Origin of the sequence: Pseudomonas multiresinivorans (assembly GCF_012971725.1) — a bacterium.
GTDB classification, from domain to species: Bacteria; Pseudomonadota; Gammaproteobacteria; order Pseudomonadales; family Pseudomonadaceae; genus Pseudomonas; species Pseudomonas multiresinivorans.
Genome location: NZ_CP048833.1, coordinates 1,698,438 through 1,921,164 on the forward strand (window position 1 = coordinate 1,698,438; position 222,727 = coordinate 1,921,164).

The 222,727-nt window shown below is 64.6% G+C and carries 213 protein-coding genes, 3 tRNA genes, 2 pseudogenes and 1 riboswitch (1 of these 219 running past the window's edge); of the genes and pseudogenes, 117 read left to right on the forward strand and 101 right to left on the reverse strand.

Features of this window, described 5'->3' with window-relative positions:
- The 15 genes and pseudogenes from G4G71_RS07745 to G4G71_RS07815 all read left to right on the forward strand — a co-directional run.
- A protein-coding gene (locus G4G71_RS07745; RefSeq protein ID WP_169936581.1) for a metallophosphoesterase family protein crosses the window boundary here: on the forward strand, window positions 1-979 show its 3' portion. The gene continues 137 nt to the left of window position 1, outside the view; the window shows 979 of its 1,116 coding nt (coding positions 138-1,116); its start codon lies off the left edge, out of view; it ends in the stop codon at window positions 977-979.
- Window positions 972-3,170: a tetratricopeptide repeat protein gene (locus G4G71_RS07750; protein ID WP_169936583.1), complete on the forward strand. Its 2,199-nt coding sequence runs from the start codon at window positions 972-974 to the stop codon at window positions 3,168-3,170. The genes G4G71_RS07745 and G4G71_RS07750 overlap by 8 nt, the downstream gene beginning before the upstream one ends.
- Window positions 3,171-4,382: 1,212 nt before the next feature.
- A complete protein-coding gene (locus tag G4G71_RS07755) occupies window positions 4,383-5,351 on the forward strand; it encodes a hypothetical protein (protein ID WP_169936585.1) in 969 nt (322 codons plus the stop codon).
- Window positions 5,352-6,001: 650 nt separating this feature from the next.
- A complete protein-coding gene (locus G4G71_RS07760) occupies window positions 6,002-6,274 on the forward strand; it encodes a hypothetical protein (protein WP_045217776.1) in 273 nt (90 codons plus the stop codon).
- 31 nt (window positions 6,275-6,305) lie between these two features.
- Window positions 6,306-6,350, forward strand: a pseudogene (locus tag G4G71_RS30170) (hypothetical protein); the annotation flags it as partial.
- A gap of 70 nt (window positions 6,351-6,420) precedes the next feature.
- Window positions 6,421-6,753, forward strand: coding sequence for a lysogeny maintenance protein PflM (gene pflM, locus G4G71_RS07770; RefSeq protein WP_169942552.1), 333 nt, complete (start codon window positions 6,421-6,423; stop codon window positions 6,751-6,753).
- Window positions 6,754-7,331: 578 nt separating this feature from the next.
- Window positions 7,332-7,748: a DNA-binding protein gene (locus G4G71_RS07775; RefSeq protein WP_169936587.1), complete on the forward strand. Its 417-nt coding sequence runs from the start codon at window positions 7,332-7,334 to the stop codon at window positions 7,746-7,748.
- A gap of 16 nt (window positions 7,749-7,764) precedes the next feature.
- The gene (locus G4G71_RS07780) at window positions 7,765-7,986 is read left to right on the forward strand and encodes a hypothetical protein (protein WP_169936589.1); all 222 of its coding nucleotides are present in this window, start codon (window positions 7,765-7,767) and stop codon (window positions 7,984-7,986) included.
- A gap of 1 nt (window position 7,987) precedes the next feature.
- Complete coding sequence (locus G4G71_RS07785; RefSeq protein ID WP_169936591.1) at window positions 7,988-8,239, forward strand: hypothetical protein; 252 nt, start codon at window positions 7,988-7,990, stop codon at window positions 8,237-8,239.
- 12 nt (window positions 8,240-8,251) lie between these two features.
- Window positions 8,252-8,503, forward strand: a complete 252-nt coding sequence (locus G4G71_RS07790) for a major capsid protein (protein ID WP_169936593.1) — start codon at window positions 8,252-8,254, stop codon at window positions 8,501-8,503.
- Window positions 8,504-8,649: 146 nt separating this feature from the next.
- On the forward strand, window positions 8,650-9,960 hold the full coding sequence (locus G4G71_RS07795; protein WP_169936594.1) for an attachment protein: 1,311 nt from the start codon (window positions 8,650-8,652) through the stop codon (window positions 9,958-9,960).
- 5 nt (window positions 9,961-9,965) lie between these two features.
- A complete protein-coding gene (locus G4G71_RS07800) occupies window positions 9,966-10,322 on the forward strand; it encodes a DUF2523 family protein (RefSeq protein ID WP_084358758.1) in 357 nt (118 codons plus the stop codon).
- 3 nt (window positions 10,323-10,325) lie between these two features.
- Window positions 10,326-11,615: a zonular occludens toxin domain-containing protein gene (locus tag G4G71_RS07805; protein ID WP_169936595.1), complete on the forward strand. Its 1,290-nt coding sequence runs from the start codon at window positions 10,326-10,328 to the stop codon at window positions 11,613-11,615.
- 239 nt (window positions 11,616-11,854) lie between these two features.
- Window positions 11,855-13,147: a hypothetical protein gene (locus G4G71_RS07810; protein WP_169936596.1), complete on the forward strand. Its 1,293-nt coding sequence runs from the start codon at window positions 11,855-11,857 to the stop codon at window positions 13,145-13,147.
- Window positions 13,144-14,136, forward strand: coding sequence for a phage integrase (locus tag G4G71_RS07815; protein WP_169936597.1), 993 nt, complete (start codon window positions 13,144-13,146; stop codon window positions 14,134-14,136). The genes G4G71_RS07810 and G4G71_RS07815 overlap by 4 nt, the downstream gene beginning before the upstream one ends.
- Before the next feature lie 158 nt (window positions 14,137-14,294).
- Here G4G71_RS07815 and G4G71_RS30175 read toward each other — a convergent pair whose 3' ends face one another.
- The 4 genes and pseudogenes from G4G71_RS30175 to G4G71_RS30185 all read right to left on the reverse strand — a co-directional run.
- Window positions 14,295-14,678, reverse strand: a complete 384-nt coding sequence (locus tag G4G71_RS30175) for a DUF4279 domain-containing protein (protein WP_169936598.1) — start codon at window positions 14,676-14,678, stop codon at window positions 14,295-14,297.
- A complete protein-coding gene (locus G4G71_RS30180) occupies window positions 14,679-14,903 on the reverse strand; it encodes a DUF7336 domain-containing protein (protein WP_420825990.1) in 225 nt (74 codons plus the stop codon).
- Between the two features lie 211 nt (window positions 14,904-15,114).
- Window positions 15,115-15,708, reverse strand: coding sequence for a tetratricopeptide repeat protein (locus G4G71_RS07825; protein ID WP_169936599.1), 594 nt, complete (start codon window positions 15,706-15,708; stop codon window positions 15,115-15,117).
- Window positions 15,709-16,094: 386 nt separating this feature from the next.
- A pseudogene (locus tag G4G71_RS30185) lies at window positions 16,095-18,080 on the reverse strand (RHS repeat-associated core domain-containing protein); the annotation flags it as partial.
- A gap of 2,663 nt (window positions 18,081-20,743) precedes the next feature.
- On the opposite strand from G4G71_RS30185, the gene G4G71_RS07835 reads away from it, so the two are divergent.
- Window positions 20,744-20,977 carry a type II toxin-antitoxin system Phd/YefM family antitoxin gene (locus G4G71_RS07835; protein ID WP_169936601.1) on the forward strand — a complete coding sequence of 78 codons (234 nt, stop codon included), beginning with the start codon at window positions 20,744-20,746 and terminating at the stop codon, window positions 20,975-20,977.
- A 118-nt stretch (window positions 20,978-21,095) separates the two neighbouring features.
- Window positions 21,096-21,677, forward strand: coding sequence for a hypothetical protein (locus tag G4G71_RS07840; protein WP_169936602.1), 582 nt, complete (start codon window positions 21,096-21,098; stop codon window positions 21,675-21,677).
- A 91-nt stretch (window positions 21,678-21,768) separates the two neighbouring features.
- On the opposite strand, the gene G4G71_RS07845 is transcribed toward G4G71_RS07840, so the two are convergent.
- The 10 genes from G4G71_RS07845 to G4G71_RS07890 all read right to left on the reverse strand — a co-directional run bounded on the left by G4G71_RS07845 (window position 21,769) and on the right by G4G71_RS07890 (window position 29,002).
- Window positions 21,769-21,845 (reverse strand) — tRNA-Met (locus G4G71_RS07845).
- Between the two features lie 178 nt (window positions 21,846-22,023).
- Window positions 22,024-23,124, reverse strand: coding sequence for a redox-regulated ATPase YchF (ychF, locus tag G4G71_RS07850; protein ID WP_054909837.1), 1,101 nt, complete (start codon window positions 23,122-23,124; stop codon window positions 22,024-22,026).
- A gap of 40 nt (window positions 23,125-23,164) precedes the next feature.
- Entirely contained in the window at window positions 23,165-23,749 is a 585-nt protein-coding gene (gene pth / locus G4G71_RS07855; RefSeq protein ID WP_024767097.1) for an aminoacyl-tRNA hydrolase, read from the reverse strand.
- 38 nt (window positions 23,750-23,787) lie between these two features.
- A complete protein-coding gene (locus tag G4G71_RS07860) occupies window positions 23,788-24,402 on the reverse strand; it encodes a 50S ribosomal protein L25/general stress protein Ctc (protein ID WP_169936603.1) in 615 nt (204 codons plus the stop codon).
- 113 nt (window positions 24,403-24,515) lie between these two features.
- Window positions 24,516-25,457, reverse strand: a complete 942-nt coding sequence (locus tag G4G71_RS07865) for a ribose-phosphate pyrophosphokinase (protein ID WP_015478849.1) — start codon at window positions 25,455-25,457, stop codon at window positions 24,516-24,518.
- 52 nt (window positions 25,458-25,509) lie between these two features.
- Window positions 25,510-25,584: transfer RNA gene (locus tag G4G71_RS07870), tRNA-Gln, on the reverse strand.
- 62 nt (window positions 25,585-25,646) lie between these two features.
- Window positions 25,647-25,721, reverse strand: a tRNA-Gln gene (locus G4G71_RS07875).
- Between the two features lie 31 nt (window positions 25,722-25,752).
- A complete protein-coding gene (gene ispE, locus G4G71_RS07880; RefSeq protein WP_169936605.1) occupies window positions 25,753-26,601 on the reverse strand; it encodes a 4-(cytidine 5'-diphospho)-2-C-methyl-D-erythritol kinase in 849 nt (282 codons plus the stop codon).
- 1 nt (window position 26,602) lies between these two features.
- Window positions 26,603-27,232, reverse strand: a complete 630-nt coding sequence (gene lolB, locus G4G71_RS07885; RefSeq protein WP_169936607.1) for a lipoprotein insertase outer membrane protein LolB — start codon at window positions 27,230-27,232, stop codon at window positions 26,603-26,605.
- Between the two features lie 3 nt (window positions 27,233-27,235).
- Complete coding sequence (locus G4G71_RS07890; protein WP_169890142.1) at window positions 27,236-29,002, reverse strand: tetratricopeptide repeat protein; 1,767 nt, start codon at window positions 29,000-29,002, stop codon at window positions 27,236-27,238.
- 146 nt (window positions 29,003-29,148) lie between these two features.
- Between G4G71_RS07890 and hemA the strand changes: the two genes are divergently transcribed.
- The 6 genes from hemA (at window position 29,149) to G4G71_RS07920 (ending at window position 34,514) form a co-directional block, all read left to right on the forward strand.
- Window positions 29,149-30,417: a glutamyl-tRNA reductase gene (gene hemA / locus G4G71_RS07895; RefSeq protein WP_038803562.1), complete on the forward strand. Its 1,269-nt coding sequence runs from the start codon at window positions 29,149-29,151 to the stop codon at window positions 30,415-30,417.
- The gene (prfA, locus tag G4G71_RS07900) at window positions 30,414-31,496 is read left to right on the forward strand and encodes a peptide chain release factor 1 (RefSeq protein WP_169936609.1); all 1,083 of its coding nucleotides are present in this window, start codon (window positions 30,414-30,416) and stop codon (window positions 31,494-31,496) included. The genes hemA and prfA overlap by 4 nt, the downstream gene beginning before the upstream one ends.
- A 14-nt stretch (window positions 31,497-31,510) precedes the next feature.
- Window positions 31,511-32,341 (forward strand): peptide chain release factor N(5)-glutamine methyltransferase, encoded by an 831-nt coding sequence (gene prmC / locus G4G71_RS07905; protein WP_169936611.1) that lies wholly within the window; start codon window positions 31,511-31,513, stop codon window positions 32,339-32,341.
- Window positions 32,335-33,090, forward strand: coding sequence for a molybdopterin-synthase adenylyltransferase MoeB (locus G4G71_RS07910; protein ID WP_169936613.1), 756 nt, complete (start codon window positions 32,335-32,337; stop codon window positions 33,088-33,090). The genes prmC and G4G71_RS07910 overlap by 7 nt, the downstream gene beginning before the upstream one ends.
- Window positions 33,083-33,877: a glutamate racemase gene (gene murI / locus G4G71_RS07915; RefSeq protein ID WP_169936615.1), complete on the forward strand. Its 795-nt coding sequence runs from the start codon at window positions 33,083-33,085 to the stop codon at window positions 33,875-33,877. Before G4G71_RS07910 ends, murI begins: the two co-directional genes overlap by 8 nt.
- Before the next feature lie 115 nt (window positions 33,878-33,992).
- Window positions 33,993-34,514 (forward strand): acyloxyacyl hydrolase, encoded by a 522-nt coding sequence (locus tag G4G71_RS07920; RefSeq protein WP_169936617.1) that lies wholly within the window; start codon window positions 33,993-33,995, stop codon window positions 34,512-34,514.
- Window positions 34,515-34,686: 172 nt separating this feature from the next.
- Here G4G71_RS07920 and phrB read toward each other — a convergent pair whose 3' ends face one another.
- The 4 genes from phrB to G4G71_RS07940 form a co-directional block, all read right to left on the reverse strand.
- Entirely contained in the window at window positions 34,687-36,114 is a 1,428-nt protein-coding gene (gene phrB, locus G4G71_RS07925) for a deoxyribodipyrimidine photo-lyase (protein ID WP_169936618.1), read from the reverse strand.
- Entirely contained in the window at window positions 36,111-37,061 is a 951-nt protein-coding gene (locus G4G71_RS07930; protein WP_169936620.1) for a MerR family transcriptional regulator, read from the reverse strand. The genes phrB and G4G71_RS07930 overlap by 4 nt, the downstream gene beginning before the upstream one ends.
- An 18-nt stretch (window positions 37,062-37,079) precedes the next feature.
- A complete protein-coding gene (locus tag G4G71_RS07935) occupies window positions 37,080-38,039 on the reverse strand; it encodes a YbgA family protein (RefSeq protein WP_169936622.1) in 960 nt (319 codons plus the stop codon).
- Between the two features lie 152 nt (window positions 38,040-38,191).
- Complete coding sequence (locus G4G71_RS07940; RefSeq protein WP_024762580.1) at window positions 38,192-39,175, reverse strand: NAD(P)/FAD-dependent oxidoreductase; 984 nt, start codon at window positions 39,173-39,175, stop codon at window positions 38,192-38,194.
- A 277-nt stretch (window positions 39,176-39,452) separates the two neighbouring features.
- Between G4G71_RS07940 and G4G71_RS07945 the strand changes: the two genes are divergently transcribed.
- The 4 genes from G4G71_RS07945 to G4G71_RS07960 all read left to right on the forward strand — a co-directional run bounded on the left by G4G71_RS07945 (window position 39,453) and on the right by G4G71_RS07960 (window position 44,504).
- Window positions 39,453-40,358 (forward strand): TIGR01777 family oxidoreductase, encoded by a 906-nt coding sequence (locus G4G71_RS07945; RefSeq protein WP_169936624.1) that lies wholly within the window; start codon window positions 39,453-39,455, stop codon window positions 40,356-40,358.
- Window positions 40,359-40,483: 125 nt separating this feature from the next.
- A complete protein-coding gene (gene hemH / locus G4G71_RS07950) occupies window positions 40,484-41,506 on the forward strand; it encodes a ferrochelatase (protein WP_169936626.1) in 1,023 nt (340 codons plus the stop codon).
- 414 nt (window positions 41,507-41,920) lie between these two features.
- On the forward strand, window positions 41,921-43,285 hold the full coding sequence (locus tag G4G71_RS07955) for a spinster family MFS transporter (protein WP_169936628.1): 1,365 nt from the start codon (window positions 41,921-41,923) through the stop codon (window positions 43,283-43,285).
- 187 nt (window positions 43,286-43,472) lie between these two features.
- Entirely contained in the window at window positions 43,473-44,504 is a 1,032-nt protein-coding gene (locus tag G4G71_RS07960) for a hypothetical protein (RefSeq protein WP_169936630.1), read from the forward strand.
- 160 nt (window positions 44,505-44,664) lie between these two features.
- Here the strand turns inward: G4G71_RS07960 and G4G71_RS07965 are convergent, their stop codons facing one another.
- The 11 genes from G4G71_RS07965 to G4G71_RS08015 form a co-directional block, all read right to left on the reverse strand.
- Window positions 44,665-47,721: a multidrug efflux RND transporter permease subunit gene (locus G4G71_RS07965; protein WP_169936632.1), complete on the reverse strand. Its 3,057-nt coding sequence runs from the start codon at window positions 47,719-47,721 to the stop codon at window positions 44,665-44,667.
- Window positions 47,722-47,804: 83 nt separating this feature from the next.
- Window positions 47,805-48,923 (reverse strand): efflux RND transporter periplasmic adaptor subunit, encoded by a 1,119-nt coding sequence (locus tag G4G71_RS07970; protein WP_169936634.1) that lies wholly within the window; start codon window positions 48,921-48,923, stop codon window positions 47,805-47,807.
- 290 nt (window positions 48,924-49,213) lie between these two features.
- A complete protein-coding gene (locus G4G71_RS07975) occupies window positions 49,214-50,839 on the reverse strand; it encodes a methyl-accepting chemotaxis protein (RefSeq protein WP_169936636.1) in 1,626 nt (541 codons plus the stop codon).
- 260 nt (window positions 50,840-51,099) lie between these two features.
- Entirely contained in the window at window positions 51,100-52,194 is a 1,095-nt protein-coding gene (locus G4G71_RS07980) for a DUF1513 domain-containing protein (protein WP_169936638.1), read from the reverse strand.
- A gap of 24 nt (window positions 52,195-52,218) precedes the next feature.
- Window positions 52,219-53,280: an imelysin family protein gene (locus tag G4G71_RS07985; RefSeq protein WP_169936640.1), complete on the reverse strand. Its 1,062-nt coding sequence runs from the start codon at window positions 53,278-53,280 to the stop codon at window positions 52,219-52,221.
- A 15-nt stretch (window positions 53,281-53,295) separates the two neighbouring features.
- On the reverse strand, window positions 53,296-54,720 hold the full coding sequence (locus G4G71_RS07990; protein WP_169936642.1) for a di-heme oxidoreductase family protein: 1,425 nt from the start codon (window positions 54,718-54,720) through the stop codon (window positions 53,296-53,298).
- 191 nt (window positions 54,721-54,911) lie between these two features.
- Window positions 54,912-56,252, reverse strand: a complete 1,341-nt coding sequence (locus G4G71_RS07995; RefSeq protein ID WP_169936644.1) for an imelysin family protein — start codon at window positions 56,250-56,252, stop codon at window positions 54,912-54,914.
- 276 nt (window positions 56,253-56,528) lie between these two features.
- Window positions 56,529-58,610 (reverse strand): putative bifunctional diguanylate cyclase/phosphodiesterase, encoded by a 2,082-nt coding sequence (locus G4G71_RS08000; protein WP_169936646.1) that lies wholly within the window; start codon window positions 58,608-58,610, stop codon window positions 56,529-56,531.
- A 194-nt stretch (window positions 58,611-58,804) separates the two neighbouring features.
- Window positions 58,805-59,386 (reverse strand): superoxide dismutase, encoded by a 582-nt coding sequence (locus G4G71_RS08005; RefSeq protein ID WP_045211147.1) that lies wholly within the window; start codon window positions 59,384-59,386, stop codon window positions 58,805-58,807.
- A gap of 321 nt (window positions 59,387-59,707) precedes the next feature.
- Window positions 59,708-60,310, reverse strand: a complete 603-nt coding sequence (locus G4G71_RS08010; protein ID WP_169936648.1) for a LysE/ArgO family amino acid transporter — start codon at window positions 60,308-60,310, stop codon at window positions 59,708-59,710.
- Between the two features lie 3 nt (window positions 60,311-60,313).
- Window positions 60,314-60,736, reverse strand: a complete 423-nt coding sequence (locus G4G71_RS08015) for an ACT domain-containing protein (RefSeq protein ID WP_169936650.1) — start codon at window positions 60,734-60,736, stop codon at window positions 60,314-60,316.
- Window positions 60,737-60,828: 92 nt separating this feature from the next.
- On the opposite strand from G4G71_RS08015, the gene G4G71_RS08020 reads away from it, so the two are divergent.
- Window positions 60,829-61,734: a LysR family transcriptional regulator ArgP gene (locus G4G71_RS08020; protein ID WP_156160408.1), complete on the forward strand. Its 906-nt coding sequence runs from the start codon at window positions 60,829-60,831 to the stop codon at window positions 61,732-61,734.
- Here the strand turns inward: G4G71_RS08020 and G4G71_RS08025 are convergent.
- Window positions 61,721-62,782, reverse strand: coding sequence for a saccharopine dehydrogenase family protein (locus G4G71_RS08025; RefSeq protein ID WP_169936652.1), 1,062 nt, complete (start codon window positions 62,780-62,782; stop codon window positions 61,721-61,723). The genes G4G71_RS08020 and G4G71_RS08025 overlap by 14 nt on opposite strands.
- Before the next feature lie 192 nt (window positions 62,783-62,974).
- Between G4G71_RS08025 and G4G71_RS08030 the strand changes: the two genes are divergently transcribed.
- Complete coding sequence (locus G4G71_RS08030) at window positions 62,975-63,964, forward strand: NAD-dependent epimerase/dehydratase family protein (RefSeq protein WP_169936654.1); 990 nt, start codon at window positions 62,975-62,977, stop codon at window positions 63,962-63,964.
- Window positions 63,965-64,073: 109 nt separating this feature from the next.
- Here the strand turns inward: G4G71_RS08030 and G4G71_RS08035 are convergent, their stop codons facing one another.
- Window positions 64,074-64,364 carry a hypothetical protein gene (locus G4G71_RS08035; protein WP_240964940.1) on the reverse strand — a complete coding sequence of 97 codons (291 nt, stop codon included), beginning with the start codon at window positions 64,362-64,364 and terminating at the stop codon, window positions 64,074-64,076.
- Window positions 64,365-64,618: 254 nt separating this feature from the next.
- On the opposite strand from G4G71_RS08035, the gene G4G71_RS08040 reads away from it, so the two are divergent.
- From G4G71_RS08040 to G4G71_RS08055, 4 genes are all read left to right on the forward strand, one after another.
- Complete coding sequence (locus G4G71_RS08040; RefSeq protein WP_169936658.1) at window positions 64,619-65,458, forward strand: ATPase; 840 nt, start codon at window positions 64,619-64,621, stop codon at window positions 65,456-65,458.
- 189 nt (window positions 65,459-65,647) lie between these two features.
- Window positions 65,648-65,875, forward strand: a complete 228-nt coding sequence (feoA, locus tag G4G71_RS08045) for a ferrous iron transporter A (RefSeq protein ID WP_169936660.1) — start codon at window positions 65,648-65,650, stop codon at window positions 65,873-65,875.
- 6 nt (window positions 65,876-65,881) lie between these two features.
- Window positions 65,882-68,176: a Fe(2+) transporter permease subunit FeoB gene (feoB, locus tag G4G71_RS08050; protein WP_169936662.1), complete on the forward strand. Its 2,295-nt coding sequence runs from the start codon at window positions 65,882-65,884 to the stop codon at window positions 68,174-68,176.
- Window positions 68,176-68,445 (forward strand): FeoC-like transcriptional regulator, encoded by a 270-nt coding sequence (locus G4G71_RS08055; RefSeq protein ID WP_169936664.1) that lies wholly within the window; start codon window positions 68,176-68,178, stop codon window positions 68,443-68,445. The genes feoB and G4G71_RS08055 overlap by 1 nt, the downstream gene beginning before the upstream one ends.
- Before the next feature lie 202 nt (window positions 68,446-68,647).
- Here G4G71_RS08055 and G4G71_RS08060 read toward each other — a convergent pair whose 3' ends face one another.
- From G4G71_RS08060 to G4G71_RS08070, 3 genes are read right to left on the reverse strand one after another with little or no spacing between them, the layout of a single operon-like run.
- On the reverse strand, window positions 68,648-69,697 hold the full coding sequence (locus tag G4G71_RS08060) for an alkene reductase (RefSeq protein ID WP_169936666.1): 1,050 nt from the start codon (window positions 69,695-69,697) through the stop codon (window positions 68,648-68,650).
- A 33-nt stretch (window positions 69,698-69,730) separates the two neighbouring features.
- Window positions 69,731-70,894 carry an MFS transporter gene (locus tag G4G71_RS08065; RefSeq protein WP_054909806.1) on the reverse strand — a complete coding sequence of 388 codons (1,164 nt, stop codon included), beginning with the start codon at window positions 70,892-70,894 and terminating at the stop codon, window positions 69,731-69,733.
- Between the two features lie 48 nt (window positions 70,895-70,942).
- On the reverse strand, window positions 70,943-71,260 hold the full coding sequence (locus tag G4G71_RS08070; protein ID WP_169936668.1) for an ArsR/SmtB family transcription factor: 318 nt from the start codon (window positions 71,258-71,260) through the stop codon (window positions 70,943-70,945).
- A gap of 280 nt (window positions 71,261-71,540) precedes the next feature.
- Between G4G71_RS08070 and G4G71_RS08075 the strand changes: the two genes are divergently transcribed.
- A complete protein-coding gene (locus G4G71_RS08075; RefSeq protein ID WP_169936670.1) occupies window positions 71,541-72,134 on the forward strand; it encodes an acyl carrier protein phosphodiesterase in 594 nt (197 codons plus the stop codon).
- 75 nt (window positions 72,135-72,209) lie between these two features.
- A complete protein-coding gene (locus G4G71_RS08080; RefSeq protein ID WP_240964887.1) occupies window positions 72,210-73,070 on the forward strand; it encodes a universal stress protein in 861 nt (286 codons plus the stop codon).
- A gap of 146 nt (window positions 73,071-73,216) precedes the next feature.
- Here the strand turns inward: G4G71_RS08080 and G4G71_RS08085 are convergent, their stop codons facing one another.
- Window positions 73,217-73,987 (reverse strand): lysophospholipid acyltransferase family protein, encoded by a 771-nt coding sequence (locus G4G71_RS08085; protein ID WP_169936672.1) that lies wholly within the window; start codon window positions 73,985-73,987, stop codon window positions 73,217-73,219.
- A complete protein-coding gene (olsB, locus tag G4G71_RS08090) occupies window positions 73,987-74,742 on the reverse strand; it encodes an L-ornithine N(alpha)-acyltransferase (RefSeq protein ID WP_054909802.1) in 756 nt (251 codons plus the stop codon). Before olsB ends, G4G71_RS08085 begins: the two co-directional genes overlap by 1 nt.
- A 148-nt stretch (window positions 74,743-74,890) precedes the next feature.
- On the opposite strand from olsB, the gene G4G71_RS08095 reads away from it, so the two are divergent.
- The 5 genes from G4G71_RS08095 to G4G71_RS08115 all read left to right on the forward strand — a co-directional run bounded on the left by G4G71_RS08095 (window position 74,891) and on the right by G4G71_RS08115 (window position 78,894).
- Entirely contained in the window at window positions 74,891-75,787 is an 897-nt protein-coding gene (locus tag G4G71_RS08095) for an acyl-CoA dehydrogenase (RefSeq protein ID WP_169936674.1), read from the forward strand.
- A 105-nt stretch (window positions 75,788-75,892) separates the two neighbouring features.
- Window positions 75,893-76,678: an oxygen-binding di-iron domain-containing protein gene (locus G4G71_RS08100; RefSeq protein ID WP_169936676.1), complete on the forward strand. Its 786-nt coding sequence runs from the start codon at window positions 75,893-75,895 to the stop codon at window positions 76,676-76,678.
- A gap of 101 nt (window positions 76,679-76,779) precedes the next feature.
- Window positions 76,780-77,907 (forward strand): serine hydrolase domain-containing protein, encoded by a 1,128-nt coding sequence (locus G4G71_RS08105; protein ID WP_169936678.1) that lies wholly within the window; start codon window positions 76,780-76,782, stop codon window positions 77,905-77,907.
- Window positions 77,904-78,251 (forward strand): amidase, encoded by a 348-nt coding sequence (locus G4G71_RS08110; RefSeq protein WP_169936680.1) that lies wholly within the window; start codon window positions 77,904-77,906, stop codon window positions 78,249-78,251. The genes G4G71_RS08105 and G4G71_RS08110 overlap by 4 nt, the downstream gene beginning before the upstream one ends.
- Window positions 78,252-78,294: 43 nt before the next feature.
- A complete protein-coding gene (locus tag G4G71_RS08115) occupies window positions 78,295-78,894 on the forward strand; it encodes a YceI family protein (protein ID WP_169936682.1) in 600 nt (199 codons plus the stop codon).
- A gap of 602 nt (window positions 78,895-79,496) precedes the next feature.
- On the opposite strand, the gene G4G71_RS08120 is transcribed toward G4G71_RS08115, so the two are convergent.
- Entirely contained in the window at window positions 79,497-80,996 is a 1,500-nt protein-coding gene (locus G4G71_RS08120) for an MFS transporter (RefSeq protein WP_169936684.1), read from the reverse strand.
- Between the two features lie 109 nt (window positions 80,997-81,105).
- Here G4G71_RS08120 and G4G71_RS08125 point away from each other — a divergent pair, with 109 nt between their 5' ends.
- The 5 genes from G4G71_RS08125 to G4G71_RS08145 all read left to right on the forward strand — a co-directional run bounded on the left by G4G71_RS08125 (window position 81,106) and on the right by G4G71_RS08145 (window position 85,962).
- Window positions 81,106-82,011, forward strand: coding sequence for a LysR family transcriptional regulator (locus G4G71_RS08125; RefSeq protein WP_169936686.1), 906 nt, complete (start codon window positions 81,106-81,108; stop codon window positions 82,009-82,011).
- Window positions 82,012-82,122: 111 nt separating this feature from the next.
- Window positions 82,123-82,698: a YceI family protein gene (locus G4G71_RS08130; RefSeq protein ID WP_169936688.1), complete on the forward strand. Its 576-nt coding sequence runs from the start codon at window positions 82,123-82,125 to the stop codon at window positions 82,696-82,698.
- Window positions 82,695-83,852, forward strand: a complete 1,158-nt coding sequence (locus G4G71_RS08135; protein ID WP_169936690.1) for a phospholipase D-like domain-containing protein — start codon at window positions 82,695-82,697, stop codon at window positions 83,850-83,852. The genes G4G71_RS08130 and G4G71_RS08135 overlap by 4 nt, the downstream gene beginning before the upstream one ends.
- A gap of 86 nt (window positions 83,853-83,938) precedes the next feature.
- Entirely contained in the window at window positions 83,939-85,177 is a 1,239-nt protein-coding gene (locus tag G4G71_RS08140) for an acyltransferase family protein (RefSeq protein ID WP_240964941.1), read from the forward strand.
- Between the two features lie 197 nt (window positions 85,178-85,374).
- Entirely contained in the window at window positions 85,375-85,962 is a 588-nt protein-coding gene (locus G4G71_RS08145; protein WP_169942556.1) for a GNAT family acetyltransferase, read from the forward strand.
- A 7-nt stretch (window positions 85,963-85,969) separates the two neighbouring features.
- Here G4G71_RS08145 and G4G71_RS08150 read toward each other — a convergent pair whose 3' ends face one another.
- Both G4G71_RS08150 and G4G71_RS08155 read right to left on the reverse strand, forming a co-directional pair.
- Window positions 85,970-86,257 carry a type II toxin-antitoxin system RelE/ParE family toxin gene (locus G4G71_RS08150; protein ID WP_045211087.1) on the reverse strand — a complete coding sequence of 96 codons (288 nt, stop codon included), beginning with the start codon at window positions 86,255-86,257 and terminating at the stop codon, window positions 85,970-85,972.
- Complete coding sequence (locus G4G71_RS08155) at window positions 86,248-86,517, reverse strand: CopG family ribbon-helix-helix protein (protein ID WP_169936694.1); 270 nt, start codon at window positions 86,515-86,517, stop codon at window positions 86,248-86,250. The genes G4G71_RS08150 and G4G71_RS08155 overlap by 10 nt, the downstream gene beginning before the upstream one ends.
- 187 nt (window positions 86,518-86,704) lie before the next feature.
- Here G4G71_RS08155 and G4G71_RS08160 point away from each other — a divergent pair, with 187 nt between their 5' ends.
- The 5 genes from G4G71_RS08160 (at window position 86,705) to G4G71_RS08180 (ending at window position 92,064) form a co-directional block, all read left to right on the forward strand.
- The gene (locus tag G4G71_RS08160) at window positions 86,705-87,283 is read left to right on the forward strand and encodes a DUF2846 domain-containing protein (protein ID WP_037014955.1); all 579 of its coding nucleotides are present in this window, start codon (window positions 86,705-86,707) and stop codon (window positions 87,281-87,283) included.
- A gap of 327 nt (window positions 87,284-87,610) precedes the next feature.
- Window positions 87,611-88,123, forward strand: coding sequence for a formaldehyde-activating enzyme (fae, locus tag G4G71_RS08165; protein ID WP_169936696.1), 513 nt, complete (start codon window positions 87,611-87,613; stop codon window positions 88,121-88,123).
- A 10-nt stretch (window positions 88,124-88,133) separates the two neighbouring features.
- Window positions 88,134-89,168: an aldo/keto reductase gene (locus tag G4G71_RS08170; RefSeq protein ID WP_169936698.1), complete on the forward strand. Its 1,035-nt coding sequence runs from the start codon at window positions 88,134-88,136 to the stop codon at window positions 89,166-89,168.
- A complete protein-coding gene (locus G4G71_RS08175) occupies window positions 89,165-90,604 on the forward strand; it encodes an NAD-dependent succinate-semialdehyde dehydrogenase (protein ID WP_169936700.1) in 1,440 nt (479 codons plus the stop codon). Before G4G71_RS08170 ends, G4G71_RS08175 begins: the two co-directional genes overlap by 4 nt.
- A gap of 101 nt (window positions 90,605-90,705) precedes the next feature.
- Window positions 90,706-92,064, forward strand: coding sequence for an MFS transporter (locus G4G71_RS08180; RefSeq protein WP_169936702.1), 1,359 nt, complete (start codon window positions 90,706-90,708; stop codon window positions 92,062-92,064).
- A 33-nt stretch (window positions 92,065-92,097) separates the two neighbouring features.
- Here the strand turns inward: G4G71_RS08180 and G4G71_RS08185 are convergent, their stop codons facing one another.
- Window positions 92,098-92,973, reverse strand: a complete 876-nt coding sequence (locus G4G71_RS08185) for a LysR substrate-binding domain-containing protein (RefSeq protein ID WP_169936704.1) — start codon at window positions 92,971-92,973, stop codon at window positions 92,098-92,100.
- Window positions 92,974-93,353: 380 nt separating this feature from the next.
- Between G4G71_RS08185 and G4G71_RS08190 the strand changes: the two genes are divergently transcribed.
- Together G4G71_RS08190 and G4G71_RS08195 are read left to right on the forward strand one after the other, a co-directional pair.
- Complete coding sequence (locus G4G71_RS08190) at window positions 93,354-93,935, forward strand: DJ-1/PfpI family protein (RefSeq protein WP_169936706.1); 582 nt, start codon at window positions 93,354-93,356, stop codon at window positions 93,933-93,935.
- Window positions 93,936-93,968: 33 nt separating this feature from the next.
- Window positions 93,969-94,271: a ribbon-helix-helix domain-containing protein gene (locus G4G71_RS08195; RefSeq protein WP_017519692.1), complete on the forward strand. Its 303-nt coding sequence runs from the start codon at window positions 93,969-93,971 to the stop codon at window positions 94,269-94,271.
- Window positions 94,272-94,520: 249 nt separating this feature from the next.
- On the opposite strand, the gene G4G71_RS08200 is transcribed toward G4G71_RS08195, so the two are convergent.
- Entirely contained in the window at window positions 94,521-96,044 is a 1,524-nt protein-coding gene (locus tag G4G71_RS08200; protein WP_045211043.1) for a fumarate hydratase, read from the reverse strand.
- A 264-nt stretch (window positions 96,045-96,308) separates the two neighbouring features.
- Between G4G71_RS08200 and G4G71_RS08205 the strand changes: the two genes are divergently transcribed.
- From G4G71_RS08205 to G4G71_RS08215, 3 genes are read left to right on the forward strand one after another with little or no spacing between them, the layout of a single operon-like run.
- On the forward strand, window positions 96,309-97,436 hold the full coding sequence (locus G4G71_RS08205) for a GGDEF domain-containing protein (RefSeq protein ID WP_169936708.1): 1,128 nt from the start codon (window positions 96,309-96,311) through the stop codon (window positions 97,434-97,436).
- A complete protein-coding gene (locus G4G71_RS08210) occupies window positions 97,429-98,367 on the forward strand; it encodes an iron-sulfur-binding ferredoxin reductase (protein ID WP_169936711.1) in 939 nt (312 codons plus the stop codon). Before G4G71_RS08205 ends, G4G71_RS08210 begins: the two co-directional genes overlap by 8 nt.
- Before the next feature lie 36 nt (window positions 98,368-98,403).
- Window positions 98,404-99,177 carry an enoyl-CoA hydratase-related protein gene (locus G4G71_RS08215; protein WP_169936713.1) on the forward strand — a complete coding sequence of 258 codons (774 nt, stop codon included), beginning with the start codon at window positions 98,404-98,406 and terminating at the stop codon, window positions 99,175-99,177.
- A 553-nt stretch (window positions 99,178-99,730) separates the two neighbouring features.
- Here G4G71_RS08215 and pyk read toward each other — a convergent pair.
- The 3 genes from pyk to G4G71_RS08230 all read right to left on the reverse strand — a co-directional run bounded on the left by pyk (window position 99,731) and on the right by G4G71_RS08230 (window position 103,112).
- Window positions 99,731-101,182, reverse strand: a complete 1,452-nt coding sequence (gene pyk / locus G4G71_RS08220) for a pyruvate kinase (protein WP_169936715.1) — start codon at window positions 101,180-101,182, stop codon at window positions 99,731-99,733.
- 106 nt (window positions 101,183-101,288) lie between these two features.
- Window positions 101,289-102,197, reverse strand: a complete 909-nt coding sequence (locus G4G71_RS08225) for a universal stress protein (protein ID WP_169936717.1) — start codon at window positions 102,195-102,197, stop codon at window positions 101,289-101,291.
- 102 nt (window positions 102,198-102,299) lie between these two features.
- A complete protein-coding gene (locus G4G71_RS08230; protein ID WP_169936719.1) occupies window positions 102,300-103,112 on the reverse strand; it encodes an outer membrane protein assembly factor BamD in 813 nt (270 codons plus the stop codon).
- A gap of 99 nt (window positions 103,113-103,211) precedes the next feature.
- On the opposite strand from G4G71_RS08230, the gene G4G71_RS08235 reads away from it, so the two are divergent.
- The 3 genes from G4G71_RS08235 to G4G71_RS08245 all read left to right on the forward strand — a co-directional run bounded on the left by G4G71_RS08235 (window position 103,212) and on the right by G4G71_RS08245 (window position 104,498).
- Window positions 103,212-103,580 carry a lipoprotein gene (locus G4G71_RS08235; protein WP_024762630.1) on the forward strand — a complete coding sequence of 123 codons (369 nt, stop codon included), beginning with the start codon at window positions 103,212-103,214 and terminating at the stop codon, window positions 103,578-103,580.
- Window positions 103,581-103,655: 75 nt separating this feature from the next.
- Window positions 103,656-104,078 carry a DUF4124 domain-containing protein gene (locus tag G4G71_RS08240; protein ID WP_169936721.1) on the forward strand — a complete coding sequence of 141 codons (423 nt, stop codon included), beginning with the start codon at window positions 103,656-103,658 and terminating at the stop codon, window positions 104,076-104,078.
- A gap of 60 nt (window positions 104,079-104,138) precedes the next feature.
- Entirely contained in the window at window positions 104,139-104,498 is a 360-nt protein-coding gene (locus tag G4G71_RS08245; protein ID WP_024762632.1) for a PilZ domain-containing protein, read from the forward strand.
- Window positions 104,499-104,569: 71 nt separating this feature from the next.
- Here G4G71_RS08245 and G4G71_RS08250 read toward each other — a convergent pair whose 3' ends face one another.
- From G4G71_RS08250 to G4G71_RS08280, 7 genes are all read right to left on the reverse strand, one after another.
- Entirely contained in the window at window positions 104,570-105,898 is a 1,329-nt protein-coding gene (locus G4G71_RS08250) for a DUF58 domain-containing protein (protein ID WP_169936723.1), read from the reverse strand.
- Window positions 105,895-106,905, reverse strand: coding sequence for an AAA family ATPase (locus G4G71_RS08255; protein ID WP_054908619.1), 1,011 nt, complete (start codon window positions 106,903-106,905; stop codon window positions 105,895-105,897). Before G4G71_RS08255 ends, G4G71_RS08250 begins: the two co-directional genes overlap by 4 nt.
- Complete coding sequence (locus G4G71_RS08260) at window positions 106,902-108,191, reverse strand: DUF4350 domain-containing protein (RefSeq protein ID WP_169936725.1); 1,290 nt, start codon at window positions 108,189-108,191, stop codon at window positions 106,902-106,904. Before G4G71_RS08260 ends, G4G71_RS08255 begins: the two co-directional genes overlap by 4 nt.
- Entirely contained in the window at window positions 108,188-109,783 is a 1,596-nt protein-coding gene (locus G4G71_RS08265; RefSeq protein ID WP_169936727.1) for a DUF4129 domain-containing protein, read from the reverse strand. The genes G4G71_RS08260 and G4G71_RS08265 overlap by 4 nt, the downstream gene beginning before the upstream one ends.
- Entirely contained in the window at window positions 109,770-110,756 is a 987-nt protein-coding gene (locus G4G71_RS08270; RefSeq protein WP_169936729.1) for a stage II sporulation protein M, read from the reverse strand. Before G4G71_RS08270 ends, G4G71_RS08265 begins: the two co-directional genes overlap by 14 nt.
- Window positions 110,753-111,490 carry an RDD family protein gene (locus tag G4G71_RS08275; protein WP_240964888.1) on the reverse strand — a complete coding sequence of 246 codons (738 nt, stop codon included), beginning with the start codon at window positions 111,488-111,490 and terminating at the stop codon, window positions 110,753-110,755. The genes G4G71_RS08270 and G4G71_RS08275 overlap by 4 nt, the downstream gene beginning before the upstream one ends.
- Before the next feature lie 87 nt (window positions 111,491-111,577).
- Window positions 111,578-112,393 carry a DUF975 family protein gene (locus tag G4G71_RS08280; RefSeq protein ID WP_169936731.1) on the reverse strand — a complete coding sequence of 272 codons (816 nt, stop codon included), beginning with the start codon at window positions 112,391-112,393 and terminating at the stop codon, window positions 111,578-111,580.
- 142 nt (window positions 112,394-112,535) lie between these two features.
- On the opposite strand from G4G71_RS08280, the gene sbcB reads away from it, so the two are divergent.
- Window positions 112,536-113,966, forward strand: coding sequence for an exodeoxyribonuclease I (gene sbcB / locus G4G71_RS08285; RefSeq protein WP_169936734.1), 1,431 nt, complete (start codon window positions 112,536-112,538; stop codon window positions 113,964-113,966).
- A gap of 69 nt (window positions 113,967-114,035) precedes the next feature.
- Here the strand turns inward: sbcB and mvaT are convergent, their stop codons facing one another.
- On the reverse strand, window positions 114,036-114,410 hold the full coding sequence (gene mvaT, locus G4G71_RS08290) for a histone-like nucleoid-structuring protein MvaT (RefSeq protein ID WP_054908626.1): 375 nt from the start codon (window positions 114,408-114,410) through the stop codon (window positions 114,036-114,038).
- A 258-nt stretch (window positions 114,411-114,668) separates the two neighbouring features.
- Here mvaT and purU point away from each other — a divergent pair, with 258 nt between their 5' ends.
- Window positions 114,669-115,520, forward strand: a complete 852-nt coding sequence (purU, locus tag G4G71_RS08295; RefSeq protein ID WP_017519713.1) for a formyltetrahydrofolate deformylase — start codon at window positions 114,669-114,671, stop codon at window positions 115,518-115,520.
- 86 nt (window positions 115,521-115,606) lie between these two features.
- Complete coding sequence (locus G4G71_RS08300; RefSeq protein WP_024762639.1) at window positions 115,607-115,786, forward strand: hypothetical protein; 180 nt, start codon at window positions 115,607-115,609, stop codon at window positions 115,784-115,786.
- A 5-nt stretch (window positions 115,787-115,791) separates the two neighbouring features.
- Here G4G71_RS08300 and G4G71_RS08305 read toward each other — a convergent pair whose 3' ends face one another.
- From G4G71_RS08305 to upp, 3 genes are all read right to left on the reverse strand, one after another.
- Window positions 115,792-116,790: a glucosaminyl phosphatidylglycerol flippase gene (locus tag G4G71_RS08305; RefSeq protein WP_169936736.1), complete on the reverse strand. Its 999-nt coding sequence runs from the start codon at window positions 116,788-116,790 to the stop codon at window positions 115,792-115,794.
- A gap of 163 nt (window positions 116,791-116,953) precedes the next feature.
- Window positions 116,954-118,246 carry a uracil-xanthine permease family protein gene (locus G4G71_RS08310; protein WP_169936738.1) on the reverse strand — a complete coding sequence of 431 codons (1,293 nt, stop codon included), beginning with the start codon at window positions 118,244-118,246 and terminating at the stop codon, window positions 116,954-116,956.
- A gap of 3 nt (window positions 118,247-118,249) precedes the next feature.
- Window positions 118,250-118,888: a uracil phosphoribosyltransferase gene (gene upp / locus G4G71_RS08315; protein WP_169936740.1), complete on the reverse strand. Its 639-nt coding sequence runs from the start codon at window positions 118,886-118,888 to the stop codon at window positions 118,250-118,252.
- 155 nt (window positions 118,889-119,043) lie between these two features.
- On the opposite strand from upp, the gene G4G71_RS08320 reads away from it, so the two are divergent.
- The 3 genes from G4G71_RS08320 to G4G71_RS08330 all read left to right on the forward strand — a co-directional run bounded on the left by G4G71_RS08320 (window position 119,044) and on the right by G4G71_RS08330 (window position 121,720).
- Window positions 119,044-119,601 (forward strand): hypoxanthine-guanine phosphoribosyltransferase, encoded by a 558-nt coding sequence (locus G4G71_RS08320; RefSeq protein WP_017519718.1) that lies wholly within the window; start codon window positions 119,044-119,046, stop codon window positions 119,599-119,601.
- Window positions 119,602-119,603: 2 nt separating this feature from the next.
- Entirely contained in the window at window positions 119,604-120,080 is a 477-nt protein-coding gene (locus tag G4G71_RS08325) for a WbuC family cupin fold metalloprotein (RefSeq protein WP_169936742.1), read from the forward strand.
- A gap of 215 nt (window positions 120,081-120,295) precedes the next feature.
- Window positions 120,296-121,720, forward strand: coding sequence for an aldehyde dehydrogenase family protein (locus G4G71_RS08330; protein ID WP_169936744.1), 1,425 nt, complete (start codon window positions 120,296-120,298; stop codon window positions 121,718-121,720).
- Here the strand turns inward: G4G71_RS08330 and G4G71_RS08335 are convergent.
- Complete coding sequence (locus G4G71_RS08335; protein ID WP_169936746.1) at window positions 121,704-122,621, reverse strand: LysR family transcriptional regulator; 918 nt, start codon at window positions 122,619-122,621, stop codon at window positions 121,704-121,706. The two genes, G4G71_RS08330 and G4G71_RS08335, sit on opposite strands and share 17 nt — an antisense overlap.
- A gap of 149 nt (window positions 122,622-122,770) precedes the next feature.
- Here G4G71_RS08335 and G4G71_RS08340 point away from each other — a divergent pair, with 149 nt between their 5' ends.
- The 3 genes from G4G71_RS08340 to G4G71_RS08350 all read left to right on the forward strand — a co-directional run bounded on the left by G4G71_RS08340 (window position 122,771) and on the right by G4G71_RS08350 (window position 124,281).
- The gene (locus G4G71_RS08340; RefSeq protein ID WP_371914071.1) at window positions 122,771-123,253 is read left to right on the forward strand and encodes a hypothetical protein; all 483 of its coding nucleotides are present in this window, start codon (window positions 122,771-122,773) and stop codon (window positions 123,251-123,253) included.
- 96 nt (window positions 123,254-123,349) lie between these two features.
- On the forward strand, window positions 123,350-123,637 hold the full coding sequence (locus G4G71_RS08345) for a PA4642 family protein (protein WP_169936748.1): 288 nt from the start codon (window positions 123,350-123,352) through the stop codon (window positions 123,635-123,637).
- A gap of 239 nt (window positions 123,638-123,876) precedes the next feature.
- Window positions 123,877-124,281, forward strand: a complete 405-nt coding sequence (locus G4G71_RS08350; RefSeq protein ID WP_169936750.1) for a VOC family protein — start codon at window positions 123,877-123,879, stop codon at window positions 124,279-124,281.
- Window positions 124,282-124,335: 54 nt separating this feature from the next.
- On the opposite strand, the gene mqo is transcribed toward G4G71_RS08350, so the two are convergent.
- The gene (gene mqo, locus G4G71_RS08355) at window positions 124,336-125,829 is read right to left on the reverse strand and encodes a malate dehydrogenase (quinone) (protein ID WP_169936752.1); all 1,494 of its coding nucleotides are present in this window, start codon (window positions 125,827-125,829) and stop codon (window positions 124,336-124,338) included.
- Window positions 125,830-126,628: 799 nt separating this feature from the next.
- On the opposite strand from mqo, the gene G4G71_RS08360 reads away from it, so the two are divergent.
- Window positions 126,629-127,216, forward strand: coding sequence for a YajG family lipoprotein (locus G4G71_RS08360; RefSeq protein ID WP_054908637.1), 588 nt, complete (start codon window positions 126,629-126,631; stop codon window positions 127,214-127,216).
- A 63-nt stretch (window positions 127,217-127,279) separates the two neighbouring features.
- Here the strand turns inward: G4G71_RS08360 and G4G71_RS08365 are convergent, their stop codons facing one another.
- Window positions 127,280-127,486, reverse strand: coding sequence for a hypothetical protein (locus G4G71_RS08365; RefSeq protein WP_054908638.1), 207 nt, complete (start codon window positions 127,484-127,486; stop codon window positions 127,280-127,282).
- 263 nt (window positions 127,487-127,749) lie between these two features.
- On the opposite strand from G4G71_RS08365, the gene G4G71_RS08370 reads away from it, so the two are divergent.
- The gene (locus tag G4G71_RS08370) at window positions 127,750-128,034 is read left to right on the forward strand and encodes a hypothetical protein (protein WP_169936753.1); all 285 of its coding nucleotides are present in this window, start codon (window positions 127,750-127,752) and stop codon (window positions 128,032-128,034) included.
- Window positions 128,035-128,070: 36 nt separating this feature from the next.
- On the opposite strand, the gene G4G71_RS08375 is transcribed toward G4G71_RS08370, so the two are convergent.
- Window positions 128,071-129,231, reverse strand: coding sequence for a 1-acyl-sn-glycerol-3-phosphate acyltransferase (locus G4G71_RS08375; RefSeq protein WP_169936755.1), 1,161 nt, complete (start codon window positions 129,229-129,231; stop codon window positions 128,071-128,073).
- 140 nt (window positions 129,232-129,371) lie between these two features.
- On the opposite strand from G4G71_RS08375, the gene G4G71_RS08380 reads away from it, so the two are divergent.
- The 3 genes from G4G71_RS08380 to G4G71_RS08390 are packed head-to-tail and all read left to right on the forward strand — an operon-like array spanning window position 129,372 to window position 130,451.
- Complete coding sequence (locus tag G4G71_RS08380; RefSeq protein ID WP_017519730.1) at window positions 129,372-129,554, forward strand: CPXCG motif-containing cysteine-rich protein; 183 nt, start codon at window positions 129,372-129,374, stop codon at window positions 129,552-129,554.
- Window positions 129,554-129,820: a putative signal transducing protein gene (locus tag G4G71_RS08385; RefSeq protein ID WP_169936757.1), complete on the forward strand. Its 267-nt coding sequence runs from the start codon at window positions 129,554-129,556 to the stop codon at window positions 129,818-129,820. The genes G4G71_RS08380 and G4G71_RS08385 overlap by 1 nt, the downstream gene beginning before the upstream one ends.
- A 19-nt stretch (window positions 129,821-129,839) precedes the next feature.
- Window positions 129,840-130,451: an SOS response-associated peptidase gene (locus tag G4G71_RS08390; protein ID WP_169936759.1), complete on the forward strand. Its 612-nt coding sequence runs from the start codon at window positions 129,840-129,842 to the stop codon at window positions 130,449-130,451.
- Between the two features lie 134 nt (window positions 130,452-130,585).
- Here the strand turns inward: G4G71_RS08390 and G4G71_RS08395 are convergent, their stop codons facing one another.
- Window positions 130,586-132,718, reverse strand: a complete 2,133-nt coding sequence (locus G4G71_RS08395) for a methyl-accepting chemotaxis protein (RefSeq protein WP_169936761.1) — start codon at window positions 132,716-132,718, stop codon at window positions 130,586-130,588.
- 429 nt (window positions 132,719-133,147) lie between these two features.
- Here G4G71_RS08395 and G4G71_RS08400 point away from each other — a divergent pair, with 429 nt between their 5' ends.
- Both G4G71_RS08400 and G4G71_RS08405 read left to right on the forward strand, forming a co-directional pair.
- Window positions 133,148-133,966 carry a M48 family metallopeptidase gene (locus tag G4G71_RS08400; RefSeq protein ID WP_169936763.1) on the forward strand — a complete coding sequence of 273 codons (819 nt, stop codon included), beginning with the start codon at window positions 133,148-133,150 and terminating at the stop codon, window positions 133,964-133,966.
- Between the two features lie 78 nt (window positions 133,967-134,044).
- The gene (locus G4G71_RS08405; protein ID WP_054908644.1) at window positions 134,045-135,028 is read left to right on the forward strand and encodes an NAD-dependent epimerase/dehydratase family protein; all 984 of its coding nucleotides are present in this window, start codon (window positions 134,045-134,047) and stop codon (window positions 135,026-135,028) included.
- A gap of 147 nt (window positions 135,029-135,175) precedes the next feature.
- Here the strand turns inward: G4G71_RS08405 and G4G71_RS08410 are convergent, their stop codons facing one another.
- From G4G71_RS08410 to G4G71_RS08435, 6 genes are all read right to left on the reverse strand, one after another.
- Complete coding sequence (locus tag G4G71_RS08410) at window positions 135,176-135,619, reverse strand: ketosteroid isomerase-related protein (protein WP_054908645.1); 444 nt, start codon at window positions 135,617-135,619, stop codon at window positions 135,176-135,178.
- Window positions 135,620-135,719: 100 nt separating this feature from the next.
- Window positions 135,720-136,301, reverse strand: a complete 582-nt coding sequence (locus G4G71_RS08415; protein ID WP_024762660.1) for a TMEM165/GDT1 family protein — start codon at window positions 136,299-136,301, stop codon at window positions 135,720-135,722.
- Between the two features lie 5 nt (window positions 136,302-136,306).
- Window positions 136,307-136,513: riboswitch (yybP-ykoY riboswitch) on the reverse strand.
- Between the two features lie 44 nt (window positions 136,514-136,557).
- Window positions 136,558-138,015 carry an amino acid permease gene (locus G4G71_RS08420; protein ID WP_169942560.1) on the reverse strand — a complete coding sequence of 486 codons (1,458 nt, stop codon included), beginning with the start codon at window positions 138,013-138,015 and terminating at the stop codon, window positions 136,558-136,560.
- A gap of 120 nt (window positions 138,016-138,135) precedes the next feature.
- Window positions 138,136-139,137 (reverse strand): class I SAM-dependent methyltransferase, encoded by a 1,002-nt coding sequence (locus G4G71_RS08425; RefSeq protein WP_169936765.1) that lies wholly within the window; start codon window positions 139,135-139,137, stop codon window positions 138,136-138,138.
- A gap of 52 nt (window positions 139,138-139,189) precedes the next feature.
- Window positions 139,190-139,954 (reverse strand): DUF1835 domain-containing protein, encoded by a 765-nt coding sequence (locus G4G71_RS08430; RefSeq protein WP_169936767.1) that lies wholly within the window; start codon window positions 139,952-139,954, stop codon window positions 139,190-139,192.
- Window positions 139,951-140,916: a 2-hydroxyacid dehydrogenase gene (locus tag G4G71_RS08435; RefSeq protein WP_169936768.1), complete on the reverse strand. Its 966-nt coding sequence runs from the start codon at window positions 140,914-140,916 to the stop codon at window positions 139,951-139,953. Before G4G71_RS08435 ends, G4G71_RS08430 begins: the two co-directional genes overlap by 4 nt.
- 219 nt (window positions 140,917-141,135) lie before the next feature.
- Here G4G71_RS08435 and G4G71_RS08440 point away from each other — a divergent pair, with 219 nt between their 5' ends.
- Together G4G71_RS08440 and G4G71_RS08445 are read left to right on the forward strand one after the other, a co-directional pair.
- Window positions 141,136-142,602, forward strand: a complete 1,467-nt coding sequence (locus tag G4G71_RS08440; RefSeq protein ID WP_169936769.1) for a DUF1266 domain-containing protein — start codon at window positions 141,136-141,138, stop codon at window positions 142,600-142,602.
- A gap of 86 nt (window positions 142,603-142,688) precedes the next feature.
- Window positions 142,689-143,318 carry a LysE family translocator gene (locus tag G4G71_RS08445; protein ID WP_169936770.1) on the forward strand — a complete coding sequence of 210 codons (630 nt, stop codon included), beginning with the start codon at window positions 142,689-142,691 and terminating at the stop codon, window positions 143,316-143,318.
- A 143-nt stretch (window positions 143,319-143,461) separates the two neighbouring features.
- Here the strand turns inward: G4G71_RS08445 and G4G71_RS08450 are convergent, their stop codons facing one another.
- The gene (locus G4G71_RS08450; RefSeq protein ID WP_169936771.1) at window positions 143,462-144,637 is read right to left on the reverse strand and encodes a thiolase family protein; all 1,176 of its coding nucleotides are present in this window, start codon (window positions 144,635-144,637) and stop codon (window positions 143,462-143,464) included.
- 209 nt (window positions 144,638-144,846) lie between these two features.
- On the opposite strand from G4G71_RS08450, the gene G4G71_RS08455 reads away from it, so the two are divergent.
- The 4 genes from G4G71_RS08455 (at window position 144,847) to G4G71_RS08470 (ending at window position 153,145) form a co-directional block, all read left to right on the forward strand.
- Entirely contained in the window at window positions 144,847-146,529 is a 1,683-nt protein-coding gene (locus G4G71_RS08455; protein WP_169936773.1) for a fatty acid--CoA ligase, read from the forward strand.
- Window positions 146,530-146,737: 208 nt separating this feature from the next.
- Complete coding sequence (locus G4G71_RS08460; protein ID WP_169936775.1) at window positions 146,738-148,660, forward strand: DUF1302 domain-containing protein; 1,923 nt, start codon at window positions 146,738-146,740, stop codon at window positions 148,658-148,660.
- 155 nt (window positions 148,661-148,815) lie between these two features.
- Window positions 148,816-150,183, forward strand: coding sequence for a DUF1329 domain-containing protein (locus tag G4G71_RS08465; RefSeq protein WP_045210927.1), 1,368 nt, complete (start codon window positions 148,816-148,818; stop codon window positions 150,181-150,183).
- 235 nt (window positions 150,184-150,418) lie between these two features.
- Window positions 150,419-153,145 carry a winged helix-turn-helix domain-containing protein gene (locus G4G71_RS08470; protein WP_169936777.1) on the forward strand — a complete coding sequence of 909 codons (2,727 nt, stop codon included), beginning with the start codon at window positions 150,419-150,421 and terminating at the stop codon, window positions 153,143-153,145.
- 279 nt (window positions 153,146-153,424) lie between these two features.
- Here the strand turns inward: G4G71_RS08470 and G4G71_RS08475 are convergent, their stop codons facing one another.
- Window positions 153,425-154,294, reverse strand: coding sequence for a hypothetical protein (locus G4G71_RS08475; protein ID WP_169936779.1), 870 nt, complete (start codon window positions 154,292-154,294; stop codon window positions 153,425-153,427).
- A 163-nt stretch (window positions 154,295-154,457) separates the two neighbouring features.
- Between G4G71_RS08475 and G4G71_RS08480 the strand changes: the two genes are divergently transcribed.
- Complete coding sequence (locus G4G71_RS08480; RefSeq protein WP_169936781.1) at window positions 154,458-155,396, forward strand: alpha/beta fold hydrolase; 939 nt, start codon at window positions 154,458-154,460, stop codon at window positions 155,394-155,396.
- A 306-nt stretch (window positions 155,397-155,702) separates the two neighbouring features.
- Here G4G71_RS08480 and G4G71_RS08485 read toward each other — a convergent pair whose 3' ends face one another.
- A complete protein-coding gene (locus G4G71_RS08485; RefSeq protein WP_024762671.1) occupies window positions 155,703-156,542 on the reverse strand; it encodes a metal-dependent hydrolase in 840 nt (279 codons plus the stop codon).
- A 121-nt stretch (window positions 156,543-156,663) separates the two neighbouring features.
- Here G4G71_RS08485 and G4G71_RS08490 point away from each other — a divergent pair, with 121 nt between their 5' ends.
- The 3 genes from G4G71_RS08490 to G4G71_RS08500 all read left to right on the forward strand — a co-directional run bounded on the left by G4G71_RS08490 (window position 156,664) and on the right by G4G71_RS08500 (window position 159,204).
- Entirely contained in the window at window positions 156,664-157,683 is a 1,020-nt protein-coding gene (locus G4G71_RS08490; RefSeq protein ID WP_169936783.1) for an AraC family transcriptional regulator, read from the forward strand.
- 84 nt (window positions 157,684-157,767) lie between these two features.
- On the forward strand, window positions 157,768-158,409 hold the full coding sequence (locus G4G71_RS08495; RefSeq protein WP_169936785.1) for an MBL fold metallo-hydrolase: 642 nt from the start codon (window positions 157,768-157,770) through the stop codon (window positions 158,407-158,409).
- 84 nt (window positions 158,410-158,493) lie between these two features.
- The gene (locus G4G71_RS08500; RefSeq protein ID WP_169936787.1) at window positions 158,494-159,204 is read left to right on the forward strand and encodes a YiaD family glycine zipper/OmpA-like lipoprotein; all 711 of its coding nucleotides are present in this window, start codon (window positions 158,494-158,496) and stop codon (window positions 159,202-159,204) included.
- A gap of 133 nt (window positions 159,205-159,337) precedes the next feature.
- Here the strand turns inward: G4G71_RS08500 and G4G71_RS08505 are convergent, their stop codons facing one another.
- The 4 genes from G4G71_RS08505 to G4G71_RS08520 all read right to left on the reverse strand — a co-directional run bounded on the left by G4G71_RS08505 (window position 159,338) and on the right by G4G71_RS08520 (window position 164,042).
- Window positions 159,338-160,246: an acyltransferase gene (locus G4G71_RS08505; RefSeq protein ID WP_169936789.1), complete on the reverse strand. Its 909-nt coding sequence runs from the start codon at window positions 160,244-160,246 to the stop codon at window positions 159,338-159,340.
- Window positions 160,247-160,328: 82 nt separating this feature from the next.
- The gene (gene pta, locus G4G71_RS08510) at window positions 160,329-162,455 is read right to left on the reverse strand and encodes a phosphate acetyltransferase (RefSeq protein WP_169936791.1); all 2,127 of its coding nucleotides are present in this window, start codon (window positions 162,453-162,455) and stop codon (window positions 160,329-160,331) included.
- A gap of 61 nt (window positions 162,456-162,516) precedes the next feature.
- Window positions 162,517-163,707, reverse strand: coding sequence for an acetate kinase (locus tag G4G71_RS08515; protein WP_169936793.1), 1,191 nt, complete (start codon window positions 163,705-163,707; stop codon window positions 162,517-162,519).
- 2 nt (window positions 163,708-163,709) lie between these two features.
- Window positions 163,710-164,042, reverse strand: a complete 333-nt coding sequence (locus G4G71_RS08520) for a DUF3565 domain-containing protein (protein WP_169936795.1) — start codon at window positions 164,040-164,042, stop codon at window positions 163,710-163,712.
- Between G4G71_RS08520 and G4G71_RS08525 the strand changes: the two genes are divergently transcribed.
- The 3 genes from G4G71_RS08525 to G4G71_RS08535 all read left to right on the forward strand — a co-directional run bounded on the left by G4G71_RS08525 (window position 164,011) and on the right by G4G71_RS08535 (window position 166,054).
- Window positions 164,011-164,496, forward strand: a complete 486-nt coding sequence (locus tag G4G71_RS08525) for an FKBP-type peptidyl-prolyl cis-trans isomerase (protein WP_017519102.1) — start codon at window positions 164,011-164,013, stop codon at window positions 164,494-164,496. The genes G4G71_RS08520 and G4G71_RS08525 overlap by 32 nt on opposite strands.
- A 219-nt stretch (window positions 164,497-164,715) precedes the next feature.
- The gene (locus G4G71_RS08530) at window positions 164,716-165,201 is read left to right on the forward strand and encodes a glutathione peroxidase (RefSeq protein ID WP_024762680.1); all 486 of its coding nucleotides are present in this window, start codon (window positions 164,716-164,718) and stop codon (window positions 165,199-165,201) included.
- A gap of 112 nt (window positions 165,202-165,313) precedes the next feature.
- Window positions 165,314-166,054, forward strand: coding sequence for a nitroreductase family protein (locus G4G71_RS08535; protein ID WP_169936797.1), 741 nt, complete (start codon window positions 165,314-165,316; stop codon window positions 166,052-166,054).
- Here G4G71_RS08535 and G4G71_RS08540 read toward each other — a convergent pair.
- Window positions 166,041-166,448, reverse strand: a complete 408-nt coding sequence (locus G4G71_RS08540; protein ID WP_169936799.1) for a tautomerase family protein — start codon at window positions 166,446-166,448, stop codon at window positions 166,041-166,043. The genes G4G71_RS08535 and G4G71_RS08540 overlap by 14 nt on opposite strands.
- A gap of 4 nt (window positions 166,449-166,452) precedes the next feature.
- Window positions 166,453-166,758 (reverse strand): carboxymuconolactone decarboxylase family protein, encoded by a 306-nt coding sequence (locus tag G4G71_RS08545; RefSeq protein ID WP_169936801.1) that lies wholly within the window; start codon window positions 166,756-166,758, stop codon window positions 166,453-166,455.
- A 107-nt stretch (window positions 166,759-166,865) separates the two neighbouring features.
- Between G4G71_RS08545 and G4G71_RS08550 the strand changes: the two genes are divergently transcribed.
- The 4 genes from G4G71_RS08550 to G4G71_RS08565 all read left to right on the forward strand — a co-directional run bounded on the left by G4G71_RS08550 (window position 166,866) and on the right by G4G71_RS08565 (window position 170,886).
- Window positions 166,866-167,756, forward strand: coding sequence for a LysR substrate-binding domain-containing protein (locus G4G71_RS08550; RefSeq protein ID WP_169936803.1), 891 nt, complete (start codon window positions 166,866-166,868; stop codon window positions 167,754-167,756).
- A 74-nt stretch (window positions 167,757-167,830) separates the two neighbouring features.
- A complete protein-coding gene (locus G4G71_RS08555) occupies window positions 167,831-168,421 on the forward strand; it encodes a TetR/AcrR family transcriptional regulator (protein WP_169936805.1) in 591 nt (196 codons plus the stop codon).
- Between the two features lie 79 nt (window positions 168,422-168,500).
- A complete protein-coding gene (locus G4G71_RS08560; RefSeq protein ID WP_169936806.1) occupies window positions 168,501-169,613 on the forward strand; it encodes an NADH:flavin oxidoreductase in 1,113 nt (370 codons plus the stop codon).
- 313 nt (window positions 169,614-169,926) lie between these two features.
- Window positions 169,927-170,886, forward strand: coding sequence for a DegV family protein (locus G4G71_RS08565; RefSeq protein WP_054908668.1), 960 nt, complete (start codon window positions 169,927-169,929; stop codon window positions 170,884-170,886).
- Window positions 170,887-170,889: 3 nt separating this feature from the next.
- On the opposite strand, the gene G4G71_RS08570 is transcribed toward G4G71_RS08565, so the two are convergent.
- The 3 genes from G4G71_RS08570 to G4G71_RS08580 form a co-directional block, all read right to left on the reverse strand.
- Complete coding sequence (locus G4G71_RS08570; protein WP_169936808.1) at window positions 170,890-172,086, reverse strand: glycosyltransferase family 4 protein; 1,197 nt, start codon at window positions 172,084-172,086, stop codon at window positions 170,890-170,892.
- An 83-nt stretch (window positions 172,087-172,169) separates the two neighbouring features.
- Window positions 172,170-172,910: a sulfate transporter CysZ gene (cysZ, locus tag G4G71_RS08575; RefSeq protein WP_169936810.1), complete on the reverse strand. Its 741-nt coding sequence runs from the start codon at window positions 172,908-172,910 to the stop codon at window positions 172,170-172,172.
- Window positions 172,911-173,008: 98 nt separating this feature from the next.
- On the reverse strand, window positions 173,009-174,940 hold the full coding sequence (locus G4G71_RS08580) for a sensor domain-containing diguanylate cyclase (protein ID WP_169936812.1): 1,932 nt from the start codon (window positions 174,938-174,940) through the stop codon (window positions 173,009-173,011).
- Window positions 174,941-175,362: 422 nt separating this feature from the next.
- On the opposite strand from G4G71_RS08580, the gene trxB reads away from it, so the two are divergent.
- Window positions 175,363-176,307: a thioredoxin-disulfide reductase gene (gene trxB / locus G4G71_RS08585; protein ID WP_169936815.1), complete on the forward strand. Its 945-nt coding sequence runs from the start codon at window positions 175,363-175,365 to the stop codon at window positions 176,305-176,307.
- 63 nt (window positions 176,308-176,370) lie between these two features.
- Here trxB and G4G71_RS08590 read toward each other — a convergent pair whose 3' ends face one another.
- Genes G4G71_RS08590 through G4G71_RS08615 form a run of 6 tightly spaced genes read right to left on the reverse strand, consistent with a single transcriptional unit; the run spans window position 176,371 to window position 181,688 of the window.
- Window positions 176,371-177,564, reverse strand: a complete 1,194-nt coding sequence (locus tag G4G71_RS08590; RefSeq protein ID WP_169936817.1) for a thiolase family protein — start codon at window positions 177,562-177,564, stop codon at window positions 176,371-176,373.
- A gap of 15 nt (window positions 177,565-177,579) precedes the next feature.
- Window positions 177,580-178,233 (reverse strand): 3-oxoacid CoA-transferase subunit B, encoded by a 654-nt coding sequence (locus G4G71_RS08595; RefSeq protein ID WP_169936819.1) that lies wholly within the window; start codon window positions 178,231-178,233, stop codon window positions 177,580-177,582.
- On the reverse strand, window positions 178,208-178,888 hold the full coding sequence (locus G4G71_RS08600; protein ID WP_054908675.1) for a CoA transferase subunit A: 681 nt from the start codon (window positions 178,886-178,888) through the stop codon (window positions 178,208-178,210). The genes G4G71_RS08595 and G4G71_RS08600 overlap by 26 nt, the downstream gene beginning before the upstream one ends.
- A complete protein-coding gene (locus G4G71_RS08605) occupies window positions 178,885-180,213 on the reverse strand; it encodes an aminotransferase family protein (protein WP_169936821.1) in 1,329 nt (442 codons plus the stop codon). The genes G4G71_RS08600 and G4G71_RS08605 overlap by 4 nt, the downstream gene beginning before the upstream one ends.
- Window positions 180,214-180,267: 54 nt before the next feature.
- Window positions 180,268-181,029 (reverse strand): amino acid ABC transporter ATP-binding protein, encoded by a 762-nt coding sequence (locus G4G71_RS08610; protein ID WP_169936823.1) that lies wholly within the window; start codon window positions 181,027-181,029, stop codon window positions 180,268-180,270.
- Window positions 181,026-181,688 (reverse strand): amino acid ABC transporter permease, encoded by a 663-nt coding sequence (locus tag G4G71_RS08615; protein WP_054908678.1) that lies wholly within the window; start codon window positions 181,686-181,688, stop codon window positions 181,026-181,028. Before G4G71_RS08615 ends, G4G71_RS08610 begins: the two co-directional genes overlap by 4 nt.
- Before the next feature lie 210 nt (window positions 181,689-181,898).
- Between G4G71_RS08615 and G4G71_RS08620 the strand changes: the two genes are divergently transcribed.
- Window positions 181,899-182,828, forward strand: coding sequence for a LysR family transcriptional regulator (locus tag G4G71_RS08620; protein WP_169936825.1), 930 nt, complete (start codon window positions 181,899-181,901; stop codon window positions 182,826-182,828).
- A 30-nt stretch (window positions 182,829-182,858) separates the two neighbouring features.
- Here G4G71_RS08620 and G4G71_RS08625 read toward each other — a convergent pair whose 3' ends face one another.
- From G4G71_RS08625 to folM, 7 genes are all read right to left on the reverse strand, one after another.
- Window positions 182,859-183,890 carry a histone deacetylase family protein gene (locus G4G71_RS08625; RefSeq protein WP_169936827.1) on the reverse strand — a complete coding sequence of 344 codons (1,032 nt, stop codon included), beginning with the start codon at window positions 183,888-183,890 and terminating at the stop codon, window positions 182,859-182,861.
- Between the two features lie 13 nt (window positions 183,891-183,903).
- Complete coding sequence (locus tag G4G71_RS08630) at window positions 183,904-184,680, reverse strand: ABC transporter substrate-binding protein (RefSeq protein WP_169936829.1); 777 nt, start codon at window positions 184,678-184,680, stop codon at window positions 183,904-183,906.
- A gap of 188 nt (window positions 184,681-184,868) precedes the next feature.
- Window positions 184,869-185,207 carry a HopJ type III effector protein gene (locus G4G71_RS08635; RefSeq protein WP_024762690.1) on the reverse strand — a complete coding sequence of 113 codons (339 nt, stop codon included), beginning with the start codon at window positions 185,205-185,207 and terminating at the stop codon, window positions 184,869-184,871.
- 12 nt (window positions 185,208-185,219) lie between these two features.
- Complete coding sequence (locus tag G4G71_RS08640) at window positions 185,220-185,531, reverse strand: DUF1244 domain-containing protein (RefSeq protein ID WP_054908682.1); 312 nt, start codon at window positions 185,529-185,531, stop codon at window positions 185,220-185,222.
- 126 nt (window positions 185,532-185,657) lie between these two features.
- A complete protein-coding gene (gene folX, locus G4G71_RS08645) occupies window positions 185,658-186,029 on the reverse strand; it encodes a dihydroneopterin triphosphate 2'-epimerase (protein ID WP_081516251.1) in 372 nt (123 codons plus the stop codon).
- A 1-nt stretch (window position 186,030) separates the two neighbouring features.
- Entirely contained in the window at window positions 186,031-186,591 is a 561-nt protein-coding gene (gene folE / locus G4G71_RS08650; RefSeq protein WP_054908683.1) for a GTP cyclohydrolase I FolE, read from the reverse strand.
- Window positions 186,592-186,623: 32 nt separating this feature from the next.
- A complete protein-coding gene (folM, locus tag G4G71_RS08655; RefSeq protein WP_169936831.1) occupies window positions 186,624-187,349 on the reverse strand; it encodes a dihydromonapterin reductase in 726 nt (241 codons plus the stop codon).
- Between the two features lie 144 nt (window positions 187,350-187,493).
- On the opposite strand from folM, the gene G4G71_RS08660 reads away from it, so the two are divergent.
- Together G4G71_RS08660 and G4G71_RS08665 are read left to right on the forward strand one after the other, a co-directional pair.
- Window positions 187,494-187,949 carry a flavodoxin gene (locus G4G71_RS08660; protein WP_169936833.1) on the forward strand — a complete coding sequence of 152 codons (456 nt, stop codon included), beginning with the start codon at window positions 187,494-187,496 and terminating at the stop codon, window positions 187,947-187,949.
- A complete protein-coding gene (locus G4G71_RS08665; protein ID WP_169936835.1) occupies window positions 187,949-188,419 on the forward strand; it encodes a cupin domain-containing protein in 471 nt (156 codons plus the stop codon). Before G4G71_RS08660 ends, G4G71_RS08665 begins: the two co-directional genes overlap by 1 nt.
- 79 nt (window positions 188,420-188,498) lie before the next feature.
- Here G4G71_RS08665 and G4G71_RS08670 read toward each other — a convergent pair whose 3' ends face one another.
- Complete coding sequence (locus G4G71_RS08670) at window positions 188,499-189,386, reverse strand: LysR family transcriptional regulator (protein ID WP_169936837.1); 888 nt, start codon at window positions 189,384-189,386, stop codon at window positions 188,499-188,501.
- Window positions 189,387-189,499: 113 nt separating this feature from the next.
- On the opposite strand from G4G71_RS08670, the gene G4G71_RS08675 reads away from it, so the two are divergent.
- Together G4G71_RS08675 and G4G71_RS08680 are read left to right on the forward strand one after the other, a co-directional pair.
- Window positions 189,500-189,877, forward strand: a complete 378-nt coding sequence (locus G4G71_RS08675) for a CidA/LrgA family protein (protein ID WP_169936839.1) — start codon at window positions 189,500-189,502, stop codon at window positions 189,875-189,877.
- A complete protein-coding gene (locus G4G71_RS08680) occupies window positions 189,864-190,550 on the forward strand; it encodes an LrgB family protein (protein ID WP_064979867.1) in 687 nt (228 codons plus the stop codon). Before G4G71_RS08675 ends, G4G71_RS08680 begins: the two co-directional genes overlap by 14 nt.
- Before the next feature lie 3 nt (window positions 190,551-190,553).
- Here the strand turns inward: G4G71_RS08680 and G4G71_RS08685 are convergent, their stop codons facing one another.
- A complete protein-coding gene (locus G4G71_RS08685; protein ID WP_024762698.1) occupies window positions 190,554-191,267 on the reverse strand; it encodes a WbqC family protein in 714 nt (237 codons plus the stop codon).
- A gap of 422 nt (window positions 191,268-191,689) precedes the next feature.
- Here G4G71_RS08685 and G4G71_RS08690 point away from each other — a divergent pair, with 422 nt between their 5' ends.
- From G4G71_RS08690 to G4G71_RS08710, 5 genes are all read left to right on the forward strand, one after another.
- Window positions 191,690-192,472 carry a class II aldolase/adducin family protein gene (locus G4G71_RS08690; protein ID WP_024762699.1) on the forward strand — a complete coding sequence of 261 codons (783 nt, stop codon included), beginning with the start codon at window positions 191,690-191,692 and terminating at the stop codon, window positions 192,470-192,472.
- Entirely contained in the window at window positions 192,472-193,350 is an 879-nt protein-coding gene (locus tag G4G71_RS08695; protein WP_169936841.1) for an alpha/beta fold hydrolase, read from the forward strand. Before G4G71_RS08690 ends, G4G71_RS08695 begins: the two co-directional genes overlap by 1 nt.
- 99 nt (window positions 193,351-193,449) lie before the next feature.
- Complete coding sequence (locus G4G71_RS08700; protein ID WP_169936843.1) at window positions 193,450-193,743, forward strand: hypothetical protein; 294 nt, start codon at window positions 193,450-193,452, stop codon at window positions 193,741-193,743.
- Between the two features lie 112 nt (window positions 193,744-193,855).
- Window positions 193,856-194,767, forward strand: coding sequence for an SDR family oxidoreductase (locus tag G4G71_RS08705; protein ID WP_169936845.1), 912 nt, complete (start codon window positions 193,856-193,858; stop codon window positions 194,765-194,767).
- Between the two features lie 124 nt (window positions 194,768-194,891).
- Window positions 194,892-195,659, forward strand: coding sequence for a crotonase/enoyl-CoA hydratase family protein (locus tag G4G71_RS08710; protein ID WP_169936847.1), 768 nt, complete (start codon window positions 194,892-194,894; stop codon window positions 195,657-195,659).
- A gap of 108 nt (window positions 195,660-195,767) precedes the next feature.
- On the opposite strand, the gene G4G71_RS08715 is transcribed toward G4G71_RS08710, so the two are convergent.
- From G4G71_RS08715 to G4G71_RS08725, 3 genes are all read right to left on the reverse strand, one after another.
- On the reverse strand, window positions 195,768-196,115 hold the full coding sequence (locus G4G71_RS08715; protein ID WP_045210828.1) for a cupin domain-containing protein: 348 nt from the start codon (window positions 196,113-196,115) through the stop codon (window positions 195,768-195,770).
- Window positions 196,116-196,161: 46 nt separating this feature from the next.
- Window positions 196,162-197,583, reverse strand: a complete 1,422-nt coding sequence (locus G4G71_RS08720; RefSeq protein WP_054910122.1) for an NAD(P)/FAD-dependent oxidoreductase — start codon at window positions 197,581-197,583, stop codon at window positions 196,162-196,164.
- A 113-nt stretch (window positions 197,584-197,696) separates the two neighbouring features.
- Window positions 197,697-198,449 carry an AraC family transcriptional regulator gene (locus G4G71_RS08725; protein WP_420826007.1) on the reverse strand — a complete coding sequence of 251 codons (753 nt, stop codon included), beginning with the start codon at window positions 198,447-198,449 and terminating at the stop codon, window positions 197,697-197,699.
- 304 nt (window positions 198,450-198,753) lie between these two features.
- On the opposite strand from G4G71_RS08725, the gene G4G71_RS08730 reads away from it, so the two are divergent.
- The 3 genes from G4G71_RS08730 (at window position 198,754) to G4G71_RS08740 (ending at window position 204,683) form a co-directional block, all read left to right on the forward strand.
- Window positions 198,754-200,565, forward strand: coding sequence for a DUF1302 domain-containing protein (locus G4G71_RS08730; RefSeq protein WP_169936852.1), 1,812 nt, complete (start codon window positions 198,754-198,756; stop codon window positions 200,563-200,565).
- A 22-nt stretch (window positions 200,566-200,587) separates the two neighbouring features.
- Complete coding sequence (locus G4G71_RS08735; protein ID WP_169936854.1) at window positions 200,588-201,958, forward strand: DUF1329 domain-containing protein; 1,371 nt, start codon at window positions 200,588-200,590, stop codon at window positions 201,956-201,958.
- A gap of 196 nt (window positions 201,959-202,154) precedes the next feature.
- Window positions 202,155-204,683, forward strand: a complete 2,529-nt coding sequence (locus tag G4G71_RS08740; RefSeq protein WP_169936856.1) for a LuxR C-terminal-related transcriptional regulator — start codon at window positions 202,155-202,157, stop codon at window positions 204,681-204,683.
- Window positions 204,684-204,687: 4 nt separating this feature from the next.
- On the opposite strand, the gene G4G71_RS08745 is transcribed toward G4G71_RS08740, so the two are convergent.
- Window positions 204,688-205,497: a SirB1 family protein gene (locus G4G71_RS08745; RefSeq protein WP_169936858.1), complete on the reverse strand. Its 810-nt coding sequence runs from the start codon at window positions 205,495-205,497 to the stop codon at window positions 204,688-204,690.
- 155 nt (window positions 205,498-205,652) lie between these two features.
- Between G4G71_RS08745 and G4G71_RS08750 the strand changes: the two genes are divergently transcribed.
- Window positions 205,653-206,687: a Glu/Leu/Phe/Val dehydrogenase family protein gene (locus G4G71_RS08750; RefSeq protein ID WP_169936860.1), complete on the forward strand. Its 1,035-nt coding sequence runs from the start codon at window positions 205,653-205,655 to the stop codon at window positions 206,685-206,687.
- An 18-nt stretch (window positions 206,688-206,705) separates the two neighbouring features.
- Here G4G71_RS08750 and G4G71_RS08755 read toward each other — a convergent pair whose 3' ends face one another.
- Both G4G71_RS08755 and G4G71_RS08760 read right to left on the reverse strand, forming a co-directional pair.
- Window positions 206,706-206,972, reverse strand: coding sequence for a YebG family protein (locus G4G71_RS08755; protein WP_024762711.1), 267 nt, complete (start codon window positions 206,970-206,972; stop codon window positions 206,706-206,708).
- A gap of 270 nt (window positions 206,973-207,242) precedes the next feature.
- Window positions 207,243-207,524: a DUF3509 domain-containing protein gene (locus G4G71_RS08760; protein ID WP_054910115.1), complete on the reverse strand. Its 282-nt coding sequence runs from the start codon at window positions 207,522-207,524 to the stop codon at window positions 207,243-207,245.
- 169 nt (window positions 207,525-207,693) lie between these two features.
- Here G4G71_RS08760 and G4G71_RS08765 point away from each other — a divergent pair, with 169 nt between their 5' ends.
- From G4G71_RS08765 to G4G71_RS08805, 9 genes are all read left to right on the forward strand, one after another.
- Window positions 207,694-208,176 carry a phosphate-starvation-inducible protein PsiE gene (locus G4G71_RS08765; RefSeq protein ID WP_084358703.1) on the forward strand — a complete coding sequence of 161 codons (483 nt, stop codon included), beginning with the start codon at window positions 207,694-207,696 and terminating at the stop codon, window positions 208,174-208,176.
- A gap of 84 nt (window positions 208,177-208,260) precedes the next feature.
- Window positions 208,261-209,232 carry an HlyD family secretion protein gene (locus G4G71_RS08770; protein ID WP_169936861.1) on the forward strand — a complete coding sequence of 324 codons (972 nt, stop codon included), beginning with the start codon at window positions 208,261-208,263 and terminating at the stop codon, window positions 209,230-209,232.
- Complete coding sequence (locus G4G71_RS08775; protein ID WP_024762715.1) at window positions 209,214-210,386, forward strand: ABC transporter permease; 1,173 nt, start codon at window positions 209,214-209,216, stop codon at window positions 210,384-210,386. The genes G4G71_RS08770 and G4G71_RS08775 overlap by 19 nt, the downstream gene beginning before the upstream one ends.
- A 9-nt stretch (window positions 210,387-210,395) precedes the next feature.
- Complete coding sequence (locus G4G71_RS08780; RefSeq protein ID WP_169936863.1) at window positions 210,396-211,529, forward strand: ABC transporter permease; 1,134 nt, start codon at window positions 210,396-210,398, stop codon at window positions 211,527-211,529.
- Window positions 211,530-211,563: 34 nt separating this feature from the next.
- Window positions 211,564-211,917 carry a YceK/YidQ family lipoprotein gene (locus G4G71_RS08785; RefSeq protein WP_169936865.1) on the forward strand — a complete coding sequence of 118 codons (354 nt, stop codon included), beginning with the start codon at window positions 211,564-211,566 and terminating at the stop codon, window positions 211,915-211,917.
- 29 nt (window positions 211,918-211,946) lie between these two features.
- A complete protein-coding gene (locus G4G71_RS08790) occupies window positions 211,947-212,309 on the forward strand; it encodes a YceK/YidQ family lipoprotein (RefSeq protein ID WP_169936867.1) in 363 nt (120 codons plus the stop codon).
- A gap of 42 nt (window positions 212,310-212,351) precedes the next feature.
- Window positions 212,352-213,137, forward strand: a complete 786-nt coding sequence (locus tag G4G71_RS08795; protein WP_205896260.1) for a 3-hydroxybutyrate dehydrogenase — start codon at window positions 212,352-212,354, stop codon at window positions 213,135-213,137.
- Window positions 213,138-213,544: 407 nt separating this feature from the next.
- Window positions 213,545-214,078 carry a sigma-70 family RNA polymerase sigma factor gene (locus tag G4G71_RS08800; protein WP_169936871.1) on the forward strand — a complete coding sequence of 178 codons (534 nt, stop codon included), beginning with the start codon at window positions 213,545-213,547 and terminating at the stop codon, window positions 214,076-214,078.
- Window positions 214,075-215,055, forward strand: coding sequence for a FecR domain-containing protein (locus G4G71_RS08805; RefSeq protein WP_169936873.1), 981 nt, complete (start codon window positions 214,075-214,077; stop codon window positions 215,053-215,055). Before G4G71_RS08800 ends, G4G71_RS08805 begins: the two co-directional genes overlap by 4 nt.
- A gap of 73 nt (window positions 215,056-215,128) precedes the next feature.
- Here the strand turns inward: G4G71_RS08805 and G4G71_RS08810 are convergent, their stop codons facing one another.
- On the reverse strand, window positions 215,129-217,510 hold the full coding sequence (locus G4G71_RS08810; protein ID WP_476705406.1) for a DEAD/DEAH box helicase: 2,382 nt from the start codon (window positions 217,508-217,510) through the stop codon (window positions 215,129-215,131).
- A gap of 90 nt (window positions 217,511-217,600) precedes the next feature.
- Complete coding sequence (locus tag G4G71_RS08815) at window positions 217,601-218,488, reverse strand: DMT family transporter (protein WP_169936875.1); 888 nt, start codon at window positions 218,486-218,488, stop codon at window positions 217,601-217,603.
- 149 nt (window positions 218,489-218,637) lie between these two features.
- On the opposite strand from G4G71_RS08815, the gene G4G71_RS08820 reads away from it, so the two are divergent.
- The gene (locus G4G71_RS08820) at window positions 218,638-220,035 is read left to right on the forward strand and encodes an aminotransferase-like domain-containing protein (protein ID WP_169936877.1); all 1,398 of its coding nucleotides are present in this window, start codon (window positions 218,638-218,640) and stop codon (window positions 220,033-220,035) included.
- Between the two features lie 85 nt (window positions 220,036-220,120).
- Window positions 220,121-222,562 carry a TonB-dependent siderophore receptor gene (locus tag G4G71_RS08825; protein ID WP_169936879.1) on the forward strand — a complete coding sequence of 814 codons (2,442 nt, stop codon included), beginning with the start codon at window positions 220,121-220,123 and terminating at the stop codon, window positions 222,560-222,562.
- The last annotated feature ends 165 nt before the right edge of the window (window positions 222,563-222,727 follow it).

Genomic DNA, 222,727 nt, shown 5'->3' on the forward strand with positions numbered 1-222,727 from the left:
GATTGACTTGGTTGTTTTCTCTGGAGACTTAACTAATCGAGGATTGGCTGCGGAATTTGAGTATGTGACCTCCGAGTTGCTTCGACTATGGGATCACTTTGGGGATCTAGGATTCAGCCCGCAGCTATTTGTCGTTCCTGGTAATCACGATATGGTGAGGCCTGGCGATGATTCGAACTTTAGATTTCTTGTAGATTCGTGCCGAGAGAAAAAGCCTATAAAGAATCGGTTATTTAATAAAGAGTCTGCAGATTCAAAAGAGGTCCATGCTTGGTTTGAGAACTACTCGCGATTTATATCTGAAATTAAGTCAAAATTACCGCTCGCCTGCGATGTCATTGGTGTTTTGCCAGGTGACTGCGCCGCGCAAATCGTAGTTAATGGTCTCTCCATCGGATTGATGGGGTTAAATACCGCATGGTCTCAAGTCGAGGATGGAGATTATCGGGGGCGGATTGAGCTGTTCATGGATCAGGTTCTGCCGTTAGTTGATGAGCTGCCAGATTGGTCACAGCGAAATAATATAAATCTCTTGGTCACGCATCATCCGTCTGACTGGTTTACAGAACAAGCATGCGACGAGTTTGAAAACGAGATTTTTTTGCCAAATTATTTTTGTGCTCATCTGTTCGGGCATATGCACAAAAATCTGCCAGAAATTCGTATTGTTGGCGGGGGGGATGCTAAAAAGACTATTCAAGCTTCATCTCTTTTTGGTGCTGAGAAATTGGCGGGTGGTAGTGTTGAACGTACGCACGGATATTACTTCGCATGTATAGATGCTGGTCAGTCCGAGTCAAAGCTTTGGCCGCGTGTCATTGTAAATAAAGACTTTGGCGGCTGGCAGATAGAGCGCCAAGGGGGAATTCTAAAGGGGGATTCTGATCATATAACATCTAGTTGGACTGTAAAGCGGCTGGAAGAGGGCTCAAAAAAAAGAGCTGATTTCCGAGGGCGAGAGCTCAGCTCAGGTGGTTGAAGCCTCCCAGCTGAACTCTAATATTAACGGAATACGTTATTCATTGCCTCCAGTTAGGCAGCATGCAGATTGTCGAAGGTTAGAAGTTGCCCAGGCCGCGCGGGAATTAGAATTTAAAAGATTTGTATGGATTTCCGCTGATTATGATATGGGAGGGGACGATTTTCTAGCGCATGTCCTTCAAGTACTCGATCTGGCGCAGAGCCAAATATACTTGTTGGAAATGCAAGCTGTTTACGGGGTTGGCGATTTTTATGAGAGGTGTTCGGGTTGGGTTGGTGGGGTACATGAATTATTAATTGGCTTGGCAAAAATTTCTGCGCCGATCTTAATTCTTGATGATATACCTTTGCTGAGAGTTGAGGCCGATGAGCATGGGTACAATGATTGGTTGGTGGAGTTAGTTGGGGTCCTTCTAGATGCGTGTCCGAATCTGAAGGTTGTTTTGCGGAGTCCCTTCGTTAAAGAAACCCAAAAGGTAAAGCAAATAATTTTAAATCCATTGGACGAGGCTGAGACTAGGACGTATATAAGTCTCCATCAGAATGGTAAGCATGCGTCTCAAGAGCAGATTGGCTCGGGGGAAATTTTTAGATATACCAATGGGATTCCGGGGCGGATTGATCGAGTTTTAAAGCTTCTGGAGACAGGTGATTTTTCAAGTATTGTGAATGGCCGGTCTGAACAATTTATAGACGATTTAGCTACATTGCCAGAGCGCCTTGTAAAGGAAATTGAGCAGCTCAAAGCTCGGGAGGAATCATCGTCTGGAACTTACAGAAGCTTTTCGCTGCTAATGGCTCTAGCTGTTTTTCCATTCGGCGAAAATGTAGAGACGATAACTTATTTTGATGGGTTCAAGGCATACCGTTCAGCTATGGCTGGGGATCTAATCGCTGCTGGGCTTTGTGATTCGGTAGTGTCGGAAGAATCAGAGCTAGGCGATAAAGGGGCTAAGACTTTTATTGTGGTTAAAAAGAATGTCCAAGCTTACCTAATAAAGTTATTAGGTGAGGAGGCATTGCCCGTATTGTATGAAAAAGCTGTTGGTGTCTATTTTGGCCGAGACTGGCGCGTTAGAGATTTTAAGCTCGCATCGGTCTTTGATCTTCAGAAACATCGCTTAAGTCCAGTTGTAGAGCAAAATGCTAGTTTTATTTTAAATAAGTTTATTTCGGATGTGCTTGGGAGTCGGACTGCGGTTTTAAAAGATAAGCTGGATAGAATTCGAGTCTTACATTATTACGTTGAAAGATTACGAAAGCATGGTAAGTATCTCTACATAAATCAGTTGTGTAAAGTGGTCTGGAATAAGCTTGCACCTTACAGTGATGAGGCGCCCGTTAAAAATATACTCTTTATGTATTCGCGTAGTTTTAGAATGCTAGGGATGTACGAAGAGTGTATAGAGCACTTTAATAAGTTTATAAAAATTAAGTCAAATACGGCGCGAGTAATTGCGTCGGCACATATAAATTTAGCCTATTGTCATAAGGCGCTAGGTGATAATGAGCAGGCTCTACTATCTGCGAATCTCGCCTTGAAGTTTCAACCGAAAGGTGATTCCGCCTATCATGCTGAGTCTATTAAAATTCAGCTTAAGGGGGATTCTGAAAGAAAATACTCAAGGTTGAGGAAGTTAGAGGTGAAAGCTCGGAGAGACTCCTGCTTTGTTGCTGCTAATAATATTAACTTAGAATGTATTGCGATACTGAAAGACAGAGAGGCTCAAAGGGGGTTGTATAAGAAGGCAATAGCGCAATGCTCATCCACGGGTGATGAGTATAATTTGATTAGGTCTATTGTTTATTATTCGAAATGGACTATCGATGATGGCCTGCCTTTGGATCAGAAGGAGTACAGATCGCTGTTTCATGCATATATATATACGTGTGGTCAGCGGCTAATGGGTCTTTTTAATATGAGTCATAACGCCTTGTGGTCATGCCATGAGGATATCGATTCTCTGGATATGCTCTTCTGGCAGTTCAAGTATAGCTCTATCTTGCAGAGGCTAACAGGGAGAGATGCAGATGAGGAGGCATGCTTGAGAAGACTGGTGAGTTTGACTAAAGGTCAGGGGGTTGATTATAAAATTCACAATGAGTTTGACGTGAGATATTTTATGTCGAGAGCGTTGAGCTACAATATATTGTCGAGTGAGAACTCCAGCAATTTTTTAGGCTGGTAATAGTTTGGCTTTGGAAACAGAGGGTGGAGAGTTACCACCCTCTTCACAAATTCTGATTGAAATCTCAGATGGCGGGGCAAAAACTGCAGTTTAAACTCAAAAGAATTCTGTTCTTTCGCGGATTATGAATTTGTCGTATGAGATATCTTGAATCGCTTGAGAACCACCCCACGTCCCCCAAAAACCTTGTAAGCCGGGCATTCCAAAGGCGGCTAGGCCTCATTTCAACCGGCTGTTTCTGACAATTGGCCTTATGTAGTCGCCCTTGAGTCTTTACGGGTACCAGCGTCTCGCGTTAGCTTCGACATGGCCACATGCCATGTGCGGATGCACGCAGGGAAGGACCATGGGACTGAATGATCGCGAATGGATGCGTCGTGAGAGTAGTGAGCGTCAGCGAGAGGGTAGAGCCCGGAAACGGCACAGGGCTTTCCGTTGGAACGCTCTGCACTTGTTTGGCGGGATGATACTGCTCACGTTGCTAGTGCTGACCTGGCCTTCTCTCCGATCGCTCGTAGACCGTCTCTCGGCTCCATTGCCCGTTGAAGAGAGTATCCCGGTTGCTGAAGGTCCCCAGGTTATTCCGGCACCTCCAATAGAAATTACATACCGCCCAGATGCGCCAGACGCTCCCAATCGTCGCTCACTACGTGATTGCTTGAACGGCGGTAATACCATTACTGAAAACGTGATTCGTTGCCAGAACGGTGGCGAGCTGCCGCGCGCTCGTACTCCGCAGACGACTACAGAACCTCAAGGAATGGTCTCTCGAGAATACCTAGCTGAGTTTCGGTCTGAGGGGGATCAGCGAATCGTTCAGCAGGGTAGTGCTCAACATCACTCCGAGGAGCGTGATTCGCAATGGATAAAGAGCTGGGGTGGTGGCAGCGGCTATCGAGCAGAGTGGGTGGTTGTTAACAACATTATTGACGGTGGATCTGTCTGCCGCAACCAAGGCTGGGGTTCCGTTGAGTATCGAGAGTGCCGAAAGGGCGCGAAGGTGCATTTTCGGGAGCAGTGCCGTGCTTGGGCTGCTCGTGCTAGTAGAGATCGCTCGGATTGGAGCTATCAAATGAAAGAGCGGTATTGCACGGCAGAAAGCTCGTTCAGTCCAATGGGGTGAGTCGTGAGTACTCACTACATATAGAATTTATGTTTCGGTGGTTTAAGAGATAGGTAAGATTTCCGCAGTCTTTGAAAGGATTTTATTAAATGTTAAAGGAAGATGGTTATATTGGGTTTATTAAGTACGATGGCGAGCTGGTTGCTGACGGACTGATGGATGCACGAAAACAGGCTTACGCTCTTTTGGGGGTGGATTCGGCCTTGCGTTATTTTGTTGGAAAGTTTTCACCTGATTTCCGTGAGATAGACTACGAAATTCCGGTTAGAGTAAATAAGGGATCCTGGGAGACCTTAATACCTGAAACAATCGGCGGCTGGGTTCAGGCAGGGTTAGGTGTTGTTGCGACGGCATATTTTTCTACTGCTGCCAATAAGATGGCAGAAAAAGACTTTAAAGATTTCGGGTTTACTGATGTCTTTCGAAAGGCAATTGAGGCGACGAAGTGGTTTGTGCGAATCTCAAAGCATGTGGGCAGTGCCTCCGTTAAGAAATTTGAGGATGTGGTCTTTAGTGCAAGGAATGAGTTGGTTGGGATTAAGAATGATGCCGGCGAGGTTCTGTATGTTCCTAAAGAAATGCTAGATATTTATGTGGCAACCAATCCCATGATAATCGAGGGTCTCGCTTCAAATGTGGAGATAGGTCGAGAACTTAGAATTGGAACCATCTCTCCTCAAATTGTAGATGAAGTCGTCGTGGATATTAAAAGCAAACATATTTTTTGCCGCACAGACGATGATGATAATGACGAGATTCTATTTCCGGAACTGGTTCATGGTGAAGACGTTGTTCTCGAGGGTGAAGTGACGCGAGAAAATAAAACCACGAACTCTATGGGGTTTAAATACAAAGAGCATATTTTGAGCTCCTACCCACAATCCGGAAGTATTGTTCCCTACAAACAGTTGCTCTTTTTGCGCTGTCGTATATTCGCCACAGTCAGCCGGATGGATGATGATGGGCGCCCACTTGCTCGGCGGCCAAAGCTTTATTTTTCAAGAATTGAACAGCTATACGATCAAGGTCATGAAGATGATTTATTTGGTGGGGCGTGACTTTTTCAGCTAATCCAGCAGGGCGCTGGTCGATGATTGGCATGCTTCAAGATGCACAGCAGCGGCCAGACTCTATGCTAGTTGTGTCCAGTGACAATAAGAAAATACTGAAAACATTGGCTCCGTCTATTTATTGTTCATGCTCGTCACCTTGTTCGTGTTGTGTAGGCCCAATGCCTACTACTAGGACCTATCTCTCCTTGACGGTGTTCTCTCGGGCAAACCAACGCCTAGCGACCGTTTGAGTTATCTCTATCCCGCGTCTTGTCCTGCCAAGTTTCGATCAGCCTCATCATATTCGGGGCTAATTTCCCCATTGGCTGGGTCGACTCTGCCCGTGCGCAACCATAGAGAGTACTGAGGGTAATGCTCCGCAATGAGATCAAGCTCATTGGTACGGAGGTTTGCCCTCTTGTCGTACCGGATGGTTTTGCACCGCTCCTCCTTTATGCCCGTGACAAGGCCCACCTCACGGTGACCTAGCTTAGACATAAATGCACGAACTCTTTCCTGTGTTGATTCCATATCAGTCTAAAAAAGCAATGTTGAATTATTCCACTCTTCGTGGGGAGTGGTAATATTCCACCCATCTTGTGGAAATATTCCACCTGCTCGATATGTGCAGGTAGCCGCGATTATAGGGGGTTCACATGGAAGAGTCTGGAATAGTGGGGTTCACCGTCACGGGAGCAATGGAAAAGGTCACGGACTTTCGTACCGCTCCGTTCTGCTCCCAGGCGGTATTCGCTCAGATGCTGGGCCTGGAAGACATCACGGAAGACGTGGTGCGTGGCTGGGTCGAAACCAAGACGGTGCCGACCGCCAAGATTGGCCGCCGCCGCGTCATCAACCTCCACAAAATCCGCCGCGACCTCGACCGAGGTAAGTCGATCTTCTGCCAAGGGGATTATGACGATGAATGACGCCCGGTCCTTCTCCCAGTTCAAGCTGCGCATGCCTCCGGACCTGCGCTCCCAGGTCGAGCAAGCCGCCGAAGCTTCTCTCCGCTCCCTGAACGCCGAACTGATCTTCCGCCTTCAACAGAGCTTCGAAGGGGAGGTGCCCACCGATGCTTCCGAGCAAGTACCTGGACCGACCGCATCCCGAGGACTGCGACTGCTCTGTCTGCTGGTCCCGTCGCGAACTGGGGAAAATCAGTCCCTGCCAATCCACACCGTGCACCGCATGCCGCCCTACGCGAGTCGTCACCGTAGTTACCGTGATGAAGATGGTCGCTGGAGCGTGGCGCTCGATCTCCTCGACCTACCGGGTGGAACGGGGTTTTACCTGCGCGAAACACATGCCCGCGCTCCGTCCCCCGAAGTACTGGCACGTTATCTACGACAGCGGGAAGCCAACGCCCTTCGTCCCAGTGCGCGAGCCATTCGAGCTGGAGGGCTGAGCCATGGCCTTTAACCCGATCCCGCACTTGATCTTCTGGCTCGTCCTGCTGGCCATTGGCGCTGTGGTTGGCCGCCATCACGCTCGCCACACCATCCCCTCATGGGCCAATCAGGTCCAGGGCCGCCGCACCGGCTTGTCCGAACGCGCTTTCCCGTTCGGACAAACGGAGCGCTGGGCGAAGCGCACCCTTGACCGTCCCCCTCCCTGAATAGCCTCCGCTCGGGAGTGAGGGGCAGCACCACCGCCCCGCGCTCCTGAGCCCTCGGCGGTGAGAGCGGGATGACAAGGGCAGAGCCCTTGGTGTGATTAACAACTCCTATCAGTCAGGAGCTACTTAAACCTTGGAAAACCTCGCTGTTTCAGAGCGATAGGCTCCATTTTGATAAATATCTATCGACGGTTTTTACGCTTGTTTTTGTGTTGAAGTAGATCCCGTCAGTTTCTTGAAAGCCGCGATTTAGAGCGGTTTTAACTGGCAACTAACGATCACTTATCCATCCCCGCTGAATTAACGGCAAACAAGCCGAATTGCAGCAGCGGGCCAACTCATGCCCGAAAAAGGCAAAGGAGCTTCAGATGAACATGTTTGCAACCACTGGCGGAGTCGTTGAACTGTGGGTCATCCAGACCGACACCTTCACCTCCAAAACCTCCGGCGAAATCTACGCCAGCGTCCAGGCGATTTCCCCGATCCCGGACGGCGCTCGCGGCAATGCCCGTGGCTTCGAAATCACCCAGTACGACATCGAGCCGACCCTACTCGACGGCATCGTCTTCGAAGGCTCCCCGGTGCTGTGCAAGTTCGCCAGCGTGGTGCGCCCGACCAAGGACCGCTTCGGCAACACGAAGAACACCCAGGTCCTGACCGAACTGCTCGCCATCGGCAAAGACGTACACACCCCGGCACCGAGCCGCCAGCCGCAACCCCAGACACAAGCCCAGCGCCCAACTCAGCCCACCGCTGAGAAACCCTCCGACAGCAGCAAGTCCTGACGGCGAGGGTAGGTAGATGAAAGCGCCGCTCCGTTTCGCCTTCGGCTGGGTTCTGTACGTGGCAATTCTCTGCGCCGTATCGCCTGCCGTGCGTGCGGTGCGCGAATTCCTCGAACCCTACCCGCTGGATTCCGTGATCGCTGTGATCGCGGCTGCGTTCGCCTTCTTCGCCCTGTGGTGGTTCGTCCTGCGCTCTTTCTGGAGCTGGTGCGACCACCCACGCAAGGAGGCCCGCTGACATGTCAGGCGTGGTTGCCGTTCAGGTCTGCACCAGCTGGGCGTCCACGGCGGACGGCCTCATGCAGTGCCAGCACATCGAATGGCAACAGGCCTACCTCATTCCGCCCGAGGCCGCTGGAGCAATTGAAATCCTGGTCAACGGCGGGTTCTCCCTGGAGGCCTTCAGCATCGGTGCTGCGGGCGTTCTCGGGGCATTCGTGACGGGGCTTTTAACTGGCTGGGTCGCGTCACTTCTTCGTAAAGCCAAGTAGAGAGGAAACACCATGAACGCCATGAAACAACAGATCGCCAAGTTCAACCCGATCCGCTCGTTCCGCAACCTGTGCATCGCCGGCACCGTCACCGCCGTGACTTCGGTTCCGGCCTTCGCCGCCAGTGTCATCGACACCACCGCCGTCGAACAGGCCATCACCGACGGCAAGGGCGACATGTCCAACATCGGCGGCTACATCGTCGGTGCCCTGGTCATCCTCGCTGTCGCCGGCCTGATCTACAGCATGTTGCGCAAAGCGTAAGTGCTCTGGTCGGTGTGGTTGGGGGCGTTCTTCGCCGGCGCCTTCATCACCGGGTACCGATGCGGCGAATTCTTCTAACCGCCTGATGGAAGCGGAAAGCCCCTCGGTTGATTCCGCAGGGGCTTTTTTCTTGTCCGGAGTGGGGAATGAACAGATTTCTAAGGGGGCTGCTGTGGTGTTTGCCAGCACTGCTGTTGCCGCAGCTGGCCCAAGCGGCGCTGTACGGATTCCAGTACGGCAACCAGATGTACAGCTCTGCCGGTGCCGTATGTGAGGCTTACCGGGCATTGAATCAAAAGAACTTCCCCGGTAGCCCGCTTGAAGTCATCGTCACGATGACCAACCCAGCGACGGTGAAGTGTCAGCTCAAGTTCACCAACTCTGGTTTCAGCGGCAGCACCACGTTTGTCCGAGTGGGAGACTCCTGCGGCACCGGTGCAGCCTGGAGCGCCACCAACGGCCAGTGTGAATGCCCGGCCGGTCAGCAACAGGACTCCTCGGGTAGCTGCGTGGTGCCGCCTACCTGCGAAGTTGGCATGCCGCTGCTGACCCGTGGCCCGGACTCGCCGACCACCACCATTGCCGGTCGCGTCACCATTCTCAGCACGCCGCCTTCGACGGTGTGCAGCGGCAGTTGCCAGTACCAACTCAACTCCAGCAAGGCCACCTCCTGCTATCTCGTTCCTGGCTCTACTAGCCAAGGCTTCTGCAACTACTCGATGTCCAGCGACGGCCAGAACTGCGCCGTCGATAACGCCCTGCCGCCCTCGGTAGGCGACTCACCGAATCCCGCCCCGCCCGAAGGCGAGACCGACCCCAATACCCCGCCCTCCGATCCCAATGACCCTGGCTGTCCGGACGGCTATTCGTGGTCCGGCACCACCTGCGTCAAGACCCCAACCGACCCCGGCACCGATCCGGGCGAGGGTGGCGGAACGGACCCCGGCACAGGTGGCGGCAATGGCGGGGGAGACGGTGGCGGCACTGACCCAGGCACGGGCGGTGGCACCGATCCCGGTACCGGTGGCGGTGATGGATCCGGGTCAGGCAGCGGTAATGGAAACGGCTCCGGTAGCGGAAACGGGGATGGCGATGGCGAAGGCCAATGCGACCCCGCCAAAGACCCGAACGGCTGCCAAGGCAATGGCCCCTCCAGCGAGCTGAGCGAGCCCAAAGCTGGCAACTGGGACGAGGCCAACAAGGAGTGGGAGCAGAAGGTTCAGGACGCCAAGAAAGACCTCAAGGACGCGGTGAAAGCCAACATCGATCAGCTCAAGGGCTCCTTCGATCTTCAGCTGTCTACCGGCGGCGGCCAACTGCCCTGCGATTCCTTCACCGTCTGGGGCAAGTCCTACCGCCTGTGCGTCGCCGACTACTCCACCCAACTCTCCTACATGCGTTTGGCGCTGCTGCTGATGGCCGCGCTGATCGCTGCCTTCGTCATCTTGAAGGACTGACTTATATGGAATGGCTCTCCGGCTTTCTCGACCAGATCATCGGCTTCTTTCAGTGGATCTGGGATTTCTTCGCGCAGGGCATCTACGACTTCGTCAAAGACGGCCTGGTCGTCGTAACCAAGGCGATCATCTACAGCACCCTGCAGACCTTCATCCTGCTGCTCGATGTCAGCTTCACAGTCGCCCGCGAGCTGATCGATGGCCTCGGTATTCCCGCCATGGTTCGAGGTATGTACGCGGCGCTACCGGCCCCCATTGCGGCCGGCCTCGCCTTCTTCGGCGTACCGCAGGCGCTCAACATCATCATGACCGCCGCCGCCACCCGGTTCTGCATGCGCTTCGTGCCGATCATTGGGAGGTGAGTCATGTCCATCAAGATTCACCACGGCCCCAATGGCTCGTACAAAACCTCCGGCGCGATCCAGGACGATGCCGTGCCCGCGCTCAAGGATGGCCGCGTCATCATCACCAACGTCCGTGGCTTCACCCTGGAGCGCGCCTACACCGTGTTTCCCGATCTGCCCAACACCGCACAGATCATCAACCTCGATCTCGAATCCCTGGCCGACCTCGACCAGATGCGCACGTGGTTTCAGTGGGCACCCCGCGGCGCGTTCCTGATCTTCGACGAAACCCAACTGCTGTTCCCCAAGTCCTGGCGGGAAAAGGATCTGGAGAAGTTCGACTACCCCGGCGGCCCCGAGGCGGCGCACGAAGCGGATCGGCCCATGGGCTGGCTGGATGCCTGGACCCGGCACCGCCACTTCAACTGGGACATCGTCCTCACCACCCCGAATATCAGCTACATCCGCGACGACATCCGCATGACCTGCGAGATGGCCTACAAGCATTCCAACCTCGCGGTGATCGGCATCCCCGGTCGGTACAAGGAGGCCCAGCATGACGCCCAGCTCAACCGACCACCCGCTGACGGCACCATCGTCGAATACAAGCGAATCAAAAAGCAGACCTTCCGGCTCTACCAGTCCACCGCCACCGGCAAGACCCAGGACACCAAGGCCGGCAAGAGTCTGTTCCGGTCGCCTAAGTTGGTTCTTCTACTGGCACTGCTGGCCGGCACTATTGGCTTTGTCAGCTATATGGGACCTCTCAAGGTCATCGGCGGTAAGCCTGCTGAAACCTCTTCCGCGCCTCATCTGGCACCTGATGAAACTCATCCTGCGACCTCTGCGCAAAGCCCTGCTGTGGCTGCTGCGGCGCGTCCTGCTGCGAGTAGCTTTGTTCCTCCTGGTCTTCTACCTGCTGGGCCAGCTGGTGCGCCTGTTGACCTGAGCGCCCATCCCTTCGCCGACCGCCGCATCAGCATCCTCGCCCACGCCTACCGACAGTCGAAGGGCGACATCTACATGTTCGCCCTGGATGACCCGGAAGGCCGGCATCTGGAACTGACCAGTTGGCAATTGATGGGGTCGGGCTACCGGGTCATCCCCAAGGGCGAGTGCATGGCCGAGCTCGCCTTTGAGAAGTGGAAGCAGACCATCACCTGCACCGGCTCACCGCCCAGAACGATGGCCGGCGTGAATCCCTCAGCCCCCATCGTCACACCCGCCGGCCCACCACCGCCCAACACGCCAGCGTCGCTGACGGTGGTGCCCGACTCCGAATACGCCTCACGCCCCTGGAGGAAGCAATGACCCAGCACGGACTGATCAACGCCCTCGGGCTGCTCGCACTCGCCTATGCGCTCGGTTTCCTCACCGCCCTGCAGGTGCTGCAGCCGGTGTCGGCGTTTCCGTTTTGAGTCGGCGAGCCGCGCCGCCGGCCGGGAGCGCCAGGCACGAGCGGTAGGCCGAAGGCGCGGCCGACGACCCTGTAACACGTCGGATAGCTAACGAGTAAGCACCTCAATAAACCTCATTGAAGGTACGAAAGAATGAAAAAGGCAGTTCACCCCCTCCGCCTGATCCTCAAGGAGAACGGGGATTTTTATGAGTCGTCCGAAGGACGGATTTTCATGGACCCGAGCAACGGCAGATTTGCCGACCTGTCGGGTGTGCGCCTGCTGCGCTGTGGTGTCGATACCGTGCGGCAGCTGTACAACGGCATGATCCGCCCGGAAGTGATGGCGCTGTTCGATGAGCCCGAGGATCTCGTCAACTTCGCCGGCTACAAATGGGCCAAGGGCCGCATCGGTCGGGACTCGGGCTACCAGTACCGGCTACAGAACGCCGACCTTGGTCTGATCCTGTTGATCAAGAACCATAACGTGAAGCTCGAAAACATCGGCCCGCACCTCAAGATTGAGGTGTCTCCACACGCCCTGGATGGTGCCGATCCGAAGATCCTGCAGGGCGTAATGGATGACCTGGCCGCTGGAGTGCTCTCGGCTTGCGAAGTGAACCAGTGCGCCGTCCATATCGCCCTCGACGTGCAGGGCTGGACCCCACCCGTGGACTTAGTGGACCGCATGCACTGCCGCTCCCGGCGTGTACGCCAGATCAGCGGCATCGACCGCATCGAATATGACGGCAACGCCTCGGTCTACGGACGTGGTGAGACGTTCATGTTCGGCTCGGCCAACGGCCTGCAGATGTGCCTGTACAACAAAACGCTGCAGGCGAGAGCGACCGACAAACTCGACTATTGGGAATCGGTGTGGGCATCCCTGAACGGTGATCCCTTCGGCGATGGTGAACCCGCCTTCAACCCGCTGGAAACGGTGTGGCGTATCGAATTCCGCTTCCACCACTCCATCGTCCAGCAGTTCTCCGAAGGCTCTACGATGACTTCTGGCGAGGTGATCGGCTGTCGCACCTATGAAGGCCTCTGCCCGCACCTGCAAGGCCTCTGGCAGTATGCCTGCGACAACTACAAGCTCATTTCCCGGGAAGGGATCTTCGACGCCTTCTGGTCGCTGATCAGCCTCGACACCAAGGTCCAGGTAGAAGCCGATCCGCTCATAGAACGCACCGAGTACCGCCGCTACTACAAGACCGCTCAGGGCTTCTCCGGCAAGAACTGCGAGATGTTCCTGGGTCAGTTCGCCAGCCTGATCGCACGGGAGCGCATCCCGCCAAAAAAAGCGCTTGAGGTCGGGAGAACGCTCCCCTTCTGGCATGTGATCGAAGACCACTACACCGCCAAGGGCTACAGCACTCGCGACCTCGAAAAGCACGTCATTGGGTTGATCAACGATCGCTACATCAGGCGGGGCTACGCGATATGACCGCGCGCAAGGATGGGAAGACGTGGACGGCTGACTTTTACGATAACGGTCGCTCTGGTCGCAGGATCCGCAAGAAGGGCTTCGCCACCAAGTCCGCAGCCATTCGCTACGAACAGGACTTCTTCGCCGTCCTGGGCGAGACGGGCCGCCCGCTGGATGATCGTCTCTCTGATCTGGTGAAGGTCTGGTATGACCTCCACGGCTGCACTCTGAAAGACGGCAAACAGCGTCTGGCTCGTTGCCAAGCATTGGCCGAACGCCTCGGCGATCCGCAGGCCTTCGAGTTCGATTCGCTCGCGTGGGCACGCTACCGGCAACGTCGCCTGACCGAGGTGAAGCCGGAGACGGTCAACCATGAGCAACGCTACCTGTCCGCCATCTTCTCCGAGCTGATCCGTCTCGGCTCATGGCACAAGGCAAACCCGCTGGCCAACGTCCGGCAGATCAAGACCGATCAGGTCGAATTGACCTTCCTCACTCTGGATCAGGTCGCCCAGCTCCTCGAGGAGTGCAAGGCCAGCACGAACAACCACACGTACCCGGTCGCTCTCCTGTGCCTCGCTACAGGTGCGCGCTGGGAAGAAGCCGAGAGCATCGCCCGTGGGGCCGTGCATGGGGGAAAGGTTCACTACCACCGGACCAAGAACCGTCAGAGCCGCTCAGTGCCGATCCCGGCCGAGCTGGAGCAACTGATGTTCAAGGTAGGCATGCCTGGAACCGGTCGCCTGTTCATGTCCTGCCGCGCCGCCTTCCGTTGCGCCTATGAGCGCTGTGGATTCCAGACGCCGGGGCAACTGACCCACATCCTCCGCCACACCTTCGCTAGCCATTACATGATGGGAGGAGGGGACATCCTCACGCTGCAGCGGATCTTGGGGCACTCGTCAATCACGATGACGATGCGGTATGCGCACTTGTCGCCGGACCATTTTGAATCAGCGATGCGCTTGTCCCCAATTGCGCAAGGTGGAATATGTTTGAATAACTAGTAGTTGGATGGTAATTAAATAATCTAGAGCTGCCTCGGTGCAGCTGTTGAGTTGGCTTTATTGAAATTTAAAATTCTGCAGGTCCCGGTTCTCAGGAGTGCTTTTAAGAAGTAGGGGAGACCATAATCAGCGGTTTATGGCTGCCTCTTCAAAGATATCTACTGCTGGAGGTGATCGATGTCTATTTCTGCGTTTATAAATCCGGCAAATTGAGACATGGAGGGAGGGATTGTAAGTGATGGAACTCTGTCTCCGTCAGAAACTATGATCGTTAGTTTCGCTCTACCAGTCATTGCTATATCTCTGATCTCATTTTTTGATTTGATCAGCGCTGGCTCTAAACTTTTCCAGTGATCAACAAGATCGCTTGATGAGGATCTCGATCGAATCGACCAAATGCTCTGTCGAGGTAGCCCGCGAGTAGGATTTCGCTCTCCTTGTTGAAGTGCGGTATCAGGAATTATTTCAATAATTCTTGAGATGTCTTTCGGAAGCACGGTAGTTCCCAAAAGCTGAAAGTCGATCTGAAGAGATCCATCCATCTATTCGCTTCCGAATCCGCCTACCCAATGGATTTGATTTGTAACGTAAGGGTCTATTACAAACCCTTGGGGGTTTTCCCTAAATCCCGGATCGTCTTTAATATTGGAAATGGCTTCCTCTGCCTTTTCCTGTGTGGAGAAGATGCCGATTATCTTAAATGTTTCCATGTCAGGATATTGCCAATGAGATAGTAAATATGATCGCATAATTCTTTTCTCGGTCATTTAAACGCCCTGTCACATGTGATCTATCACTTTGAGTTTGAGGAGCTGCGAACGTCGTCAGGCTTAGTTTATATGGGCTAGGCGGGTTAGCCGAAGGCGTAACCCGCGAGGCAAAGCGTCGGCCATTACAAACTTTTTTCGCCTTTCCGTCAGTAGTGTGGGGAGGAGGTAAATACCGTTCAGGGAGCGTTAATAACTCGCTCTGCAAGAGCTAATATCCGATGATATCTTTGTCATTAGTTTTTCCTTGAAAGTGGCGTGCCTTATCTGCATCTAGAGGGAAGCCGTGTATTCCTTTTTTATAGAACTCAGCCATGCTTTCTAATGCGCCTTCAAACTTGGATTCCGCTGATTTTTTTACATACTCAATACCGAGCTTTTCATCTTTCTCGATGCCATTCCTTCCATGGATAAGATCCAGGCCGTATATCCATTGAGCGTGCGGGTGGCCTTTTTCAGCTGCTTGTCTGAATAGTTGTGCCGCTTTTTCAAGATTTCGCGGAACTAGATCGCCAGAGTCGTAGTGTATCGCTAATTCATGCATGGCAGGTGCGTAGCCATATTTTGCTGATTGTTGCAATTGCTCAATTCTTCGCTTTTCAAAGTGCTCAAGGCTTTCGCCCGGGACACCAAAAGTAGCTGCATAAAAAATTGCAGCCGCATCTTTCTTGATGATAAGAGGGTTGAGTAATTCCCGTGCTCTATCGCAATCCCCCTGGTCTACTTTTTTAATGGCCTCTTTGATAACGGATGCTGCGACGCTGTCCATTTTGCTGAGAAAAATATCTTCACTTCTACGTGGCATTTCGCACCCACCTAATAGACTGGATTTCCTTTATTGTCAGTGCATTTGCACTGAGTATGCTTCGCCTGTTTTCCTAGATTTTTTCTAGCAATTCTTTCGGCTTCAGCCCTTGCCTCGGTTTTAGTTGGCGCAGTTGCTTTTCCGAATGCAAATTCATCATCTGGGCAGTTTCCTTCTTGAAGACCATTTGAGGATGCCCTGCAAATACAGGTCACGCCTTTTTTCGGCTTTTCGGGCTGAGGAATAGTTCGGTCTCGTGTTTGTGCCGTGTCTCCTGACAACGACAAAATGGCACCCACCATACCTAGAGCCCGCCCTCCTGGGATTGTCACCCAGTCGGGCAAGTCAAGAATAATGTCAGGTACGGGGATCTCTAAAGCCGCTTCACCAATTGGGTCGATGAGATTAAGTGGATTCCCCATTACATACCCGTAGGTATTCAATCCACCGTAAAGCCCAATCGGATCGCTTTCGACGTACCGTCCCGTCTCGGGGTCGTAGTCGCGGAAATAGTTGTAGCGCAGTCCGGTCTCAAAGTCGAAATATTGTCCTGGGAAACGAAGATTGAGCACATTTTGATGCCCGCTACCCTGAGGATCCTGATCCGGTGCTCCATTGCCGAAGGCATCCGACTGCCACTGCCAAACAATCTGCTGAGTCGCTGAAGTCGCCAGGCGCGGAGTGTTCAGGTGGTCGCTGTGCAGGTAGAGCACGCGCGGTACGCCGCTGCCCTGCTTCTCCACGCTGGCCAGCGGCATGTTGTCCAGCCAGAGGTACGTTTGGCTGCGCTGCTGTGTACCGGCGCTGTTGTAGTCGGTCTCTGCCAGCAGTTGGCCGTCCGGGCCGTACAGGTAGGTGGTGAAGCCCTGGCTGGTGAGCTTGGCCACGCGCTGGCCGAGGCTGTTGTAGCGGTATTCGGCGACCTGCTGACCGTTGATCTTCACGTTGGCCAGGCGGTTCTGTGCGTCGTAGCCGAGCAGTCGGCTGGCGCGGTCCTGGGTCAGGTTGCCGGCGGCGTCGGCAGTGACGGCTTGCCCGTCGATGGCGGTCAGGCGGTTGCTGTTGCTGGCGTACTGGTAGGTGGTGGTCGCTGTGGCGCCGTTCTCCGTGACCTGCCGCTGCGTGCGGTTGCCCACCGCGTCGTAGCTGTAGCTGCCCTGCTTACCGGTGGCGTTCTCGCTGGTTAGGCGGTCCAGTGCGTCGTAGCCGAAGGTCAGCGTGCCCCAGAGGTTGTTTGCCAGTTCGGTGATGTTGCCGTTGGCATCGCGCTGGTAGTCGTTGCGCCACGGGCCGACGTCCTGGCGGGTCAGTTGGTAGTCCTGGTCGTACGTGCGGCTCATCTGGATGCCATTGGCCCAGGTCAGTTGCTGCAGCGGGCCGAAGGGCAGGTAGCTCATGCCGCTGGCCAGGTTACTGGCGTTGCCGCCATCGAGGGCCAGCGTCACGTTGCTGACCTGGCCGCCCGCGTTGCGTGGGTAGCCCACCTGCACGGCGCTCGGATAGCCGATGCCCACCAGTTGGTCGGCGGCGTCGTACTGGAAGGTCAGGGTGTCCGCCAGCGTTTGGCCGTTCACACTGAGGCTGCGTGCCTGCTCGATCAGGTTGCCGCGCGCGTCGTAGCGGTAGGCGAGGGTACCGCTGCCGTCCTGAATGGCAGTCAGGCGACCAATACCGAAGTTGCCGTTCGCCGTGGCGTCGTAGCTGTAGGTGGCGTCCAGCGCCGGGGTGGCCGGGTAGTGCCGCGCGATGAGGCGGTTCAGCGCGTCGTAGCTGAAGGTAACCACCACGCCACGGGCGTCGGTCTGCTTCGTGACGTTGCCGGCGGCATCGTACTCGAAGGTGCTGGTGCCGCTGTCCGGGCTGATCAGCTTGGTCTGGTTGCCCAGGCCGTCGTACTCGTAGCGGGTGGTGACGCTGCGTGGATCAATCACTTGCGTCAGGTTTCCCTGAGTGTCGTAGCTGAGTTGCGTTTGGCCTTGGAGTGCATCGGTATTCTTATTCGGACGATCAAAGGCGTCGTAAGTATCGGCGCTAGCGTATCTCCTCGGGTTGGTTGTGCCGGTCAGGTTGCCATTCGGGTCGTAGCGCAGGTCGCGGATATTCCCGTTGGCATCGGTGATCTGCTTCAGGCGCGAAAGCGCATCGAATGCCTGGCTCAGCGAATAGGTCAGCGTACCGCTGGCATTGAACCGCTTTTCGCCCAACCGATTACCCTCGGAATCGAGCGAATACTCAATGCGGTCCCCTAGATTATTGCTGATAGCAATTAGTCGCTGCGCGGCGTCGTATTGGTAATTGAGCCTCGCGCCGTTGGGCAGGTCCGTTGCGCTGCGAAGTCCGTTGCTGTCGTAGTGTTGCTGGGTTGTGGCGCCGGCGGTGGACTGGCTCAATACGCGCCCGCGCACGTCATAGGTCAGCAGCGTTTCAACGCCATTGGCATCGGTGATGAGTAAGGGTTGGCCGTTCCGATTGTAGCGGGAATAAGTTGTCGCTTGGCCTAGGGCATTGGTGATGCTGGCAAGGTCTCCTTGCGTATAGTTCGCGCCAGTGGATTCGTAGTAAGCCAGGCTGTAGTCCGCCGTTGAGCTACCGGGCTGCGTGAGGGTCAGTAGCTGGCCTCGTGCGTTGTAGGTGTAGCGGGTCACTCTAGCGGGTGTGCTGGTATCCGGTTGCGCAGTGAAACCTTGCGCGCCGGTGATATCCTGCGTCACTTGTTCGGTGACGCGGCAAAGAGTGGGCAGCTCGCTCGGTGCGCACTGGATGGGCTGGTTTCCGGCCAAAGGGTCGCTATCGCCGTTGTAGAGATAGGTCGTTTGCAGCCGGGGGGCGAACTGCTGGATTGGCTTACGGTGAATACTGTGCCAGCGCGTGCTGAATTTTCTGGCGCCCGCCGGAAGCACCTTGCCGTCAGGTCGATAGTCGGTGCTGTCGTTCAGATTGATGCCTTCGACACGCACGGTTTCCAAAGCGCGGGAGCTGTCCCAGCCATACAAGGTCTTGTTGCCGTTGAAGTCTGCCTGGTAGCGCTTCAGACCCTTGTCGTCATAATCGATGACATTGGAACTGGCAGGGCAGCCGGAGCCGGCGGGCTGTGCAACGGAGGTGGCAAGCTGCGTTCCATCGGCCAGCGTCTTGCTGAAGTAATGATTGTACTGAACATCCTGGCTGGTCTTTACCGACGAGTAGTTTCCCAAAACCTGGACGATGCGTTTATCGACACCACCAGCGAGTTCGCTACTGACGACAAGGTCGCTGGAATACTTGTAGGTACCGATGCGCTGGCCATTGGCGTCCAGTTTTCCGGTAACGAGAATCGGACTGGTCGAGCCGGTCCCCGTCATTCCGGGTTCGTTGTATAGATAGCTGACGCTGCTGCCGTCCTGCCAAGCAACCTTGGTGATTTGCCAGTAGGTTGCCTGCTTAGGGTCATTACCGTATTCGTAAGTGATGACCTTGCCGTCTGGCGGCGTGGCACTGATCAACCGCCCCTGGCTATCGTAGGCATAAACGATGGATCGGCCGAGATGGTCGGTCTTTTTGCTCAGCCCATAAGGGCCGTACTCGTAATCGATACCGCCGCCCGCTGCCGGCGAATAGCGCAGGAGTCGTCCATCAGGCTGGAACAATGAAATGTTTCCTTGCCCGTCTATGAGTTTCCAGCTTGCCCCGCCATGGGCGCTGGCGTCGACGCTTCGCAGGATAGTGCGCAGGCCAATCGGCCCATCGCCCTTGAGAGTATTGTCATTACCTGTGAATCGATAGCGATTGCGGCCTTGCCATAGGTAAACGGTGCGCTCCGTGCTGGTGTTCACCCATTCCGGACGTCCGATATTTGCATAGGCCTCCGTGCTAGTGGGATTGTCCGGATCCAAGGCATAGCGATTGAAAACGGAAACACTGTTGTATGGCTGAATACCTCGCGCGCCAAACACTGTCGCAGAGGATATGGAGCTGGAGGGGGCAAGCACGATAAGACGATCAGGGGGATCAATTGCCCAGCCGCTATATTGGTCGCGGTAGATCCGTTGTATGTCCAGCAGACCATCCGCGCTGCGGTAATCCTCTTCGCGGAAAAACTTCATACCATCCGCAATCTGGATGGGATTAGCGGTTGCTGAGCAGGAGCTTTTCTCAACCAACGAGCATTCGGCTGTGCGGGTGTCCGATGGGTAGCCGGTCTGTGTGCCGCTGAAAGGCTTAGGACAGTCCAAGTGTACGTTTGCCCCAAGTCCTCCTGCCGGTGCAGTTCCTGTCGAAATACTTCCGGCGGAATTTTTGGTCTGAGTGAAGGCTGTTCGGGAAAGCTGATAGGTCAGTGGCTCATTGTTAATGGTAACGCTTCCGACAGGTGTCGCGCTGGTGATGGTGTTGCGTGTGCAGCTATATGTTGGAGCGTTTAAACACTTCTGGAACGTCAATTCGGCGCTTGAGTTAAGATTGGATATGAGCTCGCTGAGAGATGAAAACTTCAAATATGGAATTGAGCCATTCACGCCGTAGCTGGTGGTTGGCTTTGTTTTTATCTCCGCTGCTTCGATGGAAGTAAGCGTTGCGCAGAGTAGTAAATTTATTGCGATATATGTTGTCTTCCCTTTCATGATGATCCTTGACGTTTTTTGTGTATTTCGGTGGGTGGAAGTTTGGGCTGATTGTAGGTTCCAGTTATTTATTTCTGTAAATAGAAAGTGCGGTTTTGGCCGGTTTTAGGGGGGTATGTTTATTTTTAGTTTTTGATTTTGAGGTTTTTTACTCCTTGGTTCACATCATGGCAACATTAGATGGTTGATGCACTGCAATATGAGGGTAACGCACCGGCAATGCGTCTGTGTTGAGTTGTTAATGTCAGCGCTGCTTTATTTGTTCTGGTTAGGAGGCTTCGTTGGTGGTAGCTCAGGGAGGAGGAAAAGTGTTGGAAGCCAGAGCGTTCCCTGCTGAGATTTCAGCCACAAGGAGTGGCAGATTCAGCCTTGGCTAATTGCTAGATACGGACTGAGGCTTTAGATTTGTGTACTGAATTGAGAAACGAGATACCCTCATGCGTGTTGTGAGTTTCTCTGAAGCCCGAAAAGACTTAAAGAAGGTCATTGACGACGTTGTTGATAACTCAGACTTCACGGTGATCACGCGGAGCAATGCTCCGGATGCCGTGCTGCTTTCGCTCGACAGCTTCAATAGCCTTTTGGAAACTCTCTATCTGCTGAAGTCACCGGCCAACGTAGCTCATTTGGAGCGTTCTCTGGCTCAAATTCAACCGTGCGAGGAAGCCTGATCCCTTGAAAGAGAACCTATCGAGATGCTTGTCCAGGCGTATCGGCAGGCCAGCGAGTCGTTGGAGATACCCTCCTGCCGCTACCACTACAGACAGGCTGTGAGAGGCTGAAATAGATATGTCAGGTGATGGTGTCGACGCAGCAGGCGAAGAGCTCTCTCGGAAAGGAGAGAGGGGCGGGCTGGGTAGTCGGATTCACGCCCGTTTCGAAGCTGCTGGACGGCTGGATGTACCCGAAAGGGAAAAGCTGTTTGAGGACTCGGCGGCATCGATCATTGGCAAGGTGGTCCTTGCATTTTCGCGCTTCGAGCTGAACCTGACGATCCTCTTGGAAACACTGGTGACGCCTGAGAATGGAGCGGAAATTGATCGCTTGTTTAAGCGAACTCTCGGCGTGCGGATCGAGGGAGTTCAAAGCGTGCTTTCGTCTCGTGCAGAGCTGGATCCGTCATGCCTGGCCGAGTTTGCGGATTGGAAGCTGCGAATGGATGGCGTGCGACTTCTGCGGAACCGTTTTGTTCACGGTCGATGGGGAATACTCGCCCACGCTCAGCAGATTGCCAGCGTAGCTTCCTACCGTGCGAAAGCACCAGCAGACAACGAAATTCGGTACAGCCTTGTGGAGCTTGAAGCTGAACTAGGCAGGATTGAAGAGGTGTGTGCCGGCTTTATCGCTTGGAGAAAACGCTGGCCTATCTGATGAGGCGGGCTGGTAGACAGGGTGTAGTCACTTCGTAGTCACTACCCCAGAAAGCACAAAGGGCTAGCTTTCGCTAACCCTTTGTTTTGTATGGTGGCTACACCGGGACTTGAACCTGGGACATCAGCATTATGAATGCTGCGCTCTAACCGACTGAGCTATGTAGCCGAGTGGCGCGCATTTTCCGCAGATCGTGGGGGGGTGTCAACCCCTTTTCTTGAATATTGTTCTGATCTATCAATCGTTTAGCCGGTCGTGCTGGATTTTCGCGATGAGCGGTGGGGCAGGGCGGCCATAAGAAAAAGCCCCGGCTTATGGCCGGGGCTTTTTCGTGTCTGGCTGGCGCTTAGACGTTGAAGCGGAAGTGCATCACGTCGCCATCCTTGACGATGTAGTCCTTGCCTTCCAGGCGCCATTTGCCGGCTTCTTTCGCGCCCTGTTCGCCCTTGAACTGGATGAAGTCGTCGTAGGCGACGACCTCGGCGCGGATGAAGCCTTTTTCGAAGTCGGTGTGGATCACGGCAGCGGCCTGCGGCGCGGTGGCGCCGACACGGACGGTCCAGGCGCGGACTTCCTTCACACCGGCGGTGAAGTAGGTCTGCAGGTGCAGCAGTTCGTAGCCGGCGCGGATCACGCGGTTCAGGCCGGGTTCTTCGAGGCCGAGAGATTCGAGGAACATGTCCTTCTCCTCGCCGTCGTCGAGCTCGGCGATCTCGGCTTCGATCTTGTTGCACACCGGTACGACCATGGCGCCTTCTTCTTCGGCGATGGCGCGGACGACGTCCAGGTGCGGGTTGTTCTCGAAGCCATCTTCGGCGACGTTGGCGATGTACATCACCGGCTTGCTGGTCAGCAGGTGGAAGCTGCGCACGAGGCGCTTCTCGTCATCGCCCATGTTCTTCATCAGCGAGCGGGCGGGTTTGCCTTCGCTGAAGTGGGGGATGAGCTTTTCCAGCAGGGCTTTCTGGACCAGGGCGTCCTTGTCGCCGCCCTTGGCGTTGCGCGCGACCTTCTGCAGTTGCTTCTCGCAGCTGTCGAGGTCGGCGAAGATCAGTTCGAGGTCGATGATCTCGATGTCGCGCTTGGGGTCGACGCTGTTGGAGACGTGGATGACGTTCTCGTCTTCGAAGCAGCGCACGACGTGGGCGATGGCGTCGGTCTCGCGAATGTTGGCGAGGAACTTGTTGCCCAGGCCTTCACCCTTGGAGGCGCCCGCGACCAGGCCGGCGATGTCGACGAATTCCATGGTGGTCGGGATCACGCGCTCGGGCTTGACGATCTCGGCCAGCGCATCGAGCCGCGCATCAGGCATCGGTACGATGCCGCTGTTCGGCTCGATGGTGCAGAAGGGGAAGTTTTCCGCCGCGATGCCGGATTTGGTCAGGGCGTTGAACAGGGTGGACTTGCCGACGTTGGGCAGGCCGACGATGCCGCAGTTGAATCCCATGCTAGGTCCCTCGCGCCACGTGGCGGAAATAGAGGTGTAATCAGGCCTTCTGGCTGTGCAGCTTCTGCATCGCGCGGGTCCAATCCCCGTCGAGCATTTCCGGCAGCACGCCGAGGGCGAAGTCGATGCTGGTGTCGAGCAGTTCCTGTTCGGCGCGCGGGGCGCGGCCAAGAACGAAACCGGAGACCAGGCTGCTGTGCCCCGGATGGCCGATGCCAAGCCGCAGGCGATGGAAACCGTTCTGGTTGCCGAGCTGGGCGATGATGTCGCGCAGTCCGTTGTGCCCGCCGTGTCCGCCGCCTTTCTTGAGCTTGGCGACGCCGGGAGGCATGTCGAGTTCGTCGTGGGCCACCAGGATGGCTTCGACCGGAATGCGGAAGAAACCGGCGAGCGCCGCCACGGCCTGGCCGCTGCGGTTCATGTAGGTGGTGGGGATGAGCAGACGAACGTCGCGGCCCTTGTGGCTGAACTTGCCGACCAGGCCGAAGTACTTCTTGTCGAGAGACAGGTTCGCGCGTTGCGCGTCCGCCAGTCGCTCAACGAAAAGGGCCCCCGCGTTATGCCGGGTCTGGTCGTATTCAGGGCCTGGATTTCCCAGGCCAACGATCAGTTGTACGGCAGTCACGACGGGGGCCCCTTCCTTAAAGGCAATGGTGCGCGCGATTACTCGGCAGCAGCTTCGCCTTCACCTTCTTCTTTCACTACGCGGGAAGCGTGGATGTTGGCGACGGCCAGGTCGTTACCGTGGGCCAGTTGCACCAGCTCTACGCCTTTCGGCAGTTTCAGGTCGGACAGGTGAACGATCTGACCCAGGGCTACCTGGGCGAGGTCGACTTCGATGAATTCCGGCAGGTCTTTCGGCAGGCAGGAAACTTCGACTTCGGAGATCACGTGGGAGATCTCGCCGCCGCCAGTCTTGACGCCAACAGCAGTAGCTTCGTTCAGGAAGTGCAGCGGAACGTGAGCGGACAGCTTCTGGCCGGCAACGACGCGCTGGAAGTCAGCGTGCATGACGAAGCCTTTGGACGGGTGGCGCTGCAGGGCCTTGATCAGTACGGTTTCCTTGGCGGAACCGACGTTCAGGCTGATCACGTGGCTGAAAGCAGCCTCGTTTTCCAGCAGTTTGGAAATCTCGCGCAGTTCCAGGGTGATGGATTGCGGGGCTTTTTCGCCACCGTAGATCACAGCCGGGAGCAGGCCAGCATTACGACGCAGGCGGCGGCTCGCACCTTTCCCCAGGTCGGAACGCTCTTGGGCATTCAGTACAAAATCAACCATTTTCACACTCTCCAAAATGACAAGATCGCCCGGACGCTTGCGACCAGCGTTCGGGCGATTTTGCTAATGCTCCGCCGACATGGCGAAGCGCTTTACGTCAGGCCTGTTCCGCCTTAGCGGAACATGGCGCTGATCGATTCTTCATTGCTGATGCGGCGCATGGCTTCAGCGACAACCGGAGCGATGTCCAGCTGACGAATACGGCCACAGGCTTGCGCAGCAGCGGACAGCGGAATGGTGTTGGTCACCACCAGCTCGTCCAGTACGGAATTCTCGATGTTCTCGATGGCACGGCCGGACAGCACCGGGTGGGTGCAGTAGGCGATGACCTTGGCGGCGCCGTGCTCTTTCAGAGCCTTGGCAGCGTGGCCGAGGGTGCCAGCGGTATCGACCATGTCGTCGACCAGTACGCAGGTACGGCCTTCGACATCACCGATGATGTGCATGACTTCGGACTGGTTGGCCTTCGGACGACGTTTGTCGATGATGGCCAGGTCGACGCCCAGGGACTTGGCGACGGCGCGAGCACGCACCACACCACCGATGTCCGGGGAGACGATCATCAGGTTCTCGAAGCGCTGGTCTTCGATGTCGTCGACCAGTACGGGCGAGCCGTAGATGTTGTCGACAGGAATATCGAAGAAGCCCTGGATCTGGTCGGCGTGCAGGTCAACGGTGAGAACGCGGTTGACGCCTACGACGGTCAGCATGTCGGCAACGACTTTGGCGCTGATGGCCACGCGTGCGGAACGCGGACGGCGATCCTGGCGGGCGTAACCGAAGTAGGGGATGACTGCCGTGATACGAGTCGCCGAGGAGCGGCGGAAGGCATCGGCCATCACTACCAGTTCCATCAGGTTGTCGTTGGTCGGTGCGCAGGTCGGTTGAATCAGGAAGACGTCCTTACCACGAACGTTTTCGTTGATTTCAACGCTGATTTCGCCGTCGGAGAATTTACCGACAGAAACGTCACCGAGGGGGATGTGCAGCTGCCGTACGACACGGCGTGCCAGATCGGGGTTGGCGTTCCCCGTGAAAACCATCATTTTGGACACGCTGCAGTACCTGTGTCGGCTTGAGGGTAGGCCCGGTTGAGCCAGAAGAAAATGGCAGGGGCGGCTGGATTCGAACCAACGCATGGCAGGATCAAAACCTGCTGCCTTACCGCTTGGCGACGCCCCTGTAGCTTACAACTTGCGGAGCAATGTGTTCGTTGACGCTGTACGTATAACCCTTTGGGTTAATGGCAGGGGCGGCTGGATTCGAACCAACGCATGGCAGGATCAAAACCTGCTGCCTTACCGCTTGGCGACGCCCCTGTATCGTACAACCGATTACATTGCTTTCTTCTCAGTCCAGGCTTTGCAGCTTTCGGTGCAACATCGAGATGTTACGTCCCTGGGCAACAAAACTTGGCAGAGTGGCCGGAAGTTGGCGGCGAACTTTATCAGCATCGCCCTTGTTTGGGAAGCTCCCAAACACACAAGCTCCGGTGCCGGTCAATCTCGCTTCGGTAAATTTACCTAGCTGGATCAGTGCGTTACGTACATCCGGGTAACGCTTCTCGACGACCGGCTGGCAGTCGTTATGACCGTCCACCCCGAGAAGGCTGCGAACTTTAATGGGCGGAGTATCCCGTGTCAACTCGGGATCGGAGAAAACTTCTGCTGTGGAGACAAAGACTTGCGGCACAGCGACGAGGAACCAGGGCTCGTCGAGCTCCACCGGCGTCAGCTGCTCGCCGACGCCTTCGGCAAATGCCGCGCGGCCCCGCACGAATACCGGGATGTCTGCGCCCAGGCTCAGGCCCAGTACGGCGAGGCGGTCTTCGTCCCAGTCCAGTTGCCACAGGTGATTCAGCGCCAGCAGGGTGGTGGCCGCGTCGGAGCTGCCGCCGCCGATGCCGCCGCCCATGGGCAGGCGTTTGTCCAGCCAGATGTCGGCGCCCAGCGTCGTGCCGGATTGCTCCTGCAGTCGGCGCGCGGCTTTGACGATCAGGTTGCTGTCGTGGGGAACGCCTTCGATCTCGGTGTTCAGGCGGATTTCGCCGTCTTCGCGCAGGGCGAACTGGAGTTCGTCGCCGTGATCGAGGAATTGGAACAACGTCTGCAGCTCGTGGTAGCCGTCGGGACGACGACCAGTGATGTGCAGGAACAGATTGAGCTTGGCCGGTGCCGGCAGGGTCAGGCGGTCTTGCATGTTACTGCTGGCTCGCCTGGCCCAGCTGGCGCGGTTGCCAGGTCTTCACCACCAGGGTGACGTCCAGGTCCTGGCCGTGCAGTTTCAGGCGCTCGGGCAGCCAGTAGCCGTTCTGCTCGCTGTAACGGGTGTATTCCACGTCCCAGCCATCCTGCTGCAGCTTGGCCAGGCGGCTGTCGCTGTCGAGGGTCAGGCGGCTCTTGCTGTCCGGGGCGGGCAGGCCGCGAATCCACCAGAGCAGGTGGGAAACCGGCAGGCGCCAGCCCATCTGCTGTTCCAGCAGCTCTTCGGGGGAGGCGGCTTCATAGCGGCCCTGGCCTGCGACTTCCAGGGTCACGGCGCCTTCGCGGCCGGTCAGGCGCGCGGCGCCGCGGCCGAGCGGGCCGGACAGGCGGATGTCGTAGTAGTCCTGGCGCTGCAGCCAGAACAGGGTGCCGCTGCCCGAATCCTTGGGCGCGCGGATGCCGACCTTGCCGTCAATCTGCCAGCCGTCGAGGGTGGCGATGCGGGCCTTGTGGGCATTCCAGGCGGTGGCGTTGCCCTGGCCTTCCAGGGCTTCGTGGGTGCCGAAGCTGGAGCAGCCGGCGAGCAGGGCCAGCGCGGCAGCGCCAATCAGATGACGTAAACGCATAAATCAGAGGGTTCCGGAGCCGGTCAGGCGCAACATGGTGTCGCGCAGGACGGCGCTGTCAGGCTGGCTTTGCAGGGCGGTGGCCCAGACCTTGCGGGCTTCACTCTGCTTGCCCTGGGCCCAGAGTACTTCGCCCAGGTGCGCGGCCACTTCGTGGTCGGGGAAGCGCTCCAGCGCCTTGCGCAGGTAGGTTTCCGCTTCGCTGAGGTTGCCCAGGCGGTAATTCACCCAGCCCAGGCTGTCGAGGATCGCGGGGTCGTCCGGGTTCAGCGAGTGAGCCTTCTGGATCAGGTCGCGGGCTTCGCTGTAGCGGGTAGTACGGTCGGCCAGGGTGTAGCCCAGCGCGTTGAGCGCCATGGCGTTGTCCGGCTCGCGCTGGATGATCAGGCGCAGGTCCTGCTCCATCTGTGCGAGATCGTTGCGTTTCTCGGCGAGCATGGAACGGGTGTAGAGCAGGTTGAGGTCGTCCGGGAACTGCTTGAGGCCTTGCTGGATGACGCTCCAGGCGCGATCGACCTGGTCGCGGTTGGACAGGCCTTCGGCTTCGATCAGGTACAGCTGGATGGCGTAGTCCGGTTGGCGGTCGCGGGTTTCGGCGAGGCGGCGCGAGGCGTCGTCGTAGCGTTTCTGGTCCAGCAGAATCTCGGTGGAGCGCAGCTGGGCCGGGAGGAAATCGTTGCCCGGGCCGACCAGGGCGTACTCCTTGAGCGCGGTTTCCGGGTCCTTCTGCTCCTCGGCCAGGCGGCCCAGGTTGAAGTGGGCGGAGTCTACGTGGCTGTCGCGCTCCACCAGTTCCTGCAGGTAGACCTTGGCCTCGTCCCAGGCCTGGGCTTCGAGGCAGACCAGCGCCAGGGAGAAGCGCAGGTCGTCGTCATCGGGGAATTGCTCGACCAGCGCGGAGAACTCGGCCTTGGCGTCTTCCAGGCGGTTCTGCTCCACCAGCAGGCGGGCGTAGGCGAGGTGGACGCGCTTGTCGTCCGGATGTTCCTTGATGCCGGCCTTGAGCAGTGGCAGCGCTTCATCGCTGCGCTTCATGCTCTGCAGCAGGCGGGCGCGCAGCAGGAGCGGGGCGACGTCGTGCTTGCTCGCGGAATTGTCTTCGAGCAGGTGCAGGGCTTCCTGCGGGCGGCCGTCCTGTTGCAGCAGCAGGGCCTTGCCGAACAGCAGCTGGCCGTTGTCCGGGTACTTCTTCAACAGGCGATCGAAGCTCTGCAGCAGGCCGGCGCGGGTATCCGGGTCGGTCTCGGCGGCGGACAGCGCGAGGAAGTCGAAGTGGGTGTCGCCCTGGCCGTTGAGGACCTTCTCCATGTACACCATGGATTCGTCGTACTGCCCGGTGCGCGCCAGCTGGATGGCGGCGGCGCGCTGGGCGTCGAGGTTGTCCGGCGCGGCCTTGGCCCAGATCAGCGAGGTGTCCAGGGCTTCCTGGTCGGCGCCCAGGTATTCGGCGATGCGGAACGCGCGCTCGGCGACGCCCGGGTCGCGGGTTTCCTTGGCCTGCTCGACATAGTTGGCGAGGGCGATGTCGAAGCGGTTGCGCTGGCCGGCCAGTTCGGCGGTCAGCAGCGAGAACATTGTGTCCTCACTGAAGGAGCCGTACTTCTGGTCCTTCTGGGCAGCCGCGGCCTTGTCCTTCTCCGCGGAAGCACTGTCGGAATTTTTCTGTGTAAGAGACTGGCAGCCGCCGAGCAGCAGCAGAGCAGTCAGCAGCGCAAGAGACTTGTTCATAGAGGAAGGACGAGGGCCTGACCTGCGAAATGGGACCATCATGACATAAGGAAAGTGCCAATCCCATGGGCAAGCGCCGCTGGAAGGCCTGTATACGATTTGCAGTGTGCGATCCGTCGTGGGTGGTTGTCCTTCACTGGCCTAAGTAGGACAATTGCGGGCTTTCCGATCAGCATCAGCGATTCTGCATGGCCTTCATTGCCCTCGGCATCAACCACAAGACCGCGTCCGTGGCCGTGCGCGAGCGCGTGGCTTTTACTCCCGAGCAGATGGTCGAGGCCCTGCAGCTGCTGTGCAGGCTGACCTCCAGCCGCGAAGCCGCGATCCTCTCCACCTGCAACCGCAGCGAACTCTACCTGGAGATCGAACACCCGGACGCCGGCGACGTGCTGGCCTGGCTGGCCGATTACCACAACCTGGGCATCGATGACCTGCGCGCCTGCGCCTACGTTCACCAGGACGAGGAAGCGGTGCGCCACATGATGCGAGTGGCTGCCGGCCTGGATTCCATGGTGCTGGGCGAGCCGCAGATCCTCGGGCAGATGAAGTCCGCCTACGCCGTAGCCCGCGAGGCCGGCACCGTCGGGCCGATGCTGGGTCGTCTTTTCCAGGCGACCTTCAGCACCGCCAAGACCGTGCGCACCGACACTGCCATCGGCGAGAACCCGGTATCCGTGGCTTTTGCCGCGGTGAGCCTGGCCCGGCAGATATTCAGCGACCTGAGCCGTAGCCAGGCGCTGCTGATCGGCGCCGGCGAGACGATCACCCTCGTCGCCCGCCACCTGCACGAGCAGGGCGTGAAGCGCATCGTGGTCGCCAACCGCACCCTGGAGCGCGCCAGCCAACTGGCCGAGCAGTTCGGCGCACGCGCCATCCTGCTGGCAGACATGCCCGACGAGTTGGTCAACAGCGACATCGTCATCAGTTCCACCGCCAGCCAACTGCCCATCCTCGGCAAGGGCGCGGTTGAGCGAGCCTTGAAGCAGCGCCGGCACAAGCCGATGTTCATGGTCGATATCGCCGTCCCGCGCGATATCGAACCGGAAGTCGGCGAGCTGGAAGACGTCTACCTCTATAGCGTCGACGACCTCCACGAAGTGGTCGCCGAGAACCTCAAGAGCCGCCAGGGCGCCGCCCAGGCCGCCGAGGAGCTTGTCGGCGATGGTGTCGTCGAGTTCATGCAGCGCCTGCGCGAACTGGCCGCGGTCGACGTGCTGCGCGCTTATCGCCAGCAGGCCGAGCGCCTGCGCGACGAGGAAACCCAGAAGGCCCAGCGCCTGCTGGCCAATGGTGCCGACCCGATGGAAGTCATCGCCCAGCTCAGCCGTGGCCTGACCAATAAATTGCTGCACGCCCCCAGCGTGCAGATGAAGAAACTCTCCGCCGAGGGCCGCATCGATGCGCTGGCCGTCGCGCAGGAACTGTTCGCCCTCGAGGAGGGCACTGACAAGCGATGAAAGCGTCCCTCCTGAAAAAGCTGGATATCCTCAGCGACCGCTACGAAGAGCTCACCGCTCTGCTGGGCGACGCCGAGGTGATCAGCGACCAGACCAAGTTCCGCGCCTACTCCCGCGAATACGCGGAAGTGGAGCCGGTCATCCTCGCTTTCCGCGAGTTCCGCAAGGTGCAGTCCGACCTCGAAGGCGCCCAGGCGCTGCTCAAGGACAGCGATCCGGACCTGCGCGAGATGGCCGAGGAAGAAGTCGCCGAAGCGAAGACCGCGCTGGTTGGCCTGGAGGATCGCCTGCAGCGCATGCTGCTGCCCAAGGATCCCAACGACGGCCGCAACGTCTTCCTGGAAATCCGCGCCGGCACCGGCGGCGACGAAGCCGCGATCTTCTCCGGCGACCTGTTCCGCATGTACTCGCGCTACGCCGAGAAGCAGGGCTGGCGCGTGGAAGTCATGTCCGAGAACGAGGGCGAGCACGGCGGCTATAAAGAGGTGATCGCCCGCGTCGAGGGCGAGAGCGTCTTCGCCAAGCTCAAGTTCGAGTCCGGCGCACACCGCGTGCAGCGCGTGCCGGCGACCGAGTCCCAGGGGCGTATCCACACTTCGGCGTGCACCGTGGCGGTGCTGCCCGAGCCGGACGAACAGGCGGCCATCGAGATCAACCCGGCCGACCTGCGCGTGGACACCTACCGCTCCTCCGGCGCCGGCGGCCAGCACGTGAACAAGACCGATTCGGCGGTGCGCATCACGCACATTCCGTCGGGCATCGTGGTCGAGTGCCAGGAAGAGCGCTCGCAGCACAAGAACCGCGCCAAGGCCATGGCCTGGCTGGCGGCCAAGCTCAACGACCAGCAACAGGCCGCGGCCCAGCAGGCGATCGCCAGCACGCGCAAGCTGCTGGTCGGTTCGGGTGATCGTTCCGAGCGCATCCGCACCTACAATTTCCCTCAGGGGCGCGTCACCGATCACCGCATCAACCTCACCCTGTATTCCCTCGGCGAAGTGATGGAAGGCGCGGTGGAACAGGTGATCGAGCCCTTGCTGCAAGAGTTCCAGGCCGACCAGCTGGCCGCGCTCGGCGATTAAGAGAGCGACAGACCATGGCAACCATCATGACCCTGCTCAACGAGGCGCAATTGCCGGACTCGCCCAGTGCGCGCCTGGATGCCGAGCTGTTGCTCGCCGCCGCGCTGGGCAAACCGCGCAGCTTCCTGCGCACCTGGCCCGAACGCGTGGTCAGCCGCGAGGCCCACGACCTCTTCGACCGCTACCTGGCGCGCCGCGTGGCCGGCGAGCCGGTGGCCTACATCCTCGGTCGCCAGGGCTTCTGGAGCCTGGACCTGGAGGTCGCGCCGCATACCCTGATCCCGCGCCCGGACACCGAACTGCTGGTGGAGACCGCGCTGGCGCTGCTGCCGGCCTCGCCTTCCCGCGTGCTCGACCTGGGCACCGGCACTGGCGCCATCGCCCTCGCGCTGGCCTGCGAGCGTCTGAGCTGGCAAGTGCTGGGTGTGGACCGCATTCCCGAGGCCGTGGCCCTGGCCGAGCGCAACCGCGAACGCCTGCGCCTGGCCAACGTCGCCTTCCGTGCCAGTCACTGGTTCTCTGCGGTCGCTGGCGAGCGCTTCTCGCTGATCGTCAGCAACCCGCCCTACATTCCCAGTACCGACCCGCACCTCAAGCAGGGCGATGTGCGCTTCGAACCCTCGAGCGCGCTGGTCTCCGGGCAGGACGGGCTGGACGATATCCGCCTGATCATCGACCAGGCGCCGAACCACCTCGAAAACGGCGGCTGGCTGATGCTCGAGCACGGCTTCGACCAACCTGACGCCGTGCGTGGCCTGCTGCAGGGGCGTGGCTTCACCGCCGTGGAAAGCCGCCGCGACCTGGGTGGCCACGAGCGCATCAGCCTGGGGCGCTGGACATGCTGACCGACAACGAACTACTGCGTTACAGCCGGCAGATACTGCTGCCGCAGATCGACGTGGACGGCCAACTGCGCCTGAAGGAAAGCCGCGTGCTGATCGTCGGCCTCGGTGGCCTCGGTGCGCCGGTGGCACTGTACCTGGCCGCTGCCGGCGTTGGCGAGCTGCACCTGGCGGACTTCGACACGGTCGACCTGACCAACCTGCAGCGGCAGATCATCCACGACACCGACAGCGTGGGAGTGAGCAAGGTGGATTCCGCCATTGCCCGCCTCACGGCGATCAATCCGGACGTGAAGTTGGTCGCCCATCGCCAGGCGCTGGACGTCGATTCCCTCGACGCCGCCGTGGCGGCGGTGGACCTGGTACTGGATTGCTGTGACAACTTCGGCACCCGCGAGGCGGTGAACGTCGCCTGTGTCGCGGCGAAGAAACCGCTGGTGAGTGGCGCCGCCATTCGCCTGGAAGGGCAGCTCTCGGTGTTCGACTCGCGCCGTGAGGAAAGCCCCTGCTACCACTGCCTCTATGGCCATGGCAGCGAAGCCGAGCTGACCTGCAGCGAGGCCGGCGTTGTCGGCCCGCTGGTGGGCCTGGTGGGCAGCCTGCAGGCATTGGAAGCGCTGAAGCTGCTGGCCGGCTTTGGCGAGCCGCTGGTGGGGCGCCTGCTGCTGATCGATGCCCTGGGTTCGCGCTTCCGCGAACTGCGGGTCAAGCGCGATCCGCAGTGCGCCGTTTGCGGAGCCACGCATGGCTGACGCCGCGCCGATCGGGGTGTTCGACTCCGGTGTGGGCGGCCTCAGCGTCCTCCACGAAATCCGCGCGCGGCTTCCCCATGAATCGCTGATCTACCTCGCCGACTGCGGCCATGTGCCCTACGGCGAGAAGACTCCCGAGTACATCCGCGCGCGTTGCCGTGCCATCGCCGAATTCCTTCTGGGCCGTGGCGCCAAGGCGTTGGTGCTGGCCTGCAACACTGCAACGGCCGCCGCGGCCGCTGACCTGCGCGAGCTTTATCCACAGCTGCCCATCATTGCCATGGAGCCGGCGGTCAAGCCAGCCGCCGAGGCGACCCGCAGCGGTGTGGTGGGCGTGCTCGCCACCACCGGCACTTTGAAGAGTGCGCGATTCGCCGCGCTGCTGGATCGTTTCGCCAGCGATGTGCGGGTCATCACCCAGCCTTGTCCGGGGTTGGTGGAGCGCATCGAACTGGGTGATCTGGATGGGCCGCAGACCCGCGAACTGCTGCTGAGTTATGTTGCGCCGTTGCTGGCCGAAGGCTGCGACACGCTGATCCTGGGCTGCACGCATTATCCTTTTCTGCGCCCGCTGCTGCGCCAACTGGTGCCCGCGGACGTTTCGCTGATCGACACCGGGGCCGCCGTAGCTCGCCAGCTTGAGCGGGTGCTGCAGGTGCGGGGAATGCTGGCTGAAGGCCACGCAAAAAAAATTGAGCTATGGACCAGCGGCGCAGTCGAAGCCTTTGAACCTGTATTGCCAGTGCTCTGGGGATCTGACGAACCTGTCTGCCACTTCCCCGGCTGATGGAAAAATAGCTAGCTACCTACTTTGGTCTGTCAGTAAATGCTGACAAATGGCCTTATAATTGCCAGCTATTCGCGGGGATTTTTCATTCAGCTTTCTAATAAAGGATGTTTCGATGAAGAAACTGCTCTCGCTTGCCACTGTGGCAGCTCTGACTCTCGGACATATGGTCTCGTCGCAGGCTGCCAGCCTGACCGGCGCTGTCGGCTTCACCGGGCAGAACGACATGACCTACCGACTGGGCCTGGGTTTCGACTGGGACAAGAGTTGGTGGGAAACTTCGACGGGCCGCCTCACCGGTTACTGGGACGCCGGCTACACGTACTGGGAAGGCGGTGACGAAGCCAGTGGCCGCCACTCGCTGTCCTTCAGCCCGGTATTCGTCTATGAATTTTCCGGCGAGAAGGTCAAACCCTTCGTCGAGGCAGGTATCGGCGTGGCCGTATTCAGCGGCTCCCGTGTCGGCGACCAGAACCTGGGCGGGGCCTTCAACTTCGAGGATCGCCTGGGCGTCGGCCTGAAGTTCAACCAGGGCCAGGCCATCGGCATTCGCGCCATGCACTATTCCAACGCCGGCATCAGCCAGCCGAACGATGGCATCGAATCCTACAGCCTCTATTACACGCATCCGCTGTAACAGATCGCTGACAAAGAAAGCCGGGCCCAGCGCCCGGCTTTTTTGTGTGCGCCATATCGAGGCTCAGCACTGAGCGTAGGAGCGGACTCCGTCCGCGATCGACTCTCCCCGCTCCGAGCCGGCCGGCGGCGGCACATCGCGGACAGAGTCCGCTCCTACGCCAAGGGATGCTTCAACGCGAGGCGGAGAGATTCTTGAATGCCTCCAACGCCCGCGCCCGCGTGGCAGAGAGGTCACACATCGGCTGTGGATAACCGTCCGCGCCAAACAGCCCGAGCTTCGACGGATCGTGTACTGCGCGCCCTTCGAGTCCAGCCAGTTCCGGCACCCAGCGGCGGATGAAGCGGCCGTCCGGGTCGAAGCGCTCGGATTGCGAGATGGGGTTGAAGATGCGGAAGTAGGGCGCCGCATCGGTCCCCGTGGAGGCGCTCCACTGCCAGCCGCCGTTGTTCGCCGCCAGGTCGCCGTCGATCAGGTGGCGCATGAACCAGCGTTCCCCCTCGCGCCAGTCGATCAGCAGGTTCTTGGTCAGGAACATCGCCACCACCATGCGCAGGCGGTTGTGCATCCAGCCGGTGGCGAGCAGCTGGCGCATGGCGGCATCGATGATGGGGAAGCCGGTGCGCCCTTGCTGCCAGTCCTCCAGGTCCTTCGGGTCGTAGCGCCACCTCAGCTTCTCGGTGTCCTCGCGGAAGGCGCGGTGCCGGCTCACGCGCGGGAAACCGACCAGGATGTGCTTGTAGAACTCGCGCCAGAGCAGCTCGTTGATCCAGCTGACTGCGCCGCTGTTGCCGGTCTCGAACTCGCCATGGTTACTCGTCAGCGCCGCGTGCAGGCATTGCCGGGGTGAGAGCACGCCGGCGGCCAGGTACGGCGATAGACGGCTGGTGCCGTCGCGGGCGGGAAGGTCACGGGTGTCCTGGTAGGTCTTGAGAGTTTCGTCGGTGAACAGCTCGACGCGCTCGTGCGCGGCGTCTTCGCCGGCGGGCCACTCTTCGCGCAGTTGTGGCGGCGGAGGCTCGAAGCCTTCTGTGTATTCGGGCACCTCATCGCTGGCGATATTCAGCTCCTGCTGTGCGCGGGGCGCAGGCACAAGGCTGGGTACGCCCAGGTTCAGGCGTTCGTAGCAGACCTTGCGGAACTGGCTGTAGACCTGGAAGTAGGTACCGCCCTTGGTGAGGATGGTGCCGGGTGTGAAGAACAGCTGGTCAAGGTGGCTGCGCAAGCGCACGCCTTCGTGCTCCAGCGCCTTCTCCACGGCGGCGTCGCGGGCCGCTTCGTTGACGCCGTACTCCTCGTTGACGTGCAGCGTCTCGATGTCCAGCTCGCGGCAGAGTTGCGCGATGACCTTCGGCGCCTCGTCCCAGTGGTCCGCGGTGCGGATCAGCATAGGGATGTGCAGTTTGTCGAGGCTGGTGCGCAGTTCGCGCAGGTTGCGCAGCCAGAAGTCGACCTTGCTCGGTGCATCGTCGTGGCGTTGCCACTGGCCGGGGCTGAGCAGGTAGAGGGCAATCACCGGGCCGCGCTCGGCGGCGGTGTGCAGGGCGCTGTTGTCGCGCAGGCGCAGGTCGGTGCGCAGCCAGACAAGTTGGCGTTTCATGCTGCCTCCCCGTTTAGCAGGTGCAGTTCGCGCAGCAAGTCGAACGCGGCAACCGGATCGCTCGCCAGGTACAGCGGCGGTTCGGCGATGGCCAGTTCCTGCAGCGCATCGGGGTGGATGGCAGTGGCAGGGCCGGCCAGCAGGCGCGGGCAGTCGACGCCTGCCAGCAGCCGGGGCAGCTGCAGCAGGTTCAGCGTGCGGCTGGAGTAGAGCAGCACGGCGCGTGGCTGCAGGCGCTCCACCGCCAGTGCCAACTCGCCTGGCGGCAGCGGCCAGTCGAAGATTTCCAGCGGGCAGCCGGCGCTGCTGGCCAGCCAGGCGGTGAGCCACAGGCCCGGCTCCAGCGGCAGGCCGGACTGGTTCACCAGCAGCAGCGGGGCACCGCGTTGCTGGCGGTTGTGGTGGTACAGGCGGGTGCCGAACTTGGTGCGCAGCCAGGTATGGAAGAACACCCGTTCCAGCTGTGCACCGAACTGGCCTTGCCAGCGCCGCTCCAGTTCGTCCAGCAGCGGCAGCATCAATTGTTCGCAGAGGGTCTGGGCGGGGTAGATCGCCAGCGCGCCATTGAACAGTTCGTCCAGCTGGCGCTCGTTGATCCGGCCGATGGCGGCGATGCACTGCTGGCGCAGGTCGTCCCAGGGAGATGCGGTGGCGTCCACCGGAAGCGGCGCGTTTTCGTCGAGCAGCGTGCGGATCTTGCTCACGGCCACGCCTCGGCCGAGCCAGGTGAGGATGGCCTGGATGCGCGAGATCTGCGCCTCGGAGTAGAGGCGGTGGCCCTTGGGTGTGCGTTGGGGTACGACCAGACCGTAGCGGCGCTCCCAGGCGCGCAGGGTGACCGGGTTGACGCCGGTGCGCCGCGATACTTCACGGATCGGCAGCCAGCCTTCGGCCAGGGCCTGGCGATAGTCGTCGTCCGAGTCGCGGTGGGGTTGGTCGGGATTCATGGGATTCCTGTCAGGACGTCAGATGGCATTGCGCAGGCTCAGGTCTTCGGGGTGCGGCTGCAGGTAGGCCTGGGCATCGATGTAGGGGTGCGGGTGCAGGCGGAAGTGATGCTTGAGCAGCGTCAGCGGCACGACCAGCGGGATCACGCCTTCGCGGTACTGGTCGATCAGATGCTGCATCTCGGCCTTCTCGGAGCCGGGCAGGTCATGCTTGAGGTAACCGGCCAGGTGCTGCAGTACGTTGCTGTGGGTGCCGCGGGTGGCGCAGGTGCTCAGCGCCTGCATGAAGTCGCGGAAGTAGCCCGGGGCGAACTCTTCCAGCGGCTGATCGCTGATCTTCGCCAGGCGCTGGCCGAGGGCACTGTACTGGCGCGGGTTGTGCGCCATCAGCTGGTACTTGTAGCGCGAGTGGAAAGTGATCACTGCGTGGCGCGTCAGGCCCTGCGCGCAAAGCTGCTGCCAGGCGCCGTAGGCGAACACGCGGGTAAGGAAATTCTCGCGGATCACCGGATCGTTGAGCCGGCCTTCTTCTTCTACCGGCAGTTCCGGGCGCGCGGCGCAGAAGGTATCCGCGTAGAGCCCGCGCACGCCCGGCGGGCGCAGCTGCCCGTCGAAACGGTAAAGCTTCACGCGCTGCAGGCCACAGGAAGGCGATTGCTGCATGAAGATGTAGCCGCAGATGTCCTGTTGCAGGCTGGCCTGTTTGCGGCCGAAGTCGCGCAGCGCTTCGCTGACGTCGCGGCCGCCTTCGCGCTGGATCAGCGCGCGTGGATCGTCGCGGTCGCCCACCAGACGCAGGGTCGGGCGTGGCACGCCGAGGCCGATGGCGACTTCGGGGCACAGCGGGACGAAGTCGAAATGGCGGCTGAGCACGTCCAGGCACAGGCGTGAGGCCTTGTGCCCGCCGTTGTAGCGCACCGGTTCGCCCAGCAGGCAGGCGCTGATGCCGAGCTTGGGACGTGGCGGGATGTTGGACATGGTTTTGATCGATTTCTTGTACAGGTTGATTTATTTGTACAACTATCGGTCAGGATAGACGCAGGCCTGTACAAGTGCAAAGCCTTGTACAGGGGCAGGACGCCAACGTGGAGGCTCCGCGGCCCTCCCCGGAAGGAGAGGGCCGTGCGCGATCAGAGGTGTTCGAGCAGGCGGCGTGCGGCTTCCAGGCCGCTCAGCCAGGCGCCTTCGACGCGACCGGAAAGGCACCAGTCGCCACAGGCGTAGATGCCCAGGTCAGCATCGGCCAGGGCGCCGAACTGATGGGCTTCCATGGGCCGCGCGTAGAGCCAGCGGTGGGCGAGTGCAAAGTCGGGGGCGTGCACGGCGCAACCGATCAGCTCGGCGAAGGCGCCGCGCAGGTGTTCGATCACGCTTTCCTTGGGCAGGTCGATGTGCTGCTTGCTCCAGCCGCTGGCGGCGTGCAGCACCCAGGTGTCCAGTTGCTCGTCGCGCCCCGGCTTGGAGTGGTTGCTGGCCAGCCAGGACAGCGGACCTTCGTGCACGAAGCAGCCTTGCACCGGCGTATCCAGCGGTTCGCGGAAGGCCAGGGCAACGGCCCAGGTCGGCTCCATGGGAATGCTCGCGGCGGCGGCGGCCAGCTTCGGCGCGCTGGCCAGCAGGGCAGCGGCCTGCGGCGCAGGGGTAGCGACCAGCACGCGGCTGAACGGCCCATGCGTCTGGCCCTCGGAGTCCTGCAGGTGCCAGTGCTCCTCGCCGCGGTACACCTCGGTGATGCGGCAGGCGAAGGTGACGACCTGGTCCTGCAGCAGTGCGCGGGTGATCGCGCTCATGCGCGGGGTGCCGACCCAGCGTGGCTGCTCGTCGGGAGAGGGGCTCAGTTCGCCGTCGCGGTACTGGTAGAGGGCCGGGTCCCATTCGGCGACCCAGCCATGCTCGCGCCATTGCTGAATGGCGTCGAGGAAGCGGCGGTCGCGGGCGGTGAAGTACTGTGCGCCGAGGTCCAGCGCGCCGGCCTCGCTGCGCTTGCTGGCCATCCGGCCGCCGCTGCCGTGGCCCTTGTCGAACAGTTGCACGTCCTGTCCGGCATCACGCAGCGCGTGGGCGGCCGAGAGTCCGGCGATACCGGTGCCAATGATGGCAATGGGGGCGCTCATGACATGCCTCGTCATCTGTTTGCATTGAAGCGTAACGAGCGGGAGGTTCTTGTACAAACGAAACTATCTGTACAATTGCGATTCAGCTGTCCGCGCTCGTCTTCGATAGGAGTCCGATCATCGGAACCTTCGGCGCCGCATCGGTTCATTCAGAGATGAGCCCGGCTCGGGTTCCGGCACTTACAGCGTAGACCTCGCCGCAGAGGGAGTGTCAATGCAATCGCCTCCCTCTCGTCCAGACTGATGGAAGGTGGAACAACGCAACAAGGAGTTCGCCATGCATATTCTCTTGACCGGCGGCACCGGCCTGATCGGCCGCCGCCTCTGCCGCCAGTGGAGCGCCGAGGGGCACCAGCTTACCGTGCTCAGCCGCCAGCCGCAGCGCGTTCCGTCGCTGTGCGGCGAGACGGTGCGTGGTATCGCCGACTTCGAAGCTTATGGCGACGGGCCGCTGGATGCAGTGGTCAACCTGGCCGGCGAACCGATTGCCGACAAACCCTGGAGTGCCCGGCGCAAGGCCTTGCTGTGGGACAGCCGGGTGCGCCTGACCGAGCGCCTGGTGACCTGGCTGGAAAGCCGCAGCCAGCGCCCGGCAGTACTGATCAACGGCTCGGCGGTTGGCTGGTATGGCGACGCCGGTGAGCGCCCGCTGGAAGAGAACAGCGCAGCGGCCGGCGAGGATTTTGCCAGCGAGCTGTGCCTGGCCTGGGAGCAGATCGCTCGCGAGGCCGAGGCCCTGGGCGTCCGTGTGGTCCTGGTGCGCACCGGGTTGGTGCTGGCGCCCGAAGGCGGCTTCCTCAAGCGCCTGTTGCCGCCGTTCCGCCTGGGCGCGGGCGGGCGATTGGGCGACGGTCGCCAGTGGATGTCCTGGATCCATATAGAGGACCAGATCGCCCTGATCGATTTTCTTTTGCGCAAGGCCGATGCCGAGGGTCCCTATAATGCGTGCGCGCCGCAGCCGGTGCGCAACCGCGACTTCACCCAGGAGCTGGGTCAGGCACTGCACCGGCCGACGCTGATGCCCATGCCGGGTTTCGCCCTGCGCCTGCTGTTGGGGGAGATGTCGACCCTGCTGCTGGGCGGCCAGCGCATCGTGCCGCGACGCCTGCTGGACGCCGGCTTCGAGTTTCGTTTCCCGGAGCTGAAGGAAGCCCTGGCCGACGTGCTGCGCGAGGCTCGCTGAACCTCCCGGCCTGCCGAGGCCCTGCGACATCGGTGACAGCCTCGGGGCCTCTTGATGGAGCGAGCTGCGTGTAAACTGCGCAGCCCGCACGATGACCGCCTACCGCACCGGTTTAAGGACACTGCATGACCCAAAACGCCCTCCTGCTGGTCAACCTGGGATCGCCGGCTTCCACCCGGGTCGAGGACGTGCGCCGCTACCTCGATCAATTCCTCATGGACCCATACGTGATCGACCTGCCCTGGCCGATCCGCCGGCTGCTGGTTTCGCTGGTGCTGCGCAAGCGCCCGGAGGAGTCCGCCCATGCCTATGCGTCGATCTGGTGGGACGAAGGTTCGCCGCTGGTCGTGCTGAGCCGCCGCCTGCAGGAGTCCATCCGGCCGTTCTGGCCGCATGGCCCGGTGGAGCTGGGCATGCGCTACGGCGAACCGTCCATCGAGGGCGCGCTGCTGCGCCTGAGCCAGCAGGGCATCACCCAGGTGACCTTCACGCCGCTCTACCCGCAGTTCGCCGACAGCACCACCACCACCGCCATCGAGGAAGCCCGCCGGGTAATGCGCGAGCATGGCCTCAAGCTGGAACTGAAGGTGCTGCCGCCGTTCTACGCGGAGCCCGAGTACCGCCAGGCGCTGGTGGATAGCGTGAAGCCCTATCTGGAGCAGCCCTACGATCATCTGTTGCTGAGCTTCCACGGCCTGCCCGAGTCGCACATCCGCAAGCTGGTGAAGGACAAGAGCCATGACCTCACCGCCAGTTCCAGCCGGGGCGTGCATGAGGACGTCATGGCCGTCTGTTACCGCAGCCAGTGCCTGCGCACGGCGGAGGACTTCGCCGCGGGTGCCGGACTGGAGGACGGACGCTGGTCGGTGTCTTTCCAGTCGCGCCTGGGGCGCAACAAGTGGATCGAGCCCTATACCGAGGCGCAGCTGGACAAGCTCGGCAAGCAGGGCGTGAAGCGCCTGCTGGTGATGTGCCCGGCTTTCGTCGCCGATTGCATCGAGACGCTGGAAGAAATCGGCCAGCGTGGCAACGAGCAGTTCCGCACGGCGGGTGGCGAGGAACTGGTGCTGGTGCCTTGCCTGAATGACCAGGAGTTGTGGGCGCGGGCGCTGGCCAAGCTGTGTGAGCGGACGCCTGCCGCGATCTGATCGAATTCGGAGCTCGGGCTTCCCCTCACCCTGACCCTCTCCCAGAGGGAGAGGGGAACGTTCGGCACAGGATGAAAGCTCAGCATCAGCCGGCTCGGACTGCCCCCTCTCCCTTTGGGAGAGGGCTGGGGTGAGGGTATCTCCGGCACTTGCCTGCTCTTCGTAGGAGCGAGCTTGCTCGCGAACCAGTTATCCGACAGCTCTGGCGTCAAGCGTGTTCGCGAGCAAGCTCGCTCCTACACGGCGGTCCTTCGGCAAGACCCTTCATCCAAACCCTGACCACCCATTCATCAGCCAACGGCCGACGCACGCATTCAGAGACCTGATAGTGCGCGCGCGGTGTATTCGCAATGCCTACTCTGCGGGTTCTCCCCTTCGCCTTCGCCGCGATTGGCGGCGTTTCAGGAGCCCGGCATGAACAACAACAATAACGGCTACCCCTCCAGTGCCGTGGCCTGGTCCACGGTTGCGATCCTCATGGTCGCCTACGTGCTTTCCTTCATCGACCGACAGATTCTCAACCTGCTGGTCGGCCCCATCCGCCGTGATCTGGAGATCAGCGACACGCAGATGAGCCTGCTGATGGGCCTGTCCTTCGCGCTGTTCTACACCCTTTGCGGCATTCCCCTCGGGCGCATGGCGGACAGCCGTAGCCGCCGTGGGCTGATCACCGTCGGCGTGCTGATCTGGAGCGCCATGACCGCCGCCTGCGGCCTGGCCAAGCAGTACTGGCACTTCCTGCTGTTCCGCGTCGGTGTCGGCGTGGGCGAGGCGGCATTGTCGCCAGCCGCCTATTCGCTGATCGCCGACAGCTTTCCGTCCAATCGCCGCGCGACCGCCATCAGCGTCTACTCCATGGGCATCTACCTCGGCTCGGGCCTGGCCTTCCTGCTCGGCGGGCTGGTGATCAAGTTCGCCTCGGCCCAGGGCGACGTGCACCTGCCGGTCCTCGGTGAGGTGCGCCCCTGGCAGCTGATCTTCCTGATTCTCGGCGCGGCCGGCGTGCTCTTCACCCTGCTGATGCTCGCGGTGAAGGAGCCGACCCGCCGTGGCGTGGGCGCCGGTGTGGTGGTGCCGATGAGCGAAGTGGGCGCCTACCTGCGCGCCAACCGCAAGACGGTGATCTGCCACAACTTCGGCTTCGCCTGCATCTCCTTCGCCAGCTACGGCAGCGGCGCCTGGGTGCCGACCTTCTTCGTCCGCACCTATGGCTGGGACGCCGGCCACGTGGGCGTGGTGTACGGCAGCATCGTCGCCGTGTTCGGCTGCCTGGGCATCGTCTGCGGTGGCCGCCTGGCCGACTACTGGGCCAAGCGCGGGCGCACCGACGCCAACATGCGCGTGGGCCTGCTGGCGGCCTGCCTGGCCATCCCGTTGAGCCTGGTCTACCCGCTGCTGGACAGCGCCAATGCGGCTGCCGCGATGATGGCGCCCATCGTGTTCTTCCTCAGCATGCCCTTCGGCGTCGCCCCGGCGGCGATCCAGGAAATCATGCCCAACTCCATGCGCGGCCAGGCCTCGGCCATCTACCTGTTCGTGGTCACGCTGCTGGGCCTGGGCGTCGGCCCGACCGCCATCGCCCTGGTGACCGACTACGTGTTCGCCGACGACATGGCGCTGCGCTATTCGCTGTTGATCGTCAGTGCGGTGGCCCTGCTGGCGGGCGCGCTGTTCCTGGCCAACGGCCTGAAGCCCTATCGGGCCAGCCTCGAACACCTCAAGAGCTGGAGCCTGAAAGGCGAGAGCGGAAGCGGCGCGATGCAACGCCAGCCGGCCTGATACTGCCTGTTCGACACCGAGCCCCCGTGCAGCGATGCGCGGGGGCTTTTCTTTGTGCGTGGCACAATGCGGCGGAACATGGATTCGAGGGGAGATTTCCAGCATGGAAGGGAAGGGCATTCGTGCAGGGCTGCTTGTCCTGGGGGCACTGGCGCTGTGCGCTCCGGCAGAGGCGGACGAGTCTTGGGTGGCGTTCACGCAGAACGACCTCATCGGCTTCAAGGATGCGCAGGGCACGGTGAAGGTCCCGCCCAGGCTAAGCCCGATGTTCACGATGGCCCGGCGTTTCGAGCACATCATCGCCACCGGCGAGGAAACCGCCGACGGTTACCGCACCTACTACCTGCTGCGTGATGGTCGTCAGGTGGCGCCGGACGCGGTCTACTTCTTCGACAACGCGCCGGTCTGCGAGAGTGAGAACAGCATCCGCTTCCGCGATCGCCAGCGTGACAAGGTCGGGTTCCTCGATGGCCATGGCCAGGTGCTGATCCCGGCCGAGCTGAGCGACGCCAGTGCCATGCGTAACGGCATGGTCGTGGCGCTGACGAGGGCCAGCCGAACCTGCGCCGATCCGGGCACCAGCCTGGAGCAGTGCGAACACCGGGGCTGGAAGGGCGGCACCGAGTTGCTGCTCGACCGCCGCGGCAAGACGCTGGTGTCGAATTTCGACAGCACCCGTGCTGGCGCGCTGGACTGGTTCTCGCAGCAGGTGAGCGAGCAACCTTCCAACGACCCGCGCCGTGTCTCCTTCCAGGGAGTCGACGGTCGTTACATCAGCTTCGTCGACATCGAGAAGGACTTCGCCCTCTGGTTCAGGGACGTTTTTCTCGCGCAACTCGATGATGATTCACTGAAGGCCCACAGCTACTCGCGAATCTGGCTCGGGCAGGGTAGCGAACCGCTGGATGAGTGGCAGGCCGCTCCGGTGGGCGACGTGCTGCGCAAACACGCGGCCGAGCTGCGCAAGCGCCTGGAAACCCTGCGTGCGTCAGGTGGCTATGGCGTGCGCCAGGACGACATGGGCTGGCCGTTCGACCCCGAGAGCGACCCGCAGTACTTCGACAACTGTGGCGACTTCGCCCAGTGGACGACGCCCAAGGTCTCGGCCATGGAGCACTGGGAGCAGGGCTCGTTCGAGCCGGCCAAGAATGCGAGCTTCGATTTCATCCGCACGGCCGACGGGTATCGCCTGGTGGAGTTTTCGATTCCGAAGGAGTGAAGTCCCGGTTGTTCGGGAACTGTAGGAGCGAGCTTGCTCGCGAACGTGGATATGCCGGACGCGTGGGCATCAGGCGGTTCGCGAGCAAGCTCGCTCCTACACGGGGTTTGCGTGGATTGAACAGGTATAAAAAAGCCCCGCATCAGCGGGGCTTTTTCGTTCAGTGAGCCGTGGCTGGCGCGCTGGCTTCAGCAGGCTTCTTGTCCGGCTTGGCCAGCAGCGTGTACACGCACGGCAGCACGAAGAGGGTGAACAGCGTGCCTACGCTCATGCCGGTGGCGATCACCACGCCGATGTCGAAGCGGCTCACCGCGCCGGCGCCGCTGGCGAACAGCAGCGGGGTCACGCCCAGCACCATCGCCGCGGTGGTCATCAGTACCGGGCGCAGGCGGATCGCCGCGGCTTCTTCGACCGCCTCGCGCACCGAGAGTCCGCGCTCGTGGCGCAGCTGGTTGGCGAACTCGACGATGAGGATGCCGTGCTTGCTGATCAGGCCGATCAGCGTCACCAGGCCCACCTGGGTGTAGATGTTCAGGCTCGACAGGCCGAGGAACAGCGGGATCAGCGCACCACAGATCGACAGCGGCACCGTGACCATGATCACCAGTGGGTCGCGGAAGCTCTCGAACTGTGCCGCCAGCACCAGGAAGATCACCGCCAACGCCAGGGCGAAAGTGATCATCAGCGCGCTGCCTTCCTGCACGAACTGCCGCGAGGCGCCGGCGTAGTCGAAGGAGAAGCCGCGCGGCGACTCCTGCTCGGCGATGCCGCGCACTGTGTCGATGGCTTCGCCCATGCTGACCATCGGCACGCCGGAGATGATCGCCGAGTTGAGTTGCTGGAACTGGTTGAGCTGGCGTGGGCGCGCGCGCTCGTGGAAGTTCACCAGCGTGGACAGCGAGATCAGCTGGCCGCTCTGGCTTTTCACGTAGTAGTTGTTCAGCCAGCTCGGGTTGTCGCGGTAGGCACGCTCGACCTGGGCGATCACCTTGTAGCTGCGCCCGTCGATGGTGAAGCGGTTGATCTCGCCTTCACCGAGCAGCGCCCCCAGCGCGACGCCCAGGTCCTGCATGGTCACGCCCATCTGCGCGGCCTTGGCGCGGTCGATGTCGACCACCAGTTCTGGCTTGTCGAAAGCGAGGTCCAGGTCGAGGAAGGCGAACTTGCCCGACTCTTCCGCGCGCTTCTTCACCCGCTCGGCCACCTGTAGCAGCGATTGGTAGTCGCTGGCGGTGTTGATCACGAACTGGAACGGCAGGCCCTCGCCGGTGCCCGGCAGCGACGGCAGGTTGAAGCCGAAGATCTGCAGGCCGGGAATCTTGTCCAGCTCGCCCTGCACTGCATGGAGCAACTCCATCTGGCTGCGCTCGCGCTCGTCCCAGGGCTTGAGCAACATGCCGCCGATGCCGGTCTGCACGCCGTTGTAGCCATTGATCTGGAACGCCGAATAGTACTCGGGGAACTTGCGGAAGATGCCCTCGAACTCGGCGGTGTACTTCGACAGGTAATCCAGGTTCGCCGTCTGCGGTGCGTTGGCCATGATGAAGACGATGCCCTGGTCTTCCTCCGGCGCGAGTTCCTTGTGGGTGAACATCAGCAGCAGCGGGATGATCGCCAGGATCAGCAGGGCGAAGACGATCACCACCGGACGGCTGTTCAGCGTGCCATGCAGGGCGCGCTGATAGCGCCGCTTGAGACCTTCGAAGATCAGGTCCAGGCGATGCGCCAGGCCGCTGGGGTTTTCCTCGTGGCGCAGCAGGCGCGAGCACATCATCGGAGACAGCGTCAGGGCAACGATGCCGGAAATGATCACGGCGCCAGCCAGGGTGAAGGCGAACTCCTTGAACAGCGCGCCGGTCAGGCCGCTGAGGAAGCCGATGGGCGCGTACACAGCGGCCAGGGTGATGGTCATGGTCACTACCGGTACGGCGATTTCCCGCGCGCCCTCGATGGCGCCCTGGAACGGCGACTTGCCCTCTTCGATATGCCGGTGGATGTTCTCCACCACCACGATGGCATCGTCCACCACCAGGCCGATGGCGAGCACCATGGCCAGCAGCGTCAGCAGGTTGATCGAGTAACCCATCATCTGCATGAAGAAGAGCACGCCGATCATCGACAGCGGGATGGTCACCACCGGGATGATCACCGAGCGGAACGCGCCGAGGAACAGGAAGACCACCACGATGACGATCAGGATCGCCTCGGCCAGGGTCTTCACCACCTCGTCGATGGACGCCTGGATGAAGCGCGTGGCGTCGTAGGCGATGGAGACTTTCAGGCCCGGCGGCAGCTGCTCTTCCAGCTCCGGCATCTTGGCGCGGACTTCCTTGATCACGTCCAGCGGGTTGGAGCTGGGCGTGCCCTTGATGCCGATGTACACCGACGGGATGCCGTTGAACGAGCTGACCGCGTCATAGCTTGCCGCGCCCAGTTCGATGCGTGCGACGTCGCCCATCAGCACGCGACGGTCGCCCGCGGTCTTCAGCGGGATGGCCGCGAAGGCTTCCGGGGACTTCAGGTCGGTGGAGGCGTTCACCGAGGTGACCACCATCTCGCCCTTCACCTCGCCGGCGGCGGAGAGGAAGTTGTATTCGCGCACCGCGCTGGCCACGTCGCCGGCGGTGATGCCGTAGGCGGCCATCTTCACCGGGTCCAGCCACAGGCGCATGGCGAACACCTGATTGCCGAGGATTTCGGCCTCGGAGATGCCCGGCAGGGTGGCGAGCTTGGGCTGGATCACCCGCGACAGGTAGTCGGTGATCTGCGGGTTGTTCATCTGCTCGCTGAAGAAGCTGATGTACATCAGCGCCGAGGCATCGGCCGCTTCCTTGTCCAGTACCGGGTCTTCCGCGTCAGGCGGCAGCTGGGTCTTCACCTCGCCGATCTTCGACAGCAGCTCGGTGACCAGGCGATCGGAGTTGGCGCCGATGTGCGCGTAGATCGAGATCACCGAGTAGTTCTGCCGGCTCACCGAGGTCATGTAGTCGATGCCTTCGGCGCTGGCCAGGCTCTGCTGCAGCGGCTGGGTGATGTAGCCCTGGATGGTTTCGGCGTTGGCGCCGGCATAGAAGGTGGTGACGGTGATCAGCGCGTTTTCCATCTGCGGATATTCGCGGATCACCAGCTTGCTGAAGGCCTGCATGCCGAGCAGGACGATCAGCAGGCTGACCACGGTCGCCAGCACGGGGCGACGGATAAAGGGATCGGTGAACATAGCTCAATCCTTTAATGCGGACCCTGCCGGATGACGGCGGGGTCTGTTGGCGCGCAGCATCAAGCGACGCGCCGGCTATGCGATTACTGCGGGTCCTTGACGATGGCCACGGCGGTGCCGTTGTCCAGCTTGAGCTGGCCGGAGGTCACTACCTCTTCGCCGGCCTTCAGGCCCTCGAGGATCACCACGTTGCCTTCGCGGCGTTCGCCGGTCTTCACGAAGCGGCGTTCGACGTCCAGCTTGGGCGCGTCACCGGCCTTGGCCTCTTCGGCTTTCTCGCCGTCCTTGGGCTTGTGCGGCACCACGACGTACACCGAATTGCCATACAGCGTGAACGCCACGGCGGTTTCCGGAACGACTACGCGCGGCGCACTGTCGGGCAGTTGCACTTCCAGGTTGGCGAACATGCCCGGCAGCAGCTTGCCCTCGGGGTTGGCCATGCTGGCGCGGACCAGCAGGTTGCGCGTCTGGTTGTCCACCCGCGGGCTGATGGCGTCGATCTGCGCGTCGAAGCTCTGGCCCGGATAGGCCGCCACGCGCACCACGACCTTCTGCCCGCGCTTGAGCAGCGGGAAGTCCTGCTCGGGCAGGAAGAAATCCACCTGAAGCGTGGAAAGGTCCTGAAGTGTGACGATCTCGGTGCCGGGGGAAACGTAGTCGCCCACGTCCACCTGGCGGATGCCGATGGTGCCGGAGAAGGGCGCGAGGATGCGCTTCTTCGCCAGCGCCGCCTTGAGCTGGGCAACGGTGGCGGTGGAGCGGTTCAACTGGGCGGCGAGGCGGTCGTACTCGCTCTTGGAGATAGCCTGGCGGCCCACCAGGCTCTTGCCGCGCTCGTACTCGACCTGCGCCAGCCCGAGGTCTGCCTCGGCGGTGCGCAGGGTAGCCTGCTCGACGTCGGATTCCAGCTGCACGACCGGTTGGCCGACCTTGACCTTTTCGCCGGAGACGAACTGCACGGCACTCACCGTGCCGGAGACTTCCGCAGTCAGGGTTACGCCCTGGATCGCGCGCAGGGTGCCGATGGCCGCCAGACGGCTCTGCCAGTCGCGTTCTTCGGCCAGGGTCGCGTTCACGCTCACCGGCGGGCGGGGAGCCGAGAACATGGCGATCTGTTTGGTGATGGAGAGGTATTTCGAGCCGGCGAGCACCGCAACGATGACGGCAACTACGCCCAGCATGATCAGCATGCGGCGCAACATCTTCCTGTTCCTTGGTACGTGCCTGGCAGCTATCGGGCGCGATCGCTCGCCCACTATTTGCCGGGCGGCCTTCCGTTCGCGCAGATGTCGATCAGGCTCTGAAGCCTATACGTGGGACGCCCCATTGCGGGGCGGAATTGCGCACCTTATTCCTGAATCGGCGGCGAGTCAAAGGGCCGGGTTTACAAGACGTTTCCCGCAGGATTTGAAGGGATTACGAGAAATAGGCGCTGAATCGGTGCAGCAGGAACTGTCGGAGGACGGGGCCACTTCCCTGTGGCCGGAGCGGGTCAGGCGCTGAGCTTGCGGGTGACGTCGGCGATCTCGCCGGAGAGGCCGTGCAGGTGGCGGCTGGCGCCCTGGGTGCGCACCACGTTTTCCTCGTTGGTGGCGCCAATGGCAGTGATCTCGGTGAGGTTGCGCGAGATGTCCTCGGCGACCGAGGTCTGTTCCTCGGCAGCGGTGGCGATCTGGCGGTTCATGTCGCGGATCGCCTCCACGGCCAGGGTGATGCTGCGCAGCACTTCGCCGGCCTGGGTGACGCGCTCCACGCCCTGCTCGCTGCGGGTCTGGCCGTTTTCGATGGCGCGCAGGGCGTTCACCGAACCGGTCTGCACGGTGTCGATGATCTGGTGGATCTCGGCGGTGGACTCGGCGGTGCGCTGGGCCAGGGTGCGGACCTCGTCGGCGACCACGGCGAAACCTCGGCCGGCCTCACCGGCGCGGGCGGCTTCGATGGCGGCGTTGAGGGCCAGCAGGTTGGTCTGGTCGGCGATGCCGCGGATCACTTCGAGCACCTTGCCGATGCGGCCGCTGTCGCTTTCCAGGCGGCGGATGACTTCCGCGGTGTTGGCGATCTCGTTGCTCATCTCGGTGATGGTGACGATGGTGGTCTTCATCACTTCGCCGCCTTGCTGGGCGTGCTGGTCGGCGTCATCGGCAGCGCGCGCGGCGTCGGAGGCGTGGCGCGCGACTTCCTGCGCGGTGGCGGACATTTCGTGCATCGCCGTGGCCACCTGATCGGTGCGCGAGAACTGCTCGCGGGTACCTTCGGCCATCAGGGTGGCGATGGCGTTCAGCTCGCCGCTGGCGGTGTCCAGTTCGGTGGTGCTGTGCTTCAAGCGGGTGAAGGTCTCGGCCAGGAAGTCGCGCAGGGTGTTGGCGGCGCGGGCAAGGCGGCCCAGTTCGTCGCGACGCGTGGCGTCGACTCGCTCGCCGAAGTTGCCTTCGCTGAGCTGGGCGATGTGCTCGATCAGGCGGGCGATCGGGCCGATCAGATTGCGGTTGACCAGCCACAGGCTGAGCAGGCCCAGGGCGAGGCCGGATATCAGAAGGATCAGGCTGCCGCTGACGACGGTGCTGCTGGCGCTGGTGGAGATCACCTGGGATTGCTCCTGGGCTTCACGGTGCAGGCTGTCCACCAGCGTGGCCATCTGATCGCTGGCAGCGCGGTCGATGCCTTTCACGGCGGCGTCACCGGCGCGCGGGTCGCTGCCGGCGGCAAGGTAGGCGTCGCGGCCCTTGCGGTAGGCCTGGCCGAGCTGGCGGTGCTCATCGCGCAGACGCGTTACCTGGGCCTTGAGCTGCGGGTCTTCGCTGGCGTTCTGTTCCAGGCGGCCAAGTACGTCCTGCACGGCGCGCTCCTGATCCTCGAACTGGCCCCAGTATTTGTTCAGGTCGGCCGGCTGCTGGCCGCGCAGCAGGACGTTTTTCCATTCCTGGACCTGGATCTTGAAGGCCAGGTTGGCCTGGTCGACCAGTTGCGAGGATTGCAGCGGGCCGTCGAGCAGGCGCTGGTAGGCCGTGACGCTGCCGGAGAGGAAGTGGAAGCAGGCGAGGGCGATCAGCAGCACGAGCAGCAGGCTGCCGCCCAGCAGCGAAAGGATCTGGGTACGCAAGGAAGTGTTGGGGGACATCGTGGGTACGCCTCTAAGACGCAAGGTGGGAATCGGTCAGCCTTTGCATCGGCCGGGAGCGCGCGTTTGTGAGGCCGAGCAGATGAATGGTAGGGCTGTAGACCGCTCTGGGACGGGCGTTCCGCTTGATGCCATGAGGTTGAGGATCACGTAGGAGCGGACTCTGTCCGCGATTGTTTCCCGGCCGCTTCGAGCGTGAGCTTGGCAAATCGCGGACAGAGTCCGCTCCTACGCTCGTCGGTTCTTTCGCAGACGCAGCCTCAGGTCAGGTGCAGGTGGTTGTCCCAGAAGGCCGGGGGCAGCTCCAGCGGCGTGCCGGCGATGCGTTCGCTGCGGCAGTCATAGACGCGGCAGCGGCCCTGGCCGGAGGTGACGACAAAGCCGTCCTTCACCGCGCCGACGCCGGCGCAATCGGGCAGCGGCGTGTCCAGGCGCACGGCGCCGGTGTCCAGGTCCCAGATGAAGAATCGGTTGCCGCGCGGCGCGGTCAGGGCGACCAGGCGCAGCTCGTCATGGATGGCGACGCTGGCGGTGTACTGGGTCATGGCCAGGCGCTGTTCGTCCGCCAGCGGGAAGGCTTCGAAGGGCTGGCCGGGGCGCTTGATGGCGAGCAGGTCGGCACGGTCATGGGCATCGCCCATGTATTGCTGGCCGGCGACAATGGTGCCGTCCTTCGCGATTGCCAGGTGGCGCACGCTGTTCATCTGCTGCGGCAGGGTTTCCTTGGAGATCAGCGAGCCGTCGCGGCGCATCAGCACCAGGCTCGGTTCCATGGCGTCGAGGTTCATCTCCACGCGGCTTTCGGCTTCAGTGCGAATGCCGCCGTTGGCGACCACCAGGGTCTCGCCGTCGGGCATCCAGGACACCTGGTGCGGGCCGAGACCGTGGGTGGAAATCTCGCTAGTGTGGCTCAGGCGCTCACCGTCGAAGCGGTACACGCCGAGCATCCCGCGGCCCGGATCGGTGGTGTCGTTCTCGGTGGTGTACAGCCACTCGCCGTCCTTGTGCCACGCGCCGTGGCCGTAGAAGTGGCGGTCGGCCTGCGAGTCGAGGGTCTGCAGCAGGCGGCCGTCGTTCAGGTCGATCAGATAGCTCTGCCGACCCGGGCGTCGAGCGACGAACAGGGCCAGCGGCAGCTCGGGATGCTGCACCACGTCGTGGCAGCGCAGGCCGACTTCGGTGGCGAAGGCGCAACTGCCGTCCAGGCGATAGCCCACGGCGTAGTGCTTGCCATCCGCGTCGTCACGGGCGGACAGCACCAGGGGCTCCTTGCCCTTGCGTGACAGCGTCCAGCCGCCGAAGGTCAGGGCGCCGAGCAGCAGGCTGCCCAGGCCGATCACGTGACGTCGCAACATGGCGTTCACCTCGTTCGCTTTCTATCAGTCGCCGTCGTTGGCGTTGAAGCCGAGTTGTACTCCCAACGCCTTCGCCAGGTCGCCTTCGTGCAGGCGATGGACGACGTTGAGGCTGTCGTACAGCTCGTTCAACTGCTTGAGGCCAGCCTCGTCCTTCAGCAATTCGCTGAGCGGCTTGTTGATCGCCTTCAGCTTGCCGTGGACGTCGGCGTAGGCCGCGTCGATCTTGCCGGCCAGTTCTTTCTGCTCGGCCGGCAGCAGGGCGCGCAGGCCCTTCTTGTCGGTGCCGTCCCACAGCGCCTGGGCTCCGGTCAGGCTCGAGTCCAGGCTCGCCAGCGACATGTCGCTGCGCCAGCCTTCGGCCTGGAACGGCTGCGGGATGCCCTTGCTCTGGCGACCCAGCGGGGTGCCGAGCTTCTTCTTCAGCATGTCCAGCGCGGTGACCTGCACGCGCAGCAGCTCGGCGATGGCCTCGTGAGCATCGGCATAGCGCTCGTTGGGGAACTTGGAGAGCTGGGCGAGCATGCCGCCGTCCTGCTTCCATTGCGCCAGGATGTTCTCTGCCAGCGCCTGCTGGTGGCTGCCGATGGCTTCGAGCAGCGGGCAGTAGCGCGCCTTGGTCTCGGCGTTGGCGAGGTCGATCCTGGCGTCGTAGAGGATGTATTCGTAGGCAGTCAGGCCCTGGACCACGACGCTGGATTTGTCCAGGGTCGCCGGGGAAATCGCGTTGCCGCTGCCCAGCAGTTGCTCGACCTGGCGCGCCACGAGGTTCTTCTTGTCCGGCCAGAACTGCACCTGCCAGGAGCGGTTGCCTTCGGCCAGCGGGCCGATCAGCAGCGGCTGCAGCTCGGCCCAGGCCTTCTGCGCGGCCATGAAGTCGGCGCGCGCCTTGCTCAGGTCTTCCTTGCCCTGGCAGTAGGCCAGGGCGCTGGCGGCCAACGCGCGGTCGGCGTCGACCCAGCGGCTGTAGGTCGGCAGGATCACCTGCTGGGCCAGCGTGGCGCTGGTGGTCGCCTGCGGGTCGGTGGGCGAGCAGGCGCCCAGGGCAATGGCGAGGCTGGTGATCAGAAGTCGGGGGCGGAACATGGTGGGCTCGGCTCCTTAGAGTGAGTTCAGGAACGCCAGCAGGGCATCGCGCTGCCCGGCGTCGAAGTTCAGTACGCGTTGCTTGGCCGCCTCGGCTTCGCCGCCATGCCAGAGCACGGCTTCGAGCAGGTTGCGGGCGCGGCCGTCATGCAGGAACTGGGTGTGGCCGTTGACCGTCTCGGTCAGGCCGATGCCCCACAGCGGCGCCGTGCGCCAATCGCGGCCGCTGGCGAGAAATTCCGGGCGATTGTCCGCTAGTCCCTCGCCCATGTCATGCAGCAGCAGGTCGCTGTAGGGACGGATAACCTGGTTGGCGAGCTCGGGCTCGGCGGCGTTTGGCCCGGTGGTGAATTTTGGCGTGTGGCAGCTGGCGCAGCCGGAATCGAAGAACAGACCCTTACCAGTGAGCACCTGCGGATCCTCGACCTTGCGCCGCGCCGGCACCGCCAGGTTGCGGGCGTAGAAGGCGACCTGGTTGAAGATGTGCTGGCTGACTTCCGGCTTGCCGCCGTCGATGGCGTTCTTGCAGTCGGTCTGCGCCTCCGTGCAGTCGTCGCTGGGCAGCAAATCACTGGTCAGGCCCATGTCGCCGGAGAAGGCGTGGGCGTTCTGCTGGGCGACGTTGGGCTGCCCGGCTTTCCAGCCGAAGCGGCCGAGCACGGTCTGTTGCGTGGCATCGTCCCAGACCCGGTTCGGTCGGCCATGGATGCCGTCGCTGCCTTTGGCCTGCTGCTCGGCGTTGGCCAGGATGTCCGCCTCGCTGATGGACTCCAGCAGGCCCAGGCCGATCATCGGCGGGGCGATGCGGGCGGAGAACATCGTGTCCGCGTGCATCGGGCCGTAGCCCAGGTCGCTGATGCGCAGTTTCGGCTTGCGAAGCTCGATCACGGTGCCGTCCTTGAAGGTCACCGGCACCGCGTCGTAATCAACGCGGACCTTGCCTTCGGGGGCCACGCCAGGGATCGCCGAATCCTGGAACTGGCCGCCGTACACCGGCTCGGGCACCACGCCCAGGCGCTTGATGGTTTCGACGTCGGCGGAGCCGGCCGGGATCGACAGGCGCACCAGCATCGACACGGCGTTGACGTCGTTCAGCTCCGGCGGATGGCCGCGGCCGTCTTTGATATGGCAGTTCTGGCAGGCGTTGGTGTTGAACAGCGGGCCGAGGCCGTCGCGCGCGGTGGTGGTGGTCGGCGCGATCACCCAGGGATTGCGGAAGAAACTGTTGCCCACGGCGAAGTCCAGGCGGCGGCTCGGCGTGAGGTTGGCCGAGGGCATGGAATAGGCGTTGCGGTCGCTCTGCTTGACCGTGGTGGCGCCGCCGGAAAGCGCTTCGCCGGGTTCGCTCACGGCGTGCTGGGAGATCTCCGGCTTGCACGCGGCAAGGGCGAGGGCAGACAGCAGCGGCACGAGGTGCAGGGCGGTACGGCGGTGGAGCATCGACGGTTTCCAGAGCGGTGACATGGCAGCGCGCCATGTTATCAGGGGCGTCAAATGCAAATATGAAAAATTTGTATTTGCGAACGACATCGTTTGCCGTCCGGAAACGACAAAGCCCCGCAGTGCGGGGCTTTGCCTTTGCCACTTGAGTAGCTGCGGCCTGGAGCCGCAGTCACTTCAGGACACGCGGATCAGAACTGGTGATCGGCGTTGTCCGGCTTCAGGTCCTGCACGCCGACCGCGGTGGCGGCCTTCTCGATGGCGCCGGTCTGCTTGACCAGCGAGGCGATGGCGTCGCGGATCTTCTGCTGATCGTCCTTGTCTTCCGGTGCGATCATCTGGTCGAAGTGCACACCGTCCTTCTCGGCACGGTCGACGATGACCTGCATCTTGGCTTCGGTGTTGGCCAGGTCGTTCTTCAGATCGGTGTCGGCGGCGGCGTCGGCCTTGGCGACCAGGTCGGACAGGCTCGGGCCCTTCACGACGCTGCCATCGGTGCGCTTGTATTCGCCGGTGTAGATGTTGCGAATGCTCTTGGCGTTGAAGAACAGGGTGTTGTGGGTGTTGTCGCTGAAGCAGTCGTGCTCGTCTTCGGTGGAGTTGGCTTCCAGCGCGACCTTCATGCGCTCGCCGGCCAGCTCGCCCAGGGACAGGGAACCCATGCCGAAGAACATCTTGCGCAGGTTGTTCTCGGCGGTGTCGGCCTCGACCTTGGCACGGTAGTTGTCGGCGACGCCGGACTTGAAGTTGCCGACCATTTCTTCCAGGTCAGCGACCAGCAGGTCGGTGGCGGCCTTCAGGTAGGCAGCGCGACGGTCGCAATGACCGTTGGTGCAGTCCTTGCCCTGGGCGTAGTCGGTGTACTTGCGATCACCGGCGCCCGGCTTGGTGCCGTTCAGGTCCTGGCCCCAGAGCAGGAATTCGATGGCGTGGTAGCCGGTGGCGACGTTGGCTTCGGAACCGCCCAGCTCGTTCAGGCCCTTGAGCTTCTCGCCGGTAATTTCCTTGACGTCGATCTTATCTTCGCCGACCTGGATCTCGGTGTTGGCGATGATGTTGGCGGTGGCGCCGGCGTTGCCTTCGGCGTGCTGGTAGTCCTTGGCGACGTAGTCGATCAGGCCTTCGTCCAGCGGCCAGGCGTTAACCGCGCCTTCCCAGTCGTCGATGATCGAGTTGCCGAAGCGGAAGGCTTCGCTCTGCGAGTAGGACGGGCGGGAAGCGATCCAGGCTTCGCGGGCGGCCTTCAGGGTTTCTTCGCTGGGCTTGGCGATCAGCGCGTCGACGGCGGTCTGCAGCGCCTTGGCGGTGGTCAGGGCGTCGCCGTAGGTGGCTTCGGCGATGTCCAGGTAGTTCTTCACTACGGCCTTGACCGCGGCCTCGTCGACCTTGGCGGTCGCTGCCGGGGCAGTGCTCTGGGTGCTGGCAGCCGGCGCGGCGGCGGCGGGGGCTTCGGCTTTCTTGTCATCGCCGCAGCCGGCGAGGGAGATGGCGATGGCGAGCAGGCTGGCAGTGGCCCAGGGCATACGAGTCATGACGGGTTCCTTTGCATGGAGAAGAGGCGCACGAAAAAGGACTGCGCAAGAAAATCCGCAACATAATGCGAAAGATTTGCATTTTTGAAAAGAGAGATCGGTGGCGCTGTTCGGTCACGGGGCCAGCAGGTTGCCAGTAGACGTAGGACGAGAGGCTTTTTGTGGGAGCGAGCTTGCTCGCGAACAGTCCGAGCACCAGTGCCATGCGGTTCGCGAGCAAGCTCGCTCCTACAGGCAGATCTGGCGTTGGGGTAGGGCGCTATCCGCCCTGTGAGATCAATGGCGTTCGACGGACCCGCCCGGATTGCCGCCGGCCGCTTCGGCCAGGCGCCGTGCCTGCTTGAGGTAGAGCGTCAGCTCGCGCGCCGGCAGCGGCTTGCTGTAGAGGTAGCCCTGACCTTCGTGGCAGCCCTGGGCGATGATGTAGGCCTCCTGCTCGACGGTCTCCACGCCCTCGGCGATCACCTGCATGCCCAGGCTCTTGCCCAACTGGATGATGGCGCGAACGATGGTGGCGTCGTCGTCGTCCAGCAGCAGGTCCTGGACGAAGCTCTTGTCGATCTTGATCTTGTCCAGCGGCAGGCTCTTCAGGTAGCTCAGCGAGGAGTAGCCGGTGCCGAAGTCGTCGATGGCGATCAGCGCGCCGGCGCGGCGCAGGCTGAGCAGGTGCTGGGCGGCGGTGGAGATATCTTCCATCAGGCCGGTCTCGGTGACCTCCAGTTCCAGCGAGCGCGGCGGCAGGCGGTGCATCTGCAGCAGGTTGCTGACCACACGCGGCAGGGCGTTGTGGCGCAACTGCACGGTGGAAAGGTTGACCGCCAGCCGCAGGTCATCGAAACCCTGGTCGTGCCATTCGCGCAGTTGGCGGCAGGACTGGTCGAGCACCCATTCGCCGATGCTGAAGATGCTGCCGTTCTGTTCCGCCAGCGGGATGAACAGGTCCGGCGCGACCCAACCCTGGGTCGGGTGCTGCCAGCGCAGCAGCGCCTCGACGCCGACCACGCGGTGGTCGCGGTAATCTACCTGCGGCTGGTACACGAGGTGCAGTTCGTTGCGTGCCAGGGCTTCGCGCAGGTCCTTCTCCAGCTCGCGGCGGCGGCGCATCTCGCTGTCGACGCTGGCGATGTAGAACTGGTAGCGGTTGCGCGAGCGGCTCTTGGCCAGGGTCATGGTCTGTTCGGCTTTCTGCAGCAGCTTCTCGGTGGTCTCGCCGTCCTCGGGGAACAGGGTGATGCCGATGGTGGCGCGCAGGTGGACCAGGTGCTGGTCCAGCTCGAAGGGCGCTTCGAGGTCGTCGAGGATCTGCTGGGCGAGCTCCGCCGCTTCGTAGGGCTGCTCGATGTCGGCCTGGACCAGGGCGAACTGGTCGCCACCCAGCCGCGCCAGCGCGCCGAGGTGCGCGCTGCGGGTGCGCAGGCGGTCGGCGAGGGCGATCAGCAACTGGTCGCCGAACTGGTAGCTGTATTGCTCGTTGATGCCCTTGAAGTCATCCAGGCCCAGGCAGAGCACGGCGACGCGGCGTTGCAGGCGCGAGGCGCCTTCGAGTATCTGGTCCAAGCGCTGTTGCAGCAGCTTGCGGTTGGGCAGGCCGGTGAGGAAGTCGTACTGGGAGATTCGCAGCAGGCTGTCTTCGGCCTCCCGGCGCAGGTGGCCGTTGCGCTCGATGGAGGCCAGCAACTGGTTGGCGGTATTCACCCACAGGCCAAGTTCGTCCTTCTCGTGGCCGTCTGGCATTGGCAGCTTGTGCTGGCTGGGGCGGTCCGGATTGATCGAGGCCAGGTGCTCGATGATCTTCGACAGCGGCTTGGTCAGCAGCCAGTGGTAGACCATGAACAACACCAGGCTCAGGGCCATGGCGCGGAGGATGCCGGAGATGAAGATGATCACCGAGGTGGCGACGAAGTCGTCGCCGTAGGGCGCGGTGTCCAAGGTGATCTTCAGGTCGCCGTAGTATTCGTTGGAGCCGCCACGGCCGGCGAGGCGGATGGAGTAGTTCTGCTCGGCGCCGAGGATCGGGTCGGTCAGCCAGCGGGTGTTGGAGTTCAGCAGCGGGCGGGATTTCTCCGCCAGCATGGGTTCGTCGGGGTGGCCGATGGCGGCGTAACGCACGGCATCGTGCTGGAACAGGCCTTCGAGGACCTGCATCGCCATGTCGCGGTCCAGGCTGTAGACGGCCTGGGTGGAAGGGTCGCGGACCATCGCCAGGATGCGCTGGGCGTCGTTGTGTACGTTCTGGCGCGCCTTGTGGGCGTCATAGACGATCTGGGCACAGCTGAGTACTACCCCGACCACGAGGGCCGCGAGCAATACCATTCGCAGCAGCTTGAGGGAGAGGCTGTGCCGGGGATCCAGTTTCAAGGTCTTTCCTTGTTTCTCGCCAGGGGCGAACGACTGGGGCTGAGTATTGGCAATTGGCGCAATGACGTCAAAGGGCCATCGTTGTGTTTCGTGACTGTACCGGCCTTTCAGGTTAGCCGACACGAAGGTGTTACGCGCCCCTTACGAAAAAACCCGGCACGGGGCCGGGTTTTTTCAGTTCAATCGGGGTGCGATCAGGCAGCGAACTGCTCGGCCACGAAGTCCCAGTTGACCAGGTTCCAGAACGCCTCGACGTACTTCGGACGCAGGTTGCGGTAGTCGATGTAGTAGGCGTGTTCCCAGACGTCGCAGGTCAGCAGCGGGGTGTCGCCGCTGGTCAGCGGGCAGCCTGCACCGATGGTGCTGGCCAGGGCCAGGGAACCGTCGGCTTTCTTCACCAGCCAGCCCCAGCCGGAGCCGAAGGTGCCGATGGAGGTCTTGCTGAACTCTTCCTTGAACTTGTCGAAGGAACCGAAGGCAGCGTTGATGGCGTCAGCCAGGGCGCCGGTGGGCTGGCCACCGCCGTTGGGGCTCAGGCAGTTCCAGTAGAAGGTGTGGTTCCACACCTGGGCAGCGTTGTTGAAGATGCCGCCGGAAGAGGTCTTGACGATGTCTTCCAGGCTTTTGCCTTCGAACTCGGTACCCGGAACCAGGTTGTTCAGGTTCACGACGTAGGTGTTGTGGTGCTTGTCGTGGTGGAATTCCAGAGTCTCCGCGGAAATGTGCGGCTCAAGGGCATTCTTCGCGTAGGGCAGCGGAGGCAATTCGAAAGCCATGGTGTCTCTCCTATCTCACTCAGTCTGGGCTAGCGCGGCGAACGCGCGACCGGTACACGGGGCCGGTATCGTAGGTGTCGCGGCATCCGGGCGTAGCTGCAGGACGTCCCGCAAGGGGACAGGCAGCGCGCCAGTTGCGTCTGGCAGCCTTGGCCGCCAGCGCCGCGAAGGTCGGATCATAGCACCCGACCTGTGGCATATCCACGCAGCAACTGTAGGGGCAAAGGCCCTGGAAGGCGGCCTGCGCTGGTATCCGGCCCTCACCCTACACAGACCGTGATGACGGAACGTCGTTCGGACTGTTTCCGCGCCGCCCGCAGATCAGCCGGCGAACACCAGCTGCGCGGCCATCCCCAGCATCATGACCGCGACCATCAGGTCCACCAGGCGCCACGTCGCCGGCCGTGCAAGCCAGGGCGCGAGCCACGCGGCACCGAAGGCCAGGGTGAAGAACCAGATCAGCGAGGCGCTGGCCGCGCCCATGGCGTAGGCGCCGGGGGCGGCCTGCTGGGCGCCGAGGGAACCGATCAGCAGCACGGTGTCGAGGTAGACATGGGGGTTGAGCAGGGTGACCGCCAGCGCAGCCATCAGCACGGTGCGGCGCGAGCGCGGGCCGGTTTCTCCGGCGTCTGCCATGGCCTCGGGTGCGACTGCGCGACGCAGCGCCTTGAGGCCGTACCAGATCAGGAAGGTGACACCACCCCAGCGGGCGACGGCCAGCAGCGTCGGGTTCTCGGCGAGGACTTTCGCCAGGCCGAACACCCCGGCGCTGACCAGGATGGCGTCACAGGCCACGCACAGCGCGGCGACCGACAGGTGATGCTCGCGGCGCAGGCTCTGGGCGAGGACGAAGGCGTTCTGCGCGCCGATGGCGATGATCAGCCCGGCGGCGACCAGGATGCCGTTGAGATAGCTCTGCCACATGATTCAGATCCCCTCTTTATTGATAGCGGGGGGATTGAGCGCGAGCGCGTGCAGGACGTCCAGCGCGCGCGGGCCGTCGGCGTGAGCGACGAACAGATGGTCGTGGTACCAGGCGGCGACCACGTTGCAACTGATCCCGGCCTTGGCCAGGGCCGTCGCGACGGCGGCGGTGAGGCCCACCGCCTGCAATGCCGAGTGCACTTCGAGGGTCAGCCAGGCGGCGACGTAGTCGAAGGCCAGCCCGGCCTGTTCAGCCTCGGCGCGGGGCAGGATCAGCGTCAGCCCTTCGCTTTCACGAAAGCTGCCCAGCGGCTGCAGGCCGGCGGGCATTTGCCCGTCGGGCAAGGTGCAGTAGACGTATTCGCCGTCATTGAGCACCGGGGTCATGTCGCGCAGCAGCGCGGCCAGGGAGGTTTCGCCAGCCATGGAAATCAGTCCGTCGAGTAGGGAGTGCTGGCGATTGTCCGGTTTTCGTGGGTATAAGAAAAACCAATACTGCTGATATCTCATTAGGGAAACTGATCATGTTCGACTACAAGCTGCTTGCCGCCCTGGCCGCCGTGGTGGAGCAGGGCGGTTTCGAGCGCGGCGCCCAGGTGCTGGGGCTGTCGCAATCGGCGATTTCCCAGCGGATCAAGCTGCTCGAGGCGCGGGTCGGCCAGCCGGTGCTGGTGCGCGCGGCGCGACCGCAGCCGACCGATCTGGGGCAGCGCCTGCTCAACCATGTGCAGCAGGTGCGCCTGCTGGAGGGCGACCTTCAGCAATGGGTGCCCGCGCTGGACGATGGCGCCGCACCCGAGCGCCTGCGCCTGGCGCTGAACGCCGACAGCCTGGCGACCTGGTGGGCGCAGGCGGTCGGGGACTTCTGTGGCGAGCGCCATGTGTTGCTGGACCTTGTCGTCGAGGACCAGGAAGTCGGCCTCAAGCGCATGCGCGCCGGCGAGGTGGCCGGTTGTGTCTGTGCCAGCCCGCGCCCGGTGGCCGGCGGGCGCTGCGAGCCATTGGGCGCCATGCGCTATCGCGGGCTGGCGAGCCCGGAGTTCATTGCCCGGCATTTTCCCAAGGGAGTGAAGCCGGAAGGGCTGGTGCGCGCGCCGGCCATCGTCTACGGGCCGGATGATCAACTGCAGCACCGCTACCTGAAGGACCTGGGCGTCGACGGCCACTTCAGCTATCACCTGTGCCCATCTTCCGAGGGCTTCGTACGCATGACCAGCGGCGGCCTCGGCTGGGGCCTGGTGCCCGAGCAGCAGGTGCGCGGCGAGCTGGAACGCGGTGAGCTGGTGGACATGCTGCCGGGGCGAGTGATCGATGTTCCGCTCTACTGGCACCACTGGCGCAACGGCGGCGAACTGCTCGCCGCGCTGACCCGGCACCTGCTGGCGAAGGCGCCGGGGCTGATGGTGCCGATCAGCCGCGAATGACGATTTGCCCGCTGCCCGGCAACTGCTCGATGCAGCGCGCGCCGAAGAGTTTTGACGGGGTGAAATAGCCGACGGTATTCGGATTGGCCAGCAGGTGGCGCACCGCGAAGAGCACGCCGTGGATGGTCACGTCATAGCCGTTGGCCGTTTCCAGGCGCGCCGTGCAGCGTTCGCCACGGGCATTGCGCACTTCGCCCCAGACCCAGGTGCGCAGCTTGCCGCGTGCCACTTCGTCCGGGCCGTGGACGCGCTTGTCCACCTGCTCCTTGAGCCAGTTCTGCACGCGGTCGCGGCCCAGCAGGGGGCGGAAGCTGTCCATCACCCGCATGCCGATGGCGGCGGCGGGAGGCACCGGCAGGTAGACCTCGATGTCGCCGATGCCGGTGGAGTAATAGGCGGTGGCCACGTCGCCCCAGGGAATGGTCACGGCATGCTTGAGGCCGCGGCCGAAGTCGATGTCGCGGCGCTTGTAGCCCAGCGGCACGTCGCGCAGGCGGCCGGCTTCGCGCACCTTGCCGCCCAGCTTGAGACCTTCGACGGTGGTCTTGGCGGTACCCGGTGAGAGGCCGCTGCCGCTGTCGAAGCCCAGCGCCAGGGACGTGGCGTCGGGCATGGCTTCCTTGAGGCAGGCGGCGACGCAGTCGGTGGGGATCACGTCGAAGCCGACGCCGGGGCAGATCGCCACGCCTGCCGTGCGCGCCACTTCGTCGAGACCGTGGGCGTATTCGAAGACGGATATCTCCCCGGTGATGTCGACGTAATGGGCGCCGCTGGCGATGCACGCCTCGATCATCGGCGCGGCGGTGGCGGAGAAGGGCCCCGCGCAGTTGGCGACCACGGCGATGTCTTCCAGCGCGGCCAGGGCGGCGGCGCTGTCGTTCAGGTCGAACACCCGGCACTCCAGCCCCAGCGAACTGCCCAGCGCATGCAGGCTGGCCGGATTGCGGCCGCCGAGGATCGGCGTCAGGCCTTCGCGTTGCGCCTGTTCGGCCACCAGCCGGCCGGTGTAGCCGTTGGCGCCGTAGATCATCCAGTGCGTCTTGCTCATGATGTGGCCTCGTGGATACGCGTCAGTGTCTCAAGGGTAGTCGCAACCACCCCCGGCATGTCGCCGATCTCAAGTCGTGCAACCCTGCCGGCTCGCTGCGGTCTGCAAGGATTCGTTTCTGGCGTGCAAGGCCAGAGTGGTAGCGTGCGGCGGCTGGTAGAGTCGCCGGAAATAAAAACAGGAGTGGCGTGCATGAAGATTCTGGTCACCGGAGCCAGCGGGTTCATTGGCGGGCGTTTCGCTCGCTTCGCCCTGGAGCAGGGCCTGGCGGTACGGGTGAACGGACGCCGCGAGGAAGCGCTGCAGCCTCTGGTGGCGCGTGGCGCGGAGTTCATGGCCGGCGACCTGTCGGACCCGGCGCTGGTGCGCGCGCTGTGCAGCGACGTCGACGCCGTGGTGCATTGCGCTGGTGCGGTCGGTGTGTGGGGCAGCCACGAGTACTTCCATCAGGCCAACGTGGTGATGACCGAGGCCATCGTCGAGGCGTGCCTGAAGCAGAAGGTTCGCCGTTTAGTGCACCTGTCCTCGCCATCGATCTACTTCGACGGCCAGTCCCATGTCGGCATCAATGAAGAACAGGTGCCCAAGCGCTTCGCCAACCATTACGGCTCGACCAAGTACCAGTCCGAGCTGGTCGCCCTCGGCGCCCAGGAGTTCGGCCTGGAAGTGCTGGCGCTGCGTCCGCGCTTCGTCACCGGCGCCGGCGACACCAGCATCTTCCCGCGGATGATCGCCGCGCACCGCAAGGGCCGCCTGCGCATCATCGGCCAGGGCCTGAACAAGGTGGACTTCACCAGCATCCAGAACCTCAACGACGCGTTGTTCTCCAGCCTGATGGCGGGCGACGCGGCGCTCGGCCAGGCCTACAACATCAGCAACGGGCAGCCGCTGCCGCTGTGGGACGTGGTGAACTACGTGCTGCGCCGGCTGGACATGCAGCCGGTGGAGCGGCACATGCCGTACGGGTTGGCGTACAACCTGGCGCTGATCAACGAGGGCGTGTGCAAGGTTCTGCCCGGTCGCCCGGAGCCGACCTTGCATCGCCTGGGCATGGCGGTGATGGCCAAGGACTTCTCCCTGGATATCTCCCGCGCCCGCCAATACCTCGACTACGACCCGCAGAACAGCCTGTGGGATGCGCTGGACGAGTTCTGTGAGTGGTGGCGGCTGCGTGGCGCGTAAAGGCGTCGTTCCGACGCTGAACTGTAGGAGCGGACTTCGTCCGTGATATCGTCCAGCGCGGTGCGGATCAATCGCGGACGGAGTCCGCTCCTACGAGAGGATTCTCTGCCTAGCGTGGTGCGCGAGCACCGCCACGCAGCGGGCCGGAATACTGTTGCTCACCGCCGCCCTGCATCGGCAGGAAGCTCGGCTCCTGCACCACGCGCGGCAACTGTATGCCGCTCAGCTGGCTCAGGCGTTCGCCCATCTGGCGGGTTTCTTCCCGCGCGGAATCGGCGCAGGCGCGCAGCATCCGTTCGATGGCGTCGCTCTGCTGGTACTGGATTTCCAGTGCCTGCTCTTCACGCAGACGGCGGCGCAATTCGCGCATGCAATCCAGGATGGCCTTGTTGAGTTCGATCACCCGACTTCCTCCCCCGCGAAGGGCGCCAAAGCGGCGCCAAGTATCGGGAGCAGGAGCAAGGGGCGTGCCACGATGTCGCAAAGCCACTATTGGCGGGTCGCCTGGGGAACTGCGCCCTCCGTCGCGGGTCTTCTGTGCGCCGACGAGGTGCGTGACGCCCTGTGATGGCACGCTGCTCTGAAGTGTCACGCGAACGGATATACTGCGCCCTGCGCAGGCAACACGCCGCTTTATCCCCACAGGTTCATTCCATGCGTAATGACACGTTCGACGAATTCGATGATGTGCCCCACCTTTCCACCGACGCCGCCGACCGCGACGAATTCGGCCATCACCCGCGGCGTGTGGTCGAGCCCAGCGGACGCCCGCTGCCCCCGCCGGTGAAGCGTGGCGGCGGGACCGGTGCGCTGTGGGCGCTGGTCGCGGCCATGGCCATCGCCCTGGCCGGCGTGGGCTGGTGGAGCCACCAGCAACTGCTGCTGATGGAGCAGCAACTGATCGCCACCCAGGAAAGCTTCGCCAAGATCAGCGAGGAGGCCGCCGGTCGCCTGGACGATATCCGCGGCAAGTTCGTCGCCAACGAATCCAATGGCATGAGCGACCGCGAGGCGCTGAAGCTGCAGGTCAAGCAGCTGCAGGGCCGCCTGGCCGAGCAGGCCAAGGCGCAGCAGACGTCGCTGTCGGAATTCGACGGCGCCCAGGGCAAGCGCCTGGCGCAGGTCAGCGAGGACCTCAAGGCGCAGCAGGACAGCGCCGCTCAGCTGATCACCCAGCTCGACGGCAAGCTCAAGGCCATCTCCGAGGAGCAGACCAAGTTCAAGAATGTGCAGGCCGACCTTGCCACCGCCAATCAGCAGATCCAGGCGCTGAACACCGAGATCGCCAACCTGAAGAAGCAGGGCAACCAGAGCCAGGCAATCAAGAGCATCCAGGACGACCTGATGCTGTTGCGTGCCGAGGTCGATGGCCGCCAGGGCCAGGCGAGCAGCGATACCAAGGAGTTCGATGTGTTCCGCATCCAGGTGATGCGCAACATCAACACCCTGCAGCAGCAGATGCAGAACCTCCAGCAGCAGATCAGCACACGCTGAGCCGCGGCATGAAAAAAGCCCCCGCGCCGAAAGGTCCGGGGGCTTTTCATTGGCCATCCCTCTTTGGGGGTAGTCACGGCAATTCTTGTCTTGAATCAGTTTCAGGGCCGGCTTCGAGGCGAATAATCGCTAACAAATGAGAGTCATTCTGATTCTCCCTTTGTTCGCTCATTCGCCCGGAGGCTTCCCATGCACGATCTTCAAGCGCAACGCCGGTACCGCATCGCGGGTTACCGGCCCGGGATCGGCGCCGCCTTCCGCCAGCGTCTGTTCTCCATGGGGCTGCTGCCAGGCGCCGAGCTGAAGGTTCGCCGCGTGGCGCCGCTGGGCGATCCTGTGCAGGTGGATACCCGCCAGTGCAGCCTGGTCCTGCGCCGCCGCGATCTGGCCTTCCTCCAGCTCGAAGTGCAGGACTGATCGACCATGGATGAACTGCGCATCGGCCTGATCGGCAACCCCAACGCGGGCAAGACCACCCTGTTCAACCAGCTCACCGGCTCGCGCCAGCGCGTGGGCAACTGGGCCGGGGTGACCGTCGAACGCAAGGAAGGCAGCTTCCGCACCGCGCGGCACAGCGTGCGCCTGGTGGACCTGCCCGGCACCTATTCGCTGACCACCTTGTCGACCCAGGCCTCGCTGGACGAGCAGATCGCCCGGCGCTGCATCGTCGATGGCGAGGTGGATGTGCTGGTCAACGTGGTGGACGCCACCAACCTCGAACGCAACCTCTACCTCACCGTGCAGTTGCGCGAGATGGGGCTGCCCTGCGTGGTCGCGCTGAACATGCTCGATATCGCCCGTACCCAGGGCCTGAACATCGACCGCGAGGCGCTGGCGCGGGAATTGGGCTGCCCGGTGGTGCCGCTGGTATCGACCCGCGGCGAAGGCATCGATGCACTGAAGGAGGCCATCGACAGCCTGGGTGTACAGCAACCGCTGCAGGTGCCCTATCCCGCAGCCCTGCGTGACACCATCACCCAACTGCTACCCGCCGACGCACCGCCGGCCCAGGCCTGGATGGCGCTGCTGGCAGTGGAGGGCGACTTGCATTGCGCTCGCCAGCTCAAGCTCGAACCCGCCCGCCTGCTCGCCGCCCGCGATGCCATCCGCTGTGCCTGCGGCGAAGATCCGGAGCTGCTGCTGGTGGACGCGCGCTATCAATTGATCGGCGAACTCTGCGAACGTGCCAGCAACCATCGCGAGGCCGCGCCGCATCGCCTGACCCAGATGCTCGACAGCATCGCGCTGAACCGCTGGCTGGGCATCCCGGTGTTCCTCTTCGTGATGTACCTGATGTTCTTCTTCGCCATTACCCTGGGCGGCGCGCTGCAACCGATCTTCGACCAGGGCTCCTCGGCGCTGTTCATCGATGGCATCCAGTGGCTGGGGGCGCGAACCGGCGCACCGGACTGGCTGACCGCGCTGCTGGCTCAGGGGCTGGGCGGCGGTATCAACGCGGTGCTGCCGCTGATCCCGCAGATCGGCCTGATGTACCTGTTCCTCGCGCTGCTGGAGGACTCCGGCTACATGGCCCGCGCCGCCTTCGTCATGGACCGGCTGATGCAGGCCCTCGGCCTGCCGGGCAAATCTTTCGTGCCGCTGATCGTCGGCTTTGGCTGCAACGTGCCGTCGATCATGGGCACCCGCACCCTGGACAACCCGCGCGAACGCCTGATGACCTCGATGATGGCGCCGTTCATGTCCTGCGGTGCGCGGCTGGCGATCTTCGCCGTGTTCGCCGCGGCCTTCTTCGGCCAGAATGGCGCGTTGGCGATCTTCTCGCTCTACCTGCTGGGCATAGTCGTGGCGGTCCTTACCGGGCTGTTGCTCAAGCACACGCTGATGCGCGGCGAGGCCTCGCCCTTCGTCATGGAACTGCCGCTGTACCACGTGCCGCACCTGCGCAGCCTGCTGTTGCAGACCTGGACGCGCCTGCGCGCCTTCATCGTCCGAGCCGGTACCGTAATCATCCTGGTCAGCCTGGTGATCGGCGGGCTGAACAGCGTCACCCTCGATGGCCGCCCGGTGCAGGGCGACATCGCCGACTCGGCGCTGTCGAGTCTCAGCCACAAGGTCACGCCGCTGCTGGCGCCCATGGGCGTGCACCCGGACAACTGGCAGGCCACCGTTGGCCTGGTCACCGGCGCACTGGCCAAGGAAGTGGTGGTCGGAACACTCAACACCCTCTACACCGCCGAACACATTCAAGGCGAAGCTTTCGACGCCGACGGCTACGACCTCTGGGGCCAACTGAAACAGGCCGGGGCGGATACGCTGGACGGCCTGCGCGACTCGTTCAGCCTCAGCGTGCTGGCCAACCCGGTGGCCGCGAGCATGGCCGACGGCGAGATGGAAGAGGGCTCCATGGGCACCTTCGCTGCCAAGTTCGGCAGTCCGTTGGCCGCCTACAGCTACCTCGTCTTCGTGCTGCTCTACGTGCCCTGCGTGGCGACCCTTGGCGCGCTGACCCGCGAGAGCGGCCGCGGCTGGATGACCTTCTCGGTGCTCTGGGGCCTGAACGTCGCCTACTCGCTGGCGACCCTCTGCTACCAGGTATTCAGCTTCGCCGAACATCCGCAGTACAGCGCGGTGGCGATCGGCGTGGTGTTGGCATTCAACCTCGTGCTGTTCCTGATCCTGCGCGGGGTTGGCCGGCGCGGACTGGAGCTGGATGGCGAGCGCGAGCTGCGCGCGGCTCCGGCGGGGAGTTGCCACTGATGGCCACGACAATTGCACTGCGCAACCTGCTGGGCGAGATGGGCGAGGCGGATGTGCCCACCCTGGCCCAGCGCCTCGGCGCTTCAAAGGCGCTGCTGGAAGCTTTGCTGGAAAGGCTGCTGGCAATGGGCGTGGTGGAAAAAGTCGCGCCCGAGCCGGCGGCCTGCGGCAGTTGCAAGGGTTGCACGGAAGCGACGCGGTGTTCGACGACGGGGTATCGCCTCTCCAGGCGCGACGATCCCACACCCTTGCGCTGGAGCACCCCCTGACTCCGGACCTGCAGAGCGCTCCGACGCAGAACCTGACGCGCTTTTTGTAGGAGCGAGCTTGCTCGCGAACAACCCCGGCCTCGGTGCCGAGCGGTTCGCGAGCGAGCTCGCTCCTACAGAGGTTTTCCGGTTTTCGCATGGCGAATAGAAAAAGGGCGCCTTCGCAGGAAGGCGCCCTTTTCGTTGGCGCGGGAACCGACCCTTACAGGCGCGGGTAATCCAGGTAGCCGACCGGGCCCTTGCCGTAGAAGGTTTCCGGGTGCGGTTCGTTCCAGGAGGCGCCTTTCTGCAGGCGGGTCACCAGGTCCGGGTTGGCGATGAACGGGATGCCGAAGGCGACCGCATCGGCCTTGCCGCTTTCCAGCCACTCGCTGGCGGTTTCCTTGGTGAAGCGCTCGTTGGCGATGTAAACGCCGCCGAAGATTTCCTTCAGTTTCGGGCCGATGCTGTCGTCAGCGGCCTTCTCGCGGGTGCAGATGAACGCCACGCCGCGCTTGCCCAGCTCGCGGGCCACGTAGCCGAAAGTGGCCAGCGGATCGGTATCGCCCATGTCGTGGGAGTCCATGCGCGGAGCCAGGTGGACGCCAACACGGCCGGCGCCCCACACGCCGATCACGGCGTCGGTGACTTCCAGCAGCAGGCGCGCGCGGTTCTCCACGGAACCACCGTACTGGTCGGTGCGCTGGTTGGTGCTGCTCTGCAGGAACTGGTCGAGCAGGTAGCCGTTGGCACCGTGCACTTCCACACCGTCAAAGCCTGCGGCCTTGGCGTTCTCGGCACCGATGCGGTAGGCCTCGACGATGTCGGCGATCTCTTCGGTTTCCAGGGCGCGCGGGGTGACGAATTCCTTGATCGGGCGCACCAGGCTGACGTGGCCGGCCGGCTTGAGGGCGCTCGGCGCCACCGGGGTTTCGCCATTCAGGTACAGCGGGTCGGAAATACGGCCCACGTGCCACAGCTGCAGCATGATGCGACCGCCGTTGGCATGCACGGCCTTGGTGATGTTGGTCCAGCCGCGGACCTGGTCGTCGGACCAGATGCCGGGGGTATCCGGATAGCCCACGCCCATCGGGGTCACCGAGGTGGCTTCGCTGAGGATCAGGCCGGCGTCGGCGCGCTGGGTGTAGTACTCGGCCACCAGCGCGTTGGGCACGCGGCCTTCGTCGGCGCGGCAGCGGGTCAGCGGGGCCATGATGATGCGGTTGGGCAGTTCCAGGTCACCGATGACGATGGGATCGAAAAGCGTGGTCATTGCGTTACTCCAATACGGGGTGAGGGTGGAGGATCAATCGAGGACGGTTTGGGTCTGGTTGGGCTTGCCGCTGAAGGCGATCATTACCGCGATCAGCGCGAGGACGGAGAGCACGGCGCCGGCCAGAGGGACGCGGGTCAGGCCCAGGCCGTGGTCGATGACGCTGCCGCCGACCCAGGCGCCGATGGCGTTGCCGACGTTGAAGGCGCCGATGTTCAGGGTGGCGACGAGGTTGGGCGCGGCGCCGCCGACGCGGACCACGTTGACCTGCAGGGCGGGCACCGCGGCGAAGGCGGCAGCGGCCCAGATGAACAGGGTGATTTCGGCCGGGATCAGCGCGGCGCTGGTCCAGCTCAGTACGGTGGAAACCACCGCCATGGTGGCGAATACGCCGGCCAGGGTCGTGCCCAGGCGCCAGTCGGCGAGGCGGCCGCCGATGATGTTGCCCAGGGTCAGGCCGAGGCCGATCAGCACCAGGCTCCAGGTGATGCCGCGCGGCGAGACCTGGGTGACTTCGCCAAGCAGCGGCGCGACGTAGGTGAACAGCGCGAAGACCGCAGCGGAGAACAGCACGGTGGTGCCCAGCGCCAGCCACAGCGGGCCGTTGCGCAGCGCGGAGACTTCCTTGCGCATGTCCACTGCTTCTTCATCGTGTTGCTTGGGCAGCACGCGCCACAGGCTGATCAATGCGATGACGCCGATCAGCGTGACTGCCCAGAACGGCGAGCGCCAGCCGGCGACCTGGCCCAGCGCAGTGCCGGCCGGAACGCCGAGCACGTTGGCCAGGGTCAGCCCGGTGAACATCAGCGCCACGGCGGAAGCCTTGCGGTTGGCCGGCACCAGGCTGGCGGCGACCACCGAGCCGATGCCGAAGAAGGCGCCGTGGCACAGCGCGGTGATGACCCGCGCCAGCATCAGCAGGCCGTAGTTGGCGGCCACGGCGCAGAGCAGGTTGCCGAGGATGAAGATGCCCATGAGCATCAGCAGGGCAGTCTTGCGCGGCAGGCGGGCCGTGAGCAGCGCCATGATCGGCGCGCCGATGGCGACGCTGAAGGCATAGCCGCTGACCAGCCAGCCGGCGGCCGGAATGGAGACGGACAAGTCGCCCGCGACCTCGGGCAACAGGCCCATGATCACGAATTCCGTGGTGCCGATGGCAAACGCGGACAAAGCGAGGACGAGAAGCGAAGTGGGCATGCGCCTGCTCCTGGAAAGTGGGATTTGTCTTGGCTGGCAGTAGCCGGGTTACAGCGCTTCGCTCAGGTGGCGAACAAAGGCCTGAATGGTTTCTTCATTGCGTTTGAAGAAGTTCCACTGGCCGACTTTTCGACTGGTCACCAGACCCGCGCGCTGGAGGGCGGCCAGATGCGCGGAGACGGTGGATTGCGACAGACCGGTACGCTGGTCGAACTTGCCGGCGCAGACGCCGATCTCGAAGGATTGGTGCTCCTGCTCGACGAAGAACTGCTCCGGGTCCTTGAGCCAGTGCAGCATGTCGCGCCGCACCGGGTGGGCCAGGGCCTTGAAGATTTCGTCGAGGTCGAGAGAGGGTTGTTCAGTCATGGCCGTATCGGTATATCGCGTTGGGACGAACTATATATCGGTCAAAAACGATATGAATTCGTTTGGCGCGATAGTAATGATCGACACCCGTGATAATAGGTCGGGCTGCCGTGGGAGCGGACTTCGTCCGCGATGATTCCGCCTCCGCTCCGTACCGCTTTTTGTAGGAGCGAGGGGGCGCCCAGTCCTTGCTCGCGAAGCTCTTGGCACCGAGCAGTCTCGGTTCGCGAGCAAGCTCGCTCCTACAGAAGAGCACCGGTTCCGCGCTAAGCTCAACGACATGAACTACCTTGCGCACCTCCACCTGGGCGGCGACCGGCCCGCCCAACTGCTCGGCAGCCTTTACGGTGATTTCGTCAAAGGCCCGCTGGCCGGGCAGTGGCCCGCCGAAATCGAGGCGGGCATCCGCCTGCACCGGCGCATCGACGCTTTTACCGACAGTCATCCCTTGATACACAGTGCCAAGTCGCGCTTCCCCAGTGAGCGCCGGCGCATGGCCGGCGTGCTGTTGGACGTGTTCTACGACCACTGCCTGGCCCGCGACTGGGAGCGTTTCTCCGGCGAGCCGCTGGAGCAGTTCACCCAACGGGTCTACGGTGTACTGGGCCGCACGCCCGGCCTGCCGGAGCGTCTGGCGCGCATTGCACCGCGCATGGCCGCGCAGGACTGGCTCGGCAGCTATCGGCAGTTCGAGGTATTGCAGGACGTGGTCGCCGGCATGTCCCGGCGCCTGTCGCGGCCGTCCCTGCTGGATGGCGCCTGGGAGGAGCTGGATCGTCTTTACGAGCCGCTGAGCGACGACTTCCGTGAGTTCTATCCCGAACTTCAGGAGTTCGTCAGAAATCCGCCGAAATCGATGGACGGTCCGGCCTGACTTGATATGCGTCAACCGCCCGGCGGCCCATAGCGTGTGCAATAGACACATCTGAAGGACGACGAGAGGAGCAGCATGATGAAGTCGCTAATGGTCGCAACGGATCTTTCCGGCCGTTCCGAAAAGGCTTTGCACCGTGCGGCAGCGCTCGCCAAGCGCTACGCCTGCCCCTGGACCGTGCTTTACGTGGTCGATGAGGACCAACCGTCGGCACTGGTCGAACAGGAAGTCACCCAGGTGCGCATGATGCTCGAGGCGCGCCTGGTCGAACTCACCGAAATGGGTGGTACCTGCCCGAAACTGCTGGTGGAGCGCGGCGATCCGAACCAGAAGATCCTCGCCGCAGCGAAGAACCTGAACTGCGAAATGCTGGTGATGGGTGCGCACCGCAAGAGCGTGCTGCGCGACATCTTCGTCGGCACCACGGTGGAACGAGTGCTGCGCGCCGGGCAACTGCCGGTGCTGGTGGTCAACCAGCCGGCCGCCGGGCAATACCGCGACCTGCTGATTGCCCTCGACACCTCGCCGGCTTCGGCCCACGCGGTGGAAGTGGCCAATGACCTGGGCCTGCTGGAAGGCGCCGTGCGCCGCGGCGTCTACGCCTTCAGCCCGCTGGCCAAGGGCATGATGCAGTACTCCGGAGTGAGCGAGGAACGCATCGACGAATTTGTCAGCAGCGAATCGCGTCAGGCGGTGGAAGAGCTGAAGACGTTCCTCCACGACCAGCACCTGGAAGAACGCATCGATGAACAACTGGTGGCCGTCGGGCTGCCGGGCAACGTGTTGCAGCGGATGGTCGACAAGCATCGGCCGGATCTGCTGGTCATGGGTACTCGGGGTATGGGCGGAATCAAGCGTGCCCTGATCGGCAGTGTTGCCGACTACGCTCTGCGCGAACTGGATTGTGACATCCTGGTCGTGCCGCCGGAGGCTTGAGCCTGCGGCGTCTGGAGGCTGTTTTCAGGTTGCGTCGGGCGACTCGAGGGTGCCGCCCGGCGCAGTTTGAAAGCCGTTTCGTCAGAGTGGGAACCCGCCGGCCGTAGGTTACGGCGGGCTCCAATCCCTTCTCTTGTCAGCGAACCTCAGGCCGCAATGGCCGCCTCTTCCTGCTCCTCACACACCACCGCACGGATTGCTGCGTGCGCTTGCCTGGCCAGCAGGTTGCGGTCCTGGTGGGCGCTGGACAGCGCCGGCAAGAGGTGGATTTCCACGACTCCCCGATCATTGTCGAACAGACGCTTCAAGTGGCTGACCAGATCATCGTCACCGATGAAGGGTGCCAGCTCGCACGCCTCCCCGTTGCGTCGGTAGCGCAGCGCCACCGGCTGCACCGGCACGCCGGCCTCGATGGCGCTGGCCATCAGGCGACCGTGAAAGGTACGCAGGCCCTGGCCGTCGGTGGTGGTGCCTTCGGGGAAGACCAGTAGAGAACGGCCGCGCGAAAGGTGCGTGGCCAGTTGCGCGTTGATCATTCGAGCATCGCCAGAACCCCGGCGGATGAACAGCGTGCCGGCCTTTTCCGCCAGCCAACCGGCGACCGGCCACTGGCGCACTTCGGCCTTGGACAGGAAGGTCAGCGGCAGCAGCGCACCAAGCAGCGGGATATCGACCCAGGACACATGGTTGGACACCCACAGCATCGGCTGACCGGGTAGCTCGCCGTGCACTTTCACCTCGAAGGGCAGGGCGCCACCGAGGCGTGCCAGGTACCAGCAGGTCAGGCGCTGGCGCAGGAGCATCCAGTCGCGGCCGGGCAGGCGCTCCAGCAGGCTGACGAAAGCAGCCAGCGCGAGGCCCACCGTCAACACCAGCAGCAGGCGGGCAACGCGCAGCCAGGCGCGCAGGCTGCGCATCAGACCGCGGCCTTGAAGTGGCGGGCGTAGCGCGGGCAGAGCTCGTCGCGCTTGAGCAGGATGAACACGTCGGCGACGCCGAAGTCCGGGTCCCAACAGGGCTCGCCGCAGATCTTCGCACCCAGGCGCATGTAGGCCTTGAGCAGCGGCGGCAGCTCGGCGGTGAGGTTTTCCGGAACGTCTAGTTGCGGCAACGGGGTCTTCGGTTCGGCGCGCAGGTTCTGCTGGCACAGGTAGCGGTCGCGCAGGCGCTGCATCACCGCGCGGGCCTGGATGCCGCCGTCGCGCATGGGGATGCTGGCGCAGCCCATCAGGTAGCGGTAGCCGCCTTCATTCAACACTTCGGCCAGCTCGCTCCAGAGCACGGCGATGGTGCCGCCATTGCGGTAGTCCGGGTCGACGCAGGTACGGCCGATTTCCAGCACCGGGCCCTGCAGGTTGTCCAGGCCGTCGAGGGCGAATTCCTCTTCGCTGTAGAAGCGGCCCAGGCGCTGCGCGGCGCGGTGGTCGAGCAGGCGGGTGGTGGCCACCAGCGCGCCGGTGTTGAGGTCGCGCACGCCGATATGAGCGCAGTGGCGGTCGTAGTCATCCATGTCTAGCCCCTGGTCCGCGCCCTTGAGCTGGGCATCGAACTCGCTGCTGAACACGCGGTAACGCAGGGCCTGGGCTTCGCGCAGGGCGCGGGCGCCGCGCAGACGCACGGCCTTGAGACGGCGTTCTGCCGGGGTGTCACAGGAGAGGGCGATCTGACTCATGCGAGTGCCTCCGTGAACCGGCCATGCGGGTTGCGGCCGGTCGGCTTTGTTGTGCAAGCTCAGGCTAGGAATGACCGGTGTCACGCCCATGACGGTGCGGTGATGCTTGTATGACAAGAACAACGACCTCGAAGGAAGGAGCGCCGCGATGCCCTGGAAATGCCTGCTCGGCCCGCAGGACCGGTTACCGCCCGGCCTGGCCCTGGACGACTGGTACACCGAACTGCTGGCGCGCGCCGGCCATAGCGGCAGCTTCGAGCTGGCAGTGCTCGGCGGGCGCCTGGCGACCTCACCGGGGCTGGCCTTCCTTGCCGGCTACCAGGCCGCCCTGCGCGCGCTCTGGCCGGCGGCCCCGCTCAGCCTCGGCGCGTTCTGCGTGACCGAGAAGAAAAGCGTGCGCCCCGCCGACCTGCAGACCCGCCTCGACGGTCTGGTGCTGCACGGTCGCAAGGACTTCGCCACCGCCGCCGACAGCGCCGCCTGGTGGCTGATCGCCGCGCGTGACGAGGACGAGGGACAGCCACCGCGCATCGCCATGACCGTTATTCAGGCCGGTGCGCCGGGCGCGAAGCTTGAGGCGTTGCCGGCACTGCCGCTGATGCCGGACATCCCCCACGCCCGCCTGCTGCTCGACGGCGCCCACTGCGAACGCCTGCCCGGTGATGGCTGGGAGGCCTACAGCAAGCCTTTCCGCACCCTGGAAGACACCCATGTGCTGGCGGCGGTCTGCGCCTGGCTCTATGGCCTGGCGCTGGAGCACCAGTGGCCGGCGGAGCTGGCGCTGCGCCTGACCGGTGTGCTGGCCGGCTGCGCGGAAGTCAGCCGGCAGCCGGCTTCGCAGCCGGAAACCCACCTGCTGCTGGCCGGCGTGTTCAGCCAGTTCGAGGGCCTCGCCGCGACACTGGATGCCGCCTTCGCCTCGGGCGACCCGGAGCTGGCAGCGGTCTGGAGACGCGACAAGGGTGTGCTCGCCATCGCCGGCGCCGCACGGGCCAAGCGCCTGGAGAAAGCGAGGGTGGCAATAGGCCTTGACCCACGTCAGTGAGGGCCTGGGGAGGGGACGTTAGCCTTACAGATGTTTCTGAGATACCAAGAAATTTCCGCAGGGCTACCCACTGTTTTCCCTCCCACTGCTTTAGGAAATCCCCTCATGCGACGCGAACCCATCGTGCTGTTCGACGACGGTAAACACCAATGCCTGTGTTTCGACGATCTGGTCAGCGGCGACGGTGTGCAATCCAACCAGTTCCTCATCGTCGACCACGACAAGCGCCTGCTGCTCGATCCGGGCGGCGACCTGACCTATACGCCGCTGTCCCTGGAACTCTCGAAACTGTTCTCGCTGCAGGACCTGGACTACATCTTCGCCTCGCACCAGGACCCGGACATCATCGCCGCGCTGGACAAGTGGCTGCTGCACACCCGCGCCAAGGTCATCTGCTCGAAGCTCTGGGCGCGCTTCCTGCCGCACCTGACGGCCAACTACCTGGCGGTCAGCCATGGCATTTCCACCTATGACCGGGTGATCCCGCTGCCGGACCGCGGCGAGTCGGTGCAGCTGGGCCGCTGCCAGCTGAAGATGATCCCCGCGCACTTCCTCCACTCGGTGGGCAACTTCCAGATCTACGATCCGGTCAGCAAGATCCTCTTCTCCGGCGACATGGGCGCCTCCCTGGTGGACGACGCCAGCCCGGTGCAGGATTTCGCTGCGCACGTACCGCACATGGAAGGCTTCCACCGTCGCTACATGGCGTCGAACAAGGTCGCGCGGCTCTGGGCATCCATGGTGCGCGGCATGGACATCGAGATGATCGTCCCGCAGCACGGCCGGCCTTTCGTGGGCAAGGCCATGATCGGCGCCTTCCTCGACTGGATCACCGACCTGCAGTGCGGCATGGACCTGATGGGGCCGGACGATTACCAGGTGCCACGCTGACCGATTGCGCCAATCGTCCTTGATTACGGCACGATCGGCGCTTAATTCGTCATCTTCACCGTGCTAGGGTGCGGGCCGACCTGATAACAAGAGGCCCGCCGATGCCCTTCACTTCCTACAGGCCAGCGCTGCGCGCATTGGCCCTGGCCACCTGCCTGCTCAGCAGCCATGCCCACGGTGCCGACACCTGGCCCGAGGCCGACTGGCCACACGGCGCCACGCCCAGTGGCGCTGCTGTCGAAGCCTTCGAAAGCTATGCCTTCCCCAGCCGCGACGACGCGACCCGCAAGGGCGTGCGCACCGATGCGGTGGTGGTGATCCGCGACGGCCAACTGATCTACGAACGCTACGCCGGCCCGACCAGCGCGCAGACGCCGCACCTGGCCTGGTCGATGAGCAAGAGCGTGATGGCCAGCGTCCTCGGCGTGGCCTTCGGCGAGGGCAAGTTCCAGCTCGACGACCCGGTTGCCAAGCATTACCCGGCCTTCGCCGACCATCCCGATATCAAGATGCGCGACCTGCTGCACTGGGCCTCCGGCCTGGCCTGGCAGGAAGAGTACGAATACGCGCCGGTGCGCTCCTCGGTGGTGGCGATGCTCTATACCCGTGGCCGCGACGACATGGCGAGGTTCACCGCCGGCTTCGCTGCCGATGCCGAGCCGGGCAAGCGCTTCCGCTACTCCAGCGGCGACAGCAACGTGCTTTCCGCCACGCTCAAGCAGATGGTCGGCAAGGACTACGCGAACTACCCCTGGACCTCGCTGTTCGAGCCGCTGGGCATCCAGTCCGCGGTCTGGGAGCGCGATGCCAGCGGTACCTTCGTCGGCTCGTCCTATGCCTACATGACTGCCCGCGACATGGCGCGCATCGGCCTGCTGATGGAGCGCGACGGGCGCTGGAAGGATCGCCAGTTGCTGCCGCAGGACTGGATGAAATTCGTTCTCGCGCCGTTCCCCGAGTACCAGCCTGATCCGAAGAAACCCAACGAAGCGGTGCCCGGTGGCCAGTGGTGGCTCAACCGCCCGGTGGCCGGCGCGCCCGCGCCCTGGCCGGACGCTCCGGAAGATACCTTCGCCGCCCTCGGCCACTGGGGCCAGGCGCTCTACGTGATCCCCGAGCAGAAACTGGTGATCGTCCGCTACGCCGACGACCGTGACGGCAGCTACCAGCACGATGCCTTCCTCAAACTTGCCCAGGCAGCCTTCGCCCACGGGGAGGTGCAGCCATGATCCGTCGCCATCCGATTCTTACCGCCCTGGTCCTTTTGCTGCTCGCCCTGGCGACCACGGCCTGGCAGAACCGCATCCACCTCGCGGCGTTCCCCGGCATCATCGGCGCCTATACCGCCAAGGAGTACTGCTCCTGCCGCTACGTTATGGGGAACTCGGCGGACTATTGCCGGGCCTATACCAAGCAGTACGTGCCGACCAGCGGCTTCCTCGACGACGAAGCGCGCAAGCGGGTGACCGCTCGCGGCCTCGGCAGTACACAGACAGCCGCCTGGCTCAGCGCGCGCGAGGGATGCCAACTGATGCCCCAGGCGGACGATTTGCCCGAATCGGGCAGCCACTGACGGGCGCGTTCCACGGAGCGGGGCGACCCGCTTCGGAGGATCAATGCATTCTTTTGTAACAGGAGCCGTGTGCGCATTGCTGGTGCTGGCCAGCCCCCTGGCGATGGCCGAATGGCAACTGGACGGCGACACTTCGCGGATCAGCTTCGTCTCGGTCAAGCGCGGCAAGATGGCGGAAGTTCAGCGCTTCGACCGCCTTTCCGGGCAGATCGACGACCAGGGCGCGGTGCGCGTGGTGGTGCCGCTGGAGTCCATCGACAGCGGCCTGGCCCTGCGCGACGAGCGCATGCGCAACTCCTTCTTCGAGATCGAGCGCTTCCCCGAGGCGATCGTCAGCAGCCAGCTGGACCTGAGCCGTTACGACGACCTGCGGGTCGGCCAGTCGCGCCAGGAAACCTTGGACTTCAACCTCGACCTGCACGGCCAGCAGCGTCGGCTCAAGTCCGAGGTGCTGGTCAGCCGCCCCAGCGAGAGCCGCATCGAGGTGACGACCCTGGAGCCGCTGGTGCTCAAGCTGATCGACTTCGACCTGGAAGAGAAGCTCGAACCGCTCAAGGCAGTCGCCAACGTGCCTTCGATCACGCCCGAGGTGCCGGTGTTCGCGGTGCTGGGGTTCAGTCAGGTGATCAAGCAGGAGCCGTGATACTCGCACCATGAACCTGTAGGAACGGGCCACGGCTCCAATGATTGGGATGTGCTGCCTCAGCGTGGGTATTCCAGCATTGCTTCGGCGTGCGCGCAGAATCAGTGGTTTCGCCCCCTCGGGCGACCCACTTTGGCAAACGCCCCAAAGTGGGCAAAGGTCTTGCCCCGGACATCCGGTTTTTCGCCTAGGCGAAAAATTCCCTCATTGAAGCGAAGTTTCAGGGGCACGCGCTGACGGGCCATCCCTGGCCCGACAGCGCTCTCGCGGCATCCATGCCGCTCAACCCCTGAAACTCCGCTTCAACGAGGCCTCCTGAACGGGGCCGCTCGGAGTGCGCTGAGGTTTATCTGGAAGTCTTCAAGAGCCAGCGCCAGAGCCAGGCCATAGCCATGCCGAGATATGTGGCTTTTCGTAGGAGCGAGCTTGCTCGCGAACCGCACGGCACAGCGTCAATCGCGAAAACAGCCAGCCTTAAGACCGCGCCGCAATCGCCGGCAAGTCTGGCTGGAAGCGAAAGCCCGAGCCCACGCTGCAACTGGAGGCGCTGAGGAACACGAAGGCGAGCAGCAGGATGGTTTTCATGGCGGTGTTCCTGTCAGTCAGGATCGGGCCACCTCCAGTGTAGGTCGTGCCGCCCGGCGCGCGCCGAAGGTCACGAAACTGCCCGCTGCGAACAGCCACGCGCTGATGCCGCCGTAGCCCAGCATCCAGCCGAAGCCCTGCACCAGCGCTGCCCGTGCGCTGGCCGGATCGTCGTTACCCAACTGGCCAGCGGCGATACTCGCTGCCAACTGCAGCTTCTGAACGCCATCCACGCCGTGCAGTGCGGCGGCGACGCCCCAGAGCAGGATCAACCCCATCACCGCGATATTGATCGCCAGGGAAATCATCCTCGCGCTCATGTCGATGCCCGAAGCCATCCCCGCACGCGCAGCGGGCACGGCGGCGGTGGAGGTGTTGGTCACCGTGGTGTTGGTCATGCCCAGCCCGATGCCGGCCAGCACGCAGCCGGGCAGCAGGGTCAGCCAGCTGGCGTGGTCCGCGGCGCTGCCCCAGAGCATCAGGAAGAAGCCGGCGCCGATCACGAACATCCCGCCGGGGATCACCCAGCCGGGGTGGAAGCGGTGCGCCAGGCGCTCGGCGATAGGCGGCACCAGCAGCGTCGGCAGCGTGTACGCCAGCAACGACCAGCCGGCCTTCACGTCGCCGTAGCCGAGCACACCGTGGTAGTAGACCGGCAGGTAGATCATCAGCGGCCAGAAACTTGCGTTCATCCCCGCCGAGGCGAACATCGCGCCGGAAAACGCGCGGATGCGCAGCACTGAGAGGTCGAACATCGGGTGGGCGACGCGGCGCTCGATCAGGACAAAGGCGGCGAGGCTGGCCAGGCTGAGCAGCAGGATCGCCAGCGCGGCCGGGCTGGTGAAGCCCATGTCGGCGCCCTGGGTGATGTAGAACACGATGCCGAGCACGGCCAGTGACAGCGTGAGCATGCCGCCGATATCCAGCCGCTCGGCTTCCGGATCGCGCGACTCCACCGTGCCGTACTGCGCCAGCGCGAGGGTGAGCAGGGCGAGCGGACCGTGCACCAGGAACACCCATTGCCAACTGGCCAGGGCGACAATGGCGCTGCCGATGATCGGCCCGAAGCCCAGACCGATGCCAAACACCACGCCCCAGGCGGCGAAGGCGCGCACGCGTTCGGCCGGGTCGCTGAACTGGCTGGTCAGCACCGCCACCTGGCAGATCAGCATGACGCCGCCGGCGGCGCCTTGCAGGAAGCGCCCGGCGATCATGGTCGGCATGTCGCCCGCCAGCCCGCAGAGCAACGAGGTGAGGCCGAACAGCGCCAGGCTGATGACGAACAGGCGCTTGCGGCCGAAGCGGTCGGCCAGGGTGCCGGCGGCCATCAGCACGCTGGTGACGGCGATGGTGTAGGCGTTCATCACCCATTGCAGGTCCTGGAAGTCGCCGTGCAGTACTCGCTCAAGGGCCGGAAGGCTGGCGGGAACGCTGGAAATTTCCAGGCCGAACATCATCGAGGACAGGCACACCGCGGCCAGGGCGATGAGGTTTCTGGGGTTATGGAGGGCAGTCATGAGGATGGCTCCGTGGGACGAACCACTATTCTGAAAAAGAACAGGGTTCCCCATTGGCTCCATTTCGTCCCATCATTGGGTCTCTTGAGGATTCAAAAGGGGCTGCCTGATGGATGACCGACTCGATGGTATCGCCACCTTCGTCCAGGTGGTGGACGCCGGCAGCTTCGCCCTGGCCGCCGAGCGCCTGAACCTCACTCGCTCGGCGGTAGGCAAGGCCATCGCCCGGCTGGAGGCGCGCTTGGGGGTGCGCTTGCTGCAGCGGACCACGCGCAGCCAGAACCTCACCGACGACGGCCAGGTGTTCTACGACAGTTGCGTGCGCGCGCTGGCCGAACTGGACGCCGCGCACACCGCGCTGGAGGGCGGTCGGATGGAGCCGCGCGGGCGCCTGCGGGTCAGCGTGCCGATCTCCTTCGGCCACCTCTGCGTGGTGCCGCTGATGCTGGCGCTGGCGCGGCAGTATCCGTCGCTGAAGATCGACCTGTCCTTCACCGACCGCCGCGTCGACCTGGTGGAAGAGGGCTTCGACCTCGCCGTGCGCATCGGCCCGCTGGGCGACAGCGCCACGCTCGCCGCGCGCAAGCTGGGCGTGCAGTACACCAGCATCGGCGCGGCGCCCTCGTATATCGCCGAGCACGGCATGCCCGAAGGTCTGGACGACCTCGCCGGCCACTCGGCCATCAGCTACTCGGTTGCCGGTGTCACTTCACCCTGGGACCTGCGCGACGACGACGGCCAGGCGAAACGCATCGACATCGACCCACAGCTGAGCATGGACGACCTGCAGGCCATCACCGCCGCCGCCGTGGCCGGCTTCGGCCTGGCACGGCTGCCGTCCTGGCTGCTGGCGCGGCACGTGAAGCTGGGCGAGTTGGTGGTGGTGAAGGGCCGCTGCAACCTGCCGCCGCTGGAGATCCATGCGGTGTGGCCGAAGACCCGCTACATGCCGTCGAAGATCCGCTGCGCCATCGATGCGCTGGTGGCCGGGATTCCGGCGCTGCTGGCCGACTGAACCATTGGCGTCGACGCCTGCCCAAAGGGCTCGCCGCTCGGCCGGTTTGCAAGCCGACGGCGGGCCGCTATCGTTGGCCGTTGGTCCATCCGTTTCCATGTAAGGGATTTCATGCGCTCGCTGTTCGCCTTCCTCTTCGCGGCCTGCTTCGCCGCTTCCGCCCAGGCTGCCTGGTACCTCGACTACGAGTCCTCGCGGCTGACCTTCGTCACCACCAAGAATGCCGATATCGCCGAGGTGAACCGCTTCCTGGTGATGCACGGCAAGGTGGAGGAACAGGGCCAGGTGGAGCTGCGCATCGAGATGGATTCAGTCAGCAGCGGTATTCCGCTACGCGATGAGCGCCTGCGCGACAAGCTGTTCGACACCGAGAAATTCCCCGAGGCGCGTATCACCTCGCGCATCGACCTGCGCCCCATCACCGAACTGGCCAGCGGCGTGCAACTGGAGATGCGCCTGCCACTGCGCCTGGAGCTCAACGGCCAGGCGAAGGACTACCGCACCGATGTACTGATCACCCGCCTGGACGAGCACCGCTTCCAGGTCGTGACTCTGCAGCCGCTGGTGATCAATGCCGCTGACTTCGGCCTCGCGCCAGGCGTGGCGCAACTGCGCAAACTGGCCGGGCTGAAGAGTATCGGCCTGTCGGTGCCCGTGGGCGCCGTGCTGATCTTCGCCTCGCGGTGAGCGGCCCGATCTTTCCCTGGCGAACGGGCAACCGCTTCGCCCTGCTCTGCGACGGAGAGCGCTTCTTTCCGCGCATGTTCCAGGCCATCGACAGCGCCGAGCGGCAGATCGAGCTGGAACTCTACCTGGTGGAAAGCGGCAGCTGCGCCGAGGCGCTGCTGGATCGCCTGCTGGCCGCCCTGGGGCGCGGTGTGAAGGTGCGCTGCCTGTTCGATGCCTTCGGCAGCCTGAAGCTTTCCAGCGCCTGGACGCGGCAACTGGTGGAGGCGGGCGGCGAACTGAGCCACTACAACCCGCTTAACTGGAAGGCCGGCCTGCGCAACCTGTACCGCGATCACCGCAAGCTGCTGCTGGTGGACGAGCGCATCGCCTACGTCGGCGGCACCGGTGCTACCGACGAGTTCTGGTCCGCGCGGGAGAACCGCAGCGACTGGCATGAGGTGATGGTGGAGTTGACCGGCCACATCGTCGCCGACTGGCAACGCCTGTTCGAGCGGCAATGGAATGCCTGTCTTGGCGTGCGGGCCTGGAAGCCCCGCGAGGAAGTCCTGCTGACCCGCCTGCCGCCCATTCCCAACTACGGCGAAGGCCTGGCGCGTGTGGCCTACGCAGACGCCGGCCAGCATCGCGACATCCTCCAGGCGCTGGTGCGCTCGCTGCGCGGTGCGCACCAGCGGGTGTGGCTGGCGACGCCGTATTTCCTGCCGACCTGGAAGGTCCGCCGGGCGCTGCGCAAGGCCGCCCAGCGCGGCGTCGATGTGCGGCTGCTGCTCACTGGCCGGCTGACCGACCACGCGCCGGTGCGTTACGCAGGCCAGCGCTACTACCCTGGCCTGCTGCGCGCCGGGGTGAAGATCTTCGAATACCAGCCGCGCTTTCTTCATCTGAAGATGGTACTGGTCGATGACTGGGTCAGCGTCGGCTCGTGCAACTTCGATCATTGGAACCTTCGGTTCAATCTGGAGGCCAATGTAGAAGCGTTCGATCCGCAATTCACCGCGGCGGTGGCCGACTGCCTGGCCGCCGACTTCGCCCAGAGCCGCGAGATCGACCTGGGATTCTGGCGCGCGCGCCCCTGGTGGAAGCGCCTGCGCGAGCGGCTGTGGGGCTCGCTGGACCGACTGGTGGTGAACTTCCTCGACCGCCGCCGCTGACGTCGTTGTTGTCTGTCGAGAAGGAGAGAGGCGTGGAGACCAATCGCAAGGAACGTTTCATCGGGCTGGAATGGCTGCGCTTCCTGATGGGCCTGTACGTGGTGATCTACCACACGTTGCACAGCTACCCCGCCGAGCAGAAGTTCGCCGGCCTCGATGACCTCACCGCCCTGGGCTTTTTCGCCACCAGCACCTTCTTCGTGCTTTCCGGCTTCCTGCTGTGCCACGTCTACGTCACCGATGGACAGCTCCGTGAGAGCCCGCGCAGCTTCTTCACCAAGCGCCTGTCCAACCTCTACCCGCTGCACATCTTCTCGATCCTGCTGACCATCGCCGTGCTGCTGGTGGTCAGCGGGCTGGGCATCGGCCCGGACCTGGACCAGGCCACGCCGCGCTTCGTCATCTACGACACCAACGAGGCCATCGGCCGGCTGCAGCCGGAGCTGTTCCACCACTGGATGAGCGACCGCGAACTGCTGTTCAACAGTATCCTGCAGCTGACCATGCTGCAGGCGTGGAACCCGTATTACCTGACCTTCAACGCGCCGCTCTGGTCGCTGTCGACGCTGTTCTTCTTCTACCTCTGCTTCCCCTTCGTTGCGCCGCGCCTGGCGCGTCTGCAGCACAAATGGCGTTGGCTGCTGGTGCTCTGGGGCGTGTACCTGATCCCGCCGCTGCTGGTAGTCGCGAGCGAACAGTACGGTATGCCCTGGACCGGGCTGTTGCACCGCAACCCGCTGCTGCGCCTGCCGGAGTTCCTCAGCGGCATCCTCGCCTACGGGCTCTTCCGCGAGTACAAGGACGCCGGCCGCCTGCCCGGCCGCGGAACGCTGGTGGCGATGGGCGCGTTCGTGCTGGCCAACTTCCTGGTCGCCGATTACCTCTACACCCACGGCGCCAAGTTCTGGTACTTCCTGTTGCACAACGGCCTGCTGCTGCCCGCGCAGCTGATGCTGGTGTACATGAGCGCCTTGCCGCGGGACCCGAAGAGCAGCCTGGTGCGGCACTGGTCGCCACGGCTGGGGGCGGCGTCACTGTCGCTGTTCGCCCTGCACGTGCCGTTGTTTACGCTGTTCTCGCGGACGGAAAAACTGATTCGCGCACCGGGGGACTGCCTCGCGGACTGGGCCTTCTGCGTCGAGTCGGCTACCCATCAGCAATTGTCGCTGTGGCTGTATCCGCTGTTCCTGCTGTTCATGGTCACCAGCTGCGTGCTGGTGCAGGAGCGCTGCGTGGTGCCGGTGCGCAAATGGCTCGTGCGGCACCTGTTGCCGGCCCCGCCTGCGCCACCGACCGCGCGGCGGCGAGTGGTTACCGAGTCGTAACCCATCGTTGGGCCGTTCGCGAGCCAGGACTCGGCGTCCCCCTCGGTCCTACAGGTCGCGCTCTTCGCAGGAGCAAGCTTGCTCGCGAACCAGATACTGCGCCGCCCTCACCAGCTCTGCCGACCTGCGCTGCGCGTGCTAGGTTTTCTGCAGCGCGCCGCCGCTGCGGCCCTTTGCGGACGAAAACCACCATGCCCATCGAGTTCCGCCTGCTAGGCGGAGACGCCCTTCGCCCGTTCATCGATGATCTGGCGCGACTGCGCATCACCGTGTTCCGCGAGTATCCGTACCTCTACGATGGCAGTCCGGAATATGAAGCCGGGTACCTCGACGGCCATGTGCGATCGGCCTGGAGCCTGTGCGTGCTGGTGATCGATGAGGGCAGGGTAGTGGGGGCTTCGACCGGGCTGCCGCTGCTGGACGAGGCCGAGGCTTTCCAGCAGCCGTTCCTGGCGCAGGGCTGGAACCCGGAGCGAATCTTCTACTTTGGTGAGTCGGTGGTTCTGCCGGAGTACCGCAGCGCCGCTCTCGACCTGCGTTTCTTCGAAGAACGCGAGCGCTTTGCGCGTGGTCTGGGTCGCTTCGATTGGGCGGCCTTCTGCGCCCTTCGGCGGCCGCCGGAGCACAGCGCACGACCCGTCAGCTACCGCTCGCCGGACGCCTTCTGGCTGCAGCGTGGCTTCACTCCGCAACCCTCCCTGCAGACCGAATACCACTGGCGCGATATCGGCGAGCAGCAGGAGACTGCCAAGTCGATGATGTTCTGGCTCAAGGAGCTGAGCTGACTCGGGTTCAGTAACCGGCTTCGCGCTGGTGGCGGATCGCGAGGATGACCAGTGTTTCCCCATCGATGCGGTAGCGGGCTATGTAGCCGCTGTCACCGAAGTCGATGGGCCATTCGCGGAATTCGATCGGTAGGTCATCGATCAGTCGCCCCATCTGCGGATAGGCCCCCAGCGCCTGGGTGGCCTGGAGAATGATCTGGCCGGCACGGCGGGCGGCGGTGGGATTGGTTTCCCGGAGGAATCGGCGCAGGCGGTCGAGGTCGCGAAGCGCCGCGGGCGCGTAGATCACTCGCATTTCGGTGCGGCTTGCTCGTCCTCATCGCCCCAGCTGTTCAGCCAGCTCTCCACCGCTTCGGCAGCGACGTGCTGGCCGGTCGCCTGGAATTCTTCCCAGGCCTGCTCGGTGTCGCGCTTGAGCTTCTCGCGCTGCTCTTCACGCACGACGTATTGGCCGATGGCTTCGCGCATGATCCAGTGCGGCGAGCGCTGGCGCAGCTCGGCCAGCTCGCGGACGCGGGCGAGCATTTCCTCGTCGAGTTTGACTGAAGTGGCCATGGCGGCACCTGTGTAGTTAAAGGTAATACCGGGTAATACTTCGCCCTGGGTGCAGCAGTGTCAAACAGGTTGGGATGAGCGGGGCTCGCCCTGGCGTTTGTGTGAACTCTTCGACCCGGACTTTCGACGGGTGGCAAGCCCCGGCGCGGTGGTTATGCTCCGGGCATAACCATAAGAGGGACTTTCCATGCTCCGACTGGCCCTGTGCGCCTTTCTCCTGATGCTGGCCGGCTGCAGTTCGCCCGGCGCCTTCTTCGGCGCGGTGGATGGGCCGCCGTACAGTGCGCAGCCCGCAGATTCGCAGCAGGCCACGGTGTACCTCTACCGGCCGCAGAACCAGTGGTCCGATGAAGAACTGGAAGCGCCGGGGCTGTTCCTCAACAACGAGCTGATCGGCAGCCTGCCGAGCAACGGCTACTTCACCCTGCACTTCGCCCCCGGCAGTTATCCACTGCAGATGCGCCGCCCGCTGCTGGGTAGCTTCTGGACCTTCTTCGCCGGTGGCAGCCTGGATTTCACCCTGATTGCGGGGTTCACCCTGGAAGCCCGCGCCGGCGAGGTGTACTACCTGCGCTACGACGAGACCCACACGCCACCCAAATACGAGCACACCGCCGGCCAGGGCGCCGGCCCGCTGCAACTGGTGGGCAAGGAGCTGGGCTCGCGGGAAATCCCCGCCACGCGCCAGGTGCAGGAGCCGGTGAGCATCGCCGCCAGCGGCAAGGAAGTCGAAGGGCCGGGCTTCTTCGAACGTATCGGTCTGTGAGATTCACGCCCCTCTGGAGTTATGAGGGCAACTCATAGCTCCTTGAGTTTTTGTGGTTACCGGGCCGCTCGGGCCCGGTGCTAAAAATCGTCGCACCAGCTCATCGACAACAACAAAGAGCGACGCGACATGACTTCCTTCCTGCTTTCCCCGCCCTCGATCCGTCCTCTGCACTCCGGCCTGTCCGGTGCTTTCGCGCACCCGTCCTACTGGCCCGTCGATAGCTGATCCCAACCCTTTTTCCCCCGGCGCCCTCCGCCGGTTTTGCCACGGGCCGCCCGAGCGTGCCCGGGCTTTCCTGCACCCCACGTTTGCATGAGGTACCCCATGAAAAAGCTCGACCTGTACATCGGTGAAGGTTTCGAAGGCCCCGGCGTCAACGCCGCGCACATCAACATCCTGCTCGGCCCGCGCAGCGGCCCGGCTGGCCAGGCGTTCGCAAGCAGCCTCGCCTCGCCCAGCCAGGGGCACTGCCCGTTCATGGTGATCGCCCAGCCGAACATCCCGGTCAAGCCGATGACCCTCTACGTGAACAAGGCCGAGATCAACGGTGACATGCACGCCAACGCCACCTGGGGCGCGTCCCAGGCCGGTATCGCCAAGGCCGTTACCGAGGCGCTGCTGGACGGCACCCTGCCGCCCGAAGCCGAGGACGAGTGGGCCATCGTCACCGCCAACTGGGTCAACCCGGGCTGCGATGACCTCGATGCCGTCTACCTGAACAACTACAACGCCTGCCGCACCGCGATCCGCGCGGCGCTGAGCTGCAAGCCCGAGCGTGCGCAGCTGGCCGACGTGGTCAACGCCATCGCCAACCCCTTCTACACCCCCAAGGCCTGAGGTAAGCGCCATGCAATACATCCGTCTCGGCAACTCCGGCCTGCAGGTTTCCAAGCTGTGCCTGGGCACCATGAACATGGGCACTCCGGACTGGAAGCCGTGGATCTTCGATGAACAGAAAAGCGAGCCGATCGTGAAGCACGCGCTGGATGCCGGCGTGAACTTCATCGACCTCGCCGACTTCTATTCCGCCGGCGTCGGCGAGGAAGTCGTCTGCCGCATCCTCAAGCGCCTGGTGCGCCGCGAGGATGTAGTGATCACCACCAAGGTCGGCTACGGCACCTGTCCGGGCATCAACGCCAGCGGCCATTCGCGCAAGCACATCATGGACGGCATCGACGCCTCCCTGAAGCGCATGGGCATGGATTACGTCGACTTGTACATGCTGCACTTCTACGACGTGAACACGCCCGTGGAAGAGGTCATGGGCGCGATGAACGACATCGTCCGCGCCGGCAAGGCCCGCTACATTGGCGTGTCCACCATGCTCACCGGCCAGCTGGCGAAGATCCTCATGGCCTGCGAGCGCAACGGCTGGGTCAAGCCGATCAACATGCAGCTGCAGCTCAACTGCGCCTACCGCGAGGAAGAGCGCGAGATGATCCCGTTCTGCCGCGACCAGGGCCTCGGCGTCTCGGTGTTCAGCCCGCTGGCGCGCGGCCTGCTGACCGGTGACGTGAACTCCACGCGCAATCAGACCGACTTCTTTACCCAGCAGATGTACGCCGACGAGGCTTCCTTCGAGATTGCCCGCTCCGTGCAGCGCGTCGCGCAGCGTCGCGGAGTATCCAATGCACAGATCGCCCAGGCCTGGGTGCTGCAGCATTCCGGTGTGGATTGCATGCTCGTTGGCGCCGACACCACCGCGCAATTCGACAGTGCCCTGGCCGCGCTGGAGACCCGCCTGGACGACGAGGAAATCTACGAGCTGGAGCGCAACTACACGCCCTGCGACGTGATCAACGACTACACCGCCGGCAAGCGCATCCTGCGTGCCGCCCGCCCCATGCGCGAAGCCTTCGCGCTGACGGAGGCGGTGGCATGAGCGCGCTGCTGAAAACTGGCCACTACATCGACGGCAAATGGGTGACGGGTGGCGCGACCTACCCGGTGCGCAACCCGGCCACCGGCGCGCTGATCGTCGACGTTGCCCGTGGTGGCGCCGAGGAAACCGACGCGGCCATTGCTGCCGCCGAACGTGCGCTGCCGGCCTGGCGCGCCCTGACCGCCAAGGAGCGCAGCGTGCGCATCCGCCGCTGGGGCGAGCTGATGCTGCAGCGCCAGGACGACCTGGCGCGCCTGCTCAGCACCGAACAGGGCAAGCCGCTGGCCGAGGCCAAGGGTGAGGTCGCCTACGCGGCGAGCTTCCTCGAGTGGTTCGCCGAGGAAGCCAAGCGCGTCTATGGCGATGTGATTCCCTCGCACAAGGGCGATGCGCGCATCGTGGTGATCAAGCAGGCCATCGGCGTGGTCGCGGCGATCACGCCGTGGAACTTCCCGCTGGCGATGGTCACCCGCAAGGTTGGCCCGGCGCTGGCGGCAGGCTGCACCATGATTCTCAAACCGTCGGAAGAAACACCGCTTTCCGCCTTCGCCCTCGCGGTGCTGGCGGAAGAAGCGGGCATTCCGGCGGGCGTTTTCAATATCGTCTCCGGCGACGCGCCTGCCATTGGTGGGGCGATCCAGGCATCCGGCGCGGTGCGCAAACTGTCCTTCACCGGCTCGACCCGCACCGGCAAGCTGCTGATGCGCCAGGCGGCGGAGACGCTGAAGAAAGTCTCACTGGAGCTGGGTGGCAACGCCCCCTTCATCGTCTTCGATGACGCCGATATCGATGCGGCCGTCCGCGGCGCCATGGCTTCTAAGTTCCGCAACACCGGGCAGACCTGTGTGTGCGTCAACCGCTTCTATATCCAGGAGCGCGTCTACGAAGCTTTCGTCTCGCGCCTGACCAGGGCAGTCAGCGCGATGCGTGTGGGCAACGCGCTGGATGGCGAGACCGAGCAGGGCCCGCTGATCAACGAGGCGGCACTGGCCAAGGTCGAGCAGCATGTCGGCGACGCGCTGGAGAACGGCGCGAAGCTGATGTGTGGCGGCCGTCGCCACGCTCTGGGCGGCACGTTCTACGAGCCGACCGTGCTGGCCGAAGCGAATTCGCAAATGCTGATCGCCAGTGAGGAAACCTTCGGCCCAGTCGCCGCCTGTTTCCGCTTCCGCGACGAATCTGAAGTCCTGAGTCTGGCGAACGATACGCCCTACGGGCTCTCCGCCTATTTCTACAGCCGCGATATCGGCCGCGTCTGGCGCATGGCCGAAGGGCTGGAGGCCGGCATGGTCGGCATCAACGAAGGAATCATCTCCACCGAGGTGGCGCCCTTTGGCGGCATCAAGGAGTCGGGCCTGGGCCGCGAAGGTTCAAAGTACGGCATCGAGGACTACGTGGAGATCAAGTACCTGCTCATGGGCGGCCTGTCTGCCTGACGACCCCAGTCAAGGAGTTCTGCCACAGCCGCCGCGCCATTGTTCATGGCGCGGCGGCCCAACCTCGCTGTGTTTCCAATAACAAAAAGTCGGAGACGATCATGTCGGGTCAAACAGTCAAAATCGATGACCTGCCCATCGGCAGGTTCCACATCAAGATCGCCGGCCTCACCTTCGGCGCCCACTTCACCGATGGCTACATCCTCGGCCTCATCGGTATCGCCTTCACTCTGATCAACCCGCAGATGGCGCTGACGCCCTTCTGGCAGGGCCTGATCGGCAGCTCCGCGCTGCTCGGCCTGTTCATGGGCAGCCTGTTCTTCGGCTGGATTTCCGACCACCTGGGGCGGCAGAAGATATTCCTCATCAGCTTCGTGCTGATCACCATTGCCTCGGTGATGCAGTTCTACGTCGAATCCGCGATGCAGCTGTTCCTCTGCCGGGTGCTGATCGGCATCGGCCTGGGCGGCGACTTCAGCGTCGGCCATGCGATGCTCGCCGAATTCTCACCGCGCAAGCACCGTGGCGTGCTGCTGGGTTCGTTTAGCGTGATCTGGACCTTCGGCTACGTCGCCGCCACCTTCGTCGGCACCGCCATGCTGCCATTGGGCGACGATGCCTGGCGCTGGATGCTGGCGTCCTCGGCGATCCCCGCCGCGATGATCCTGATCGCCCGCATCGGTACCCCGGAGTCGCCGCGCTGGCTGGTCTACAAGGGCCGGATCGAGGAAGCGCGCGCCATCGTGCACAAGCACCTGGGTGCCAACGTGGAGATCGACGAGGAAGTCATCAACCGCAAGCACAGCGGCTACAAGGCGCTGTTCAGCCGCGAGTACCGCAAGCGCACCGCCTTCAACTGCCTGTTCTTCATCTGCATCGTCATGCCGTACTTCGCCATCTACACCTTCCTGCCGTCGATCCTGCAGAAGATGGGCCTGGCCGAAGGCTTCGGCACCGAGATGATGCTCAACGCACTGCTGATCGTCGGCGCGCTGCTGGGCATCTGGTGCACCATCAAGTTCAGCCGCCGCGGCTTCCTGATCAACTCCTTCCTGATCCTTGCCGCCTCGCTGTTCCTGCTGGTGCTGCTGCCCGGCAGCCTGGCCTGGCTGATGGTGGCGTGCTTCGGCCTGTTCACCCTGGTGCTGTCGGCGGTGAGCAACCTGGTCGGCGTCTATCCGGCGGAGAGCTTCCCCACCGAAGTGCGCGCCGGTGGCATCGGCCTGGCCACGGCGGCCAGTCGCCTGGGCTCGGCGCTGAGTACCTTCCTGCTGCCAGTCAGTGTGGCGGGCATCGGGTTGAGTCCGACCATGGCGATCCTCGCCGGTATCCTGCTGTTCGGTGCGATCATCTCCATCGCCTGGGCGCCGGAAACCAAGTACCTCACGCTCACCGATTGCGGTCGTGGGGAGGCGGACGGCGCCAAGCCGTCCGTGACGGCCAAGGTCGCCGCGGCCTGATCGGCGCCGGCAATCCCTGGGCGCGGATTGCGCTCAGGGGTTGCTGACCAGGTTCAGCCAGTCCTGGAAGCGCTGCACTTTCGACAGGCCGCATTTGTCCGTCGCAATGTCCAGCCAGTAGCCATAGGGGCCTATCACTTCGATCGGGGTGATCGGCAGCAGGCTGCCCGCCGCCAGTTCACGTTCGATCATCTGCCGGTCGATTACCGCGAGCCCGCCGCCGGCCAGTGCGGTATGGATCACCTGGTCGAGGGTGCTGAACTCGATGCCGCTGCTGGCATCCACGTCCGTCCTGCCCACCGCCTCCAGCCAGTTTTCCCAGACCTTCAGGCGCTTGCCCTCGTGGAGGATGTGCAGTAGCGGGTGAGTGCTGAGCTCCGGGGGCTGCTCGCCGTCGAACAGCTCCGGGCTGGCCACGGCGATATGGCGTTCCATCACCAGCAGTTCGCTGTGGCAATGCGCGGCTTGTTGCAGGCCGAAGCGGATGCGGCAGTCCAGCTCGCCCGCACTTTCTCCGTCCAGGTGATTGGTGACGCTCAGGCTGATGTCCGGATAGCGCTGCAGGAAGGTCCGCAGCCGCGGCGACAGCCAGCGAGTGCCCCAGGTGGGCGGCGCGAGGATGCGCAGGCGCTGGCGCAGGTTGGGCACGCGCACGGCCTGCAGGGCGCGCTCCATCTGATCGAAGGCATCGCTCAGGTGAGGGGCGAGGGCGCTGCCCGCTTCGGTGAGCGTCAGACCGCGTGGTGTTCGTAGGAAAAGGCTGATTCCGAGGTATTCCTCCAGCTGCTTGATCTGCCGGCTGACAGCTCCCTGGGTGACGTTCAATGCATCGGCCGCACGATTGAAACTGCGATGGTGGGCCACTTCTTCGAAGACGCGGAGCATGGTCAGGGGCGGCAGGTTGCGCATGGCGGGGCCATCCGGAAGTACGCTCAGGGCGCGGGCTTTTTTCGCTGATTCTAGCGATGGCGACGCCTTCGGAATATGCGTTTTTCTCGGGTTCGATTGGCGATTCTGGCGATTGTTGGTGGCTTCGCCACTGGTTGGTTGTAGTTGTGCCAACTCATAGGGCTGTGGCTGGCTCACCGGTCGTGGCGACCCGTGCATTCGCACCGGCCACTGGGAACGCCAACTGGATGACAACATTGGCTATTCGTTCTGATCCGCGTGAGGCCCGCCTAGCGCGAGGCGCTGTAGTAGCGGCGTATTACCCCGCCACCAGCGTGACTGTCTAAGCTCTCCCGCATGCCCGGCCGCCACGGCCGGGCCCTGCCGGGAGGATGCCCCAGATGGCCGCGAAGAAGATCCTGATGCTGGTCGGCGACTACGCCGAAGACTACGAAACCATGGTGCCGTTCCAGGCACTGTTGATGGTCGGGCACACCGTCCATGCCGTCTGCCCGGACAAGAAGGCCGGCCAGAGCATCCGCACCGCCATCCACGATTTCGAAGGCGACCAGACCTACAGCGAGAAGCCGGGTCACAACTTCGCCCTCAACGCCAACTTCGCCGATGTGCGTGCCGACGACTACGACGCGCTGCTGATCCCTGGCGGCCGCGCTCCGGAATACCTGCGCCTGAACGCCAAGGTGATCGAACTGGTGAAAGCCTTCGACGCCGCGAACAAGCCCATCGCCGCCGTCTGCCATGGCGCCCAGCTGCTGGCCGCCGCCGGTGTGCTCAAGGGCCGCGCGTGCAGCGCCTATCCGGCCTGCGGTCCGGAAGTGACGCTGGCCGGTGGCGAATACGTGGACATCCCGGTGGATGCCGCCCATGTCGACGGCAACCTGGTCACCGCGCCCGCCTGGCCGGCACACCCTGCCTGGCTGGCGAAGTTCCTCGACGTGCTGGGCACCAGGATCAGCCTGTAGACTGGCCCGTCATCGAAGCTGGAGAAGCCGTCCATGTGCGAACTCTATGTAAAGGCCGACCCGATTCTCTATGAGTCGCGCTCCCGCTCGCTGCGCATCCGTGGCGTGGTCACCACGCTGCGCCTGGAGAACCAGTTCTGGGACATCCTGCGCGAGATCGCCGAGGTGGACGGCATGACCACCAACCAGCTGATCGCCAAGCTCTACGACGAGGTGATGGACTACCGCGGGGAGGTGGTGAACTTCGCTTCCTTCCTGCGGGTGAGTTGCACGCGTTTCCTCGCCCAGCGCCGTGACAATGTGGTGGAGCTGAACCGGGTGCCGCGCAGCGCCTGAGCCCTGCGGCCCGCTTTTTTGTAGGAGCGAGGGGACGCCCAGTCCATGCTCGCGAACCGCTTAGCTCCGGTGCTGCCGGGAACTCCGTTCGCGAGCAAGCTCGCTCCTACAACAGAACGCCGGTGCTGCCGGCTGTTGTAGGAGCGGATTTATCCGCGATCGGCTTGCCGCCGCGCCATACCCCCACATGCCACCCATGAAAAAGCCCGGCGCATGGCCGGGCTTTTTCATGGAGCGGTCACGCAGTGATCACTGCACTTCCACCGCCAGGTTCTCGGCGATCTTCTTCTGCCAGATGGCCGGGCCGGTGATGTGCACCGACTCGCCATTGGTGTCGACCGCGACGGTCACCGGCATGTCCTTCACTTCGAACTCGTAGATCGCTTCCATGCCCAGTTCGGCGAAGGCCAGGACCTTGGACTTCTTGATCGCCTGGGCGACCAGGTAGGCGGCGCCGCCCACGGCCATCAGATAGACGGCCTTGTTGTCCTTGATCGCTTCGATGGCGATGGGGCCGCGCTCGGACTTGCCGATCATGCCCAGCAGACCGGTCTGCTCGAGGATCTGGCGGGTGAACTTGTCCATGCGGGTCGCGGTGGTCGGGCCAGCCGGGCCAACCACTTCGTCACCGACCGGATCGACCGGGCCGACGTAGTAGATGAAGCGGCCTTTCAGGTCCACCGGCAGTTCTTCGCCCTTGTTCAGCATGTCGACCATGCGCTTGTGCGCAGCGTCGCGGCCGGTGAGCATCTTGCCGTTGAGCAGGATGGTCTCGCCCGGCTTCCAGCTCTGCACTTCTTCCGGGGTGATGCTGTCGAGGTTGACGCGGCGCGCGGACGGGCCGGCTTCCCAGACGATTTCCGGGTAGGCGTCCAGCGACGGCGCTTCCAGTTCGGCCGGGCCGGAGCCGTCGAGCACGAAGTGCGCGTGGCGGGTGGCGGCGCAGTTGGGGATCATGCAGACCGGCAGCGAGGCGGCGTGGGTCGGGTAGTCCATGATCTTCACGTCGAGCACGGTGGTCAGGCCGCCCAGGCCCTGGGCACCGATGCCCAGCTGGTTGACCTTCTCGAACAGTTCGAGGCGCATTTCCTCGATCTTGTTCTGCGCACCGCGAGCCTTCAGCTCGTGGATGTCGATCTCGTCCATCAGGACTTCCTTCGCCATCACTGCGGCCTTCTCGGCGGTACCGCCGATGCCGATGCCGAGCATGCCCGGCGGGCACCAGCCGGCGCCCATGGTCGGAACGGTCTTCAGCACCCAGTCGACGATGGAGTCGGACGGGTTGAGCATGGCCATCTTCGACTTGTTCTCGGAGCCGCCGCCCTTGGCCGCGACGTCCACTTCCACGGTGTTGCCGGGAACGATGGAGTAATGGATCACCGCCGGGGTGTTGTCCTTGGTGTTCTTACGCGCGCCGGCCGGGTCGGCCAGGATGGAGGCGCGCAGGACGTTCTCCGGCAGGTTGTAGGCGCGACGCACGCCTTCGTTGATCATGTCGTCGACGCTCATGGTGGCGCCGGCCCAGCTCACGTCCATGCCGACGCGGACGAACACGGTGACGATACCGGTGTCCTGGCAGATCGGGCGGTGACCGGTGGCGCACATGCGCGAGTTGATCAGGATCTGCGCCATCGAGTCCCGGGCGGCCGGCGATTCTTCACGCAGGTAGGCTTCATGCATGGCCTGGATGAAATCAACCGGGTGGTAGTAGGAGATGAACTGCAGGGCATCGGCGACGCTCTGGATCAGGTCGTCTTGCTTGATCACGGCCATGGAGCACGGTCCTCTTCAGGCAGGAAAGTCAGGCGGGTAGTACAGGCTCTCGCCTGTTACATCGGGAATTCGCCGACACGGCTGCGGCGAAAAAAGGCGCCGTAGTATACCGCCGCGGCTGCTTGCCGCGCACCCGCCAGCGATCCGACCTTGGTCCCAAATGGACTCTGATCCTTGCCAGGGCCGCCCACATTCCGATCGGCTAGGCACTGGGGCGCTTTGATAGTAGAGTGAAGGCCAGGTGCCATTACGGGACGGAGCCCCATGAGCACGCTGAAACCACCTCTGAAGCAGCACGCCTTACAAAAACTACTCATCAGGCGATTCGGCATGGCCCTCGGGACCTATGCCCTGGCGCTGCTGTTGCTGTGGTTGGCCGTGTTCGGCGAGTTTTACCGCGCGCCCGTCAGCTTCGCCCTGACCTGCACCCTGCTGGTCGCCGGCAGTCAGCTGGTGTTCGGCTGGCTGTTCCTCACCGGGCGCAACCAGCGCTTCACCGACCCGAGCATGACCGAGCCGCAGGTATTGGTGGCGGTGGTCTGGCACACCCTGTTCCTGGCCAACGTGGATACCGCGCGCGGCACGCTGATGGTGCTCTACGTGCTGATCCTGCTGTTCGGCGTCTTCCAGTTGCAGCCCAGGGTGTTCGCCCGCTGCGCGGCGCTGGCCTTCATCGCTTTCGCCGGCCTGAACCTCCACGAAGCCTTCCAGCAACGCCTGCAACTGCCGGCCCAGGCCGTGTTGCAGTTGCTGGTGCTGTTCATCGTGCTCACCTGGCTGAGCCTGTTTGCCGGCTACGTACAGTCTTTGCGCCAACGCATGCGCCAGCGCCGGTATGCGCTGCAGGCGCACCAGGACACGCTGCGCGGCATGATGCGCCAGCTCGAGGACCTGGTGGCCACCGACGAACTCACCGGGCTGTTCAACCGCCGGCATTTCCTCCGTCTGGCCGGTCGTGCCCTGGAGGACATGCGCGAAGGCCAGCGCCACGGCCTGGCGCTGATCGACCTGGACCACTTCAAGCGCATCAACGATGTCCATGGCCACGCCGCCGGCGACCGCGTGCTGCAGACCTTCGCCGCTGTGGCGCGGGCCTGCCTGCGAGAAGGCGACGTGCTGGCACGCTACGGCGGCGAGGAATTCGTCCTGCTGCTGCCCAACGCCGATGCCGATCGCCTGACCACCTGCTGCGAACGCCTGCGGCTGGCCTATGCCGCGGCGGAACCGGTGGGCGTGAACATCGAAAGCCTGAGCCTGTCGGCGGGCATGACGCTGCTCGACGCCAACGACGACCTCGACGAGGCCTTGCAACGGGCCGACCAGGCGCTCTACCGTGCGAAACGCAGCGGACGCAACCGCTGCGATGCCGCATGGGAGTGGACGCGTGCCTGAGATACGGGCCGGATCGCAACGCTTTTCGGTAAGTCCCGGAGTCAACCTGCTCGATGCTCTGCGCGGGGCCGGCGTCGCCGTGCCCTACAGCTGCCGAGCCGGCAGTTGCCATGCCTGCCTGGTGCGTTGCACGCAGGGCGAAGTCCTCGATGCGCTACCCGACGCCCTTGATGCTGCGCGGCGTGAAGAGGGTTGGCGGTTGTCCTGCCAGTGCCGGGTGGTCGACGACATTGCGGTGGAAACCTTCGTCCCGCAGCGCGACGGCCTGCCCGCCACCGTCACCGAGTTGGACTGGCCGGCCCTCGATGTCCTGCGTCTTCGGCTCATCCCGCAACGCCCGCTGCGCTACAGCGCCGGGCAACACCTGATCCTCTGGAGCGCCGACGGTGTGGCGCGGCCTTATTCACTGGCCAGCGTGCCGGGGCTCGATCCCTGGCTGGAGTTCCACATCGACTGCCGCGAGCGCGGCGCCTTCGCCGATTTTGCCCGTGGGCTGAAGGTTGGCGACGCTCTTCGTCTGGGAGAGCTGCGTGGCGGTGCGCTGCACTACGACCCGGAATGGCACGAACGACCCTTGCTGCTGATGGCTTCCGGCACCGGCTTGGCGCCGCTCTGGGGCGTCCTGCGCGAGGCACTGCGCCAGCATCACAGCGGGCCGATCCGCGTCATTCACCAGGCCCATGACCGCGCTGGCCATTACCTCGCCGAACCCCTGCAAACCCTGGTCGCCAGCCACTCGGAGCTGGACGTGACGCTGATGACCACGGCCGAGTCGACCGAGGTTTTGGCGCAACTCCGGCTTGTTTCGCGGCGAACCCTCGCCTTACTCTGCGGCCATCCCGCCAGCGTCGATGCCTTCGCCCGCCGTCTTTACCTCTGCGGTGTGCCCCGTGGCCAGACCCTGGCCGACTTGTTCCTGCCCCACGCCTGAACCGGTCGCTCCACTCAAAAACAACAAGGAATTGCCATGAGCGAACAGATTCTCGTCGAGCGCGAAGAGGGCCTGCTGACCCTGCGCCTGAACCGTCCGGACAAGATGAACGCGCTGACCCGCAGCATGTATGCCGGTCTCGCCGACGCCCTGGAAGCGGCGCAGGAGGATCGTTCGGTGCGCGTGGTGCTGATCACCGGCAACGCCGAGTGCTTCACCAGCGGCAACGATATCGTCGACTTCCTCCAGGAACCGCCCAGTGGCCCGGACAGCGCGGTGTTCCGCTTCATGCGCGCGCTGATGGAGTTCACCAAGCCGGTGGTCGCTGCCGTCGCTGGCCCGGCGGTGGGGATCGGCACCACGCTGCTGCTGCATTGCGACCAGGTGTTCATCGCCAAGGGCGCCAAGCTGAAGATGCCTTTCGTCAACCTGGGCCTCTGCCCGGAGTTCGGCTCCAGCTTCCTGGTACCGCGCCTGGTTGGCCCGGTGAAGGCTTCCAGCCTCCTGCTGCGCGGCGAAGGCTTCACCGGTGAGCAGGCCGTGGCCTACGGCATCGCCAACGAGGCACTGGAAGATGGCGCTACTGCGCTGGAGCGTGCGCGCGAGGTCTGCCAGACCTTCCAGCAACTGCCGCCAGCCGCCGTGGCGCTGAGCAAGCGCCTGCTGAAAGCGCCCTTCATCGAAGAGCTGCGCCGCGTTGTGGCAGAAGAGGGCCAGCATTTCGTCCAGCGCCTGCATTCGCCCGAAGCCCACGAGGCGCTGAGCGCCTTCACCCAGCGCCGCCAGCCGGATTTCTCGAAGTTCCTCTAAGCGCTGCCTGTCGGCGTACAACCGCGAACGGTTGTACGCCCTACGGATTGGTATCGGTGCCTTTGGGCAGGATGTTCGCGAGCAAGCTCGCTCCTACAGGGAACACCAACCGGACCCCCGGTGGCGTAGGAGCGGACTTTGTCCGCGATTGGTCTGCATCGCCGAGAAAGCTTGCCCACACAATCTGTGGAACGCGCTGTGGATAAGCTTTGGGGCAACCCGGCCAGGCCACGCCGGCTGTGGCCTGCAGGGGATTGAGCGGTATTTGAGCGATGCACGGAAGGTTGCCCACATAAGATGTGGAAGGTGCTGTGGATAAGCTCTGGTGCAACCGCTGCGAGCCAGGCGCGATAGGGCCTGGCGCGGATTGAGCAGGAATTGAGCAGCGTGAGCTTTTGTTCCTTGTAGGACCGAGGGGCACGCCCAGTGCTTGCTCGCGAACAAGCCCCCGCTGCAATCCTGGTTCGCGGGCAAACTCGCTCCAACAAGGCCCCGGCAACGGAAATGAAAAGGCCGCCCCGAAGGGCGGCCTTTTTTTGCTCCGAACGCAGGATCAGGCCAGCAGATCGCCCACGTGCAGCACCTTCATGGTGTTGGTGCCGCCCTGGGCGGTGTAGCTGTCGCCCTTGGTCAGGATTACCCAGTCACCCTTGGTCACCACGCCACGCTGTAGCAGCGCGTCGACGGCCTCCTGGCTGACACGTTCCGGCGGCAGCGCAGCCGGGTCGAAGGGGATGGTCTCCACGCCGCGGAACAGCGCCACACGGGCCTGGGTTTCGCGGTGCGGGGAGTAGGCGAAGATCGGTACCGAGGAACGGATGCGCGACATGATCAGCGGGGTGTAGCCGCTTTCGGTCAGGCAGATGATCGCCTTGATGCCCGGGAAGTGGTTGGCGGTGTACATGGTGGCCAGGGCGATGCTCTCGTCGCAGCGCTCGAAGGTCTGGCCGATGCGGTGGCTGGACTTCTTGGTGGTCGGGTGCTTCTCGGCGCCGGCGCAGATGCGTGCCATGGCCTTGACCGCTTCCACCGGGTATTCGCCGGCGGCGCTCTCGGCCGACAGCATCACGGCGTCGGTGTAGTCGAGCACGGCGTTCGCCACGTCGGAGACTTCCGCGCGAGTGGGCATCGGGTTGTGGATCATCGACTCCATCATCTGGGTCGCGGTGATCACCGCTTTGTTGTAGCGGCGCGCGTGCAGGATGATCTTCTTCTGGATGCCGACCAACTCGGCGTCGCCGATTTCCACGCCGAGGTCGCCACGGGCCACCATCACGGCGTCGCTGGCGCGGATCAGGCCGTCGAGGGCTTCGTCGTCGGCCACCGCTTCGGCGCGCTCGATCTTGGCCACCAGCCAGGCAGTGCCGCCGGCTTCGGTGAGCAGGCTGCGGGCGTATTCCATGTCCTTGGCGTCACGCGGGAAGGACACGGCGACGTAGTCCAGGTCCATGCTCGCGGCCAGCTTGATGTCGGCCTTGTCCTTCTCGGTCAGGGCCGGCGCGGTGAGGCCGCCGCCACGACGGTTGATGCCCTTGTGGTCGGACAGCGGGCCGCCGATCAGGACTTCGCAGACCAGTTCGTCTGCCTTCACTTCCTTCACCACCATGACCACGCGGCCATCGTCCAGCAGCAGCTCATCGCCGATGCCGCAGTCCTTGACCAGGTCCGGGTAGTCGATGCCCACGACCTGCTGGTTGCCTTCGGTGCGCGGGTGGCTGGTGGAGAAGCGGAAGGTGTCGCCGACCGCCAGCTCGATGCGCTTGTTGGCGAACTTGGCGATGCGGATCTTCGGACCCTGCAGGTCGCCCAGCAGCGCCACGAAGCGGCCGTGCTTGGCGGCGATGTCGCGTACCAGTTGGGCGCGAGCGCGGTGTTCGTCGGGAGTTCCGTGGGAGAAGTTCAGGCGGGCGACGTCGATCCCGGCGAGGATCAGCTGTTCCAGTACTTCGGGGGAATTGCTGGCTGGGCCGAGGGTGGCGACGATCTTGGTGCGGCGAAGGGACATGCGGGACTCCTAGGGGAAAGCAGCGGTCAGGTTGCCCCGAGAGCGGGTCCGAGGCAGCCAGGGCGCCATCTTACTCTCTTTCAGATGACTCTTTCAGGTGGCTCTCTCAGGGGCCGGGTCTGATCACCAGCAGATCGCATTCGACCTCCTCGAAGACCCGCTCGGCGGTCTGGCCGATCAGTGCGTTGTCGAGCTGTCCGCGGGCGACAGAGCCCATCAGCAGCAGGTCGATGCCGTGTTCCTTCACATAGGTGGGGATGACTTCCTCGGCGAAGCCTTGGCCCAGGTGAGTACGTGCGCGGTCGATCTGTGGATAACTGGCCAGCAGCGCATCGAAGGCTTTGCGGTGATGCGCCTCGGTGCGCAGCACATAGTCATCGTAGTCGGCCAGCAGCTCGGCGTTGAACGCCAGGGTGTGCGGCAGGGCCATATAGGCGTGCAGGTAATGGGCGTCGAGTTGCAGGCGCTGTTCCAGTTCGCGGGCCACCGTGATCAGCCGGTGGTCCAGTGCGGCCGGGGCGTCACCGATGTGCAGCGGGTCGACGGCGGCGCAAAGGTTCCTGCCGGCCCACTCGCCATGCTGCACCAGCCATAGCGGCTGCGGGCAGTGGCGGATCAGTTGCCAGTCGTTGTTGGTGAGGAACAGGCGCTTGAGCAAGTTGTGGTGGTGCGCGGACTTGAGTACCAGGTCGGGCGTGGTCTGCTCGCAGTGGAGGACGACCTGGTGGTGCAGGGACTTGCCCCAGCGTACCTGGCAGTGCACATCGAGGCCGCCGTCGCGCAGCGGCTCGGCCAGCGCTTGCAGCCAGGCCAGGCGTTCGTCCAGCAGGTTGCGCTGGGCGGCGTCGAGGTCGCCGCGCTCCAGCAGTAGCGCGTTGTCCAGCGCCGGGTTGTATTCGCAGGCCAGCAGCTCCAGGCGCGCGCCGCAGCGCTGGGCAATCCAGCGGGCGCGGGTGAGGGCGGGCTGGTCCTCGCGGATCGGGTCGATGATGACGAGCAGGTGCTGCAGCTTCATGGCGGAGTCCTCGCTTGCTCTGCGCTCAATGCAGAGCAAGCGTAGACACTGGCGCCTGCCGCGCGCCTTGATGTGGCTCAGCGGCGCGCGCCGGGTTTGCCGTCAGCTGCGTGGCGAGGTCTGGTTCAGCGCACGGTCCAGATGGCGGGCGCCCTTGTCGGCCAGCTCGCCGTTGGGGAATTCGGCGAGCTGGCGGCGCAGGTAGGCGATGGCCTTCTCGCGGTCCGGGCGGGGGTTGTCCGGGGCCATGTACATCAACCCCAGCTGGTAGAGCGCCTTCTCGCGGATGTCCGGCGGAATGGCCGGGTCGTTGGCGCCCAGCAGATAGAGCTGCGCGGCTTCGTCGACACGCCCCTTGAGTACGGCGCGGCGCGACAGCAGGGTCATGTCCGGGTCGAGGGTGGGCTTGTTGAGGTCGAGGTTGTACTGCGGCTGCCAGTCGGCCAGCAACTGCTTCGCGGTCTTCTGCACCGGGTCCTTGGCGCGCTGCTGGATGACCAGTTCGCGGGCATCGGCATGCTGCGCGGCCTGGGTGCCGGGGAATTCGCGGTCGATGCGCTGGAAGTAGTCCAGCGCCTTCTGGTCATCGCGCTGGTCGTTGTAGCGGCTCATGTAGATCAGGCCGATCTGGTACAGGGCGATCGCCCGCACTTCCGGCCCGTAGCGGGTGTTGTCGTAGCCGGTTAGGTAGAGCTGCTCGGCTTCGCTGCTTTTGCCATCGCGGATGGCCTGGGCGCTGTAGGTGAGCAGGTCGCCTTCCTCTTCCACGGCGGCGGTCATGCGCTTGTTCTTGAGTTGTTTGTACTCGGCGACCTCCCCGGTGGTGATCTGCGCGACGAACAGCGGTGTGGTTGGGGCGCAGGCGGCGAGCCAGGGCAGCAGCATGACGAGGGGCAGGGCAGGGACGAAACGCATGGCAACTCCTTTGCGCCAGGGCGAAGTCCACGTGAGTCTAGTGGCGGGCTACAGTACGGCCAAGACGGGCCGATACACTTCCCAACGGAGGATATGCCCATGCGAACCCTTTTCCTCGCGCTGCTGGCGCTGAGTGTTACCGGCTGCACCAGTTGGTCGATGAACTATCACCTGAACAACGCCTACCGCGCGTACAAGAGCGGCGACTGCCAGCGCGTGCAGCTGGAACTGTCCGAGACCGAGCGCAAGGCCCGCGCGCGGCCGTGGATCCAGCCGGAAATCTCCATGCTGCGCGGGCAGTGCCTGGAGCGCGAGAAGTTCTACGTCGACGCGGCGCAGACCTACCAGTTCATCATCGCCCGCTACCCCACCAGCGAGTATGCTTACCGGGCCAAGGCACGCCTGGAGACACTGCGTCTCAACGGTCGGCTGCCCGGCGATTCGCGTACCTACCCGGCTACCCCCTGACCGCCGGTCGGTGGCGAACTTGAGCCAGGCCGATAGCTGGCTAATCTCTTGAGTGCTTTGTGCAAGGAGGTACGAATGCGCGCCCTGTGGCTTTGCGCCTGGTGTTTCCCCCTGCTCGCTTCGGCGGATATCTACCGCTGGACCGACGCTCAGGGAAAGGTGCACTTCAGCGAAACACCACCGCCGGGGGCGCAACGCGTCGAGGTCAAGCCGCAGGTCGTCGAACGTGACGCGGCGACTCGCGAGCGGGAGGAACGTACCCGCCGCTTTTACGATGCGCGTCGAGATGAAAGCGCGGCCGCCCAGAGCCAGGCGGCGCAGCAGCAGGCCAAGCTGGACCAGCAGTGTGCGAAGTGGCGCCATGACCTGGAGTCGATCAGTCATGGTGGGCGTTACTTCACGCAGGATGGCAACGGCGAAAGGACTTACTACAGCGATGCACAGGTTGACGCCGCTCGTCAGGCGCTTAGCGCACGACTGGCGGAAGGTTGTCGTTAGGACTGGCCCCCGGCGGGCAGCATCGTCATACTGGACGATATCTCATAGCGAAACGCCATTATGCGTCATCAACGACATATCGAGCGCCATCAGCTGCCCTACTACCTGAAGGTGTTCAACAGCATCACCGACAAACCGATGGGTTACCTGGGCAACGTGTCGCTGGACGGGCTGCTCCTCATCAGCCAGCTGCCGATGCTGGTAGGTGGCCGCTTCGAAATGCGCCTGAAGATCCCCGGGCACGACGGCAAGCTGCAGTTGATCGAGTTCGCCGCCACCTGCCAGTGGTGTCGCGAGGACGTCAATCCGGGCAACTACGATTCGGGCTTCAGCCTGGCGGCGGCGCCGACGGAGTACGTCGAACTGGTCGACGCGCTGCGCCGTTATTTCAGTTTTCGCCGGCAGGTGGAGTCGGTCTGAAGCGCAGGACGCGCTGACCGATCTGCACGGTGTGGGACGCCAGGGAGTTGGTGTCCGGTCGTGGCGCGCTGTTACAGCGCGCCAGCCTTCTTCCAGCCCAGGTAACGGCTGATCAGTTCCGGCCCCAGCTGGCTCGGCCGCGCGTCGAGCACCGGCACGCCATGGGCCGCCAGCTTCTCGTGCAGGCCGGCGCGGGCGTTCAGGTAATCCACCGCACCGCAGTACGCCAGGGCTTCCTCGAAACCTTCCACCGGCGCCTGGCGCAGGCGGTCCAGCACCTCCTCGCGCAGGCTCGCGACGAGCACGCGGTGCTGGCGTCCGAGGCGTTTCACCGCCGCCACCAGTTCCTCGTCATCCTCGTCGCGCAGGTTGGTCACTATCACCACCAGCGCGCGGCGACGCTGGTGCGTCAGCACGGCTTGCACGGCCGCCGGGTAGTCCGCCGGGCGCTGGCTGCTGCGCAGGTCGTAGACGCTGTTGAGCAGGGCGGTGAGCTGGGCGCTGCCCTTGGCCGGCGGCAGGTGGCGCGGTTGATCGCCTGCGAAGGTCATCAGGCCTACGGCGTCGCCCTGGCGCAGGGCGACGTAGGCCAGCAGCAGGCTGGCATTGAGCGAATGGTCGAAGTGCGAGAGGTCGCCGTCGTGGCTTCGCATACGCCGACCGCAGTCGAGCAGGAAGAGGATCTGCTGGTCGCGCTCGTCCTGGTATTCGCGGGCGATAGGTGTGCGCTTGCGTGCGGTGGCCTTCCAGTCGATCTGCCGCAGGGTGTCGCCGTCGCGGAACTCGCGCAACTGGTGGAAATCCAGGCCCAGGCCACGCCGCTGCCCGGAGCGCACGCCGATGCGGTTGAGCCAGTGGTCCACTGCCATGAGTTCGGCGCCGTAGAGGCGGGCGAAGTCCGGGTAGACGCGGGTTTCGTCGCGCTGTTCCAGGTAGCGCCGGCCCTTCCACAGGCGCAATGGGCTGGACAGCTCGATCTCGCAGCGCTGGAAGACGAAATGCCCGCGGGACAGCGGGCGCACGCGGTAGCCCAGTTCAGTCTGTTCACCGGGGTGCAGTTCCACGGTCTGCGGCAGGTATTCGAACTCCATGCCGGCCGGCAGGTGGTCGAACACCGTAACGCGTTGCGGCTGGGCGTAGCGGTGATGGAATTGCAGGCGTATCTCGCTCCAGCGGCCCAGCGGCAGGTTGCCGCTCAACTGGCGGCGTAGCTCGGGCGAGGGCGTGCGGCGCAGCCAGAGCGCATCGGCCAGCGCCAGCAGGAGCAGCGCGCAGAGCGCCCCCCACCAGAGGCGGCCGAGCATGGCCGATCCCGAGTCCAGGGCTTCGGCCGCCCCCAGGGCGATGGCAATCGCCAGCAGGACGCCGAGCAGCGCGAGGAGCGCGCGCGATGGCTTCATACGCGCGGCGCCGGTACCTGGTCGAGCAGTTGTTGCAGCACCTGGTCCACCGACAGGCCTTCGATCTCCAGTTCCGGAGACAGGCGCACGCGATGGCGCAGCACGGCCAGGGCGCTGCCTTTCACGTCGTCCGGAATGACGAAGTCGCCGCTGCGCAGCAGGGCGCGGGCGCGCGCGCAACGCACCAGGGCGATGGACGCACGCGGGCCGGCGCCCAGCGCCAGGCCCGGCCAGTTGCGGGTGGTACGGGCGATGCGCACGGCGTAGTCGAGCACCTGGTCATCGATGGGCAGGTCGGCGGCGATCTTCTGCAGCGCCAGCACGTCCTTGTCCTTGAGCAGGGCGCGCATGGGCGCCACGTCGAGCATGTCGCTGCGCGCCGAGCGGGTGACCTGGCGCACCAGGGTCTGTTCCTCGGCCTCCAGCGGATAGTCGATGCGCAGCTTGAGCATGAAGCGGTCGAGCTCGGCTTCGGGCAGCGGGTAGGTGCCTTCCTGCTCGATGGGGTTCTGCGTGGCCAGCACCATGAACGGCTGCGGCACCGGCAAGGCGCGGCCCTCCAAGGTGACCTGGCGCTCCTGCATCACTTCCAGCAGCGCGGCCTGGGTCTTGGCCGGGGCGCGGTTGATTTCGTCGGCCAGCAGCAGGTGGGTGAACACCGGCCCCTTGCGCAGCTTGAACTGTTCGGTGGCGAGGTCGTACACGGCGTGGCCGGTGACGTCGCTGGGCATCAGGTCGGGGGTGAACTGGATGCGCGCGAAGCCGCCGTCGAAGCAGCGGGCGAGGGCGCGCACCAGCAGCGTCTTGCCCAGGCCGGGCACACCTTCGATGAGCACATGGCCGCCGGCGAGCAGGGCGGTGAGCACGTCGTCGATCACGGCCTGCTGGCCGATCAGGGCCTTCTGCAGTTCGTGGCGCAGCGCCTGGGCCAGCTGGCTGGCGCGCTGGCGCTGGGCGGCGGCATTGGGAGCGGTGGTGCTGGTGGGTTCAGGCGTCTGTTCGCTCATAGGGCATTCCTGAGGCTTTGCAGGTGCGCGACCTGGCGGGTGAATTCGGCGACGGCCATGCGCTGTTGCGGATAGGGGCGCATGGCCTGGCTGATGGCGCTGACCGACATGCGCGTCATGCGGCCCAGAGCTTGCCATTGTTCGGCGACCGGCAGGCGGTCGAAGCCGGGCTGGCGCTGCCGCGCCCGGCGCATCACATCTCGTTGCAGGCCTTGCAGCAGGGCGAGCTGGCCGCGCTGGCGGAGGATGAAGTCGGCGCCGGCGCGCAGGTGTTCTTCCAGTTGCCGACGGCTGCGGTCTGGATTGGGCTGCAGCGGGCCCTGGCGCAGGCCATTGCGCCAGAGCACCAGCACCAGCAACAGGGCGGCGGCCAGCAGTGCCTGCGGGAAATAGCGCATCAGCAGGGTCATGAGGCTGGTGCCGTCGGCACGGTAAACCAGGGTAACCGCGCTGTCCTGGGCCAGGTACCAGAGCAGCCAGGCGTTGTCGTAGGCGTCGAGTTCGCCGTTCTGCCAGATCCAGTTGTCGGTGAGCACGGTGATCAAGCCCTGGCCCCGCTGCAGCTGCAGCAGGTGGGTGGAGTCGCCGCTGTTGGCCCAGGCGTAGGCGAGGTTCTTCGAATCGAACAGGTGATAGTCGGTGTCGAAATCGATATAGGCCGGGGCCTTCTCGTTCTCCAGGTAAAGCTTGGTCAGGTTCGGGTAGGGATCGGCTTCTGTCTCGGCCTTGTCGGTAGCGCCGGAGGCCTGGTCCGGGTGCTCTTCTTCCACTTCCGCCTTGCCGGTTTCGTTGTCCGCCCGGTCCTCGGACGGGGAAGCGGTCTGCTCGTCGGACTGAGTGGATTTCTCCTCCTCCTTGTCCTTCAGATCGGCAGTGAGGAACTGCTGGACGCCCAGTTGATCCAGCAACAGGTCGCCACTCTTGCCTTCGTCCTCGTCCCACAGGCTTTCGGCGGTGACGATGAGGTGGCCGCCGCGGTTGGCCCAGTCCAGCAGGCGGGCGTTCTGGGTCGGCGTGACGTTCTCGCGGGTGCCCAGCAGGATCAGGGTCTGGCCCTTGCTCGGCAACTGGTCCAGCACTTCCATGCCGCGGGCGGTGGTGACGCGGATGCCGCGACCGCGCAGGTACATCTCGGCAGCAAGATAGGGGTTGGCGCGGGCTTCCGGGGAGGCGCCGTGCTCGATGGTCTCGGTGTAGGGCTCGAGGTTGCGGTACAGGTAGTAGCCGATGCCGCCGAGCACCAGCAGGACGAGCAGTGCCAGCAGAGCGAGGTTGCCGCGCTTCATGCCGGCACCTCGTTACCGAACAGGTGGCGCCATTCGCTGCACAGCTGCTGCTTGAGTTCGGCCTGCGGCGTGCGGTGCCCGTAGGCGAGGGCCTGCCACTGCTGGGTCAGGCTACGGGCGAAATTGTCCAGCGGCGGGTCGTTGAGGTCGGCCACGCGTACAAGGACTTCACCTTCGGTGGTGGACTCGCGCAGCGGCACGCGGAAGTCGTGCAGCAGGCGGCTGAGCAGGGCGCGGTAGAGCAGGCCGAGGGCGGCGCGCGGTTGCTCGTCCCACAGGCGCTCGGCTTCGCTGGCGACGTCACTGGGCAGGGTTTCCGGCGCCAGGTCCAGCCCGAACAGCACGCTGGGGGCTTCGCGGCGCGGCTTCTGCGGCAGGCCGATACGCCCGACGAACAATCGCAGCCATTGCCGATAACGCCAGATGACCAGGGCGATGACGGTGAACAGCAGGCCCCAGAGCAGTACCTCGATGCCTTGCGCGGCGAACTTGAAGGCCTTCCAGTTTTCCAGTGCCTCGAAGAAGCTCTTCAGGCGTTTGGCGTCATTCGGGTCAGCCGGCTTTTCCTCTTTCTTGTCTTCGCTCAGTCGCCAGCCGGTGACCTTCTCGCTGTTCTTGAAGGGCGGCGCGGCGAGGATCCTTTCCGCGGCGCTGCGCGAGTCCTCGCTGTTGAGTTTCTGCTGGGTCAGCCGCGCACCCTGGGGGCCGTCGGGATTCTGGTCGGGCAGTGGGCAACTCTGGCTGGCCTTGCCGCCGGCTTCCGCGCCGGCCGCCAGTGCGTCATGGGCCGGCAGTAGCGCGAAGGCGCCGGCCACCACCAGCAGCAGGGCATAGGCGCTGCCGATCAGGCGCTGGCGCAGGCGACGGAACACCAGTTCGATGTCCCAGGCTTCCAGTTCAGTGCGGCGGTTGAGGTAGAGGGTGAAGCCGCAGGCGACGTACACCGGTTCCCAGACAATCAGCAGCAGGGCGTAGACCAGGTTGCTGATGTGCTCGAGCCACACCCAGTCGCCTTCGGCGGCGCTGATCAACGACTTCCATTCCCAGTCTTCCACCCACTGGTTCGGCAGCATCAGGTACATCAGTGTGGTCAGGCCCAGCCACAGCGCCAGTTCGAAATGCATGCCGACGATGGTCAGCCAGGTGGCCCCGCCCGCATTGCGCTGGCCGAGCACCACCAGGCGCTGGCTGCGTGCCTGGCCCTTGAGGCCTTCGAGCTGCAGCACCGGCAGGTCGAAACTGCGGGTCGGGCTCAGCCGTCTCCAGAGCAGGCTGGGCAGCAGCTGTGACTTGAGCAGGCCGGGGAAGGCCCTCAGTGCTTCCTTGAGCGTCGGCGTGTCGCCGAACAGCGAGCGCGACAGGATGTACAACGGCAGGCGCTCGAAGGCGGGCTTGAGCCACCAGAAGATCAGTATCGCCCAGCTGGAGTAGTTCCACAGCAGCACGGAGAGCAGCACGAATACCGGCAGGGTGACGATGGCCCAGCTGGCCATCAGCACGCCGGCGTGGCGGCGCGCCAGGAGAACGCCCAGGTCCAAAGCCTCCCAGGCACTGCGCGGGCGGATGGCGACGCTGGCGTCAGTCAGGCGCATGACGTCTCCGTCCGGCAAGGAGGAAATAGCTGCCCACCAGCAACCACAGGCAGGCGCCGACGATGTACTTCACCGTTGCCGAGAAATGCGTGACAGAGGACCAGTAGCCCTCGACGAAGGCGGCGATCAGCAGCATCAGGATCACCCCGCCGATCAACTGCACGGCGCGGGCGGCGGCCTGGCGCAGGGCTTCCAGGCGGCTCAGGCGGCCGGGGGCGAGCAGCGCCCAGCCGAGCTTGAGGCCGGCACCGCCGGCGAAGGTGATCGCGGTCAGTTCGAAGGCGCCGTGGCCAATGACGAAGGACCAGAACGTCTCGATGTAGCCGACCTGGGTCAGGTGGCCGGCCACCGTGCCGATGATCAGGCCGTTGAACAGCAGGAAGAACAGGCTGCCGACGCAGAACAGCAGGCCGCTGGCAAAGGTCTGAAAGGCGATGCCGATGTTGTTCATGATGTAGTGGCCGAACATTTTCCAGTCATCGCCGGCGTCGCGCGTGCTCATGGGGCCCAGGCGCGTGGTGTCCGGCGAGTACATCGACTCCATCTCGGCGACGCGCTCCGGTGCCATGACGCTGTAGACCAGGTCGGGGAAGTGGTAGACCAGCACGCCCATCAGCAGCAGGCTGCCGTAGAACAGCAGGCTGGCGATGGCGATGCAGCGCCACTCCTCGCGTACCAGGCGGGGGAAGCCGGCGACCAGGAAACCGAGGATGCGCGCACCCAGATGGCTGCGGTGCCGATAGAACTGCTGGTGGCCACGCATGGCGAGCTGCTGCAGCTGGTCGATCAGGTGGCTGCTGTAGCCGCGCTCCTGGGCGAGCGCGAGCTGCTGGCAGATGCGCCGGTAATCGGCGGCGAACTCTTCGGGCTTCTCGCTCGGTTCCTGGCGCTTGCCGCTTTCCAGTTGCTCCAGGCGCTTGGCGAAGCGTTTCCAGCCGCCCTGGTGGCGCTGTTCGAAGAAAGCCTGCTTCATGGGTGGCCCGTCCCGTTACCGAGCAGGCCGCTGGCGATGCGATTCAGGCGGGCCTCCGCCTGCTCCGGGGCGATGCCCAGCGGTTGCGCCAGAATGCCGGCGAGCTCCTCTCGGCGTGCGGCCGAAAGCTGCGTGCCGCGTTCGGCGAAGCTCATCAGTGCGCGCTGCTCTGCCAGGTTCAGCGGCCAAGGCGCGAGCTCGGGCACAGCCTCCGAGACCTGAGGGCGGCTTGGTGGCGGGTCGCGGTAGATCACCAGGGTGCCGGCGGCGAGGTCGCCCAGGCGCTTGAAGGCCGAGTTGGACAGGCAACTGAGCAGCCCGAGCGTGTAGGCGAACGGCAGGATATCGGCGAAGCGCAGCAGGTTGCGCAGCAGCGAGGCGGACCAGCCGATTGGCGTGCCGTCGTCGTGTACCACGCGCAGGCCCATCATCTGCTTGCCGGGCGAGCGGCCCTGGTTGAGCACTTCGAACAGCACCATGTACCACCAGGTCATGACGAAGGTGAGGATCAGCCCGAGGCCGGTGCCCAGTTCGCCGAGGAAGGCCAGCAGCATGAACAGCGCCACCATCAGCAGGATGCGGATACCCAGGTCGATCAGGTAGGCGAGGGCGCGGGGGACGACACCAGCGGGACGCAGCAGCAGATCGATGCCTTCCGGAGTCTCCACGTGGTAGCGGGTGTCCAGGACGGGGGCGTGGGAAGACGCTTGGGGTGAAAGGTCTGCTGGGCTCAAGGGAAACCGCTGTCGATGGCTGAGAGCCAGATGCTAGCCAGCGCGGTGCGGCGAGGCAACCACGCTGGCAGGCTCAGGCCGAATTGATCACTTGGCCGGTGGCAGCACGCCGAAGATGGTGCGATACAGCACGCCGATGGCGACGATCAGCCACGGCATCACCCAGATCAGCGCGATACCCAGGGTCAGGGTGCTGAGCATGAACAGCAGGCCGAACACCAGCAGCAGGCCGAAGACCTTGAACCAGTGCTGGCTGATGGCCTTGCGCGAGGCTTCCAGCGCCGCCCAGGGCGACAGGCCACGCTCGACCACCAGCGGGATGGCGAGCATGTAGGCGATGCTCAGGTAGATGCCCGGCAGCACGAAGAGGAAGTAGCCGACGCAGATCAGGAGGGTGCTGAGCAGCACGCAGACGACCACCTGGAAGGTGCGGCCGAAGTGGCTGAAGACTTCGTTGAAGCGCAGCGGCTGGTCGGCGGCGCGGCGGATACCGAGCATGTTCACGCCCGCCAGCAGCGGGTAGCACACGGCGGTGGCGACGAAGCTCAGGACGATGGAGCCGATGAAGAAGGCCACCAGCGCACCGACCGCCATGCCGCCAGCGGCTTCGCTATCGCCGAGCAGCCCCATCCCGGCGATGCCGGCGACGCCGACCACGGTGAGGAACAGGCTGAGCAGGTTGACCAGGGCGAAGATCGCCGCATAGAAGACCACGAAGCCGCCGATGATCAGGCCCTTGGTGCCTTTGGTGCGGCGCCAGGATTCGCCCAGCAGTTCGTTGATGCTGAAGTTGTAGCCGCGGCTCAGCGCCTCGGCGACGGAGGGCACGGCGCCCTGGGCTGAGCCCGGTTCGAGGTTGCTCAGTGGAGCGCTGTAGGGATTCTGTGCTGCGAGGTCTTGCATGAGGAAAGTCCTTTCCAGTGGGGTGTCCTTGCGACGGCCATCATAAAGGCGGGAGCTGGCTAGGTGCCAGCGAGGCGTTTTGGAAGTGTGGCCGGCAGCACTGTTAGACTGCGACGCACTCGCTTGCAGGCAAGGAAAAACGATGAACGCCAGCATCTTCTGGTACGACTACGAAACCACCGGCATCGACCCGCGCCGTGACCGTCCGCTGCAGGTGGCCGGCATTCGCACGGACGAGGACCTCAACGAGGTCGGTGAATCGCTGAACCTCTACTGCCGGCCCAGCGATGACATCCTCCCGCACCCGGCCGCCTGCCTGGTCACCGGCATCACCCCGGATCGCCTGGAGGAACGCGGCCTGGGCGAAGCCGAATTCATGACCCGCCTGTACGCCGAACTGGCGCAGCCGGGCACCTGCGTGGCGGGCTACAACACCCTGCGTTTCGATGACGAGGTCACGCGCTACAGCCTGTACCGCAACTTCTTCGATCCCTACGCCCGCGAGTGGCAGGGCGGCAACAGCCGCTGGGACCTGATCGACATGGTGCGCACCGCCTACGCGCTGCGCCCGGAGGGCATCGTCTGGCCCGAACAGGATGGCGTCGTCAGCCTCAAGCTGGAACGCCTCACCGCGGCCAACGGGATTGACCATGGGCAGGCGCACGATGCGCTGTCCGACGTGCGCGCCACCATCGCTCTGGCGCGGCTGGTGCGCGACCGCCAGCCGAAACTCTATGACTACCTCTATCGCCTGCGCGGCAAGCAGGGCGTGCTGGATCAGGTTCGTGTGCTGCAACCGATGGTGCACATCTCCGGCATGTTCTCCGCGGCGCGGCACTACCTGTCCGTGGTACTGCCGCTGGGGTGGCATCCACGCAACCGCAACGCGCTGATCGTCTGCGACCTGGGCGTGGATGTTTCGCCGTTGCTGGAGCTCGATGCGGAAACGTTGCGCAAGCGCCTCTATACGCGCCGTGATGAGTTGGCCGAAGGCGATTTGCCGGTGCCGCTGAAGCTGCTGCACATCAATCGCTGCCCGGTGGTGGCGCCGTTGTCCGTACTGCGCCCGCAGGACCGCGAGCGCATCGGCGTGGATCTCGATGCCTGCCTGGCCGCTGCGCAAACCCTGACTCAGTCAAAAGCGATCTGGCAGGACAAACTGGCGCCCTTGTATGCCGAGGAAAGTTTCGCCGGCAGCGAAGATCCCGAGCAGCAGTTGTATGACGGTTTTATCGGTGACCGTGATCGCCGATTGTGCGAACAGGTGCGCCAGGCTGATCCCGCGCGGCTGGCGAAAGAACAATGGCCATTCGATGATGCGCGACTTCCCGAACTTCTCTTCCGTTATCGGGCACGCAATTTCCCGGAAACTTTGAGTGCCACGCAACAGCAACAATGGCAGGACTTCTGCCGCGCGCGCCTGAGTCAGGCCGAATACGGCGCACCGAATACTCTGGATAACTTTGCCGCGGCAATGAGTGAACAGCTGGTCAATGCCACGCCGGCCGGCCGTTTGGTGCTGGAAGAATGGGAGAAGTATGCGCAGGTGTTGCGCGCGCGCTATCGCCTGTAGCGCCACGCACTTTTCTGCAGGCAATAAAAAACGCCAGCGCGAAGCTGGCGTTTTTCATCTCCGCAAGGCTCAGCCCAGCAGTGTGGCCCAGCCTTCCACGGCTTCGGCGCCCCACTTGGCTTTCCATTCCTTGAGGGTCTTGTGGTTGCCGCCCTTGGTCTCGATGACTTCACCGGTGTGCGGGTTCTTGTATTGCTTGACCTTGCGAGCGCGCTTGGTGACGGTGGCTTTTGCGGTGCGCGGCGATTTGCTCAGCTTCGCGTCCGGATCGAGCAGGGCGATGACGTCACGCAGGGACTTGCCATAGCTGGCCATCAGCGCGCGAAGTTTCTCTTCGAACTCAAGCTCTTTCTTCAGCTTGTCGTCCTGCTCCAGGGATTTCAGGCGCTCCTGAAGTTCCTTGATGGCTTCTTCGGTAGCGCGGTACTCGTTGATCAGCGACATGTTGGGTACCTTGTTCTGGGTCCAGCGGTGGCGGATAGTTTGTAGCAGACATAATAGTCAGCGAAGTTGTTCAAGTAAATGCTTGCGGAAAGTTTTGTCGTTAATTGTCGACTTATTTAACTAATTCATTCTCTGGTAATTAATCGATGCACTCGCAATGCACCGAACTGGCTCTCGTCGGCGCACTGCGGCAATGGCTGATCTTTTCCCCGGCAGCCGCTAGAATGGCGGCCTTCGCGATGTATCTGGAGTACACCCATGCGCACTTTCCGACTGGTGATCGCCTGCCCCGACGGGGTCGGCATCGTCGCCAAGGTGAGTAATTTCCTGGCCACTTACAACGGCTGGATCACCGAGGCCAGTCACCATTCCGACAACGACAACGGCTGGTTCTTCATGCGGCATGAGATTCGTGCCGACTCCCTGCCGTTCGATATCGACGGTTTCCGCCAGGCCTTCGCCCCCATCGCCCGCGAGTTCTCCATGGAGTGGCGGATCACCGACTCCTCGGTGAAGAAGCGCGTCGTGCTGATGGCCAGCCGCGAATCGCATTGCCTGGCCGACCTGCTGCACCGCTGGCACAGCGGCGAGCTGGACTGCGAGATTCCCTGCGTGATCGCCAACCACGATGACCTGCGCAGCATGGTGGAGTGGCACGGCATTCCGTACTTCCACGTCCCGGTGGACCCGAAGAACAAGCAGCCGGCCTTCGAGCAGGTCTCGCGCCTGATCGACGAACACCAGGCCGACAACGTGGTGCTGGCGCGCTACATGCAGATCCTGCCGCCGGACCTGTGCCAGAAGTACCGCCACCAGGTGATCAACATCCACCACAGCTTCCTGCCGTCCTTCGTCGGCGCCAAGCCGTACCACCAGGCCTCGCTGCGCGGCGTGAAGCTGATCGGCGCGACCTGCCACTACGTCACCGAGGAGCTGGACGCCGGCCCGATCATCGAGCAGGACGTGGTGCGCATCAGCCACCGCGACAACATCGAGGACCTGGTGCGCCTGGGCAAGGACGTCGAGAAGCTGGTGCTGGCCCGCGGCCTGCGCTACCACCTGGAAGACCGCGTGCTGGTGCACGACAACAAGACCGTGGTGTTCGACTGATCCACGCGGTCTCGTTCCAGACTGGGTACTCCGCATGCTCTCGCCGTCCCCCGACGGCGGGCGCTGCACCCAACGGAGACGCCGCCATGAGCGACCCGAAGAACCCCGGCACCGCCACCCCGCCGCCCACCCTGGGCGAAGGCTGCACCAGCCGCTACGATCCCGACGCGCTGAGCGAAGAGGACGGCACCGAGTTTCCCGGCGCCGCCGAGCTCTGGGATTCGCTCAAGCCTGAGCAGAAGCAAGACAAACCCGCCAGCGGCTGAGAGCTTCAGGCGCGTTCGCGCATCCCTATCAGCTTGCGCAGCAGCGGACGCCCCGCCATGAGGGCGAACACCGGCGCGCCCATCACCAGGTAGAAGTAGTAGGTCACCACGCGCCAGATCAGGATGGCCGCGGCCGCCGTGGATTTGCCCACCAGCGGGGCGAGCAGCGCGGCGCTGGTCAGCTCGGTGCCGCCAGCGCCGCCCGGCAGCAGCGTGGCCAGGCCCGCCGCCAGCGACAGCAGCTGGATCAGGAAGGCCCAGGCCCAGTGCAGGTCCACGCCCAGCGCCTTGAGGGTGATGTAGAGCACCGAGAAGCGCAGGATCCAGTGGCAGCAGGTGAAGAAGAAAATCAGTGCCAGCCGGCGCTTGGGTTGGCGCAGGCAGCTCACCAGGGTGTCGCGGAAGTGCAGAGCCTTGCGCGCCCAGTGCAGGCGCGTACGCGGCTTCATCCCCAGGCGTTTGAACAGCCGGCCGTTGGCCTTGATCACCCGGCGCTGGAAGCGCGCCAGCAGTACCACACCGAAGAAGATCCCGCCCAGCAGCACGCCGCTGGTGATCAGCGAGGTCTCCAGGTTCGGGCTGACGCTGTGCGATAGCGCCCAGACCAGCACGGCCGCCAGTGCACAGAGGAAGAACAGCAGATCGCTCAACTGGTCGACGGCGAAGATCGCGCTGCTGTGTGCCGGGCGCATGCCGTGACGGGCGAGCAGGGCCATCAGGGTCAGCGGGCCGCCGGTGCCGCCGGGGGTCGCATAGAAAGCGAACTCCGAGGCCATGATGATGCCTACCGAGCGCACCTTGCCGATCTCCCCGGCGCGACCATTGAGCAGCACGCGGAGCTTCTGCGCGTTGATCAGCCAGCAAAGGCAGATCATGCCGAACATGATCAGCAGCTTGTCGAGGGGGAAGGCGAGGACGTGATCGAGCATTTCCCGGCCGCCGAGGGCGAGCGGGATCAGCGAGGCGCCGATCAGGCCGAGCAGCAGCCACCAGGCACGGCTCACGGGCGTACCTTCGGTGGCTGGAGGGGCAGGAACGAGGCGGAGCGGATAACCAGAGCCTCCTGTCGGAATCGAACTGTCATGCTGAATGGACCGTCAACGGCATGCTGCGTTCGCCGAACTTTACGTGGGCAAGGGCGCCGCGATCAGTCGGCGCCCTTGCCAATCACTCGGCGGATTTTCCGTCGTCGGCGCCTTGTTCCAGTGCCTTGTTCTCCCAGCCTTCCTCGCCGGGGAGGATCAGGTTCAGGAGGATCGCGACGATGGCGCACAGGGCGATGCCCTTCAGGCCGAAGTCGTCCGGGCCGGTGCCGGTGCCGATCAGCACGCCGCCAATGCCGAACACCAGGGTGACCGAGACGATGCACAGGTTGCGCGCCTGGGACAGGTCCACCTTGTGGCGGATCAGGGTGTTCATGCCCACGGAGGCGATGGTGCCGAACAGCAGGCAGAGAATGCCGCCCATCACCGGTACCGGGATGCTCTGCAGGATGGCGCCGAACTTGCCGACGAAGGCCAGGCTGATGGCAAAGATGGCCGCCCAGGTCATGATCTTCGGGTTGTAGTTCTTGGTCAGCATCACCGCGCCGGTCACTTCCGCGTAAGTGGTGTTCGGCGGGCCGCCGAACAGACCGGCGGCGGACGTGGCGATGCCGTCACCCAGCAGGGTGCGGTGCAGGCCGGGGGTCTTCAGGTAGTTCTTGCCGGTCACGCCGCCGACGGCGATGACGCCGCCGATGTGCTCGATGGCCGGAGCCAGCGCCACCGGGACGATGAACAGGATGGCCTGCCAGTTGAATTCCGGCGCAGTGAACTTCGGCAGCTCCAGCCAGGGGGCGGCGACGATCTTCGCCACGTCGACCACGCCGAAGGCGAAGGCCAGGCCGTAGCCCACCAGCACGCCGGCGATAATCGGTACCAGGCGCAGCATGCCCTTGCCGAACACCGCGACGATCAGGGTGGTCAGCAGCGCTGGCATGGAGATGAACATGGCGGTCTTGTAGGGGATCAGCTCGGTGCCGTCACCCGCCTTGCCCATGGCCATGTTGGCGGCGATCGGCGCCATGGCCAGGCCGATGGAGATGATCACCGGGCCGATTACCACCGGTGGCAGCAGGCGGTCGATGAAGCCGGTGCCTTTGACCTTCACCGCCAGGCCCAGGAAGGTGTAGACGAAGCCTGCCGCCACCACGCCGCCCATGGTCGCCGCCAGGCCGAACTGGCCCTTGGCGAGGATGATCGGGGTGATGAAGGCGAAGCTCGATGCCAGGAACACCGGTACCTGGCGGCCGGTGAAGATCTGGAACATCAGGGTGCCGAAGCCGGCGGTGAACAGCGCGACGTTCGGGTCGAGCCCGGTGATCAGCGGCATCAGCACCAGCGCGCCGAAGGCCACGAAGAGCATCTGTGCGCCAGAAATGATCTGGCGCCACAGCGGTTCGTTGAATTCATCGGCCATCGATCAGGTGTCCTTCTGCTTGGTGCCGAAGATCTTGTCACCGGCATCGCCCAGGCCCGGCATGATGTAACCGTGCTCGTTCAGGCACTGGTCGATGGAGGCGGTATAGATGAGCACGTCCGGATGCGCATCGTTGACCGCCTTGATCCCTTCCGGCGCCGCCACCAGCACCATCGCGCGGATGTCCTTGCTGCCGGCTTTCTTCAGCAGGTTGATGGTGGCGACCATGGAGCCGCCGGTGGCCAGCATCGGGTCGATGATCAGCGAGCGGCGCTCGGCGATGTCCGGCGCAAGCTTTTCCAGGTAGGTGTGCGCTTCGAGGGTTTCTTCGTTGCGTGCCACGCCCACGGCGCTGACCTTGGCGCCCGGAATCAGGGTGAGCACGCCCTCGAGCATGCCGATACCGGCGCGCAGGATCGGCACCACGGTGATCTTCTTGCCGGCGATCTTCTCGACCTGCACCGGGCCCGCCCAGCCTTCGATCTCGTAGTTCTCCAGCGGCAGGTCCTTGGTCGCCTCGTAGGTCAGCAGGGCGCCCACTTCCTGGGCCAGCTCGCGGAAATTCTTGGTACTGATATCGTGACGGCGCATCAGTCCGATCTTGTGGCGGATCAGGGGATGGCGAATCTCGAGTACGGGCATGGACGGGTTCTCCGGACGGGCTGGCAAAAAAATTGCGGTAGCGTAATGCATCCTAGCTACCTTGGGCCACGATTGTCGGCGACATTCGTCCGCTGACCCTTGCTCCGCGGCACGCCGATAGGTACCTTTGCGCACTTTTTCACCGGAGAGCCCCCATGTCCGTCGATCTCGCGCACATCCGCCAAGTCATGGCCGAAGCCGACTGCCTGTACACCAACGCCGAGGTAGAGGCCGCCATCGCCCGTGTGGCCGAGGCCATCAATGGCTCGCTGGCCGACACCAACCCGGTGGTGTTCTGCGTGATGAACGGCGGCCTGATCTTCTCTGGCAAGCTGCTCCCCCTGCTGAATTTCCCGCTGGAAGCCTCCTACCTGCATGCGACCCGTTACCGCAACGAGACCACCGGTGGCGAGCTGTTCTGGAAGGCCAAGCCGGAAATCTCCTTCATCGACCGTGAAGTGCTGATCATCGACGACATCCTCGACGAAGGGCACACCCTCTCGGCGATCATGGACTTCTGCAAGCATGCTGGCGCCAAGCGCGTGCACACCGCCGTGCTGATCGACAAGGACCACGACCGCAAGGCCCGCCCGGACCTGAAGGCCGACTACGTGGGCCTGTCCTGCATCGACCGCTACATCTTCGGCTACGGCATGGACTACAAGGGCTACTGGCGCAACGCCGCCGGCATCTTCGCCGTCAAGGGACTCTGACGATGAGCGGGCCGCGTTTTCTCGACAGTGCGCTGTTCGACGAGGTCGCGGCCCGTGCCGCCGCCAGCCCCCGGCGCCGGCAGAACCACAATTTCCATGAGCAGACTGAGCCCTGCCATCGCCTGCTCAACGCGCTGCAGCCCGATACCTATATCCCGCCGCACTGCCACCGCCACCCGGACAAGGCCGAAAGCCTGCTGGTGGTGAAGGGCGCGCTGGGCCTGCTGATCTTCTCCGAGTCCGGCGAACTGCTGGCTACCCGCCTCCTGCGTGCGGGTGGCGACTGCGTCGGTGCGGACCTGCCGCCGGGCACCTTCCACGCCATCGTCGCGCTGGAGCCGGACAGCATCATGTTCGAAGCCAAGGCCGGGCCGTTCGTGCCGCTGGGTGAGGACGAACGCGGGCAATGGGCGCCACGCGAAGGCGAGCCGGGCGCCGCCGAGTACCTGGCCTGGATGCGTTCCCAATTCCCGCTCTGAACCCGGCACGCGCGTAGGAGCGGACTCTGTCCGCGATGGCTTCGCCCAACTCCCTGGTCGAGCGGAGTGGTGGTGAGTCGATCGCGGACGGAGTCCGCTCCTACGTTCGATCATGCATCGAGATTGTTCGATGCATGCATGGGCTAACGTGCATTTTTGCCGATGCATGCCCCGCCTATCCTGCGACCCTCACAAGACAACCGTCCGAGGTTCGCATGTCCCGTCTCCTTTATATCGATGGCCAATGGCAGGCCGCCGACAGCGGCGCCGTCCTGCGCCCGATCGCTCCCGCTACCCGTGGAGCGCTGCCGGAAGTCGCCTGCGCCGGTGTGTCCGACGTAGAACGCGCGGTCGCTGCCGCCAAGCGCGCCTTCGCCGGCTGGCGCCAGACCACAGCCGCCCAGCGCGCCGGTTATCTGCGAGCTTTCGCCGAGCAGCTCGAAGCCCGCAGCGAAGCGCTGATCACCCTGCAGATGCAGGCCAGCGGCAAGCCGCGCCTGGAAGCGGAAATCGATATCGGCGACGCCATCGCGACCTTCGCCTACTACGCCGAGCTGGCCGAGCAACTGGACGCCCGGCAGAACGCCGAAGTGGCCCTGCCGGACGCCGGCTACCGCTCGCAGACCCGCTTCGAGCCCATCGGCGTGGTCGGCCTGATCGTGCCGTGGAACTTCCCGCTGGTGACCAGCGCCTGGAAGGTCGCACCGGCCCTGGCCGCCGGCTGCACCGTGGTGCTCAAGCCCTCGGAGATCACTCCGCTGATCGAGCTGATGCTGGGCGAGATCGCCGACGCCATCGGCCTGCCGGCCGGCGTGCTGAACCTGGTGCCGGGCCTGGCCGATGCGGGCGCTGCGCTGTGCAGCCATGCGGGCATCGCCAAGCTGTCCTTTACCGGCAGCAACGTCGTCGGCCGCAAGGTCATGGAAGCCGCTGCCGCGCGTACCCTGCCGGTGGGGCTGGAGCTGGGCGGCAAATCGCCGATCCTGGTGTTCGAGGACTGCGACCTGGACGAAGCCGTGCAGTGGATCATTGCCGGCGTCTACTGGAACGCCGGGCAGATGTGCTCCGCCACCTCGCGCCTGCTGGTGCAGGAATCCATCGCCGAGCCGCTGCTGGCGAAGCTGAAGGTCGCGGTGGATGGCCTGCGCGTCGGCGATTCGCTGCTGGGCGAGACCGACATGGGCCCGATGACCAGCGAAGCGCAGTACCGCAAGGTACTCGACTACTTCGCTGTGGCCCGCGACGAAGGCCTGGCCTGCCTGACTGGCGGTGAGGCGGCGGAGGGCTGGTTCATCCAGCCGACCGTGTACACCGATGTGCCGGCGGACAGCCGTCTGTGGCGCGAGGAAATCTTCGGCCCAGTGCTGTGCGTGCGTACCTTCAGCGATGAAGCCGATGCCCTGCGTCAGGCCAACGACAGCGACTTCGCCCTGGCCGCCACTGTGTGCAGCGCCGATCTGGACCGCGCCCAGCGCGTCGCCGAGAACCTGGAGGCCGGCAACGTCTGGCTGAACTCGCCGCAAGTCGTCTTCCCGCAGACTTCCTGGGGCGGCGGCAAGCGCAGCGGTATTGGCCGCGAGCTGGGTCCGTGGGGCCTGTCGGCATTCTTCGACATCAAGCACATCACCGCGCCGCGCTGATCGGCGTCACCCCGTGCTCCAGGCGCAGGTCCTCGACCAGCGCCTGGAGCGCTTCGTTATGCCCCGGCTCGTCGCGCACCACCAGGCTGTGGGTGATCCCGTAGCCGAGGCTGTCCGGCAGCAGGGCGCGCATCTCGCCCTGTTCCACCCAGCGCTCGGCGTAGTGGGTGGGCAGGTAGCCCAGGTGCGTGCCGGCGCGCACCGCGTGCAGCACTGCTTCCATGTGCTGGGCGAATGCCGTGCTGCGCTGCGGGTCGGCGGGCAGTTGCACGTCGGCGACGGCGTAACCGTGTTGAATCCAGTTGCAGGTCTCCAGTTCAGCGGCGTCGCTCACGTTCTTGTCGAACAGCGGATGCTCACGCCCGCAGAACACTGCTACTCGCTCGTGATACAGCGGTTCGTAACGCAGGTTCGGCAGGCGCCGGCTGAAGCAGGCGATCGCCAGGTGCAGACGGCCGCTGAGCACCAGGCGCTCCAGTTCGCTGGAGGACTCGATGAGGAAATGCAGGCGCACGTCCTGGTCGCGGCGGTTGAACCGCGCCAGAGTCTGGTGGATGCGTGCGTCGGGCAGCGTGGCGATATTGTCGGCCAGACCCAGGTGCAACTCGCCGACCAGCCGCCCGGCCAATGACTGCACCTGATCACGGAAGTCCCCCAGCGCAGCGAACAGGTTCTGCGCGTAGTCCAGCACCCGCTCGCCTTTCTCGGTCAGGCGGAAGCCGCTCTTGCCGCGTTCACACAGGCGGTAGCCCAGGCGAGTTTCGAGGCTGGCGATGTGTGTGCTGATGGTCGACTGGCCCATGCCCAGTTCGCCCTGCGCGGCCGAAAAACCACCGCAACGCACCACGCAGGCGAAGATGCGCAACAGGCGCAGGTCGAGATCGGAGACGTTGTGCAGCATGGCGGAATCGGCCCGTATCGATGCAAGGGGTGTTTCGTGTCGAAGGCTATCAATGTATCGGCATGCTTGCCATGTGCGCCTGTCGTGGCGCTCCGGGCGCGTGCTAGAGTGCCCGGCCCTGTCCCGCGGAGGTGATGATGTCCGTTCGCATGCCGGGCGCCGTGCTGGCGCTACTGTTCTGCATTCCCCTCGGCTTTGCTGGTGCAGCCATTGCCGCACCGATGCACGGCCAGTTCCTGCCGCCGGACGATGCCGGCCTGCGCCAGGGCGAGCCGGAGCAGCAGCAACTGCTGCAGGTTACCGAGTACAGCGTGGTGCTGGGCAACCAGCGGCAGTCCAACCAGCAGCCGATCCCGATCACCACGCCGTCGCTGCTGCGCCTCAAGGGCAAGCCGCTGAACAAGGGCGCGCAGATCAGCCAGGTGGTGATCAGCTTCGACGCCGAGGGCAAGAGTCTGAAGAAGCCGGCCTACGACGAGAAGACTCGCGTGCTCAGCCTGTATTACCCGCAGGCGGCTTATCCACAACTGCTGGACCTGCTGCGCAACGGTACCGTCTACGTGCAGTTCCTCACCTACGGCAACGGCCATATCTGGGCCGACCTGCATACCGGCGCGGTGCGTGCGCGTTGAGCCGCGCCCGGCGCAGGGGTAAACTGCCCGACCCGTGGTGCCCGGCCAGCCGTTGCCGGCCGCGATCCCCGAGACAGCCGTAGAGAGAAGCGAGCGATGCGTAAAGACAAGAAGCAGGTGATTGGCGAAGAGATCAACGACAACGCCATCAAGCTGTTCCTCGACGTGGAACCGGCCGACGACACCCCGGCGTCCCTGCACAAGCTGGTCAAGGCCTACCGCGGCCTGCGCATCGACGACTTCGAGCGCTTCGTCGGCTTCTTCGTCGAAGCTGGCTACGACCTGTCCGCCAAGGATGCCCAGGGCAAGGACTTCGTCGCCCTGATCCAGGACCAGCGTCAGGCCGAGCCCTACATCGAAGTGATCAAGGCTGCCCGCGGCTGATCGCATCGATGCGCTGAAAAGCCCGCCTTGTGCGGGCTTTTTTGTTGGGGCGGTTCGCGAGCAAGCTCGCTCCTACGGAAGGCGGGCCCGCCAAACCTCCGAACGAATGGCTCTTGTAGGAGCGAGCTTGCTCGCGAACATGGACCGCAGAGAGGCTTTTGAGGCCGCCCAGGGCACCGCTCCAAAATCCCCGCCTAGACTTCTCCGAAGAACGATAACGACAAGGCGAGGACGAAGCCGTGCAAGTACAGCCCTATCTGTTTTTCCATGGTCGCGCCGATGAGGCCATTGCCTTCTACCAGCACGCGGTGGGTGCCCAGCTCGGGGCGCTGATGCGCTTCGAAGAAGCGCCGGGACCGTCACCGGTGCCCGATGGCTGGCTGGACAAGGTGATGCACGCCAGCCTGCAGATTGGCGAGACGGAAGTCTTCCTGTCCGATGGGCGCGGCGAGCACAACGCCGCCTTCAATGGCTTTTCCCTGCACCTGACGCTGCGCAGCGTGGTGGCGGCGGAGCAGGCGTTTGCCGCGCTGGCGGAGGAGGGGCGGGTGGAGATGCCGCTGGAGAAGACCTTCTGGGCGCAGCGCTTCGGCATGCTCACCGATCGCTTCGGCGTCGGCTGGATGGTCAGCTGCCACGGCTAGGTCACCGACATGAAAAAGCCCGCCAGGAGGCGGGCTTTTTCACGAGTGCAGCACTCAGGACGCGGCGACGATCTGCAGGCGGTCGGCGGTCATCTGGTTGACTTCGCGGTATACCGCGGCGTCGGTTTCCAGCTGCTTCTCGCGGGCCGGGAAGATCTCCTTGAGCTTCGCGGTCCACTCAGCCGATTTGTAGCGCTCGGGGAAGCAGCGTTCCAGCAGGCCCAGCATGATCGACACGGTGACCGAAGCGCCCGGGGAGGCGCCGAGCAGGGCTGCGATGCTGCCGTCCTGGGCCGCCACCAGTTCGGTACCGAACTGCAGGATGCCGCCTTTCTTCGGGTCCTTCTTGATGATCTGCACGCGCTGGCCGGCGGTTTCGAGGCGCCAGTCGGCCGGATTCAGTTCCGGGTAGAACTTGCGCAGGGCTTCGATGCGCTGGTCCATGGACTGCATGACTTCCTTCACCAGGTAGCGGGTGAGGTCCATGTTGTCGCGAGCCACGGCGAGCATCGGCAGCAGGTTGCTGGTGCGCACCGAGAGCGGCAGGTCGAGGAACGAGCCGTGGCGCAGGAACTTGGTGGAGAAGCCGGCGTACGGGCCGAACAGCAGGGACGTCTTGCCCTCGACCACGCGGGTGTCCAGGTGCGGCACGGACATCGGCGGGGCACCCACTTCGGCCTGGCTGTAGACCTTGGCCTGGTGGTGCTTGACCACTTCCGGGTTGTCGCAACGCAGCCACTGGCCGCTCACCGGGAAGCCGCCGAAGCCCTTGCTTTCCGGAATGCCGGACATCTGCAGCAGCGGCAGCGCGCCGCCGCCGGCGCCGAGGAAGACGAACTTCGCCTTGACCTTGCGCGAGTCGCCGGTCTGGGTGTTCTTGATGTCTACCAGCCAGCCGTCGCCGCTGCGCTCAAGGCCGACGACTTTCTGGAAGTAGCGGACGTCGCTGCCTTCGCGGCTGGAGAGGTAGCCCAGCAGCTGGTTGGTCAGGGCGCCGAAGTTGACGTCGGTACCGCTTTCCACGCGGGTCATGGCGACCTGCTCGTCGGCCGGGCGGCCGGGAATGGTCAGCGGGGCCCACTCGGCAATCTTCGCGCGGTCCTCGGTGTATTCCATCGAGGTGAAGGCATGGTGCTGGCTCAGCAGTTCATGGCGCTTCTTCAGGAACGGAATGTCCTTGCCACGCACGAAGCTCATGTGCGGAACGGGGTTGATGAAGTTGCGCGGCGCGCCGAAGGCGTCCTTCCCGGTCAGGTAGGCCCAGAACTGCTTGGACACCTCGAACTGGGCGTTGATGTTCACCGCCTTCTTGATGTCGATCGAGCCGTCAGCCGCCTGCGGGGTGTAGTTCAGCTCGCAGAGGCCGGCGTGACCGGTACCGGCGTTGTTCCACGGGTTGGAACTCTCGATGGCTCCGGATTCCTGCAGTTCGACGATCTCGAGCTTGACGCCCGGATCGACTTCCTTGAGCAGGACAGCCAGGGTTGCGCTCATGATGCCGGCGCCGACCAGCAGCACGTCCATCGATTCGATTTCGTTCTGCGCCATTAACGCGTCTCCAAAACTATCAGCAGCCAGTTGTGACAGAGGTTTCGCGTCCAGTGCGCAAAACAAATGTCCGAATTCTTCTCAGGTCGCAGGGGACCTTTCGCGAATGTCTCGGGCCGGGATCGGAGGAGGGGGAATGCGCACCTTCTCGGCAATCCACGGCGGACGAGTTCATCCGCAAGTGCATCCGGGTGCGGCGCTTATGCGCGGCTTCCGGTGCCGAAAAAGCGATTCAGTGCTGCGGGGTCAGACGTCAATGGTGCTACCAACGCAAAACTCTTCATTGCTCGCCACACTCTCGTGAAGTAGTGAAAAACCTTCGATCACGCTCTTTTGGAGGCGTGAAGCTCAAAGGGGATCGTCGTCGCGGGCCGGTCCGGTCTCCGTGCGGAGGGGGCGGCTGCATCCTTGCCAAGTTCTGCGCAACGAACGTACAAAGCGCGACGGCCAGTGACCGAGGCGAGTGGCGACTCTCTTTGAGGGGTGGCAGAGGCTAGACACGGTGTGTCGGCATCGTGCGGGGCCCGACCAGGAGGCGTCCTTATAATCGGGGGGCGATTATAACGGCGAAACACAAAAAAAAGCTCTGCACCTTAGACTTTTTTCCTAGTGTGCTCCCCTTGATTTGCCATTTGTGCCCCGTCCCGGTGCGTCTTGCCTGCAGGTGGGTCAAGGCGGCCTAACGACGCGTGGCGAGGGAACCCTGAGAACGGGTTCCGCGTCCAATGGCCAAGCGCTATCTGACTGCGCTGCCCGCCGGTATACTGCCGGCCATCGCTTACCCCATGGAGAGATGAGCATGCTGCCTCGCCTGTTGCTCGGCTTTATCGCTGCCGCCAGCCTGACCTTGACCGGCTGCGCCCTCAGCCCGCAACAACTCAACCCGACGCCCGAGTTCAAGGGGCCGGTCGCCGCCGTTGGCCAGGGCCAGCCGGTAGTGGTGAAAGTCGTCGACGGTCGCCCGAGCACCGCGCTGGGCACCCGTGGTGGCCTGTATTCGGAAACCAGCCAGCTCACCGTGCGCAGCGAGGACGTGATTCCAAAGCTGCAGCTGCAGGCTGAGACCGCCGTGCGCCTGCTGGGCTTCACCCCGTCGGCCAACGCCTATAACGCCCCGCAACTGACCCTGACCCTGGCCGAATTGAAGTACCAGTCGCCCAAGGAAGGCATGTACGTGACCGAGGCGGACATCGGCGCCACCTTCCGCGCTGACGTGCAGAGCGGCACCCGTCGCTACAGTGGCCGTTATGGCGCTTCGACCAACCAGCGTTTCGGCATGGCGCCCAACGAGGCGACCAACACCAAGCTGGTGAGCGAAGTGCTCAGCGACGCGCTGACCCGCGTGTTCAAGGACCCGACCATCGGCCAGACGCTGAACCAGCGCTGATCGAGGCGGCAATGAAAAAGCCCGGCAGATGCCGGGCTTTTTCGTGGGCGGCCGATCGGCGGATCAGGCGGCCTGGCGGTACGGGTCGACCTCGACCAGGCGCATGCGCTCGTCGGCTTCCGGCAGGTCCAGGTGCTCGTGGCCACAGGCCTGGGTGTAGACCAGCCAATGGTCATCCTGGACGTTGAACGAGAGTTCGGTGACGACAGCTTCGATTTCTTCCAGGTGTTCGATCAGATAGGCGTTTTCGTGGGGGACGATTTCGAGCATGGCGAATCTCCTTGGCGAAAGACTTCGAGTGGCAGAATTCGGTAAAGCCAGCAACGTGCCAATGCGCGGGAGAGGTCTTAGACCATTTCTCGATAATTCTTACGCTCGTCGTAAATAAGCGTTGCGCGCTGGCTGCGAAGCATGGCCAGCGGATAAAATGCGCGACGATTGTTTCTCATCCATGACGGGCCATGCCCGTTCGTCCAGACTGACCCCGCTTTGCTTCGAAGTCGTTGGCGTGCAGTTCTGAAGCGGAGGTTGTGATGTCGCTGCAGGCGCTCTGGAGTCTCTTCCAGGCCCATCCCGGTCGTATCGTGAACGACCTGGCCCTGTTCTTCGCCCTGGCCGGAGGCTGGCTGCTGCTGGCGACCCGTCGCCGTGAACGCCTCGCCCTGGCGCGCCTGGCTGCCGAAAGCGAAGTCGCACCGGTCCCCCTGGACAGCGTCGAGCCGACCGCGCGGATGAATCGCTTCTTCTACCGTTTCGGCTTTGCCTGCATGACGCTGGCGCTTGCCGTGAGCTGGTACAGCACGCAGCTCGGCCAGTAACGAGCGAAAGCAAAAGGCGCCCGAGGGCGCCTTTTTTCATGCCTGCGGCTTGAGCCGGTATTGGTTCAACACCGGGTTGGCGTACTGCAGGATCAGGTGGCCGCGCTGCTCCACGGGGCATTCGCCCAGGCGACGCTCCCATTCGGTGCGCGCACGCTGCAGTTCCTCGGCCTTGAACAGAGTCTCGGCGCGGGGCACGTTCAGCGCGGCATCGCGCAGCTCGGAGGCCTCGTAGGCGAGGTAATGCACCGGGAACAGCCGGTAGTTGCCGAGGATCTGCCGGTCCAGCTCGGCGGCGAGCTGCTTGGCGTCAGCGAAGTCGCCGGTGATCTCCTCGCCGAAGTTGATGTGCACCCGGCCCTTGTAGCCGGTGATGCCCTGCACGATGCTGCGGTCGTCCTCGCCCGGCGCCTTCCTGTACTCGCCGGTGGTGGCGCGGGTGTACAGCTCGCGGGCCTTGGCGGCGTCGCAGGGGTCGTATTCGTAGCTGATGGACACCGGGATCAGGTGCAGCTCGCGGATCACCTCGGCGAACGGCTCGTCCTTGCGGCTCATGTGGAACATCTTGAGGATCGCCGAATCGGTGCGGTCGTCACCGTCCTTGGCGCGGCCTTCGGCCTGGGCGATCCAGATCGACTGGACGTCCTGGCAGATCGAGTGATTGATGTAGGCCGAGAGGTTCTGGTACGCCGCCAGCTTCTCGCGCCGGCCGCTGATGGAGCGGTGCACGATGAAGCTCTTGTTCAGGCGCATCAGGTCGCTGACGAAGGGCTTCTGCAGCAGGTTGTCGCCAATGGCGATGCGCGGCGTCGGCAGCTTCGCGTGGAAGATCGCGTAGTTGCAGAAGGCCGGGTCCATCACGATGTCGCGGTGGTTGGCTATGAACAGGTACGCGCGGCCGGATTTCAGGCGCTCGACGCCCGAATAGGTGACGCCGTCGGTGGCGTGCTCGATGGTCCGGTCGACGTAGGGCTCGAACTTGTCCTGCAGCGCGACGACGCTGCGGATGCCGGTGACTTCGCGGGCCAGCCGATGGGCTATAAGAGGTCTGAGCAGCCAGCCGAACGGACCGGACAGACGCGGGAAACGGTAACGCGCCAGCGCGCCGAGGAAGGCGTCATCGCTCAGCAGGCGCTGCAGGACAGCCGGGACTTCGGCGTCGTTGTACGGTCGGATGGCTTCGAACTCGCCCATCATGCTCTCTAATGAATGCTCGGGGGTATCACGGGTCGGGCCGCGATGTAGACGGTCCGGAAGGGTATGCCGCCGACTCACCGGTCAGGCGGGCGCCCAAAAAGACCGCGCGATTATAAACGGAAGTCACGGGGGAACCAGCGATGCTCGAAAGTCAGGCCTATTCCTGCCCTTATTGCGGCGAGCCGGCCGAGGCTGTGCTCGACCTTTCCGGAGGCGACCAGAGCTACTATGAAGATTGCCCGGTGTGTTGCCGGCCGATCCTGTTCCAGCTCCACACCGATGGGGTGGAATGGTCCCTGGAAGTCCAGCGCGAGGACGATTGATGCAGCGAATCTACGCACCTGCCGACCTGATCGAAGCCGAACTGCTGGGTGGCATGCTGGCCAACGAGGGCATTTCGTCGCACCTGGGCGGGCGTCACCTGGTCGGCGGCATCGGCGAGTTGCCGGGCATGGGGCTGCTGCACCTCTGGGTCGAGGATGAGATGGCCGAGCGGGCGCGGGAGCTGATCGCCGCGTACAATGCCGCGCAACCCTTGCCGGGGCCCGCTGACGATCACGAAGGCGGCCCGGGCGTCCTGCTTTGCTGAATCCCTTCAACGAGTCCCGATGACCAGCCGCTACGCCTTGTTCCGCTGGAACCGCGAGCTGGCCGACAGCGCCGGCTTCCCTGCCGACCTGCAGCCGCAGTGGAGCCTCGCGCCCGGCGCGCGCGTGCTGATGCTGCGCGAGGAGAACGGCACACGCCATGCCGACCTCGCGCGCTGGGGCCTGACGCCTGCCTGGTTGAAGGACCTGTCACGCACTCCCGCCCATGCCCGTGTCGAAACCATCGCCGAACAGCCGATGTTCCGCGATGCCTTTGCCCAGCGCCGCTGCCTGCTGCCGGCCAACGGCTTCTACGAGTGGCGCGGCGTGCGCAAGCGGCCGCACTGGGTTTCCGGTGGCGGCCTGATCTGCTTCGCGGGGGTGTGGGAGGCGTATCCGGTGGAGGGCCACACCTATTACAGCGTGGCGATGCTGACCCAGGAGGCGGGCGGCATGCGTCGCCCTCTGGTTCTGGATGTCGCCGAGCAGGCGCAGTGGCTGTCGAGCGACACTGAAACGGCGCGCTTGAATGAGTTGCTGCTGTTGCCCCAGGCGCGGTTGCGCGAGCAGGCGCTGGCGCATTTCATCAACGACCCCGCCTGCAATGGGCCGGAGTGTCTGACGCCCGCTTGAGAGCATTCCCGTAGGAGCGGATTCATCCGCGATGTTTCCGCGCGAGCTGGGGGCCATCGCGGACAGAGTCCGCTCCTACGAAACCCATGTCGCCATGGGTGGCCGTCTGACGCCGTGGCGTCAGACGGCATGCCTCACACCTTGAACTGATTCACCAGCCGCCGCTGCTGCTCGGCCAGCTTGGTCAGCTCGGCGCTGGCCTGGGAGGCCTCGTCGGCGCCGCCGGCCACCTGGTTGGCGACCATGCCGATGTTGCTGACGTTGCGGTTGATGTCCTCGGCCACCGCGCTCTGCTCCTCGGCGGCGCTGGCGATCTGGGTGTTCATGTCGTTGATCACCGACACCGCCTGGGTGATCGACTCCAGCGCCTGGGCCGCTTCGCCGGCATGGCGCACGCTGTCTTCGGTCTTGTCCTGGCTCTGCTGCATCACCTGCACCACTTCGCGGGTGCCGTTCTGCAGTTGCTGGATCATCGACTGGATTTCCTCGGTGGCCTGCTGGGTCTTCTGCGCCAGGTTACGCACTTCGTCGGCGACCACGGCGAAGCCGCGGCCCTGTTCGCCGGCGCGGGCCGCCTCGATGGCGGCGTTGAGCGCCAGCAGGTTGGTCTGCTCGGCGATGCCGCGGATGGCCACCAGGATCGCGTTGATATTCTCGCTGTCGCGGGCCAGCGACTGCACCACACCGACGGCGCGGCCGATCTCGCTGGCTAGCGCCTGGATCGCCGTGGAGCTGCTCTCGACGATGCGCTTGCCGTGGTGCGCGGCCTGGTCGGCATGGTTGGCCGCTTCTGCCGCGTGGGTGGCGTTGCGCGCCACGTCCTGGGCGGTGGCGGTCATCTCGTGGACGGCGGTGGCCACCAGTTCGATTTCCGCCAGTTGCTTCTGCACGCCCTGGTTGGTGCGGATGGCGATGTCGGCCGTGTGCTCGGAGGAATCGCTGACGTGCTGCACCGAGGTCACCACCTGGCCGATCATGCCCTGCAGCTTGACCAGGAAGGTGTTGAAGCCTTTGGCGATGGAACCCAGTTCGTCGGCGCGGTCGCTGGTCAGGCGACGGGTCAGGTCGCCTTCGCCCTGGGCGATGTCGTCGAGCATGCCGACCAGCTGGCGCAGCGGGCGGGCGATGCCGTGGCCGACCAGCCAGATCACGGCCAGGCCGATGGCAGCGATCAGCAGGCCGACCAGGGTCATGCCCAGGGTGTCGCTGTCGCGCTGGGATTTCAGATCGTTCTGCAGCTTGTTCAGATCGCCCAGCACGGCTTCCTGCGGCAATTGCAGCATCAGCGTCCAGCGCGCGCCGGAGTCGGCGATGGTGAAGGGCAGGAACAGTTCGATATGGCCGTGCTCCTTGTCCAGTGAGGTCAGCGGCTGATCGAGTGTGAGCTTGGCCAGGTTGGCCACCTCATTGGCGTCGAGCACGCTGCTGGCGGATTCGCCGAGCTTGGCTGGGTCCTTGGTGTACGCGACCAGGCGACCGTTGGTGGAAATCAGTGCCATCTCGCCGGCGCCGTCGTAGAGCTGGCTGTCGGCGGTCTTGAGCAGGTCCTGGATGAAGTCCAGCGACAGGTCGACGCCGACGGTGCCCTTGAACTGGCCCTTGACCATGATCGGCGCGTTGAAGGAGGACATCAGCACCATCTTGCCGCCCATTTCGTAGGGCGCCGGGTCGATGATGCACGGCTGGTGCTTCTCTTTCGGGCACAGGTAGTACTCGCCTTCACGCACGCCGGTGGGCTGCATCTTCTGGCTTTCCAGGGTGTCGCCCATGGCCTCGACGGTGAGGCCGCCGTCCTTGCGGTACCACCAGGGCATGAAGCGGCCGCTGGCGTCATAGCCGGGTAGCCCCGAGTACTGGCTGTCGTTGCCGGCGAAGGCGTTGGGTTCCCAGCCGGCGAAGGCGTCGAGCAGCTTGGGGTTCTGCGCCACGGTCTGGCGCAGCAGGTTGGACATGCCGGCGCGACCGATGCCCAGCAGCGGCTGGCCATTGGCGTCGGTTTCGTCGAGCAGGGCGTTGGTATTGGCCAGGTCGCGGGCGACCGTCAGGGGGTACTCCAGCTCGCGCTGGATCTGGGCGACCTGGCCGCGCGCCATGGCCACCAGGCGTTCGTTGATCACCTGTTCGAGCAGCGCCTGGGTGCGCTCCTGCACCAGCGCCTGGGTCCGAGAGCCGGCGAACAATGCGTACAGCACCAGCGCCGCGACCACTGCCAGAACGCTGGCACCGGCCAGCGCCACCACGGAAAACTGGATCGACTTGAATTTCATACGGGTACCCGGAATGCGCCAGAAGCCTGCGTGTCTATCTGTATCGGCAGGACCGGGGAAATTCCTTAGGCGGCCGTTGTAATGGGTTGTAACGCGGCTGTTCACCGCCTGTCGCAGGATTGTCGGCGCTGGCCGGGAGGTCTAGCATGTGATGTCAAAATGAAATTACTCGGCTGCGCCGAGCGCCTTGAACCTGTGCTTGAACGGGGGACGAGGGCGCCGGCGACGGTTGTTCCGTGGTGGAGGCGCGCCGGTGCGATGGCCTCTGCTGCCTATGCCACGACAGATGGCCCCCGGCATCTTCCGATCAGCCGGTCCGGTTTCGTAAGTCACTGCTGCGCCGGCTGTTTCCTGGCAGTTGCCGGGCACCGGGGGTGGGCCTACCATGCGCGCTGTCCGTGGGAGATTGCATTGTTTCGGGAGAGCAACATGCCCAGAGTTTTCCGTATCGCCGGCCTGGCCGCCGCGCTGATGCTTACTGCCTGCCAGCAGGTGAACACCACCAGCGGCGGCGTCGTTGGCGTCGAGCGTAAACAGACCATGTTCAGCATGCTGTCCAGCGCGCAGGTCGACCAGATGTATGCGCAGTCCTACCAGCAGACCCTCAGCGAGGCTTCCAAGGCCGGCAAGCTGGATGCCAGCAGCAGCGACGCCAAGCGCGTGAAGGCCATCGCCGACCGGCTGATCCCGCAGACCGGCGCATTCCGCCAGGATGCGCCGTCGTGGAAGTGGGAAGTCAACGTGATCCAGAGCGACGAGCTCAATGCCAACTGCGGTCCCGGCGGCAAGATCATCGTCTACACCGGGCTGATCGATAAGCTGAAGCTGACCGACGACGAACTCGCCGCGGTGATGGGCCACGAAATCGCCCACGCCCTGCGCGAGCACGGCCGCGAGGCCATGTCCCGCGCCTATGCCGAACAGGTCGGCCTCGGCCTGGGCGGCCAGTTGCTGGGCCTGGGCCAGACCAGCGTGGACCTCGCCCACCAGGTCGTCGAATACAGCATGACGCTGCCCAACAGTCGGCAGAATGAGAACGAGGCCGACCTGATTGGCCTGGAATTGGCAGCGCGGGCCGGTTATAACCCCAACGCCGCTATCACCTTGTGGCAGAAGATGGGGCAAGCCGGGGGCGACGCACCGCCGGAAATCCTCAGCACCCACCCGGCGGATAGCACGCGGATGGCCAACCTGCAGGCCGCCATCCCGAAGGTCATGCCGCTCTACGAGCAGGCCAAGACCCATTAAGCAGTGGTTCGTGATTCTCTCGAACGGCCAGGAGCGGCGTAAGGTTGCGCCGCTTTATCCAGTGAACAGGGAGCACCCGTGAAAATCGCTGTACTCGGAGCCACCGGGCTCCTGGGCCACCACGCCGCCCGCGCGATCAAGGCGGCCGGCCACCAGCTGGTGCTGATCCACCGACCCTCGTCGCAGATCCAGCGCCTGGCCTACCTGGAGCCTGAGTGCCGGGTAGCCGAACTCTTCGATCACCAGGGCATGGCCCGCGCGCTGAGCGGCCTCGATGCGGTGATTTTCAGCGCCGGCTACTACCCGGTGCGGCCGCGCCGCTGGCAGGAGGAAGTCGCCAGCGCACTGGACCTGACCAACCATTTCTATGCGGCCTGCCTGCAGGCCAAGGTGCCGCGCATCCTCTACGTCGGCTCGGCGTTCGCCATGCCTTCGCATCCGCAAGGGTTGCCGGGGCACGAAGGGCTGTTCTACGAAGGGCTGCCCACCGGCAAGAGTGCCTACGTGATGTGCAAGTGGGCGCTGGACGAACAGGCCCGAGAACAGGCTCGCGGCGGGCTGCCGGTGGTGATCGGGATTCCCGGCATGGTGCTGGGCGAGCTGGACATCGGCCCGACCACCGGGCGCCTGATCACCGCCATCGGCCGCGATGAGATGCTGCATTACGTGCCGGGGCGGCGAAATGTCATCGATGCCTCCGAGGCCGGGCGCGGTCTGCTCAAGGCTCTGGAGCGTGGCCGGGTAGGGGAGCGTTACCTGCTCACCGGGCACAACATCGAGATGGCCGAGCTGACCGCGACCATCGCCAGGTTGCTGGGCAAGCCGGCGCCAACGCCGATGCCGCTGCACCGCGCCCGCGCGCTGGCGACCCTGGGGCGCTGGCGCTATCGCCTGACCGGCAAGATGCCGTTGCTTGACGACACCGCCATCGAGGTGATGGCCGGCGGGCAGTTCCTCGACGGCCGCAAGGCGCGGGAGGAGCTGGGCTTCGAGTCGCATGTGCCGTTGCAGGATACGCTGGAGCGGGCCATTTCCTGGTTCCACGCCAACGATTACCTCTGAGCTCGAGGCTAGGGTCACTGTAGGAGCGAGCTTGCTCGCGAACCGCATAACACCGAGTGACTCCTGTTCGCGAGCAAGCTCGCTCCTACAAGAGCAGCACCGGGAACGAATAAAGAAAAGCCCGGCGGATGCCGGGCTTTTTCTTTGTCAGGGCAGCGCCTTCTCCGCGAACGGTCGATTGGGCAGCCCCATCTGTGCGCGGAAGCTTTCCATGTCGAACAGCGTGCACAACTCCTGCACCTGGTCCTGGCTGTTGAACACCCAGAAGCCCATGGCCGAGATGCTGACGATGCGGTCGCTGGCCGGGTAACCCAGCACAGGCCTGACGATGCAGCCCATCAACGTGCTCCAGGTGAAGACCTTGTTGCCCTCGCGGATGCACTCCTCGACGGCCACTTCCAGGTCATCCATGCCGCCACGGATTTCCTCCACCAGGGCCCGGTAACCGGCGTTGTCCAGCGGCTGGGCAGTGAAGGCGCTCTTGTAGATGAAGTCCGGGCTGTGCAGTTGTTCCACCAGCGCCAGGTGCCCCTTGTTCCAGGCCAGGTCGATGTGATGGCGGGCGACTTTCTTCAGGTCTTTTTCCGGCATGGCGACATCCTTTGTCGTAGGAGGCGGAAACGCCACTGTGTATCGCAGGCGATACACAGGCATTGGCCGGCGCGCCAGCCTCCCTTCGAAAAGCTGTCGGTCAGAACACGCCGCCCAGTTTCAGCGCGTGGTACACGGCGGCCAGGCCGAGGACGGCGAAGGCTGCGGCAGCCAGGCGGCGGATCAGGTTCAGCGGCAGGCGCTCGGCGGCGAAGTTGCCGGCCAGGACCACCGGTACGTTGGCGATCAGCATGCCCAGGGTGGTACCGATCACTACCAGCCAGAAGTGCGGGTACTGCGCGGCCAGCATCACCGTGGCGACCTGGGTCTTGTCGCCCATCTCGGCGAGGAAGAAGGCGATCAGGGTGGTGAGGAAGGGGCCGAATTTCTTCAGCGAACCTTCTTCGTCGTCATCCAGCTTGTCCGGGATCAGAGTCCAGCCGGCGACGGCCAGGAAGGACACGGCCAGTACCCAGCTCAGCGTGGCTTCGGAGAAGAAGCTGGCGACCCAGCTGCCGACGGCGCCGGCGGCGAAGTGGTTGGCCAGGGTGGCGGCGATGATCCCGGCGATGATCGGCCAGGGCTTGCGGAAACGCGCGGCGAGGACGAGCGCGAGCAGTTGCGTCTTGTCGCCGATTTCCGCGAGGGCAACGATCAGGGTGGGGACGAAGAGGGATTCCATCAGGCGTTCCTAAAGGGGGCGGGTCGACTAATCACCATGACACGCGCCACCTGCCCGCCCCGGGTCAGGTTGCTCGTGTCATAGGTCTTGTCAAACCCGGGCCTGAACGCTGCAGGCCTGGATCGTACGCGCCATGGTCTGCGGACCAAGTGTGTTGACGCGTACCGGGCGAGCAGGGCGCTCGCGGGAGACTACTCCCCTAGGACGGGGCGCATTCTGCCCAAGTCCTCGGACTTGGGCAAGCCTGCGCGTCGGATCATTCGCGGGTGGGGCGAATGTCCATGTCTTCGTAGCGGATGAAGCGGGTCTTGTTCTTGAAGCGGTAGCCCAGCCAGATGGCGAGGAACAGCGGGATGGTGATGTAGGTAGCGACCAGGCCGGCCCAGTCCACGTGGTCGCCGACAAAGGCCTGGTAGTTCTGCCCCAGGGTGATGACCAGGCAGAGGACGAAGGCGAACAGCGGGCCGAAGGGGAACCACTTGGCGCGGTAGGGCAGGTCGTCGAGGTTGCCGCCCTGCAGCACGAAGCCCTTGCGGAAGCGGTAGTGCGACACGGCGATGCCCAGCCAGACGATGAAGCCGCACATGCCCGAGGCGTTCAGCAGCCAGGTGTAGACGGTCTTGTCGCCGATGAAACTGGTGAGGAAGCACAGCGCGCCGATCAGCGTGGTGGCGTACAGCGCGTAGCGCGGCACACCGCTCTCGGACACCTGGGTGAACAGGCGCGGCGCCTTGCCCTGGGTGGCCATGGTGTAGAGCATCCGGGTGGAAGCGTACATGCCCGAGTTGCCCGCGGAGAGGATTGCCGAGAGGATCACCGCGTTCATCACGCCGGCCGCGGCGGCGAGGCCCGCGCGCTCGAACAGCAGGGTGAAGGGCGAGGTGCTGATGTCGCTGCTGTCAGTCTTGAGCAGGTTCGGATCGGTGTAGGGAATCAGCATGCCGATGACGAAGATCGACAGGATGTAGAACATCAGGATTCGCCAGAACACCTGACGGATGGCGATGGGAATGGACTTCTGCGGGTTCTCAGACTCGCCCGCGGCCACGCCGATCAGCTCGGTGCCCTGGAACGAGAAGCCGGCGATCATCGCCACCCCGATCATCGCCTGTAGGCCGCCGACGAAAGGCGCATCGCCGGTGGTGAAGTTGCTGAAACCGGGGCTGTCGATGCCGTGCATGATGCCGATGATGCTGGCCAGGCCGATGCCGATGAAGATCACCACGGCGACGACCTTGATCAGCGCGAACCAGAACTCGCTCTCGCCAAAGCCTTTCACCGAGAAGAAGTTGAGCATGAACATGATGCCGAGGAAGCCGGCACTCCAGTACATGCCGGAGACTTCCGGGAACCAGAACTTCATCACCAGTTGCGCCGCCACCAGCTCCGCAGCGATGGTCACCGCCCAGTTGTACCAATAGTTCCAGCCCATGGCGAAACCGAAGCCATCGTCGATGAACCGACTGCCATAAGTGCAGAACGAGCCGGAATCGGGAATGTAGGCCGCCAGTTCGCCCAGGCTGGTCATGAGGAAGAACACCATCAGCCCGATCAGTGCGTAGGCCAGCAACGCTCCGCCGGGGCCGGCGGTGGCGATGGTGCTGCCGGAGGCGACGAACAACCCGGTGCCGATGGAGCCGCCGATGGCGATCATGTTCAGGTGGCGTGGCTTGAGGGAGCGCTTGAGGTGATGCGGCTTCTCCTTCGGCCCCATGGCGAATGTCAGTTCGACGTCATCTTTGATTCTGCGATTCACGGGTGTCCTCGATAGTTCAGGGCGAGCGGCGATGCGCCGATCCGGGCAGGCTCGGTGGAGTGTAGTGCGAGCCTGGGATCAGCGCCGGGCGCTGTAGAGTCGGAAGCCGTCGGCCTCGGCCAGGGTGCGGCAATGGCCCAGGTGCTGTTCGATCAGCGGCGGGTATTTCAGGAAGCTGTTGGCCACCAGGCGCAGCTCGCCGCCGGGCGCCAGGTGGCGGGCGGACTGGCGCAACAGGTGTTCGGTGGCGGCGTAGCTGGTGTGCACGCCCTGGTGGAAGGGCGGGTTGCTGACGATGGCGGCCAGCTCGCTCGGTGCGGCGTCGATGCCGTCGCCGGCGATCACTTCGCCTTCCAGCCCGTTGGCGGCCAGGGTCAGGCGGCTGCTTTCGACGGCAAAGGCGTCGACGTCCAGCAGGGTCAGCCGGCTTTGTGGATATCGTCGCTTGAGCGTCGCGCCGAGCACGCCGGCGCCACAGCCGAAGTCCAGCAGGTGACCGACCGGCAGCTTGTCCAGGTGCTCCAGCAGCAGCGCGCTGCCGCGATCCAGGCGGCCATGGCTGAACACGCCCGGCAGGGTGATGACTTGCAGCGGGCCGTCGGCCAGGGGCAGTTCATAGCGTTGTGCGAGGGCATGCAGGTCGGGCGCTGTTGGGGCGCCGTCGATGTGCGTGTGCCAAAGCTGGCAGTGGCGAGCGCTGTCGAGCTTGCTGGCGCGGCCGAATTCACCGAGCTGCTTGCTGGCGCGTTCGACACCGGCGCGCTTCTCGCCGACCAGGTACAGCTCGCCGTCCGGCACGCAACTGGCCAGCGCGGCCAGCAGGTAATCGGTCAGTTCTCGGGACTTGGGCAGGAACAGCACAGCGGCGTCGAACTGACCCTCGGGCGGAGTGGCGCCGAAGTGGCAGCGGCCGGCGTAGCGGGCTTCGAGCTGCCGGGCCTCGCCGGCGTGCCAACTCCAGCCTTGCGCCTGGGGCAGGTCGCCGAGCAGGGCGTCGGCGGGCAGGCCGGCGAGCAGGACGCGGCCCTGGAAGCGCTCGATCTGGCGCAGCAGCACTTCACTGGTGGGGGCGTTGGACATGCGGCCTCCTCGAAAAAAGGGCGCGAGTTTAGCAGGGCTGCCGCGGCCGAGCCTAGGCGAGCCGCACCTCGGCGTTCTTCCAGAAGTCCTCGCCACGCAGTTCCAGGGCGCCGGCCGCGACTTGTGCGCGCAGGCGCCAGGCGGCCAACAGGTCGCTGACGAACAGGCCGTCGACGTAAGCCATGGTCGGCCCGATCAGCGATTGCACCGGGCGCCAGGATTCGCTGGCGCTATCCAGCAGGATGCGGTCGATGTGTGCGTAACCGGTGCCGCTCAACTGGCCATCGAGCCACAGGCGCAACTCGGCGTTCTCGAGCAGCGCACGCTGCCAGTCCGCGCCCAGGCGCTGGCGCTTGGTGGCTTCCAGTTCATGACTGCCGGCCAGGGCGTTGGCCAGTTCCTCGGGTTTGAGCATGGCGATGGCGTGGCGGTCCTCGCTGCGGCACTGGCCGCTGCCGGCGCCAACGCTGCGCAGGGAGACGTGCGCGGGTAGCAGCGCGCAGACTCGCCGCAGCAGCAGTTGCTCGCTGGCGCTGTCGCCGTGCCAGAGGGTGACGGCGGGTACGTCGGGGCTGCGCAGCCAGTTCACTTCGGTGGCCAGTTCGATGGCGATTTCCCTGTCCTGCAGGGCCTCGCCGCCCAGCTCGTGCCAGAACGCAGCGCGTTGCTGGCAGGGTGGGGTGTCGACGTCACTCAGCGGGCCGACGGCCAGGTCGTCCGGCATCACGCGGATTTTCTTCTCGGTCAGCACGCCTGCTTCGACCGCGCGGCGCAGGGCATCGGCGGCACCGTCGCCGCAAACCAGGTGCAGGCTCATGGCGCCACCACCCGGCGCGGTTCGCCGGCGAAGAAACTGGCGGCGTTCTCGCTCAACTGGCCGACGATGCGCTGCCGGGCCTCGCGGCTGCCCCAGGCGCTGTGTGGGGTGAGGATGAAGCGCGGGATATCGCCGGCCAGCAGCGGGTTGCCGTCCTTCGGCGGTTCCACGCTGAGTACGTCGAATGCGGCGCCGCCCAGGTGGCCGCGACGCAGGGTGTCGGCCAGCGCCTGCTCGTCGACCAGCCCGCCGCGGGCGGTGTTGATCAGGAAGGCGCTGGGTTTCATCAGGTCCAGTTCGCGCTGGCCGATCAGGTTGCGCGTGGCTTCGGTCAGCGGGCAGTGCAGCGTCAGGGCATCTACTTGCGGCAGCAACTCCTCCAGCGCCAGGCGATCGGCGCGCGGCGGGCGGCCGGGCAGGGCGCCGAGCAGCACGCGCATGCCAAAGGCTTCGGCGAGCTTCGCCACCGCGCCACCCAGTTCGCCGTGGCCGAGCAGGCCGAGGGTCTTGCCCTCCAGTTCGACGATGGGGAAGTCCAGCAGGCAGAACTGTGGCGACTTCTGCCAGCGGCCTTCGCGGATCGCCGCCTGGTAATCCGGCAGCCGGGTGGCCAGGGCGAGCAACAGCATCAGGGTGTGCTGGGCCACCGACGGGGTACCGTAGCCCTGGCAATTGCTCACGGTCACGCCGTGCTGGCGTGCGGCTTCGAGGTCGACGTTGTTGGTGCCGGTGGCGGCCACCAGGATCAGCTTGAGATCAGGGCATTGCGCGAACACTTCGGCGCCGATGCGCACCTTGTTGCTGATCGCCACCTGCGCGCCCTGCAGCCGCTCGGCCACCTGCTGCGTGTCGCTGCGCCCGTGCAGGACCAGTTCGCCGAAGGGCGCGCGCAGCGGCGCGAGGTCGAGGTCACCGAGGTCTAGGGAGGCATGGTCGAGGAAGACGGCGCGAGCAGGATTCATGAGCGATGACACCTTGATCGGAAGGGCGGGATGAAGGGGATTCTCGGCACAACCGCCGCCGCGGACAACCCTGGCTTCCCGCGAGCGCACGGCTGGGCTGCCTTGCACTGATGGTAGATGTTTGATTGAAAAGTCTGACAGGCGTTTCAGTTTTCCCTCATCCGCCGAGCGCCAATGGCTTCGTAGATTGCACTCATCGAAATCTTGAGGTGAGCCGCGATGATGGGATGGATTCTTTCCAGCCTCACAGCTATTCGGGCGCTCGGCGCACGCGTCGGGCTGCGCGGTGGTGCGCATTCTCCCGGGCCACGGGCGCGGCGACGCCGCCCGAGCCCCTCGGCCGGTCCTGAGGCCCTGCTGTGCTTCGGCGCACTGATGGCTGCCTGTAATGGGGCGGTTGGTCACTCGCTGGTTCGCGAGCGCCCTGAGGTCGCCGCCGGTCTGGCCAGGGAGCTGGGCGAATGCTGGGGCATCGGCGATGCCGGTTCGGCTCGCAGCACCTTGCAGGACATGTTGCTCGAAGCCCACGGCCAGCTACTGGACGGTGACTTTCAGCGCCTGCAGCGCAACGAATCCAGTGCCTTCGACGGTGAGCAGCGGCTGCGCTGGCAGCGGGCGAAGCAGGCCTGGGTCAAGGCCGGCCTGGCGTTGCCGTGCCATTTGTCGATGGCCGCCCATGACTACGAATGCATCGCCTGGCTGGCACGTCGCTGCCGCGCCTGTGGATACCTCACCGAAGCCGAAGCCTGGTTGACCCTGGCCTGGGTGGCCGACGCGGCGATCCGAACCTTCGCCGACTGGCAGGCCTACGCCGCCTCCTTCGTGCTGGGACGGGCAACCCTGCTGCGCGACGGGCAACAAACTTCGCTGGCGATCCGTGCGTTCAAGGAACTCATGGGGGGCAAGCGCGAAGGCACTGCGCTGGCTGGCCTGTGGCAGGCGCATCCGCTGGCGGGCATACAGGTGGCCGAGGTGGTCCTGCACTCGGAACACTCGGTCAAAAGGCTCGGCCTTCCTGCGCAGCGGGCACTGCTGGCCTTCGGGGCGATGATTGCCACCAGCGGCGGCGCGCGTGCCGATGCCCTGGCAATTGCGGACCATGAACGGGAACTGAACCGGGCCTGGCTCGCCGAACGTTGGAGCGCCACCGACCAGAATGGGGTTCTCCAGCGTATGGAGTGGCTGATGGGCCATGGCAGTCGACTGAAGCTGGACCCCTTGCTTGGGCAACTCGGCACCGTGGGCGGTAAGCGGCAATCTGGTGGAGTGGCCTGTGGGACGCGCTTCGAGCAGGCGCGGCGGGCATTGCTCAAGGCCGGGCACGATCCGGAGATGATCGAGGAGTGTCAGACCCTGCTGGCCTACGATCTGGAGCGTGCAGCCTTCGGTGCGCGGCTGGCTTTCAGCGCCGGGTTGCTGGATGAAGAGACGCTCTGGAATGCCCTGCGCCACATGGCTCGTCAGGCCCGTGCGGCGTTCGATTGCTGGGAGCAATACCTGATCTCGATGGTGCTCGGCCATGCCCTGGCCAACGAGGATTGGGAGGCCGGCAAGCGCCTTATCCGCAGTGGTATGGAGTTGCTCGACGGGATAAGCCCCTTCGCCGACTACCTTTCGCCCTGGCAGGCCTGCCCGCTGCGTCAGCTGCCGCTGCTGCACGGTCTTGGCCACGCTGGCGCGCACTAGCTTCCGGGCCGCCTGCCAGCGGCTTGTCGGTTGCCGGTCGATTCGTATAGAAGATGAGGTTTTCTCGGCGGTTGTTCGGAGGCGCGATGTACTGGGCGGAATTTCTCACGGTGGCGTTCATTCACCTGCTGGCGGTGGCCAGCCCCGGCCCGGATTTCGCCGTGGTGGTGCGCGAGAGCGTGACCCACGGCCGCCGCGCCGGCACCTGGGCGGCCCTGGGCGTGGGCAGCGCGATCTTCCTGCACGTGACCTACTCGTTGCTGGGCATCGGCCTGATCGTCTCGCAGTCGATCGTGCTGTTCAATGCACTGAAATGGCTGGCGGCGGCGTACCTGCTGTACATCGGCATCAAGGCGCTGCGGGCACGCCCGGCCGACCCGGCGGCGACTGAAGCCATTGCTGCGCCGGTCGCACGGACGGCACGAGGTGCCTATGTTGCCGGCTTCGTCACCAACGGCCTGAATCCCAAGGCCACGCTGTTCTTCCTGTCGCTGTTCACGGTGGTGATCAACCCGCACACGCCGTTGCTGGTCCAGGCTGGATACGGCGTGTACCTGGCCTTTGCGACTGCCACCTGGTTCTGTCTGGTTGCGCTGTTGTTCAGCCAGCAGCGTGTGCGCGCCGGCTTCGCGCGCATGGGCCATTGGTTCGACCGGATGATGGGCGTGGTGCTGGTGGGGCTGGGGATCAAGCTGGCGTTCACCGAGCTGCGCTGAACGCGGCTTTTCGTAGGAGCGAGCTTGCTCGCGAACCAAGTCCACGTCGAAGCGGTTCGCGAGCAAGCTCGCTCCTACAGGAATGCTTTGTTCCGAATGAAAAAGGGGCGCCGAGGCGCCCCTTTTTCATGCCCGACGAAGTATCAGACCAGCTCGATCGCCACCGCGGTGGCTTCGCCGCCGCCGATGCAGAGCGAGGCGACGCCACGCTTTCCGCCCTTCTTCTGCAGGGCGTTGATCAGGGTGACGATGATTCGCGAGCCGGTGGAGCCGACCGGGTGGCCCTGGGCGCAGGCGCCGCCATAGACGTTGACCTTGGCGTGGTCCAGGCCGTGTTCGCGCATGGCGAGCATGGTGACCATGGCGAAGGCTTCGTTGATTTCGAACAGGTCGACGTCGTCCTTGCTCCAGCCCGCCTTCTTGAACAGGTTGGTCATGGCGCCGATCGGGGCCAGGGTGAACTCGGCCGGGTCCTGGCTCTGGGTGGCGTGGGCGACGATCTTCGCCAGCGGCTTGAGGCCGCGGCGGGCGGCTTCTTCGGCGGTCATCAGGACCAGTGCAGAGGCGCCATCGGAGATGGAGCTGGCGTTGGCCGCGGTGATGGTGCCGTCCTTGCGGAAGGCCGGGCGCAGGCCGGGGATCTTGTCCAGGTTGGCGGTCAGCGGTTGCTCGTCGTCCTTCACCACGGTCTCGCCCTTGCGGGTGGTGACGGTTACCGGGACGATTTCCGAGGCCAGCGAGCCATCCTTGATAGCAGCCTGGGCGCGTTTCAGCGATTCGATGGCGTAGGCGTCCATTTCCTCGCGGGTGACGTTGTACTGGTCGGCGGTTTCCTGGGCGAAGGAGCCCATCAGGCGGCCGGTGCGGGCGTCTTCCAGGCCGTCGAGGAACATGTGGTCCTTGATCTCGCCATGGCCCATGCGCAGGCCGGTGCGGGCCTTCTCGATCACGTAGGGCGCGTTGGACATGCTTTCCATGCCGCCGGCGACCATCACGCTGTTGCTGCCTGCCTTGAGCAGGTCGTGGGCCAGCATCACCGCCTTCATGCCCGAGCCGCAGAGCTTGTTGATGGTGGTGCAACCGGTGGCGGCGGGCAGGCCGGCGTTCAGCGACGCCTGGCGGGCCGGGCCCTGTTTCAGACCGGCGGGCAGCACGTTGCCCATGATCACTTCCTGTACGTCTTCGGGCTGGATGCCGGCACGGGAAATGGCTTCGCGGATGGCGATGGCGCCCAGGTCGACGGCGGAAACGCCGGACAGGCTGCCCTGGAAGCCGCCCATGGGAGTACGGGCGCCGCTGACGATGACGATCTCGGACATGACTTACCTCTTCGCTCTTGTTGTGATGCGCTATACGGGTACCGGCCGTGAACGGCCGGGCGCCAGGATTCTACCGCGTGACCGGATGTCGCCAAAGAGTCATCGGCAAATCACTCTTTTGACTGATGAATGGCTCGGCGCAGCGCTCTAGAGTCGGTCTCATCCTGATGAGACTCAACTCGAAATCCAGCCTTGAGAGTGCGCACGCCATGCTGAAAACCCGCGTCATCCCTGCTGCCCAGAACGCCTATCAGTATCCGTTGTTGATCAAGAGCCTGCTGCTGTCCGGCAGCCGTTATGAAAAGGGCAGGGAGATCGTCTATCGCGACAGCGTGCGTTACACCTACGCCACGTTCAACGAGCGCGTTGCGCGGCTGGCCAACGTACTGACCGAGGCCGGTGTGAAGGCCGGTGACACCGTGGCGGTGATGGACTGGGACAGCCACCGTTACCTGGAGTGCATGTTCGCCATCCCGATGATCGGCGCGGTGCTGCACACCATCAACATCCGTCTTTCGCCGGACCAGATCCTCTACACCATGAACCACGCCGACGACCGCTTCGTGCTGGTCAACAGCGAGTTCGCCGCGCTTTACCAGGGCATCGCCGGGCAACTGACCACGGTGGAAAAGACCCTGCTGATTACCGATGGCGCCGACAAGACCTGCGCGCTGCCCAACTGTGTCGGCGAGTACGAGACCCTGCTGGCCGCCGCCAGCCCGCGCTACGCGTTCCCCGATTTCGACGAGAACTCGGTGGCGACCACCTTCTACACCACCGGCACTACCGGTAACCCCAAGGGTGTGTACTTCACTCACCGCCAACTGGTACTGCACACCCTGGCGATGGCTTCGACCATCGGCAGCCTGGACAGCATCCGCCTGATGGGCACGGATGATGTGTACATGCCGATCACCCCGATGTTCCACGTCCATGCCTGGGGTGTGCCCTACGTCGCGACCATGCTGGGGGTGAAGCAGGTGTATCCGGGGCGTTACGAGCCGGAATTGCTGTGCAAGCTGATCCGCGAGGAGAAGGTGACTTTCTCCCACTGCGTGCCGACCATCCTGCAGATGATGCTCAACGCCGCCAGCGCCAGGGACCACGACTTCGGCGGGCTGAAGATCATCATCGGCGGAAGCGCGCTGAACCATGCGCTGTATGACGCCGCCAAGGCCCGTGGCATCCAGCTCACCGCCGCCTATGGGATGTCCGAGACCTGCCCGCTGATTTCCTGTGGCTACCTCAACCAGGAGCTTTGCGCCGGCAGCGAGGATGAGCGCACCACCTACCGCATCAAGGCCGGTGTGCCGGTGCCACTGGTGGAAGCGGCGATCATGGACGAACACGGTCAGTTCCTTCCGGCCGACGGCGAGTCCCAGGGCGAGCTGGTGCTGCGCGCGCCCTGGCTGACCCAGGGCTACTTCCGCGAGCCGGAGAAGGGCGAGGAGCTCTGGGCCGGCGGCTGGATGCATACCGGCGACGTGGCGACCCTCGATGGCATGGGCTTCATCGATATCCGCGACCGTATCAAGGATGTGATCAAGACCGGCGGCGAATGGTTGTCCTCCCTGGAGCTGGAAGACCTCATCAGCCGTCATCCGGCGGTGCGCGAAGTCGCGGTGGTCGGCGTGCCCGATCCGCAGTGGGGCGAGCGCCCGTTCGCCCTGCTGGTGTTGCGCGACGGCCAGGCCCTGGATGCCAAGGCGCTGCGCGAGCACCTCAAGCCTTTCGTCGAGCAGGGCCACATCAACAAATGGGCAATTCCCTCGCAGATCGCCGTTGTTACTGAAGTTCCCAAGACCAGTGTCGGCAAGCTCGACAAGAAGCGTATCCGGGTAGACATCGCCCAATGGCAAGAGGCCGGCAGCGCCTTCCTCTCCACGGTGTGACCGACGACCGGCAAGTCACGGATTGCGGGCGGCCGTGCCAAGCAAGCGCTTGGCACGGCGCAGCCCAGTGACCACGCCACCTCGGGCTCTGCGCAAGCGTCTAGTCAGGGCCTTTGTAAGACAAATCACACTTTCGAGCGATCAAGCACCGTAGGACGCTGGATATAGTCGCCGCTACTCATAACAAAAAACACATGGAGTAGCGTCGATGAAAACCATGCAACATATCTGGCGCCTGGCACGGTTGCCGCTGGCAGTCAGCCTGGCTTCTTCGCTGGCGGCTCCTGCTTCCGCCGTCAGCTTCAACATCGGGGAAATCGAAGGCTCGTTCGACTCGACGCTGTCCGTGGGGGCCAGCTGGTCGACGCAGAATCCGAACAGCAACCTCATCGGCGTGAACAACGGCGGCAAGGGCCTGTCCCAGACCTCCGACGACGGCCACCTGAACTACAAGGCCGGCAAGACCTTCTCGAAGATCTTCAAGGGCATCCACGACCTCGAGCTCAAGTACGGTGACACCGGCGTCTTCGTGCGCGGCAAGTACTGGTACGACTTCGAGCAGAAGGATGAGAACACCGAGTTCAAGCCGCTCTCCGACCACAACCGCAAGGAAGCCGCCCAGGCCTCCGGCGGTGAAATCCTCGACGCCTTCATCTACCACAACTACAACATCGCCGACCTGCCGGGCACCGTGCGCCTGGGCAAGCAGGTGGTGAACTGGGGTGAAAGTACCTTCATCCAGAACGGTATCAGCGTGATCAACCCGTTCGACGTCACCGCCTTCCGCCGCCCGGGCTCCGAGATCAAGGAAGCCCTGGTGCCGGTGAACATGTTCTACCTGTCACAGAACCTCACCGAGAACCTTTCCGCTGAAGGTTTCTACCAGCTGGAGTGGGACCAGACGGTGGTCGACAACTGCGGCACCTTCTTCTCCCAGCCGGACGTGGTGGCTGACGGCTGTACCCAGAACCTCGCGGTGCTGACCAACAACGCGGCCTCGATCCGCACCCTGAACGGCCTGCTTGGCCCGAACCTGGCGGTGACCCCGTCGCCGTGGAACGAAGGCCTGGTGGTCCAGCGCGGCCCGGACCGTGACGCCCGCGACAGCGGCCAATACGGCTTCTCGCTGAAGTACTTCGCCGACAGCCTGAACACCGAGTTCGGCGGTTACTACATGAACTATCACAGCCGCCTGCCGATCTTCAGCGGTCGTGGCGCCGATGCCTCCAAGGTGGCGCAGATCAATCAACTGATCACCAACATCGCGGCGATCAGTCCGTCCCTGGCGGCCCAGGCCGGCGCGGCGGCGATGGCGGGCAACTCGAGCTACTTCATCGAGTACCCCGAAGACATCCGCCTGTACGGCCTGAGCTTCTCCACCACGCTGCCCACCGGTACCGCCTGGCAGGGCGAGATCAGCTACCGCCCGAACGCACCGGTGCAGTTGAACACCACCGACATCCTGTATTCCGGCCTCGACCCGGTGTCCATCGGCGGCAACCACGTCTACGACAACGCCTCCGTGCTGACCGGCACCGCCGGCCAGGACCTGCATGGCTACCGCCGCAAGGAAGTTACCCAACTGCAGACCACCTTCACCCACTTCTTCGATCAGGTCATGGGCGCCGAGCGTCTGACCCTGGTGGGTGAAGTCGGCTGGACCCACGTTGGCGGTCTGGAAAGCCAGAACGATGCACGCTACGGCCGTGACCCCGTGTTCGGCCCGGGCCCGCTGAACGGCAGCCTCAACGGCCGCCCGACCTGCGAGGCGCTCAACGCGTCCACTCTGGGCTCCGGTCCGCAGAACAACCTGTCGCGCAAGTGCGAAAGCGACGGCTTCACCACCGCTGACTCCTGGGGCTACCGCGCCCGTGCGATCTGGGACTACAACGACGTCTTCGCCGGTGTGAACCTCAAGCCCAACGTGGCCTGGTCCCACGACGTGGACGGCTACTCCCCCGGCCCCGGCGGCAACTTCGAGGAAGGCCGCAAGGCAGTCAGCCTGGGTATCGACGCCGACTACCTGAACACCTACACCGCCAGCCTGGCCTACACCAACTACTTCGACGGCAAGTACTCCACCGTCGACGATCGCGACTTCGTCAGCCTGAGCTTCGGTGTGACCTTCTAAGCCGGCCGTTCAACCGGCAACCGGCCCGCCCGCGCGGCGGGCCATCCGCGCGGGCGGGGTGACCCGCCCCGCGCGAGCAGCAGACAAGACCCGCGAACCGCGTTTGCAAGCGCAGTTACCGCGGTGGGCAAAGACTCAACGAGGACGATAAACGAATGAGAACAACAAAGATCCTGCTGCACACGGGCGCCCTGGCGCTCAGCCTCATCGCCTCCCAGGTGATGGCGGCCGTCTCTGCCGATGAAGCGGCGAAGCTGGGCTCCACCCTGACCCCGATGGGCGCGGAAAAGGCCGGCAATGCCGATGGCTCCATCCCGGCCTGGACCGGTGGCCTGCCCAAGAACGCCGGCACTGCCGACAGCAAGGGCTTCCTCAGCGATCCGTTCGCCAGCGAGAAGCCGCTGTTCACCATCACTGCGCAGAACATGGACCAGTACAAGTCCAAGCTGACCCCCGGCCAACAGGCGATGTTCAAGCGCTACCCCGACACCTACAAGATGCCGGTCTACACCACGCACCGTACCGCCACCGTGCCGGAGAACGTGCTGGAAGCGACCAAGAAGAACGCTACCAGCACCAAGCTGCTGCAGGGCGGTAACGGCCTGGAGAACTTCCAGGTAGCCAACCCGTTCCCGATTCCGAAGGACGGCCTGGAAGTCATCTGGAACCACATCACCCGCTACCGTGGCGGCCACGTGCGCCGTCTGGTGACCCAGGCGACCCCGCAGGTCAACGGTTCCTACTCGCTGGTGTACTTCCAGGACGAATTCGTCTTCCGCACCGACCTGAAGGACTACGATGCCAGCAAACCGAGCAACGTGCTGTTCTACTTCAAGCAACGCGTCACCGCCCCGGCTCGCCTGGCCGGTAACGTGCTGCTGGTGCACGAGACCCTCGACCAGGTGAAGGAACCGCGCCTGGCGTGGCTGTACAACGCCGGTCAGCGCCGCGTACGCCGCGCCCCGCAGGTGTCCTACGATGGCCCGGGTACCGCCGCCGACGGCCTGCGTACTTCCGACAACCTGGACATGTACAACGGCGCGCCGGACCGCTACGACTGGAAACTGGTGGGCAAGCAGGAGCTGTACATCCCGTACAACAACTACAAGATGGACGATCCGAAGCTGAAGTACTCGGACATCATCAAGCCCGGCCACCTGAACCAGGACCTGGCCCGCTACGAGCTGCACCGCGTATGGCACGTGACCGCCACCCTGAAGCCGGGCGAGCGCCACATCTACGCCAAGCGTGACTTCTTCATCGACGAGGACACCTGGCAGGCCGTGGAGATCGACCACTACGACGGTCGCGGCACCCTGTGGCGCGTTGCCGAGGCGTTCAACCAGTACTACTACAACTACCAGGTACCGTGGTACACCGCGGAAACCCTGTATGACCTGCTGTCCGGTCGTTACCTGGTGCTGGGCCTGAAGAACGAGGAGAAATCCGCCTACGACTTCAACTACAGCGCCTCGGAAAGCGACTTCACCCCGGCAGCGCTTCGCCAGGAAGGCGTGCGCTGATCCCCCGATCCCCACGGGTGGTTCCGCGGTGAAAAAAAGACCGGCCTTCGGGCCGGTTTTTTTATGGGGCATCATCTGTCAGATGAATGGAGGCGGGAATGTCGGACGCCTTCCAGTCATCTTGTGAGCAAAGGTAACAAAATCGGCTTCAATTCCCGCCCGCAAGGGGCTAGGCTCCGTCCTCAGTGTGACCTTCGTCGACATAGCGATAAGAGCTAGAGCAAGAGCCAGGCCGATGACCGACTTCTCGACTCTGCCAAGACTGACCGATGTTCCCCCCAGCACGGCCGGCAGCCGCTTCTTCCGGCCGCCGCTGCCGCATGGCCATGTCGCCCGTTCGCGCCTTTGCCAGCGCATGGCCGCAGGGCTGGAGGGACGGCTGATACTGGTGTCTGCGCCGGCGGGGTTCGGCAAGAGCTCCCTCGCCATCGAGTTCTGCCAGACGCTGGAAAGCCAATGGCACAGTCTATGGCTGGGGCTCAGTGCCAGGGACAGCGACCCCGGGCGTTTCCTCGAACGCCTGCTCGAAGGCCTCCGCCTGCATTTCCCCACGCTCGGCGAAGAAGCCCTGGCCCTGCTGAAGATGCGCCAGCGCCACCAGCCCTTTGCCTTCGAAGCCTGGCTTGACGACCTGCTCGATGAACTGGTGGACAGCCTGTCCGTCGAGCGTCCGCTGCTGCTGGTGCTGGACGACTATCACCTGGCCCAGGGCGCAGTGCTCGACCGATGCCTGCAATTCCTGCTCAACCACCAGCCCGCCGGCCTGGTCGTGCTGGTCACCAGCCGGCAGCGTCCGGACTGGCACCTGGCTCGCCTGCGCCTGTCGCGGCAGTTGCTGGAGTTCTCCGAACAGGACCTGCGCCTGACTGTGGAGGAAACCGCGCAACTGGTCTCCGCCAACGGCGCGCAGCTCGACGACAATGCCCTGGACAACCTGGTCGAGCGCAGCGAAGGCTGGATCGCCGGCCTGCGCCTGTGGCTGCTGGCCCACGGCGATGAATTGGCGGCCAACGTGCCGGACCTGTCCGTGCATGGCGCCGAAGAGCTGATCCGTGACTACCTGCTGGAAGAAGTGATCGACAAGCAGTCGCCGGAAGTTCAGGTATTCCTGGCCCAGACCGCGCGCTTCGAGCGCTTTTCCGCCGAACTGTGTGATTCCCTCCGGGACTCCCATGACAGCGCCTCCATCCTGCGTCACCTGCAGCAGCATCAGGTATTCCTGGTACCTCTGGACGAACAGGGCCAGTGGTTCCGCTATCACCACCTGTTCTCCGACCTGCTGCTGGCGCGCCCGCTGCCCGGTTCCGGGCCGTCCGTAGCCGCGCTGCACCTGCGCGCGTGCCGCTGGTTCAGTGCCCAGGGGCTGTTCGACGACGCGGTGGAGCAGGCCCTGCGCGCCGGCCACCCGGAAGTCGCGGCGAGCCTGGTTCAGAGCCTGTCCGAAGAACAACTGCTGGCCGAACAGAACGTCGCTACGCTGCTGCGCTGGAAGATGGACCTGCCCGACAGCCTGCTGGCCAGCACGCCGCGCCTGATCGTGCTGTACAGCTGGGCGCTGGCGCTGGCCTGCCAGCTGGATGCCGCCGAGGAGCTGGCAGCGCAGCTGTCGCGTTTCCTGCCAGCCGCCGATGCCGCTGCCCAGCGCGATCTGCTCGCGCAATGGCAGGCGCTGGCCGGGGTTATTGCTCGCGGCCGCGGCGAGATTGATGCGGCCGAGAGCCACTGCGAAGAGGCCATGCACGGCCTTGGCCCGGAACGCTTCGGCCCGCGCCTGTTATGCCTGTCCACGCTGAGCAACCTGGCCATCGTGCGCGACGATCTGTGGCGCGCGCGCGGCCTTAACAGAGAAGCGCTGGAGCTGGCGCAGCGCTTCGGCAATCCGCTGTTCGAAGCCATGGTGCATTACGACCGTGCCCGCGTCCTGCAAGCGCGCGGCGAAGTGCTGCGTGCCGAGGACGAAGTGCGCCAGGGGTTGGCGCGGCTTTCGGGCCTGTCCTCGCAGCGGCGCTACGCGGTGCGCGGCCGATTGATGCTCTACCAGGGCTATCTGCGCAGCCTCGCACTGCAACCGGACGAGGCGCGCAAATGCCTCAAGGCTGGTATCGAGGAAGCCCGCGCCTGCCGCGACATCAGCCTGGTGATCGGCTTCTGCGTGCTGGCCAGCCTGGAGGGGCGGCTGGGCAACTACACTCGCGCCTTCGCTCACCTCGCCGAGGTCGAGCGGATGATGCACGTCTGGGACGTGCCGCCGGTCTACTACCTGTCGGCCATTACCCTGATCAAGTGCGAGCTCTGGCTTGGCCAGGGCCAGGTGGAACTGGCCAGTGCCTGGCTGGAGCGTCTGCGCGACACCTACACCGGCGCCGAGCCGGCCACGCCGCCGGAATGCTCGCCGCAGCTGCCGCGCAATGTGGAAATGCTCCAAGCCCAACTGGAGCGCCGCGAAGGCCGCATGGCCGAGGCCGAAGCACGCCTGCGAGCCGTGGCCAGCGGAGCCCTGCAAGGTGGCGCGCAGTTACAGGCGCGCTTTGCCCAGGGCCAACTGGTTGCCTTGCTGCTGCAGGATGGCCGCGAGCGCGAGGCTTCCTTCGAGTTGGGCGAATGCCTGGGCGGCCTGGTCGCCGGCCTGACGATCCCGCTGCAGGAAGTGCTGCAGCAGCATCCGGAATGGCTGCGCGAGCAACTGGCCGTGCGGGCCACCTCGCCAGCCATCGAGGCCCTGCGTGAACGCTTGCCGGCGGCGCCGGAGCGCAGCGCGACGCTCACCGATTGCCTCAGCAGCCGTGAGCTGGCTGTGCTGGAACTGATCGCCCAGGGCTGCTCGAACCAGGAGATCAGCGATCGCCTGTTCATTTCCCTGCATACCGTGAAGAGCCACGCCCGGCACATCAACGACAAACTCGGCGTGGAGCGTCGTACTCAGGCGGTGGCGCGGGCGAAGGAGATGGGGTTGCTGCGCTAGCGAAGCCCGTGCGGGTCATTGATTGCGGCTCGTCGGTGGGCCGCGCCCCCCTCCCTAGCCCTCCCCCGCAAGCGGGAGAGGGGATTGATCCTCAGTACGCCCTACCTCCGCTGCCTCCCTGATTCTCCCCAGAGTTGCATCAGGACCGCGATCCTCTATGAATCTCCGAACAACCCCCTCTCCCTTCAGGGAGAGGGTTGGGGAGAGGGTGCTGAGCCTCGGGCTGCGATGCCAGACTGGGCTTCAGCATCTCCAGATGCACACTCGCGCCCTACGGAATTACATCCCCTTCTTCTCGCCCTCCACCGGCGCACTCAGATCCAGCCCTTTCGGCGCCGGCTGCCCCTTGGCCGGTGGCGCCAGCTGTTTCTGCACATCCGCCTGGATCGCCTGCAGCACCGGCAGCAGGTCACGCATGTTCTCGCGCACTTCCGGGTAGGCGTGCTTCTGCGCCAATTCATCCACGCGCATCAGCAGCTGCACGCGCACTTCCGGCGGCAGGTGGATGAACAGCTCGGGCAGTTGCTTGGCCAGTTCGGCGCTGTAGAGCACCAGGTCCTGGCGATCGAACTGCGCAGTCAGGCCGAGGTAGTCCAGGGCGCTGCTGGTGAGCATCGAGGCGGCGGCCTTGGCTTCCTGCATGCCCTGCAGGCGCACCGGGTTGCGCTGCTCGCTCTGCGCCAGGGTCATCCAGAACTCCACCGTCAGATTGAACAGGATCGCCTGTTCACGCAGCGAGTAGCTCATCAGACCCAGCGCCTCGGCGCCATAGGGCTGCTTGGCGGCGCGGAAGTTGAAGTACAGGCGCATCAGCTCCTTGAGCTTGAACAGCACCTCGCGCGCCTCGTTCTGCCGCAGCTCCAGCGGCGCATAGATGTTCAGCTGCGGGCGGAAGTTTTCCTCGCTGACCATGCGCTGGTAGATCGGCCCGGTGAACTCGCCGCTGCGCCGGGGCAGGCCGTTGACCTGGGTTTCGTCGATCTTCTTCAGCGCGTCGATCAGCGCCTGGTAGTCGGCGCTGGTCCAGGTCCGCTGGATGTCGGGAATCTTCTGACCCAGGTAATAGAGATCGGCGGACAGGGCCGGGCGGCACAGGAGCAGCAACAGCACGGCCAGCGGCCACAGCGAACGGCGAGTCAGGATCGGCACGAACGGGCTTTCCTTGCGCGAGGGCGGGTTGGGCTAGGTTAGCGGGGTGAGCGGGCTGCGTCATCCCGTGACGGGCCTCGACACTACCTAGGTTGGGCGCGGCGACGCGGGCGCTGTGGTGTGATTCGGGCTTGAGAACAACAAGCACGGGAGTCACTCGTCCATGACCGCCACATTGTCTGTGCAACCGCCGCTGGCCGAGGGCCTGGCCCGCTATGGTTTCGGCCCCCTGCCGCTGGCCGCGCTGAAGGCACGCTACGCTTCGCCCGAGTCCGGTTCGAAATTCATCCACGTCGACGGCTTCGACATCCATTACCGTGACGAAGGCAGCCCCGACAAACCGGTGCTGGTGATGGTCCACGGTGTGATGGCCTCGCTGCATACCTGGGACGGCTGGGTCGCTGAGCTGTCCGAGCACTTCCGCATCATCCGCCTCGACGTTCCCGGCTTCGGCCTCACCGGCGGCGGCCAGGATCGCGAGTACGACGGCGAGCGCCTGGTGAAGGTGTTCGGCCTGTTCCTCGACCGCCTGGACCTCAAGCAGGTGTCCATCGCCGGCAACTCGCTGGGCGGCTACATCGCCTGGAACTACGCGCTGGCCAACGCTCACCGCGTCGAGCGGCTGATCCTGATCGACCCGGCCGGTTACTACATGCAGAAGGTGCCGCTGATGATCGCTAGCGCCGTGCTGCCCGGCGCCGGCATCATGATGCCGATGTGGATGCCGCGCGCCCTGGTGGCCCAGGGCATCAAGGAAGTCTACGGCGATGCGCGCAAGATCAAGCCGGGAGTGATCGATCGCTACTACGACATCAGCCGCCGGCCGGGCAATCGCCGCGCGATGATCGACATCTTCCGCGTGCTGGTGAAGGCCAACCGCGAAGAGCTGACCGGTACGCCAAACCGCGTCGCCGCGCTGAAGGTGCCGACCCTGCTGATGTGGGGCGAGCGCGACCGCTGGATCTCGCCGCGCCATGTGCCGATGTGGCAGCGCGACGTGCCGGGGATCGAGGTGAAGGTCTATCCGGGCGTGGGGCATATCCCGATGGAGGAAATCCCCGAGGAGTCGGCAGCGGACGCGCTGCGCTTCCTGCATGCGTGACTGTTGATCGCCCCAAGAAAAAGCCCGGCCAAGCGCCGGGCTTTTCGTTCTGCCGTATTGCTTTTCGTAGGGTGAATAACGCGTCAGCCTTATCCGCCATGCAACGGCCGGCGGATAACCTGTTCCAGGTTATGCGCCCTACGGTCCTGCTTTTTGTAGGAGCGAGCTTGCTCGCGAACCGCATGAGCGCCAGGTTCTCCAGCCGAGTAAAGAGCTTCGCGAGCAAGCTCGCTCCTACAGGGGGCTCTGCGTCCGCAAACGAAACCGCCCCGACAAGGCGGGGCGGTGTTCGAAGCGAAGGGCGGATCAGCCAGCGTGCGCCAGCGGTTGCGGGTCGTATTCCTTGCGCACCTCGTACAGCACATCGAGGTTGTTGTGCTGCCACGGATGGAAGTCGGACTTGAAGAAGTCCAGGTATTCGCGCAGCAGCGGGCGGAATACGCCGTGTTTGCCCCAGGTCCACTTGATGCCGTCGCGCCAGACGCGCCAGTTCCACAGCAGGCCGTCCACCTTGAGCATGTGCACCAGCCCGCGGAAGGTATCCAGCACGAAGAAGAAGGTCGCCATGCGCATCGCCCGGCGCAGCAGCTTTCGGCTGCCGCAGACCTGGTTGTAGACGTCGAAGGCCACCGCCTTGTGCTCGGTTTCCTCCAGCGCGTGCCAGCGCCACAGGCGCTGCATCACCGGGTCGGCGCCCTCCATGGTGCGCGGGTCGGTCAGCAGCCCGTTGGCCATGATCGCGGTGATGTGCTCCAGCGCGGCGGTTGCGGCCAGCTGGCGCTTGGCCGGGAATTTCTTCTGGGTGAAGCGGATGCGCGCCTGGGCGCGCTTCTCGATGGCGGTGACGTCGTAGCCCAGGTCGCGCAGGCGCTGGCTGTAGGTCAGGTGCTCGCGGCTGTGGTGACCTTCCTGGCCGATGAAGCCGCGGATCTGCTCTTTCAGCACCGGGTCGCTGATCTGGTCGCGGAACTGCCGCACCGAGTCGATGAAGAAGCGCTCACCGTCGGGGAAGAGCACCGACATGGCGTCGAACAGATGGGACTTGAAGGCGTCTCCGCCGTGCCAGTGACGCGGCAGCGGATCGGGCAGATCGAAGTCCATGTGCCGGGGCTTGATCTCCAGTCCTGCGGGGGTGGTGCTGGCCATGGCGGCTCCAGTGTGGTGGTTGTCCATGGTCATTACTCTGGGCTTGTAGCGGAAGCGTCACAAGGTTATTGTCTGCCAACTTTCCGGTCATATCCGGCCAGCGGTCAACATAAGAAGAACGATGAAGCAACCGCTCAATTTCACCGCCGAACTGGTGCCGGTCGCCTATGCGCAGGCGCTCCTGGACCTCGCCGAAGAGCTTGGCGTGCCGCGTGCGCGCCTGTTCGAACTGGCCCGCGTGCGCCCCGAGGTACTGAAGAGCCCCAACGGTCGGTTGTCCTTCGTCGATTTCCACCAGCTGTCCAGCGCCGCCCTGGCGCACTGCAACGAGCCCGCCTTCGGCCTGCTGCTGGGGCAGCGGCTGAATGTCTCCACCCACGGCATCCTCGGCTACGCCGTGCTGTCCAGCGCCAATCTCGAGCGTGCCATCGCCTTCGCCCTGAAGTATTACCGCGTGCTCGGCCTGGCCTACGACCTGGAGATGGTGGAAGACGGCGGCGTGTCCTACCTGCGTGCGAGCGAGTCGATTCCCCTCGGACCGACGAGCCGCTTCGCCGCCGAAGGTTTGATGACCAGCCTGCACACCATCGCTCGCTTCCTGGTGGGCGAGCCGCTGCAGGGCGTCAGTGTTGGCTTCGCCTACGCCGAACCGGACTACGCCGAGCGCTACGCCGAGGTATTCGGCGGCGAAGTGCTGTTCGACCAGCCATTCCACTTCATCGGCCTGCCCAGCGAATACCTGGCGCGGCCCATGGCGCTGGCCAACCCGGCCACGGTGCAGATGTGCGAGCAGCAGTGCGAGGCGCTGCTGGCCACGCTGGACGTGCAGGAAGGCCTGCTGACCCGCATCCGCCGCCTGTTGCTGGCGCGCCCCGGCGAATTTCCCGATCTGGAGGCGGTGGCGGCGGACTTGCACACCAGCGGCCGCAGCCTGCGTCGGCATCTTTCCAACCTGGGCACCACCTACCAGGAAGTGCTCGACGACGTGCGCAAGCGCCTGGCCCTGCAGTACCTCACCACGACCCACCTGCCGCTCTACGAAATCGCCCTGCTGCTGGGCTTCAACGACCCGTCGAACTTCCGCCGGGCGTTCCGCAAGTGGACCGGCAAGCTGCCCACCGACTACCGCCAGGGCGACTGAACCGTCGACCGGAGCGGCTCGCCAGGGCAGGGCGGAATCGGCGAAAATGGGCGTCGTGTTCTTCCGCCACCCAGCGAGTCCTCGATGAGCGAACAGCCTGCCCTGATCCGCGAAACCTTCCCTGTCGGCCCCTTGCAGTGCAACTGCACCATCATCGGTGATCCTCTGACGAAGAAGGCCATCGTCGTCGATCCGGGTGGCAACCACGAACTTATCCTGCAGCGCCTCGATGCGCTGGGGCTGAAGGTGGTCAGCATTATCCACACCCATGCGCACCTGGATCACTTCCTCGCCTCCGGGCAGATGAAGGAGAAGACCGGCGCGACCCTGCACCTGCACAAGGACGACCAGTTCCTCTGGGACAACCTGGAAATGCAGTGCCGCATGTTCGGCGTGCCCTATACGCCGGTGCCCTCGCCCGACCAGTGGTTGGCCGATGATGAGGAACTGGCCTGTGGCTGTGGCGTGGCGTTGCACACACCGGGGCATACGCCGGGTTCGATGAGCTTCTGGTTCCCCAGGGACAAGCTGCTGATCGCCGGCGATACGCTGTTCCGCCGCAGCATCGGTCGCACCGACCTGTGGGGCGGGGATTACGCCACCATCGAGCGTTCGATCCGCGATCGACTGTATGCACTGGACGAAGAAGCTACCGTGGTCACAGGGCACGGGCCGGATACCAACCTGGGCGATGAGATGCGGGAAAATCCCTTCATCCGTGCTTAAGCTTGCTCGGGAATTATTTGCACGTCCTAAGCTCTAACTTGCCGCCCGATACCGGGTGTTTCGCTATTCGAGGAGTCATCCGTCATGTTCACCGCACGTAGTCTGTCCATGGTCGCGGCTGCCACCGCCTTTGCTCTCATGGCCGGTTGCGCCTCCCAGAACCCCTATGATCCCAACACCCAGGTGCCCGCCGAGGGCGGCGTCAGCAAGACCGCCAAGTACGGCGGCCTGGGCGCGCTGGCCGGCGCCGTGGCCGGCGCCGCGATCAACCACAACAACCGTGGCAAGGGCGCGCTGATCGGCGCCGCCGCCGTGGGCGCCGCGGCTGCAGGCTACGGCTACTACGCCGACAAGCAGGAAGCCAAGCTGCGCCAGCAGATGCAGGGCACCGGGGTGCAGGTCGAGCGCCAGGGTGACGACATCAAGCTGATCATGCCGGGCAACATCACCTTCGCCACCGACTCGGCGAACATCGCGCCGTCCTTCTATACCCCGCTGAACAACCTGGCCAACTCCTTCAAGGAGTTCAACCAGAACAGCATCGAGATCGTCGGCTACACCGACAGCACCGGCAGCCGCCAGCACAACATGGACCTGTCCCAGCGCCGTGCGCAGTCGGTGGCGACCTACCTGACCTCCCAGGGTGTCGACGGCACCCGCGTGAGCACCCGCGGCATGGGGCCGGATCAGCCAGTGGCGTCCAATGCCGACGTCAATGGCCGCGCGCAGAACCGCCGCGTGGAGGTGAACCTGAAGGCCCTGCCGAACGCGCAGACCCAGCAGTACCAGCAGTAAGCACCGCCCATGAAAAAGCCCGCCGATTGGCGGGCTTTTTCTTTGGCTCTTTGTAGGAGCGAGCTTGCTCGCGAACCGGAACCGCCCGGTGCCATGCGGTTCGCGAGCAAGCTCGCTCCTACATGATGCAGGGTCAGGCCTTGGCGGGGAATTCGCGGTGCAACTGGGCCAGCAACTGGTCCTTGCGCTCCCACAGCTGGTTGACCCACAGCTGGAACTCGGCGCGGTAGCCCTCGTCCTGGTCGTAGCTCTTGCCGATGAACTGGCGCGGGATCTCCAGCTCTTCGAAGCGCACCACCACCGAGCGCAGCTTGCCGGACATCAGGCACCAGAAGGTCGGGCGGCCATCGGGATAATGGATGGTGACGTTCACCAGGGTCTTGAGCTGCTCGCCCATGGCGTCGAGGACGAAGGCGATCCCGCCGGCCTTGGGCTTGAGCAGGTGCTGGAATGGCGAGGCCTGCTCGTCATGCTTGTCCTGGGTGAAACGGGTGCCTTCGAGGAAGTTGAAGATCGACACCGGGATACGGCTGAACTTGGCGCACGCCTTGCGGGTGGTCTCCAGGTCCTTGCCTTTCTTCTCCGGGTACTTGGCCAGGTAAGCCTTGGTGTAGCGCTTCATGAAGGGGAAATCGAGCGCCCACCAGCACAGGCCGATGATCGGGACCCAGATCAGTTCCTGCTTGAGGAAGAAGCGCAGCAGCGGCACGCGACGGTTCAGCTGGTACTGCAGGACGAGGATGTCGACCCAGCTCTGATGGTTGCTGGTGACCAGGTAGGAGTGGTCGTAAACCAGACCTTGCAGGCCCTCGACGTTCCAGTGAGTGCTGCGCACCAGGTTCATCCAGCCCTTGTTGCAGGCGATCCAGCTTTCGGCGATCAGGCTCATGATCTTGCTGCAAGCGCTCTGCGCCGCGGCGAACGGCAGGACGACCTTGACCAGCGTCATGCCGAGCAGCAGCGTGGCCCAGCAAACGGTATTGAGGAACAGCAGCAGGCTCGCGATCACGCCGCGAACGAACGGGGGGAGGAAACTCAACATCGAGGAATGGTCCTTGTACGTAGGCGCCCGGTTGGCCGGGCGCGTGATGCGTTCGTGGGCACATCCCTCGTGCCTTGGGTTATCAGCCGTCCTTGCCGCTGTCCGCCTGGATCGCCGTCAGCGCGATGGTGTAGACGATGTCGTCCACCAGCGCCCCGCGTGACAGGTCGTTCACCGGTTTGCGCAGGCCCTGCAGCATCGGGCCGATGCTGACGCAGTCGGCGCTGCGCTGGACGGCCTTGTAGGTGGTGTTCCCGGTGTTCAGGTCGGGGAACACGAATACATTGGCGCGTCCTGCCACCTGGCTCTCGGGGGCCTTCAGGCGACCCACGCTGGCGATGGCGGCGGCATCATACTGCAAGGGGCCGTCGATCAACAGATCGGGGCGTTTTTCCCGCGCGATGCGCGTTGCTTCGCGCACTTTCTCGACATCTGCGCCCGTTCCCGACTCGCCGGTGGAGTAGCTGATCATCGCCACCCGCGGGGTGATGCCGAAGGATTGCGCCGAGGCGGCACTCTGCAGGGCGATCTCCGCCAGGTCACTGGCCGAAGGATCGGGATTCACCGCGCAGTCGCCATAGACCACCACCTGGTCGGGCAGCAGCATGAAGAATACCGAGGACACCAGGTTGTAGCCGGGCGCCGTCTTGATCAGCTGCAGGGCCGGGCGGATGGTGTTGGCGGTGGTGTGGATGGCGCCGGAAACCAGCCCGTCCACCTCGTCCAGGGCGAGCATCATGGTGCCCAGCACCACGTTGTCTTCCAGCTGCTGCTCGGCCATCGGCGCGTTCAGGCTCTTGCCCTTGCGCAGTTCCACCATGGGTTCGACGTAGCGGCTGCGCACCAGGTCCGGGTCGACCACCTCCAGGTCCTGTGGCAGCACGATGCCCAGCATCTGCGCCACGGCCTGCACGTCGTCCGGCTTGGCCAGCAGCACGCAACGGGCGATGCCGCGTGCGTGGCAGATGGCGGCGGCCTGCACGGTACGCGGCTCGCTGCCTTCGGGCAGGACGATGCGCTTGCCCGCGCGATTGGCGCGCTGGGTCAGCTGGTAGCGGAACACTGGCGGCGACAGGCGCAGTTCATGGGGAGAGCCGCAGCGCTGCTTCAGCCATTCGAAGTCGATGTGCTCGGCGACGAACTCGGTGACGCGCTCGGCGCGTTCGCGGTCATCCACCGGGATTTCCTTGTTCATCCGCGACAGGTCGCCGGCGGTGTCGAACGAGCCGGTCTTCACTGTCAGCACCGGCAGGCCGCTCTGCAGCGCGCTGCGGCACAGCTCCATGATCCGCGCGTCCGGCGCCAGGCCCGAACACAGCAGCAGGCCGGCCAGCGGCACGCCGTTCATGGCGGCCAGGCACGCGGCCAGGATGATGTCGTCTCGGTCGCCCGGTACAACCACCAGCACGCCGGGCTTGAGCAGATGCACGGTGTTTGGCGCCGAGGGTGCGCAGAGGATGATCTTCTGCACGCGGCGTTGTTCGTAGTCGCCGGCGTTGAGCACGCTGGCGTCCAGCAGGTCGGCCACGTCGCGGGTGCGCGGGGCGTTCATTTCGTCCTGCCAGGGAATGCAGCCGAGCAGGCGGACGTCGCCATCACGCAGCAGCGGAGAATGTTCCTTCAGGCGCTCACCGAACAGCCGGGCGGCGGCCTCGGCATCGCGGGGCATGTCGTCGCTCTCGCCGCCACGCACCTTGTTCACGATCAGGCCGGCCAGGTGTGGGTCGCGCGGACCGCCGAACAGCTGGGCGAGGATTTCGATGCGGTCGGACAGCTCGCTCACCGTCTCGTTGTCCGGCGCGGAGACGAGGATGACTTCGGCATCGACGCTGCGCGCCAGGTGGGCGTTGATACGCGCGGCGTAGCTGGCGTGCTTCGTCGGCACCATGCCTTCGACGATCATCACGTCCTTGTCAACGGCGGCGCCGTTGTACATGCCGACGATGTCTTCGAGCAGCTCATCGAGCAGGCCGTCGCCGAGCATGCGCTCGACCTTGGACAGCGACAGCGGGGTGGGCGCATTCAGGCCGTGGGTACGCGCGACCAGTTCGCTGGAGCGCTCCGGGCCGTCGTCCCCGGCGTGGGGCTGGGCGATGGGCTTGAAGAAGCCGACCTTCAGGCCGGCGCGTTGCAGGGCGCGGATCAGCCCCAGGCTGGTGGACGTCAGGCCGACACCGAAACCGGTCGGTGCGAGGAAGAAGGTGTGCATCCGGGCTCCTTAAGCCGTGCGGGAGTGGTTTGTGCCCTTGTGGGGCGCAACCGGTGAATCTTCAGTCGAGTACCGCCAGGGTGTCGAGCGCGATCTGCTTTTCCTCGTTGGTGGGGATCACCAGCACGCGGGGATGGCCGGGCTGGTGGATCGCCCCGCCGACGCCGCGCATGCAGCGGGCGTTGGCTTCGCCATCGAGTTCGAGGTTGAGCACGTGCAGGTGCTTAACCGTGAGGTTGCGCACCAGCGCGGAGTTCTCGCCGATGCCGCCGGTGAAGATGATGCCGTCCAGCCGCGGCAGCGCACAGGTCAGCGAGGCCAGGGACTTGGCCAATCGGTAACAGAATACTTCGATGGCCAGCGCCGCATTGGCGTGGCCCTGCTCGCGGGCGTGCTCCAGGGTGCGCATGTCGTTGGACAGCCCCGACAAGCCGAGCAGGCCGCTGTCGTGGTTGAGCATGTGGTCGATCTTCTCCAGGCTCCAGCCCAGGGTGCGCGCCAGGTGGCTGTGCAGGTTCGGGTCGACGTCGCCAGAGCGGGTACCCATCATCAGGCCTTCCAGCGGGGTCAGGCCCATGCTGGTGTCGCGGCTCTGGCCGTTGGCGATGGCGCAGGTGGAGCTGCCGTTGCCCAGGTGCGCGGACAGCCAGTGGCTGTCGCCCACCGCCAGCCCGCTCATCTCGGCCGCCTTGTGGCTGACGTAGCGGTGGCTGGTGCCGTGGAAGCCGTAGCGGCGCACATGCTGCTCGCGGTACAGCGGCTCGGGGATGGCGTAGCGGTAGGCGCGCTCGGGCAGGCTCTGGTGGAAGGCGGTATCGAACACGGCGATATGCGGCAGGTCCGGGTAGAGCGCCATGGCGGCGTCGATGCCCACCAGGTTGGCCGGGTTGTGCAGCGGCGCCAGGGGCGAGGTCTCGCGGATGGCGCTGAGCACTTCATCGGTCAGGCGCGAGGCCTGGGTGAAGCGCTCGCCGCCGTGCACGACGCGGTGGCCGATGGCGTGCAGCTCGCCTTGCGCAGCCTGGGCCACCAGCGGCAGCAGGCGGGCGAGGGCGGCCTTGTGGTCGCCACCGGGCAGCTCCAGGGTCTGCGGCTGCTCGTCGGTCTCGCCCTGCCAGCGCAGGCTGGCGCCGTTGGAGCCGAGGCGCTCGGCCAGGCCGTGGAGGATGAAGTCTTCGCGCCCCTCTCGAACCAGGGCGAACTTGATCGAAGAACTGCCGCAGTTGATCACCAGGATATTGCGAGCCGGCATGCCTACTCCTTGTTGCTGTCGGAATCCTTGGCGCACCAGCCGCAGGGGAACCAGCGGCCGATCTGCGCCTTGCGTTGCTGCGGGTCCAGCACCCAGGGCCGCGACTGCCAGGGCGGCTGGTGGCGCAGGTGCTGGGTGTGGCCGCAGGACAAGACTGCCACCCAGTGGCCGTCTTCGTCCTGATGAAAGTCAAGCAGGCGCGGCGGGGCCGCGTTGTCCCGTCCGTCCGTCTTCGGGTCGCATTCGGGGGCGTCGCCGCGTAAACTTACGCGCTCAACTTCTATATCAGATAGGTTTCGAACCATGCAGATCGCGGCCAACAAGGCGGTTTCCATCGACTATACCCTGACCAACGACGCAGGTGAGGTCATCGACAGCTCCGCCGGCGGCGCTCCGCTGGTCTACCTGCACGGTGCCCACAACATCATCGGCGGCCTGGAAAAGGCCCTGGAAGGCAAGCAGGTCGGTGACGAGCTGGATGTGACCGTCGAGCCGGCCGATGCCTACGGCGAGTACAGCGCCGAGCTGGTCGCCACCCTGACCCGCGAAATGTTCGAAGGCGTGGACGAGCTGGAAGTCGGCATGCAGTTCCATGCCTCCGCTCCGGACGGCGGCATGCAGATCGTCACCATTCGCGACATCGAAGGCGATGACGTGATCGTCGACGGCAACCACCCGCTGGCCGGCCAGCGCCTGAACTTCAAGGTGAAAGTGGTCGACATCCGCGACGCTTCGGCCGAAGAAGTTGCCCATGGCCACGTCCACGGCGAAGGTGGTCATCACCACTGATCGCTACTCCCCGGTCGCTCATCGGGATCGGGTGTAGCCATCATTGAGCTGCTAAGCTCAATCGGGAAAGGCGCCTTCGGGCGCCTTTCTCATGCAATCGGCTTCAACTGCAAAGATTGCCAGGGCATTTTTCCCGCATCGACTGGGATTGCGCAGTACGACGGACACATTTCCGCCCCTGCGCGGGCACTTCGTGCCTACCTCTTCAAGGAGCAAGCAATGAGCGCTTTTCACGATCTGACGCTGCATGGTCTCGACGGCCAGGATCTGCCGCTGGCCCCGCTCAAGGGCAAGGTCGTGCTGGTGGTCAACGTCGCCTCGAAGTGCGGCCTGACTCCGCAGTACGCCGGTCTGGAGAAGCTCTACCAGCAATACAAGGATCAGGGGTTCGTGGTACTGGGGCTGCCTTGCAACCAGTTCGCCGGGCAGGAGCCGGGCAGCGAATCCGAGATCCAGTCGTTCTGCTCGCTGAACTACGGGGTCAGCTTCCCCATGTCGGGCAAGCTGGATGTCAACGGCTCGGAACGCCATCCGCTGTACCGCCTGCTGGCGGGCGAGGGCGCCGAGTTCCCCGGCGACATCACCTGGAACTTCGAGAAGTTCCTGCTCGGTCCGGACGGCCGCGTGCTGGCGCGCTTCAGCCCGCGCACCGCGCCGGATGATCCGGCGCTGATCCAGGCCATCGAGAAGGCGCTGGGCGCCTGACCGCTGCCGGCGGGAGAGGGCGCTTGCGCCAATCCCGCTGGCATTTCTTCCTTTGCGTTGTTTCGCGCAGCGTGCGGCGGCTTAATCGGACGACCTGCTTCCGGAGCCCGCCATGAGCCGTTTCGCCGCCGAGTCCGCCTGCTTGCCTGCCACGCCTGATGCCCTGCGCGCCTTGATCGAGCAGCGTCGTTCGGTTCGTCGTTTCCTTGACGAGCCTGTGCCCGATGCAGTGCTGCGCGATTGCCTGGAGCTGGCGGTGCTCGCTCCCAATGCCTGCAACCTGCAGCCCTGGAGCTTCCATGTGATCCGCGATGCCCAGTTGCGGCGCCAACTGGTGCCGGTCTGCCTGGGGCAGAACGCAGCGCGCACGGCGCCGGTGCTGATCGCCGTGCTGGCGCGGCCGGATACCTGGCGTGAGTCCTGCGCCGACATCCTCGAGCAATGGCCCGAACCGCAGGTGCCGGAGAAGGTCCGGCGCTTCTATGAGCGCACCGCGCCTTTCCAGTACGACCAGGGCGCACTGGGCTTGCGCGGGCTGTTCAAGCGCGTGCTGTATTCGATCGTCGGGTTGCGCCGCGCCCTGATGCGGCAGCCCAACAGCCACGCCGAAATGCGCCTGTGGGCGGTGAAATCCGCCGCGCTGGCGGCGCAGAACCTGATGCTCGCCCTGCAGAGCCACGGCTTCGCCAGTTGCCCCATGGAGGGCTTCGATGAAGTGCGGTTGCGCAAGGTGCTGCAGATTCCCCGCCGCGCGGTGCCGATCATGTTGCTGGCAGCAGGGCGGGCTGCGGACAACGGCGTCTACAACCCGCGCCTGCGTTTCCCGCTGGAGCAGCGCGTCAGCTGGCACTGACCGCATCGGGGCGCGTCAGCACGCCCATGCGCCCGCCGCCGAAGGACCAGTCGTCCGCCTCGCTGGTGGTGATCTGTACCATCACGTCCTCGCTGGCGATTCCCAGTCGCTCGCCCAACAGCGCGTTCAATCGCCGGTAGAACGCCTGTTTGGTCTGCGAGTCGCGCGGGCGGCCGATGGTGATGGCGATGAGCACGAAGTCGTCGCTGCGCGGGCCGCCGAGGTAATCGCGGTTGTAGACGAATTCCTCCGCTTCATGCTGGTGGATCATCACGAACTGGTCGCCTTCCGGGACGTTGAAAGCCTCGTGCATGGCGTCGTACACGGTGTCGGCCAGTTGGCGCAGGTACTGCGCTTGCTTGCCTTTGCGCAGGGAGATGCGGACGGTGGGCATGGTGTCACTCCTCGTCGAGACGGTTGAGAGCGGAAGCGGCCGTCGGCCAGCCGCCGTAGAAGGCTAGATGGGTGATCAGCTCGACCAGCTCCTCGCGGGTCAGGCCGTTGTCGCGGGCCAGTTCGAAATGGAACGGCAGTTGTTCCTGCCGGCCTTGCACCACCAGGGCGGCGACGGTTGCCAGGCTGCGCTCACGCGGACTCAGCTGCGGGCGTTGCCAGACATCTCCGAACAGGACGTGCTCGGTGATCTGAGCCAGCTTCGGTGCCTGCTGTTGCAGGGCAGGGGAGACCTGGGGTGGACGAGACATGTTGCCGTTCCTCTTCTGTGGCTTGACGGAATCAGGCTAGCGCGGCAGGTTTGTTCTGAAAATCAGGAAATATTTGACTGACAGTTCGATTAATCAGGATGGTCTTCATGGCTCGCATCAACTTCGATCTCGATGTGCTGCGCACCTTCGTCACCGGCATCGAGTTGGGCAGTTTTGCCCGCGCGGCGGAACGCCTGGGGCGCTCCACTTCTGCCGTCAGCGCGCAGCTGAAGAAGCTGGAAGAGCAGGCCGGCACTCCGGTGTTGCGCCGCGAAGGACGCGGCATGGCACTGACCGAGGCGGGTGAGACGCTGTTGGCCTACGCCCGCCGCCTGCTGGATTTGAACGACGAGGCGGCCGGTGCCTTGCGTGGCGGCTCGCTGGAGGGCCGGGTGCGCCTCGGCCTGCAGGAGGACTTCGGCGAAACCCTGTTGCCCGCCGTGCTGGCGCGCTTTGCCCGTGCTCATCCCAGGGTGCGCATCGAGGTGCGCACCTCTCGCAATCAGCAACTCATCGAAGGGGTGCGCAGCGGCGAGCTGGACCTGGCGCTGGCGTGGGAAACCGGTGAGCGCACGCCCTACATGGAACGCTTGGGGGCGGTGGCGCAGTGCTGGATCGGCGCACCGGATGCGCCCTTGTTTCCAGGTGCGCAAGCGCTGCCACTGGTCATGCTGGAGGCGCCCTGCCTGCTGCGCAGCGCGGCAACGGCGGCCCTGGACAGGGCCGGCGTGCCCTGGCGCGTGGCCTTCACCAGTGCCGGGTTGTCGGGCATCTGGGCCGCCGTCGGTGCGGGGTTGGGAATTGGCCTGCGCACTCCCATCGGCTTGCCGGCCGGCGTCGAGCGGCTGGATGCCGGGCGCGCGGGGCTGCCGGCCATGGAGCCGCTGGGCCTGTGCCTGCATTGCAGCGAAGCCGAACCTGATGCCGTGGTGGAGCGCCTGCGTGAATTGCTGAAGGAAGGCGTGGCGGAGTTGCTGGAAAGCCCGTCGGTTCGCTGATCCGCTTCTGAAGGAAAATCACTGCGATCAATGGTGCTGGCAAAAGCGAGACGACCGGTCATATTCTTTCCGCCATGAACAGCATCCGACTCGACAAGCGTGACCTGATCCTCGCCAAGGGCTCCCTGGCGATGACCCGCAGCGGCTACCACGGCACCGGTGTGCAGGACATCGTCCAGGCCGCCGGGATTCCCAAGGGCTCCTTCTATCACTACTTCGACAGCAAGGAAGACTTCGCCCTGCAGGCGCTGGAGCACCTGTACGCGCCGCGCCTGGCGCGCTACGCCGAGGCGCTGGGTAATCCGGCATTGGGGCCGCGCGCACGCATCCTCACCTATTACCGCGAGCTGCTGGCGCACTTCGCCCGCCAGGAGAAGCTGCAGTACCACTGCTTCATCGGCAGCCTGAGCTTCGAGATGGCTGAGCTGTCGCCGCCGATCGCCGAGCGCGTTGACGTCATCCTTCAGCAGTCCATCGATACGCTGCGCGACTGCCTGGCTGACGCCCAGCGCGCCGGGGAATTGCCCGCCTCGGAGAACGTCGAGCAACTGGCCGAGTTCATCGGCAATGCCTGGCAGGGCGTGCTGGCGCGCATGAAAGTCAGCGCTTCGCTCAAGCCGGTGGAACGCTTTATCGAGCGCCTGGAGCACTTGCTACAGGCCTAATCTGCCTGAGTCATCACTCATTTTTCCAGCCCCACTCAAAAACGAGACGACCGGTCGCCTGGCCGTCATGGAGACTTCAATGACTGCATCCGTAGATACCCTGTTCTCGCCCTTCCGCCTGGGCGATCTGGAACTGCCCACGCGCATCGTGATGGCGCCGATGACCCGCAACTTCACTCCGGGCGGCGTACCCCACGCCCAGGTCGTCGAGTATTACCGTCGCCGCGCCGCTGCCGGCGTCGGCCTGATCGTTACCGAAGGCACCACGGTCAACCACAAGGCTGCCAACGGCTACCCGAACGTGCCGCGCTTCCATGGTGAAGACGCCCTGGCCGGCTGGAAGCAGGTGGTCGACGCCGTGCACGCCGAAGGCGGCAAGATCGTCCCGCAACTGTGGCACGTCGGCGCCGTGCGCCGCCTGGGCACCGAGCCGGACGCCAGCGTTCCGGGCTATGGCCCCAGCGGCAAGGAAAAGGACGGCACCGTGCTGGTCCATGAGATGACCAAGGAAGACATCCAGGACGTCATCGCCGCCTTTGCCCAGGCCGCCGTCGACGCCAAGTCCATCGGCATGGACGGTGTGGAAATCCACGGCGCCCACGGCTACCTGATCGACCAGTTCTTCTGGGACGGCAGCAACAAGCGCACCGACGAATACGGCGGCAGCCTGGCCAACCGTTCGCGCTTCGCCATCGAGCTGATCCAGGCCGTGCGCGCGGCCGTCGGCCCCGACTACCCGATCATCTTCCGCTTCTCCCAGTGGAAGCAGCAGGACTACAGCGCCCGCCTGGTGCAGACTCCCGAGGAGCTGGAAGCCTTCCTCAAACCGCTGTCGGATGCCGGCGTGGACATCTTCCACTGCTCCACCCGCCGCTTCTGGATTCCGGAATTCGAAGGCTCCGACCTCAACCTCGCCGGCTGGACCCGCCAGCTCACCGGCAAGCCGACCATCACCGTCGGCAACGTCGGCCTGGACGGCAGCGAGTTCCTGGCGTTCTTCGGCAACACCGAGGAAGTTGCCCAGCCGTCGGGCATCGACGGCTTGCTGGAGCGTCTGAACAAGGAAGAGTTCGACCTGGTCGCCGTCGGTCGTGCTCTGCTGGTCGACCCGGACTGGGCGCTGAAGGTCCGCGACGGTCGCCTTGCCGATATCAAGCCGTTCAGCCGTGACGCGCTGATGTCGCTGGCCTGATTCGCTCGCGCCTGCCCCCCAAAAGCCCCTGGCACCCACGGTGCCAGGGGCTTTTTTTGCTCTTCGTAGGAGCGAGCTTGCTCGCGAATCGAGTCCACAGCAGTGCCAGTTCGCGAGCAAGCTCGCTCCTACAAGTGATGCCTCGTTTATGGCTGGTTATTGATTGCCTGAATGGTCTGAAAACACCGTCCCAGGCGTTTACAAATCTTTTCCGAGACCCACCTTTCCGCATGCTGACTTCCCAGTCCGAAACGGGCAGAGTATGAACGCGTTCACACAACAATAGGCCGGGAGACGGCCATAGGAGTAAGTCATGCGGATCGGCTTGGTAGTCGATGCAACCTGCGACCTTCCCCCCGAATTCCTTGCTGCCCACAACATTCGCGTCCTCCCCATCGGTATCCGTGTGGGCGAGCGTCGCATCGTCGATGATCGCGATCCCGACACCACCCTGACGTTCTATTCCCAGGACCTGCCCAAGGTCGGCCCCGAGGACGGCAGCGAGCCGCTGACGCCGGCGCAGACCCACGACTGGTTCCTGGAAAAGCTGGTCACCGATTTCGACTACGTGATCTGCCTGACCGTCAGCAGCCAGCGCAGCCCGATCTTCGACAACGCCACCCAGGCCTCCTTCAGCCTCCTGCAGAGCTACAAGGAACGCCGCGCCGCCGCCGGCATCGCCGGGCCGTTCGCGCTGCGGGTGATCGATAGCCAGACCGTGTTCGCCGGCCTGGCCGTGCTGGCCGCCGAAGGCGTGCGCCTGCTCGGCGAAGATCAGCATCCCAACGCCGTGCGCACCCGCCTGGAGCAGCTCAGCCAGCAGATGAACACCTTCCTGGTCGCCAGCGACCTGGGGCACATCCGTCGCCGTGGCTTCCAGAAGGGCGACCGCAGCAGCATCGGCGACCGCCTGCGCGGCGCCTTCCTCGGACTGGGTTCGATGCTCGACATGAAGCCGGTGCTGAGCCTGGTGCAGGGCGAGGACAAGCCAGTGTCGGTGTCGCCGAACTATGAGAAGTCCGCCGAGCGCCTGCTCAACTTCGCCCGCGCGCGGGTCGAGGCAGGTGAGCTGCTGGCGCCGCAGATGAGCCTGAGTTACGCCGGCGATCCTTCCGCGCTGCGTGACCTGCCGGGCTTCGCCGCGCTGGAAGCGGCCTGCCAGGCCAAGGGCGTGCAGGTGCACCTGGCGATGCTCAGCCCCACCGGCGGCATCAACCTCGGCGCCGGCGCCATGAGCCTGTCCTTTGCCGCCGAGCCCAAGCCCTTCGCCTGATCGCTATTTGTGGGTTTCAGGGTGGCCCAGGCCGCCGGGGTTCTTCCCCGGCAGCCCCGCGCGGCAGGCTTCCTGCAGATAGCCCTCGAAGCGTTCGACCACCGTGTCCCACGCCTGGTGGATGGCGTGGTGACGGGCGTTGAGACGCACCCGGCGCAAACGCTCCGGGTCCGCCAGCAGCCAGCTCGCCGCTTCGAAGAAGCTCTGGCTCTCGCCCGGAACGCCGAGCACGCCGTTGTGCCCGTGGCGGATGTGCTGGCCGGCGGCCGCCTGGTCGAAGGCCACCACCGCCAGCCCTGAGGCCAGCGCCTCCAGCACCACATTGCCAAAGGTTTCCGACAGGCTGGGGAACAGGAACAGATCGCCGCTGGCATAGTGCCGGGCCAGTTCCTCGCCACGCTGCAGGCCACAGAACAGCGCTTCGGGCAGTTCCTTCTGCAGGTGCGCGCGCTGCGGGCCGTCACCGACTATCACTAGGCGCAGTTTCAGCTGCGGGTGTTCCGCGCACAGGGCGCGGAAGCTGCTGCCCAGCAGCGACAGGTTTTTCTCCGCTGCCAGCCGGCCTACATGCAACACAGCGATATCCCGCTCGCCCAGGCCCCATTCGCGACGCAGCGCTTCGTCGCGGCGGGCGGGGTTGAACAGTTGGCTGTCGACGCCGCGCGAGAGCTGCGCCAGGCGCTCGAAGCCGCGCCGCTGCAGCTCCATGGACTGGCTGGCGCTGGGCACCAGGGTCTGCTGGGTGCGGTTGTGGAACCAGCGCAGGTACAGGGTCACCAGGCGCATCAGCGGGCCAAAACCGTAGTGCGCGCTGTACTGCTGGAAATTGGTGTGGAAGCCGCTGATCACCGGGATCCGCAGGCGCCGGGCGGCGCGCAGGGCGGCGAGGCCGAGGGGGCCTTCGGTGGCGATGTAGAGCACATCCGGGCGGGTGCGTTTCCAGTGGCGCATCAGCTTGTGCAGGCACGACTGGCCCCATTGCAGGCCGGGGTAGCCGGGCAGCGGCCAGCCACGGGTCAGCACCAGCTGGCCATCGCTGTGTCGGTCTTCGTCGCCCTGCTGGCGCGGGCGGACGACCTGGATCTGGTGTCCGAGATGCAACAGCCCTGAGGCCAGCCGGCCGAGGGTGTTGGCCACGCCGTTGATTTCCGGCGGAAAGGTTTCGCAGATCAGCGCGATGCGCAGGGGAGTCGTGGTCATGCTCGCAGTGTCCCGGCGCGCGGTGGCGCGCCGATGACAATGCGATGATCGATAGGTGACAGCCGCTCAGGTGCGGCGGCGGGTTACTTCACCAGCGCCTTGTCACCACCCTCGCGCACCCAGAACAGCACGGCGCCGGCCACGGCGGCGGGCATGGCGACCAGGTTGACCACCGGGATCAGCAGCGCCAGGTAGGTGATGCCACCGAAGCCCATGCAGGCCCAGCGCTTGCTGCGCAGCCAGGCGAGCATCTCGTTCCAGCCCAGCTTGTGGTTGTCCGCCGGGTAGTCGATGTACTGCACCGCCATCATCCACACGCCGAAGATCAGCCACAGCGGTGCAGCGATCAGGTTCAGGCCGGGGATCAGGCTGAGGATGAACAGCGCGATGGCGCGTGGCAGGAAGTAGCCGAGCTTGCGCAGCTCGCGGCCGATGGTACGCGGCACCATGGCCATCAGCTCGCCCCAGCTGAATTCGGGGAAGTCGTCGGTGCCGCGCACCACGACTTCGACCTTCTCCGCCAGGAAGCCGTTGAAGGGCGCGGCGATGATGTTGGCGATCATGGTGAAGGTGAAGAACACGATCAGCAGGACCAGCGCGACGAACAGCGGCCAGAGGATGAACTGCAGGAAGCTCAGCCAGTCCGGCAGGGTCGGCATCAGCCAGTCGACCCAGTGGCTGAACTGATTGATGGCGAAGCCGACCAGACCGACGAACAGCAGGATGTTGATGCTCAGGGGCAGCAGCACGAACAGCCGCAGGCCGGGGCGCATCATCAGTTTCAGGCCTTCGCTGAGGTATTGCGGGCCGCTCAGGGTGGACATCGGACTCTCCAGGGTTGAACCGTAGGCGACCTTAGCAGACCCGGCGAAGGCCCGGCGAGCCGTCTGTTTTGCCGGGTATGTGCATCGCAGCCGCGCGTTCAGGCGACCGTGTAGCGATAACAGCGGTTGCGTTCCTGCTTGGCCTGGTACATGGCGATGTCGGCGGCGCGGGTCAGGGCGTCGGCATCGGCGGCGTCCTGCGGGTAGAAGGCGATGCCGATGCTGGGGGTGACGAAGTCGATCACCTGGCCGCCCAGGCGGTACTCGGCGCCGAGTACACCCAGCAGGCGCATGCCCAGAGCTTCGGCCTGATCCGGCTGGGCATTTTCCAGCAGCACGGCGAATTCGTCGCCGCCCAGGCGGAATGCCTGGTCCGGCTGGCGCAGGCTGCCGCGCATGCGCTCGCCGACCGTGCTGAGCAGCGCATCGCCAATGGCGTGGCCGAAGCGGTCATTGACCTGCTTGAAACGGTCCAGGTCGATGTACAGCAGGGCCACTCGATTGCTGTGCACGATGGCGCGCTGCAACTGCTCGTTGAAGGCCTTGCGGTTGCCCAGTGCGGTCAGCGTGTCTCGATACGCGAGGTCGATCAATTGCTTCTGGTAGGCCACCTGGTCGCTGATGTCGCGCAGGATGCCGCGGAAGCCCTGGAATTCACCCTGGCCATCGCGGATCGCCGAGAGCCGTGTTTCGCAGCTCACCAGCCGCCCGTCGCGGCGCTTGAACGGGGCGGAGAAGGTGGTTTCCTGCTCGTCGTCGCGGACCTTGTCGTACAGGCTCTGGGCGCGGTGATAGTCCTCCTCCTGCAACAGGATGCTGAAGTGCTGGCCGCTGAGCTGGTCGGCGGCGTAGTCGAGCATCCGGCACAGTGCTGGGTTGACGGTGCGGATGATGCCCCGGGTGTCCATCTCGAAGTAGCCATCGCGGATGGCATCGAGGATGGCGCGATCGCGCGCCTCGCTCTGCTCCAGGCGATCGAGGGTACGGTTCATCTCGCTGGCCAGTTGGCCCAGTTCGTCCGTCCCCTGTGGGCTCAGGCGCAAGGCGGTGCGGTCCTGCCCGATGACCGCTACCTCGCGGTTCATGCTGCTGACCCGGCGAATGATGCGCAGCTCCAGGGCCACGTAGGCGAGCAGGATGGCGCCGCCGAGCAGGGCCAGGGTCAGGTAGAGGAACAGGCTGACCGACTGCCGGCCTTGCTGGTACAGCGGCCGGGGGCTGGTCAGTTCCAGGCGCAATTGAGGCCGGCCGCGGGAGTCGAGATAGAGCAGCGACATCTGCTGGCTGTTCTCGTCCAGCAGATGCCGCGAGCTGAGCAGGGTGGCGCCGCGCCCGGTGGGGATGTTCAGGGTGCGCCAGTCCTTGCCCTGTACCGGGTCCTGGGCCAGGCGCAGGCTCGCGCCCATCTGCGTTTGAAGGTTGTACATGCGCGCCCTGTCGAGCAGCACACCGGCGATGACCACGCCGGCCGGCTCGGCGGTGCCCGCGGTATTGCTGATGGGATAGCTGAGCAGCAGCTGCGGCACGCCTTCGATCTGCAGCAACTGGTCGAGGCTGTGGCGCGGGTCGCCATCGATATCCAGGGCGCCCAGTTCCAGTGCGGTGCGCAGGATGCCGTCGCGCAGCCGGGCGGTGTCGGGCACCGGCTGGCCGGGGAAGCGTCGGGCCAGCTCGTCGAGTTTCCATTGCTGGGCGAGGATGTGCCCGTCGCGGTCGACAAACAGGACATAGTCGAAGCCGAGGATGCCCAGCAGGTCCTGGTCCAGGTTGTCCTCGATGAAGCGCGCCTGCGGCAGGCGCATGAACTGGTAGCTGGCATCCCACCAGGCGTAGCTGTGGACGATGTCGAGGTTACGCTGTTTTTCGTAGGCGACGCGGTTGTGGACGATACGTACCTCGTCGGCCAGGTGCTGGCGGTCCCCGCGGTCGAAGCGGTCGAGCAGGATCATGTCCGACAGCAGCCAGACCCCGGCGAGGCTCGCGGCGAACAGGGGCAGGCACAGCCAAAGCAGGCGGGCGCGAAGATTCATGGTGGTCCGGGTGACCTCTGGTTTGCTTGAGTCTAGACACAGGTGCAGTGGCTGCCCGCCACATAGGGGCAGCCTATGGGGGGCATTGAGATTGGGCATTTCAGCAGGACGCGGCGGCGGCGGTAAGCTGCGCGCCATCTGGTATCGAACGAGTTCGAGGGTCGATCCGACACTCCCTGACTTATCTCAAGGAGCGCAGGACGACCGAGGAAATCCCTGACTTATCTCAAGGGTTTTCCGGAGTTCTGCGGGACAATGCGATCCGTGACTCAGGTCACACCGCATTGTCCTCAGTCTCCGGGCCGTGCGGTCCGCGCAAGAAACCTTTCAGTGGAGCTGCCGCCCTCCCAACCTTCCCCCTGGTGCTTTGGCAGCTCCCTTTTCTTTTGCACCCGCTCTTCACCCGAGCACTGGAGGCTGTCATGTCCGATCGTCACGCGCGCGTCATCATTCTGGGTTCGGGGCCTGCGGGTTACAGCGCCGCGGTCTACGCCGCCCGCGCCAACCTCAAGCCGCTACTGATCACAGGCTTGCAGGCTGGCGGCCAGCTGACCACTACCACCGAAGTCGACAACTGGCCGGGCGACCCCCATGGCCTGACCGGCCCGGCGCTGATGCAGCGCATGCAGGAACACGCCGAGCGTTTCGAGACCGAGATCGTCTTCGACCATATCCATGGCGTGGACCTGGCCGGCAAGCCGTTCGTGCTCAAGGGCGACAGCGGCACCTACACCGCGGATGCCCTGATCATCGCCACCGGAGCCAGTGCACGTTATCTCGGCCTGCCGTCGGAAGAGGCGTTCATGGGCAAGGGCGTGTCCGCCTGCGCCACCTGCGACGGCTTCTTCTACCGCAACCGCGAAGTGGCGGTGGTGGGCGGCGGCAACACCGCCGTGGAAGAGGCGCTGTACCTGGCCAATATCGCCAGCAAGGTGACCCTGGTGCACCGCCGCGACAGCTTCCGTTCCGAGAAGATCCTGCAGGACAAGCTGCGTGCCCGCGTCGCCGAGGGCAAGATCGAACTGCGCCTGAATGCCCAGGTGGAAGAGGTGCTGGGCGATGCCATGGGCGTCACCGGCGTGCGCCTGCGCCATAACGATGGCGAGGCTTCGGAACTGAAGGTGGACGGCCTGTTCGTCGCCATCGGCCACACGCCGAACACCGCGTTGTTCGAAGGTCAGCTTGAGCTGAAGGACGGCTATCTGGTGGTCAACGGCGGCCGCGAAGGCAATGCCACGGCGACCAGCATCCCCGGCGTGTTCGCCGCCGGCGACGTGGCCGACCATGTCTACCGCCAGGCGATCACTTCCGCCGGCGCTGGCTGCATGGCCGCGCTGGACGTCGAGCGCTACCTGGATTCCCTGTAACGGCCCGAAGAGCCGGCGTGCAGGAAGGGGCCCCGTTATGCGGGGCCTTTTTCTTTGTCGGGCTCAGAGGCATTCCAGCAGCGCCGCCGCACCCTGCCCGCCGCCAATACACATGCTGACCACGACGTAGCGCGCATTGCGCCGACCACCTTCGAGCAGCGCGTGACCTACCAGGCGTGTGCCGCTCATGCCGTAGGGATGGCCGAGGGCGATGGCACCGCCGTTGACGTTCAGTCGTTCGGCCGGGATGCCCAGGGTCTGCGCGCAGTACACAACCTGCGAGGCGAAGGCTTCGTTGATTTCCCACAGGTCGATGTCGTCGATCGTCAGCCGGCAACGCTGCAACAACTTGCGGATTGCCGGTACCGGGCCGATGCCCATTTCGTCGGGCGCGCAGCCTTCCACCACGCAACTGACCAGACGCCCCAGCGGTTGCAGGTCGTGGCGCTGCAACTGCGCTTCAGAGACCACCAGGCAGGCGGCAGAGCCATCGGACAGCGGGCAGGCGTTACCGGCGCTGACCGAGCCCTGGGCAAACACCGGCGACAGCGCCGCCAGGCCTTCGGCGCTGGTGCCCGGTCGCGGACATTCGTCGCGAGCCACCTCGATCTCGACGAAGGACTGCTCGCCGCTGCTGCGATCTTCGATGCGCTGAACGGTTCGGACCGCTGCGATCTCCGCCTCAAACAGACCCTGGGCCTGCGCAGTGGCGGCGCGTCGCTGGCTCTCCAGCGCGTAGGCGTCCTGTGCCTCACGAGTGACGCCGTAGCGCGTGGCGACCACTTCGGCTGTCTCGACCATCGGCATGTAGGCGGCGGGCAGGACTTCCAGCAACTGGCGGTCCTGACGCCGGTAGGTATTCATGTGCTTGTTTTGCACCAGGCTGATTGACTCCACGCCGCCGGCGAGGATCAGCTCGGCGTCGCCGGCCTGGATGCGCTGGCTGGCGATGGCCACCGACATCAGGCCGGAGGCGCACTGGCGGTCCACGGTCATGCCGGGGGTGCGCACCGGCAGCCGTGCCGCCAATGCCGCCATGCGACCAATGTTGTAGTACTGCGAGCCCTCGGGCAGGGCGCAGCCGAGGATCACATCGTCGATGGCCTGCGGGTCGAGGTCGTGCCGTTGCAGGACGGCACGCAGGGCGAAGGCGGCCAGGGTTGGCGCGTCGGTGTCATTGAACGCGCCGCGATAGGCCCGGCCGATGGGCGTGCGGGCGTAACCGGCGATGTACGCCGGGGAGGCAGTCGTAGTCATGGTTGGCAGTCCGGGTCAGTGGCGGGCGTCGCGGAAGGGCGCGGTGATCGCTTGCAGTTGGGCCAGGCTCAGGTCGCCGAGGATTTCCCGCAGCAGCAGGCCTTCGTCGTCGATGTCGAATACTGCGTGTTCGGTGATGATCCGCGTCACGCAGCGGCGCGCGGTGAGCGGCAGCTCGCAGCGTTCGACGATCTTCGCGCGGCCGTCCTTGTCGCAGTGCGGCATGGTGACGATCACCTGGCGGGCCTTCTGCGCCAGTTCCGCGCCGCCGCCGATGCCGGCGACGATCTTGCCCGGCACCAGCCAGTTGGCCAGGTCGCCGTGCTGGGAAACCTGCAGCGCGCCGAGAAAGGTGATGTCGAGCAGGCCGCGGCGGATGATGCCGAAGGAGGTGGCGCTGTCGACGATGGCGCCGCCCGGCACCACGGTGACGTAGCCGCCACCGGCGTCGATCAGCTCGGCGTCTAGGTTGTGCGCGCCAGCCTGCGGGCCGACGCCGACGATGCCGTTCTCCGAGTGGATCCACACCTGGATGTGCTCCGGCACGTAGCCGGGAATCAGGGTCGGCAGGCCGATGCCGAGGTTCACCAGCTGGCCGTCGCGGATTTCCCGCGCGGCGCGGCGGGCGATGATTTCCCGCGGATCAGCGAGGGATGGGCTGGTACTCATGGGAGCTCCTTGTGACGGCGACCAGGTGGTGCACGAAGATGCCGGGGGTGTGGATGCTGTCGGCCGCCAATGCCTGCTCGCTGAGGTCGTAGACCTCGGCGATCACGCGGTCGGCGGCCATCGCCATCAGCGGGCCGAAGTTGCGCGCGCTGCCGTGGTATTGCAGGTTGCCGGCGTGGTCGGCACGGTGCCCGGCAATGAAGGCGTAGTCGGCGCGCAGCGCAGTTTCGACGTACAGCTGGCGACCTTCGAGCGTCACCGTCTGGCGCTGCTCGCCGAGTTCCTCGGGAATCTCGATGTCGCTGAGGAAAGCCGGCAGGCCGACGCCGGCGCAGCGGATGCGCTCGGCGAACAGGCCCTGGGAAACGAACTCCACTTCCAGTTGCCCGGCGGTGTAGGCCTTGCGCGCGGCGCCACTCAGACCGAGGTGGGTGGTGACCATCTTGCGGATGGCACCAGCCTCGATCAGCCGCGACACGCCGTAGCCGTCCTGGTTTGCGTCATTCTTGATAATGGTCAGGTCACGCTTGCCCTGCCGCGTGAGTTCTTCCAGCAGGGAGAATGGCGTGCCGGGGGAGCCGAAGCCGCCCACCATGATGCTGCTGCCGTCGGCGATGCCGGCGACGGCCTGCTCCAGCGTGCACTGCTTGTTCATCGGCCGGCCTGCTGCGCCTGGAAGGCGTCAAAGGTAGCGCCGAGCAGTTCGACGATTTCGTCGCACTGTTCGCGGGTAGTGATCAGCGGCGGCGAGATCAGCGTGTGGTCGCCCTGTTCGCCCATCAGCGAGCGGCGCGGATAGATGATCAGGCCGCGCTCGCGGGCCAGGCGGGTGATGCTGTCGCTGACGTTGGCGGCCAGCGGGAAGGGCGTCTTGCCGTCGCGGTCGGCGACGTACTCGATGGCCTGCAGGTAGCCGCGGCCGCGCACGTCACCGATGAATTCGTAGCGCGCGCCAAGAGCCTTGAGGCGATCCAGCAGGTAGGCCCCATTTTCGGCGACCTTGCTCACCAGGTTCTCATCCTCGATGGCCTGGATCACCGCCAGTGCGGTGGCGCTGGCCAGCGGGTTGCCGGCGTAGGTGTAGCCATGCTGGAAGCCGCCCGAGGAGAGGATCGGGTCGGTCAGCTCGGCGCGGGTCAGCACCGCCGACACCGGGTAGTAGCCGGCACCCAGGCCCTTGGCCAGGCAGAGGATGTCGGCCTGCACGTCCCAGTGTTCGTAGCCGAACCAGCGGCCGGTGCGGCCGATGCCGGTCATCACTTCGTCGAGGATCAGCAGGATGCCGTGGCGCTTGCAGATCGCCTGGATACGCGGGAAGTACGCATCGTGCGGCACTTCCGCGCCGGTACTGGCGCCGCCGATGGGTTCGGCGATGAAGGCGGCGACGTTCTGCGCGCCGATTTCCAGGATGGCCGCTTCCAGTTCGTCGGCGCAGGCAATCGCGTGGGCCTCGGCGCTCAGGCCGGCGGGTACGCGGTACTGGGTCGGCGAGGTGATCTTCGGGTAGTGCTGGAACATCGGCTCGAAGGGTTGGGTCAGCGGCGTGTAGCTGGTCATCGCCAGCGCACCCATGGTCGAGCCGTGGTAGGCCGGCTTGCGGCTGATGAACACCCGGCGCTGCGCTTCGCCCTTGGCATACCAGTACTGGCGGGCGATCTTCAGCGCCGACTCGACCGACTCGGAGCCGCCCGAGGAGAAGAACACCCGGTCGAAGCGCTGGCCGGTGAGGTTGACCAGACGCTCGGCGAGGTCCAGCGCCGGCTGGTTCTCGAACTGGGTACGGTAGGCGAAGGCGACCTTGTCCAGTTGCGCCAGCATTGCCTCGCGCACTGCCGGATGGCCGTGGCCGAGCTGCGCGACGATGGCCCCGGAGCAGGCGTCCAGGTAGCGCTGGCCGTGTTCGTCCCAGGCGTAGATGCCCTGGGCGTGGGAGACGGTCGGCAGGCGCACCGCGGATTGGTAGAACAGGTAGTCGGACATGCGAATCCCCTGATTGTCGGCGCCCGCCTTGGCGTGCGCGCTGGATTGGGCGTATCAGCCGATGTCGGCGAGGAACGCGCGGGTGCGTTGCTGTTGTGGCGCGCGGAACACTTCCTGCGGGGTGCCCTGCTCGACGATGTTGCCGTCAGCCATGAACACCACGCGGTCGGCGACCTTCTCGGCGAAGCGCATCTCGTGAGTGACCACCATCATGGTCATGCCGCTGCGAGCCAGGCTCTCCATCACGTTGAGCACGCCACCGACCATTTCCGGGTCGAGCGCCGATGTCGGCTCGTCGAACAGCATCGCGTCGGGCTTCAGCGCCAAGGCGCGGGCAATCGCCACGCGTTGCTTCTGACCGCCGGAGAGGTTGCCGGGGTAGACGTCGCGCTTGTCCAGCACGCCGACCTTCTCCAGCAGCTCCTCGGCCTCGGCACGCGCCTGGCGCGGGTCGATGCCCTGCAACTGGGTCGGGGCGATGGTGATGTTCTCCAGCACGGTCAGGTGCGGGAACAGGTTGAAGTGCTGGAACACCATGCCGACTTTCATGCGCAGGCTGTTGAGGTACTTTTCCTGCGCGCGATGGCTGCGCTGGCGGTCGTTGATCAACTGGTCCTGGAAGAGGATTTCGCCGCGCGTCGGCTGTTCGAGCATGTTCACGCAGCGCAGCAGGGTGCTCTTGCCCGAGCCGCTGGGGCCGATCAGCACCATCACCTCGCCCTTGTGCACGCCCAGGTCGATGCCCTTGAGCACCTCCAGCGGGCCGTAGTGCTTGTGGATATCTTTCAGCTGGATTTGTACGTCGGCGCGGCTCATGCCCGTCCTCCCTTGAGCAGCAGGCGCCGCTCGAACAGTTGCAGCAGCAGGCTGGTGATGGTGGTCAGCAGCGCGTAGATCAGCGCGCAGGCGAAATACAGCTCGAACGGCTTGAACGTTGCGCCGACCAGTTGCTGGGTGCGCATGAACAGCTCGGCCAGGGTGATGGTGGACACCAGCGAGGTGTCCTTGATCAGGATGATCAGGTTGTTGCCCAGCGGCGGCACGATCAGCTTGAACGCCTGCGGCAGAATGATCAGCCGCATGGTCCGCGCGGTGCCGAAGCCTAGCGAGCGCGAGGCTTCGACCTGACCGAGGGGAATCGCCTGGATGCCGGCGCGGATGGTCTCGGCGTTGTAGGCGCCGACGTTCAGCGCCAGGCCGATCACCCCCGAGGTGAAGGGCGACAGTTCGAAGCCGAACTGCGGCAGGCCGAAGTAGATGATGAACAACTGCACCAGCAGCGGCGTCGAGCGGATCAGCCAGATGTAGCCGGCGGCGGTCCAGCGCAGGGCGCGGTGCCGGGACAGGCGGGCGAGGGCGGCGAGCAGGCCGATCAGCAGGCCGAAGACGATGGCCAGCAGGGTCAGCTCGACGGTAACGCCGGCCGCCTTGAGCAGCATCGGCAGGTAATGGAGCACAAGGTTGAAGTCGAACATTCTTATTCTCGGGATGGGTGTCGGGAGCCAAACGCGGGGAACGATTGGTGATTCCTACAAATTATTTTAATACCCAGGTGTTCGGTCCAAGACCCCTGTTCTGAAAGGGTTTCGGTTGTTCGAGAACACGTGGTGAGTCTTGCATTGACAAAAAACAGCGTCAATTTATGATCTTTTTTCATCATTTGACCGGCCAGGGTGTTCCCGACCATGCGTACCGAGTTCAGCCTGCGCGACCTGGAAATCTTCCACGCCATCGCCACCACCGGTTCGACGCGCCAGGCGGCGGTGCAGCTGGGGCTTACCCAGTCGGCCGTCAGCCACGCGCTGGCGCGGCTGGAGGAGTCGCTGAAGATTCGCCTGTTCGCCCGTGAGAACCAGCGCCTGCAGATCACTGCCGCAGGGCGCTACATGCTCAACGAGGCGATCCTGCTGATGGGCAACCTGGCGCGTATCGAGGAGGACTTGTTCGTCCTCCAGGACAGCGGCGTGGCGTCGCTGAAACTGGGCTGCGCGCCGGGGCTCGGGCATCGCTTTGGGCCGGCCCTGGTGCAGCGTTACCTGCAGGCGCACCCGGGGATCGCGGTGTCTCTGGATGTGGCGGCCAGCGGCCGGCTGATCGCCGATGTGGAGGCTGGAAGGCTGGACATGGCGCTGGTGTCCTATGAGGTGCACGAGCCCAACCTGCTGTTCGCGCCGATGGTGGCGGCACGCATGCGCGTGCTGATGCCGGCGGCAAGTGCGCTGGCAGAAAAGGCCGAGCTGGAACTGACCGACCTCGACGGGCAGACGCTGATCAAGCCGATCCAGTCGGACCACCTGATCTACCGCGACAACAGCCTGCGCCGTCTGCTGCGCCACGAGTTGCAGTCGAGCCTGTCGAGCATGGGCGCAATGATCGAGATGACCGGCGGGCTGAGCCTGGTCAACGCCATCACCGCCGCGGACCTGTGCGAAAACCCCAAGCTGGTCAGCCGCCCCTTCGCGCTGGAGCAGTGGTTCAACTTCTACCTGGTGTACAAGCAGGAGCTGAAGAGCAATCGGCTGATCGGCGATGTGCGCCTGGCGCTGGCGCAGGTGGTCGAGGCCATGCAGCAGCGCGAGGACTGTGCCGGGGCGTTGCGCCTGCCGGCAGTTTGAAACGGGCGGCCGAAGCCGCCCGCCGCTGATTCACGCGGTACGCCGGGGCGCCAGGAAACCCTTGAAGAACTGCTCGGCGTTTTCCTGCAGGCTCTCCAGGTGATAGCCGCCTTCCTGCACGATCAGCGTCGGCAGGCCTAGTTCGCCGATGGCCTGGCCGAGACGATTGAAGCCCTCGCTGGTCACCGCGACCTGCGACTGCGGGTCGAGCTCGTAGATATCGAAGCCCAGTGACAGCACCAGTACCTCGGGCTCGAACCGGCGCAGGGCCGCGATGGCCTCGCGCAGCCGCTCGAAGAACACCGACTCGGGCGAGCCGTGGGGCATGCTCAGGTTGAGGTTGTAGCCGTGGCCGGCTCCAGTGCCGCGCTCGTCCTCGTAGCCGGCGACCACCGGGTAGAAGTTGGTCGGGTCGCCATGGATCGACACGTACAGCACGTCGTCCCGCTCGTAGAAGATTTCCTGGATGCCCTGGCCGTGGTGCATGTCGGTATCCAGCACGGCGACGCGCGCATGGCCCTTGCGCAATTCCTGGGCGGCGATGGCGGCGTTGTTCAGGTAGCAGAAGCCACCAGCAGCATCGCGGCGTGCATGGTGTCCCGGCGGACGACACAGTGCATAGGCCTCGGGCTGGCCGTCGAGCAAGGCCCGTGCGCCGGCCACTGCGCTTTGCGCCGACCAGTAGGCGCCGCGCCAGGTCTGCTCGCCGACCGGGCAACTGCCATCGGCCAGGTAGCGTGCGGCCTTGGCGAGAATCCCGCGCAGCGGGTTGGGCTCGCGGACGAAGACGTTGGAGATCACTTCGTCGCCCCAGTCCTGGCCGGTAGCCTTCCACTCGGTGTGGGCTTCTTCGAGGAAGCGCAGGTACTCCGGGCTGTGCACGGCGCTCAGCGGTTGCATGCCGTGGTCATCCGGCTGGCGCAGCTCGAAGCCGAGCCGTTCCACGGCCTGCAGCAGGCGCCGCGGGCGTTCGGGGATTTCCTGCGGTACGCGCATCTGCCCACGGGACAGGTAGGTGCGGGGGTGGTGCAGGTACTGGTCGGGGTGGAAGTAAGTCAACATTGCGCGATGTCCTTCAACGGATGTCGGTGCCCAGCCATTTCTCGCTGATGCCCTTGTAGCTGCCGTCCTTGTCGAGATCGGCGAGTGCCGCGTTGATCGCCGCCTTCAGCTCCGGGTTGTCCTTGCGCACGGCGATGCCCATCTTTTCAGGGTAAAGCAGCTCGCCGGCCGGACGGGCATTGAGGTTGCGGTCGTGGATGGTCAGCAGGCCGGCGATCTTGTCGGTGACGAAGCCGTCGATGCGCTTGTTCTGCAGGTCCAGGAGGATGTCCGGCAGGCCCTTGTAGGTTTTCAGCGTGACGTTGGGCTTGTGCTCGCGCAGCCAGCTTTCGTAGGTCTCGCCCAGGGTAATGCCGATGACCTTGCCGTCCATCTCGTCGATGCTCTGCAGCGGGCTGTCCTTGCGCACGAACAGCTGCGCGCCGGAGAGGTAGTAGGGCTCGGAGAAGTCGACGGCCTTCAGGCGTTCGTCGGTGATCGCCAGGCTGCCGATGATGGCGTCGTACTTGCCGGCGAGCAGGCCGCCGACAATGCCGTCCCAGGCGGTGGTCACCGGCTTGGCCGTCACGCCCAGGCGTCGGGCGATGCCATCGCCGATGTCGACGTCGAAGCCCTGCAGCTTGCCGTCGATGTCGATGAAGCTGAAGGGCGGGTATTTGCCGGTGAGGGCGAAGCTGAGTTCGCCTTTCTGCTTGATGCCATCGAGGTCGCCGGCCTGGGCGGCAAGCGGGGTGAGACAGGCGGATGCCAGCAGCAGGCAACCGGCCAGGGCGCGCATTGTTCTTGTCATTGGCGGAGCTCCCGGTAGTCAAGTGAAGTCGCCGGGGAGTGTTCCAATCGCCTGTTTTCGCGTCAATCTATGTTGTTTTTCAATCACATGAGTCGTTTGGCTAAGCACCCGCGGCGTTGAGCCGCTGCGTTCTTCCCGCCCAAGAAAAAGCCCCGCATCGGCGGGGCTTTTTCATCGAGCGAGTCGCCTCAACCGCGACGCGACAGCGGCTGGCGCTCGAAGTTGACGCCGGCCAGGCCAGTTACCTGCAGGGCGCGGATGTTGGCGTGATCGGTGCCTTCGGGGTGCTCGCGCACGGCGCGGTAGTGCTCGCCGAACGCCAGCAGGCTCTCTTCCTGGCTCAGGCCTTCGAGAATGGCGAAGCCCAGGGTCTTGCAGGAGCCTTCGTTCTGCCCGGCGGGGTTTTCCACGCTGCCGTTGGTGAAGGCGCTGGGGCTGTAGCTGTAGTGCTCGGCGATGTACGCCAGGGTGTCGGTGAACAGGTGCTGCTCGCTGCGCAGGCGCACGCGAAAATCGGTGAGGGTCATCAAGGCAAACTCTTAGTGTTTCTTCGCGTTATCGAAGGCCGTCTGCTGGGCAGGGGTCGCTTCCGTCTGGTACTTGGCCTTCCATTCGGCGTAAGGCATGCCGTAGATCTCTTCGCGGGCCTGGTCCGGGCTGACTTCCAGGCCCATGTCGTCGGCCGCTGCCTTGTACCACTTGGACAGGCAGTTGCGACAGAACCCGGCAAGATTCATCAGATCGATGTTCTGCACGTCCTTGCGGGTACGCAGGTGCTGCACCAGGGTGCGGAACGCGGCGGCTTCGAGCGCCGTGCGCTGCTCGTCGGTCAGGTTCATCGGCTCGGTCATGGCAGGTCTCTCAACAAAGGCGCTTCAGAGGCGCATGGCGGGGCTGGCGAGATTCTAAGAGGCGGGCGATCTGCCAGCAACGCCCGTTGGCCGACTGGCACGGGCGTGCAGGTGCTTGGTTGGCCTTCAGCGTTGCGCGGCGAGGGCGATGGACACCGATTCGGCGAAGCGCAGGGCGTGGGGCTTGTCCACTTCCACTTCGGCGTAATGTACCGCCGGGTTGGCCATCACCAGGTCGAGCAGCTCCTGGGTGAGGCGCTCGAGCAGGGCGAAGCGGTTTTCCTCGACGTGGGCAATGATCGCCTTGGTGATGGTGCGGTAGTTCAGCGCGTGGTCGATGTCGTTGACCTGCACCGCGTCGCCGGCCGGGTAGAGGATGGTGAGGTTGATCAGCACATCCTGCTTGTTGAGGATTTCCTCTTCCTTGATGCCGATGTAGGTGCGTACGCGCAGGTCCTTGACCCGGATCCGCGCCATGCCCGGCTGCAGTTGCGTCATTTCACTTGCTCCGTCCGATCAGTTGCAGGAATTCCTGGCGGGTATTGGTCGATTCGCGGAAGGCGCCGAGCATCACCGAGGTGTTCATCACCGAGTTCTGCTTCTCCACCCCGCGCATCATCATGCACATGTGCTGCGCTTCGATCACCACGGCCACGCCGGCGGCGCTGGTGACCTGCTGGACCGCCTCGGCGATCTGCCGGGTCAGGCTTTCCTGGATCTGCAGGCGGCGCGCGAACATGTCAACGATGCGCGCCACTTTCGACAGGCCCAGCACCTTGCCGGTGGGAATGTACGCCACATGGGCCTTGCCGATGAAGGGCAGCAGGTGATGTTCGCACAGCGAGTAGAGCTCGATGTCCTTGACGATGACCATTTCGTCATTGTCCGAGGCGAACAGCGCGCCGTTGACGATCTCGTCCAGCGTCTGCGCGTAGCCGTGGCAGAGGTACTGCATGGCCTTGGCCGCGCGCTTGGGGGTGTCCAGCAGGCCCTCGCGGGTCGGGTCTTCGCCGAGCCCGAGGAGAATCTCACGGTAGTGGTGAGACAGGTCTTCGATCATGGTGGGAGTTCCTCGTGCCCGCACCGGGCGGGTCATTTGAGGTGCCGGCCGCCGTTGACGGTCAGGGTGGTGCCGGTCACGTAGGGGCTGTCGAGCAGGTAGCGCACGCTCTGGTAGATCACGTCCGGGCCGGGCTCGATGCCCATGGCGGATTTCGCCAGGGTGCGGGCGCGGTACTCGGCGTCGTCGCCGGGATTGAACATGATCAGTGCCGGCGCGATGCCGTTGACCTTGATGCGCGGTGCGAGGCTGGCGGCGAAGGACAGGGTGAGGTTGTCCAGGCCGGCCTTGCTGGCGCAGTAGGCGATGCGGTTGGCGCTGCCCTTGCGGGCGACGTCGTCGCTGAGGTGGATGATGTCGGCCGGGGCGCTGCGCCCGGCGGCGTCGCGCTCGAGCAGTTCAGCGCAGCGCAGGTTGATCAGGTAGGGCGCGAGCATGTGCACGCGGAACAGCGATTCGAAGGCCTGCGCCTCTTCGCCGGGCTGCTCGGCGATCCACGCCGAGGCGTTGTGGATGATCGCGCGCAGTCGGTCGGTACGGGATTTCAGCTCGTCGATGAAGGCCAGGATGCCGGCCTCGTCGGCCAGTTCGGCGTGCAGGCAGGTGGCGCCCAGTTCGCACAGCTCGGCGATGCCGGGTTTTTCCTGGCGATAGGTCGCGATGACCGGCTGGCCGTCTTGCAGCAGGCGTTTCGCGCAATGCAGGCCGATGCGCTGGCTGGCGCCGGTGATCAGGATGGGGGCTGGGGTCTGGCCCATGCGCGCCTCGCGAAAATCCACAGGGGAAGCGCCGCGGTGGACAATGTCCGAGCGGCCGGGTAGGGCAAAACTATACCAGCCCCGGCGCGGTGCGGCACGGATGGGGCATAATGGGCGGCCTTGTCTTGCCTTGTGGGAGTGAACATGAAAGTCGCCATCCTGTCCGGATCGGTCTACGGCACCGCCGAAGAAGTCGCCCGTCACGCCAAGCGTTTGCTCGAAGCCGCCGGCCTCGAAGCCTGGTACGACCCGCGCGCCACACTGGACGCCATGGTCGAGTTCGCTCCCGAAGCTTTCCTGGTGGTGACCGCCACCACCGGCATGGGCGATCTGCCGGACAGTTTCCAGCCGCTGTTCCATGCCATCCGTGATCGCCTGCCCGCGCAATGGCGCGGTTGCCCCGGCGGCGTGCTGGCGCTGGGCGATTCCAGCTATGGCGACACCTACTGCGGTGGTGGCGAGCAGGTGCGTGAACTGTTCGTCGAGCTGGGCGTACGGGAAGTGGTGCCGATGCTGCGCCTGGACGGCAGCGAGACCGTGGACCAGGAGACCGACTCCGAGCCGTGGCTGGCCGACTTCATCGCCGCGCTGAAGGCCTGATGCATCCCCGCGCTCGCCAGCTCATCGACACGCTGCAGCTCGCCCCGCACCCCGAGGGCGGCTTCTACCGGCGTGTGTTCGAGTCCGGGCTGAAGGGCGCCGATGGCCGGCCGCAATCGTCGGCCATCCTGTTCCTCCTGCCGGCGGGAACCGTCAGCCGCTGGCACCGCGTGGATGCCGACGAGCTCTGGCACTTCCACGAGGGCTCGCCACTGGAGTTGCTGATCGCCGACGCTCCGGAGTCCGCCGTGCGCATCGAAACGCTCGGCCCGGTGGGCGAGGGCAGTCTGCCGCAACGTGCTGTGCCCGCTTACGCCTGGCAGGCCGCGCGCTGCCTGGGGGATTACGTGCTGGTGGGGTGTACCGTGTCGCCGGCGTTCGAGTTCGCAGGGTTCCAGTTGCTTGCCGATGATGAGCAGGCGCAGCGGGAATGGCCGAAGCTGGCCGGCGAGTTTCCGCAACTGCTCTGAAGAGCTTCGCGAGCAAGCTCGCTCCTACAGGTCTGTGCCGCGCGCTCTTCGTAGGAGCGAGCTTGCTCGCGAACCGGTTTCACTCCGGATGCAACGGCATCTCGATCATCAGCGCCAGCCAGGCCTTCGCTGCGTTCGACAAGTAGGCGTCGCGCCGCCAGATGAAACTGATGTCCCAGCGCAGGTCCGGTTGGCTCAGCAGTACGCGGACCAGACCGGGCCGCTCCAGGTCCTTCGCTACCACGCGAGGCAGCAGTACCGCGCCCTGGCCGGCAGCGACCAATGCGCCGAGGAAGTCCGCCTGTCCGCTGCGCCCCCCTTCTTTCGGTTCGAATCCGGCTTCGCGGCAGGCGCGCAGCAGACGGTCGTTGAGGGTGAAGCTCTGCTGATAGAGCAGGAAGGGCGTGTCGGACAGTTCCACCAGCTCCAGGCTTTCCCGCGTTGCCAGCGGATGATCGGCCGGCAAAAGGACGTCCAGGGGCTCGTTGCAGAACGGCTGCCAGTCGAAGCCGGGCTCGTCCGGCGTGAGGCCGCCGCCCAGTTCCAGTTCGCCGCTACGGACCATTTCCTCCATGGTCTTGCTGCCGCCCTCGATCAGGTGCACGTCGATGTTCGGGTAGCGCCGCCGGTACTCGGCGAAGCGCCCGGCGAACAGCGCGTCGGCGCCCAGCAGCGGTAACCCAAGGCGCAGCTCGCCGCGGTGCAGGTGGGTGAGGTCGTCCAGCTCGGTATGCAGCTCGCGGCGCAGGCGCAACATGTCTTCGGCGCGGCGCAGTACCACTTCGCCGGCGGCCGTCAGGCGGATGTGCGGGCCGCTGCGCTCCAGCAGTTGTACGCGCAGGCTCTGCTCCAGCTGCGCGACTTGTTTGCTGACCGCCGACTGGCTGGCGTTCAGGTGCACCGCCGCCTGGGTGAAACTGCCGTGGCGCACGACTTCGGCGAAGGTGCGCAGCTGCTTGAATTCCATTCTGGAATGGCTCCGATTCGATCTATTCGCTTTGGGGATGATAGGCGCGGGAGTAGGCTTTGCGCCATTCCCAACCGATTTCTTCACCCACTCAACGCATTGAGATCGCCGCCATGTTCCGCCGCGCCGCCCGCCTGATTTTCGAACTCGCCGTCCTCGCCGCCTTCTGGTGGGTGGGGGGCTGGATCGCCACGCTCACCGGGCTGCCGCTACCCGGCGGGGTGATCGGCCTGGCACTGCTGCTGGTGCTGTTCGCCTGCGGGGCGATCCGCCCGACGCTGTTGCAGGGCGGCGCAGGCCTGTTGCTGGCGGAGATGCTGCTGTTCTTCATCCCCGCGCTGATGAGCCTGCTGGATTATGGCCCGCTGCTGCGCAGCGAAGGCTGGAAGATTCTGCTGGTGATCACCGCCAGTACCGTGATGGTGATGCTCTCCACTGCCCTGGCGGTGGAATGGATGTGCAACAGGAGTTCGCGCCATGAGCCTCGATAAGCAGGCGCTGTTCTGGTTGGCCGTGACCCTGGGCGGCTACCTGCTCAGCCGTACCCTCTACCGCCGTTTCCAGCAGTACTGGCTGTCGCCCATCGTGTTCGTGCCGGTGCTGCTGTTCGCCCTGGCGATCCCGATGCAGGCCCGTTACGCCGACTACGCCCGTGACACCAGCTGGCTGGTGGCGCTGCTCGGCCCGGCTACCGTGGCGTTCGCCATTCCGATCTGGCAGCAGCGCGCCTTGCTTGCGCGCCATTGGCCGGCGCTGCTGACCGGCATGCTGGCCGGCTCGACCATGGCCATCGGCAGCTCCTGGGCGCTGGCCCACGCGCTGGCGCTGGATGGCCAGGTGACGCTGTCGCTGATTCCGCGCTCGATCACCACGCCCTTTGCCATGGAGATGTCCCACGACCTGGGCGGCGTGCCGGCGCTGACTGCCGCTTTCGTGATGATCACTGGGGTATTCGGTGCGCTGATCGGCGGCGTATTGATGAAGATGCTGCACCTGCGCTCCGCCCTGGCTCGTGGCGCGCTGCTGGGCGTTGGCGCCCACGGCGCGGGCACCAGTCGGGCTTACGAGTTCGGTGGTGAGGAAGGTTCGGCGGCGGGGCTGCTGATGGTGCTGACCGGGCTGTTCAACCTGCTGATGGCCCCGGTCCTGGCCTGGTGCCTGTAGGGCTCAGCTGAGCTCGTAGGCATCGAGCATGCGCGAGGTGTCGGCGGGGGAGTTGAACATCATCACGTCGATGATCGACAGGCCGGCCTCGAAGGTCGGCCGCTTCTGTTCGTAGGGCACCAGCTTGGGCTCCTGGAAGCGCAGCGTCAGCCCGGCGGCGTCGTACTTGCGGCGGTCGAAGAAGCTCTGCCCACCCGGCGGGTTCCAGTATTCCTCCACGCTGCCCAGTGCCTTGCAGATGTTCAGCGCCCATTCGTCCGGCGCTTTCGGGCGCTCCATCGGCAGGTCCATGCGCGAAAGGACCGGCATCTGCCGGGGGAAGCCCAGGTAGGCGCAGGTCGCCTCCAGGGTGGTCTTGTTCAGCGAGACGATGTCCTCGAACGGATGGTCCAGGGAGGCGGCGATCATCTCCCGCACATCGCGGTAGTAAGGGGCCACCTTGCGGTACACGTCCAACTGCGAGAACAGGCTGCGCCGCCAGTCCTGGCTGTTGTCCAGGCGCACGTCCTTGATCAGTGTCTCGCGGTGGTGCTTGATCCGCGGCACGCGGATGTACAGCCAGCCGTCCTGCTGCTTGAGGATGCGGTTGCGCTCGATCCAGCCGTGATGGATGTACTGCACGGTGTCGAACAGGACGAACAGGTCGGTGTGCTTGATCAGGCTGAAGTAGCCCAGGTAAGGAAAGAAGTAGGGCTGCATGATGGCGGTTCGTTTCACGTCGGCTGCCTCGTTGGCCGAACTGGAGTCTCCTCCCGACTCCCAGGTACTACTGCGGAATGTTGCCAAAGATATTGCGAAATGTTTCCAGGTAGGCCGCAAGCGCCGGATAAGGCGTCGGGGGCAGGGCGCTAAACAGGCACGCTTCCGCCAGCCCGGACGTGCGATCTGGCTGCCGCACTGTCTGGATAGCGCCTTTGGAAGGAGTTGCCGGCGCGCCGGGTCCAGCTGGCGCCGCTCAGTGCAACTTCGCCCACTATAGGTGGTGAGACTCGCTGCGCAAGGCGGCTCATCGGTCCGCGCTTATGGGGGAACATTCGCCAGACAGTGACAGAGGCAACTGTCAGTTCCGTGACAGTCGCTTCGCCGTGCTGCTGACTAGACTGCGCCATCGAACAACAACAACGAAGAGGCTACCGACCATGCACGCCGCTCATCCGCTGCCCACCGTGAACGTCAAGGACCAGGTCTCCGCCGCCGAATGGCAGACCCGCGTGGACCTCGCCGCCTGCTACCGCCTGATCGCCCTGCAGGGCTGGGACGACCTGATCTTTACCCATATCTCGGCCAAGGTCCCCGGCACCGAGGATTTCCTGATCAACCCCTACGGCATGATGTTCCACGAGATCACCGCGTCGAGCCTGGTGAAGGTGGATGCCTCGGGCAAGAAGCTGATGGACAGCCCCTACGACATCAACCCGGCCGGCTACACCATCCACAGCGCCATCCATGATGTACGCCACGACGTCGCCTGCGTCCTGCATACCCATACCGCTGCCGGTATCGCCGTGTCCGCGCAGAAGCAGGGCCTGCTGCCGATTTCCCAGCAGTCGCTGTTCGTCCTCTCCAGCCTCGCCTACCACGGCTACGAAGGTGTTGCGCTGAACCATGACGAGAAGGCGCGCCTGCAGGCCGACCTGGGCGAAGCCAACTTCATGATCCTGCCCAACCACGGTCTGCTGACCTGCTCCGCGACCATTGCCGATACCTTCCTGATGATGTTCACCCTGCAGCGCGCCTGCGAGATCCAGGTGCTGGCCCAGGGCGGCGGCGCCGAGCTGATCATGATCCCGCAGCAGATCCTCGATGGCGCCCGCGCCATGGCTGCAGCCGTCACCAAGAGCAAGCAGGGCATGGGCGGCGCGCTGGCCTGGCCGGCACTGCTGCGCAAGCTGGACCTGCAGAACCCCGGCTACCGCGACTGATGGCGCTGGCCGGCATCACCCTGCGCGCCTGGCGCGCGCAGGGCTGCGACTTTACCTTCCGTGGCCACCCGATTCGCTACTGGAGTGCCGGCAGCGGCGCTCCGCTGCTGTTGATCCACGGATTCCCCACGGCATCCTGGGACTGGCACTACCTCTGGCAGCCACTGGCCGAGCGCTACCGGGTTATCGCCTGCGACATGCTCGGCTTCGGCGACTCCGCCAAACCCAGGGGCCACGACTACCGCATCCTCGAACAGGCCGACCTGCAGCAGGCGCTGCTGGAGCACCTGGGTGTGCAGGAACCGGTGCACCTGCTGGTACACGACTACGGCAACAGCGTCGGCCAGGAGCTGCTGGCGCGGCACGAGGAGGGCGCTTTCAAGCTGGCTTCGCTGGCCTTCCTCAATGGCGGGCTGTTCCCGGAGACCCATCGTGCGGTGTTGTCGCAGAAGCTGCTGCTGAGTCCGCTGGGTTCACTGTTCGGCCGGCTGTTCGACCGCAAGCGCTTGGCGCAGAACTTCGCCAAGGTGTTCGGCCCTGGCACCCAACCGTCCGAAGCGGAGCTGGACAGCTTCTGGGAGCTGATCCGCCACAACGACGGGCCGAAGGTGATGCACCGGTTGATCCACTACATCCTCGACCGCCGCGAGCATCGCGAGCGTTGGGTCGGGGCGATGCAGCGTACCGAAGTGCCGCTGCGGCTGATCGACGGCCCGGAGGACCCGATCTCCGGCGCGCACATGGTGGTGCGCTATCGCGAACTGATACCGCGCCCTGATACGGTGGAGTTGCCCGGGATCGGCCATTACCCGCAGGTCGAGGCGCCGGAGCAGGTACTGCAGCACTACCTGGCCTTCCGACAGGATCGTGCCGAGTAGGTACGGACTGATCCGCCCGCAGATTCGGAACTGGCTGATAGGCAGCCTCTGAGTGGCAGCGGTAGCTTCCCCGGCTTTGTTCCGCCGGAGGCCGCTGCCATGCCACTCAGATCCGTCATTCCCGTCCGCCAGCCGCAAGGCTCGCTGCGCTATCGGGTGTTGCTGCACATGCGCCAGGATTTCATCTGGATCGCCATTCCGCTGCTGTTGCTGCTGCTGGCGGCCGGCGCGGCCGGCTGTTACTACGCCTGGCTCCTGCAGCACTGGGCGCCTGCTGCTGGCGCTGCGTTGGCGCTGCTTGCGGCGGTGGGGCTGGTGTTGTTCTGGAGCGAATACGACTGGTGGCTGTTCAAGCTCGGCCCGCGCGGCAATCTGAACATGCCCATGCGCTGACGGATCATCCCCTGGCCTTATCGGGCACCATTCAGCCGCGGTCGTCTTGGTTGTGACCGGATCGTGACTGCCGGACACTTGATGAAAAACCATCCTGTCTGGAGCCCCAAACATGAGTGATGCCCTGCACTTCGACGGAAAAGTCGTGATCGTTACCGGCGCCGGTGGCGGCATCGGCCGTGCCCACGCCCTGCTGTTCGCCAAGTACGGCGCCAAGGTGGTGGTAAACGACCTGGGCGGCAGCACCCATGGCGAAGGCGCCAATGCCTCGGCCGCCGACCGGGTGGTCGCTGAAATCCGCGAGGCTGGTGGCACCGCCATCGCCAACCACGACTCGGTGACCGACGGCGAGAAGATCGTGCGCCAGGCCGTCGAGGAATTCGGCCGCATCGACGTGGTGGTGAACAACGCAGGCATCCTGCGCGACAAGACTTTCCACAAGATGGAAGACGCCGACTGGGACCTGGTCTACAAGGTCCACGTCGAGGGCGCCTACAAGGTGACCCGTGCCGCCTGGCCGTTCATGCGCGAGCAGGGCTATGGCCGGGTGATCTTCACCTCGTCCACCTCCGGCATCTACGGCAACTTCGGCCAGAGCAACTACGGCATGGCCAAGCTCGGTCTCTACGGCCTGACCCGCAACCTGGCCATCGAAGGCCGCAAGAACAGCATCTTCGTCAACGCGATCGCCCCCACTGGCGGCACCCGCATGACTGAAGGCCTGATCCCGCCGCAGGTGTTCGAGCAGCTCAAGCCCGAGCTGGTCAGCCCGCTGGTGGTGTACCTGGGCAGCGAGGCCTGCCAGGAAACCTCCGGCCTGTTCGAAGTAGGTGGCGGCTGGATCGGCAAGGTGCGCTGGGAGCGCAGCCTGGGCGTGGGCTTCGACCCGCGCAAGGGCTTCAGCGTCGAGGACGTGGCGGCCAATTTTGCGCAGATCTGCGACTTCGAGAATGCCGCGCATCCGAAGGACAACGTCGAGGCGCTGCGCGAAATGATGGCGAACCTGCAGAAATACGTCAGCTGATCCGGTCAGCCTGACCGGCGGAACGGCCAGCGGGGCTGTTCCGGGGCGGTGAACGCAGTAAGGTGAAAGGGCCGGCTCAATGCCGGCCCTTCACTTTTCCGCTTCCAGGTTCGAGGAGTTCGCCATGAGCGTGATAATCCAGAAGAACGGTCCGGTGACCACCCTGGTCATCGCCCGCCCTGCGGTGCGTAACGCCGTGGACCTGCCCACTGCCCAGGCGTTGGCCGATGCCCTGCGCGAGTTCGAACAGGACGAGGAAGCCCGCGTCGCGGTGCTCACCGGTGCCGGCGGGAACTTCTGTGCCGGCGCTGATCTGGGGGCATTGGCGGAGGGCGGCGAACGGCGCAACCGGCTGGAGACTGAAGGCGACGCACCCATGGGGCCGAGCCGGATGCAGTTGTCCAAGCCGTTGATCGCAGCCATCGAGGGCTACGCCGTGGCTGGCGGCCTGGAGCTGGCGCTGCTGGCGGACTTGCGGGTGATGGCCGAGGACGCGGTCTGCGGAGTCTTCTGCCGACGCTTCGGCGTGCCGCTGATCGATGGCGGCACTGTGCGTTTGCCACGGATCGTCGGCCAGGGCAGGGCGCTGGACCTGATTCTCACCGGCCGCCCGGTAGGCGCACAGGAAGCCTTCGCCATGGGCCTGGCCAACCGCGTGGTGGCCAGCGGCACGGCGCTGGAGGCGGCGGAAGAGCTGGCGCGGGAGATCGCCGACTTTCCGCAGCGTTGCATGCTGGCCGATCGGGCTAGCGTGTTCGCGCAATGGGAGCTGTCGTTCGACGTGGCGTTGGCCAACGAATTCCAGGGTGGAATGGCGGTGATCGAAAGCGGTGAGACGGTAGACGGGGCGAAGCGGTTTGCCGGTGGGCAAGGGCGGCACGGGGAGTTTTGATCGAAGTGACGTTGTGACCGTAGGAGCGAGCTTGCTCGCGAATTTGCCCAGCGCTGGCGCTGCCAGTGAATCTGGTTCGCGAGCAAGCTCGCTCCTACGAAGAGCAGGTCAATCGCGCTCGATGATCACGTAGGTCTTGCGCGTGGTTTCCTGGATGTCCCAGATACCGAGGCTGTTCTGCGGCAGCAGGAAGGCGTCGCCGGCCTGGAAGGCGATCGGCTCGCCGCCGTCCGGGGTGAAGGTGCCGCGGCCGGAGATGAAGTGGCAGAACTCCTGCTCGACGATCTGGCGGCGCCAGCGGCCGGGGGTGCATTCCCAGATGCCGGTTTCCACGCCGTCCGGACGCTCGATGGACTCCACGCGGGTCTCGGAAATCGGCTCGCCCAGGGGCACGGCGACCGGGTTGGCTTCACCGAGTTGAGCGTGCAGGGTGTCTTTCAGGTGGGTCAGTTTCATACGGGGCTCCAGTGGGGGCTTTCTATCCAGGGGTAGGGCCGGCGGCTCAGCCGACCTTCCAGGTCATCAGGTTTTCCATGGTCGCGGCGACCTTCTCCGCCAGCCGGCGGCGCCAGGGCGCGCTGTTCGGGTTGGCCAGCACATCGTCCTCGTGGACGAAGCTGCGGATGATGGCGTTGTAGCCCAGCCAGCGGCAGGGTTCCGGCTCCCAGCCGCGCAGGCCGTCCTGCACGCTGCGGTCATTGATGACCCAAGGCTGGCGGGTGAGGGCGCTGTCCTGGCCGAGGATCAGGTCGGCCAGCGTGCGGCCGCCCAGGTTGGTGGCGCCGACGCCTTCACCGCCGTAGCCGCCGGCGAGGGCGATGCCGTTGCGACGGTCGATCAGCATGTGCGGGTGGAAGCGCCGCGACATGCCCAGGTTGCCGCCCCAGGTGTGGGTGATGCGTACGTCCTTCAATTGCGGGAACAGTTCGCTGAACAGGTAGCGGCGCAGCTCCACTTCATCATTGGTCAGGCTGAAGTCGTTGCGCAACTTGCCGCCGAAGCGGTAGCCGCCACGGGCGCCGAAGGCCAGGCGGTTATCCGGGGTGCGCTGGCCATAGGTGACCTGGCGGCTGAATTCGCTGAAGGCCTGGCCCTTGTCCAGGCCGATTTCCGCCCAGACCGATTCGGGTAGCGGCTCGGTGGCTACCAGCAGGCTCTGCACCGGTAGCTGGTAGTTGCCCAGCGGGGGCAGGTCGGCGGCGTAGCCTTCGATGGCCGGCACCACCCATTGCGCCTTCAGTTCACCCTGTTCGGTACGCAGCAGGCCGGGTGCCCAATGCGTGACGCGGCTCTTCTCGAAAATCTGCGTACCCTGGCGCTCAACCGCGCGGGCCAGACCGCGTACCAGCTTGGCCGGGTCGATGGTGGCGCAGTGCGGAGTGTGGATGGCGCCCAGCGCACTGGGAATGCGCAGCTGTTCGGCCAGCTCGCTCTTGCTCAGCCAGCGGTAGTCGTCCTCGGTCAGGCCTTCGCTGTGCAGATGCTTGAGGTAGTCGCGCAGACGGGTTTCCTGCTCCGGGTAGCGCGCGGCGGTGTAGAGCACGCCAGCCTTGCGGTAGTCGCAGTCGATGCCTTCGCGGTCGAGGACGCGGGCCACTTCATCGGGGATGTCGTGCAGCAGGTCGTAGGACGCGCGGCGCTGCTCGGGCGACAGGCCGGCGAGCAGGCGGTCTTCGCCGAGCATGTTGCCCATCAGCCAGCCGCCGTTACGACCGGATGCGCCGAAGCCGGCGGTCTCTGCCTCGACGATGGCGATCTTCAGCTGCGGCGCGCGCAGCTTCAGGTAATAGGCAGTCCACAAACCGGTGTAACCGGCGCCGGCGATGGCCACATCGACGTCCAGGGTGCCCTGCAGGGATGGCCGCGGGACGAGATCATCGTCCAGCTGGTTCATCCACAGACTGATATGACGCCATGCCGACATAGACGACTCCAAAAGGAAGAAGGGGGAATGTCGGCAAGCCTAGATTTGGCGCGGGGTTCTGTCGTGCGCGCGGGTACGCGAGGATTGCTCGCGTACCCGCCGGCAGGGGCGGGTCAGGCTGGTTCCTGTTCTTCGCGCAGGCGTTTCAGATACTCGCGGGGGGATTGGCCGGTCTGCTGGCGGAAGCAGCGATAGAAGGCCGAGAGCGAGTTGAAGCCGGCGGAGAAGGCCAGTTCGTCGATGCGCGAAGGCAGCGGCGGGCGCAACTGGCTGAGCAGGTGGGTCAGGCGGGTCTGGTTGACGTACTGGTAGAAGCTCAGCCCCATCACCTGGTTGAGCAGGTAGGAAATCTGGTTGCGCGTGTAGCCGGTGGCCGTGGCCACCTGGGTCAGGTCCAGGTCCGGCGCCAGGTACGGCTGGCTCTTGCTGAAGTAGTCTTCCAGGTCGCTGGCCAACTGGCTGAGCTGGCGCGGCGAGAGGCCCAGGCGGCTGGTGGCTGGGCGCGGGTCGATGGTCTGTGGACGGCTTTCGCCGCCTTCGCGCACGACCGAAGCATATTCGTTGATGCGCCAGATCAGGCCGTCGCGCACGGTGATCGCTTCGCTGGAGTGGAAGGTCGCCAGGCGGCCGCTCAGGGTGACCGCGATGCGGTACTGGATGAAGGCGGTGTCGCCGTCTACGCGGATGCGGTCGATGTGGTCGAGGAACTCTTCCGGGCGGCTGGGCATGGTGGCCTGCACGTAGTCGCGCAGGTCGGTGTAGCCCAGGGTGCGGTTCTGGAAGAAGTCGTTGTACTGCACCTGCGGGTGATACAGCGCGAGCACCGCTTCGAGGTCGCGGTGCTTCCAGCACTGGTGGTAGCGCAGCACCACCTCGCGGGTCTGCTCGGTGAGGTGGCTGTCGGTCGGGCGTTGGTCGATGGCATGCATAGGGGGCTAAGGATGCCCCAGACGGCGCTTCTCGGGTAGTGGCAAAGCACCTGCCGGGTGCAAGGCACTATCCATCGTCTCGATGATCCGTCATCGCCTGCGCCAATATCGCCCGCCAGAGCCCATGGCAGAGGGGGGATTCACTCTTTCGGGCGACACGCCAAATACCACCTTGGAGCGCTTACTCCCCGTCAGGTCGCTCAGTAGGGTAAGGCCACCTAGACACCGTCAGGAGAGCCGCATGACAACAAAAACAAGGCGCGGATTCTTCCAACCGCAACTTCTCGCCACCGCTGTCGCCCTGGGATGCGCCACCCAGGCTCAGGCAATCAACTTCAATATCGGGGAAATCGAGGGTCAGTTCGATTCCAGTCTGTCCGTGGGGGCCAGCTGGAGTACCCAGAGTCCGAAAGAGGACCTGATCGGGGCCGCCAACGGCGGCCACGGCATGACCCAGACCAACGACGATGGCCGGCAGAACTTCCGCAAGGGCCATACCTTCTCGAAGATCTTCAAGGGCATCCACGACCTGGAGCTGAAGTACGGGGACTTCGGTGTCTTCACCCGGGGCAAGTACTGGTATGACTTCCGTCTGAAGGACGAAGGCGTCGCCTTCAAGGACCTTTCGGACGACGGCCGCAAGGAAGGCGCCAAGGCTTCCGGCGCCCAGTTGCTCGACGCCTTCGGCTACTACAACTACGCGATCGCCGACATGCCCGGCACCGTGCGCCTGGGCAAGCAGGTGGTGAGCTGGGGTGAGAGCACCTTCATCGGCAACAGCATCAACACCATCAACCCCATCGACGTCTCCGCCTTCCGCCGTCCGGGTTCAGAAATCAAGGAAGGCCTGATCCCGGTGAACATGCTCTACCTGTCGCAGAGCCTGACCGACAGCCTGTCCGTCGAAGGTTTCTACCAGCTGGAGTGGGACCAGACGGTGCTCGACAACTGCGGCACCTTCTTCTCCACCACCGACGTGGCGGCCGACGGTTGCAAGACCAACTACAACATCCTCGACCCGGCCACGGTCAACGCGCTGAACGCCCCGGCGACCAAGGCGCTGCTCAATTCCCTGGGCGTCACCGTCACCCCCGAAGGCCTGATGGTGCCGCGCGGCGCCGACCGCGACGCACGTGACTCCGGCCAGTGGGGCCTGGCCCTGCGCTGGCTGGGCAGCGATGTGGAGTACGGCGCTTACGCCATGAACTACCACAGCCGCACGCCCATCGTGAGCATGAAGAACGCCGGCACCGCCGACATCGGCAACGTTCTGCGTGCGCTCTCCGTGCCCGGCGGCGCAGCGCTTGCCCAGCCGTTGCTGCTGGGGCGTGGCAACTACTTCCTGGAATACCCCGAAGACATCCGCCTGTACGGCCTGAGCTTCTCCACCACCCTGCCCACCGGCACCGCGTGGAACGGCGAGATCAGCTACCGGCCGAACATGCCGCTGCAGCTCAATACCACCGACATGACGCCGTTGCTCGCCACTACCGTGGTCGGCGGCTTCACCAGCGGTGGCGCTGCCGGTGCGCTGGCCCAGGCCGGCCGCATCAGCCACGGCTATGTGCGCAAGGAAGTGACCCAGGCGCAGACCACCTTTACCCACTTCTTCGACCAGACCATGGGCGCGGACCGCGTCACCCTGGTGGGCGAGGTGGGCATGACCTACGTTGGCGGCATGACCGATGAAGTCGGCGAGCGCTATGGCCGCGACTCCGTCTACGGCGTCCCGGAGAACGCCACCGCGCGTAACGAGTACGGCAGCGGCGGCTTCTACACCTCGTCCTCCTGGGGTTATCGCGCCCGCGCCATCTGGGACTACAACAACGTCTTCGCCGGGGTGAACCTCAAGCCGAACATCGCCTGGTCCCACGACGTGCACGGTTACGGCCCGGTCTTCAACGAAGGCAGCAAGGCGGCCAGCGTCGGCATCGATGCGGACTACCAGAACACCTACACCGCGAGTCTGAACTACACGAACTTCTTCGGCGGCGATTACAACACCATCGTCGACCGGGACTTCCTGTCGCTCAGCTTCGGCGTGAACTTCTGACCTGCCTGCTCAAGGAATCGACATGAGAACGACAAGAATCCTCCAATGCGGCGCGCTGGCCCTGAGCCTGCTGTCCTGTGGCGTGATGGCTGCGGTGTCCGCCGACGAAGTGGCCAAGCTGGGCACGACCCTGACGCCCATGGGCTCGCAGAAGGAAGGCAACGCCGACGGCAGTATCCCGGCCTGGACCGGCGGCATCTCCCGCACCGCCGGCAAGCTTGACGCCAAGGGTTTCCTTTCCAACCCCTTCGCCGACGAGAAGCCGCTGTTCACCATCACCGCGCAGAACGCCGACCAGTACAAGGACAAGCTCTCCGCCGGCCAGCTGGCGATGTTCAAGCGCTACCCGGATACCTACAAGATCCCGGTTTACAAGACCCACCGCACCTTCGCGCTGCCCGACGACATCTACGCCGCCGTCAAGCGCAGCGCCGAATTCGTCCAGCCGATCAATGACGGCAACGGCCTGGAGAACTTCGAGAAGAGCCGCTACTACGCCTTCCCGCTGCCCAAGAACGGCGTGCAGGCGCTGTGGAACCACCTGACCCGCTACCACGGCGGCAACATCTCCCGCTCGGTGGTGCAGGTCGTGCCGCAGACCAACGGCAGCTACACGCCGATCCGCTTCGAGGAATCGATCGCGGTGCCGCAGAACATGGGTGACCAGGATGTCAGCAAGACCGGCAACATCCTCACCTACTTCAAGCAGCAGGTAACAGCGCCGGCGCGCCTGGCCGGTAACGTCCTGCTGGTGCACGAGACCCTGGACCAGGTGAAGGAGCCGCGCCTGGCGTGGATCTACAACGCCGGCCAGCGCCGCGTTCGCCGCGCCCCACAGGTTGCGTACGACGGCCCGGGCACCGCCTCGGACGGCCTGCGCACCTCGGACAACTACGACATGTTCTCCGGCGCCCCGGACCGTTACGACTGGAAACTGGTGGGCAAGCGCGAGATGTACATCCCGTACAACAGCTACCGCCTGAACTCGCCGGAGCTCAAGTACGACGACATCGTCAAGCCGGGCCACATCAACCAGGACCTGACCCGTTACGAACTGCACCGCGTGTGGGAAGTGGTGGGTACCCTGAAATCCGGCGAGCGCAACATCTACGGCCAGCGCCACTTCTACCTCGACGAGGACAGCTGGCAGATCGCGGTATCCGAGCTGTACGACGGTCGCGGCCAGCTGTGGCGCGTCGGTGAAGGCCACGAGATGACCTTCTACACCGAACTCGCCACTGGCTACGCCGCCGAATCGCTGTACGACATCCTCGCCGGCCGCTATGTCACCTTCGGCCTGAACAACGAAGAGAAGCGCGGCTATCAGTTTGGCCAGAAGGCCAGCATGGCCGACTTCACTCCGGCGGCACTGCGTAACACCGGCGTTCGCTGAAGTAACACTCCGCTCCTTGGCCCCGGCATCCCTCGTGGATGCCGGGTTTCTTTTTTTGTGCTCCGGCCAAGCGGCGCGCCCTCTACTTCGGGCCTGAGCGCAGTCTGCGCTATACCGCCCCATGAATCTGGCTGATGGTCCTTTGCCCGCTCTGCCCAGCGGCATAGTCTGGCCTGCAAATGGCCGGAAGAAGCCCATGTCGACAATCGCCCAGCACAGCGCGGCGCTGCCTCGCCTGCCCCGCCAGCACCTGCCCCGCGAACGGCTGCATGCCAGCCTAAGTGCCACCGAGTGCCGCCTGCGCCTGCTGGTGGCGCCGCCTGGTTGCGGCAAGACGGTGCTGATGAGCGAATGCGCACGCCTGGCACCGGCGGGAACTCGCGTGGTTTGGCTGGGCCTCGGGGGCCGTGCGTTGTTGCCGGAGCAGTTCTGCGAGCGGCTGGGCGAGGCGCTGGGCGTGCCCTGGGCCGGCGAGGCGGCACTGGCGAGCTGGCTGGAAAACGCCAGCGAGCCGGTCTGGCTGATGCTCGATGACTATCCCCGCGCACCCGATGCCGCTCTCGACGACTGCTTCGACCGCCTGCTTGCCGTGGCCTCTCCGCTGATCGGCTGGTGGCTGGCCAGCCGCCGTCGCCCGGCCTGCAACCTGACCCGCCTGCTGCTTGAAGGCGAGCTGCTGGAGCTGGGCGCCAGCAGCCTGGCCCTGACCCAGGGCGAGCTGGACGCCTACCTGCAGACCGCTGGCCTGGAGTGGCCCCAGGCCCAGCGCCAGGCGCTGCAGGACGCGACCCATGGCTGGTTCGCCGGCGTGCGCCTTCGCCTGCTCAGCCTGGGCAATGAGCCCATCGCGCCTTGCGCTACCCAGGTCGCCGAGACCGGCAATGGCCTGCTGCAGGATTACCTGCAACGCGAAGTTCTGGCGAGCCTGCCGGCGGAGCTGGCGGAGACGCTCTGTGGCCTCGCGCAGATCGCTCGCTTCAACCGCGAGCTCTGCGATTACCTGTTCGATGAGCCCGGCCTTGGCCTGGACGGCCTGCAAGCCTGGGGCGTGCTGATCGAGGCGGTGGACAACACCCAGCACTGGTTCCAGGTGGCGCCCATGCTCGCGACGGCGCTGGCCAGCCTGTCACGCTGGCCGGCGGCGACCCTGCATCGGCGCGCCTGCCAGTGGTTTACCCAGTGCGGGGAGATCCACTCGGCTTTCGAGCATTCCCTGTACGCCGAGCAGCCGGATGTTTCCGCCAGCCTGCTGCAGCGCCTGACCGAAGAGCAGCTCTTGCACGGTCGCAATGTCGAGCGTGTGCTGCAATTGCGCGAGTCGCTGCCCGAGGAACTGCTGTGCAGCACCCCGCGCCTGCTCATCCTCAACGCCTGGACCCTGTTGTTCGTCGGCCGCCTGGATGACGTGGAAGCGCTGCTGACCGGTTTCGATCGTTTCCTGCCGATGCCCGGCGAGCACCGCCAGCGTGCGCTGATCGCCCAGTGGCAAGGGCTCAACGGCATGCTCACCCATGCCCGTGGCCTGCGTGGCTCCCGCGAGCAACTGCGCGAGGCGTTGGCGCACCTGCCGGAGGAAGCCTGGGCGCAGACCCTGATCTGCCTGTCCGCGCTGACTCAGCAGGCCCAGGCCGAAGGGCGCCTGGCCGAGGCTCGGCTGATCAACCGCGAGGCGCTGCGGCGAGCGCGCCTGCAAGGTAGCACCACGTTCGAAGCGCTGCTGGAACTGGATCGCGCCCAGTGGCTGGAGCAACGCGGCGAACTGCAGCGCGCCGATGCGCTGCTGGCGCGGGTGCAGGAATACCTCGACGAGATGCGCATCACCTGCAACGCCATGGCTGGCCGTGTCGCCCTGCGCCGCGGCTGGCTGTGCCTGCGCCAGGGGCGTGACGACGAGGCCCGCGAACTGTTCATTGCCGGGTTGAACGAAACCCGCCGCAGCCAGGACCCGAGCTCGATCTACGGTTTCACCGGCATGGCCTGGCTGGATGCGCTGGACGGCGACACCGACGGCGCCTTCAGTCGCCTGCTGGAGGTCGAGCGGCTGATGCAGCTGCAGCATGTGCCGGAACCCATCTACCGCGGCCCGCTGCTGCTCGCCAGCGGCGCGTTGAACCTGCGGCAGAACCGGGCGGGCCCGGCGCGGGAAGTCCTGCAACGCGTGGCCGCGCGCTACCGTACCGACTCCCTCTGCCCGCCGGCGGCGGCGCCGGACCAGATCCTGCGGGTCGAACACCACCTGGCGCTGGCCGAACTCTACGACGGCGACGTGGATGCCGCGCAGCAGAGGCTGCTGGCAATGTTGCCGGACCTGCTGCGCCAGGGGCGCAACACCCTGGCCTGCGACGTCTGGCTGGCGCTGGCCGAAGTACATTTCATCGCCGGCAGCCTGGACGAGGCGCGCAGCGCGCTGGACGAGGGCGTTGCCCTGGCCCAGCGTTTCGGCCTGCTCTCCACCCTGCGCGACACCCAGCGCCGCCAGCCGGGCCTGTTCGGTCTGCGCCCGCATGCCGGCGAGATGGCCCCGCACAACCTGCTGAGCCTGCGTGAGCTGTCGGTACTGGAATTGATCGCCCGTGGCTGTTCGAACCTGGAAATCGGCGAGCGGCTGTACATCTCCCTGCACACGGTGAAGACCCATGCGCGCCGGATCAACGGCAAACTCGGCGTGGAGCGGCGCACCCAGGCGGTGGCGCGGGCGAAGGAGCTGGGGTTGCTGAAGGTCTGAGGCGTCAGTGCAGTGCCTTGGGTGGCACGCTGATGTCAGCCAGGCGCTGGGCCAGGCGCATCTGCTCGGCGGCATCTTCGCTGAGCAGCATGGCCCGTTCGAGGTCGTAGCGTTCCGCCTGCGGGCAGTCCAGCACGTGGTAGAGGTCGGCGCGCGCGAGGTGATCGCTGGCGCTGGGCGGCCCCAGTTCCAGCACGCGCTGGGCATCCTTCAATGCCGCCAGTGGTTCCCCGGCAGCGAGGTGCAGTTGACGCAGATTGCGTGACAGGCGCTGCAGCATATCGGTAGCGCTGGCCGTGCGCAGGTGCTCGGCGGACAGCTCGACGCTGGCGCCCATCTGGCGAGCCAGCAGGTCGCGGCAGTCGCGGGTATAAAGACGGCGGCCGGTGGCCGGGTCGAGCAGGTGGTCGGCGCCGGGCACCCGTAGCAGGAAACGGCCTGGAAAGTTCACGCCGACCAGGGTGATGCCATTGCGGCGCGCCATCTCCAGGGCGATCAGCGCCAATGACAGCGGTTGGCCGTGGCGGCGTTGCAGAACCTGGGGGAGCAGGGCGGCGCGCGGGTGCAATGGGTACTCGTCATCCTCGGCAAAGCCCAGTTCGCTCAACCGGCGCAGCAGGAACTGCGCACGCTCCGCATCGCCGGTGCCCTGGGGCAGCGCTACTGCGACCTGGTGGGCGAGCGAGTCGAAGAGCCGCAGCGCATGTTCCGGCGGCAGGTGCGGCTCGTGCTCGGTGGCGATCCACAGAGCGGCTTCGAACAGGGCTGGCGGGTCCTGGGCAAGGCAGGCAAGGCAGGCTTGACGCGGGTCCATGGCGTTCTCCGGCTGACCCTGCGGTTGTAACCGGAGCAATGGGTGCTCGTCCAGTGGTGCGGTCGTCGCCCGTGAAGGTGATGTGACAGGCGCTGCCTATACTCAGGAAGGTCCGTCTACGGACCGTTGTCCACCCACAGCAAGGGAGCGCCGCCATGTTCGACATGATGGAAGCCACCCGGCTCGAGTCGCTGCATCTCTTCCAGGACCCGGCCACGGGACTCAAGGCCATCATCGCCATCCACAACTCCCGACTCGGGCCGGCGCTGGGTGGCTGTCGCTATCTTCCTTATCCCAGTTATGACGCCGCGCTGCGCGACGCCGCGCGCCTGGCCCAGGGCATGAGCTACAAGGCGGCGTTGGCCGGCCTGCGCCAGGGCGGCGGCAAGGCGGTGATCCTGCGCGCCCCGCACGTCAATAATCGCGGCGAACTCTTCGAAGCCTTCGGTCGCGCGATCGATTCCCTGGGCGGCGCGTACATCACGGCGGTAGACAGCGGCACCTCGAGCGCCGACATGGACTGCATCGCCCAGTTCACCCGCCATGTCACCAGTACCACCAGCGGTGGCGATCCTTCCCCGCATACCGCTCTGGGCGTTTTCGCCGGCATTCGCGCCAGCGCCCAGGCGCGCCTGGGCAGTGATGATCTCGATGGGCTGCGCGTAGCGATCCAGGGACTGGGGAACGTGGGGTATGCGCTGGCCGAACATCTGTCGGCGGCGGGCGCCGAACTGCTGGTCAGCGATATCGACGCAGGCAAGGTGCAGCTCGCCGTGGAGCAACTGGGTGCGCGCCCGGTGCCCAATGAAGCGTTGCTCACTACCCCTTGCGACATCCTTGCGCCCTGCGGGTTGGGCGGTGTGCTGACTTCTCAGACAGTGGGCCACCTGCGCTGTGCTGCCGTCGCCGGAGCGGCCAATAATCAGCTGGCGCATCCTGAGGTGTCAGATGAACTGGAGGGCAGGGGCATCCTCTATGCACCGGACTACGTGATCAACTCCGGCGGCTTGATCTACGTGGCCCTGCAGCACCAGGGCGAGTCACTGCCGACCATTACCGCGCACCTGTCTCGTATCGCCGAGCGCCTGACCGAAGTCTATGCCCACGCACAGGCCGATCACTTGTCGCCGGCCCGGGTGGCCGACAAGCTGGCTGAGCGGATTCTCTACGGGGAATATTCAGGGCACTGAGCTTCGTGCCGCCGTACGTCACTCCTCGGCGGCGCCCTCGCTGAAGATGTCGTTGAGCGCATCGGGCTGGTTCTTGAAGGCCCGGGCGAAGGCGTCGCGATTCTTGGCCATGAAGATGCCGATCTCCTCGAGCTGATCTTCCTTGAGCGAAGGCACCGCCTTCTCCAGTACCTCGGCCAGCGTTTCCGCCAGTTCCAGCATCTTGTCGTGCCGGTCGGCTTCTGCCTTATCCATGAACAGGCGCTCCGGATCGCGGCTGCTGCGGTACACCACTTCGACGGCCATTCATCACCTCTGTGCCTTCTCTTTGATTGGGGGGAGCAAATTTACTGGTTGTTTATACAGTAAAGTGATTGCGCAATGCTACTGCTGCTGTGCGAATCGTTGTCAGCAGCGTAGACGCAGGAAGGGTAAGTGCCTGTATCTGGCCAGCATCGGTGGGCGGCCCAAAGCGGTGCGCACGCCCTGTTGGCGCGCGCCAGCGCGCCAGGTGACTGGCGCAATGAATCGTCAGTCAGATGGCTCTGAAGGAAGGAGTTCTTGCGGAGGGAGACGTCAGGACGCGATCGGCAGGCCGTTATCGCCGCGCGTCATGGCAGCCAGCAGCTGCGGCGCTGTGCCGCCTTGCTCGATGGCGATGCCGAACCGGATGCTCTGGATGAAGCGCTGGAGTTGCTCCGGGTCCTGCAGCTGGGGATTGCGGATCAGCCGGCGCGCGGTCACACCCTCTTCGGTGGAGAGGGTAAGGACGATGCTGCCGTCGGGCCGTTCAACGCTGAAGTTGACGCGGTATTGGTCCTGAAAGGCGTCGGTCAGCGTCTGAAAGGGACTATCCATCACTCGTTCCTGCCTGTTGTGGGGCGTGCCTCTGGATGGACCGGGGCGCAGCCGAAAAAGTTCGCAGTCATATTCGCGCAGTCGATCTGTGCCATGACTGCGCAAGATCAATGGCGTAGCACTTGCAGGCTTCACGCCAACCAAGCCTTGTATTGCGGAGAACCGACGAATGAAACAGAACTGGGCCGAGCGCCTGAGCGAACGGATGCACGGCTGTGCCGAATCCCTGGGCAATCTGCTGGTGGAGGGCTTCCACTACCTGGCGCTGTTCGCCATCGGGGGCACGGTGTTCTGGTCGGCGGCGGTGGCCTTCGGCGAGATGGTCGGCAAGGGCCATGCGAGCATCGACGACATCCTGCTGCTGTTCATCTACCTCGAATTGGGTGCGATGGTTGGCATCTACTTCAAGACCAACCACATGCCGGTGCGCTTCCTGATCTACGTGGCGATGACCGCGCTGACCCGCCTGATGATCGCCGACATCCAGCACAACCACGTGCCCGACGACGGCATCATCCTGGTCTCGGTGGCGCTGTTGCTGCTGGCGCTGGCGATCCTTGTGGTGCGTTACGCCTCCTCGCGCTTCCCCTCGCCGAGCTCCACGCAACGGGGTGGCGGTGAGCGCGATCTGATCAGCGACGACGAGCGCTGATCGCCCGCCGGCTTGATCCAGAGCCGCCGCTTGGGCGGCGGATGCACTACCATCGGTGCATCCGCCGCCTGAGAAGACCACTCCATGAAGGGATGGAAGCTGTTCGCACCCCTGCTGATCCTGGTGATCATCGCCATCACCCTTTACCTGCGCCTGCATACCCAGCCGCTGTTGCTGCAGGGTGAAGCGGACGCCACCAATGTCATTGTCGCCTCCAAGGCCAAGGGTCGGGTCGAAGTACTGCATGTGCGGCGTGGTGACGACGTGAAGCAGGGCCAGGTGCTGATTTCCCTCAGCAGCCCGGAGCTGCAGGCCCAGCTGGACTCCCTGCGCGCTGCGCGCAACCAGGTGCAGGCCAATCTCGACGAATCTCTCCACGGCACCCGCGAGGAAACCCTGCGCGCCCTGCAGGCCAGCCTGTCCCAGGCCCAGGCCGAGTTGCGCAATGCCGAGCTGGAGTACCAGCGCAATGAGGAACTGGCCGGGCGCGGCTTCGTTTCCCAGGCGCAGATGGACCTTTCCCGCCGCGGCCGCGACGTGGCGCGCAACCGCGTCGCCGAGGCCCAGGCCAATCTCGACCAGGGCAACCAGGGCGACCGCGAGGAGCGCCGGCAGGCGCTGGAAGCTGCCGTGCGCCGAGCCGACGCGCAGATTCTCGAACTGCAGGCCCAGACCGACGACCTCAACGTGGTGGCACCGGTGGACGGCGAGGTCGGGCCGATCCCGGCGGAGCAGGGCGAGCTGGTCAATGCCTACAGCCCGTTGCTCACGCTGGTGCGACTGTCCGACAGCTATTTCGTCTTCAACCTGCGGGAAGACATCCTTGCGGATGTGAAGAAAGGCGATGAAGTGGCCATCCAGGTTCCGGCATTGAAGGGCGCCGAGGTGAAGGCCAAGGTCAGCTACATCGCGCCTTTGGGCGATTTCGCGACCAAGCGGGCCACCCGCGCCACCGGTGACTTCGACCTGAAGACCTTCGAGGTGCGCCTCTATCCGGAGCAACCGGTGGCAGGCCTGCGACCCGGGATGAGCGCGCTGTGGCAGTGGAAGCAGTAAGGAGCAACCTGCGGCGCTTCGCCCAGGCCTTCGGTAGCGAGACGCGGGTCGCCCTGCGCAGCTGGACCATCCACTGGCTCGGCTGGCTCTGGCCGTTGCTGCTGTTCGTGGTGATCAGTGGCGTTTACCAGGCGGGCACGTTGCTGGACATGCCGGTGGCGGTGGTCGATGCCGACCACAGCAGCCTGTCGCGCCGCATCGTTCGCGAGCTGGATGCCGGCTCCCACGCCAAGGTCGAGGTGCTCGGCGGCGGCCTGCAGGAAGGCCTGCGCCGCCTGCGCATGGCCGACGACTATGCGCTGCTGTATATCCCCCGCGACTTCGAGGCGGATGCGCTGTCGGGTCGTCAGCCCGTTGCCGAGCTCTACTACAACTCGCTGTTCTATTCCGCCGGCTTCTACTCGACCCAGGATTTCAGCGGCCTCATGAGTTCGGTCAACGCCGAGCTGCGCCCGCGCCTGGCCGTGGGCATGGATCGCAGCATGCCGGCGCTGGCCAGTATCAGCGTGTCCTATGAAAGCCTGTTCAATGCCAGCGGCAACTACATCTACTTCCAGCAGTTCGCCGCCATCGTGCATCTGCTGCAGCTGTTCGTGATCGTCGCCACGGTGCACGTGCTGGCCCGGGAGGCTCCGGAGCTGCGCGCGTCCTCGCCACACATCCTGCGGGCCAAGGCCCTGGGGGCACGTCTACTGGGCAAGATGGCGCCCTACACATTGCTGTTCAGTACTTTGCTCATGGTCGAGCTGTTCCTGCTGGTGGAGATCAATGGCGCGCGGATCAACGGCAATCCCTGGTGGATGCTGGCGATCACCGTCTGCTATGTGGCAGCGGCGCAGAGCGTGGGGCTGATGCTGTTCATCTTTACCGCCAACCGCTTCAGCGCCTATTCGCTGATCGGCCTGCTGATCGGTGTGGCGCAGACCTATTCCGGCGTCTTGCTGCCGGAGCTGGCGATGCCGCAGATCGCCCGCATCATCTCCGAGGCCGAGCCGCTGACCCATACCCTGCACGGCCTGTTCGACCAGTTCCTGCGCAGGGCGCCGGCCGAGTCCGGGCTCTATACCTGCTGCAAGCTGCTGCTCTACCCGCTGATCGCCTACATGATCGCCAAGATGCGCCTGCGCCGGCGCCTCGACCTGAGCCCGGCGTAAGGAACCGCCATGGAGAACTTCTGGTCCGTGTTCCGCCAGTCCCTGGGCAACATGCTCGGCAAGCCGCTGTGGCTGTTGATGGTGTTGTCGGTGACGCTGACCACCCTGCCATACGCCCATCGCACCATGGACGACCTGCCGGTGGCGGTGATCGACATGGATCACAGCTCGGTGTCCCGCGAACTGATCCGCCAGCTCGACGCTGCGCCGAAGATCGCCGTGCGTGCCTACGACCAATTGCCTGAAGCCCAGCGCGATCTCGCCTGGCGCGAGCTGTTCGGGATCGTGGTGATTCCCGTGGATTTCGAGAAGCGCGTGCTGCGTGGTGAAGCAGTCACCGTGCCGATCTTCGGCGATGCCACCAACCGCATGGCCAACGGGCAGATCCAGCAGGATATCAGCGCCACCTACACCGAACTGTCGCTGCGCTACAACCGCGAACGGCTGATGCGCGGGGGCTTCTCCGGGCAGCAGTCGAACGTCCTGCTGCAACCGGCCATCGGCCAGCTCACCGACCTGTTCAACCCCGGTACCAGCTTCGCGGCCATTGTGCTGCCAGGGCTGGTGACGCTGATCCTGCAACACAGCCTGTTGCTCTCCTGCACGCGGGTGAATCTCAACCTGCGCGGCGGCACCCCGCGTTCGCTGCGCCAGCCGGCATCCACGCGTTTTGGCCGGTACGCCGCCCAGCTGTCGATCTGGACGGTGCTGGCGATGCTCTTCTACGTGATCTGGCCGTGGATGATGGGTTACCGGCAGACCGCGTCGTTCTTCATGCTGATGGGGCTGGTGCTGCCGTTCCTGCTGGCGGTGATCGCCATGAGCGAATTCATCGCCGAGGTGCTGCCCTCGGAGGAGGCGGTCTACCTGACCATGACCTTCATCACCCTGCCGCTGTTCTATATGGCCGGCTTCACCTGGCCGCCTCAGGCCATGCCGCAGTGGGTGCAGCTGCTGGCCGACGCGATACCTTCCACCTGGGCGATTCGCGCAGTGGTGGAGATGAACCAGATGAACCTGCCACTTTCAGCGGTGGCCGACCGGATTCTTGTTCTCTTCGCCATGGCGGCGGCCTACGGATTGCTGGGTACACTGGTCTATCAGTACCGCAACTGGCGCTGGGACCAGCTCAAGGGCTGGTAGGCTGCCACCTTCGTTATCGAGAGGGAGTTTCGATATGACGCTGTCTCGTTCCTGGCTGCTGCTCGCTGCCGCGCTGCTCAGTGGTTGCGGGTCCTACCACACGCTGCGCAGTGATGATGTGGTGGACGCCGATGACCTGAAACTCAAGGGCACCTACTGCGGGGCTATTCCGCGGGTTTACGGCGGCGTGGTCTGGGATGCCTGCCAGCTTTACGGCGAGCCGCCAGCCGATTCCGGCTACACGCCAGCGCCGACACCGGCCAACTTCACTTTCGGCCCGCCGATCCTGCCGCTGCTCGACATGGCCTTCTCTGGCGTCGTCGATACGCTGGCCTTGCCTTACACCCTCTATCGACAGAATCGCGACGGCAGCATCGAGCTTCGGTAAGACTGCGCGGGCCCCAGGGAGATGAACGAATGCTCACTCGTCTGTTCACAACGCTGATCCTCACCACTGCCATTGCCGGGTGCGGCTCGGTCAGGACGCTGGATAGCGATGCCCATGAGAGCGTGAAAGAGTTGAAACTGGGCAGGACCTATTGCACCGAGATTCCTCGCATCTACAGCGGCGTTGCCTATAACTTCTGCGCGCTGCATGGTGACCCGGGAGGCAGCTACCAGCGCAGTGCAGGCCTTTCCCCGCCCGTGCCGGACGCTCCCCTGGGGCTCTACTGGCCCTTGTTCGACGGCGTGCTCAGCGCCGCCACCGACACCCTGGTGCTGCCGTATACGGTCTATCGCCAACAGCGCGACGGCAATATCGAACTGACGCGCGACTGATCCGTCTAGAGTGAGAGTTCCTATCTCTGCGGGAGCTCTGTGATGAATCCATTGAACGGCAAGGTTGCGGTGGTCACCGGCGCGGCCAGCGGCATCGGCAGGCAGATCGCCCTGACGCTGGCGCAGGCGGGCGCGGCCGTGGCCATCGCCGATCTGCAGCAGGGCGCCGCCCAGCAGGTGGCGGATGAGATCGGGGCAGCCGGCGGAAGGGCCCTGGCGGTGGTCATGGACGTGACCGACGAGCAGGCCGTGGACAGCGGCATCGATCAGGTGGTCGCCACCTTCGGCGGCATCGACATCCTGGTCTCCAACGCCGGCATCCAGATCGTCAACCCGATCCAGGACTTCGCCTTCGCTGACTGGAAGAAGATGCTCGCCATCCACCTGGACGGCGCCTTCCTCACCACTCGCGCCGTGCTGCGCCATATGTACCCGGCCAAGCGCGGTGGCGTGGTGATCTACATGGGCTCGGTGCATTCCCATGAAGCTTCGCCGCTGAAATCCGCCTACGTCACCGCCAAGCACGGCCTGCTCGGCCTGGCCCGCACCCTGGCCAAGGAGGGCGGGCCGCAGGGCGTGCGCTCCCATGTGGTCTGCCCCGGCTTCGTGCGCACGCCGCTGGTGGAGAAGCAGATTCCCGAGCAGGCGAAGGAACTGGGCATCAGCGAGGAAGCGGTGGTGAAGCAGGTGATGCTCGGCGGCACCGTGGATGGCCAGTTCACCACCGTGGAGGATGTGGCGCAGACGGTGCTGTTCCTGGCCAGCTTCCCCTCGGCGGCGCTCACTGGGCAGTCGGTGCTGGTCAGCCATGGCTGGGGGATGCGCTGAAGTGCAGGCGTAGCGCCAGAAAAAAGCCCCGGCTCAATCGACAGGCGAGCCAGGGCTTGGGGGACAACATCTGCGCCGGCAAGCGCTCCGGTTCTCCTGGAATTTCTGCCTGTTCCAGGGTCGGGGCTGGTTGATTCGGCGCAGCAGTAGATTCTCCTGGATCGGGGCCGGGCGATGTAGTGGGTTTACCGTTCGGTCTGTCAGGCAATTCTCCATCGGCGGGCACGTCCGATTTACGGTCGGGCAGTTGCTGCTGGCTCGTCGTTCCCGCTGGGGACAACCGGTACTTCCGTCCCTGCCGATGATCGTCACGGCACACGTGGCGCTTGCCGTGGCGGGGCCGTCATGGCATCTTTCGCGCAAATGATAAGTTTTCGCATTTGAGGTGTGCTTTCAGCTGCACCTCGATGCCTGGCGTTCGCGCGCAGGGGGCACTCGTGACGTCGACCACACACCACTCGCAGATCGGCGAACTCTATGCCGGCCATCACTCCTGGCTGCTCGGCTGGCTCTATCGCCGGCTGGAGTGCCGTCACCAGGCGGCCGACCTGGCGCAGGATACCTTCGTCCGCCTGCTCGGGCGCCAGGAACTCAGGGGCCTGCGCGAGCCACGCGCCTTCCTGGCCGCCGTTGCCCGCGGGTTGATGATCGATCACTTCCGCCGCCAGACCCTGGAGCGCGCCTGGCTCGACAGCCTGGCCCGGCAGCCGGAGGCCGAGGCGCCGTCCGCCGAGGAGCGGGCCATCGTGCTGGAAACCCTGATGGAGATCGATCGCTTGCTGGATGGCCTGCGGCCGGTAGTCCGCAGCGCCTTCCTGCTGTCGCAGCTCGATGGCCTGACCTACCCGCAGATCGCCGAGCGCCTGGGCGTTTCCCTCAGTTCGGTGCAGCAATACATGACCCAGGCTTTCGGTCACTGCTACAAGGCGCTCTACTCATGAACCGCGTTGGCGCCCTGGACGCGGCCCAGCGTCTGGACCATTCGGTGGTGGAACAGGCCATTGGCTGGCGTGTACGCCTGGCCTCGGGGCTGGCCGCCGCTGACGAGCTCGCTGCCTGCCAGCAGTGGCGCGCATCCGACCCGGCCCACGAACAGGCCTGGCAACGCCTGGAGTTCTTCGACGGGCGCCTGGGCGGCATGGCGCCGGCCATGGCCAGCCGTTCGCTGCGCCAGGCCGCCGTCGACCCGGCGCGCCGCCGCGCCCTGAAAAGCCTGCTGCTGCTCGCCGGTACTGCGGCGGTGGTGGGCAGTGGCAGCCTGGGTTTGCGCGACTCGCCCTGGCTGGCGCAGCAGCGCACATCGGTGGGCGAGCGCCGGCGCGTCGCCCTGCCCGATGGTGGCTGGCTGCAGCTCAACACCGACAGCGCCGTGGATATAGCCTACGACGCCCACACTCGACGCGTGCGCCTGTACGCCGGCGAGATGCTGGTACAGACCGCTCCGGACAGCGCCGGCCGTGCCTTCTGGGTCGATACGCCGCTGGGGCGTCTGAAGGCGCTGGGCACGCGATTCGCCGTACGCCTGGACGGCAGTGATGCACGGCTTTCGGTGCAGGAAGGCGCGGTAGCGGTCATGCCCGCGCTGCGCAATGAGTCGGCCGGTGTCATCGAGGCCGGCCGCCAGGCCCGTTTCGACCGCAAGGGGCTGTACGGCGAAACGACGCTGGAGGCCGATTCACTGGCGTGGAGCGATGGTTACCTGGTGGCGCGGCAATGGACGCTCGGCCGCCTGTGTGCCGAACTGGCGCGCTATCGCCCCGGCGTGCTGCGCTGCGATCTGGCCGTCGCCAACCTGGCCATTTCCGGCGTGTTCCCCCTGGACCAGCCCGAGCAAGCCATTGCCGCGCTGCAACGCAGCCTGCCAGTGCGCGCGCAGTACCGTACGCGCTGGTGGGTGACGCTGGTGCCGTTGGCCTGAGGCCAATGTCCAAGGCTCCCGAGGCGTTTTCCGCAGGAGCCTGTTCGTTTGCGCGGCGGCGCTCCGCTGGCAATCACACCGCCTTGGGCAGCGGTGCGAAGAGTGCGTCGATATCCGCGTCGTCCAGTTGCCAGTCGGCGCCGGTGCCTTCGAGGATGCCGGCGGCCAGCGCGGCCTTGTCGCGCTGCAGCCGCTGGATCTTCTCTTCCACCGTGCCGCGGGCGATCAGCTTGTAGACGAATACCGGCTTGTCCTGGCCGATGCGGTAGGCACGGTCGCTGGCCTGGTTTTCCGCGGCCGGGTTCCACCAGGGATCGTAGTGGATCACGGTATCGGCGGCGGTAAGGTTCAGGCCCACACCACCGGCCTTCAGGCTGATCAGGAACAGCGGCACGCGGCCTTCCTGGAAATCCTTCACCGGCGCGCGGCGGTCGCGGGTGTCGCCGGTGAGCAGGGCGTATTCCAGATTGCGTTCGGCCAGGGCCTCGCCGATCAACGCGAGCATCGAGGTGAACTGCGAGAACACCAGCACGCGGCGGCCTTCGGCGAGCAACTCTTCGAGCATGTCGAGCAGGTAGACCAGCTTGCCCGAGGTTACCGCGCGGGCGGACTTGCCGGTGGGCGGCGGAGCTTCCTTGTTCACCAGGCGGATGTCGCAGCACACCTGGCGCAGCTTGAGCAGCGCCTCGAGGATGATGATGCGGCTGCGCGCCAGGCCTCGGCGGGCGATCTCGTCGCGCACCTTGCGGTCCAGCGCCAGGCGCACGGTCTCGTAGAGGTCGCGTTGCGCCTCGCTGAGCTCGATGTGCTGGATGAATTCGCTCTTGGGCGGCAGCTCCGAGGCGACCTGTTCCTTGGTGCGGCGCAGCAGGAACGGGCGGATGCGTGCTGCCAGGTGCGCCAGACGGCCCTGGTCACCGTGGCGCTCGATGGGCGTGCGGTAGTCCACGGCGAACTGCCGGGCGTCGCCCAGCCAGCCCGGCAGCAGGAAGTGGAACAGCGACCACAGCTCGCCCAGGTGATTCTCCAGCGGCGTGCCCGTCAGGCACAGGCGATTGCGCGCGCGCAGGTGACGCGCGGCCTGGGCCGCCTTGGTGGTAGCGTTCTTGATGTTCTGCGCTTCGTCGAGGATCAGCAGGTGATACTCGTGCTGGCCGAGCTTCTCGGCATCGCGCGGCAGCAGGGCATAGGTGGTGAGGATCAGGTCGTGCTCGGCGATCTTCGCGAACGCCTTGCGCCGGCCGGCGCCGTGCAGCGCGAGTACGCGCAGCTCCGGAGTGAAGCGCTCGGCCTCGTCGAGCCAGTTGGGGATCAGGCTGGTGGGCATGATCACCAGCGCCGGGCTGGTCAGGCGCCCGGCCTGTTTTTCCAGCAGCACGTGGGCGAGGGACTGCAGCGTCTTGCCCAGGCCCATGTCGTCGGCGAGGATGCCGCTGGCGCCGACTTCGCGCAGGGTCTGCATCCAGCTCAGGCCTTCGTGCTGGTAGGCGCGCAGCTCGGCGTTGAGGCCGGCGGGGATCTGCGCCGGTTGCGCGCGGTAGTCGCGCAGGCGGTGGGCGATCTCGCGCAATTGCTCGCCGCCCTGCCAGGTCAGCGGCAGTTCTTCCAGTTCGGTCAGGCGCGCGGCGTCCGGCGCGCCCATGCGCAGGCGGCGTACCGGCAGCTGTTCGCCGAGGTAGAACTCGGACAGCGTGCTGAGCATCGGCTTGAGCTTGCCGAAGGGCAGCGAGACGCGCAGCGGTCGGTCGGACGCGGTCTGCCAGGTGTGGACCGGGTTGCGCCCGGCATCCAGGCGCAGCACCAGTTGTTCATCGTCGGCATGGCGGGCGAGGGCGACCGGGTCGAGCAGCGCCGGCATGCGCCGGATCAGCTCGATCAGCGCCGGCAGCAGGCTGATGCGCCGGCCTTCCACCTCGATGCCCAGTTCCAGGTCGAACCACTGGCGGTCGTCGGTTTCCTCGATCTCGGCGTACCAGTTCTCGACCGGTGTCAGGTCGAAGACGAACTCCGGGCGGATGTCGATTTCCCAGCCCTGCTCGCGCAGCCGGGACAGGCCCTCGCGCATGAATTCCTGCCAGGCGCTGTCGTCGGGCAGTTCGAACATTTCCCCGGCGCTGTCTTCCAGGGCATCGCTGCGGCGCATCGCCGGCTTGAAGCCGAGTTCGCGCAGGTCCAGGCGCCAGGCATGCTCCAGCTCCAGTTCGCGGCTGACACGGACGATCTGGTCATCGCGGAACACCCGGATCTCGCGGCCCGAGCGCGGGGTGACACTGCCCGAGACCGGCATGTCGCCATACAGGAAGGCCAGCGCGGCGCGGTGCCGGGAGATGTTCTGCATGCGCCCGCTGCGCAGGTCGAAGCCGCTGTGCACGTGGCTGCCCAGCGTCAGCCGTGGCCGGGGCGCGAGTTCGTCGCGCTCCACGGCAGGCAGTGGAGATTCGGCGGGTGGCTTCATCCGAGTGTCCTTCCGGCAGTCCAGCCGAGTACGCAAACGCCCGATGATACCGCGATTCTTCTCGGGCGGGACGCGGAAGGAAACCGGCGGTCAGCGGGCGAAGCGTTTTGCCCCGGCGACGCACAGCACCACTGCGACGGTGGCGCCGGCCATCAGCGGGCTGATCTGCTCGTGCAGCAGCAGGCCGGCCAGCGCCAGGCCGAAGAACGGCTGCAGCAGTTGAAGCTGGCCGACCGCGGCGATGCCGCCGGTGGCCAGGCCGTGATACCAGAAGAAGAAGCCGATCAGCATGCTGAACAGCGACACGTAGCCCAGGCTCAGCCAGGCCGGCCAACTGGCGCCGCTGAAGGTCTGCGGCTGGGTATACCAGGCCAGCGGCAGCATCAGCGGCAGCGACAGCACCAGCACCCAGCAGATCACCTGCCAGCTGCCCAGGTGACGGGCGATGCGGCCACCCTCGGCGTAGCCCAGGCCGCAGACGACGACCGCAGCCAGCATCAGCAGGTCGCCGGTGAAGTTGCCCGCTCCGCTCTGCGACAGGGCGAAGCCGGCCACCACGGCGCTGCCCAGCAGCGAGCAGATCCAGAACGCCGGGCGTGGTTGCTCGCCGGCGCGGATCACGCCGAACAGCGCGGTAGCCAGCGGCAGCAGGCCGACGAAGACGATGGCGTGGGCCGAGTTGACGTGCTTGAGCGCGAGCGCGGTGAGCAGCGGGAAACCCACCACCACGCCACCGGCCACCACCAGCAGGGGGATCAGGTCCTTGCGCGCCGGCAGCTTCTGCCGCAGCAGGATGAGGATCGCCGCCGCCAGCAGGCCGGCGATGCTGGCGCGGGCCAGGGTGAGGAAGGTCGGATCGAAGTCGGCCACCGCTACCCGCGTCGCCGGGAGAGAGCCGCTGAAGATGAGTACGCCGAGGAAGCCACTGAGCCAGCCGCCGAGGTGGCTGTTCGAGGCGAGGGTGTGGGAGTTGTTCATGGGGAGCATCCGGCAGGAGAGCGAGCCTGGAGGATGCGCGCAGAGCTGCCGGGCGGCCAGTGACAGAAAGGTACAATTTGCGCAAACTGTCCGTAAATTATCCCGGTACAAATTGCCTCGGTAAAAAATCCAGGGCAGGCGAGGGCGACATGGGCAGGCCAAAGAGCACACGGGTCGATTCGGTGATGCAGCATGTGCGCGAGCGCCTGGCGGCGCGGGCGCTGGTGCCGGGTGAACGGCTGCCGTCGATTCGCCAGCTGGCCGAGCAGCTGGAGGTGTCCAAGACCACCGTCGTGGAGGCCTACGACCGGCTGGCCGCCGACGGCGTGATCGCTGCGCGGCGTGGCTCCGGTTTCTATGTGGCCGGCCATGCGCCGCCGCTGTCCCTGGCGGACGTCGGCCCGGCGCTGGACCGCAGCATCGACCCGCTGTGGATTTCCCGGCAGTCGCTGGAAGCCGCGGATACCTCGCTCAAGCCCGGTTGCGGCTGGCTGCCGCCGTCCTGGCTGCCGGAGGAAGAACTGCGCCGCGCGCTGCGGCAGATTGCCCGCGCGCCGCAATCCAGCCTGCTGGAATATGGTCGCCCCTACGGTCACTCCGGCCTGCGCGAACAGCTGGCGCGGCGGCTGGGTGATTACGGCGTGCCGGTGGGCCCGCAGCAGATAGTGCTGACCGACAACGGCACCCAGGCCATCGACCTGATCTGCCGCTTCCTGCTGGAACCCGGCGACTGCGTGCTGGTGGACGACCCGGGCTACTTCAACTTCCAGGCCCTGCTGCGTGCCCATCGGGTGCAGGTCGTCGGTGTGCCCTATACGCCGACCGGGCCGGACGTCGCCGCCATGGCGGGCCTGCTGGAGCAGCACCGCCCGCGCCTGTACATCACCAACTCGGCCTTCCATAACCCCACCGGCGCGGTGCTCTCGCCGCTGGTCGCCCATCGTCTGCTGAAGCTGGCCGAGGCCCATGACCTGCTGATCGTCGAGGACGATATCTTCGGCGACTTCGAGCACGAAAGCGCGCCGCGCCTGTCGGCCTTCGACGGGCTGGAGCGGGTGATCCAGGTTGGCAGCTTCTCCAAGACGCTGTCGGCTTCGGTGCGCTGCGGCTACATCGCCACCCAGCCGGAATGGTGCGAGCGCCTGGTGGACCTGAAGCTGGCGACCAGCTTCGGCAACAGCCCGTTCAGTGCCGAGATGCTCTTCGAGCTGCTGCGCAAGGGCAGCTACCGCCGCCACCTGGACAGCCTGCGCGGGCGCCTGGCCGACGCCATGGGCGAGACGCTGCTGCGCTTGCGCGCGCTGGATATCCAGCCCTGGCTGGAGCCGCGCGGCGGGGTGTTCGTCTGGGCTTGCCTGCCGGAAGGGCTGGACGCTGCCGAAGTCTCGCGCGCGGCCCTGGCGGACAACCTGGTGCTGGCGCCGGGCAACGTTTTCAGCCTGAGCCAGAGCGCCACCGGTTACCTGCGCTTCAACGTCGCGCAGTGCCTCTCGCCACTCGTTTTCCAGGGGCTGGAAAGGGCCATGGAGCAGGCGCGCGGACGCTGACAGAAAATATTTTCAGATCGGCCTGCAGGTTTCCTTTTGTCGTACGGCCTCTGTGCAGTCCCGCTTCTCTGCACAAGGAATCTTCATGCCTGCCGTTCCCACCGCGCCCCTGCTGCCGCTGGCTCGCGCGTTACGTATCGCCGCTTTCGGCCTGGTCGCCAGCCTGCCGCTGCTGCCGCACTCCACCGCGTTTGCGGCCTCCGCCGCGCAACATTTCAGCGTACCCGCCGGCAGTCTGGAAGATGCTCTCAATGCCTACGCCCGCCAAGCGGGCGTGCTGCTGACCTTCGACCCGGCGCTGACCGGGAATCAGCGCAGCAATGGCCTGAACGGCGACTATTCGGTGAGCGCCGGTTTTGCCGTGCTGCTGTCCGGCAGTGGCCTGGCGGCCGAAGCCAGCGAAGACGGCAGCTACCGCCTGCAGCCCAGCGCCACCGAGGGCGCGCTGGAAATGAAGGCGCAGACCATCACCGGGCAGGCCGCGGAAGATCCCAAGGGCCCGGTGCAGGGGTACGTGGCCAGGCGCAGCGTCACCGCGACCAAGACCGATACGCCGATCCACGAGACTCCGCAGTCTATCTCCGTGGTGACCCGCGATCGCATGGAGGCCCAGGGCGTGCAGTCGGTGAACGAGGCGCTGCGCTATACCCCCGGCGTGTCCTCCTACGGCTCGAACAACCGTTCCGATTGGTACACGGTGATCCGTGGCTTCTCGCCGACCACCTACCAGGACGGGCTGCAACTGCCCAGCACCATCAACCTCGCCAGCTGGATGGTCGATCCCTACATGCTCGAACGCGTGGAAGTGCTGCGCGGCCCGGCGGGTGTGCTGTATGGCCAGGGCGATCCGGGTGGGGTGATCAACCAGGTATCGAAGCGGCCGAGCACCGTCGCCAGCCATGAAGTCCAGGTGCAATACGGCAGCGATGCGCGCAAGCAACTGGGCATCGACACGACCGGCCCGCTGGATGATGCCGGCGTGTGGAGCTACCGCGTGGTGATGGTCGGCCACGAGGGTGATATTCGCGACACGCCCTGGGAGGACAAGCGCCTGGCCCTGGCGCCGTCACTGACCTGGCAGCCGGATGAGGACACCCATCTGACCGTCATGGCGAGCTATCTGAAGGACGATACCAACGCCCAGGATAATTTCCTCCCGGCGGATGGGAGCCTTCACCGCAGCGCCTACGGCAAGATCCACCGCAGCTACTTCACCGGCGATGAGCACTTCTCCAAGTACGAGAAGACCCAGTACGGCATCGGCTATGAGTTCGAGACGCGCCTGAACGATGTCTGGCAGGTCCGCCAGAACCTGCGCTACGCCCATCTCGATCTCAACGACAACATGGTTTACGGCGCTGGTACCACCGGCTACTGGGGCATGGACGGTGGTGACGACCGCACCCTGCTGCGCTTCGCCGGCATCGAGAATCCCAAGTACGAACGCTGGACCCTGGACAACCAGGCCCAGGCCGACTTCAGCACCGGCTGGCTGCGTCACACCCTGCTGCTCGGCCTGGACTGGCAGCGGCAGAAGACCGAGGACCCGCAGGCCTACATCATGACCACGCCGCTGGACCTGTATGGCGGCCCGTCCTACGGCCCTGTGGACAAGTCCGCCTTCACCGCGGACGACTGGACCTACACCGATCAGACCCAGCGTCAGACCGGCGTGTACCTGCAGGACCAACTGCACTTCGACGAACACTGGGTGCTTTCCCTGGGCGGGCGTTACGACTGGGCCAGCTCCAGCACCGACAACAGCAGCACCGCCGGCAGCACCCATGCCAGCCAGAAGGATGAGGCCTTCAGTGGCCGGGTGGGGCTGGTCTACCTCGCCGATAACGGCCTGGCGCCGTACTTCAGCTACAGCGAGGGCTTCACGCCCAACGCCGGCACCGACTACGCAGGCAAGCCCTTCGACCCGACGAAGGCCAAGCAGTACGAAGTGGGCGTGAAGTTCCAGCCCAAGGGCTCGGACAGTTCGCTGACCGCCGCCGTGTTCGAGATCACCCAGCGCGACGTGCTGACCCTCGATCCGGACCCGACCCATCCCAACAGCAGCGTGCAGACCGGCGAAATCCGCTCCCGCGGCCTGGAACTGGAAGGCGTCGCCAGCCTGACCGACGAGTTGAACCTGATCGCCACCTACACCTACCAGGACGTGAAGAACACCAAGGCCAACGACGAGAGCGATGGCAAGACCCCGATCAGCATTCCCACGCCGCGCAACCTGGCTTCGTTGTGGGCCGACTACACCCTGCGTGACGGTGAGCTGAAAGGTTTCGGCTTTGGCGGTGGCGTACGCTACAGCGGCCGCAGCCCAGGCGCCCCGGACAACTCGCTGAATGTGCCCAGCTACACCCTGCTTGATGCTGCGGTGCATTACCAGACGGGCCCCTGGCGCTTCGCAGTCAACGCCAACAACCTCACCGATCGCGAGTACATCGCCGGTTGCTACGACGCCACCCGTTGCATCTACGGCAATGGTCGCATTGTCACGGGCTCGGCGACGTACCGCTGGTAAGCCTGTCGCCAGGGAGGGCGATCGCTCCGAGGTGGGCGGAAATGCCTGAGGAAAATTGAACGGTTGTACAGGAGTATCGGAAGGATACGACTTCACAGTCGAAAAGGGCGGGCGAAACCCGGTCGAGGCGAACCTCTAGGATTATCGATTCAGCCTCTCAGGGCG

Bases quoted from the DNA above. Each gene is read 5' to 3' on its own strand.
- G4G71_RS07755 (WP_169936585.1), top strand. From the start codon at position 4,383: ATGTTAAAGGAAGATGGTTATATTGGGTTTATTAAGTACGATGGCGAG.
- G4G71_RS07760 (WP_045217776.1), top strand. From the start codon at position 6,002: ATGGAAGAGTCTGGAATAGTGGGGTTCACCGTCACGGGAGCAATGGAA.
- pflM (WP_169942552.1), top strand. From the start codon at position 6,421: ATGCTTCCGAGCAAGTACCTGGACCGACCGCATCCCGAGGACTGCGAC.
- G4G71_RS07775 (WP_169936587.1), top strand. From the start codon at position 7,332: ATGAACATGTTTGCAACCACTGGCGGAGTCGTTGAACTGTGGGTCATC.
- G4G71_RS07780 (WP_169936589.1), top strand. From the start codon at position 7,765: ATGAAAGCGCCGCTCCGTTTCGCCTTCGGCTGGGTTCTGTACGTGGCA.
- G4G71_RS07785 (WP_169936591.1), top strand. From the start codon at position 7,988: ATGTCAGGCGTGGTTGCCGTTCAGGTCTGCACCAGCTGGGCGTCCACG.
- G4G71_RS07790 (WP_169936593.1), top strand. From the start codon at position 8,252: ATGAACGCCATGAAACAACAGATCGCCAAGTTCAACCCGATCCGCTCG.
- G4G71_RS07795 (WP_169936594.1), top strand. From the start codon at position 8,650: ATGAACAGATTTCTAAGGGGGCTGCTGTGGTGTTTGCCAGCACTGCTG.
- G4G71_RS07800 (WP_084358758.1), top strand. From the start codon at position 9,966: ATGGAATGGCTCTCCGGCTTTCTCGACCAGATCATCGGCTTCTTTCAG.
- G4G71_RS07805 (WP_169936595.1), top strand. From the start codon at position 10,326: ATGTCCATCAAGATTCACCACGGCCCCAATGGCTCGTACAAAACCTCC.
- G4G71_RS07810 (WP_169936596.1), top strand. From the start codon at position 11,855: ATGAAAAAGGCAGTTCACCCCCTCCGCCTGATCCTCAAGGAGAACGGG.
- G4G71_RS07815 (WP_169936597.1), top strand. From the start codon at position 13,144: ATGACCGCGCGCAAGGATGGGAAGACGTGGACGGCTGACTTTTACGAT.
- G4G71_RS30175 (WP_169936598.1), bottom strand. From the start codon at position 14,678: ATGGATGGATCTCTTCAGATCGACTTTCAGCTTTTGGGAACTACCGTG.
- G4G71_RS30180 (WP_420825990.1), bottom strand. From the start codon at position 14,903: ATGACCGAGAAAAGAATTATGCGATCATATTTACTATCTCATTGGCAA.
- G4G71_RS07825 (WP_169936599.1), bottom strand. From the start codon at position 15,708: ATGCCACGTAGAAGTGAAGATATTTTTCTCAGCAAAATGGACAGCGTC.
- G4G71_RS07835 (WP_169936601.1), top strand. From the start codon at position 20,744: ATGCGTGTTGTGAGTTTCTCTGAAGCCCGAAAAGACTTAAAGAAGGTC.
- G4G71_RS07840 (WP_169936602.1), top strand. From the start codon at position 21,096: ATGTCAGGTGATGGTGTCGACGCAGCAGGCGAAGAGCTCTCTCGGAAA.
- ychF (WP_054909837.1), bottom strand. From the start codon at position 23,124: ATGGGATTCAACTGCGGCATCGTCGGCCTGCCCAACGTCGGCAAGTCC.
- G4G71_RS07860 (WP_169936603.1), bottom strand. From the start codon at position 24,402: ATGGTTGATTTTGTACTGAATGCCCAAGAGCGTTCCGACCTGGGGAAA.
- ispE (WP_169936605.1), bottom strand. From the start codon at position 26,601: ATGCAAGACCGCCTGACCCTGCCGGCACCGGCCAAGCTCAATCTGTTC.
- lolB (WP_169936607.1), bottom strand. From the start codon at position 27,232: ATGCGTTTACGTCATCTGATTGGCGCTGCCGCGCTGGCCCTGCTCGCC.
- G4G71_RS07890 (WP_169890142.1), bottom strand. From the start codon at position 29,002: ATGATGGTCCCATTTCGCAGGTCAGGCCCTCGTCCTTCCTCTATGAAC.
- hemA (WP_038803562.1), top strand. From the start codon at position 29,149: ATGGCCTTCATTGCCCTCGGCATCAACCACAAGACCGCGTCCGTGGCC.
- prfA (WP_169936609.1), top strand. From the start codon at position 30,414: ATGAAAGCGTCCCTCCTGAAAAAGCTGGATATCCTCAGCGACCGCTAC.
- prmC (WP_169936611.1), top strand. From the start codon at position 31,511: ATGGCAACCATCATGACCCTGCTCAACGAGGCGCAATTGCCGGACTCG.
- G4G71_RS07910 (WP_169936613.1), top strand. From the start codon at position 32,335: ATGCTGACCGACAACGAACTACTGCGTTACAGCCGGCAGATACTGCTG.
- murI (WP_169936615.1), top strand. From the start codon at position 33,083: ATGGCTGACGCCGCGCCGATCGGGGTGTTCGACTCCGGTGTGGGCGGC.
- G4G71_RS07920 (WP_169936617.1), top strand. From the start codon at position 33,993: ATGAAGAAACTGCTCTCGCTTGCCACTGTGGCAGCTCTGACTCTCGGA.
- phrB (WP_169936618.1), bottom strand. From the start codon at position 36,114: ATGAAACGCCAACTTGTCTGGCTGCGCACCGACCTGCGCCTGCGCGAC.
- G4G71_RS07930 (WP_169936620.1), bottom strand. From the start codon at position 37,061: ATGAATCCCGACCAACCCCACCGCGACTCGGACGACGACTATCGCCAG.
- G4G71_RS07935 (WP_169936622.1), bottom strand. From the start codon at position 38,039: ATGTCCAACATCCCGCCACGTCCCAAGCTCGGCATCAGCGCCTGCCTG.
- G4G71_RS07940 (WP_024762580.1), bottom strand. From the start codon at position 39,175: ATGAGCGCCCCCATTGCCATCATTGGCACCGGTATCGCCGGACTCTCG.
- G4G71_RS07945 (WP_169936624.1), top strand. From the start codon at position 39,453: ATGCATATTCTCTTGACCGGCGGCACCGGCCTGATCGGCCGCCGCCTC.
- hemH (WP_169936626.1), top strand. From the start codon at position 40,484: ATGACCCAAAACGCCCTCCTGCTGGTCAACCTGGGATCGCCGGCTTCC.
- G4G71_RS07955 (WP_169936628.1), top strand. From the start codon at position 41,921: ATGAACAACAACAATAACGGCTACCCCTCCAGTGCCGTGGCCTGGTCC.
- G4G71_RS07965 (WP_169936632.1), bottom strand. From the start codon at position 47,721: ATGTTCACCGATCCCTTTATCCGTCGCCCCGTGCTGGCGACCGTGGTC.
- G4G71_RS07970 (WP_169936634.1), bottom strand. From the start codon at position 48,923: ATGTTGCGCCGCATGCTGATCATGCTGGGCGTAGTTGCCGTCATCGTT.
- G4G71_RS07975 (WP_169936636.1), bottom strand. From the start codon at position 50,839: ATGTCCCCCAACACTTCCTTGCGTACCCAGATCCTTTCGCTGCTGGGC.
- G4G71_RS07980 (WP_169936638.1), bottom strand. From the start codon at position 52,194: ATGTTGCGACGTCACGTGATCGGCCTGGGCAGCCTGCTGCTCGGCGCC.
- G4G71_RS07985 (WP_169936640.1), bottom strand. From the start codon at position 53,280: ATGTTCCGCCCCCGACTTCTGATCACCAGCCTCGCCATTGCCCTGGGC.
- G4G71_RS07990 (WP_169936642.1), bottom strand. From the start codon at position 54,720: ATGCTCCACCGCCGTACCGCCCTGCACCTCGTGCCGCTGCTGTCTGCC.
- G4G71_RS07995 (WP_169936644.1), bottom strand. From the start codon at position 56,252: ATGACTCGTATGCCCTGGGCCACTGCCAGCCTGCTCGCCATCGCCATC.
- G4G71_RS08005 (WP_045211147.1), bottom strand. From the start codon at position 59,386: ATGGCTTTCGAATTGCCTCCGCTGCCCTACGCGAAGAATGCCCTTGAG.
- G4G71_RS08010 (WP_169936648.1), bottom strand. From the start codon at position 60,310: ATGTGGCAGAGCTATCTCAACGGCATCCTGGTCGCCGCCGGGCTGATC.
- G4G71_RS08015 (WP_169936650.1), bottom strand. From the start codon at position 60,736: ATGGCTGGCGAAACCTCCCTGGCCGCGCTGCTGCGCGACATGACCCCG.
- G4G71_RS08025 (WP_169936652.1), bottom strand. From the start codon at position 62,782: ATGAGCAAGACGCACTGGATGATCTACGGCGCCAACGGCTACACCGGC.
- G4G71_RS08030 (WP_169936654.1), top strand. From the start codon at position 62,975: ATGAAGATTCTGGTCACCGGAGCCAGCGGGTTCATTGGCGGGCGTTTC.
- G4G71_RS08040 (WP_169936658.1), top strand. From the start codon at position 64,619: ATGCGTAATGACACGTTCGACGAATTCGATGATGTGCCCCACCTTTCC.
- feoA (WP_169936660.1), top strand. From the start codon at position 65,648: ATGCACGATCTTCAAGCGCAACGCCGGTACCGCATCGCGGGTTACCGG.
- feoB (WP_169936662.1), top strand. From the start codon at position 65,882: ATGGATGAACTGCGCATCGGCCTGATCGGCAACCCCAACGCGGGCAAG.
- G4G71_RS08055 (WP_169936664.1), top strand. From the start codon at position 68,176: ATGGCCACGACAATTGCACTGCGCAACCTGCTGGGCGAGATGGGCGAG.
- G4G71_RS08060 (WP_169936666.1), bottom strand. From the start codon at position 69,697: ATGACCACGCTTTTCGATCCCATCGTCATCGGTGACCTGGAACTGCCC.
- G4G71_RS08065 (WP_054909806.1), bottom strand. From the start codon at position 70,894: ATGCCCACTTCGCTTCTCGTCCTCGCTTTGTCCGCGTTTGCCATCGGC.
- G4G71_RS08070 (WP_169936668.1), bottom strand. From the start codon at position 71,260: ATGACTGAACAACCCTCTCTCGACCTCGACGAAATCTTCAAGGCCCTG.
- G4G71_RS08075 (WP_169936670.1), top strand. From the start codon at position 71,541: ATGAACTACCTTGCGCACCTCCACCTGGGCGGCGACCGGCCCGCCCAA.
- G4G71_RS08080 (WP_240964887.1), top strand. From the start codon at position 72,210: ATGATGAAGTCGCTAATGGTCGCAACGGATCTTTCCGGCCGTTCCGAA.
- G4G71_RS08085 (WP_169936672.1), bottom strand. From the start codon at position 73,987: ATGCGCAGCCTGCGCGCCTGGCTGCGCGTTGCCCGCCTGCTGCTGGTG.
- olsB (WP_054909802.1), bottom strand. From the start codon at position 74,742: ATGAGTCAGATCGCCCTCTCCTGTGACACCCCGGCAGAACGCCGTCTC.
- G4G71_RS08095 (WP_169936674.1), top strand. From the start codon at position 74,891: ATGCCCTGGAAATGCCTGCTCGGCCCGCAGGACCGGTTACCGCCCGGC.
- G4G71_RS08100 (WP_169936676.1), top strand. From the start codon at position 75,893: ATGCGACGCGAACCCATCGTGCTGTTCGACGACGGTAAACACCAATGC.
- G4G71_RS08105 (WP_169936678.1), top strand. From the start codon at position 76,780: ATGCCCTTCACTTCCTACAGGCCAGCGCTGCGCGCATTGGCCCTGGCC.
- G4G71_RS08110 (WP_169936680.1), top strand. From the start codon at position 77,904: ATGATCCGTCGCCATCCGATTCTTACCGCCCTGGTCCTTTTGCTGCTC.
- G4G71_RS08115 (WP_169936682.1), top strand. From the start codon at position 78,295: ATGCATTCTTTTGTAACAGGAGCCGTGTGCGCATTGCTGGTGCTGGCC.
- G4G71_RS08120 (WP_169936684.1), bottom strand. From the start codon at position 80,996: ATGACTGCCCTCCATAACCCCAGAAACCTCATCGCCCTGGCCGCGGTG.
- G4G71_RS08125 (WP_169936686.1), top strand. From the start codon at position 81,106: ATGGATGACCGACTCGATGGTATCGCCACCTTCGTCCAGGTGGTGGAC.
- G4G71_RS08130 (WP_169936688.1), top strand. From the start codon at position 82,123: ATGCGCTCGCTGTTCGCCTTCCTCTTCGCGGCCTGCTTCGCCGCTTCC.
- G4G71_RS08140 (WP_240964941.1), top strand. From the start codon at position 83,939: ATGGGCCTGTACGTGGTGATCTACCACACGTTGCACAGCTACCCCGCC.
- G4G71_RS08150 (WP_045211087.1), bottom strand. From the start codon at position 86,257: ATGCGAGTGATCTACGCGCCCGCGGCGCTTCGCGACCTCGACCGCCTG.
- G4G71_RS08155 (WP_169936694.1), bottom strand. From the start codon at position 86,517: ATGGCCACTTCAGTCAAACTCGACGAGGAAATGCTCGCCCGCGTCCGC.
- G4G71_RS08160 (WP_037014955.1), top strand. From the start codon at position 86,705: ATGCTCCGACTGGCCCTGTGCGCCTTTCTCCTGATGCTGGCCGGCTGC.
- fae (WP_169936696.1), top strand. From the start codon at position 87,611: ATGAAAAAGCTCGACCTGTACATCGGTGAAGGTTTCGAAGGCCCCGGC.
- G4G71_RS08170 (WP_169936698.1), top strand. From the start codon at position 88,134: ATGCAATACATCCGTCTCGGCAACTCCGGCCTGCAGGTTTCCAAGCTG.
- G4G71_RS08175 (WP_169936700.1), top strand. From the start codon at position 89,165: ATGAGCGCGCTGCTGAAAACTGGCCACTACATCGACGGCAAATGGGTG.
- G4G71_RS08180 (WP_169936702.1), top strand. From the start codon at position 90,706: ATGTCGGGTCAAACAGTCAAAATCGATGACCTGCCCATCGGCAGGTTC.
- G4G71_RS08185 (WP_169936704.1), bottom strand. From the start codon at position 92,973: ATGCGCAACCTGCCGCCCCTGACCATGCTCCGCGTCTTCGAAGAAGTG.
- G4G71_RS08190 (WP_169936706.1), top strand. From the start codon at position 93,354: ATGGCCGCGAAGAAGATCCTGATGCTGGTCGGCGACTACGCCGAAGAC.
- G4G71_RS08195 (WP_017519692.1), top strand. From the start codon at position 93,969: ATGTGCGAACTCTATGTAAAGGCCGACCCGATTCTCTATGAGTCGCGC.
- G4G71_RS08200 (WP_045211043.1), bottom strand. From the start codon at position 96,044: ATGGCCGTGATCAAGCAAGACGACCTGATCCAGAGCGTCGCCGATGCC.
- G4G71_RS08205 (WP_169936708.1), top strand. From the start codon at position 96,309: ATGAGCACGCTGAAACCACCTCTGAAGCAGCACGCCTTACAAAAACTA.
- G4G71_RS08215 (WP_169936713.1), top strand. From the start codon at position 98,404: ATGAGCGAACAGATTCTCGTCGAGCGCGAAGAGGGCCTGCTGACCCTG.
- pyk (WP_169936715.1), bottom strand. From the start codon at position 101,182: ATGTCCCTTCGCCGCACCAAGATCGTCGCCACCCTCGGCCCAGCCAGC.
- G4G71_RS08225 (WP_169936717.1), bottom strand. From the start codon at position 102,197: ATGAAGCTGCAGCACCTGCTCGTCATCATCGACCCGATCCGCGAGGAC.
- G4G71_RS08230 (WP_169936719.1), bottom strand. From the start codon at position 103,112: ATGCGTTTCGTCCCTGCCCTGCCCCTCGTCATGCTGCTGCCCTGGCTC.
- G4G71_RS08235 (WP_024762630.1), top strand. From the start codon at position 103,212: ATGCGAACCCTTTTCCTCGCGCTGCTGGCGCTGAGTGTTACCGGCTGC.
- G4G71_RS08240 (WP_169936721.1), top strand. From the start codon at position 103,656: ATGCGCGCCCTGTGGCTTTGCGCCTGGTGTTTCCCCCTGCTCGCTTCG.
- G4G71_RS08245 (WP_024762632.1), top strand. From the start codon at position 104,139: ATGCGTCATCAACGACATATCGAGCGCCATCAGCTGCCCTACTACCTG.
- G4G71_RS08250 (WP_169936723.1), bottom strand. From the start codon at position 105,898: ATGAAGCCATCGCGCGCGCTCCTCGCGCTGCTCGGCGTCCTGCTGGCG.
- G4G71_RS08255 (WP_054908619.1), bottom strand. From the start codon at position 106,905: ATGAGCGAACAGACGCCTGAACCCACCAGCACCACCGCTCCCAATGCC.
- G4G71_RS08260 (WP_169936725.1), bottom strand. From the start codon at position 108,191: ATGAAGCGCGGCAACCTCGCTCTGCTGGCACTGCTCGTCCTGCTGGTG.
- G4G71_RS08265 (WP_169936727.1), bottom strand. From the start codon at position 109,783: ATGCGCCTGACTGACGCCAGCGTCGCCATCCGCCCGCGCAGTGCCTGG.
- G4G71_RS08270 (WP_169936729.1), bottom strand. From the start codon at position 110,756: ATGAAGCAGGCTTTCTTCGAACAGCGCCACCAGGGCGGCTGGAAACGC.
- G4G71_RS08280 (WP_169936731.1), bottom strand. From the start codon at position 112,393: ATGCAAGACCTCGCAGCACAGAATCCCTACAGCGCTCCACTGAGCAAC.
- sbcB (WP_169936734.1), top strand. From the start codon at position 112,536: ATGAACGCCAGCATCTTCTGGTACGACTACGAAACCACCGGCATCGAC.
- mvaT (WP_054908626.1), bottom strand. From the start codon at position 114,410: ATGTCGCTGATCAACGAGTACCGCGCTACCGAAGAAGCCATCAAGGAA.
- purU (WP_017519713.1), top strand. From the start codon at position 114,669: ATGCGCACTTTCCGACTGGTGATCGCCTGCCCCGACGGGGTCGGCATC.
- G4G71_RS08300 (WP_024762639.1), top strand. From the start codon at position 115,607: ATGAGCGACCCGAAGAACCCCGGCACCGCCACCCCGCCGCCCACCCTG.
- G4G71_RS08310 (WP_169936738.1), bottom strand. From the start codon at position 118,246: ATGGCCGATGAATTCAACGAACCGCTGTGGCGCCAGATCATTTCTGGC.
- upp (WP_169936740.1), bottom strand. From the start codon at position 118,888: ATGCCCGTACTCGAGATTCGCCATCCCCTGATCCGCCACAAGATCGGA.
- G4G71_RS08320 (WP_017519718.1), top strand. From the start codon at position 119,044: ATGTCCGTCGATCTCGCGCACATCCGCCAAGTCATGGCCGAAGCCGAC.
- G4G71_RS08325 (WP_169936742.1), top strand. From the start codon at position 119,604: ATGAGCGGGCCGCGTTTTCTCGACAGTGCGCTGTTCGACGAGGTCGCG.
- G4G71_RS08330 (WP_169936744.1), top strand. From the start codon at position 120,296: ATGTCCCGTCTCCTTTATATCGATGGCCAATGGCAGGCCGCCGACAGC.
- G4G71_RS08335 (WP_169936746.1), bottom strand. From the start codon at position 122,621: ATGCTGCACAACGTCTCCGATCTCGACCTGCGCCTGTTGCGCATCTTC.
- G4G71_RS08340 (WP_371914071.1), top strand. From the start codon at position 122,771: ATGCCGGGCGCCGTGCTGGCGCTACTGTTCTGCATTCCCCTCGGCTTT.
- G4G71_RS08345 (WP_169936748.1), top strand. From the start codon at position 123,350: ATGCGTAAAGACAAGAAGCAGGTGATTGGCGAAGAGATCAACGACAAC.
- mqo (WP_169936752.1), bottom strand. From the start codon at position 125,829: ATGGCGCAGAACGAAATCGAATCGATGGACGTGCTGCTGGTCGGCGCC.
- G4G71_RS08360 (WP_054908637.1), top strand. From the start codon at position 126,629: ATGCTGCCTCGCCTGTTGCTCGGCTTTATCGCTGCCGCCAGCCTGACC.
- G4G71_RS08365 (WP_054908638.1), bottom strand. From the start codon at position 127,486: ATGCTCGAAATCGTCCCCCACGAAAACGCCTATCTGATCGAACACCTG.
- G4G71_RS08370 (WP_169936753.1), top strand. From the start codon at position 127,750: ATGTCGCTGCAGGCGCTCTGGAGTCTCTTCCAGGCCCATCCCGGTCGT.
- G4G71_RS08375 (WP_169936755.1), bottom strand. From the start codon at position 129,231: ATGATGGGCGAGTTCGAAGCCATCCGACCGTACAACGACGCCGAAGTC.
- G4G71_RS08380 (WP_017519730.1), top strand. From the start codon at position 129,372: ATGCTCGAAAGTCAGGCCTATTCCTGCCCTTATTGCGGCGAGCCGGCC.
- G4G71_RS08385 (WP_169936757.1), top strand. From the start codon at position 129,554: ATGCAGCGAATCTACGCACCTGCCGACCTGATCGAAGCCGAACTGCTG.
- G4G71_RS08390 (WP_169936759.1), top strand. From the start codon at position 129,840: ATGACCAGCCGCTACGCCTTGTTCCGCTGGAACCGCGAGCTGGCCGAC.
- G4G71_RS08395 (WP_169936761.1), bottom strand. From the start codon at position 132,718: ATGAAATTCAAGTCGATCCAGTTTTCCGTGGTGGCGCTGGCCGGTGCC.
- G4G71_RS08400 (WP_169936763.1), top strand. From the start codon at position 133,148: ATGCCCAGAGTTTTCCGTATCGCCGGCCTGGCCGCCGCGCTGATGCTT.
- G4G71_RS08410 (WP_054908645.1), bottom strand. From the start codon at position 135,619: ATGCCGGAAAAAGACCTGAAGAAAGTCGCCCGCCATCACATCGACCTG.
- G4G71_RS08415 (WP_024762660.1), bottom strand. From the start codon at position 136,301: ATGGAATCCCTCTTCGTCCCCACCCTGATCGTTGCCCTCGCGGAAATC.
- G4G71_RS08420 (WP_169942560.1), bottom strand. From the start codon at position 138,015: ATGGGGCCGAAGGAGAAGCCGCATCACCTCAAGCGCTCCCTCAAGCCA.
- G4G71_RS08425 (WP_169936765.1), bottom strand. From the start codon at position 139,137: ATGTCCAACGCCCCCACCAGTGAAGTGCTGCTGCGCCAGATCGAGCGC.
- G4G71_RS08430 (WP_169936767.1), bottom strand. From the start codon at position 139,954: ATGAGCCTGCACCTGGTTTGCGGCGACGGTGCCGCCGATGCCCTGCGC.
- G4G71_RS08435 (WP_169936768.1), bottom strand. From the start codon at position 140,916: ATGAATCCTGCTCGCGCCGTCTTCCTCGACCATGCCTCCCTAGACCTC.
- G4G71_RS08440 (WP_169936769.1), top strand. From the start codon at position 141,136: ATGATGGGATGGATTCTTTCCAGCCTCACAGCTATTCGGGCGCTCGGC.
- G4G71_RS08445 (WP_169936770.1), top strand. From the start codon at position 142,689: ATGTACTGGGCGGAATTTCTCACGGTGGCGTTCATTCACCTGCTGGCG.
- G4G71_RS08450 (WP_169936771.1), bottom strand. From the start codon at position 144,637: ATGTCCGAGATCGTCATCGTCAGCGGCGCCCGTACTCCCATGGGCGGC.
- G4G71_RS08455 (WP_169936773.1), top strand. From the start codon at position 144,847: ATGCTGAAAACCCGCGTCATCCCTGCTGCCCAGAACGCCTATCAGTAT.
- G4G71_RS08460 (WP_169936775.1), top strand. From the start codon at position 146,738: ATGAAAACCATGCAACATATCTGGCGCCTGGCACGGTTGCCGCTGGCA.
- G4G71_RS08465 (WP_045210927.1), top strand. From the start codon at position 148,816: ATGAGAACAACAAAGATCCTGCTGCACACGGGCGCCCTGGCGCTCAGC.
- G4G71_RS08470 (WP_169936777.1), top strand. From the start codon at position 150,419: ATGACCGACTTCTCGACTCTGCCAAGACTGACCGATGTTCCCCCCAGC.
- G4G71_RS08480 (WP_169936781.1), top strand. From the start codon at position 154,458: ATGACCGCCACATTGTCTGTGCAACCGCCGCTGGCCGAGGGCCTGGCC.
- G4G71_RS08485 (WP_024762671.1), bottom strand. From the start codon at position 156,542: ATGGCCAGCACCACCCCCGCAGGACTGGAGATCAAGCCCCGGCACATG.
- G4G71_RS08490 (WP_169936783.1), top strand. From the start codon at position 156,664: ATGAAGCAACCGCTCAATTTCACCGCCGAACTGGTGCCGGTCGCCTAT.
- G4G71_RS08495 (WP_169936785.1), top strand. From the start codon at position 157,768: ATGAGCGAACAGCCTGCCCTGATCCGCGAAACCTTCCCTGTCGGCCCC.
- G4G71_RS08500 (WP_169936787.1), top strand. From the start codon at position 158,494: ATGTTCACCGCACGTAGTCTGTCCATGGTCGCGGCTGCCACCGCCTTT.
- G4G71_RS08505 (WP_169936789.1), bottom strand. From the start codon at position 160,246: ATGTTGAGTTTCCTCCCCCCGTTCGTTCGCGGCGTGATCGCGAGCCTG.
- pta (WP_169936791.1), bottom strand. From the start codon at position 162,455: ATGCACACCTTCTTCCTCGCACCGACCGGTTTCGGTGTCGGCCTGACG.
- G4G71_RS08515 (WP_169936793.1), bottom strand. From the start codon at position 163,707: ATGCCGGCTCGCAATATCCTGGTGATCAACTGCGGCAGTTCTTCGATC.
- G4G71_RS08525 (WP_017519102.1), top strand. From the start codon at position 164,011: ATGCAGATCGCGGCCAACAAGGCGGTTTCCATCGACTATACCCTGACC.
- G4G71_RS08520 (WP_169936795.1), bottom strand. From the start codon at position 164,042: ATGGAAACCGCCTTGTTGGCCGCGATCTGCATGGTTCGAAACCTATCT.
- G4G71_RS08530 (WP_024762680.1), top strand. From the start codon at position 164,716: ATGAGCGCTTTTCACGATCTGACGCTGCATGGTCTCGACGGCCAGGAT.
- G4G71_RS08535 (WP_169936797.1), top strand. From the start codon at position 165,314: ATGAGCCGTTTCGCCGCCGAGTCCGCCTGCTTGCCTGCCACGCCTGAT.
- G4G71_RS08540 (WP_169936799.1), bottom strand. From the start codon at position 166,448: ATGCCCACCGTCCGCATCTCCCTGCGCAAAGGCAAGCAAGCGCAGTAC.
- G4G71_RS08545 (WP_169936801.1), bottom strand. From the start codon at position 166,758: ATGTCTCGTCCACCCCAGGTCTCCCCTGCCCTGCAACAGCAGGCACCG.
- G4G71_RS08550 (WP_169936803.1), top strand. From the start codon at position 166,866: ATGGCTCGCATCAACTTCGATCTCGATGTGCTGCGCACCTTCGTCACC.
- G4G71_RS08555 (WP_169936805.1), top strand. From the start codon at position 167,831: ATGAACAGCATCCGACTCGACAAGCGTGACCTGATCCTCGCCAAGGGC.
- G4G71_RS08560 (WP_169936806.1), top strand. From the start codon at position 168,501: ATGACTGCATCCGTAGATACCCTGTTCTCGCCCTTCCGCCTGGGCGAT.
- G4G71_RS08565 (WP_054908668.1), top strand. From the start codon at position 169,927: ATGCGGATCGGCTTGGTAGTCGATGCAACCTGCGACCTTCCCCCCGAA.
- G4G71_RS08570 (WP_169936808.1), bottom strand. From the start codon at position 172,086: ATGACCACGACTCCCCTGCGCATCGCGCTGATCTGCGAAACCTTTCCG.
- cysZ (WP_169936810.1), bottom strand. From the start codon at position 172,910: ATGTCCACCCTGAGCGGCCCGCAATACCTCAGCGAAGGCCTGAAACTG.
- G4G71_RS08580 (WP_169936812.1), bottom strand. From the start codon at position 174,940: ATGAATCTTCGCGCCCGCCTGCTTTGGCTGTGCCTGCCCCTGTTCGCC.
- trxB (WP_169936815.1), top strand. From the start codon at position 175,363: ATGTCCGATCGTCACGCGCGCGTCATCATTCTGGGTTCGGGGCCTGCG.
- G4G71_RS08590 (WP_169936817.1), bottom strand. From the start codon at position 177,564: ATGACTACGACTGCCTCCCCGGCGTACATCGCCGGTTACGCCCGCACG.
- G4G71_RS08595 (WP_169936819.1), bottom strand. From the start codon at position 178,233: ATGAGTACCAGCCCATCCCTCGCTGATCCGCGGGAAATCATCGCCCGC.
- G4G71_RS08600 (WP_054908675.1), bottom strand. From the start codon at position 178,888: ATGAACAAGCAGTGCACGCTGGAGCAGGCCGTCGCCGGCATCGCCGAC.
- G4G71_RS08605 (WP_169936821.1), bottom strand. From the start codon at position 180,213: ATGTCCGACTACCTGTTCTACCAATCCGCGGTGCGCCTGCCGACCGTC.
- G4G71_RS08610 (WP_169936823.1), bottom strand. From the start codon at position 181,029: ATGAGCCGCGCCGACGTACAAATCCAGCTGAAAGATATCCACAAGCAC.
- G4G71_RS08615 (WP_054908678.1), bottom strand. From the start codon at position 181,688: ATGTTCGACTTCAACCTTGTGCTCCATTACCTGCCGATGCTGCTCAAG.
- G4G71_RS08620 (WP_169936825.1), top strand. From the start codon at position 181,899: ATGCGTACCGAGTTCAGCCTGCGCGACCTGGAAATCTTCCACGCCATC.
- G4G71_RS08625 (WP_169936827.1), bottom strand. From the start codon at position 183,890: ATGTTGACTTACTTCCACCCCGACCAGTACCTGCACCACCCCCGCACC.
- G4G71_RS08630 (WP_169936829.1), bottom strand. From the start codon at position 184,680: ATGACAAGAACAATGCGCGCCCTGGCCGGTTGCCTGCTGCTGGCATCC.
- G4G71_RS08635 (WP_024762690.1), bottom strand. From the start codon at position 185,207: ATGACCCTCACCGATTTTCGCGTGCGCCTGCGCAGCGAGCAGCACCTG.
- G4G71_RS08640 (WP_054908682.1), bottom strand. From the start codon at position 185,531: ATGACCGAGCCGATGAACCTGACCGACGAGCAGCGCACGGCGCTCGAA.
- folX (WP_081516251.1), bottom strand. From the start codon at position 186,029: ATGACGCAACTGCAGCCGGGCATGGCGCGGATCCGGGTCAAGGACCTG.
- folE (WP_054908683.1), bottom strand. From the start codon at position 186,591: ATGATCGAAGACCTGTCTCACCACTACCGTGAGATTCTCCTCGGGCTC.
- folM (WP_169936831.1), bottom strand. From the start codon at position 187,349: ATGGGCCAGACCCCAGCCCCCATCCTGATCACCGGCGCCAGCCAGCGC.
- G4G71_RS08660 (WP_169936833.1), top strand. From the start codon at position 187,494: ATGAAAGTCGCCATCCTGTCCGGATCGGTCTACGGCACCGCCGAAGAA.
- G4G71_RS08665 (WP_169936835.1), top strand. From the start codon at position 187,949: ATGCATCCCCGCGCTCGCCAGCTCATCGACACGCTGCAGCTCGCCCCG.
- G4G71_RS08670 (WP_169936837.1), bottom strand. From the start codon at position 189,386: ATGGAATTCAAGCAGCTGCGCACCTTCGCCGAAGTCGTGCGCCACGGC.
- G4G71_RS08675 (WP_169936839.1), top strand. From the start codon at position 189,500: ATGTTCCGCCGCGCCGCCCGCCTGATTTTCGAACTCGCCGTCCTCGCC.
- G4G71_RS08680 (WP_064979867.1), top strand. From the start codon at position 189,864: ATGAGCCTCGATAAGCAGGCGCTGTTCTGGTTGGCCGTGACCCTGGGC.
- G4G71_RS08690 (WP_024762699.1), top strand. From the start codon at position 191,690: ATGCACGCCGCTCATCCGCTGCCCACCGTGAACGTCAAGGACCAGGTC.
- G4G71_RS08695 (WP_169936841.1), top strand. From the start codon at position 192,472: ATGGCGCTGGCCGGCATCACCCTGCGCGCCTGGCGCGCGCAGGGCTGC.
- G4G71_RS08700 (WP_169936843.1), top strand. From the start codon at position 193,450: ATGCCACTCAGATCCGTCATTCCCGTCCGCCAGCCGCAAGGCTCGCTG.
- G4G71_RS08705 (WP_169936845.1), top strand. From the start codon at position 193,856: ATGAGTGATGCCCTGCACTTCGACGGAAAAGTCGTGATCGTTACCGGC.
- G4G71_RS08710 (WP_169936847.1), top strand. From the start codon at position 194,892: ATGAGCGTGATAATCCAGAAGAACGGTCCGGTGACCACCCTGGTCATC.
- G4G71_RS08715 (WP_045210828.1), bottom strand. From the start codon at position 196,115: ATGAAACTGACCCACCTGAAAGACACCCTGCACGCTCAACTCGGTGAA.
- G4G71_RS08720 (WP_054910122.1), bottom strand. From the start codon at position 197,583: ATGTCGGCATGGCGTCATATCAGTCTGTGGATGAACCAGCTGGACGAT.
- G4G71_RS08730 (WP_169936852.1), top strand. From the start codon at position 198,754: ATGACAACAAAAACAAGGCGCGGATTCTTCCAACCGCAACTTCTCGCC.
- G4G71_RS08735 (WP_169936854.1), top strand. From the start codon at position 200,588: ATGAGAACGACAAGAATCCTCCAATGCGGCGCGCTGGCCCTGAGCCTG.
- G4G71_RS08740 (WP_169936856.1), top strand. From the start codon at position 202,155: ATGTCGACAATCGCCCAGCACAGCGCGGCGCTGCCTCGCCTGCCCCGC.
- G4G71_RS08745 (WP_169936858.1), bottom strand. From the start codon at position 205,497: ATGGACCCGCGTCAAGCCTGCCTTGCCTGCCTTGCCCAGGACCCGCCA.
- G4G71_RS08750 (WP_169936860.1), top strand. From the start codon at position 205,653: ATGTTCGACATGATGGAAGCCACCCGGCTCGAGTCGCTGCATCTCTTC.
- G4G71_RS08755 (WP_024762711.1), bottom strand. From the start codon at position 206,972: ATGGCCGTCGAAGTGGTGTACCGCAGCAGCCGCGATCCGGAGCGCCTG.
- G4G71_RS08760 (WP_054910115.1), bottom strand. From the start codon at position 207,524: ATGGATAGTCCCTTTCAGACGCTGACCGACGCCTTTCAGGACCAATAC.
- G4G71_RS08765 (WP_084358703.1), top strand. From the start codon at position 207,694: ATGAAACAGAACTGGGCCGAGCGCCTGAGCGAACGGATGCACGGCTGT.
- G4G71_RS08770 (WP_169936861.1), top strand. From the start codon at position 208,261: ATGAAGGGATGGAAGCTGTTCGCACCCCTGCTGATCCTGGTGATCATC.
- G4G71_RS08780 (WP_169936863.1), top strand. From the start codon at position 210,396: ATGGAGAACTTCTGGTCCGTGTTCCGCCAGTCCCTGGGCAACATGCTC.
- G4G71_RS08785 (WP_169936865.1), top strand. From the start codon at position 211,564: ATGACGCTGTCTCGTTCCTGGCTGCTGCTCGCTGCCGCGCTGCTCAGT.
- G4G71_RS08790 (WP_169936867.1), top strand. From the start codon at position 211,947: ATGCTCACTCGTCTGTTCACAACGCTGATCCTCACCACTGCCATTGCC.
- G4G71_RS08795 (WP_205896260.1), top strand. From the start codon at position 212,352: ATGAATCCATTGAACGGCAAGGTTGCGGTGGTCACCGGCGCGGCCAGC.
- G4G71_RS08800 (WP_169936871.1), top strand. From the start codon at position 213,545: ATGCCTGGCGTTCGCGCGCAGGGGGCACTCGTGACGTCGACCACACAC.
- G4G71_RS08805 (WP_169936873.1), top strand. From the start codon at position 214,075: ATGAACCGCGTTGGCGCCCTGGACGCGGCCCAGCGTCTGGACCATTCG.
- G4G71_RS08810 (WP_476705406.1), bottom strand. From the start codon at position 217,510: ATGAAGCCACCCGCCGAATCTCCACTGCCTGCCGTGGAGCGCGACGAA.
- G4G71_RS08815 (WP_169936875.1), bottom strand. From the start codon at position 218,488: ATGAACAACTCCCACACCCTCGCCTCGAACAGCCACCTCGGCGGCTGG.
- G4G71_RS08820 (WP_169936877.1), top strand. From the start codon at position 218,638: ATGGGCAGGCCAAAGAGCACACGGGTCGATTCGGTGATGCAGCATGTG.
- G4G71_RS08825 (WP_169936879.1), top strand. From the start codon at position 220,121: ATGCCTGCCGTTCCCACCGCGCCCCTGCTGCCGCTGGCTCGCGCGTTA.